General features: G+C 71.4%; 201 protein-coding genes, 7 tRNA genes, 1 rRNA gene, 2 pseudogenes and 1 riboswitch (1 of these 212 cut by a window edge). Of the genes and pseudogenes, 142 read left to right on the top strand and 69 right to left on the bottom strand.

Annotated elements, in window-relative coordinates:
- Window positions 1–42: 42 nt before the first annotated feature.
- On the bottom strand, window positions 43–582 hold the full coding sequence (locus DEJ47_RS06375; RefSeq protein ID WP_150165763.1) for a GtrA family protein: 540 nt from the start codon (window positions 580–582) through the stop codon (window positions 43–45).
- Between the two features lie 343 nt (window positions 583–925).
- Here DEJ47_RS06375 and rph point away from each other — a divergent pair, with 343 nt between their 5' ends.
- Together rph and DEJ47_RS06365 are read left to right on the top strand one after the other, a co-directional pair.
- A complete protein-coding gene (gene rph / locus DEJ47_RS06370) occupies window positions 926–3571 on the top strand; it encodes a rifamycin-inactivating phosphotransferase (protein ID WP_150165761.1) in 2646 nt (881 codons plus the stop codon).
- A 24-nt stretch (window positions 3572–3595) separates the two neighbouring features.
- The gene (locus tag DEJ47_RS06365) at window positions 3596–4198 is read left to right on the top strand and encodes a hypothetical protein (protein ID WP_150165759.1); all 603 of its coding nucleotides are present in this window, start codon (window positions 3596–3598) and stop codon (window positions 4196–4198) included.
- A 39-nt stretch (window positions 4199–4237) separates the two neighbouring features.
- Here DEJ47_RS06365 and DEJ47_RS06360 read toward each other — a convergent pair whose 3' ends face one another.
- Window positions 4238–4945 carry an NADPH-dependent F420 reductase gene (locus tag DEJ47_RS06360; RefSeq protein ID WP_223828673.1) on the bottom strand — a complete coding sequence of 236 codons (708 nt, stop codon included), beginning with the start codon at window positions 4943–4945 and terminating at the stop codon, window positions 4238–4240.
- Between the two features lie 58 nt (window positions 4946–5003).
- Here DEJ47_RS06360 and DEJ47_RS06355 point away from each other — a divergent pair, with 58 nt between their 5' ends.
- The 6 genes from DEJ47_RS06355 (at window position 5004) to DEJ47_RS06330 (ending at window position 10346) form a co-directional block, all read left to right on the top strand.
- Window positions 5004–5417: a winged helix-turn-helix transcriptional regulator gene (locus DEJ47_RS06355; protein ID WP_150165755.1), complete on the top strand. Its 414-nt coding sequence runs from the start codon at window positions 5004–5006 to the stop codon at window positions 5415–5417.
- Between the two features lie 77 nt (window positions 5418–5494).
- Complete coding sequence (argC, locus tag DEJ47_RS06350) at window positions 5495–6523, top strand: N-acetyl-gamma-glutamyl-phosphate reductase (RefSeq protein ID WP_150165753.1); 1029 nt, start codon at window positions 5495–5497, stop codon at window positions 6521–6523.
- Complete coding sequence (gene argJ / locus DEJ47_RS06345; protein ID WP_150165751.1) at window positions 6520–7671, top strand: bifunctional glutamate N-acetyltransferase/amino-acid acetyltransferase ArgJ; 1152 nt, start codon at window positions 6520–6522, stop codon at window positions 7669–7671. The genes argC and argJ overlap by 4 nt, the downstream gene beginning before the upstream one ends.
- Window positions 7668–8591 carry an acetylglutamate kinase gene (argB, locus tag DEJ47_RS06340; protein WP_150165749.1) on the top strand — a complete coding sequence of 308 codons (924 nt, stop codon included), beginning with the start codon at window positions 7668–7670 and terminating at the stop codon, window positions 8589–8591. Before argJ ends, argB begins: the two co-directional genes overlap by 4 nt.
- On the top strand, window positions 8588–9793 hold the full coding sequence (locus DEJ47_RS06335; RefSeq protein ID WP_150165747.1) for an acetylornithine transaminase: 1206 nt from the start codon (window positions 8588–8590) through the stop codon (window positions 9791–9793). Before argB ends, DEJ47_RS06335 begins: the two co-directional genes overlap by 4 nt.
- Before the next feature lie 7 nt (window positions 9794–9800).
- Window positions 9801–10346 (top strand): arginine repressor, encoded by a 546-nt coding sequence (locus DEJ47_RS06330; RefSeq protein ID WP_150165745.1) that lies wholly within the window; start codon window positions 9801–9803, stop codon window positions 10344–10346.
- Window positions 10347–10636: 290 nt separating this feature from the next.
- Here DEJ47_RS06330 and DEJ47_RS06325 read toward each other — a convergent pair whose 3' ends face one another.
- Entirely contained in the window at window positions 10637–11242 is a 606-nt protein-coding gene (locus DEJ47_RS06325; RefSeq protein WP_150165743.1) for a pyridoxamine 5'-phosphate oxidase family protein, read from the bottom strand.
- Between the two features lie 112 nt (window positions 11243–11354).
- On the opposite strand from DEJ47_RS06325, the gene argH reads away from it, so the two are divergent.
- The 4 genes from argH (at window position 11355) to DEJ47_RS06305 (ending at window position 15988) form a co-directional block, all read left to right on the top strand.
- Complete coding sequence (argH, locus tag DEJ47_RS06320; RefSeq protein WP_150165741.1) at window positions 11355–12785, top strand: argininosuccinate lyase; 1431 nt, start codon at window positions 11355–11357, stop codon at window positions 12783–12785.
- 57 nt (window positions 12786–12842) lie between these two features.
- A complete protein-coding gene (locus tag DEJ47_RS06315; protein WP_150165739.1) occupies window positions 12843–13817 on the top strand; it encodes an aldo/keto reductase in 975 nt (324 codons plus the stop codon).
- An 81-nt stretch (window positions 13818–13898) separates the two neighbouring features.
- A complete protein-coding gene (locus DEJ47_RS06310) occupies window positions 13899–14450 on the top strand; it encodes a TetR/AcrR family transcriptional regulator (RefSeq protein WP_223828253.1) in 552 nt (183 codons plus the stop codon).
- Window positions 14447–15988 carry an MFS transporter gene (locus tag DEJ47_RS06305; protein WP_150165735.1) on the top strand — a complete coding sequence of 514 codons (1542 nt, stop codon included), beginning with the start codon at window positions 14447–14449 and terminating at the stop codon, window positions 15986–15988. The genes DEJ47_RS06310 and DEJ47_RS06305 overlap by 4 nt, the downstream gene beginning before the upstream one ends.
- A 156-nt stretch (window positions 15989–16144) precedes the next feature.
- Here DEJ47_RS06305 and DEJ47_RS06300 read toward each other — a convergent pair whose 3' ends face one another.
- A complete protein-coding gene (locus DEJ47_RS06300; protein ID WP_223828252.1) occupies window positions 16145–16765 on the bottom strand; it encodes a lysophospholipid acyltransferase family protein in 621 nt (206 codons plus the stop codon).
- 435 nt (window positions 16766–17200) lie between these two features.
- Here DEJ47_RS06300 and DEJ47_RS06295 point away from each other — a divergent pair, with 435 nt between their 5' ends.
- The 3 genes from DEJ47_RS06295 to DEJ47_RS06285 all read left to right on the top strand — a co-directional run bounded on the left by DEJ47_RS06295 (window position 17201) and on the right by DEJ47_RS06285 (window position 19543).
- Complete coding sequence (locus DEJ47_RS06295) at window positions 17201–18391, top strand: glycerophosphodiester phosphodiesterase (RefSeq protein WP_150165731.1); 1191 nt, start codon at window positions 17201–17203, stop codon at window positions 18389–18391.
- Window positions 18392–18465: 74 nt separating this feature from the next.
- Window positions 18466–18993, top strand: coding sequence for a sigma-70 family RNA polymerase sigma factor (locus DEJ47_RS06290; protein WP_150165729.1), 528 nt, complete (start codon window positions 18466–18468; stop codon window positions 18991–18993).
- A 37-nt stretch (window positions 18994–19030) separates the two neighbouring features.
- A complete protein-coding gene (locus DEJ47_RS06285) occupies window positions 19031–19543 on the top strand; it encodes a GNAT family N-acetyltransferase (protein ID WP_150165727.1) in 513 nt (170 codons plus the stop codon).
- On the opposite strand, the gene DEJ47_RS06280 is transcribed toward DEJ47_RS06285, so the two are convergent.
- Complete coding sequence (locus DEJ47_RS06280; protein WP_150175461.1) at window positions 19540–19998, bottom strand: hypothetical protein; 459 nt, start codon at window positions 19996–19998, stop codon at window positions 19540–19542. The genes DEJ47_RS06285 and DEJ47_RS06280 overlap by 4 nt on opposite strands.
- Window positions 19999–20005: 7 nt before the next feature.
- Window positions 20006–20365, bottom strand: coding sequence for a hypothetical protein (locus tag DEJ47_RS06275; protein ID WP_150165725.1), 360 nt, complete (start codon window positions 20363–20365; stop codon window positions 20006–20008).
- 92 nt (window positions 20366–20457) lie between these two features.
- On the opposite strand from DEJ47_RS06275, the gene DEJ47_RS06270 reads away from it, so the two are divergent.
- The 10 genes from DEJ47_RS06270 (at window position 20458) to DEJ47_RS06225 (ending at window position 33850) form a co-directional block, all read left to right on the top strand.
- Complete coding sequence (locus DEJ47_RS06270) at window positions 20458–21114, top strand: HAD family hydrolase (protein ID WP_150165723.1); 657 nt, start codon at window positions 20458–20460, stop codon at window positions 21112–21114.
- A 419-nt stretch (window positions 21115–21533) separates the two neighbouring features.
- Complete coding sequence (locus DEJ47_RS06265; protein ID WP_150165721.1) at window positions 21534–22592, top strand: methionine ABC transporter ATP-binding protein; 1059 nt, start codon at window positions 21534–21536, stop codon at window positions 22590–22592.
- Window positions 22589–23335 carry a methionine ABC transporter permease gene (locus DEJ47_RS06260; RefSeq protein ID WP_150165719.1) on the top strand — a complete coding sequence of 249 codons (747 nt, stop codon included), beginning with the start codon at window positions 22589–22591 and terminating at the stop codon, window positions 23333–23335. Before DEJ47_RS06265 ends, DEJ47_RS06260 begins: the two co-directional genes overlap by 4 nt.
- A 69-nt stretch (window positions 23336–23404) precedes the next feature.
- Entirely contained in the window at window positions 23405–24241 is an 837-nt protein-coding gene (locus DEJ47_RS06255; RefSeq protein WP_150165717.1) for a MetQ/NlpA family ABC transporter substrate-binding protein, read from the top strand.
- Between the two features lie 2 nt (window positions 24242–24243).
- Window positions 24244–25059 (top strand): MetQ/NlpA family ABC transporter substrate-binding protein, encoded by an 816-nt coding sequence (locus DEJ47_RS06250; RefSeq protein WP_150165715.1) that lies wholly within the window; start codon window positions 24244–24246, stop codon window positions 25057–25059.
- 141 nt (window positions 25060–25200) lie between these two features.
- Entirely contained in the window at window positions 25201–25884 is a 684-nt protein-coding gene (locus DEJ47_RS06245) for a GNAT family N-acetyltransferase (RefSeq protein ID WP_150175460.1), read from the top strand.
- A 105-nt stretch (window positions 25885–25989) separates the two neighbouring features.
- A complete protein-coding gene (cbiE, locus tag DEJ47_RS06240) occupies window positions 25990–27204 on the top strand; it encodes a precorrin-6y C5,15-methyltransferase (decarboxylating) subunit CbiE (protein ID WP_150165713.1) in 1215 nt (404 codons plus the stop codon).
- Between the two features lie 356 nt (window positions 27205–27560).
- Complete coding sequence (gene cobT, locus DEJ47_RS06235) at window positions 27561–31556, top strand: nicotinate-nucleotide--dimethylbenzimidazole phosphoribosyltransferase (RefSeq protein ID WP_150165711.1); 3996 nt, start codon at window positions 27561–27563, stop codon at window positions 31554–31556.
- Between the two features lie 154 nt (window positions 31557–31710).
- Window positions 31711–32943 carry a uroporphyrinogen-III C-methyltransferase gene (gene cobA / locus DEJ47_RS06230; RefSeq protein WP_150165709.1) on the top strand — a complete coding sequence of 411 codons (1233 nt, stop codon included), beginning with the start codon at window positions 31711–31713 and terminating at the stop codon, window positions 32941–32943.
- Between the two features lie 88 nt (window positions 32944–33031).
- Complete coding sequence (locus DEJ47_RS06225) at window positions 33032–33850, top strand: TrmH family RNA methyltransferase (protein WP_150165707.1); 819 nt, start codon at window positions 33032–33034, stop codon at window positions 33848–33850.
- On the opposite strand, the gene DEJ47_RS06220 is transcribed toward DEJ47_RS06225, so the two are convergent.
- On the bottom strand, window positions 33851–35215 hold the full coding sequence (locus DEJ47_RS06220; protein WP_190415735.1) for a serine/threonine-protein kinase: 1365 nt from the start codon (window positions 35213–35215) through the stop codon (window positions 33851–33853).
- A 196-nt stretch (window positions 35216–35411) separates the two neighbouring features.
- On the opposite strand from DEJ47_RS06220, the gene DEJ47_RS06215 reads away from it, so the two are divergent.
- From DEJ47_RS06215 to DEJ47_RS06200, 4 genes are all read left to right on the top strand, one after another.
- A complete protein-coding gene (locus DEJ47_RS06215) occupies window positions 35412–35690 on the top strand; it encodes a hypothetical protein (RefSeq protein WP_150165703.1) in 279 nt (92 codons plus the stop codon).
- Between the two features lie 199 nt (window positions 35691–35889).
- A complete protein-coding gene (locus tag DEJ47_RS06210) occupies window positions 35890–36093 on the top strand; it encodes a hypothetical protein (protein ID WP_055569527.1) in 204 nt (67 codons plus the stop codon).
- Between the two features lie 752 nt (window positions 36094–36845).
- A complete protein-coding gene (locus DEJ47_RS06205) occupies window positions 36846–37793 on the top strand; it encodes an aminoglycoside phosphotransferase family protein (RefSeq protein ID WP_150165701.1) in 948 nt (315 codons plus the stop codon).
- 69 nt (window positions 37794–37862) lie between these two features.
- On the top strand, window positions 37863–38165 hold the full coding sequence (locus DEJ47_RS06200; RefSeq protein ID WP_150165699.1) for a zf-TFIIB domain-containing protein: 303 nt from the start codon (window positions 37863–37865) through the stop codon (window positions 38163–38165).
- Between the two features lie 57 nt (window positions 38166–38222).
- On the opposite strand, the gene DEJ47_RS06195 is transcribed toward DEJ47_RS06200, so the two are convergent.
- The 5 genes from DEJ47_RS06195 to DEJ47_RS06175 form a co-directional block, all read right to left on the bottom strand.
- A tRNA-Val gene (locus DEJ47_RS06195) sits at window positions 38223–38297 on the bottom strand.
- A gap of 43 nt (window positions 38298–38340) precedes the next feature.
- Window positions 38341–38412, bottom strand: a tRNA-Val gene (locus DEJ47_RS06190).
- 79 nt (window positions 38413–38491) lie between these two features.
- A tRNA-Val gene (locus DEJ47_RS06185) sits at window positions 38492–38563 on the bottom strand.
- A 1-nt stretch (window position 38564) separates the two neighbouring features.
- Window positions 38565–38638 (bottom strand) — tRNA-Cys (locus DEJ47_RS06180).
- 39 nt (window positions 38639–38677) lie between these two features.
- Window positions 38678–38750, bottom strand: a tRNA-Gly gene (locus tag DEJ47_RS06175).
- Between the two features lie 187 nt (window positions 38751–38937).
- Here DEJ47_RS06175 and DEJ47_RS06170 point away from each other — a divergent pair.
- The 3 genes from DEJ47_RS06170 (at window position 38938) to DEJ47_RS06160 (ending at window position 41667) form a co-directional block, all read left to right on the top strand.
- The gene (locus tag DEJ47_RS06170; protein ID WP_150165697.1) at window positions 38938–39963 is read left to right on the top strand and encodes a chorismate-binding protein; all 1026 of its coding nucleotides are present in this window, start codon (window positions 38938–38940) and stop codon (window positions 39961–39963) included.
- On the top strand, window positions 39960–40781 hold the full coding sequence (locus DEJ47_RS06165; RefSeq protein WP_150165695.1) for an aminotransferase class IV: 822 nt from the start codon (window positions 39960–39962) through the stop codon (window positions 40779–40781). Before DEJ47_RS06170 ends, DEJ47_RS06165 begins: the two co-directional genes overlap by 4 nt.
- Window positions 40782–40842: 61 nt before the next feature.
- The gene (locus tag DEJ47_RS06160; protein WP_150165693.1) at window positions 40843–41667 is read left to right on the top strand and encodes a GNAT family N-acetyltransferase; all 825 of its coding nucleotides are present in this window, start codon (window positions 40843–40845) and stop codon (window positions 41665–41667) included.
- Between the two features lie 4 nt (window positions 41668–41671).
- Here the strand turns inward: DEJ47_RS06160 and DEJ47_RS06155 are convergent, their stop codons facing one another.
- The gene (locus DEJ47_RS06155) at window positions 41672–42202 is read right to left on the bottom strand and encodes a DsbA family protein (protein WP_150165691.1); all 531 of its coding nucleotides are present in this window, start codon (window positions 42200–42202) and stop codon (window positions 41672–41674) included.
- A 202-nt stretch (window positions 42203–42404) separates the two neighbouring features.
- On the opposite strand from DEJ47_RS06155, the gene DEJ47_RS06150 reads away from it, so the two are divergent.
- Both DEJ47_RS06150 and DEJ47_RS06145 read left to right on the top strand, forming a co-directional pair.
- Entirely contained in the window at window positions 42405–42848 is a 444-nt protein-coding gene (locus tag DEJ47_RS06150) for a hypothetical protein (protein ID WP_150165689.1), read from the top strand.
- A 179-nt stretch (window positions 42849–43027) separates the two neighbouring features.
- Entirely contained in the window at window positions 43028–43276 is a 249-nt protein-coding gene (locus DEJ47_RS06145; RefSeq protein WP_150165687.1) for a hypothetical protein, read from the top strand.
- Window positions 43277–43286: 10 nt separating this feature from the next.
- Here the strand turns inward: DEJ47_RS06145 and DEJ47_RS06140 are convergent, their stop codons facing one another.
- Window positions 43287–43856: a CGNR zinc finger domain-containing protein gene (locus tag DEJ47_RS06140; RefSeq protein ID WP_150165684.1), complete on the bottom strand. Its 570-nt coding sequence runs from the start codon at window positions 43854–43856 to the stop codon at window positions 43287–43289.
- 215 nt (window positions 43857–44071) lie between these two features.
- Entirely contained in the window at window positions 44072–44485 is a 414-nt protein-coding gene (locus tag DEJ47_RS06135; RefSeq protein ID WP_003959770.1) for an SsgA family sporulation/cell division regulator, read from the bottom strand.
- A 191-nt stretch (window positions 44486–44676) separates the two neighbouring features.
- On the opposite strand from DEJ47_RS06135, the gene DEJ47_RS06130 reads away from it, so the two are divergent.
- On the top strand, window positions 44677–45111 hold the full coding sequence (locus DEJ47_RS06130; protein ID WP_150165682.1) for a TIGR02611 family protein: 435 nt from the start codon (window positions 44677–44679) through the stop codon (window positions 45109–45111).
- Between the two features lie 62 nt (window positions 45112–45173).
- Window positions 45174–45245: transfer RNA gene (locus tag DEJ47_RS06125), tRNA-Val, on the top strand.
- 102 nt (window positions 45246–45347) lie between these two features.
- Here DEJ47_RS06125 and DEJ47_RS06120 read toward each other — a convergent pair.
- Complete coding sequence (locus DEJ47_RS06120; RefSeq protein WP_223828250.1) at window positions 45348–47738, bottom strand: SCO7613 C-terminal domain-containing membrane protein; 2391 nt, start codon at window positions 47736–47738, stop codon at window positions 45348–45350.
- A gap of 103 nt (window positions 47739–47841) precedes the next feature.
- On the opposite strand from DEJ47_RS06120, the gene DEJ47_RS06115 reads away from it, so the two are divergent.
- Entirely contained in the window at window positions 47842–48288 is a 447-nt protein-coding gene (locus DEJ47_RS06115; protein ID WP_150165678.1) for an SRPBCC family protein, read from the top strand.
- A gap of 39 nt (window positions 48289–48327) precedes the next feature.
- Window positions 48328–48399, top strand: a tRNA-Val gene (locus tag DEJ47_RS06110).
- Between the two features lie 78 nt (window positions 48400–48477).
- Here the strand turns inward: DEJ47_RS06110 and DEJ47_RS06105 are convergent.
- Window positions 48478–49203, bottom strand: a complete 726-nt coding sequence (locus DEJ47_RS06105) for a 3'-5' exonuclease (RefSeq protein ID WP_150165676.1) — start codon at window positions 49201–49203, stop codon at window positions 48478–48480.
- A 166-nt stretch (window positions 49204–49369) separates the two neighbouring features.
- Here DEJ47_RS06105 and DEJ47_RS06100 point away from each other — a divergent pair, with 166 nt between their 5' ends.
- The 6 genes from DEJ47_RS06100 (at window position 49370) to DEJ47_RS06075 (ending at window position 59011) form a co-directional block, all read left to right on the top strand.
- Window positions 49370–49936, top strand: a complete 567-nt coding sequence (locus DEJ47_RS06100) for a DUF4365 domain-containing protein (RefSeq protein ID WP_150165675.1) — start codon at window positions 49370–49372, stop codon at window positions 49934–49936.
- The gene (locus DEJ47_RS06095) at window positions 49933–51192 is read left to right on the top strand and encodes a hypothetical protein (RefSeq protein ID WP_398339281.1); all 1260 of its coding nucleotides are present in this window, start codon (window positions 49933–49935) and stop codon (window positions 51190–51192) included. The genes DEJ47_RS06100 and DEJ47_RS06095 overlap by 4 nt, the downstream gene beginning before the upstream one ends.
- Before the next feature lie 118 nt (window positions 51193–51310).
- Window positions 51311–53290, top strand: a complete 1980-nt coding sequence (gene thrS, locus DEJ47_RS06090) for a threonine--tRNA ligase (protein ID WP_150165673.1) — start codon at window positions 51311–51313, stop codon at window positions 53288–53290.
- A 57-nt stretch (window positions 53291–53347) separates the two neighbouring features.
- Window positions 53348–53920: an HIT family protein gene (locus tag DEJ47_RS06085; RefSeq protein WP_150165671.1), complete on the top strand. Its 573-nt coding sequence runs from the start codon at window positions 53348–53350 to the stop codon at window positions 53918–53920.
- A 114-nt stretch (window positions 53921–54034) separates the two neighbouring features.
- Window positions 54035–55459 carry a helix-turn-helix domain-containing protein gene (locus tag DEJ47_RS06080; protein ID WP_150165669.1) on the top strand — a complete coding sequence of 475 codons (1425 nt, stop codon included), beginning with the start codon at window positions 54035–54037 and terminating at the stop codon, window positions 55457–55459.
- A gap of 360 nt (window positions 55460–55819) precedes the next feature.
- Window positions 55820–59011: a M20/M25/M40 family metallo-hydrolase gene (locus DEJ47_RS06075; protein WP_150165667.1), complete on the top strand. Its 3192-nt coding sequence runs from the start codon at window positions 55820–55822 to the stop codon at window positions 59009–59011.
- A 45-nt stretch (window positions 59012–59056) separates the two neighbouring features.
- On the opposite strand, the gene DEJ47_RS06070 is transcribed toward DEJ47_RS06075, so the two are convergent.
- Together DEJ47_RS06070 and DEJ47_RS06065 are read right to left on the bottom strand one after the other, a co-directional pair.
- Complete coding sequence (locus tag DEJ47_RS06070) at window positions 59057–60724, bottom strand: hypothetical protein (RefSeq protein WP_150165665.1); 1668 nt, start codon at window positions 60722–60724, stop codon at window positions 59057–59059.
- Window positions 60725–60906: 182 nt separating this feature from the next.
- Window positions 60907–63114 (bottom strand): elongation factor G-like protein EF-G2, encoded by a 2208-nt coding sequence (locus tag DEJ47_RS06065; protein WP_150165664.1) that lies wholly within the window; start codon window positions 63112–63114, stop codon window positions 60907–60909.
- A gap of 202 nt (window positions 63115–63316) precedes the next feature.
- Here DEJ47_RS06065 and pgsA point away from each other — a divergent pair.
- The 15 genes and pseudogenes from pgsA (at window position 63317) to DEJ47_RS05990 (ending at window position 79649) form a co-directional block, all read left to right on the top strand.
- Window positions 63317–64044 (top strand): annotated as a pseudogene (pgsA, locus tag DEJ47_RS06060) (phosphatidylinositol phosphate synthase).
- Entirely contained in the window at window positions 64041–64958 is a 918-nt protein-coding gene (locus tag DEJ47_RS06055; protein ID WP_150165661.1) for a phosphatidylinositol mannoside acyltransferase, read from the top strand. Before pgsA ends, DEJ47_RS06055 begins: the two are co-directional and overlap by 4 nt.
- Window positions 64955–66118: a glycosyltransferase family 4 protein gene (locus DEJ47_RS06050; RefSeq protein WP_150165659.1), complete on the top strand. Its 1164-nt coding sequence runs from the start codon at window positions 64955–64957 to the stop codon at window positions 66116–66118. Before DEJ47_RS06055 ends, DEJ47_RS06050 begins: the two co-directional genes overlap by 4 nt.
- Before the next feature lie 167 nt (window positions 66119–66285).
- Entirely contained in the window at window positions 66286–66831 is a 546-nt protein-coding gene (locus DEJ47_RS06045) for a hypothetical protein (RefSeq protein WP_150165657.1), read from the top strand.
- A 167-nt stretch (window positions 66832–66998) separates the two neighbouring features.
- On the top strand, window positions 66999–67913 hold the full coding sequence (gene pdxS, locus DEJ47_RS06040; RefSeq protein ID WP_150165655.1) for a pyridoxal 5'-phosphate synthase lyase subunit PdxS: 915 nt from the start codon (window positions 66999–67001) through the stop codon (window positions 67911–67913).
- Entirely contained in the window at window positions 67913–68545 is a 633-nt protein-coding gene (gene pdxT / locus DEJ47_RS06035) for a pyridoxal 5'-phosphate synthase glutaminase subunit PdxT (protein WP_150165653.1), read from the top strand. Before pdxS ends, pdxT begins: the two co-directional genes overlap by 1 nt.
- Window positions 68546–68628: 83 nt before the next feature.
- The gene (locus tag DEJ47_RS06030; RefSeq protein ID WP_150165651.1) at window positions 68629–69381 is read left to right on the top strand and encodes a YebC/PmpR family DNA-binding transcriptional regulator; all 753 of its coding nucleotides are present in this window, start codon (window positions 68629–68631) and stop codon (window positions 69379–69381) included.
- A gap of 128 nt (window positions 69382–69509) precedes the next feature.
- Window positions 69510–70115 (top strand): crossover junction endodeoxyribonuclease RuvC, encoded by a 606-nt coding sequence (gene ruvC, locus DEJ47_RS06025; RefSeq protein ID WP_150165649.1) that lies wholly within the window; start codon window positions 69510–69512, stop codon window positions 70113–70115.
- Window positions 70112–70723, top strand: a complete 612-nt coding sequence (gene ruvA, locus DEJ47_RS06020; RefSeq protein ID WP_150165647.1) for a Holliday junction branch migration protein RuvA — start codon at window positions 70112–70114, stop codon at window positions 70721–70723. The genes ruvC and ruvA overlap by 4 nt, the downstream gene beginning before the upstream one ends.
- A 56-nt stretch (window positions 70724–70779) precedes the next feature.
- On the top strand, window positions 70780–71877 hold the full coding sequence (ruvB, locus tag DEJ47_RS06015; protein WP_150165645.1) for a Holliday junction branch migration DNA helicase RuvB: 1098 nt from the start codon (window positions 70780–70782) through the stop codon (window positions 71875–71877).
- Window positions 71878–72074: 197 nt separating this feature from the next.
- Entirely contained in the window at window positions 72075–72539 is a 465-nt protein-coding gene (gene yajC / locus DEJ47_RS06010; RefSeq protein WP_150165643.1) for a preprotein translocase subunit YajC, read from the top strand.
- Between the two features lie 162 nt (window positions 72540–72701).
- The gene (secD, locus tag DEJ47_RS06005) at window positions 72702–74471 is read left to right on the top strand and encodes a protein translocase subunit SecD (RefSeq protein WP_150165641.1); all 1770 of its coding nucleotides are present in this window, start codon (window positions 72702–72704) and stop codon (window positions 74469–74471) included.
- A gap of 1 nt (window position 74472) precedes the next feature.
- Window positions 74473–75600 (top strand): protein translocase subunit SecF, encoded by a 1128-nt coding sequence (gene secF / locus DEJ47_RS06000; RefSeq protein WP_150165639.1) that lies wholly within the window; start codon window positions 74473–74475, stop codon window positions 75598–75600.
- Window positions 75597–76145 (top strand): adenine phosphoribosyltransferase, encoded by a 549-nt coding sequence (locus tag DEJ47_RS05995; protein WP_150165637.1) that lies wholly within the window; start codon window positions 75597–75599, stop codon window positions 76143–76145. The genes secF and DEJ47_RS05995 overlap by 4 nt, the downstream gene beginning before the upstream one ends.
- A 963-nt stretch (window positions 76146–77108) precedes the next feature.
- Window positions 77109–79649, top strand: coding sequence for a RelA/SpoT family protein (locus tag DEJ47_RS05990; protein ID WP_150165635.1), 2541 nt, complete (start codon window positions 77109–77111; stop codon window positions 79647–79649).
- 69 nt (window positions 79650–79718) lie between these two features.
- Here the strand turns inward: DEJ47_RS05990 and DEJ47_RS05985 are convergent, their stop codons facing one another.
- Both DEJ47_RS05985 and DEJ47_RS05980 read right to left on the bottom strand, forming a co-directional pair.
- Window positions 79719–80951, bottom strand: a complete 1233-nt coding sequence (locus tag DEJ47_RS05985; protein WP_150165633.1) for a DUF349 domain-containing protein — start codon at window positions 80949–80951, stop codon at window positions 79719–79721.
- A 133-nt stretch (window positions 80952–81084) separates the two neighbouring features.
- Entirely contained in the window at window positions 81085–81906 is an 822-nt protein-coding gene (locus tag DEJ47_RS05980; RefSeq protein WP_150165631.1) for a peptidylprolyl isomerase, read from the bottom strand.
- Window positions 81907–82073: 167 nt separating this feature from the next.
- On the opposite strand from DEJ47_RS05980, the gene DEJ47_RS05975 reads away from it, so the two are divergent.
- The 5 genes from DEJ47_RS05975 to rpsD all read left to right on the top strand — a co-directional run bounded on the left by DEJ47_RS05975 (window position 82074) and on the right by rpsD (window position 87205).
- Window positions 82074–82787, top strand: a complete 714-nt coding sequence (locus DEJ47_RS05975) for an MBL fold metallo-hydrolase (protein ID WP_150165629.1) — start codon at window positions 82074–82076, stop codon at window positions 82785–82787.
- A 13-nt stretch (window positions 82788–82800) separates the two neighbouring features.
- Window positions 82801–84063: a histidine--tRNA ligase gene (gene hisS, locus DEJ47_RS05970; RefSeq protein ID WP_150165627.1), complete on the top strand. Its 1263-nt coding sequence runs from the start codon at window positions 82801–82803 to the stop codon at window positions 84061–84063.
- 117 nt (window positions 84064–84180) lie between these two features.
- On the top strand, window positions 84181–84822 hold the full coding sequence (locus DEJ47_RS05965; protein WP_150165625.1) for a vitamin K epoxide reductase family protein: 642 nt from the start codon (window positions 84181–84183) through the stop codon (window positions 84820–84822).
- 47 nt (window positions 84823–84869) lie between these two features.
- Entirely contained in the window at window positions 84870–86231 is a 1362-nt protein-coding gene (locus DEJ47_RS05960) for a replication-associated recombination protein A (protein WP_150165623.1), read from the top strand.
- Window positions 86232–86590: 359 nt separating this feature from the next.
- Window positions 86591–87205 (top strand): 30S ribosomal protein S4, encoded by a 615-nt coding sequence (gene rpsD / locus DEJ47_RS05955; RefSeq protein ID WP_055563995.1) that lies wholly within the window; start codon window positions 86591–86593, stop codon window positions 87203–87205.
- A 25-nt stretch (window positions 87206–87230) separates the two neighbouring features.
- Here the strand turns inward: rpsD and DEJ47_RS05950 are convergent.
- Window positions 87231–89325: pseudogene (locus DEJ47_RS05950) on the bottom strand (ATP-binding protein); the annotation flags it as partial.
- Window positions 89326–89497: 172 nt separating this feature from the next.
- Between DEJ47_RS05950 and DEJ47_RS05945 the strand changes: the two are divergent.
- From DEJ47_RS05945 to nusB, 14 genes are all read left to right on the top strand, one after another.
- A complete protein-coding gene (locus DEJ47_RS05945; protein WP_150165621.1) occupies window positions 89498–89956 on the top strand; it encodes a DUF948 domain-containing protein in 459 nt (152 codons plus the stop codon).
- Between the two features lie 7 nt (window positions 89957–89963).
- Complete coding sequence (locus DEJ47_RS05940) at window positions 89964–90296, top strand: DUF6167 family protein (protein ID WP_150165619.1); 333 nt, start codon at window positions 89964–89966, stop codon at window positions 90294–90296.
- On the top strand, window positions 90296–92965 hold the full coding sequence (gene alaS, locus DEJ47_RS05935) for an alanine--tRNA ligase (RefSeq protein ID WP_150165617.1): 2670 nt from the start codon (window positions 90296–90298) through the stop codon (window positions 92963–92965). Before DEJ47_RS05940 ends, alaS begins: the two co-directional genes overlap by 1 nt.
- A complete protein-coding gene (gene ruvX / locus DEJ47_RS05930) occupies window positions 92965–93450 on the top strand; it encodes a Holliday junction resolvase RuvX (RefSeq protein ID WP_150165615.1) in 486 nt (161 codons plus the stop codon). The genes alaS and ruvX overlap by 1 nt, the downstream gene beginning before the upstream one ends.
- Window positions 93451–93574: 124 nt before the next feature.
- Window positions 93575–95305, top strand: a complete 1731-nt coding sequence (gene mltG, locus DEJ47_RS05925; protein WP_150165613.1) for an endolytic transglycosylase MltG — start codon at window positions 93575–93577, stop codon at window positions 95303–95305.
- The gene (locus DEJ47_RS05920; RefSeq protein ID WP_223828247.1) at window positions 95302–96132 is read left to right on the top strand and encodes a shikimate dehydrogenase; all 831 of its coding nucleotides are present in this window, start codon (window positions 95302–95304) and stop codon (window positions 96130–96132) included. The genes mltG and DEJ47_RS05920 overlap by 4 nt, the downstream gene beginning before the upstream one ends.
- A gap of 187 nt (window positions 96133–96319) precedes the next feature.
- A complete protein-coding gene (aroC, locus tag DEJ47_RS05915; RefSeq protein ID WP_150165611.1) occupies window positions 96320–97504 on the top strand; it encodes a chorismate synthase in 1185 nt (394 codons plus the stop codon).
- A complete protein-coding gene (locus tag DEJ47_RS05910; RefSeq protein ID WP_150165609.1) occupies window positions 97501–98016 on the top strand; it encodes a shikimate kinase in 516 nt (171 codons plus the stop codon). Before aroC ends, DEJ47_RS05910 begins: the two co-directional genes overlap by 4 nt.
- Window positions 98013–99110, top strand: a complete 1098-nt coding sequence (gene aroB, locus DEJ47_RS05905) for a 3-dehydroquinate synthase (RefSeq protein WP_150165607.1) — start codon at window positions 98013–98015, stop codon at window positions 99108–99110. The genes DEJ47_RS05910 and aroB overlap by 4 nt, the downstream gene beginning before the upstream one ends.
- A gap of 161 nt (window positions 99111–99271) precedes the next feature.
- Window positions 99272–100222: a Pro-rich N-terminal domain-containing protein gene (locus tag DEJ47_RS05900; RefSeq protein WP_150165605.1), complete on the top strand. Its 951-nt coding sequence runs from the start codon at window positions 99272–99274 to the stop codon at window positions 100220–100222.
- 112 nt (window positions 100223–100334) lie between these two features.
- Window positions 100335–100808 carry an excalibur calcium-binding domain-containing protein gene (locus DEJ47_RS05895; RefSeq protein WP_150165603.1) on the top strand — a complete coding sequence of 158 codons (474 nt, stop codon included), beginning with the start codon at window positions 100335–100337 and terminating at the stop codon, window positions 100806–100808.
- A gap of 76 nt (window positions 100809–100884) precedes the next feature.
- Entirely contained in the window at window positions 100885–101997 is a 1113-nt protein-coding gene (locus tag DEJ47_RS05890; protein ID WP_150165601.1) for a M24 family metallopeptidase, read from the top strand.
- A gap of 58 nt (window positions 101998–102055) precedes the next feature.
- A complete protein-coding gene (efp, locus tag DEJ47_RS05885) occupies window positions 102056–102622 on the top strand; it encodes an elongation factor P (protein ID WP_150165599.1) in 567 nt (188 codons plus the stop codon).
- 2 nt (window positions 102623–102624) lie between these two features.
- A complete protein-coding gene (gene nusB, locus DEJ47_RS05880; RefSeq protein ID WP_150165597.1) occupies window positions 102625–103059 on the top strand; it encodes a transcription antitermination factor NusB in 435 nt (144 codons plus the stop codon).
- Between the two features lie 200 nt (window positions 103060–103259).
- Here nusB and bldD read toward each other — a convergent pair whose 3' ends face one another.
- Complete coding sequence (gene bldD / locus DEJ47_RS05875) at window positions 103260–103760, bottom strand: transcriptional regulator BldD (RefSeq protein WP_030787240.1); 501 nt, start codon at window positions 103758–103760, stop codon at window positions 103260–103262.
- A gap of 224 nt (window positions 103761–103984) precedes the next feature.
- On the opposite strand from bldD, the gene pyrR reads away from it, so the two are divergent.
- The 14 genes from pyrR (at window position 103985) to DEJ47_RS05805 (ending at window position 120650) form a co-directional block, all read left to right on the top strand.
- Window positions 103985–104557 carry a bifunctional pyr operon transcriptional regulator/uracil phosphoribosyltransferase PyrR gene (gene pyrR / locus DEJ47_RS05870; RefSeq protein WP_150165595.1) on the top strand — a complete coding sequence of 191 codons (573 nt, stop codon included), beginning with the start codon at window positions 103985–103987 and terminating at the stop codon, window positions 104555–104557.
- A gap of 83 nt (window positions 104558–104640) precedes the next feature.
- The gene (locus DEJ47_RS05865; RefSeq protein ID WP_150165593.1) at window positions 104641–105621 is read left to right on the top strand and encodes an aspartate carbamoyltransferase catalytic subunit; all 981 of its coding nucleotides are present in this window, start codon (window positions 104641–104643) and stop codon (window positions 105619–105621) included.
- A gap of 2 nt (window positions 105622–105623) precedes the next feature.
- Window positions 105624–106910, top strand: coding sequence for a dihydroorotase (locus DEJ47_RS05860; RefSeq protein ID WP_150165591.1), 1287 nt, complete (start codon window positions 105624–105626; stop codon window positions 106908–106910).
- On the top strand, window positions 106907–107500 hold the full coding sequence (locus DEJ47_RS05855) for a hypothetical protein (protein ID WP_150165589.1): 594 nt from the start codon (window positions 106907–106909) through the stop codon (window positions 107498–107500). The genes DEJ47_RS05860 and DEJ47_RS05855 overlap by 4 nt, the downstream gene beginning before the upstream one ends.
- Window positions 107497–108639, top strand: coding sequence for a glutamine-hydrolyzing carbamoyl-phosphate synthase small subunit (gene carA, locus DEJ47_RS05850; RefSeq protein WP_150165587.1), 1143 nt, complete (start codon window positions 107497–107499; stop codon window positions 108637–108639). The genes DEJ47_RS05855 and carA overlap by 4 nt, the downstream gene beginning before the upstream one ends.
- Window positions 108632–111940 (top strand): carbamoyl-phosphate synthase large subunit, encoded by a 3309-nt coding sequence (gene carB, locus DEJ47_RS05845; protein WP_150165585.1) that lies wholly within the window; start codon window positions 108632–108634, stop codon window positions 111938–111940. The genes carA and carB overlap by 8 nt, the downstream gene beginning before the upstream one ends.
- 72 nt (window positions 111941–112012) lie before the next feature.
- On the top strand, window positions 112013–113128 hold the full coding sequence (locus DEJ47_RS05840; RefSeq protein ID WP_150165583.1) for a quinone-dependent dihydroorotate dehydrogenase: 1116 nt from the start codon (window positions 112013–112015) through the stop codon (window positions 113126–113128).
- Window positions 113125–113970 (top strand): orotidine-5'-phosphate decarboxylase, encoded by an 846-nt coding sequence (gene pyrF / locus DEJ47_RS05835; protein ID WP_161237998.1) that lies wholly within the window; start codon window positions 113125–113127, stop codon window positions 113968–113970. The genes DEJ47_RS05840 and pyrF overlap by 4 nt, the downstream gene beginning before the upstream one ends.
- 255 nt (window positions 113971–114225) lie before the next feature.
- The gene (locus DEJ47_RS05830) at window positions 114226–114552 is read left to right on the top strand and encodes an integration host factor (RefSeq protein ID WP_055564204.1); all 327 of its coding nucleotides are present in this window, start codon (window positions 114226–114228) and stop codon (window positions 114550–114552) included.
- A gap of 38 nt (window positions 114553–114590) precedes the next feature.
- Complete coding sequence (gene gmk / locus DEJ47_RS05825; RefSeq protein ID WP_150165581.1) at window positions 114591–115184, top strand: guanylate kinase; 594 nt, start codon at window positions 114591–114593, stop codon at window positions 115182–115184.
- Between the two features lie 26 nt (window positions 115185–115210).
- Window positions 115211–115483, top strand: coding sequence for a DNA-directed RNA polymerase subunit omega (gene rpoZ, locus DEJ47_RS05820; RefSeq protein WP_005319902.1), 273 nt, complete (start codon window positions 115211–115213; stop codon window positions 115481–115483).
- Between the two features lie 57 nt (window positions 115484–115540).
- Window positions 115541–116785 carry a bifunctional phosphopantothenoylcysteine decarboxylase/phosphopantothenate--cysteine ligase CoaBC gene (gene coaBC, locus DEJ47_RS05815; RefSeq protein WP_150165579.1) on the top strand — a complete coding sequence of 415 codons (1245 nt, stop codon included), beginning with the start codon at window positions 115541–115543 and terminating at the stop codon, window positions 116783–116785.
- A gap of 357 nt (window positions 116786–117142) precedes the next feature.
- Window positions 117143–118351: a methionine adenosyltransferase gene (gene metK / locus DEJ47_RS05810; RefSeq protein WP_150165577.1), complete on the top strand. Its 1209-nt coding sequence runs from the start codon at window positions 117143–117145 to the stop codon at window positions 118349–118351.
- Window positions 118352–118463: 112 nt separating this feature from the next.
- Complete coding sequence (locus DEJ47_RS05805) at window positions 118464–120650, top strand: primosomal protein N' (protein WP_150165575.1); 2187 nt, start codon at window positions 118464–118466, stop codon at window positions 120648–120650.
- An 88-nt stretch (window positions 120651–120738) separates the two neighbouring features.
- On the opposite strand, the gene DEJ47_RS05800 is transcribed toward DEJ47_RS05805, so the two are convergent.
- Complete coding sequence (locus tag DEJ47_RS05800) at window positions 120739–121293, bottom strand: hypothetical protein (protein WP_150165573.1); 555 nt, start codon at window positions 121291–121293, stop codon at window positions 120739–120741.
- A gap of 304 nt (window positions 121294–121597) precedes the next feature.
- On the opposite strand from DEJ47_RS05800, the gene fmt reads away from it, so the two are divergent.
- The 3 genes from fmt to DEJ47_RS05785 all read left to right on the top strand — a co-directional run bounded on the left by fmt (window position 121598) and on the right by DEJ47_RS05785 (window position 125460).
- Window positions 121598–122542, top strand: coding sequence for a methionyl-tRNA formyltransferase (gene fmt, locus DEJ47_RS05795; RefSeq protein ID WP_150165571.1), 945 nt, complete (start codon window positions 121598–121600; stop codon window positions 122540–122542).
- A 34-nt stretch (window positions 122543–122576) separates the two neighbouring features.
- Complete coding sequence (locus DEJ47_RS05790) at window positions 122577–124019, top strand: RsmB/NOP family class I SAM-dependent RNA methyltransferase (protein ID WP_150165569.1); 1443 nt, start codon at window positions 122577–122579, stop codon at window positions 124017–124019.
- A 109-nt stretch (window positions 124020–124128) separates the two neighbouring features.
- On the top strand, window positions 124129–125460 hold the full coding sequence (locus tag DEJ47_RS05785; RefSeq protein ID WP_150165567.1) for an MFS transporter: 1332 nt from the start codon (window positions 124129–124131) through the stop codon (window positions 125458–125460).
- On the opposite strand, the gene DEJ47_RS05780 is transcribed toward DEJ47_RS05785, so the two are convergent.
- Window positions 125457–127568: an MMPL family transporter gene (locus DEJ47_RS05780; RefSeq protein WP_150165565.1), complete on the bottom strand. Its 2112-nt coding sequence runs from the start codon at window positions 127566–127568 to the stop codon at window positions 125457–125459. The genes DEJ47_RS05785 and DEJ47_RS05780 overlap by 4 nt on opposite strands.
- A gap of 134 nt (window positions 127569–127702) precedes the next feature.
- Here DEJ47_RS05780 and rpe point away from each other — a divergent pair, with 134 nt between their 5' ends.
- From rpe to DEJ47_RS05745, 7 genes are all read left to right on the top strand, one after another.
- Complete coding sequence (rpe, locus tag DEJ47_RS05775) at window positions 127703–128389, top strand: ribulose-phosphate 3-epimerase (protein ID WP_150165563.1); 687 nt, start codon at window positions 127703–127705, stop codon at window positions 128387–128389.
- Window positions 128390–128467: 78 nt separating this feature from the next.
- Complete coding sequence (locus tag DEJ47_RS05770) at window positions 128468–129520, top strand: sugar-binding transcriptional regulator (RefSeq protein WP_150165561.1); 1053 nt, start codon at window positions 128468–128470, stop codon at window positions 129518–129520.
- A 97-nt stretch (window positions 129521–129617) separates the two neighbouring features.
- Window positions 129618–130013 (top strand): ribonuclease domain-containing protein, encoded by a 396-nt coding sequence (locus DEJ47_RS05765; RefSeq protein ID WP_150175457.1) that lies wholly within the window; start codon window positions 129618–129620, stop codon window positions 130011–130013.
- On the top strand, window positions 130010–130414 hold the full coding sequence (locus tag DEJ47_RS05760; protein WP_150165559.1) for a barstar family protein: 405 nt from the start codon (window positions 130010–130012) through the stop codon (window positions 130412–130414). The genes DEJ47_RS05765 and DEJ47_RS05760 overlap by 4 nt, the downstream gene beginning before the upstream one ends.
- Before the next feature lie 174 nt (window positions 130415–130588).
- Window positions 130589–132031: a GuaB1 family IMP dehydrogenase-related protein gene (locus tag DEJ47_RS05755; RefSeq protein ID WP_150165558.1), complete on the top strand. Its 1443-nt coding sequence runs from the start codon at window positions 130589–130591 to the stop codon at window positions 132029–132031.
- A 302-nt stretch (window positions 132032–132333) separates the two neighbouring features.
- Entirely contained in the window at window positions 132334–133803 is a 1470-nt protein-coding gene (locus DEJ47_RS05750) for an amino acid permease (protein WP_150165556.1), read from the top strand.
- 10 nt (window positions 133804–133813) lie between these two features.
- Window positions 133814–134269, top strand: coding sequence for an Lrp/AsnC family transcriptional regulator (locus DEJ47_RS05745; RefSeq protein WP_055564807.1), 456 nt, complete (start codon window positions 133814–133816; stop codon window positions 134267–134269).
- Here DEJ47_RS05745 and DEJ47_RS05740 read toward each other — a convergent pair.
- A complete protein-coding gene (locus DEJ47_RS05740) occupies window positions 134266–134727 on the bottom strand; it encodes a hypothetical protein (protein ID WP_150165555.1) in 462 nt (153 codons plus the stop codon). The two genes, DEJ47_RS05745 and DEJ47_RS05740, sit on opposite strands and share 4 nt — an antisense overlap.
- Before the next feature lie 236 nt (window positions 134728–134963).
- Here DEJ47_RS05740 and DEJ47_RS05735 point away from each other — a divergent pair, with 236 nt between their 5' ends.
- Both DEJ47_RS05735 and DEJ47_RS05730 read left to right on the top strand, forming a co-directional pair.
- Window positions 134964–135767 (top strand): carbon-nitrogen hydrolase family protein, encoded by an 804-nt coding sequence (locus DEJ47_RS05735; RefSeq protein WP_190415293.1) that lies wholly within the window; start codon window positions 134964–134966, stop codon window positions 135765–135767.
- 55 nt (window positions 135768–135822) lie between these two features.
- Window positions 135823–137517 (top strand): flavin monoamine oxidase family protein, encoded by a 1695-nt coding sequence (locus DEJ47_RS05730; protein ID WP_150165553.1) that lies wholly within the window; start codon window positions 135823–135825, stop codon window positions 137515–137517.
- 18 nt (window positions 137518–137535) lie between these two features.
- On the opposite strand, the gene DEJ47_RS05725 is transcribed toward DEJ47_RS05730, so the two are convergent.
- The 5 genes from DEJ47_RS05725 to DEJ47_RS05705 all read right to left on the bottom strand — a co-directional run bounded on the left by DEJ47_RS05725 (window position 137536) and on the right by DEJ47_RS05705 (window position 143526).
- A complete protein-coding gene (locus tag DEJ47_RS05725) occupies window positions 137536–138468 on the bottom strand; it encodes an LLM class F420-dependent oxidoreductase (protein WP_150165551.1) in 933 nt (310 codons plus the stop codon).
- A gap of 76 nt (window positions 138469–138544) precedes the next feature.
- Complete coding sequence (locus tag DEJ47_RS05720; RefSeq protein ID WP_150165549.1) at window positions 138545–139258, bottom strand: DUF5995 family protein; 714 nt, start codon at window positions 139256–139258, stop codon at window positions 138545–138547.
- 131 nt (window positions 139259–139389) lie between these two features.
- Window positions 139390–140580 (bottom strand): Cmx/CmrA family chloramphenicol efflux MFS transporter, encoded by a 1191-nt coding sequence (locus DEJ47_RS05715; RefSeq protein ID WP_150165547.1) that lies wholly within the window; start codon window positions 140578–140580, stop codon window positions 139390–139392.
- Between the two features lie 203 nt (window positions 140581–140783).
- Entirely contained in the window at window positions 140784–142172 is a 1389-nt protein-coding gene (locus DEJ47_RS05710; protein WP_150165545.1) for a uracil-xanthine permease family protein, read from the bottom strand.
- 142 nt (window positions 142173–142314) lie between these two features.
- A complete protein-coding gene (locus DEJ47_RS05705; protein ID WP_150165543.1) occupies window positions 142315–143526 on the bottom strand; it encodes an MFS transporter in 1212 nt (403 codons plus the stop codon).
- Window positions 143527–143622: 96 nt separating this feature from the next.
- On the opposite strand from DEJ47_RS05705, the gene DEJ47_RS05700 reads away from it, so the two are divergent.
- Window positions 143623–144798, top strand: coding sequence for an ROK family transcriptional regulator (locus DEJ47_RS05700; RefSeq protein WP_150165541.1), 1176 nt, complete (start codon window positions 143623–143625; stop codon window positions 144796–144798).
- A gap of 191 nt (window positions 144799–144989) precedes the next feature.
- Here the strand turns inward: DEJ47_RS05700 and DEJ47_RS05695 are convergent, their stop codons facing one another.
- Both DEJ47_RS05695 and DEJ47_RS05690 read right to left on the bottom strand, forming a co-directional pair.
- Window positions 144990–145886: an RNA polymerase sigma-70 factor gene (locus DEJ47_RS05695; RefSeq protein ID WP_150165540.1), complete on the bottom strand. Its 897-nt coding sequence runs from the start codon at window positions 145884–145886 to the stop codon at window positions 144990–144992.
- Between the two features lie 38 nt (window positions 145887–145924).
- Complete coding sequence (locus DEJ47_RS05690) at window positions 145925–148261, bottom strand: chitinase C-terminal domain-containing protein (protein ID WP_150165538.1); 2337 nt, start codon at window positions 148259–148261, stop codon at window positions 145925–145927.
- A 267-nt stretch (window positions 148262–148528) separates the two neighbouring features.
- A riboswitch (FMN riboswitch) is annotated at window positions 148529–148659 on the top strand.
- Between the two features lie 211 nt (window positions 148660–148870).
- On the opposite strand from DEJ47_RS05690, the gene ribD reads away from it, so the two are divergent.
- From ribD to DEJ47_RS05640, 10 genes are all read left to right on the top strand, one after another.
- A complete protein-coding gene (gene ribD / locus DEJ47_RS05685) occupies window positions 148871–149926 on the top strand; it encodes a bifunctional diaminohydroxyphosphoribosylaminopyrimidine deaminase/5-amino-6-(5-phosphoribosylamino)uracil reductase RibD (protein ID WP_150175455.1) in 1056 nt (351 codons plus the stop codon).
- 1 nt (window position 149927) lies between these two features.
- Window positions 149928–150542, top strand: coding sequence for a riboflavin synthase (locus DEJ47_RS05680; protein WP_150165536.1), 615 nt, complete (start codon window positions 149928–149930; stop codon window positions 150540–150542).
- Window positions 150543–150598: 56 nt separating this feature from the next.
- The gene (locus DEJ47_RS05675; RefSeq protein ID WP_150175454.1) at window positions 150599–151186 is read left to right on the top strand and encodes a nicotinamide riboside transporter PnuC; all 588 of its coding nucleotides are present in this window, start codon (window positions 150599–150601) and stop codon (window positions 151184–151186) included.
- On the top strand, window positions 151183–152481 hold the full coding sequence (locus DEJ47_RS05670; protein ID WP_150165533.1) for a bifunctional 3,4-dihydroxy-2-butanone-4-phosphate synthase/GTP cyclohydrolase II: 1299 nt from the start codon (window positions 151183–151185) through the stop codon (window positions 152479–152481). Before DEJ47_RS05675 ends, DEJ47_RS05670 begins: the two co-directional genes overlap by 4 nt.
- A 26-nt stretch (window positions 152482–152507) precedes the next feature.
- The gene (gene ribH, locus DEJ47_RS05665) at window positions 152508–152993 is read left to right on the top strand and encodes a 6,7-dimethyl-8-ribityllumazine synthase (protein ID WP_150165531.1); all 486 of its coding nucleotides are present in this window, start codon (window positions 152508–152510) and stop codon (window positions 152991–152993) included.
- Window positions 152994–153028: 35 nt separating this feature from the next.
- The gene (locus DEJ47_RS05660; protein WP_055564821.1) at window positions 153029–153301 is read left to right on the top strand and encodes a phosphoribosyl-ATP diphosphatase; all 273 of its coding nucleotides are present in this window, start codon (window positions 153029–153031) and stop codon (window positions 153299–153301) included.
- A 49-nt stretch (window positions 153302–153350) separates the two neighbouring features.
- Window positions 153351–154199, top strand: coding sequence for an ATP phosphoribosyltransferase (hisG, locus tag DEJ47_RS05655; protein ID WP_150165529.1), 849 nt, complete (start codon window positions 153351–153353; stop codon window positions 154197–154199).
- Between the two features lie 31 nt (window positions 154200–154230).
- Window positions 154231–154695, top strand: a complete 465-nt coding sequence (locus DEJ47_RS05650) for a PH domain-containing protein (RefSeq protein WP_150165527.1) — start codon at window positions 154231–154233, stop codon at window positions 154693–154695.
- Window positions 154696–154869: 174 nt separating this feature from the next.
- A complete protein-coding gene (locus DEJ47_RS05645; protein WP_150165525.1) occupies window positions 154870–156213 on the top strand; it encodes a hemolysin family protein in 1344 nt (447 codons plus the stop codon).
- Complete coding sequence (locus tag DEJ47_RS05640) at window positions 156210–157295, top strand: hemolysin family protein (RefSeq protein ID WP_150165523.1); 1086 nt, start codon at window positions 156210–156212, stop codon at window positions 157293–157295. Before DEJ47_RS05645 ends, DEJ47_RS05640 begins: the two co-directional genes overlap by 4 nt.
- Window positions 157296–157320: 25 nt before the next feature.
- Here DEJ47_RS05640 and DEJ47_RS05635 read toward each other — a convergent pair whose 3' ends face one another.
- Both DEJ47_RS05635 and DEJ47_RS05630 read right to left on the bottom strand, forming a co-directional pair.
- Window positions 157321–159276 carry an AAA family ATPase gene (locus DEJ47_RS05635; RefSeq protein WP_150165521.1) on the bottom strand — a complete coding sequence of 652 codons (1956 nt, stop codon included), beginning with the start codon at window positions 159274–159276 and terminating at the stop codon, window positions 157321–157323.
- A gap of 483 nt (window positions 159277–159759) precedes the next feature.
- Complete coding sequence (locus DEJ47_RS05630; RefSeq protein ID WP_150165519.1) at window positions 159760–160368, bottom strand: uridine kinase; 609 nt, start codon at window positions 160366–160368, stop codon at window positions 159760–159762.
- A gap of 279 nt (window positions 160369–160647) precedes the next feature.
- Between DEJ47_RS05630 and DEJ47_RS05625 the strand changes: the two genes are divergently transcribed.
- Complete coding sequence (locus DEJ47_RS05625; protein ID WP_223828245.1) at window positions 160648–162003, top strand: peptidase C39 family protein; 1356 nt, start codon at window positions 160648–160650, stop codon at window positions 162001–162003.
- Between the two features lie 25 nt (window positions 162004–162028).
- Here DEJ47_RS05625 and DEJ47_RS05620 read toward each other — a convergent pair whose 3' ends face one another.
- The 3 genes from DEJ47_RS05620 to DEJ47_RS05610 form a co-directional block, all read right to left on the bottom strand.
- Window positions 162029–162547: a hypothetical protein gene (locus DEJ47_RS05620; protein ID WP_150165515.1), complete on the bottom strand. Its 519-nt coding sequence runs from the start codon at window positions 162545–162547 to the stop codon at window positions 162029–162031.
- Between the two features lie 298 nt (window positions 162548–162845).
- Window positions 162846–163031, bottom strand: coding sequence for a CsbD family protein (locus tag DEJ47_RS05615; protein ID WP_150165513.1), 186 nt, complete (start codon window positions 163029–163031; stop codon window positions 162846–162848).
- Window positions 163032–163106: 75 nt separating this feature from the next.
- Window positions 163107–164588, bottom strand: coding sequence for a M1 family metallopeptidase (locus tag DEJ47_RS05610; RefSeq protein WP_190415291.1), 1482 nt, complete (start codon window positions 164586–164588; stop codon window positions 163107–163109).
- 216 nt (window positions 164589–164804) lie between these two features.
- On the opposite strand from DEJ47_RS05610, the gene DEJ47_RS05605 reads away from it, so the two are divergent.
- A complete protein-coding gene (locus DEJ47_RS05605; RefSeq protein WP_107097967.1) occupies window positions 164805–164951 on the top strand; it encodes an SCO1431 family membrane protein in 147 nt (48 codons plus the stop codon).
- Here the strand turns inward: DEJ47_RS05605 and DEJ47_RS05600 are convergent.
- The 3 genes from DEJ47_RS05600 to DEJ47_RS05590 are packed head-to-tail and all read right to left on the bottom strand — an operon-like array spanning window position 164929 to window position 167377.
- Window positions 164929–165843, bottom strand: a complete 915-nt coding sequence (locus DEJ47_RS05600) for a hypothetical protein (RefSeq protein ID WP_150165511.1) — start codon at window positions 165841–165843, stop codon at window positions 164929–164931. The two genes, DEJ47_RS05605 and DEJ47_RS05600, sit on opposite strands and share 23 nt — an antisense overlap.
- Complete coding sequence (locus DEJ47_RS05595) at window positions 165840–166832, bottom strand: DUF6114 domain-containing protein (protein ID WP_223828244.1); 993 nt, start codon at window positions 166830–166832, stop codon at window positions 165840–165842. Before DEJ47_RS05595 ends, DEJ47_RS05600 begins: the two co-directional genes overlap by 4 nt.
- Complete coding sequence (locus DEJ47_RS05590) at window positions 166823–167377, bottom strand: DUF6230 family protein (protein WP_150175451.1); 555 nt, start codon at window positions 167375–167377, stop codon at window positions 166823–166825. The genes DEJ47_RS05595 and DEJ47_RS05590 overlap by 10 nt, the downstream gene beginning before the upstream one ends.
- A gap of 201 nt (window positions 167378–167578) precedes the next feature.
- Here DEJ47_RS05590 and DEJ47_RS05585 point away from each other — a divergent pair, with 201 nt between their 5' ends.
- Window positions 167579–168202: a TetR/AcrR family transcriptional regulator gene (locus DEJ47_RS05585; RefSeq protein WP_150165509.1), complete on the top strand. Its 624-nt coding sequence runs from the start codon at window positions 167579–167581 to the stop codon at window positions 168200–168202.
- 63 nt (window positions 168203–168265) lie between these two features.
- Here the strand turns inward: DEJ47_RS05585 and DEJ47_RS05580 are convergent, their stop codons facing one another.
- Window positions 168266–169510, bottom strand: a complete 1245-nt coding sequence (locus DEJ47_RS05580) for a glycoside hydrolase family 18 protein (protein WP_150165507.1) — start codon at window positions 169508–169510, stop codon at window positions 168266–168268.
- Window positions 169511–169916: 406 nt separating this feature from the next.
- Here DEJ47_RS05580 and DEJ47_RS05575 point away from each other — a divergent pair, with 406 nt between their 5' ends.
- Complete coding sequence (locus DEJ47_RS05575) at window positions 169917–171089, top strand: acyl-CoA dehydrogenase family protein (RefSeq protein WP_150165505.1); 1173 nt, start codon at window positions 169917–169919, stop codon at window positions 171087–171089.
- Here DEJ47_RS05575 and DEJ47_RS36330 read toward each other — a convergent pair.
- Window positions 171052–171549, bottom strand: coding sequence for a hypothetical protein (locus DEJ47_RS36330; RefSeq protein ID WP_190415899.1), 498 nt, complete (start codon window positions 171547–171549; stop codon window positions 171052–171054). The two genes, DEJ47_RS05575 and DEJ47_RS36330, sit on opposite strands and share 38 nt — an antisense overlap.
- Before the next feature lie 346 nt (window positions 171550–171895).
- On the opposite strand from DEJ47_RS36330, the gene DEJ47_RS05565 reads away from it, so the two are divergent.
- Window positions 171896–173023 (top strand): hypothetical protein, encoded by a 1128-nt coding sequence (locus tag DEJ47_RS05565; protein WP_150165503.1) that lies wholly within the window; start codon window positions 171896–171898, stop codon window positions 173021–173023.
- Between the two features lie 41 nt (window positions 173024–173064).
- Window positions 173065–174165: a phosphotransferase family protein gene (locus tag DEJ47_RS05560; protein WP_150165501.1), complete on the top strand. Its 1101-nt coding sequence runs from the start codon at window positions 173065–173067 to the stop codon at window positions 174163–174165.
- Between the two features lies 1 nt (window position 174166).
- Here the strand turns inward: DEJ47_RS05560 and DEJ47_RS05555 are convergent, their stop codons facing one another.
- Window positions 174167–174595 carry a hypothetical protein gene (locus DEJ47_RS05555; RefSeq protein WP_150165499.1) on the bottom strand — a complete coding sequence of 143 codons (429 nt, stop codon included), beginning with the start codon at window positions 174593–174595 and terminating at the stop codon, window positions 174167–174169.
- Window positions 174596–174800: 205 nt separating this feature from the next.
- Here DEJ47_RS05555 and DEJ47_RS05550 point away from each other — a divergent pair, with 205 nt between their 5' ends.
- The 4 genes from DEJ47_RS05550 to fxsA all read left to right on the top strand — a co-directional run bounded on the left by DEJ47_RS05550 (window position 174801) and on the right by fxsA (window position 178888).
- Entirely contained in the window at window positions 174801–175241 is a 441-nt protein-coding gene (locus DEJ47_RS05550; RefSeq protein ID WP_030789227.1) for an Lrp/AsnC family transcriptional regulator, read from the top strand.
- A gap of 42 nt (window positions 175242–175283) precedes the next feature.
- Window positions 175284–176927, top strand: coding sequence for an amidohydrolase (locus DEJ47_RS05545; RefSeq protein WP_150165497.1), 1644 nt, complete (start codon window positions 175284–175286; stop codon window positions 176925–176927).
- 480 nt (window positions 176928–177407) lie between these two features.
- Complete coding sequence (locus DEJ47_RS05540; RefSeq protein WP_150165496.1) at window positions 177408–178208, top strand: polyprenol monophosphomannose synthase; 801 nt, start codon at window positions 177408–177410, stop codon at window positions 178206–178208.
- A 104-nt stretch (window positions 178209–178312) separates the two neighbouring features.
- Window positions 178313–178888 (top strand): FxsA family membrane protein, encoded by a 576-nt coding sequence (gene fxsA / locus DEJ47_RS05535; protein WP_150165494.1) that lies wholly within the window; start codon window positions 178313–178315, stop codon window positions 178886–178888.
- A 106-nt stretch (window positions 178889–178994) separates the two neighbouring features.
- On the opposite strand, the gene DEJ47_RS05530 is transcribed toward fxsA, so the two are convergent.
- The 4 genes from DEJ47_RS05530 to DEJ47_RS05515 all read right to left on the bottom strand — a co-directional run bounded on the left by DEJ47_RS05530 (window position 178995) and on the right by DEJ47_RS05515 (window position 182532).
- Complete coding sequence (locus tag DEJ47_RS05530) at window positions 178995–179369, bottom strand: RNA polymerase-binding protein RbpA (RefSeq protein ID WP_030360404.1); 375 nt, start codon at window positions 179367–179369, stop codon at window positions 178995–178997.
- 256 nt (window positions 179370–179625) lie between these two features.
- The gene (locus DEJ47_RS05525) at window positions 179626–180987 is read right to left on the bottom strand and encodes an MFS transporter (protein ID WP_150165492.1); all 1362 of its coding nucleotides are present in this window, start codon (window positions 180985–180987) and stop codon (window positions 179626–179628) included.
- Between the two features lie 46 nt (window positions 180988–181033).
- A complete protein-coding gene (locus DEJ47_RS05520) occupies window positions 181034–181801 on the bottom strand; it encodes a glycerophosphodiester phosphodiesterase (protein WP_150165490.1) in 768 nt (255 codons plus the stop codon).
- Window positions 181798–182532, bottom strand: a complete 735-nt coding sequence (locus tag DEJ47_RS05515; RefSeq protein ID WP_223828243.1) for a YczE/YyaS/YitT family protein — start codon at window positions 182530–182532, stop codon at window positions 181798–181800. Before DEJ47_RS05515 ends, DEJ47_RS05520 begins: the two co-directional genes overlap by 4 nt.
- Before the next feature lie 64 nt (window positions 182533–182596).
- Between DEJ47_RS05515 and DEJ47_RS05510 the strand changes: the two genes are divergently transcribed.
- Window positions 182597–184096 (top strand): PLP-dependent aminotransferase family protein, encoded by a 1500-nt coding sequence (locus DEJ47_RS05510; protein WP_150165487.1) that lies wholly within the window; start codon window positions 182597–182599, stop codon window positions 184094–184096.
- A 30-nt stretch (window positions 184097–184126) separates the two neighbouring features.
- Here DEJ47_RS05510 and DEJ47_RS05505 read toward each other — a convergent pair whose 3' ends face one another.
- A complete protein-coding gene (locus DEJ47_RS05505) occupies window positions 184127–185704 on the bottom strand; it encodes an ATP-binding protein (protein ID WP_150165485.1) in 1578 nt (525 codons plus the stop codon).
- Window positions 185705–185740: 36 nt separating this feature from the next.
- Window positions 185741–185935, bottom strand: a complete 195-nt coding sequence (locus DEJ47_RS05500; RefSeq protein ID WP_030789254.1) for a hypothetical protein — start codon at window positions 185933–185935, stop codon at window positions 185741–185743.
- Between the two features lie 284 nt (window positions 185936–186219).
- On the opposite strand from DEJ47_RS05500, the gene DEJ47_RS05495 reads away from it, so the two are divergent.
- Window positions 186220–186612 (top strand): ankyrin repeat domain-containing protein, encoded by a 393-nt coding sequence (locus DEJ47_RS05495; RefSeq protein WP_150165483.1) that lies wholly within the window; start codon window positions 186220–186222, stop codon window positions 186610–186612.
- A 301-nt stretch (window positions 186613–186913) separates the two neighbouring features.
- Window positions 186914–188329 carry a HEAT repeat domain-containing protein gene (locus DEJ47_RS05485; RefSeq protein WP_150165481.1) on the top strand — a complete coding sequence of 472 codons (1416 nt, stop codon included), beginning with the start codon at window positions 186914–186916 and terminating at the stop codon, window positions 188327–188329.
- 7 nt (window positions 188330–188336) lie between these two features.
- Here DEJ47_RS05485 and DEJ47_RS05480 read toward each other — a convergent pair whose 3' ends face one another.
- From DEJ47_RS05480 to DEJ47_RS05460, 5 genes are read right to left on the bottom strand one after another with little or no spacing between them, the layout of a single operon-like run.
- On the bottom strand, window positions 188337–189224 hold the full coding sequence (locus DEJ47_RS05480; RefSeq protein ID WP_150165479.1) for a biotin-dependent carboxyltransferase family protein: 888 nt from the start codon (window positions 189222–189224) through the stop codon (window positions 188337–188339).
- On the bottom strand, window positions 189224–189862 hold the full coding sequence (locus tag DEJ47_RS05475; RefSeq protein WP_150165477.1) for a 5-oxoprolinase subunit B family protein: 639 nt from the start codon (window positions 189860–189862) through the stop codon (window positions 189224–189226). Before DEJ47_RS05475 ends, DEJ47_RS05480 begins: the two co-directional genes overlap by 1 nt.
- The gene (locus DEJ47_RS05470) at window positions 189859–190623 is read right to left on the bottom strand and encodes a LamB/YcsF family protein (protein WP_150165475.1); all 765 of its coding nucleotides are present in this window, start codon (window positions 190621–190623) and stop codon (window positions 189859–189861) included. Before DEJ47_RS05470 ends, DEJ47_RS05475 begins: the two co-directional genes overlap by 4 nt.
- 48 nt (window positions 190624–190671) lie before the next feature.
- The gene (locus DEJ47_RS05465) at window positions 190672–191472 is read right to left on the bottom strand and encodes a putative hydro-lyase (protein ID WP_150165473.1); all 801 of its coding nucleotides are present in this window, start codon (window positions 191470–191472) and stop codon (window positions 190672–190674) included.
- The gene (locus DEJ47_RS05460; RefSeq protein WP_150165471.1) at window positions 191469–192773 is read right to left on the bottom strand and encodes an MFS transporter; all 1305 of its coding nucleotides are present in this window, start codon (window positions 192771–192773) and stop codon (window positions 191469–191471) included. The genes DEJ47_RS05465 and DEJ47_RS05460 overlap by 4 nt, the downstream gene beginning before the upstream one ends.
- A gap of 194 nt (window positions 192774–192967) precedes the next feature.
- On the opposite strand from DEJ47_RS05460, the gene DEJ47_RS05455 reads away from it, so the two are divergent.
- The 4 genes from DEJ47_RS05455 (at window position 192968) to DEJ47_RS05440 (ending at window position 201040) form a co-directional block, all read left to right on the top strand.
- The gene (locus DEJ47_RS05455) at window positions 192968–193681 is read left to right on the top strand and encodes a GntR family transcriptional regulator (protein WP_150165469.1); all 714 of its coding nucleotides are present in this window, start codon (window positions 192968–192970) and stop codon (window positions 193679–193681) included.
- A gap of 105 nt (window positions 193682–193786) precedes the next feature.
- Complete coding sequence (locus DEJ47_RS05450) at window positions 193787–195313, top strand: hypothetical protein (protein ID WP_150165467.1); 1527 nt, start codon at window positions 193787–193789, stop codon at window positions 195311–195313.
- Window positions 195314–195407: 94 nt separating this feature from the next.
- Window positions 195408–196301: a hypothetical protein gene (locus tag DEJ47_RS05445; protein ID WP_150165465.1), complete on the top strand. Its 894-nt coding sequence runs from the start codon at window positions 195408–195410 to the stop codon at window positions 196299–196301.
- Window positions 196302–196375: 74 nt separating this feature from the next.
- On the top strand, window positions 196376–201040 hold the full coding sequence (locus DEJ47_RS05440) for a hypothetical protein (RefSeq protein WP_150165463.1): 4665 nt from the start codon (window positions 196376–196378) through the stop codon (window positions 201038–201040).
- On the opposite strand, the gene DEJ47_RS05435 is transcribed toward DEJ47_RS05440, so the two are convergent.
- From DEJ47_RS05435 to DEJ47_RS05410, 5 genes are all read right to left on the bottom strand, one after another.
- Window positions 201033–202154 (bottom strand): aromatic ring-hydroxylating oxygenase subunit alpha, encoded by a 1122-nt coding sequence (locus DEJ47_RS05435; RefSeq protein WP_165283488.1) that lies wholly within the window; start codon window positions 202152–202154, stop codon window positions 201033–201035. The genes DEJ47_RS05440 and DEJ47_RS05435 overlap by 8 nt on opposite strands.
- 37 nt (window positions 202155–202191) lie before the next feature.
- Window positions 202192–203346, bottom strand: coding sequence for an N-methyl-L-tryptophan oxidase (gene solA / locus DEJ47_RS05430; protein WP_150165459.1), 1155 nt, complete (start codon window positions 203344–203346; stop codon window positions 202192–202194).
- A gap of 16 nt (window positions 203347–203362) precedes the next feature.
- Window positions 203363–205831: an FAD-dependent oxidoreductase gene (locus tag DEJ47_RS05425; protein WP_150175449.1), complete on the bottom strand. Its 2469-nt coding sequence runs from the start codon at window positions 205829–205831 to the stop codon at window positions 203363–203365.
- Between the two features lie 74 nt (window positions 205832–205905).
- Complete coding sequence (locus tag DEJ47_RS05415) at window positions 205906–206991, bottom strand: S-(hydroxymethyl)mycothiol dehydrogenase (RefSeq protein ID WP_150165457.1); 1086 nt, start codon at window positions 206989–206991, stop codon at window positions 205906–205908.
- A gap of 284 nt (window positions 206992–207275) precedes the next feature.
- Window positions 207276–208106, bottom strand: a complete 831-nt coding sequence (locus DEJ47_RS05410; protein ID WP_202457549.1) for an IclR family transcriptional regulator — start codon at window positions 208104–208106, stop codon at window positions 207276–207278.
- A gap of 190 nt (window positions 208107–208296) precedes the next feature.
- On the opposite strand from DEJ47_RS05410, the gene DEJ47_RS05405 reads away from it, so the two are divergent.
- Together DEJ47_RS05405 and DEJ47_RS05400 are read left to right on the top strand one after the other, a co-directional pair.
- The gene (locus DEJ47_RS05405) at window positions 208297–208656 is read left to right on the top strand and encodes a bifunctional 3-phenylpropionate/cinnamic acid dioxygenase ferredoxin subunit (protein ID WP_150165455.1); all 360 of its coding nucleotides are present in this window, start codon (window positions 208297–208299) and stop codon (window positions 208654–208656) included.
- Entirely contained in the window at window positions 208653–209858 is a 1206-nt protein-coding gene (locus DEJ47_RS05400; RefSeq protein ID WP_150165453.1) for an NAD(P)/FAD-dependent oxidoreductase, read from the top strand. Before DEJ47_RS05405 ends, DEJ47_RS05400 begins: the two co-directional genes overlap by 4 nt.
- Window positions 209859–210138: 280 nt before the next feature.
- Here DEJ47_RS05400 and DEJ47_RS05395 read toward each other — a convergent pair whose 3' ends face one another.
- Window positions 210139–210606, bottom strand: a complete 468-nt coding sequence (locus DEJ47_RS05395) for a hypothetical protein (RefSeq protein ID WP_398338989.1) — start codon at window positions 210604–210606, stop codon at window positions 210139–210141.
- Between the two features lie 438 nt (window positions 210607–211044).
- On the opposite strand from DEJ47_RS05395, the gene DEJ47_RS05390 reads away from it, so the two are divergent.
- The 4 genes from DEJ47_RS05390 (at window position 211045) to DEJ47_RS05375 (ending at window position 215644) form a co-directional block, all read left to right on the top strand.
- On the top strand, window positions 211045–214044 hold the full coding sequence (locus tag DEJ47_RS05390; RefSeq protein ID WP_150165451.1) for a nitrate- and nitrite sensing domain-containing protein: 3000 nt from the start codon (window positions 211045–211047) through the stop codon (window positions 214042–214044).
- On the top strand, window positions 214041–214481 hold the full coding sequence (locus DEJ47_RS05385; protein WP_150165449.1) for a roadblock/LC7 domain-containing protein: 441 nt from the start codon (window positions 214041–214043) through the stop codon (window positions 214479–214481). Before DEJ47_RS05390 ends, DEJ47_RS05385 begins: the two co-directional genes overlap by 4 nt.
- Before the next feature lie 9 nt (window positions 214482–214490).
- Complete coding sequence (locus DEJ47_RS05380) at window positions 214491–214934, top strand: DUF742 domain-containing protein (RefSeq protein WP_150165447.1); 444 nt, start codon at window positions 214491–214493, stop codon at window positions 214932–214934.
- 104 nt (window positions 214935–215038) lie between these two features.
- A complete protein-coding gene (locus DEJ47_RS05375) occupies window positions 215039–215644 on the top strand; it encodes a GTP-binding protein (RefSeq protein ID WP_150165446.1) in 606 nt (201 codons plus the stop codon).
- An 81-nt stretch (window positions 215645–215725) separates the two neighbouring features.
- On the opposite strand, the gene glpK is transcribed toward DEJ47_RS05375, so the two are convergent.
- The 5 genes from glpK to DEJ47_RS05350 all read right to left on the bottom strand — a co-directional run bounded on the left by glpK (window position 215726) and on the right by DEJ47_RS05350 (window position 221194).
- Entirely contained in the window at window positions 215726–217246 is a 1521-nt protein-coding gene (gene glpK, locus DEJ47_RS05370) for a glycerol kinase GlpK (RefSeq protein ID WP_150165444.1), read from the bottom strand.
- A gap of 66 nt (window positions 217247–217312) precedes the next feature.
- Window positions 217313–218068, bottom strand: coding sequence for an MIP/aquaporin family protein (locus tag DEJ47_RS05365; RefSeq protein ID WP_150165442.1), 756 nt, complete (start codon window positions 218066–218068; stop codon window positions 217313–217315).
- Between the two features lie 440 nt (window positions 218069–218508).
- On the bottom strand, window positions 218509–219699 hold the full coding sequence (locus tag DEJ47_RS05360; protein WP_150165440.1) for a lipid-transfer protein: 1191 nt from the start codon (window positions 219697–219699) through the stop codon (window positions 218509–218511).
- The gene (locus tag DEJ47_RS05355) at window positions 219696–220121 is read right to left on the bottom strand and encodes a Zn-ribbon domain-containing OB-fold protein (RefSeq protein ID WP_150175447.1); all 426 of its coding nucleotides are present in this window, start codon (window positions 220119–220121) and stop codon (window positions 219696–219698) included. Before DEJ47_RS05355 ends, DEJ47_RS05360 begins: the two co-directional genes overlap by 4 nt.
- 257 nt (window positions 220122–220378) lie before the next feature.
- On the bottom strand, window positions 220379–221194 hold the full coding sequence (locus DEJ47_RS05350; RefSeq protein ID WP_150165438.1) for a M15 family metallopeptidase: 816 nt from the start codon (window positions 221192–221194) through the stop codon (window positions 220379–220381).
- A gap of 72 nt (window positions 221195–221266) precedes the next feature.
- Between DEJ47_RS05350 and DEJ47_RS05345 the strand changes: the two genes are divergently transcribed.
- The gene (locus DEJ47_RS05345) at window positions 221267–221794 is read left to right on the top strand and encodes an NUDIX domain-containing protein (protein WP_150165436.1); all 528 of its coding nucleotides are present in this window, start codon (window positions 221267–221269) and stop codon (window positions 221792–221794) included.
- A 143-nt stretch (window positions 221795–221937) separates the two neighbouring features.
- Here the strand turns inward: DEJ47_RS05345 and DEJ47_RS05340 are convergent, their stop codons facing one another.
- Complete coding sequence (locus DEJ47_RS05340; protein WP_150165434.1) at window positions 221938–224301, bottom strand: glycoside hydrolase family 31 protein; 2364 nt, start codon at window positions 224299–224301, stop codon at window positions 221938–221940.
- 214 nt (window positions 224302–224515) lie between these two features.
- Between DEJ47_RS05340 and DEJ47_RS05335 the strand changes: the two genes are divergently transcribed.
- Window positions 224516–226501 carry an acetoacetate--CoA ligase gene (locus DEJ47_RS05335; RefSeq protein ID WP_150165432.1) on the top strand — a complete coding sequence of 662 codons (1986 nt, stop codon included), beginning with the start codon at window positions 224516–224518 and terminating at the stop codon, window positions 226499–226501.
- Between the two features lie 90 nt (window positions 226502–226591).
- Complete coding sequence (locus tag DEJ47_RS05330) at window positions 226592–227485, top strand: hypothetical protein (protein WP_150165430.1); 894 nt, start codon at window positions 226592–226594, stop codon at window positions 227483–227485.
- Between the two features lie 59 nt (window positions 227486–227544).
- Here DEJ47_RS05330 and ptsP read toward each other — a convergent pair whose 3' ends face one another.
- A complete protein-coding gene (ptsP, locus tag DEJ47_RS05325; protein ID WP_150165428.1) occupies window positions 227545–229215 on the bottom strand; it encodes a phosphoenolpyruvate--protein phosphotransferase in 1671 nt (556 codons plus the stop codon).
- Between the two features lie 78 nt (window positions 229216–229293).
- A complete protein-coding gene (locus DEJ47_RS05320) occupies window positions 229294–229743 on the bottom strand; it encodes a PTS glucose transporter subunit IIA (RefSeq protein WP_150165426.1) in 450 nt (149 codons plus the stop codon).
- Between the two features lie 665 nt (window positions 229744–230408).
- Between DEJ47_RS05320 and DEJ47_RS05310 the strand changes: the two genes are divergently transcribed.
- Window positions 230409–230686 (top strand): 16S ribosomal RNA (locus DEJ47_RS05310) (it continues 1248 nt past the right edge of the window).

Raw genomic sequence — 230686 nt, 5'->3', positions numbered from 1 at the left:
CCTGTGACATGGCCGGGTGTGACCTGCGTCTCGGCCGCGCGGTCAGGCCGCGGGGCAGAGGGTCGCGGTGCCGGCCGGGGCCGCGGTGCGGGTCACGGGCACGGCCACGGGGCGGGAGGCGCCTTCGGGCACGGTCCGCGGGCGACGGCCGCGGGCGAAGACGACGACGCGCAGCACCGCGAACCGGGCGACCCCGGCGAGCGCGGACGCCGACAGGTAGACGACCTGCTCAAGCACCGCACCGGGCGCGGCGACCAACTGCTGCAGAGCCAGCATCGCCCCGCAGGTCACCGCGTACGCCGCCGCCGCGGACCCGGCCGACTGCATGTGCTGGCGCCAGGTCGCCCGGCCGCCCGCGCCGAAGGTGAAGCGGGCGTGCAGCTCGGTGGCGAGCACCGTGGAGACCACGGTGACCAGCGCGTTGGCGAGGGCCCACGGAACCGAGTGGGCGAGGCCCGCCACGGCGAAGCTGGAGGCGACTCCCACGCCGCCGCCGCAGAGCACGAAGCGGGCGAAGGCGCGTAACGCGGCGCCGCGACCCGGGTTCCGGTCCCGTCTCTCGCTGTGCTCTTCCGATGCCATGTCCTGCTCCCCACCCCGTTGCCCCGTTGCGACGACCCATTGTGTCGCCGGTGGTGCCATCATGGCACACGCGTGGTGCCATCGCGAAGAGATTATGGCGCCACACGGGGTGACCTGCCTGGATGGCCCGGTGGGGGGGGCGGGAGGGACGCGAAAGTGGCGCGGAGAATCCGGGGAGCCCGGGACGAGCTCCCGGAGAGCGCGTGAGAAACAGAAAAGGCAAGGAGAGAACTCTCCTTGCCACTCTCAACTTATAGCGCCCCGGGGGACTTGCCGCAAGGCCCCGGGCATGGCGCAGAATCATCGACCGAAGCCACTACCTGCGGAAACGGGGCGCCGAACGATGGGCACGCAGTACGTAATCGACCTCGCGGAAGTCGACGATCGACAGACCGCCACCGTCGGCGGCAAGGGCGCACACCTGGGGGCGCTGGCACGGATCGGTGACGTCCATGTGCCCGCCGGCTTCTGCGTCACGACCGACGCCTACCGGCACATCGTCGCGGAGATGCCCTCCCTCGACGACCGGCTTGACCGCCTGGCGCGGTTGAGCGCTGACGACCAGGAGGGCATCCGGACGGTGAGCGCCGAGATCCGCCGGGCCATCGAAGGCATCGCCGTTCCGGACGACCTCGCGGAAGCGGTGACCCGGGCACTCGCCCGTACCGGCGAGCGGGCCGCCTACGCCGTGCGGTCCAGCGCGACCGCCGAGGACCAGCCGACGGCGTCGTTCGCCGGTCAGCAGGACACGTACCTCAACGTCGTGGGGGCGGCGGAGATCCTCCGGCACATCACGCGCTGCTGGGCCTCGGTCTTCACCGAGCGCGCCGTGGTCTACCGTCGGCGCAACGGCGTCGACCACCGCACGGTCCACATGGCCGTCGTCGTCCAGCGCATGGTCCTGCCGGACGCCGCGGGCATCCTCTTCACGGCCGACCCCGTCACGGGTGACCGGAAGACCGCCACCGTGGACGCGGGCTTCGGCCTCGGCGAGGCCCTGGTCTCCGGGCTCGTGAACCCGGACGTCTTCACGGTGCGGGACGGCGCGGTCGTCGGCAGGACCATCGCCGCCAAGGAGCGCGCCGTGTACGCGCTGCCGGGCGGCGGCACGGAGGACGTGACGGTCGACGCGCGGCGCCAGAAGGAACCGTCGCTGACGGACGACCAGGTCGTGGAGCTCGTACGGATCGGGCGGCGGATCGAAGCGCACTTCGGGCGGCCGCAGGACATCGAGTGGTGCCTGACGGGCGACGGCTTCCACATCGTGCAGAGCCGCCCGATCACCACGCTCTTCCCCGTGCCCGAGAGGAAGGACGGTGCGGGCGATGGCCCGGAGAACCGCGTCTACGTCTCCGTCGGCCACCAGCAGATGATGACCGACGCGATGAAGCCGCTCGGGTACTCCCTGTGGCAGCGGACGGCCATGGTCGACATGTACGAGGCCGGCGGACGCCTCTTCGTCGACGTGACGCCGCGCCTGGCCGCGCCCGACACCCGTGCCGCCCTCCTCGATGTCATCGGGAAGGGCGACCCGCTGACCAGGGACGCGCTGGAGACCGTCATCGACCGCGGCGACTTCGCCGCACTCACGCCTCCGGACGGTGCGGAGGCGCCCGCTGGGCCGCCCCCGGCCGCCGCCACCGCGCCGCCGACCGCACCCGACACGGGCCCCGACCCGGCGATTGTCGGCGAGCTGATCGCCCGCAGCGAGGCGTCCGTCGCCGCGCTGGAGCGCGACATCCGCACGAAGACGGGCCCGGAGCTGTTCGACTTCCTCGACGAGGCCTTCGTCGAGCACAAGAAGGTCCTCAGCGACCCGTTGAGCTTCCGGGCGCTCATGGCGGGCATGGACGCCACCTGGTGGCTCAACGACAAGCTGCGGGAGTGGCTGGGGGAGACGAACGCGGCCGACACCCTCACCCTGTCCGCCCCGGACAACATCACGTCCGAGATGGGCCTCGCGCTGCTCGACGTCGCGGACGCGGTCCGCCCGCACCCGGAGGTCGTGGCGTATCTGCAAGGCGTCGAGGACGAGGACTTCCTGACGAGCGGCGAACTGGCGGCGCTCCCGGGCGGAGCCGAGGCTCGGAACGCCATCGAGGCCTACCTCGACCGGTACGGCGCGCGCTGCGTCGGTGAGATCGACATCACGAGGCCGCGGTGGCGCGAACGCCCCACCGCACTCGTCCCCGTGATCCTCGACAACGTCAGGAACTTCGGCCCCGGCGCCGCCGCGCACCGCTTCGAGCAGGGGCGGCGGAAGGCGGCGGAGAAGGAGCACGACGTGCTGACGCGCCTGCGGGCCCTGCCGGACGGGGACGCGAAGGCCGAGGAGACCAAGCGGATGATCGACCGGGTCAGGTCCTTCATCGGGTACCGGGAGTACCCGAAGTACGGCATCATCCAGCGCTACTTCGTCTACAAGCAGGCCCTGCTGGGCGAGGCCGAACGCCTCGTGGGGGCGGGCGTGCTCGCCGAGAAGGAGGACATCTTCCACCTCACCTTCGACGAACTCCGCGACGTGGTGCGCACGCACCGCCTGGACGACGCCGGACTCGTCCAGCGGCGCAAGGACGACTTCCGGTGGCACGAGGAGCTCACGCCGCCCCGCGTCCTCACCTCGGACGGGGAGGCCCTCACCGGCGCGTACCGCCGCGACGACGTGCCCGAGGGCGCCCTGACCGGCCTCGCGGTCTCCGCCGGGACCATCGAGGGGCGGGCCCGCGTCATCCTCGACATCGCGGACGCCGACCTCGAAGCGGGCGACATCCTCGTCACCACCTTCACGGACCCCAGCTGGTCGCCGCTGTTCGTGGCCGTCGCGGGCCTGGTGACCGAGGTGGGCGGTCTGATGACCCACGGCGCCGTGATCGCCAGGGAGTACGGCCTGCCCGCCGTCGTCGGCGTGGAGAAGGCGACCCGGCTGATCAGGGACGGTCAGCGGATCCGCGTCCACGGGACGTCCGGGTACGTCGAGATCCTGTCGTAGCGGACGGGACTGTCCGCGTGGCGCATGGGCCGCGAGATCCGCTACGCCGCCCGTTCCGCCGGCGGCAACGACAACGGCGACGGCGGCCGTGGTCCGACGACGCTGGTAGACGTCACCACTCCACGTACCGTGCGCCGCGACCTGCCCTGCCCGCGGCCCGGCGCGCACCCGCACCACAACCTCGCGACCGCCGTCGCCGCGGTGGACGCGATGGCCGAACGCGGCCGCATCCGCGCCCCGGAGGACGAATCGCCGCGCGCCCGGCTCGCCGCCACGCGCTGGCCCGGCCGTCTCGAACTCACCCCCCGTGCCCGGGACCCGGCGGGCCCGCCCGTGCTGCTCTTCGCCGCGATGAGCGACAAGGACGTCTCCGGCATGCTCGCACCCCTCCCGGCCGACTGGCCCCTGGTGCTCACCGGCACGGACTCGCGCCAGGCCGCGGACCCCACGACCCTGCACGACCTGCTGTCTCCCGGCCGCCGGGGCCCGTGCGTCACGGCAGAGGACTCGCCCTCGGCCCTGCGCCGAGCGGCCGAACTCGCCGGACCAGGCGGCCTGATCGTCGTCCTCGGCCTACTGCGCCTCATCGGCGAGACCGGCACGGCACTCGCCCCGCGGCCCGAGTGAGGGGCACCCGAGGAGACCGGCGCAGGCGTGTGCCCCTGACTAGTCGTCGACGGCCCCCGGAGCCAGGGCCGGAGCCGGGAACGCATGGCGGGCCTCCGCGCCCGACCACCAGACGCCGACGGCGAAGACGGCGGTGGCCTCCAGCAGAACGGCACGATCCAGCCCGCCGCAGGGCAGGGGCGAGCAGCCCATGGAGGCGATGAGCTCCGCCACCCGGCTCGCGGCGTCCGCCTGGTCCGTGCAGAACGGCACCGCCAGCGGGGCCCCTTCGAAAGCAGGCCGGTCCAGGGTCCAGATGCTCTCGTGGCACACGCCGAACGCCTTCACCACCCGGGCGCCGGGGGCGGCGTCCGCGATGCGCCGGGCGACGGAGGTGGCACCGCCGGTGGCCAGAGCCGGACCGTCCGCGCCCGGCACCATCGGGACGGTGCAGTCGATCACCGTCCGCCCGGTGAGCGGGTGGGACAGCTCCTCGGCCAACCGCGGTGCGGCGTCCGCCGGTACGGCGATCAGTACCGCCTCCCCGTGGGCCGCGGCCTCGACGAGGGTGCCGTGGCCGGAGGCGCCGGTGAGCCGGGCGGTACGGGCGGCCGCCCCGGTGTCCCGGCCGCCCACCCGTACGTTGTGTCCGGCCCGTACCCAGGCCGAACCGAGGGCGCCGGCCATCGCTCCCGTGCCCAGAATGCCGATGCGCATGTGCGTGCTCCTGTCGTCCGTGTCGCGAGATGTGCGAGGTGTGACGGACAGACGCTAGGCGCGCCGACGCACACCGGATGGTGTGCGTCGGACCGGGCAGGATGGTCGCATGATCGAGGCGGCGGTGACGGCGGTGACGGCGGACGAACAGGACCCGGGCGAGGATCTCGGGGGTGGCCAGTACGCCTCGGACTGCCGGGCGAGGGTGGCTTTCGACGTACTGTCGAACCGCTGGGACAGCGTGATCGTCTACATCCTCGGCGAGAGCGGGCCCATGAGGCCGCGTGCGCTGCTCGCCCGCATCGGCGGGATCAGCCCCAAGGTGCTCAACGAAGCCCTGCGCCGCCTCGAATACAACGGCCTGGTCGTACGCCAGGCGTACGCCGAGGCGCCGCCGCGCGTCGACTACTCCCTCACCGAGGCGGGCACCGCACTGCTGGTCCCGATCCGTGCGATGGGGGCATGGGCGGGCCGCTACACCGAAGCGGTCCTGGCCGCCCAGGACCGCTTCACCTCGCCGTGAGCCCGTCGCCCCTCACCCCTTGGATTGCATAAAACTTCGGCGATACGTATAGTCATGCCATCCAAGAGGAGGGTTCCATGAGGGTACGCGCAGCGGTGGCAGGAGCGAGTGGGTACGCGGGCGGCGAATTGCTGCGTCTGCTGCTCGCGCACCCCGAAGTCGAGATCGGTGCCCTCACCGGCAACTCGAACGCGGGGCAGCGCCTGGGCGCGCTGCAGCCGCATCTCCAGCCGCTCGCCGACCGGGTCCTGGAACCGACCACGGCGGAGGTCCTCGCCGGACACGACGTCGTCTTCCTCGCGCTGCCCCACGGGCAGTCCGCCGCCGTCGCCGAGCGGCTCGGCCCGGACGTCCTCGTCGTCGACATGGGCGCCGACTTCCGGCTGAAGGACGCGGGCGACTGGGAGAAGTTCTACGGGAGCCCGCACGCCGGAACCTGGCCCTACGGCCTGCCCGAGCTGCCGGGCGCACGCGCCGCGCTGGCGGGCGCCAAGCGCATCGCCGTGCCCGGCTGCTACCCCACCGCCGTCTCCCTCGCGCTCTTCCCCGCGTACGCCGCGGACCTCGTCGAGCCCGAAGCGGTGATCGTCGCGGCATCCGGCACCTCGGGCGCGGGCAAGGCGGCCAAGCCGCACCTCCTCGGCTCGGAGGTCATGGGCAGCATGTCCCCGTACGGCGTCGGGGGAGGGCACCGGCACACGCCCGAGATCGTCCAGAACCTCTCCGCCGCCGCGGGCGCCCCCGTCGGTGTCTCCTTCACGCCGACCCTCGCCCCGATGCCCCGCGGCATCCTCGCCACCTGCAGCGCGAAGGCCAAGGAAGGCGTCACCGCCGAGTCCGTGCGGGACGCGTACGCGAAGGCGTTCGCCGACGAGCCGTTCGTGCGGCTCCTCCCCGAGGGGCAGTGGCCCGCCACCGCCTCCGTGTACGGCTCGAACGCCGTGCAGATCCAGGTCGCGTACGACGAGACCGCCGGGCGCGTCATCGCCATCGGCGCCATCGACAACCTCACCAAGGGCACCGCGGGCGGCGCCCTGCAGAGCATGAACATCGCCCTCGGCCTCGACGAGGCCACCGGGCTCACTACGATCGGAGTCGCGCCGTGAGTGTGACGGCAGCCAAGGGATTCACGGCGGCGGGCATCGCCGCCGGCATCAAGGAGAACGGCAACCCGGACCTGGCCCTCGTGGTCAACACCGGCCCCCGCCTGGCCGCCGCGGGCGTCTTCACTTCCAACCGCGTCAAAGCCGCCCCCGTCCTGTGGTCGGAGCAGGTCCTCAAGGGCGGCCTCGTCTCCGCCGTCGTCCTCAACTCCGGTGGTGCCAACGCCTGTACGGGACCGCAGGGCTTCCAGGACACGCACGCCACCGCCGAGAAGGTCGCCGAGGTGCTCTCCGTGAACGCGGGCGAGGTCGCCGTCGCGTCGACCGGACTCATCGGCGTGACCCTCCCCATGGACAAGCTCCTGCCGGGCGTCGACAAGGCCGCCGGTGAACTCTCCGCGCACGGCGGCGAGAAGGCCGCCATCGCCATCAAGACCACCGACAGCGTGCACAAGACGTCCGTGGTGACGAAGGACGGGTGGACCGTCGGCGGCATGGCCAAGGGCGCGGGCATGCTCGCCCCCGGCCTCGCCACGATGCTCGTCGTGCTGACCACGGACGCCGACCTGGAGGCCGGTGTCCTGGACCGTGCGTTGCGCGACGCGACCCGGCTCACCTTCGACCGCGTCGACTCCGACGGCTGCATGTCGACCAACGACACCGTGCTGCTGCTCGCCTCCGGAGCGGCCGAAGTCACCCCGGAGTACGCCGAGTTCGCAGACGCCGTCCGTGAGGTCTGCGCCGACCTCGGCCGCCAGCTCATCGGCGACGCCGAGGGCGCCAGCAAGGACATCAAGGTCGACGTCGTCAACGCCGCCAGCGAGGCCGACGCCGTCGAGGTGGGCCGCTCCATCGCCCGCAACAACCTCCTCAAGTGCGCTCTGCACGGCGAGGACCCCAACTGGGGCCGGGTGCTCTCCGCCATCGGCACCACCTCCGCCGCCTTCGACCCGAACCAGCTGAACGTCGCCATCAACGGCGTGTGGGTCTGCAAGAACGGCTCCGTCGGCGAGGACCGCGAGCTCGTCGACATGCGCTACCGCGAGGTCGTCATCACCGCCGACCTGGCGGCAGGCACCGAGTCCGCGACGATCTGGACCAACGACCTCACCGCGGACTACGTCCACGAGAACAGCGCGTACAGCTCATGAGCAATCCGACCGCGAGGAAACACACCGCGCTCCCCAAGGCCCAGACCCTCATCGAGGCGCTGCCCTGGCTGACCCGGCACCGCGGCAAGACCGTCGTCATCAAGTTCGGCGGCAACGCCATGGTCGACGAGGCGCTGAAGGCCGCCTTCGCCCAGGACGTCGTCTTCCTGCACCACGCGGGTCTCAAGCCCGTCGTCGTGCACGGCGGCGGACCGCAGATCAGCAAGGCCCTCGACCGGCACGGCATCGTCAGCGAGTTCAAGGCGGGCCTGCGCGTCACCACCGAGGACGCCATGGACGTCGTACGCATGGTGCTCGCCGGACAGGTGCAGCGCGAGCTCGTCGGACTGCTCAACCAGCACGGTCCGCTCGCCGTCGGCCTCACCGGCGAGGACGCCCACACCATCACCGCCACCAAGCACCAGCCCCGCATCGAGGGCGAACTGGTCGACATCGGCCGGGTCGGCGAGATCACCGAGATCGACACCGGCGCCATCGAGGCGCTGCTCGCCGACGGCCGCATCCCCGTCGTCTCCTCGATCGCCCGCTCCCAGGACGACCACCATGTCTACAACGTCAATGCTGATACGGCGGCTTCGGCACTCGCTGCGGCGCTTGGTGCCGAGACCCTGATGGTCCTCACCGACGTCGAGGGCCTCTACGAGGACTGGCCGAACTCCGACGAGGTCATCAGCCGCCTCACCGCCAAGGAGCTGGAGAAGCTCCTGCCCGAGCTGGCCAGCGGCATGGTCCCCAAGATGGAGGGCTGCCTGCACGCCGTCCGCAACGGCGTCGAGACCGCCCGCGTGATCGACGGACGCGTCCAGCACTCGATCCTGCTGGAGATCTTCACGGACGAAGGCATCGGCACGATGGTCGTGCCCGACGACGAGAGCACCGGCACTGAGGGGGAGTCATGAGCAACCAGGAGCTGACCGCGCGCTGGCGGGACGCACTCATGGACAACTACGGCACGCCGCGGCTGCCGCTGGTGCGCGGCGCGGGCACCAAGCTGTGGGACGCCGACGGCAAGGAGTACCTCGACTTCGTCGGCGGCATCGCGGTCAACGCCCTCGGCCATGCCCACCCGGCGATCGTGGAGGCCGTGAGCGCCCAGATCGGCGCGCTCGGTCACGTCTCCAACCTCTTCGTCGCCGAGCCGCCCGTCGCGCTCGCCGAGAAGCTGCTGCAGCTCTTCGGCCGTGAGGGCCGGGTGTACTTCTGCAACTCCGGCGCCGAGGCCAACGAGGGCGCGTTCAAGCTCGGCAGGCTGACCGGCCGCCGGCACATGGTCGCCACGCAGGGCGGCTTCCACGGCCGCACGATGGGCGCGCTCGCCCTCACCGGACAGCCCGGCAAGCAGGAGCCGTTCGTACCGCTGCCGGGAGAGGTCACGCACGTCCCCTACGGCGACGCGGACGCCCTGCGCGCGGCAGTGACCACCGACACCGCGCTCCTCGTCATCGAACCGATCCAGGGCGAGAACGGCGTCGTCGTGCCGCCCGCCGGCTATCTCGAGGCGGCCCGGGAGATCACCGAGGCCACCGGGACGCTCCTCGTCCTCGACGAGGTGCAGACCGGAATCGGCCGCACCGGCCACTGGTTCGAGTACCTGGCGCACGACGGCGTACAGCCCGATGTCGTCACGCTCGCGAAGGGTCTGGGGGGCGGGCTCCCGCTCGGCGCGACCGTCGCGTTCGGCGCCGCCGCCGAGCTCTTCAAGCCCGGTCACCACGGCACGACGTTCGGCGGGAACCCCGTCGCGTGCGCCGCGGGCCGCGCCGTGATCGACACCATCGAGGCGGAGGGCCTCCTCGACAACACCAAGCGCGCGGGCGAAAAGCTGCGCGACGGAATCGAGTCACCGGGACACCCGCTCGTACGGCATGTAAGGGGCTCGGGCCTCCTGCTGGGTATCGTGCTCACCGAGCCGCTCGCGCCGAAGGTGCAGCAGGCGGCTCAGGACGCCGGCTTCCTGGTGAACGCGCCCGCCCCCGATGTCGTACGGCTGATGCCGCCGCTGAACGTGCGCGACGAAGAGGTGGACGCGTTCCTCGGGGCCCTGTCCGGCATCCTGAACAAGGCTCTTGAAGCCGACGGGGACGAACGATCCGGAGAATGAGACGACGATGAGCCAGGCGCAAGGCAACGAGCACGCCGACCACGCGGGTCCCGCCGTGCCGCAGACCCGCACCGCACGTCACCGCCGGATCGTGGACATCCTCAACCGGCAGCCGGTGCGCTCCCAGAGCCAGCTGGCGAAGCTGCTCGCCGACGACGGCCTGACGGTCACGCAGGCGACGCTCTCCCGCGACCTGGACGAGCTGAACGCGGTGAAGATCCGCAACGCCGAGGGCGACCTCATCTACGCGGTGCCGAGCGAGGGCGGTTTCCGCACCCCGCGCGCACCGCTGGGCGAGTCGGCCAAGGAGGAGAGGATGCGCCGCCTCTCCGCGGAGCTCCTCATCTCCGCGGAGGCCTCGGCCAACCTCGTCGTCCTGCGCACCCCACCGGGCGCCGCCCAGTTCCTGGCCTCCGCGATCGACCAGGCCGAACTCCACGACATCCTCGGCACGATCGCGGGCGACGACACGCTGATGCTGATCAGCAGGGAGCCGGCGGGGGGCCAGGCACTGGCGGACCACTTGCTGCGGCTGGCTTCGAACGACCACTAGGCCCACGGCAGTTCGCGCCCTACGGTGCACCGCATGACTGGACGACGTACGCGTTCCTCACCGCTCCTCGTCGCCTGGGGTGCCGCGCTGCACTCCCTCCGAGACGGAGAAGCCGCGACTGCACCCTCCCGCCGGCAGGTGGCACACGGGCTTTCCCCGGCACTGAGGGGACCGGCTCGGGGCCGTTCGGACCTCCGCGCCCGATGTGCCGTCCACGCCGCCACCAACGCCCCGGAACGTCGTGCCACACGGTGAACACCGCCGCCGGGAGGGTCGCGAGGATGTGGCCGCTATACCGGGGGTCGGGCCTGCGCAGGGGTGGGCGGCAGGGGGAGGGGGAGTCCGGGGAGGCCGTCGATGCTCTGCGCGATGTGGTCCTTCTTGGTGAAGTACGCGCTGAGCGACGCGTCGTCCTCGCGCGCGAAGCGCTTGCCGTGCAGGTCCCGGTCCTCGTCGTACGTCATGAAGGGGACGGCGTATCCGCAGGTGTCGCGGATGAGATCGGCCTGCACGAGGATGATCGCGCGCAGGCCGTGCGGTGTCGGGTCGATGCCGGGGAAGTGGCGGAGGAGGTCCGTGAAGCGCGGGTCGTCGCGGAAGACGGGCTCGCCGCGGCCGTGCACCCGCACGATGTTCGGCGGCCCCTGGAACGCGCACCACATGAGCGTGATGCGGCCGTTCTCCCTCAGGTGGGCGACGGTCTCGGCGTTGCTGCCCGCGAAGTCCAGGTAGGCGACGGTCCGTTCGTCGATCACCGCGAAGGAGCCCTTGAGGCCCTTGGGGGAGAGGTTGATCGTGCCGTCGCCGGAGAGGGGCGCGGTCGCCGTGAAGAACACCGGCTGTTCCTCGATGAAGGTGCGGAGCCTGCCGTCTATGCGGTCGTGTGTCTTTCCCATGCCCGAAGACTATGCTCGCGCCGTCGTCGAGTTGACGAAACATACGGACCTTTGCATAATCATGCACAGCAGTGGATGGTTGCACCAGCGACAGCCTTGAGGAGCACGTGCAGTGAGCAGCAACAACGGCGGTGACGTCCGGCTCTGGGGCGGACGGTTCGCCGACGGACCCGCGGAGGCCCTCGCGAAGCTGTCGGCGTCGGTCCACTTCGACTGGCGCCTCGCCCCGTACGACATCGCCGGATCCCGCGCCCACGCGCGCGTTCTCCACACGGCGGGCCTGCTGACCGAGGACGAGCTGACCGCCATGCTGGGCGGGCTCGACCGCTTGGAGGCCGACGTCGCCGACGGCTCGTTCGTCGGCACCATCGCCGACGAGGACGTCCACACGGCCCTGGAGCGCGGCCTGCTGGAGCGGCTCGGCCCGGACCTCGGCGGCAAGCTGCGGGCAGGACGATCCCGCAACGACCAGGTGGCGACGCTCTTCCGGATGTATCTGCGCGACCACGCCCGGATCATCGGCGGCCTGCTCGCCGACCTCCAGGGCGCCCTCGTGGGCCTGGCCGAGGCACACCCCGACGTCGCCATGCCGGGCCGCACGCACCTGCAGCACGCCCAGCCGGTCCTCTTCGCGCACCACGTCCTCGCGCACGTCCAGTCCCTGTCCCGGGACGCGGAGCGGCTGCGGCAGTGGGACTCCCGGACGGCCGTGTCGCCGTACGGCTCCGGCGCGCTCGCGGGCTCCTCGCTCGGCCTCGACCCGGAGGCGGTCGCCAAGGACCTCGGCTTCGAGCACGGCTCGTCGGCCAACTCCATCGACGGGACGGCCTCCCGGGACTTCGTCGCCGAGTTCGCCTTCATCACCGCGATGATCGGCGTGAACCTCTCCCGGATCGCCGAGGAGGTCATCATCTGGAACACGAAGGAGTTCTCCTTCGTCACCCTCCACGACGCGTTCTCGACCGGCTCGTCGATCATGCCGCAGAAGAAGAACCCGGACATCGCCGAACTGGCGCGGGGCAAGTCCGGCCGCCTCATCGGCAACCTGACGGGCCTGATGGCGACCCTGAAGGCCCTCCCGCTCGCGTACAACCGCGACCTCCAGGAGGACAAGGAGCCGGTCTTCGACTCCTGCGACCAGCTGGAGATCCTGCTGCCCGCCTTCACCGGCATGATGGCGACGCTCACCGTCCACCGCGAGCGCATGGAGGAGCTGGCTCCGGCCGGCTTCTCGCTCGCCACCGACATCGCCGAGTGGCTCGTCAGGCAGGGCGTGCCGTTCCGTGTCGCGCACGAGGTCGCGGGCGAGTGCGTGAAGGTCGCCGAGGCCGAGGGCAAGGAGCTCGACGAGCTCACCGACGACCAGTTCGCGACGATCTCCGAGCACCTCACGCCCGAGGTGCGCACCGTCCTGAACGTGCCGGGTGCGCTCGCCTCCCGCAACGGCCGCGGCGGCACCGCCCCCTCCGCCGTCGCCGACCAGCTCGCCGACGTCAAGGCGGACCTGTCGATCCAGAAGGAGTGGGTGGGCGCCCGCACGTGAGATCAGGGCGTCGCGGGTTACGTTGACGGGGAGATCCCCTACACCGAGGAGCCCGCGATGCCCTTCGCCAGGCTGGCTGCCGCCACGACCCCGACCGCGCACCTGGGGCTCGGTCTCGCCGCCGTCGGCAGGCCCGGTTACATCACGCTCGGCCGCGACACCGACCTGCCGCACGCGCGCACCGTCGAGGCCCTGCGCGAGCGCACCTTCGAACTCCTCGACGCCGCCCACGCGTCAGGGGTCCGCTACATCGACGCGGCCCGCTCGTACGGCCGCTCCGAGGAATTCCTCGGCGACTGGCTCGCGGCGCGGCCGGACGTCCGCGACGTCGTCATCGGCAGCAAGTGGGGCTACACGTACACGGCTGACTGGCGCACCGACGCCGAGGGCCCGCACGAGGTCAAGGACCACAGCCCGGCGGCGTACGACCGGCAGCGCGCCGAGACCGCCGAGCTCCTCGGCGACCGGCTCGACCTCTACCAGGTGCACTCCGTGACGCCCGAGAGCCCGGCGCTCACCGACAAGGAACTCCACGCCCGCCTCGCCGCGCTCGCGGCCGAGGGCGTCACCGTCGGCCTCTCCGTCAGCGGCCCCGAGCAGGCCGCCGCGATCCGCGCCGCCCTCGACGTGACCGTGGACGGCGAACCGCTCTTCCGCACCGTCCAGGCGACGTACAACATCCTGGAGACCTCCGCCGGGCCCGCGCTCGCCGAGGCCCACGACGCGGGCCTCACCGTGCTCGTCAAGGAAGGCCTGGCCAACGGCCGCCTCGCGGACCCGTACGCACCCACCGCGCTGCGCGAGGTCGCCGAGGAGACGGGCCTCGGCTGCGACGCGGTGGCGCTCGCCGTCCTCCTGGCAGAACCGTGGGCGGGCGTCGTCCTCTCCGGAGCGGCCACGTCGGCCCAGCTGGTCTCCAACCTGCACGCGGCAGCCGTCGACCTCGACGCGGGGCAGGTGGAGCGGCTCGTGGGACTGGTGCAGGACCCGGCGGCGTACTGGGAGGGGCGCGCGCGGCTGCCCTGGAACTGACGGGAGGCGACGCCGGGCGGGGGAAGGCCACGGCCAAGAACCCGTGAGACGCGCATGTCTCACCCGGCTTATGCTTGTCTCATGTCAGTCGATCGCGACCAGGTTCTGCGCAGCGCCGCCGCCCTGCTCACCCGCAAAGCCACCTCCACCATGGACGAGGTCGCCCGTGCCGCGGGCATCAGCAGGGCGACCCTCCACCGCCACTTCGCGGGCCGCGACGCGCTCGTGCGCGCCCTCGAAGAGCTCGGCCTCCAGGAGTGCGAGGCCGCGCTCGTCCGCGCCCGGCTCGACGAGGACGGCGCCGGGGACGCGCTGCGGCGCCTGGTGAAGGAGATCGAGCCCGCCGCGGGCCTGCTGGCCTTCCTCTACACCGAGAACCAGCTCTTCGAGGGCGACGCGCAGAACGACGGCTGGTCCCACATCGACGACCGGCTCGCCGCACTCTTCCGGCGCGGCCAGGAGAACGGCGAATTCCGGATCGACCTGACACCCGTCTGGCTCACCGAGGCGTTCTACGGCCTCATCGGCTCCGGCGCGTGGGCCGTCCAGGACGGCCGGGTGGCCGCCAAGGACTTCTCGTACATGATCGCCGAGCTGCTGATCGGCGGCGCACAGCGGAGAGTGGAATCATGACCAGCACCCACAAGGAGGCCGCGGCACCCGAGATCGAGCGCAGCCCCGGCCGCTGGCTCGCCCTCGCCGTGCTCGCGCTGGCCGTGCTCCTGGTCGCCGTCGACGCGACCGTGCTCGGCCTGGCGACGCCGTACATCAGCGAAGACCTCAAGCCCTCCGGCACCCAGCTCCTCTGGATCGGCGACGTCTACTCGTTCGTCATCGCGGGCCTGCTCGTCTCCATGGGCAGCCTCGGCGACCGCATCGGCCGCAAGAAGCTGCTGCTCACCGGCGCGGTCGCGTTCGGCGCGGTGTCGGTCCTGAACTCCTACGCGACCAGTCCCGAGATGATGATCGTGGCCCGCGCGCTGCTCGGTGTCGCGGGCGCGACGCTGATGCCGTCGACGCTGGCGCTGATCCGCAACATCTTCCACGACCCGCGCGAGCGCAGCCTCGCCGTCGGCATCTGGGGCGCCATGGCGTCCGCGGGCGCCGCGGTCGGGCCCGTCGTCGGCGGATTCCTGCTCGAACACTTCTGGTGGGGCTCGGTCTTCCTCATCAACCTGCCCGTGATGGCCGTGCTCGTCCTGGTCGGCATCAAGTTCCTGCCCGAGTCCAAGAACCCGGCGCCGGGCCCCTGGGACCTGGTCAGCGTCGTGCTCTCCCTCATCGGCATGATCGCCGTCGTGTACGCCATCAAGGAGGCGGCCGCGCACGGGCTGCGCTGGGACGTGGCCGCGGCGGCGGTCGTGGGCGTCGCCGCGCTCGTCTGGTTCGTACGCCGCCAACTCACGCTGCCCGCGCCGCTCCTGGACATGCGGCTCTTCCGCAACCGCGGGTTCTCCGGGGCGGTCCTCGCCGACCTGCTGACCGTCCTCGGCCTCTCCGGACTGGTCTTCTTCCTCTCCCAGTTCCTCCAGCTCGTGCAGGGAAGGCGGCCGTTCGAGGCGGGCCTCGCCGAACTCCCCGCGGCGGTGGGCGCGGTGGGGGCGGGCCTGATCGCGGGCATGGTGGCCCGCCGCTTCTCCGTACGTCTGGTCGTCGCGGGCGGCCTGGCGGCGGTCGGCCTCTCCCTCGCCGTGCTCACGGCACTCGACCAGAGCACGGGCTATCCGCTCCTGGGCGCGGTGCTCCTCGTCGTGGGCATCGGCGCGGGCTTCTCCTTCACCGTCACCGCCGACGTCATCCTCTCCAGCGTCCCCAAGGAACAGGCGGGCGCGGCCTCCGCGGTCTCGGAGACGGCGTACGAGCTGGGCGCGGCGCTCGGCATCGCCCTCCTCGGCTCCATCGTCACCGGCGTCTACCGCGACTTCACGGCCCCGCCCGGCACGCCGGCGGACGTGGCGTCGGCGGCGCACGAGTCGCTGGGCGGCGCGGTGGAATCCTCGGCGTCCCTTCCTTCCGCCCAGGCGGATGTCCTCCTCCACTCCGCCCAGTCGGCGTTCGTCGACGGCCTCCGCCTGGCGGCGGGGGTGGGCGCGGCGGTCCTCCTGGCCACGGCGGCGGTGGCGTGGTTCCTCTTGAAGCACCAGAAACTGGAGGACGGCGTAGAGCACTAGGGTCAGGGGGCGCTTTCGGACGCGGGCCCGCTGTGGCCGCTCGCGGACGGCCACCCACGCGCCGGGCCCGACAACGGGAAACGCCCGCCCCGGTGCCGGAGGAAAAGCCTCCGCACCGGTGCGGGCGCACCAGTAATCCGCTCAAGCCCCGCAGGGCTACGCCGCTTTCGCCTTCGTGGCGTACATGTCCACGTACTCCTGCCCCGACAGCAACATGACCTCCGTCATCACGGAGTCCGTCACCGCCCGCAGCACATACCGGTCCCGGTCCATCCCGTCGTACCGCGAGAATTCCATCGCCTCGCCGAAGCGGACCGTCACCTTCCCCGGCCGGGGAAGCCCCTTGCCGCCCGGCTGGAGCTTGTCCGTGCCGATCATCGCGAAGGGGACGACGGGCGCACCCGTCATCAGGGTGAGCCGGGCGATGCCCGTACGCCCCCGGTACAGCCGACCGTCGGGGGAGCGCGTGCCCTCGGGGTAGATGCCGAACACCTTGCCGTCGTCGAGGATCCGACGCCCCGTCATCAGCGCCGCGACACCACCGCGCCCACCGTCACGGTCCACGGGAATCATGCCGACACCCGTGAAGAACCATGCCATGAGGCGGCCCTTGAGGCCCTTGCCGGTGACGTACTCGTCCTTGCCGATGAAGAACACCGGACGGTTGGTCACCAGCGGCAGGATCATCGAGTCGATGAACGTCAGGTGGTTTCCGGCCAGAATGACGGGACCGGTCCCCGGGATGTTCTCGGCGCCTTCTACCCGTGGGCGGAACATCAGGCGCAAGAACGGTCCGAGCACTGCCTTGATGAGCGCTAGACGGGACAACAGGCCCTCCGGTGTCAACGGGTAGACGACGAGTAAGTGCAGGTGAGTACGGTACTCGCGGGCCACCGCCCTTTGCACATCGGGTTCATGGACCCGATACACAGTGTTGACCTGATTCTGTGCCGTGTTGCCCGGGGTTGTCGCCTGTGTGACGACCGTATCCCCACGAGGCGGGCGTGGCCCGAAGTAGTGGTCCTTGTCACGCGCACACTTCGCTCTGCGTGGCGGCCCCCGCACACCGGCCGCCCCCTCCATCGTGCGCCCATTCGCCACGCCACGTCATCCCGCCGTTCCCTCCAGGGTCTCCCACACGTCACTCCCGGCCACCTACGATCGGTCCCGCTTTGTCAGGTGCAAGGCAGCGGGACATCGGGAGGAACGCCAATGGCGACGCAGGATTCTGGTCAGCAGCAGCCGGGGACGAGCCCGGGGCGCCGAGCGCTACTGGGAGCGGCGATCGCCGGTGCGGGCGCCGTCGCGGTCGGACTGCCCGGCGTGGCGAGAGCCGGCGAACGGCACGGCGGTGGACACGGCGGGCACGGCGGACATGGCGGATACACGACCCTGCCCGTACCGACCGTCGTCGCGCACCGCGGCGCCAGCGGCTATCGGCCGGAACACACCCTCGGCTCGTACCAGCTCGCCCTCGACATGGGCGCCCACGTCATCGAGCAGGACGTGGTGCCCACCAAGGACGGTCACCTCGTCTGCCGTCACGAGAACGACATCACCGCGACGACGGACGTCTCGGCGCACCCCGAGTTCGCGTCCCGCAAGACCACCAAGTCCGTGGACGGCACCTCGCTCACCGGCTGGTTCACCGAAGACTTCACGCTCGCCGAGCTGAAGACGCTGCGCGCCAAGGAGCGCATCCCGGGCACCCGGCAGCGCAACACCCTCTACGACGGCCGTTGGGACGTGCCCACCCTCGAAGAGGTCTTCCGGTGGGCCGAGAAGGAGGGCCGCAAGCGCGGCAAGCCCGTCTGGCTGCACATCGAGACCAAGCACCCCACCTACTTCCGCAAGCTGGGCCTCGGCCTGGAGGAGCCCCTCGCCAAGCTCCTGCGCCGCTACGGCCGCCACAAGAAGAACTCGCCGAACTTCCTCCAGTCCTTCGAGCCCAGCAGCATCCAGCGCCTGGCCGAGCTGGTCTCCGCGCCGCGCGTCGTGCTCCTGTCCACCGCGAACTCCCGCCCCTGGGACTTCGTCGAGGCGAACGACCCGCGCACCGTCGCCGACCTGATCACGCCCAAGGGCCTGCGCTGGATGGCCGGCTTCGCACAGGGCATCGGCCCGACCCTCGACCTGATCATCCCGCGCAGGGCCGACGGCAGCCTCGGCACGCCGACCACCCTCGTCAAGGACGCGCACGCGGCGGACCTGATCCTGCACCCGTACACGATGCGCAACGAGAACACCTTCCTGCCCGCGAACTTCCGCAAGGGCACCGACCCCGCCGCCTACGGCGACGCCTTCGGCGCCTTCAAGGCGTACTTCGAGACGGGCATCGACGGGATCTTCTCCGACAACTGCGACACCGCCCTGCTCGCGGCCGCGGACTTCGTCAACCAGTGAGGTCCGTATCCCGGTTGGGGTGAGACACGGCCGCTCCGGAAACCTCGCACCGGAGCGGCCGCGTCCCGCCCTGCATGACGTACGACCCCCTCCCCACGCTCATCCCCGCCCTGCGCCCGCTGCTCGCCGCCGAGGCGTCCGCGGAGGCACTCGGCTCCGGCACGGACCCCGGCGACCTCGAACAGGCCGTCTGGCTCCGCCTCCTGGAGCGTCTGGAGTCCGACGGGCCGCCCGCCGACCCCGCGCTGTGGCTGCGCGGCGCCGTACAGGCCGAGGCGCGCCGCACCCGGTGCACGGACCGTCAGGAGGCGGCGTACGCCACCGAACCCGCCGACGACACCGAGTGCGGCCCCGAGGAGCGCGCCCTGTCCGCCGACCGGAAACGCACCCTGCACGCCGCCGTGCGCAGACTGCCCGGACGCTGCCCCGGCCTCATGGCCGCACTGCTGTCCCCCAAGGACCTCACCTACCGCGAAATCGCAGGAGAGTTGGGAATGTCACAGGGGAGTCTGGGGCCGGAACGTTCCCGTTGCCTGGGATGCCTGCGCAGAATGCTGGCGGCGGAGGTTGCGGCTCCTGCACCGTGGGGAATGGAGCGTTAGACAACCGGTGGAGCAGGTGAGCGGGAGGCATGCACACATGGGCATGAGCGTGACCATCTCGGTGGCGGCGGCGGACGACCAGGACGCCGTCGAGCAGATCCTCAAACTGCAGTACCTCTGCTACCAGAGCGAGGCCGCGATCTACGGCGACTACTCGATCGAACCCCTGACGCAGTCCTTGGAGTCCCTCAGGGGCGAACTGGCCGCGGGCACCGTCCTGGTCGCCCGGCTCGGCACCGAGGTGGTGGCGTCCGTGCGCGGCACGGTCGACGCGGACGGCACGGCGCGGATCGGCAAGCTCATCGTCCACCCCCGGATGCAGCGCCACGGCCTGGGCGGCCGCCTCCTCGACGCGATCGAGCACCGGCTCGGCGAGGGCGGCACCGCCAAGTGCTTCCAGCTCTCCGCCGGCCACCGCAGCGAGCAGAACCTCCAGCTCTACCGCAAGCACGGGTACGCGCCGGTGAGCACCCAGCACGTGAACGAACGGCTCACGGTGCTCACGTTCGCGAAGGAGGCGGCCGCGGGAACGTACGTGGCCAGCGCCTAGCGTGCCGGGGAAGCCTTCCGCGCCCGGTTCAACCAGAAGATCGCCGTCACCGGCAGGACCACCGGGATGAAGAGGTAGCCCATCCCGAAGTCCGACCACACCGTGGCGTCCGGGAACGCGGACGGCTCCACGAGCGTCCACGTGCCCACGCCCAGGACGCCCACCAGCTCGGCGGCGCAGCACACCAGCGCCGCCGTGCGGGCCGTGGAGCCGCCGCGCACCAGTGAGTACGTGATGAAGCCGTAGACGAGGCCCGCGACCGCGGACAGCGAGTACGCGAGCGGGGCCTTGTCGAAGTCCGTGGAGATCTGCACGGCCGAACGGGACACGGCGCCGACCACCATCACGCCGTACAGCCACACCAGCAGGATGCCGGGGCCCGTGATGAGCTTCTGACGGGTTTCGGGGGTCTCGCGGGTCGCGCCGGACTCGGGGGTCCCGTTCTCTCCGGTCACCGTCACCTCAGCCTCCCCAGATGTCGTAGAGCCGCACTTCCAGCACGGCGAGGACCACGCCGCCCGCGGCCACCGTCAGGGAGCCCCAGCGGGTGCGCTCGGCGAGGGACATGAAACCGGCGGCGGGCACACACGCGAACGCACCGATCAGATACGCCACGAAGATCGTCGTGCCCTGCTCCGCGTGCTCGCCGCGCGCGAGCTGGACGATGCCGGCGATCAGCTGGACGGCGGCCAGGAGGGTCACGACGCCCATCCCGATGAAGTGCCAGTCCTTGGTCGGCTGGTCGCGGTAGGCGGCGAAACCGCACCATGCGGCGAGGGCGAGCGCGGCCACGGAGACCGCGATCGTCAGGGCAACAAGCATGTCCGTGACTTTATTACGGGGCCTTCGGCCCGGTGCGCGCGGCCCTCGGCCCGTTGCACGGCCCCCGGAGGCGCCCCGTACGCTCGATGGTCATGAAGATCCATGCTGACGCGCTCCTGTTCGACAACGACGGCACCCTCGTCTCCTCCCTGGAGTCGGTGTACCGCTGCTGGTCACGGTGGGCGCAGGAGTACGGGATCACCGCCGAGGAGTTCGCCGCGGTCGAGCTGCACGGGCGCCCCGCCGCCGAGATCGCCGCCGACCTGCTGCCGCCGGAGAAGATCGCCGAGGCCGTCGCCCGCATCGAGGAGCTGGAGGTCTCCGACGTCGCGGGCGGGGTCGTCCTGCTTCCCGGCACCCGTGAGCTCCTGGAGTCCCTGCCCGCCGACCGCTGGGCCGTCGTGACGTCCGCGACCCGCGCCCTGGGCGAGGCCCGGCTCGCCGAGGTCGGCCTGCGCCCCGGCCTCGTCATCGCCGCCGACGACATCACGCGCGGCAAGCCCGACCCGGAGCCCTTCCTCCTCGCCGCCGACAAACTCGGCGTCGACCCCGCCCGCTGCGTCGTCTTCGAGGACGCCCCGGCTGGTCTGCAGGCGGGCCGGGCCGCGGGCATGAAGACCGTGGCGTTGACCACAACCCACCAGGCGTCCGAGCTCTCCGCCGGCCTCGCCGACGTCGTCGTCAAGGACCTCTCCGCCGTGTCCGCGCAGGCCACGGAGGGCGGCGTGGAGATCGTCATCGCCGATTGACCGGTCCGCCCCCGGCGTTCGGCGCCGTCCCACCGCTGTCCGTATACCGGACAGCGGTGGTGGACAGCGACCACACGCGTGTTTTACTTGGGCCCATGACCACGACGAGCAGCCGCACCCCTGCGACCGAGGCGATCACGACGCCCGGTGCTCGTTGTATGTGTCGAATGTGCGCCTTCTGAGGGCCCCCGCACCACTGAAGAGCCTCGCGCCCCGAAGCGAAGCCGCTGTGCCGCGCTCCTGACCGACGCAACCGTCGCACTCAACGGAGTCGACAAGTCGACGTAGGAAGCGAGCCCGCCCCGCGCACACGTCCTCCGGTTCCACCGCACCACCACCGCGAGAACCGTGCCGCGTTCCGAACGAATGCCCCGTGCCCGGCCACCCCGCGCCGCGCACTCGACAGTGACGGAAATCCTGTGATCACCACTTCCGGCCTCACCAAGGTCTACCGCTCACGCGGTCGTGAAGTAACCGCCCTCGACGGAGTCGACCTGCACGTCCGCGAGGGCGAGGTGTACGGCGTCATCGGCCAGTCCGGCGCCGGCAAGTCCTCCCTGATCCGCTGCGTCAACCTCCTGGAGCGCCCCACCTCCGGCACCGTGACCGTCGCAGGCCAGGACCTCACCGCGCTCGCGGGCCGCGGCCCGCGCGCCGGCAAGGAACTGCGCAAGGCCCGCAGCCGCATCGGCATGGTCTTCCAGCACTTCAACCTGCTGTCCTCGCGCACCGTGCAGGACAACGTCGAGCTGCCCCTGGAGATCCTCGGCCTGTCCGGCCAGGAGCGCTCCCGCAAGGCCCTCGAACTCCTCGACCTGGTCGGTCTCGCCGACAAGGCCAAGTCCTACCCGGCTCAGCTCTCCGGCGGCCAGAAGCAGCGCGTCGGCATCGCCCGCGCCCTCGCCGGTGACCCGAAGGTGCTCCTCTCCGACGAGGCGACCAGCGCCCTCGACCCCGAGACCACCCGCTCCATCCTCCAGCTCCTGCGCGACCTCAACCAGCAGCTCGGCCTGACCGTCCTGCTCATCACGCACGAGATGGACGTCGTCAAGAGCGTCTGCGACTCCGCCGCCCTCATGGAGCGCGGGCAGATCATCGAGTCCGGCACCGTCAGCGAACTCCTCGCCACCCCCGGCTCCGAGCTCGCCGCCGCGCTCTTCCCCGTCAGCGGCGACGCCACCGGCGCCGACCGCACCGTCGTCGACGTGACCTTCCACGGGGAGGCCGCGACCCAGCCGGTCATCTCCCAGCTGTCACGCACGTACAACATCGACATCTCGATCCTCGGCGCCGCGATGGACACCGTCGCGGGCAAGCAGGTCGGCCGCATGCGCATCGAGCTGCCGGGCCGCTTCGAGGAGAACGTCGTCCCCATCGGCTTCCTGCGCGAGCAGGGCCTCCAGGTCGACATCGCGGGCGAAGACGCCGCAACCACGCCGAAGGACGCGACGCTGCTCGTGAAGGAAGGTGCCAAGTGACCTGGTCGGAGATGCAGCCCCTGCTGGAGCAGGCCTGTTGGGACACCCTCTACATGGTGGGCTGGTCGACGCTGATAGCCGTCGTCGCCGGACTGCCGCTCGGCGTCCTGCTCGTCCTCACCGAGCGCGGCGGACTGCTTCAGAACGCCTTCCTCAACAAGGTCATCGGGCAGATCGTGAACATCGCCCGCTCGATGCCCTTCATCATCCTGATGGTCGCCCTCATGGGCTTCACGCGCTGGATCACCGGAACCACGATCGGCCGTGAGGCCGCCCTCGTGCCGCTCGCCGTCGGCGCCATCCCGTTCTTCGCGCGCCTGGTCGAGACCTCCATTCGTGAGGTCGACGGCGGGCTCGTCGAGGCCGTGCAGTCGATGGGCGGCTCCACCTGGACCGTCGTGCGCAAGGTCCTCGTACCCGAGTCGCTGCCCTCGCTGATCTCGGGCGCCACCACCACGATCGTCGCGCTCATCGGCTACTCCGCCATGGCGGGCACGGTCGGCGGCGGCGGCCTCGGCGACCTCGCCCTGCGCTACGGCTACCAGCGCTTCGAGACCGAGCTGATGTGGATCACCGTGGCGATCCTCGCCGTGGTCATCTCGGTCATCCAGTTCGTCGGCGACTACGCGGCCCGCCGCCTGCACAAGCGCGGCGGCGGCTCGGCCCCGCTGCTCCTGTTCCGGCCGCTGCGCGGCGTACTGCCCGGCACCGCCGCCGCCGAATCGGTCACCAAGACCGGCTGACGCGGCGCCCACCAGGACTTCCCCGCGCACCCCGCGGGGCTGCACCACCCATGGAGAAAGGCACTTTTCGTGCGTAACACCGCCAAGATCACCACCGCTGTCCTCGCCGCCGGAGCCCTCACCCTCGGGCTCTCCGCCTGCGGCTCCGACAAGGGCTCCGGCGACAAGGACGGCCCGCTCGTCGTCGCCGCGACGCCGACGCCGCAGGGCGAGATCCTGGACTACGTCCAGAAGAACCTCGCCAAGAAGGCCGGCCTCGACCTCGAGGTGAAGGAATTCACCGACTACATCACGCCGAATACGGCCGTGGAGCAGGGCGAGGTCTTCGCCAACTACTTCCAGCACAAGCCGTACCTGGACGACTTCAACAAGAAGCGCGGCACCGACATCGTGCCCGTCCCGGGAGCCACGGTTCACCTGGAGCCGCTCGGCGTGTACTCGAAGAAGGTCAAGAAACTCGGTGAGCTGGAGAAGGGCGCCACGATCGCCATCCCCAACGACACCACCAACGAGGCCCGCGCGCTCAAGCTGCTCGCGGACAACGGCATCATCGAGCTCAAGAAGGGCGTCGGTTACGAGGCCACCCCCAAGGACATCGCCAAGAACCCCAAGAACATCCAGTTCAAGGAGCTCGAAGCCCCCACGGTGCCCCGCACCCTGAGCGATGTCGACGCCGCGGTGATCAACGGCAACTACGCGCTGGAGGCCAAGCCCGCCCTCAGCCCCGCCAAGGACGCCATCGTCGCCGAGCCCGCCAAGGGCAACCCCTACGGCAACTTCCTCGCCGTGAAGAAGGGCGACGAGAACGACCCGCGCGTGAAGAAGCTCGCCAAGCTCCTCACCTCGCCCGAGGTCAAGAAGTTCATCGACGAGAAGTACGACGGCGCCGTCGTCGCGGCGTTCTGACCGTGCGTACGTCCGCCATCGCCGCCGCGGCGGGGACCCTGGCCCTCGCGCTCGGCCTCACCGCGTGCGGCGCGGACGACCGGAGCGACGGCGCGCTCGTGGTCGGCGCCACGCCGACCCCGGCCGGTGAGGTCCTCGCGTACATCCAGCAGAACCTGGCGAAGAAGGAGGGGCTCGACCTCAGGATCACGGAGTTCACGGACTACGTCACGCCGAACACCGCGCTCCAAGAGGGCTCCCTCGACGCCAACCTGTACCAGCACGCCCCGTACCTCGAAGACTTCAACCAGTCCAAGAAGACGGACCTCGTGCCGGTCACCGAGGTGTACCTGCCTCCCATGGGCGTGTACGCGAAGAAGACCGAGGACATCGCGAAGCTCCCCACCGGAGCCACCGTCGGCGTCCCGAACGACACGACCAACGAGGGGCGGGCGCTCCAGCTGCTCGCCTCCAAGGGCCTCATCGGACTCAAGAAGGGCGTCGGCGGCACCGCCACGCCCGAGGACATCACGTCCAACCCGAAGAAGCTCACCGTCAAGGCACTCGAACCCGCGCAGCTCCCGCGCTCGCTCGACGACCTCGACGCGGCGGTCATCAACAACAACTACGCGCTCGACGCGGGCCTCAGCCCCAAGAAGGACGCCATCCTCCTGGAGTCCTCGAAGGGCAATCCCTACAACAACGTCCTCGCCGTCAAGAAGGGCGACAAGGACGACCCGCGGGTGCGCAAGCTCGCGAAACTGCTCCGCTCGCCCGAGGTGAAGAAGTTCATCGAGGACACGTACAAGGGATCCGTCCTGCCCGTCGAGGCGGGCTGAACGGCCTCCCGCGCGCGTGACACCGACGGGGTCCTCTCCCGCACCGGGAGAGGACCCCGTGGTGCGTCTGTGCCCGTGCATGCTGCATGCTGGGCACTTCAGAAGACCGAAAGGTGAAGGTCCTTCAGGTCTATGAAGGGTATGGAGCGGCGCATGACTACAGCCTCCTCGGGCACAGCGGGCACATCGGGGTTCCCCGACATCTCCATCAGCACGGAGCGGCTGGTGCTGCGCCCTCTCGAAGAGGCGGACGTCCCCGCGTACGCGGAGATGATGAACGACGAACTCGTCACGGCCTGGACCTCCGTGCCCCAGCCCTACACCGAGGCCGTCGCACGCGACTGGATCGCACGCCGCGCCCCCGCCGAACGCGCCGAGGGCCGCGGCATCGTCCTCGCCGTCACCGAGTTCCTCACCCAGCGACTTGTCGGCATCATCCAACTCCGGGGCACCGACTGGCGGGTGCGCTCCACCGAACTGAGTTACGTCGTCGCCCCCTGGGCGCGCGGTGAGGGGTACGCGTCCGAGGCCGCGCTCGCCACCGCCCAATGGCTGTTCCACGACCAGAAGTTCGAACGCATCGAGCTGCGCACCGCCGCCGACAACACCGCCGCCCAGCAGGTCGCCCAGAAGATCGGCTGCATCAGCGAGGGCGTCCTGCGCGGCGCCTGGATAGCGCGCACGCGCAACGGCGGCGACCCGTTCGGCGGCTGGCTCGAGCTGCGCACCGACCTCATCGTGTGGAGCCTGCTCCCCGAAGACCTCGAAGGCGTCTCCGAGAGCCTCGCCGACAGCGGGTTCTCCGCCTACTCCGACTGGAACTGAGTCCGGTCCGAGCGGGTACGCTCGCCGTGGTCCGGTGCCCTGCCCCACCCCCGCAGCCGCCGCCCCCGCACTGACGACCCGCGAGAACCCAGGAGACAGACGACGATGGCCGACCGGGTCACGGTGATCGGCTGGGACGGTACGCCGCTGACCGCCGCGGCACGCTCCGCGCTCAGTGCCGCGACGCTCGTGGCGGGCGCCGCCCACCACCTGGCACTCGACGAGGTCCCCGCCCGCGCCGAAAGGATCCGCCTCGGCAGCGTCGGCCTCGCCGCCCGCCGCATCGCCGCCCACCGCGGCACCGCCGTCGTCCTCGCCGACGGCGACCCCGGCTTCTTCGGTGTCGTACGCACCCTGCGCGCCCCGGAATTCGGCCTGGAGGTCGAAGTGGTGCCCGCCGTCTCCTCCGTCGCCCAGGCCTTCGCCCGCGCGGGCATGCCCTGGGACGACGCCGAGGTGGTCGTCGCCCACCGCCGCACCCTGCGCCGCGCCGTGAACGTCTGCCGCGCCCACCCCAAGGTCGCCGTCCTCACCTCGCCCGGCGCGGGCCCCGCCGAGCTCGGCCTGCTGCTCCAGGGCGTCCACCGCACCTTCGTGATCTGCGAGGAGCTCGGCACCGAACGCGAGCAGGTCTCCGTCGTCACCTCCGAGCGGGCCGCCGACCACAGCTGGCGCGACCCCAACGTCGTCATCGTCATCGGCGGCGCCGCCGCGGCCGCCGACACCGGCTGGATCATGGGCCGCGAACCGGGCGCGGGACCGCGCGGCTGGGCGCTGCCCGCCGCGGAGTACGGCGGCGACATCTGGCTCGGCGAGGGCGAGAGCGACCGGCTGCGGGCCGCGCAACTCGCCCGTCTGGGCCCGCGCGTGGGCGACCTCGTCTGGGACATCGGCTGCGGCAGCGGCGCCTTCACCGCGGAGGCGGCGCGGTTCGGCGCCGCGGTCATCGCCGTCGACAGCGACCCCGACGCCCTCGGCCGCACGACGGCCGCCGTCCGCCGCTTCGGCGTCCAGGCGCAGACCGTGCACGGCGTCGCCCCGCACGTCCTCGAAGACCTGCCCGAACCGGATGTCGTACGTGTCGGGGGCGGGGGAGCCGCGGTGGTCTCCGCGGTCGCCGACCGCCGTCCCGAGCGCATCGTGACCCATGCCGCGACACGCGACGCGGCCGAACTCATCGGCAGGGATCTCAGCGAGCACGGATACGCCGTCGAGTGCGCCCTCCTGCAATCCGTGGAGCTCGACACCCGGGCGTGGCGCGAGGAGAAGCGGACCGTGGCGTTCCTGCTCTCCGGGCGGTTGCCCGACCGTTCCCCGTGACCCTGCCGGCGCGCGGTGCGGGGTAGGCTGGCCGATTGTTGTACTGCACCCGGGTGCCATGGAGTTCGTTGGCCGATGTCCGGAAAGCTCGCCCGGTTTCGGGGGGTGTGTGGTACGGCATGACCGGAGGACGCGCAACGTGGCGCAGTCCACAGCGGGCCGTGGCCGATCAAGCTGCCACGGCGGCGGACGGACAGGGACAATGCCTGTTGTCCGGTGCGCGGTTCGTGCCGCGGGGCGCACACGCTCGTTGAGGATGACGGGCGGTTGGTGCGCCGCTCCGGGCGATGGGACCTCCCCGGCCGAAGGCTGAGGGGCGGTCGAAGAAGCACTAACCGATGGGCGAGGGGTTACGCATGACCGACACCGGCCAGGTCCCGGGTGAGGGGCTGCCGGAGGGCGCAGGCAATGATGTGCCGTCCGGGCCCGTGCAGGGCATGGGGGCGCAGCAGCCGGGCGTTTCCGCTCCGGGTGCGTATCCCTTTGCCGACCCTGCGGACCCCGCCGCCGCTTCCGCCGACGAGGACGACCTGCTGTTGATGCCGGGCGCCCAGGGGGCGTGGGGCGAGGGTCTCGCCGCGCAGGGCGGGTACGGCGGCCAGCAGGCCCACGCCGCCCATCAGCCGGGCCCGCACGAGACGTCCGGCAGGGACAGCGGTTCGGTCGACCTGAACGGCGTCCGGCTGCCCGGTTCCCCGCCCGCGCCCTCCCACCCGGGGCCCGCGCGGCGTCCGCTGCACCACGGCCCGTCGGGTCCCGCCGTGCCGGACGGCTCGGGAAGCCCGGTGCGTTCGCTCGCCGACCGCGGGCCCGCGCCGGCCCACCACGCGGGGCCGGCGACCGGACCCGAGTACCTCGACATCCCGCGGGACGACGCGGGTCTGCCGCTGCCGGGACCGCAGCTCGGCGAGATCCCGCCGCAGGGCGGGGCGCCGTGGGGGACCCCGCAGGAGCAGACCGGGCCCGAGGCTTACGCCGTACCAGCAGAAACGGTCGTCCCATCCGTCACGGAGACCCCGGTCACCCCAGGTGCCCCGGAAGCCGCGGGCGACCCACACGTCACACCGGCACCACGGATCGCCGAAGCGCCGCAGACCGCGGAAGCGCCGCAGACCGCGGAAGAACCGCAGGCGCAGGACGCCGTTCCCTTCGCGCTTCCCATGGAGGAGCACGCGACCGAGGCACCCGTGACTGAGGCACCCGCGACCGACGCTCCCGCGACGGAGATCCCCGCGGCGGAGACTCCCGCGACGCCCGTGGCCGCCCCCGGCTTTCCGCACGCCGCGGACGCCGGTGCCGGTCAGGCCGGCCCGGTGGCCCAGCAGGGTGCCGAGCTCGGCCAGGTCCCGTCGGAGGAGCAGGAGTTCCCTGCGGCGGAGCAGCCCGCGTTCGCACACGCCGTGCCCGCGGGCGTCGGACAGCCCGCGTTCGCCGTCGCCTCCGCACAGCCGTGGGACGGCGCGCAGATGCCGCACGCCGCCGCAGCCGCGCAGCCCGGCTTCGCCCCCGAGGCGAGGCACGCCGCACCAGGCCCGCACCACCCCGAGGGGCAGCCCGCCCAGGGCCCCGCGCCGATGGACACCTCGCTGCCCGGCGGGTTCGACGGCACCCAAGGCCCCGTGCCCCTCGGTCAGTTCGTACCGGTGGACGGCACGGTTCCGACCACGCCCCACCTGGCCCCGACGCCGCCGCACCCCATGGCCGTGCCCCAGGAGGACCCGGCGGGGCAGCCTGCCCCCGAGGGCGCCGAGGGCACGGAGGCCGCGCCCGCGCAGGCCGAGGCAGCCGAAGCCCAGGTCGCGGAGGCCCCGGTCGCGGAGGCCCCGGTCGCGGAGGCTCCGGTCACCGAGGCCCCCGCAGTCGAGCCCGCCACCCCGGACACGACGCCGGAGGCCGCGCAGCAGCCCCCCGTCGCCGTCACCGTCCCCGCCCCGCGCGACGGCGCCCAGCCCACGCCGCTGCCGGACGCCGCGCAGGACGAGGCGACGGGCGCGGCGGCTGCCGACGCCGCACCCGCGGCGGCTCCCGACGCTGCCCCCGAGGTCGCGCCCGACGTAGTCTCCGAGGTCACAGGGACCCCCCAGGCCCCGCCCGTCTCCGGTGTGCCCCGTATTGTCTCCTCTGCGGCGGCTCCGACCGAGTTCCCGGCCGCCCCCGAGACGGCCGACCCGGCCGACGAGTTGGACGAGGCCGACGAAGTCATCTCGTTCGAACCGATCGAAGCGAACGAAGTGACCGAAGTGGCCGAAGCACCCGAGATGGCCGAAGCGCCTGAAGCAGCCGTACCGGCCGCAGCCGCACCCGCGCCTGCGCCCGCCCCCCTGCCGGAGACGGCCGAGGAAGTCGCCGCCGACCCGGCCGTCGCGACCCCCGCGCAGCCCGAGGGCCACGAGCTCCTCGCTCCCGTCGCCGCGGCGGAAGCCCCGGAGGCGGGCGAGGGCCCGGACGCCGACGCCCCGGAGATCCTGATGGTCGCGCCCGCCGCGTCCGTCGACGCCCCGGAGCCCGAGGCATTCGCCGGAGCCGAAGCCGAGAGCGCCGCCGTCGCCGAGACCGAGACTGCGGCTGCCGCCGCGGCCGAGGCCGTCCCCGAACTCGCCGAGCCCGTCGCGTCCCCCGGCACCGCCGCTCCCGGCTATGCCGACGCGGAGCGCGAGGCCGTCCTGCGCGTCATGCGCGAGCGCCGCGACATCCGCAACGGCTTCCGCGCGGACCCCATCCCGCACGAGGTGCTGCTCCGCGTCCTGGAGGCCGCGCACACCGCACCGTCGGTCGGCCACTCCCAGCCCTGGGACTTCGTCGTCATCAAGTCCGCCGAGACCCGGCGCTCGATGCACGAACTGGCCGCGCGCCAGCGCGACGCGTACGCGAAGTCCCTCCCCAAGGGCCGCGCCAAGCAGTTCAAGGAACTGAAGATCGAGGCGATCCTCGACACCCCGGTGAACATCGTCGTCACCGCCGACCCGACCCGCGGGGGCCGCCACACCCTCGGCCGGCACACCCAGCCGCAGATGGCGCCCTATTCCTCGGCGCTCGCCGTCGAGAACCTCTGGCTCGCCGCCCGCGCCGAAGGCCTCGGCGTCGGCTGGGTCAGCTTCTTCGACGAGCGCGAGATGGTCCGCGCCCTCGGCCTGCCCGAGCACCTCGAAGTCGTCGCCTACCTCTGCGTGGGCTACGTCGACGAGTTCCCGGACGAGCCCGAACTGATGCAGGCAGGCTGGTCCAAGCGCCGCCCGCTCTCCTGGGTCGTCCACGAGGAGACGTACGGCCGCCGCGCCCTGCCCGGCGAGGACCCGCACGACCTGCTCGCCGAGACCGTGGCCAACATCCGTCCGCTCGACGCCAAGGCGCTCGGCGAGGCGTGGGAACGGCAGAAGCGGATGACGAAGCCGCCGGGCGCCCTCGGCATGCTGGAGATCATCTCCGCCCAGCTCTCGGGACTCTCCCGGATGTGCCCGCCGCCCATCCCGGAGCCCGCGGCCGTCGCCATCTTCGCGGGCGACCACGGCGTGCACGCCCAGGGCGTCACCGCCTGGCCCCAGGAGGTGACCGCGCAGATGGTCGCCAACTTCCTCGGCGGCGGCGCGGTCTGCAACGCCTTCGCCAACCAGGTGGGCGCCGAGGTCTGCGTGATCGACGTCGGCGTGGCGAGCGAACTGCCCGCCACCCCCGGCCTGCTGCCCCGCAAGGTCCGCGCGGGCACGGCCGACATGACGACGGGGCCCGCCCTGACGCGCGAAGAGGTCAAGGCGGCCATCGAGGTCGGCATCGAGACGGCCCGCGACCTCGTGGCGGCGGGCAACAAGGCGCTCCTCACCGGCGAGATGGGCATCGCGAACACCACGGCGTCCGCGGCCCTGATCTCCGTCTACACCGACACCGACCCCGCCGAGGTCACCGGTCGCGGCACGGGCATCAACGACGAGATGCACACCCGCAAGGTCGAGGTCGTCCGCCGTGCCCTGGACCTGCACCAGCCCGACCCCGCGGACCCGATCGGCGTCCTCGCGGCCATCGGTGGCCTGGAGCACGCGGCCATGGTGGGCCTCCTCCTCGGCGGCGCGTCCCTGCGTACGCCGGTGATCCTGGACGGCGTCAGCGCCGGCGCCGCCGCCCTGGTGGCCCGCGCGATCGCCCCCGAGGTCCTCGCGGCCTGCATCGCGGGACACCGCAGCGCCGAGCCCGGCCATGTCGCGGCCCTCAACAAGCTGGGCCTGCGTCCCCTGGTCGACCTGGACCTCCGCCTCGGCGAGGGCACGGGCGCGCTCCTGGCCCTGCCGGTCGTCCAGAGCGCGGCCCGCGCGATGCACGAGGTGGCCACGTTCGACTCGGCGGGCGTCACCGAGAAGTAGTGCCCGAGCCGGGGGACTGTTCCGGCAATTCGGGATCGGGCGGGGCTCGGGGGAGAACCCCGGCCCCGCCCCAGCCATACTGAACCCGCACGTCAAAGGGCCGCTCCAGCGTCGCAGCGGCAGCCGTAACGCCCGTACGAGGAGCCACCCCGCCATGGCCGAAAACCCCGCCTACCCCGTAGGCCTCCGCCTCACCGGCCGACGTGTCGTCGTCCTCGGCGGCGGCCAGGTCGCCCAGCGCCGCCTCCCGGCCCTGATCAAGGCGGGCGCGGACATCACTCTCGTATCCCCGTCGGCCACGGCCTCCGTGGAAGCGATGGCCGACGCGGGCGAGCTCACTTGGACCAGGCGCAGGTACGAGGCGGGCGACCTCCAGGACGCCTGGTACGCGCTGATCGCCACCAGCGACGCGGAGGCGAACACCCGGGCCTCCGCCGAGGCCGAGGCCCACCGCGTCTGGTGCGTCCGCTCCGACGACGCCGAGGAGGCCACCGCCTGGACCCCGGCCACGGGCCGCTCCGAGGGCGTCACGGTCGCCGTCCTCTCCTCCGACATCAACGACCGGGACCCCCGCCGCACCGCCGCCATCCGCGACGCGGTCGTCGAGGGCCTGCGCGACGGCAGCCTCGTCGCCCCGCACCTGCGCACCCGTACCCCCGGCGTCGCCCTCGTCGGCGGCGGCCCCGGCGACCCCGACCTGATCACGGTCCGCGGTCGGCGCCTCCTCGCCGCCGCCGACGTCGTCATCGCCGACCGCCTCGGCCCCCGCGACCTCCTGGACGAGCTGCCGCCGCACGTCGAGATCATCGACGCCGCGAAGATCCCGTACGGCCGTTTCATGGCCCAGGAGGTGATCAACAACGCCCTGATCGAGCACGCCAAGCAGGGCAAGGCCGTCGTCCGCCTCAAGGGCGGCGACCCCTACGTCTACGGCCGCGGCATGGAAGAGCTCCAGGCGCTCGCCGAAGCGGGCATCACCTGCACCGTCGTACCCGGCATCTCCAGCTCGATCTCGGTCCCCTCGGCGGCCGGCATCCCCGTCACCCACCGCGGCGTCGCCCACGAGTTCACGGTGGTCAGCGGCCACGTGGCCCCGGACGACGAGCGCTCCCTGGTCGACTGGGAGTCCCTCGCCAAGCTGCGCGGCACCCTCGTGATCCTCATGGGCGTCGACAAGATCGGCAAGATCGCGGCAACCCTGATCGCCCACGGCAAGTCCGCGGACACCCCGCTGGCCATGATCCAGGAGGGCACGACGGCCGCCCAGCGCCGCGTCGACGCGACACTCGGCACAGTCACCGAGGCGGTCCGTGCCCACGAGGTGAAGCCCCCCGCCGTCATCGTCATCGGCGACGTGGTGAAGGTCGGCCCCGAGCCGCTCACCTGACACACCCCGTACCCCCGCAAGTAACCAGCGGTAACGGAACCCGTCCGGAGCCGTTGGCACCACACCCAGGACAAGGCAGTATCACCCTGTGGCTGATCTCATCACCGTCGACGACCCCGACGACCCGCGCCTGCGCGACTACACAGGCCTGACCGACGTGGAGCTGCGCCGCAAGCGCGAACCGGCCGAGGGCCTGTTCATCGCGGAGGGCGAGAAGGTCATCAGACGGGCCAAGGACGCGGGCTACGAGATGCGCTCGATGCTGCTCTCCGCCAAGTGGGTCGACGTCATGCGCGACGTCATCGACGAACTCCCGGCCCCGGTGTACGCGGTCAGCCCGGACCTCGCCGAGCGGGTCACCGGCTACCACGTGCACCGCGGGGCCCTGGCCTCCATGCAGCGCAAGCCGCTGCCCACCGCCGACGAGCTCCTGTCGACGACGCGCCGCGTGGTCGTCATGGAGGCGGTCAACGACCACACCAACATCGGCGCCATCTTCCGCTCCGCCGCCGCCCTCGGCATGGACGCGGTGCTGCTCTCCCCGGACTGCGCGGACCCGCTGTACCGCCGCTCGGTGAAGGTCTCGATGGGCGCTGTCTTCTCGGTCCCGTACGCCCGGCTCGAATGCTGGCCCAAGGGCCTCGACGGTGTGCGCGAGGCGGGCTTCGACCTGCTCGCCCTCACCCCGGACGAGAAGGCGAAGTCCCTGGACGAGGTGGCGCCGCACCGCATGGACCGCGTGGCGCTGATGCTCGGCGCCGAGGGCGACGGCCTCTCCACCCAGGCGCTGGTCGCGGCCGACGAATGGGTCCGCATCCCGATGGCCCACGGCGTGGACTCGCTCAACGTGGGCGCGGCCGCGGCGGTCGCGTTCTACGCGGTGGCGACGGGCCGCCCGCAGCTCTGATCAGCTGCGGGGGTCGTGCTGTACCGGACCGATCGGCCCGCTCTGCTGTGACCACTGCGGGTGTACGCCCGTGTCGCCGAGGCTCCGGGCGGGCCCCTGGCACCCCTGCGCCGCCGCGATGCCGAGTGCCACAAGCAGCGTCACGACCACGAAGACGAAGATCCGCTGACGCAGCAGCCGCGGATTGGCGGGCCCTCTGCGACCCGTCCCCGTGGTGCGCGGCCCCGGGCGCCGGGCGCCGCCGCGCGTGGTGTTGCGGGGCCCCGACGGCCGGGAGCCCGGACCGGGCCGCGAGGCGCCGGTCCGCGACGATCCGGTACGAGAGGTGCCTGTCCGGGAGGAACCGGTCCGGGGAGAGCCGGTCCGCGAGGGACCGGTCCGCGGCGCCGCGGTGCGGGACGCGCCGGACCGTGGCGGGGGAGTGGAGCCCGGGGCGGCACGCCGCTGCGTGCGCTCGTCCAGGTAGCTCTCGGCGAGCCGGCCCGTGGGCCGGTCGTGGTCCTGGCGGGGCGCCGGCGGCCGGACGTCGCCGATGCCCTGCGCCTCCCGGGCGGCGATCTCCTTCAGCCGCAGCGACAGCTGCAGCGTGCTCGGCCGTTCCTCCGGGTCCTTGGCCAGGCAGGCCCTGATGAGCGGCGCGAGCGCGTCGGGCACACCGTGCAGCTGCGCCTCCTCGTGCACCACCCGGTAGAGCATGACCTCGGAACTGCCGTGTCCGAAGGGCGAGTCCGCCATGCCCGCGTAGGCGAGGGTGGCGCCGAGCGCGAAGACGTCGGTGGCGGGGGTGACGGCGGCGCCGCGCACCTGCTCGGGAGCGAGGAAGCCGGGGGAGCCCACGGCGGTCCCGACGTGGGTCAGCGTCGAGGCACCGGTGGCCCACGCGATCCCGAAGTCGATGATGCGCGGCCCCTTGGGGGACAGCAGGATGTTGGACGGCTTGAGGTCACGGTGTACGACACCGGCCTCGTGGACGGCCACGAGCCCCTCGGCGAGCGCGGAACCCACCACGGCGACGTCGGCCGCGGAGAGCGGACCCTCGGCGGCGACCTTGTCGTGCAGGGAGGGGCCGGGGACGTACTGCGTGGCGAACCAGGGCCGGTCGGCGTCGAGGTCGGCGGCGACGAGCCGCGCCGTGCAGCCGCCCCTGATCCGGCGGGCGGCGGACACCTCGCGGGCGAACCGCGACCGGAACTCCTGATCCTCCGCCAGGTCGGGCCGGATCACCTTGAGGGCGACGCGCTGCCCCCGCCGGTCCGACCCCAAATAGACGACCCCCATGCCGCCGGCGCCCAGGCGCCTGTGCAGCCTGAACGAGCCGACGACACGCGGGTCCTCGCGCCGGAGCCGCATCATCGCCATGTCCATCCCCGCTACCCGGTCCGTCTGACGAGCCACAGCTTACGTTTCCGCGGCCGGGCACGTGCAGAGGCCGCGCCCTCGCGGGGCGATCGATTGTCAGTGCCGGGTGGGAAACTTGAAAAGTGGTCAGGGGCGGGGGGAGCCGCGGCCGTTGCCGCCGCTGGCTCCCCCAACCATCCATCACTGAAGGGGGATTGATCCCGTGAAGGGTGACCGTGTGGAGATAGTCGTGGATGCCGGTGACACGACCCGGACGTACGAAGTGGTGGCGAGCAGGGCGGGGCGCCGGGTGGAGACGGCGGTGCGCAGGGGAGTGGTGGAAGTGAGCGAAGTCACCCGTAGCGGCTCGGTGGTCCGCACGGCGCGGTTCATGGCCACGCGGGTCCTGGCCCTGGTCGAGCAACCGGTCCCCAGGGAGGACTCCTCCGAGGTCAAGGCCGTCCCCTCAGGGTCTTCCCCGAGTCCTAGGACCACGTCCTAGGCCCCCGTCTCCACCCACGGGAGTACGTGCGCGCCGATCGGTCATCCTCCGGGAGGCCAGGCATTCGGTACGAGGGCATGACGCCCGGTGGGTCCCGCGGACCTAGATTTGAGGTCAAGCGGCGGGTGGAGCACTCGTCCCCCGAGGTCAGACACTCGCCGCTTGCCAAAACCACATCGAAGGGGTCAGGAGAGGAATCATGGCGGACACGGCACCGCGGACCATGATCCGCACGCAAGGGCGCAGGTTCTCCGCGTTCGGCGTCCGCCCGTCCGGTACGCGCCATCCCCTGGTGGCGACGGCCATGGTCCTCCCTCTGGCAGCCCTGCTCGTGGTCGTCTTCGGCGGCTGGGAAGCAGTGGTCACACAAGCGTCGTCCGTGGGCGTGATGCTGGGGCGCTGAGCGGCGCCCCAGGCCCGGAAGAGCGGTCCGGGCGGGGACATCCGGCCATGAAACCCCGTGGGGACGGGGGTGCGGCGGACGGCAGAATGCCCGCGCAGCTGGGGAGCTGCGCGGGCATTGCCATGCCTGGCGGGGCGCCCGACGGGCACGTACGGCATCCAGCACGTGGGGGCCCGCCATGGCGGGGCGTTCTCCTGGTGGGCCCGCGGCGCGGGAGGCCCTGGGGGTCGGTTGCGTCCGCGCGCTGTCCTGACCGCCGGAAGCGGGCGCTGGGGGCACCTCGCGTGGGCGCGAGGGGCGTTCGCGCCCCACGGGGGACTCCGCCCAGGCCCCGGCCCCCGGGGGCGCCGACCGGTGTACCGACCAACGGGGCGCCTCTGGTGCACCCCCGCCCCGGGGCGGAGATGCGGGCCGACCCTTGCGCTGGGACTGCCTGAGGCCTGCCCCACCTGGTACACCCGGCACGGGACGCGTCTCGTCCGGCGGGGCGGAACGCCCAGGGCCCCGCCCTCCCGGTAACACGCGGGCTCGACCGGGCGCGCGCCCAGCCCCGTTGGGTACGCCGACGCGGGGCTGTGGCCTCCGGGGCCCCAGCCGGGGCATGCGCCTGCACCGTGGCCGTTCCTCAACGGCCTCAACGGTCTCAACGGCCACCAAGTCCCCGGGTGCCGGGCCCGAGGGCGAGGTCGACCCGGGCCTCGCCCGGGTGCGTACGCTTCGGGCGTGTTGTTCTCGACCGTCTACGGAGCCCCGTGACCGCCGCCGTTCTCGCCGTTCTCGCCGATTCCGCCCGTGCCGTTGCCCACCGGCGGGCCGATGAGGTCTGTGCCTGTGGGGACGGGGACGCCGTGCTCGCGGACAGGTCGGACGCGAGCGTCGTCCGGCACGGGGACGTCGTCGCCAAGGCGCATGCCCCGGACACCGACCCCGCGGAGCTCGCCGTGCGGCTCGACACGGCCGCCCGGATGCCCGGGGTGCTTCTCGCGCCCTCCGCGCCCGGCGCGACCCGCCTGCACGGGCGACTCGTCACCTTCTGGCCCCACGGCACCCCGGTCGACCGCGACGACCCGGACGCCGCCCCCTGGGAAGCCGCCGGTGCTCTCCTCGCACGGCTCCACGCCGCCCCGGTCCCGGGCCCGGTCCCGCCCATGCGCGGGCCCGCCAAGGCGGCCCGTGCCGTCGCGCGGCTGCGCGCCGCCGGGCCGCATCCCGCCGCGTCACCCGTCCTGCGGGCCTGGGCGGGGCTGCCGTCCTGGGCCCGTGACGAGGCCCCCGCGCCGGGACCCCGCGCCCTCTGCCACGGCGACCTGCATCTGGGCCAGCTGGTGCGCGGCCCCGACGGGCGCTGGCTGCTCATCGACGTGGACGACCTCGGCGTGGGCGACCCCGCGTGGGACCTCGCCCGTCCCGCCGCCTGGTTCGCGTGCGGGCTGCTCTCCCCGCAGGAGTGGACCCGCTTCCTGGACGCCTACCGGGACGCCGGCGGACCGGCCGTTCCCGCCGACGGCGCCGATCCCTGGCCCACCCTGGACGTCCCCGCCCGCGCCCTGACCGTGCAGACCGCGGCGCTCGTGATCGTCAAGGCCGTCGCGGCCGACCGCCCCCTCGACGAAGTCGAACAAGCCCTGGTGGATGCCTGTGCGCGCATGAGTGGAGTCGAGGTCGGCCCGCCGGAGTTGGCGCCGGACACCACGAAGTAGGGTGCAACGCACCGAAGCCGGGCAGTCTCCCGGCGAAGCAGTCACCACCGGCGAGGAGTTGAGCCGTCCATGCAGTGCCCCAAGTGTCACGCACCGATGCACACGTACAACCGAAATGGCGTCCAGATCGAGCAGTGCAACGGCTGCCGCGGGATATTCCTGGACTACGGCGAGCTGGAGTCCCTGACCCGCCTGGAGGCCCAGTGGGGCCAGCAGGCTCCACCGCCCCCCGCCCCGCCGGCCGCCCCCCAGGGCTACCCCGCGGCCCCGGCCCCCGCCTGGGGCGCCCCGCACGGCGGCCACCACGGCCACGGGGACCACTACGGCCACAAGCGCCACAAGAGTTTCGGGCACATGCTCTTCTCCTCGTAAACCACAGAGGAACACGACGAAGCCCCGGCCGTGGGAACGGCCGGGGCTTCGTGTGGATGGTGCGCGATACTGGGATTGAACCAGTGACCTCTTCCGTGTCAGGGAAGCGCTCTCCCGCTGAGCTAATCGCGCAGGTGACTGCGATGATGATGTCCTGCGTGTGCTGCGTACTGCGTGCGCGATACTGGGATTGAACCAGTGACCTCTTCCGTGTCAGGGAAGCGCTCTCCCGCTGAGCTAATCGCGCGGGGATCCTTGCGGACCGGATCTTCGGTTGTGCTGTGCTGCCAGTCGGACTGCTGTGCTGCCAGTCGTACTGGGCTGCGTGCGCGATACTGGGATTGAACCAGTGACCTCTTCCGTGTCAGGGAAGCGCTCTCCCGCTGAGCTAATCGCGCTTGGAGGTGGAGACGGGATTTGAACCCGTGTAGACGGCTTTGCAGGCCGTTGCCTCGCCTCTCGGCCACTCCACCAGGAGTATGAGGGTTCGGGAAGATCCCCCACTTCCTGCGAGCGGACGACCAGGTTCGAACTGGCGACCTCAACCTTGGCAAGGTTGCGCTCTACCAACTGAGCTACGTCCGCTTGTCTTTCCCGTTCCGCTTGCGCGTCCCGGCGACGTGTTGAACTCTAGCGGATTCCTGGGCCAGTACAAAAACGCGTTTGCGCAGCGTGCTGCGCTGTCCCTGGTCCGAGGCGCCGCCGACGCGCCGGTCATAGACTCGCAGCCGTGCACAACCCCCCTCTGACTACGTCTCCCGCGCTTCCTCCCATGGCGCGCTTCGGCCGTCTCGTGGCGACCGGTCTGCGCGACGTGACCAGCGATCCCGCGGCCCTGGACTCCACCGGCTTCTGGGCGGTGTCCGCGGATTTCGAGGGCGGCATGATCTGCGCCCGGTTCGACGACGTACGCGAGGAGGACATGCCCGCCCCCGTCCCCGGCAGGTGGCACGGCCCGGCCGCCGGGGACTGGACGTCGTCCCTCGACCGGGCCGCGTACACAGAAGGAGTGCGGCGGGTACGCGCGTACATAGCCGCCGGCGAGGTCTACCAGGCCAACCTCTGCCGCGTCCTGTCCGCGCCCGTCCCCGCCGACGCCGACGTGGACGCCCTGACCTCCCTCCTCGCACGCGGGAACCCGGCCCCGTACGCGGGAACGATCCGGCTGCCCGAGCACGGCGTGGAGCTCGCCACCGCCTCGCCCGAGCTCTTCCTGCGCCGCGAGGGGCGTCATGTGGAGTCGGGCCCCATCAAGGGCACGGGCCGCACCGAGGCGGACCTCCTGGAGAAGGACTACGCGGAGAACGTCATGATCGTGGACCTCGTCCGCAACGACCTCGGACGCGTCTGCGCCACCGGCTCCGTCACCGTTCCCGACCTCTGCGTGGTCGAGAAGCACCCCGGACTCGTCCACCTCGTCTCCACCGTCGCCGGTGAGCTGCCGCCCGGGGCGGGCTGGCCGGAGCTGTTCGACGCCGCGTTCCCGCCGGGCTCCGTCACCGGCGCCCCCAAGTCCAGCGCCCTGCGGATCATCGACGAGCTGGAGACGGCACCCCGCGGCCCGTACTGCGGCGGCATCGGCTGGGTCGACGCCGACCGGGGGACGGGCGAGCTCGCCGTAGGGATCCGTACCTTCTGGATCGACAGGGGCGAGGGTGTCCTGCGCTTCGGGACCGGCGCGGGCATCACCTGGGGTTCGGACCCCGAGGGGGAGTGGCGGGAGACCGAGCTGAAGGCCGCGCGGCTGCTGGCGGTAGCGTCGGGCACGTACGAAGCGAGCGGAGGAACCACAACGTGAAGATCTGGCTCAATGGCGGGCTGCAGGACCTCGACGACGCCCGCGTCTCCGTGCTCGACCACGGGCTGACGGTGGGCGACGGCATTTTCGAGACGGTGAAGTCGGTCGAGGGGCGTCCCTTCGCCCTGACCCGCCACCTGGCGCGGCTCGCCCAGTCGGCGCGCGGCCTCGGGCTGCCCGAGCCGGACCGCGACGAAGTGCGCCGCGCCTGCGCCGCCGTCCTCGAAGCCAACCCGCTCCCGCTCGGCCGGCTCCGGATCACCTACACCGGCGGTCTGTCACCGCTCGGCTCCGACCGCGGCGACCAGGGCACCACGCTCGTCGTCGCCCTCGGCGAGGCCAAGCAGCGCCCCGACACCACCGCCGTGATCACCGTGCCGTGGACCCGCAACGAACGCGGCGCCCTGACCGGCCTGAAGACCACCTCGTACGCGGAGAACGTCGTGGCCCTGGCCCGCGCGCACGAACACGGCGCCTCGGAAGCCCTCTTCGCCAACACCGTCGGGCAGCTCTGCGAGGGCACGGGCTCCAACGTCTTCGTCGTGCTGGACGGCGAGATCCACACCCCGCCCGTCGCCTCCGGGTGCCTCGCGGGCATCACGCGCGCGCTGGCAGTCGAGTGGACGGGCGCGCGTGAGACCGACCTGCCGCTGGACGTCCTGGACCGCGCCGACGAGGTCTTCCTGACGTCGACTCTGCGCGATGTCCAGGGCGTGCACCGCGTCGACGAGCGGGAACTCCCCGCGGCGCCGGGCCCGGTGACCGCCAAGGCGATGCGGATCTTCACCGAGCGCGCCGCCGACGACCTCGACCCGTGAGGCGCCAAGCCCGGGGAAACCCCGGTGACGCCGCGGGCCCTGTGCGGGTAGAACCAGAGGGATGACCACGACCCTGCGGCCGACCGGGCCGCTTCAGCAGGGCGCCGACGGCGCCAAGGCGCGTACGTACGACGTCTGCGTCAACAGCCGTCCCGTCGGGTCCATAGGCCTCGCCACGCACGAGGTCTTCGGGCCCCGCGTCTGCCGCCTCCACGACCTGCGGATCGCGGAGCCGGACCGCGGGCGCGGTCGCGGCACGGTCGCGGCGCTGGCCGCCGAGGAAGTGGCGCGCGGCTGGGGGTGCACGCGCATCGAGACGACCGTCCCCGCCGACGCGGCCGCCGCGCTGCGGCTCCTCACGGCGCTCGGCTACGTCGAGCGGAGCCGTCGGCTGACGAAGCCGCTGACGGACCCGGCGCCCGCGCTGCCCATCGGCACCGAGGGGCGTCCGATGACGGAGGCGGAGGCCGGACCGTGGCTGGTGCGCGCGAAGGAGCTCTACGCGAGCACCTGGACGGACCGCGGCCTCTCCGAGGACGAGGCGCGCGCCAAGGCCGAGAACGACCACGCCCGCGCCCTGCCGCGCGGTCTCGCGACACCGGACACGTGGCTGAGCGTCCTCATCCACGACGGCGTCCAGGTGGGCACGTTGTGGCTGTCGGTGCTCGACGGCGACGCGTTCGTCTACGACGTCGCGGTCCACGCCGAGTACCGCGGGCACGGGCACGGCCGGTCCCTGATGCACCTCGCCGAGGCGCAGGGCCGTGCGGCGGGCCGCGACCGCATCGGACTCAACGTCCTCGCCGACAACGCCCCGGCCCTGAACCTGTACGCATCGCTCGGCTACGAACCGGCGTCGTACTACTTCTGCAAGCCGCTGCTCTAGAAGTTCAGGAGGAGGCGTCCGCCGCGAGGAGGCGGTCGGTGATCTCCTCGACGCGTTCGCGCAGGCCCTCCTGGCTCTTGCCGCCGTCCAGGCGCTCGCCGCCGACGACGTACGTCGGGGTGCCGGTGACACCGATGGCCTTGCCCTCGGCCTGGTCGGCGTCGACGATCAGGATGTGCCGCCCGTCGATCAGGGCGGTGTCGAACTCCTCCGCGTCCAGACCGAGTTCGCGGGCCGTGTCCACGAGATGGGCCTCACCCTTGCGGTCGAGGTCCTCGACCCCGGCGAGCGCGGCCTCCACGTACGGCCACCCCTTGCCCTGCTCGAAGGCCTCCTCGGCTGCCTGGGCGGCGGCGAAGGAGTGCTTGTGCTTCTCGAGGGGGAAGTGCCGCAGGCGCAGCTCGACGCGGTCGCCGTAGCGGGCGCGCAGGGCGCGCACGTCGTCGAGGGCGGTACGGCAGTCGGGGCACTGCAGCTCGCACCAGACGTCGATGACGACGGGACGGGCGGGGCGGTCGGCAGGGGAGTCGCTCATGGTCACAGTCTCCCAGCCCGCGGATCCGACCGGTATCCGACCGGTATCCGACCGGCACCTGCGGAGGAGGGCCGACCCCGAGATGACCCGGAAATGTCCCCGAGGTCCGCTCCGGACATGGCTCAGCGGCGCCCACCCGGTGCAGGATGGAAGGGACGACAGCGTCTTTTCCCGACGTACGCCTGCATGCCTGGAGGACCGGATGATTGCCGAGACCGTCTGTTCCGCCGTGTCCGCGGCCGGGCTCGGCATCGCCGCGGTCATGGCCTACCGCAAGCGTTTCCTCTCCGCGGCCCGCCTCGCCGGATATGCGCTGGTGCCGATAGGCCTGGTGCTGACGGGCGTCGTGGGCTGGGCGGCCGACACGGCGTTCAGCCTCAAGGCGTGGGTCGGCTTCGGCCTGCTCGGCGCGGCCTGGCTCGTGTTCCTCGGCACGCGCGCCGTGGAGCGCCGCACCGGCGGGACCCGCAAGGAGCGGAAGGCCGCGAAGGCCGCCCAGCGCGAGGCCGTCGCCCCCGCGGCCTCGGCGCCCTCGCTCGGCGGCGGCCGGCAGGGCACGGCCCGGCCCGCGGCCAAGCCGCAGTCGGCCGCGCCCGCGGAGGACTTCAGTGACATCGAGGCCATCCTGAAGAAGCACGGAATCTGAGGTTCCCTCGTTCGGGTACGGACGGGGCGGGCCGGTCCCACGGATGAAGGGCCTCTGAGCGAGGGGTGGTACGCGCTCGGCGCTGGACTTTTCCCTGTTCACGGGTTCCGACGAACTGCCGCCCCGGCCGGGCGTGTTGGTCGGCAACCGGCCCGCGGCTGCGTCATCATCACGGCGAGATGCTTGACACCACCACAGAGGGCGATGCCGCCCCGCCGGACGACGGCGGAGACTCGGCACCGGCCCATGAGCGACGACCTGCGGCCGCGGAGCGGCACGCCACCGACGGCGAAGCGGAGCTGCCCCACGGTGACGAGGAGCGGCAGGGGTGCCTCTTCGCGCTCTCCCAGCCACCCTTGATGATCTTCCTGGCGGTGATCAGCACCCTGATCCTGGTGGCCACGCTCCACGACCTGCTGCTGCTCTAGGGCGTAGGCCCTAGGGGACGCTCTGGCCCGAGGCCTCCTTGCGGCGGGCGCGGTACGCGGCCACGTGCAGGCGGTTGCCGCAGGTGCGGCTGTCGCAGTAGCGGCGGGAACGGTTGCGCGACAGGTCGACGAAGGCGTGCCGGCAGTCCGGTGCCTCGCAGCGCCGCAGCCGCTCCTGCTCGCCCGCGACGACGAAGAACGCGAGGGCCATGCCGCAGTCGGCCGCCAGGTGGTCCGCGACGGACGCGCCGGGCGCGAAGTAGTGGATGTGCCAGTCGTAACCGTCGTGGTCGGTGAGCCGGGGCGTGGTGCCGGCCCGCGCGATCAGGTCGTTGAGGATCGCGGACGCGGCCTGCGGTTCCGGGTGCGCGAAGACCTCGCCGAAGCGGGCGCGGATGCGGTGCACGTCGGCGAGGTCGCCCTCCGAGAGCGCCCCGACGTCGCTCACGTCGTGGCTTCGTACGAAATCACCGAGCGCCGCCACGCTCGCGAGCCCGTCCGCGCCGTTCGTCTCCGGTGCGGTGTTCACCAGATCGACCACGGCGTCGAGAGAACACCGGGTGTCGTGGGTGATCAGCACGATTTGCTCCCTGGCCTGGGGGTCGGGCCGGTGCCCGCCGATGCTGGCCGATGCTAGCGGCTTCGCCACGGAACGCACCGGCGCCGTCGCCGCGGGAGGCCCGCGGCGACGGCGCCGGTGTCTGCATCTGTTCGCCTTGTGTCGTTGTGTCGTGACTGCTTGCGCCGTCGCCCCGAGTCGGACGGCGTGGCGGATCTCGACGCGCCGAGCGGCGCTCAGCTCTCGGCAAGGATGTGGGAGAGCTCCGTGTCGAGGTCGAAATGGCGGTGTTCCGTGCCGGGTGGCACGGCTGCGTCCGTTCGCTTGAGGAAGGATTCCAGGGCCCGCGCCGGGGCCTCGAGCAGAGCCTCGCCCTCCGGGGAACTCAGGGCGATGCAGACAACGCCCTGACCGTGGCTCCGGGACGGCCAGACTCGGACGTCGCCGGTACCGGTGGGCCGGTGCAGGCCCTCGGCGAGGAGGTCGCGGGCGAACACCCACTCGACGGTTTCCTCGGCTCCGGTGTGGAAGGTGGCGTGCACGGCATAGGGATCGGCCGTGTCATACCGCAGTCCTGCGGGAACAGGCAGTGAGGACTCGCTCGACACAACGAGGCGCAGGTGCAGCTCGCAGCTGACCGTGGTGTTCATAAGCGCCAGGGCCTTTCGCTCAGTGTGCGCTCGGGGATTCGCACGTCGGCGAAATCGACATGCCACCTACGGTGCCGTTGTAAACCCCTCTGAGGGATTTGCGTGTCTTTAGACGCCCCGTATGGCGGATTGTCCCATCCATCCATGCGCCCATTCCGGTGATGGGTTTCCGTCCGGTAGGGTTTGGCTGCATGAATACGGGGAGTAACGATTCGGCGGGGGTCACGGATCCGACCGCCGGAGCCAGGTCCGACCAGCCGCTCGGCTCGCGGGCTCCGCAGTACATCCAGTCCCGCCGGGTGCTGCACCTGAGCTGGCAGGTGGGCGTCTTCATCGTCGGTCTCGCGGTCGTCGTCGCGGGCATCATCATGCTGCCGCTGCCGGGCCCCGGCTGGCTCGTGATCTTCGGCGGCATGGCGATCTGGGCGACCGAGTTCGTCTGGGCGCAGCTGGTGCTCCGCTGGACGAAACGCAAGGTCACCGAGGCGGCACAGCGTGCACTCGACCCGAAGGTGCGTCGCCGCAACATCATCCTGACCACGATCGGCCTCGTGATCGTCGCGGTGCTCGTCGCGGTCTACGTGTGGAAGTTCGGCATCACCATGCCGTGGAAGATCAAGGAGTGACCGCCGGGTCCGGGGCGGTCGGGAGCACCCGCTGACATGCGGTAATGTTCTTCCTGCGCCCGGGGCGATTAGCTCAGTGGGAGAGCGCTTCGTTCACACCGAAGAGGTCACTGGTTCGAACCCAGTATCGCCCACCCCGGATTACGGCCCGGAGGCTATTGAGCCTCCGGGCCGTTCTCGTATTCCCGCGCCCTTTAAGGGAATTGACGGGTCCACATGTTCGCGGCGGCCGGTAATCAGTGCATTCGGTTCAGGACATTCCGGAACCGGCGCGCGTCGCGCAGGCGTTGTTCGTACGTGGCACCGACCGCGAGCAGCAGCAGACCCGCGAGCGCGGGCGGCAGCCAGCGCGGCAGCGCGTCCACGACCTGCACGATGTACGGAGCCAGTTCGTGCAGCGCGTCCAGGGCGAGAACCGCGCCGCCGAGGACCAGCGGGGCCCGCAGCCGGTAGTGGGCGCCCGCCAGTGTCAGGGCCAGGGCCGCCGTGCCGAGCAGCAGCGGACGCTGCCAGTGCGCGTCGCCCCAGGCGGCCGCGAGGCTCGGGAGCAGCGTCACCGCGAGGCCGGGGCCGTACGCCGTCCAGGAGGAGACCGCCGGGTCGCGGCGCCGCCGCAGCCACCCGATGAGGAGTGCGGGGACGGTCACCGGCAGGGTGTATGCCTCCGGGGCCGACACCTCCCACGACACGAGGCGCACCCAGCTCGCCAGGACGAACAGCACCCCGGCCGCGTACCCGACGGCGTGCCGGTCGGCCCGCAGCGCGGTGCCGGACGCGATGACCCCGCAGAGCGCCAGGACGAGCGACAGGACGGGGGCGTCTCCCGCGGCGAGGACGACCGCCACGGCTCCGGAGACGGCCGCCATGATCTCCACGGGCGGTGTCAGCGGATGCGTGCCGAGACGGGCCGTGGCCGCCGCGGCGAGCGCGGGGACCGTCAGCGAGAGCAGCCCGATGTGCTCCGGGCGCAGGCCCCACGCGGCACCCGACGCGCAGACCAACGCGAGCGCCGCCGCCGACGCGGCGCAGGCGGCGAGCGCCGCGGTGCCGGGAGCGGGCGCCCCGGTCCGCACCGGCCGCACACAGGCCGCGAGGTGCAGTGCCGTCAGCACGCCGAGGGTGGTCAGGGTGGCCGTCTCGGTGGCCAGCGACAGGAACGCGACGCTCGCCGACGAGCCCAGCGCGAGGACCGACGCGGTCACCGCGGGAACGGCCGACGCGGCACGCGCGGCCACGGCGAGGAGGGCGGCGGTCGCCATCAGCTGAGCCACCACCCCGGCGCCGTACGGCAGGCGGAGCGCGGCGGGCAGCGCAACGAACGCGGACCACAGGAGCACCGGCGCGCCGTACCGTGCGGCCCGCCGCGCCGACTCGCCCAACGGCCCGGCCGTCACGGCGAGGACGGCGGCGACGGCGCCGAGCACCAGCGGGGCCAGGAGCGGGTAAGCGAGCGGCAGTTCGAGCAGCAGCGCGTCCCGGGCATCACCCGGTGCACCCGACCAGACGCGGGTCCCCCAGCCGAACGGGCCCAGCAGGGCGATCGCCGCGACCGGCAGCGCCCACAGCACCGCGAGCCCCTGCACCGCGGCCGACGCCGCGAGGACCCCGCGCCGCAGCGCCCACGGCAGCGAGGTGCGGACCACGGCCAACAGCGCCACGCCGCACGCCAGATACGCCGGCACCGTCCACGCGGCAGGAAGTGCGGTCCGCAGCATCCCGCCCGACGCGCCCACCACGAGCAGTCCGCACGCACCGGCCGCACCGCTCGTCACCTCGGCACCCTTCGCCCGCCATGCGGCCACCAGCGCGACCCCGGCGGCGAACAGCAGCAGCACGCCCGCGCGGGCCGCCCCACCGGGAGCCGACGCCTGCACGGAGAGCCAGCCGGCGCTCGCCGCACCCCACAGACCCAGCACACACGCGCCGGCCGTGGCGGCGGCCCGCACCGAACGGATGCCCGCCCAGAGCGCGAGCGCCGTGTCGAAGGCCGCCGTCACGAGCAGCGCGGCCGTCATCACATACGTATCGGCGTGCGCGGCGCCCGCCCACAGGATCAGGGGAAGCTGCGCCGCCACGATCGCGAACGGCAGCGGCAGGCGCAGTCCCCGGAGCAGCAGCCCGTACCCGGACCAGACCGCGGCAAGGACCGCCGAGGTGGCGGCCGCGTACCCGAAGGCGCTCACGTCCGGGAGCGCGAGGTAGCGCAGCGCGTACGCGTCGAGGACCGTCAGCGCCAGACCGAGGCCCGCCACCGCCTCCGCCGTCGAGCGCAGCGAGCGGCGCAGCAGGAACGCGGGCGTGCCGAGCGCCGCGAGCGTCACCGCGCCCAGGACCGCGCTCCGGCCGCCGATCCCCAAGTGGCCCCAGCTCACCACCGTGAACGCGATCGCCGCGATGGTCAGGAGCGCACCGCCCAGCGCGAGCAGGACGTTCTGGACGCTCGGCGGCGCGGCGTCGGGGGCGGGCGGCCCGGTCGGGCGAGGGGGCGGCCCGGCCGGGCCCGCCGCGCGCAGGACGCCGAGCAGCCAGGCCCGGCGCTGCAGCAACTGCGTTCTGCGCGACTCCAGTTGGCGCAGCTCCCAGTCGAGGATGCGGAGCTCCTCGGCAGGAGGCGGAATGTTCGTCATGCCAGGGAGTGTGGTCCGCGGCACACCGCGCGGCATGGGCGCGGATACTCAGAACGTACTCAGATCGGGTACGGGTCCCGGTGCGTCCGGCAGACTGCCCGCCATGGACTGGTGCCACTACCGCTTCCGCGGCGTCTGGGAACTCCCCGCGGCGCCCGCCGATGTCTTCGCCGCCCTGGAACGGATCGAGGACTATCCGCAGTGGTGGCCGCAGGTGCGCGAGGTGACACCGGTCGGCGGCCGCAGCGGTGCCCTCCGGTTCCGGTCCTTCCTCCCGTACGACCTGCGGGTCACCGCACACGAGCGGCGCAACGACCCCACCGCCGGGATTTTGGAGATCGGCATGACCGGCGACCTGGACGGCTGGATGCGCTGCACGGTCACCGCCGTACCGGACGGGGCCCGCGCCCGCTTCGACCAGGAGGTCGAGGTGCGCAAACCCCTGATGCGACGCCTCGCGGTCCCCGGACGTCCGCTGTTCCGGCTCAATCACGCCCTGATGATGCGCGCCGGACGGCGCGGCCTCGCGGCCCGTCTGCGAGCGGTTTGAAGGAACGGCGCCCGGACCTGTATTGTTCAGTGCGTTCCCGGGCGATTAGCTCAGTGGGAGAGCGCTTCGTTCACACCGAAGAGGTCACTGGTTCGAACCCAGTATCGCCCACCCGGAGAATGCCGGTCCGTCAGCAGACGGACCGGTTTTTTCATGCCCGCGCAGGGCGGCGGTGCTCGATGCCCGCCCTCAGGCCGCCGCCGGAAGATCGGGACGCAGCGGCCACGCCGGGTCCACCGCCTCCGGAGTGCCGCTCTTGGCGAACCACGCCTGGAGGCCGCGCGCCTGAGCCGCATGCCAGACCGCCTGCAACGTGTGCAGCTCGGCCGGTGAGAGACGCTCCAGACGCCCCGCGAAACGCCGCCCCACCGCACGCACCACGTCCATCGCCGCCTGCGCGTCCGCCGCCGCGTCATGCGCCTCCGACAGCTCCACCCCGTAGTGCGCGCACAGATCCGTGAGCGTCCTGCGGCCCTTGCGGTACCGGTCCAACTGCTTGTCCAGGACCCGCGGATCGATCACACACAGCGACGAGCCCTCCGTGTAGCGGCTCAGCGACGAGGCGCGGTGCCTGCGCAACTCCCGGTCCAGAATGGTCAGATCGAACGGCGCGTTCATCACCACGATGGGCCGCCCCGCCGCTCCCTGCTCGGCCAGATCGCGCGCTATCTCCTCCATCACCGGCGCCGGCCAGCGGCCGTTGCGCTGCAGGTGATCCTCCGTCAGTCCATGCACCGCGGTGGCGGACTCGGGCACGGGTACGCCCGGATTCACCAGCCAGCGGGTGATGCGCGGCCGGGTTCCCGCGCCCTGCTGGACGACGACGGCGGCCGACACGATCCGGTCGGTCTCGACGTCGACGCCCGTGGTCTCCGTGTCGAATGCGGCCAAGGGGCCCTCGTACCAGCACGTCATGGTGGTGCAACTCCTCGTTCGATCCCGGCAGATGACGTTCGGTCCCCTGCCCACGCTGGTGATACCCGGGCCGTTTGCGCTGTACGCGGCCCGGAGACAACAGAGGTGAGGGGCTTTTGAATTCGTCGCCCCGGAGCAACTACCAGGCTCGGAAGGTCAGTTGACCATGGCGCTCGCGCAGCCCGACCAGGGTGGGCTGCTGCCCGAGCGGATCGCACCGCCGCGCGGCACACTCGCCACCACCGCCTGCATGGAGACGCTTCAGGTGGGCTACCTGCACGCCGTCGCGGCAGCCGCGGGCTGCTCGCTCTCCCAGCCCTTTCCGGACAACGGCATCGACTGGCACGTCAGCCACAGCGCCCCCGGGCACACGGTCGACGACGAGGTCACCATCAAGGTCCAGCTCAAGTGCACGTACCAGATACCGCCGAAGCCCGCCGGACCCGCCTTCTCCTTCACGCTCGACAACGCACACCTGGAGAAGCTCGCCCGCACCCCGGTCTCGGTCCACAAGATCCTGGTCGTGATGCTCGTGCCCCGCTCCCAGGACGACTGGCTGCGCGCCGGGCACGACCGGCTCGACCTGCGGCACTGCTGCTACTGGACCAATCTCGCCGGGCACCCCGTGACCGGCCGGCGCAGGACCACCGTGCGCGTCCCGACCTCGCGGATCTTCGACGACCGCGCCCTCTGCGAGATCATGACGCGCGTCGGAACGGGAGGGAAACCCTGATGCACCGCCCCTTCGAGCACGACGAGTTCGACCACGACGAGTGCGACCCCGACCGGTCGGGGTCGTCCGTCCGGCCCCACCCCGCCCCGGCCCCGGGCGGCTGGACCGAGCCCCCCGAACCCTCCCGCGTCGACCCCTCCGTCCTCGGCGCGCTCCTCGCCCGGCACGGCTGGCAGCGCCGCGGCGGCGCCCCCGGCCGCTACGCACGCTGGACACCCCCGGGCCCCGGCGGCGCCGGCACGAGTCTGCTCGTCCCCGAGAGCCGCGCCTTCCCCGACTGCGAGGACCTCCTCGTGGAAGCGCTCGACGCGCTGTCCCGCAGCACCGCGCCCGCCGCCCGCGAGGTGCTCGTCGGACTCGCCGTGCCCAGCGACGAGATCCACTGGTCGCGCGACGTACGGACCGGACCCGCCGACACCGCGACCTGGCCCGAGGAGGAACAGCTGCGCTCCGCCGCCCGGCAGATGCTCCTCGCCGGCGCACTCGCCGCCCGCGGCCGCGCCGGGTACTACGGCGCACGGCACCGCGGGCCCGCCGCCGCGTCCCTGGAGAACGTGCTCGTCGGCCCCGCCACCGGCGGGCAGCGGCTCACCGCCTTCGTGCCCGTCGTGACCGGGCGGCCCCTCGCGGTCCGCCTCCACCAGGCGCTCTGCGCGGCCCGCGAGGCCATCGACTACCAGCGCGCCACCGGCGGCATGGACGCCTTCGACGGCGCAGTCGAAGCGGGCGTCAGCCACGAGCTGACCGAGGCCATCGTCGCCATGGTGCGCGGCACCGAGGGAGCGCGCGTCGCCGTGGAATGGGCGCCGGGCGCCGGGGTGCCCGAGGGCTGCGCCGCCCGCGCCGAACCCGTCGAGTTCTCGCCCGGCGACCTGCCCGCGCTGCGCGAGGCGGGCGCCCGCTACCTCCGCGACGAACCTTCGGTGCCGGTGCGGGTCACCGGGGCCGTCGTGCGGATGCGGAGAGCGGCGCCCCACGAGGACGGCACCGTGCGGATCCGGGTGATCGCGGGCGCCGACGTCCCGCACCTGCGGATGACGCTGGACGAGGAGGCGTACCGCATCGCGGGCCACGCCCACCTGGTCGGGCTGCCGATCCGCGTGCAGGGACGCCTGGAGAGCAGGGGCGGGTTCCGCAGGCTGACCGGGGCGAGCGGGGTGGTGCCCGTCCAGGTGGACGAGGCGGAGCGCGACCGGCTCATGAAGTCGCTCCAGGAGAACATCGACTTCTTCGAGGAGGCGTGCAGCACGGACTGAAGGGGTGGACGGGGGCACGGAGAGATCCGTTTCGCGGGCGGGCCCCGCGGCTCGGTACGATTCCCCTTGCGTACGCGTGACAGAGAGCGGCGCACCCCCCTTCAGGTAGGAGAGACCGGTGTCAGACGTCCGTGTGATCATCCAACGCGATTCCGAGCGGGAAGAGCGCGTGGTGACGACGGGCACTACGGCCGCCGAGCTCTTCCCCGGTGAGCGCACCGTCGTCGCCGTCCGCGTGGCCGGAGAGCTGAAGGACCTCGCGTACGTGCCGGCCGACGGCGAGGAGGTCGAGCCCGTCGAGATCTCCTCCGAGGACGGCCTGAACATCCTGCGCCACTCGACCGCGCACGTCATGGCGCAGGCCGTGCAGGAGCTCTTCCCCGACGCCAAGCTCGGCATCGGCCCGCCCATCCGGGACGGCTTCTACTACGACTTCGACGTCAAGGAGCCCTTCACCCCCGAGGACCTCAAGCGCATCGAGAAGAAGATGCAGGAGATCCAGAAGCGCGGGCAGAAGTTCTCGCGGCGCGTCACCACCGACGACGACGCGCGTGTCGAGCTCGCCGACGAGCCGTACAAGCTGGAGCTCATCGGCCTCAAGGGCAACGCCGCGCAGGCCGCCGACGGCGCCGACGCCGAGGTGGGCGCGGGCGAGCTGACCATCTACGACAACCTCGACGCGAAGACCGGCGAGCTGTGCTGGAAGGACCTCTGCCGAGGCCCGCACCTGCCCAGCACCCGCGTCATCCCCGCGTTCAAGCTGATGCGCTCCGCCGCCGCCTACTGGCGCGGCAGCGAGAAGAACCCGCAGCTCCAGCGCATCTACGGCACCGCCTGGCCGTCGAAGGACGAGCTGAAGGCGCACCTGGAGTTCCTCGCCGAGGCGGAGAAGCGCGACCACCGCAAGCTCGGCTCCGAGCTCGACCTCTTCTCCTTCCCCGAGGAGCTCGGCCCGGGCCTCGCGGTCTTCCACCCCAAGGGCGGCGTGATCCGCAAGGTCATGGAGGACTACTCGCGGCGCCGCCACGAGGTCTCCGGGTACGAGTTCGTGAACACCCCGCACATCTCGAAGGAGAAGCTCTTCGAGATCTCGGGCCACCTGCCGCACTACGCGGAGGGCATGTTCCCGCCCATCGAGTTCGACGAGCAGAACTACCGCCTCAAGGCGATGAACTGCCCGATGCACAACCTGATCTTCAAGTCGCGCGGGCGCTCCTACCGCGAGCTGCCGCTGCGCCTCTTCGAGTTCGGCACCGTGTACCGGTACGAGAAGTCGGGCGTCGTGCACGGCCTGACCCGCTCGCGCGGCTTCACGCAGGACGACTCGCACATCTACTGCACCAAGGAGCAGATGCCGCAGGAGCTCGACACGCTCCTGACCTTCGTGCTCGACCTGCTCCGTGACTACGGCCTGACCGAGTTCGAGCTGGAGCTGTCCACCCGCGACGACTCCGACAAGTTCATCGGCACGGACGAGGACTGGGCGGAGGCCACCGAGGCGCTGCGGCTCGCCGCCGAGAAGCAGAACCTGCCGCTGGTGCCGGACCCGGGCGGCGCCGCGTACTACGGCCCGAAGATCTCCGTGCAGGCCAAGGACGCCATCGGCCGGTCGTGGCAGATGTCGACCATCCAGGTCGACTTCAACCAGCCCAAGCGGTTCAACCTGGAGTACACGGCCGCGGACGGCTCGCGCCAGCAGCCCGTCATGATCCACCGGGCCCTGTTCGGCTCCATCGAGCGGTTCTTCGGCGTGCTCCTGGAGCACTACGCGGGCGCGTTCCCGGCCTGGCTGGCGCCCGTCCAGGCGGTCGGCATCCCGATCGGCGACGCGCACGTCACCTACCTCCAGGAGTTCGCCGAGAAGGCGCGCGCCCAGGGGCTGCGGGTCGAGGTCGACGCGTCGTCCGACCGCATGCAGAAGAAGATCCGCAACCAGCAGAAGGCCAAGGTGCCCTTCATGGTCATCGCGGGCGACGAGGACATGAACAACGGTTCCGTGTCCTTCCGCTACCGCGACGGCTCGCAGGAGAACGGCATCCCCGTCGACGAGGCCATCGCGAAGATCGTGAAGGCGGTCGAGGACCGCGTCCAGGTCTGACCCGGTGACACCGCGTTGAGCTCGGGCCCCGGGGACCTCTCCCCGGGGCCAAGTCATATGCTTCACCTCATGACGAGTGAGCCGGAGCAGCAGATCGGAGTCGGGTCGCAGGACGCGTTCCAGCGCCTGTGGACGCCCCACCGGATGGCGTACATCCAGGGCGAGAACAAGCCCACGGGCCCGGGGGCCGACGACGGCTGTCCCTTCTGCTCGATCCCGGCCAAGTCCGACGAGGACGGGCTGGTCATCGCGCGCGGCGAGCAGGTGTACGCGGTCCTCAACCTGTACCCGTACAACGGCGGCCACCTGATGGTCGTGCCCTACCGGCACGTCGCCGACTACACGGACCTGACGGCGCCCGAGACCCTCGAGCTCGGCGAACTCACCAAGCAGGCGATGCAGGCGCTGCGCACCGCGTCCGGCGCGCACGGCTTCAACATCGGCATGAACCAGGGAGCCGTGGCGGGCGCCGGTATCGCGGCCCACCTGCACCAGCACATCGTTCCGCGCTGGGGCGGCGACACGAACTTCATGCCGGTCGTCGGGCACACGAAGGTGCTGCCGCAGCTGCTCGCCGACACGCGCAAGATGCTGGCGGACGCCTGGCCGACGCCGCAGAGCGGCAACTGACGCAGTTCCATACCGTCAACCCCCCTGTGTCAAGAGGGGGGTTGGAGGTGGCTGCCCCACCTGCCACCCTGCCCTCACGGAGCACCTCGCGGAGCACCTGGTGAGGGAGGGGTCATGTCCGTCGGCATGTCACGGGCGGCCGACCCGGTCGATCCGGGGTGGGCGGAGTTCGGGCGGCTGCTGCGGTTCCACCGCAGGCGGGCCGGGCTCACCCAGCTGCAGCTCGGCAGGAGGGTGGGCTACCACCACAGTTTCATCAGCAGGCTGGAGGGCGGGCTGCGGGAGCCGCCCTTCGACCTGGTGAACCGGCTCGACGCCGTCCTGGTCACCGGTGGCCGGCTCGCCGCTCTCGTCGCTTTGCCGCCCCCTTCGTCGCGGTATGCGCCCGGTCCGCTTCCGGTGGCGCCCACGCTCTTCTCTCCGATCCCCGGGACCGACACATCCGGCGAAACGGCCTATCCGGCCGCGCTGCCCTGGCCCGTACGGCTGCCCGCCGAGGGGCTGGCCTGTCCGTTGCACGGCAGGGTGGGGTGCGCGACGCCCGACCGGGAGGCGGTGACGGATCTCCTGGCCGGGCTGACGGGACCGTACGACCGCGTCGGCGTCACGGTGGGCGCGGAGGCCGAGCTGCTGCACGGTCTGACGGCCGTGCTGGCCTGTCTGATCCGTGAGGCGTCCGGCCGTGCCACCGACGCGGGCGCGAGCACCGTGGAGCGGCTGCTGCGCGGGGTGGTGCGGTGGGCCGACGCGGTCAACGCCGGGGGACGGCTGCCGTACGGGCAGTTGCGGCTCGCCGCGCAGTACGCGCAGGTCGCCGGGCGGCTGCGGATGGAGCGTGGGCAGGGCGGCGTCGCCATGGCCTGGTTCGGGCACGGCCTGCGGTGGGCGGACGCCGCGCAGGACGCCGAGGCGCGGGCCACTCTCCTCTGCGACATGTCGACTCTCGTGCGGCTCGACGGGGACCCCGCATCGACGCTCGTGTACGCGCAGGCCATCGGGGCGGTGGATGTCAGGCGGCGCTGGATGACGACGCTGGCCGATCTGTATCAGGCGCGTGCGTATGCGCTGGGGCATGACGTGGCATCCTGCCGACGGCATCTGGCGATGGCGCGGCGCAGATTCGCCCGGCTCGACGACCGGGACCGGCTCGAAGCGCCCTGGCTCTCGGGCGCGGAGGGGGTGCTGCGGGTGGAGTCGGCGGCGGGTGGGGCGCTGCGGGATCTGTCCGTGGTGACGGGGGGCCGGGCCGTGGCCCGGCGGGCGGTCGAGGCCACGGCCCGGTCGTACGCGCTTCTGGCGCCGGCGATGCGCTCAACGCGGTTGCTGCTCACGTTGCGTCTCGCGGACAGCTGGGCGTGCGCGGGGGACCCCGTCGCGGCGGTGACCCTGGCGGGGCCCGTCCTGGAGGAGGTGGTGGGCGCGCGGGATCTGACGGTCGCCGTCGAGCTGCGCGGGCTGCACCGGCGGCTCGCGGGGCGGTGGGGCGATCTGGCGGAGGTGCGGGAGTACCGGGAGCGGGTGCGGGCGGTGTCGGAGTGAGGCGGAGCGGTTCGCCGGCCCTGCGTCGCCGCGCGCGACGGGCTCGGGCGTGTGCAGCCGGGATGGGGGCCGCCTCTGTTCCCGCCGGACGTCGCGGGGCGAACGCGTGCGTGGGTGGGGAGCATCCACCGGGGGCGGCGGGGTCGGCGCCCTGCCGACGCGCTTGCCAGTTCTTGACAGGGCGTGGCGGAGGGCTGGAATCCATTGACCGCGGACCGGGCCGGTGTGAGGGTTCCGCCAGCCACGAGGGTGTCATGTCACCGCCAGGTCGGAAGCGGAGCAGCGGGCACGGCCGCACCGCCTGACGCACGGGCTCCCCCTGGCTCGAACGAGCCGCAACACCTCTCACAAGGAGCCGTGATGCTCAGACGATCCGCAGCGGCCGGGATAACCCTGGCCCTGGCACTCGCGGGGGTGACGGTACCGGCGTCCCTCGCATCGGCGGCGCAGACCGCACCCGCCGCGGACAGACCGGACCCCCTCGCGAAAGCCGTCGCCGCCGCCGACAAGGCGGTGCGCAGCGGCCTCGACTCACTGGCCAGAGGACCCGAGGAGCAGTACGACCGGCAGCAGGTCACGCCCTGGCTCAAGGGCCTCTACTCGGTCGCGTACGAACGCACCTACCGCGGGCTGCCGGTCGTGGGCGGCGACGCGGTGGTCCTCGCCGACGGCAAGGGGAAGGTCCGCTCCGTCCGGGCCGCGACCGACGCGACGATCTCGGTCACCACCGAGGCGGAGGTGACGGCCGCGCAGGCGGTCAGGACGAGCCGTACGAAGCTCGCCGAGGTCAAGAAGGTCGATGCGAAGCGCCTGGTGGTCCGGGTCAAGAAGGACGTGCCCGCGCTCGCCTGGGAGACCGAGCTGACCGGCCGTACGAAAGCGGGCGACCCCAGCAGGCTGCACGTCTTCGTCGACGCGCGCACCGGCAAGGTCATCGACACCTACGACGACGTGCACGCCGGCACGGGACACAGCAAGTGGAACGGCCCCGGCCCGCTGACCATCGACACCTCGCGCTCGGGCAGCAACTACGTGCTGCGTGACACGACCCGCCCGGGTCTCCAGTGCTCGAACTACCAGGGTGGCGTCTTCACCAAGGCGACCGACGACTGGGGCACCGGCAACCCCACGAGCCGCGAGACCGGCTGCGTCGACGTGATGTTCGCCGCGCAGAAGCAGTGGAACATGCTCAAGGAGTGGGTCGGCCGCAACGGACACAACGGCAACGGCGGCAGCTGGCCGGTGAGCGTGGGCCTCAACCAGCTCAACGCCTACTGGGACGGCTCCTCCGTCACCATCGGCCACAACAGTGCCAACGAGTGGATCGCCGGAGTCGACGTCGTCGCCCACGAGTTCGGCCACGGCCTGGACTCCAACACGCCCGGCGGCGCCAACCACGAGAGCGGCCTGGGCGAGGCGACCGGCGACATCATGGGCGCCCTGACCGAGGCGTACATCAACCAGCCCGCCCCCTACGACACCCCCGACTACACCGTCGGGGAAATGATCAACCTCCAGGGGCGCGGCCCGATCCGCAACATGTACGACCCGAGCCGGGTCAACAACGACCCCAACTGCTACTCCGCCTCGATCCCCAACACGGAGGAGCACAAGGCGGCCGGGCCCATGAACCACTGGTTCTACCTGCTCGCCGAGGGCTCCAACCCGGGCGGCGGCAAGCCCTCCAGCCCCACCTGCAACAACCAGCAGGTCACCGGCGTGGGCATCCAGAACGCCGGCAAGATCTTCTACGGCGCCATGCTGCTCAAGACCAGCGGCATGACGTACAAGCGCTACCGCACCGCCACACTCACCGCGGCGAAGAACCTCGACGCGAGCTGCGACCTGTTCAACGCCACCAAGGCGGCCTGGGACGCCATCAGCATCCCGGCGCAGACCGGTGACCCGACCTGCACCGGGCAGCAGAACGACTTCTCCCTCGGGCTCAGCCCCGCCTCGGGGAAGGTCGAGCCGGGAGCCTCGACGACCGGCACGGTCAACACCACGACCGTCACCGGCGGCGCCCAGCAGATCACGCTGACCGCCTCGGGCGCCCCGGCGGGCGTGGACGTCACGTTCGACCCGAAGACCGTCACGTCCGGCTCCGACGCCACCATGAAGATCACCACCGCCGCGTCCACCACGGCCGGCACCTATCCGATCACCGTCACCGGGACCGCGGGCACCAAGACGCACACCGCCCGGTACACGCTGACCGTGGGCGGCGGCGGCAACCCCACGCCACCGCCGGACATCGACGTGGAGAAGGTGCGGGCACACCTCGCGCAGTTCAACACCATCGCCACGCAGAACGGCGGCAACCGCCGCGCCACCGGTGCCGGTTACCGCGCCTCCCTCGCCTACGTGAAGGGCAAGCTGGAGGCCGCCGGATACAAGGTCACCGAACAGAGCTGCGCCTCCGGCTGCTCCGCGGGCGCGGGCAACAACCTGATCGCCGAGTGGCCGCAGGGCGACGCGGACAACGTCCACATGTTCGGCGCACACCTCGACGGCGTCGCGGCCGGGCCCGGCATCAACGACAACGGCTCCGGATCCGCCGTGATCCTGGAGGCGGCACTGTCCCTGGCGCAGAACAACCCCGCCATGAAGAACCGCGTCCGCTTCGCCTGGTGGACCGACGAGGAGCAGGGCCTCAACGGCTCGGACTACTACGCCTCGTCGCTGCCGACGGCGGAGCGCTCCAAGATCAAGGCGTACTACAACTTCGACATGGTGGGCTCGACGAACGCCGGGTACTTCATCAACAACCTGAACTCCACGGCGTCCGTCCCGCTGCGGGACTACTGGACCTCCCTCAACCTCGCACCCCAGGAGAACGTCGAGGGGCGGGGACGCTCGGACGACGCCTCCTTCCAGCGCGTCGGCATCCCGACGTCCGGCTACGCCACCGGCGCCTCCGCCACGAAGTCCGCGGCCGAGGCCGCGAAGTGGGGCGGCACCGCGGGCCGCTCGTACGACCCGTGCTACCACTCCTCCTGTGACACCACCGCGAACGTGAGCGCCACCGCGCTCGACCGCAGCTCGGACGGTGTCGCGTACGCGCTCTGGAAGACCTCGGTCGGCGACGAACCCGCCCCGACGGACGACTTCTCCCTCGCCGCCGACCCGGCCTCGGGCACCGTCCAGCCGGGCTCCTCCGCGAAGGTCATGCTCGCCACCGCCACGACCAGTGGGTCGGCGCAGAAGGTGGCGCTCTCGACCTCGGGTGCCCCGGCCGGAGTGACCGTCTCCATCAGCCCGGAGACGGTGCTCTCGGGCGAGTCGGCGACGGCCACCGTCGAGGTCGCGGCGGGCACGACCGCGGGCACCTACACGCTGACCTTCACGGGTGAGGGGCAGGCCACCCACACCACGACCTACACCCTGACCGTGTCCGGCGGTGGCGGCGAGACCACCTGGCGGCTGGGCGCCACCTACGCGGCCGGGGACGTGGTCACCTACAACGGCGTCCGCTACCGCTGCATCCAGGGCCACACCGCCTATCCGGGCTGGGAGCCGCCGAACGTCCCCGCCCTCTGGCAGGCCATCTGATTCCGATCGCTCCACGGCGGGCCGCCCGACCGGCGGCCCGCCCCCTCACGCGTCGTACAGATCCGCCTTCCTCGGCGTCGGGTCCTGGATGGCCCCGCTGAGGAAGCCGGACCGCGCGCCGAACTTCTCCGTGTTCACGCCGTTCTCCGCAAGGACCTTGATCGCGGCGGAGTGCACCACGCGCAGCACCGGTGTGGCGGCGCGCAGCGCGTCGTCCGCCATGAAACGGTGCCGCCACGGCTTGTCGGCCCAGGCGTGCCGCAGGCCGAACGGCTCGGGCAGGACCAGCTTGCCGCCGAGGTGGTCCAGGATGGGCGGATACCAGGTGAAGGGGGCGCGGACCGCGAGGCGCACCACCTCGTCCGCGTCGATCAGCGGCAGGTTGCGGGTCGTGGTCTCCCAGAACCTGATCGGCTTGGCGACCGTCTTCGTCTTCGGCGAGGGCTTCGTGGTGAACAGCGGGTGCACGGGGCCCAGGGCGTGGCCGGTGACCTCGATGCGCAGCGTCTCGTGCAGCACGGTCACCGTGATCAGCATCGTGATGACCAGCTGGCCGTCCCAGAGCGTGAACTGCACGCCCAGGTAATGCCGGTTGCCGCTGCCGAACTGCTGCTCGTTGCAGATCCGCTGTATCTCGTGGCCGCGGATCTGGAAGGCCTCGACGTCCGTGCCGGTCGGGCGTGTCACCGCCTTCGCGTTCTCCCCGATGGGCGAGACGATCCAGTGGTTTATGTCGGGGGTGGGGAAGCCACCGGTGTGCAGCGGGCCGCGCTCCAGCATGCGCAGCTGGTCGTGCACCGCCTTTATGACGTCCCAGGCGCGGAAGGGGTGGATCTCCTTGGCGGGGTCGGCCGGGACCAGCTCCTCCGCCAGCTGCCAGCTGCCCCACCGCGTGCCCATGCCCAATATGCCCTTGGGCCCGGCGTAGAACACGGAGTTGCTCTGCTGCTCCGCGGAGAGCCTGGCCAGGCCCTGACGGAGCCGCTCGGCCGCCGTCTCGCCCGGACTGCCGGGCACCGCCTCGGGGATCTTGGCGCCGATGCCGCCGCCCGCGAGCAGGCCCGACCAGCGGTCCCGCAGGTCCCGTGCGGTGCGCTCGGCGATCTGCTTCGCCCAGAACCAGCCCACCACGGGCAGCACGATCGCCGCGCGCAGGTACCAGGCCCAGAACCCGCCGAAGGGCAGCTTGAGCAGGGCGACGGCGGCCAGCACGCCCACGGCGACCAGCACGGCCGTCGCGAGCGCGCCCGCGCGCTTGTCCTCGCTCTTGGCGACCTGCCGCCGGATGGTGAAGACGAGGAGCCAGAAGATGAACCCCGGCAGGAAGAGCACACCGCACAGGACTGTCACCGCGGTCAGCCAGCTGTCGCGCTCCTTGCGGATGCGGTTCGCCGCGAGGCAGTGCTCGACGACCGCCTGCGGCTCCGTACCGAAGGACTGGATGAGCGGACTGCGGCCGCCGCCCAGCATCCGCACCTGCACGGTCCGCGCGAACGCCTCACCCAGATTCGGCTTGAAGAGCGACCAGATGCCGGGCTTCACCTCGGACTTGTGCCACTCGTTGTTGGCCGCGAGGATGCCGTCGACATCGCCGTCGCGGTACGCGGCCGAGGCCAGGGCGTGGGTCGCCGCCGTCTGTCCCGCGGCGCCCGACAGCGGAACCTGGGCCCCGGGCCTGAAGTCGAATACGTCGTCCGCCACTGCCGCCCCCATCGCCGCGGTGCCTTCGCTGCTGCGGCTCTTCCCGACTTTCCTGCCCGGCACACCTGTTGCTGCCCGGCGCATCTGTTGATCAGGTCATCAGCGTATCCGGGCGCACCGACATCCGTCAGGGGGCAACGGCATGCCGCCCGCCCTCGGGGGAGGGGCGGACGGCATACGGCTGTGGCCGGCAACTACGAGGCGTCGTGCGCCCGTTCGCGGATCTTCTCGGAGAGCTGCGGCGGCATCGGCTCGTGGCGCGCGTACGTACGGTTGAAGCGCGCGGTGCCCTGCGACAGGGACCGCAGGTCCACCGCGTACCGGCCGATCTCGATCTCGGGGACCTCGGCCCGCACCAGGGTGCGTCCGCCGGCCGCCTGCTCGGTGCCGACCACCCGGCCACGCCGCCCCGACAGGTCGCTCATCACCGCCCCGACATAGTCGTCGCCGACCAGGACCTGCACCTCGGCGACCGGTTCGAGCAGATGGATCCGCGCGCCGGCCGCGGCTTCCCGCAGCGCCAGCGCGCCCGCCGTCTGGAACGCGGCGTCGGAGGAGTCCACCGAGTGCGCCTTGCCGTCGAGGAGCGTGACGCGCACGTCGATGAGCGCGTACCCGGCGGCGACGCCCTTCGCCGCCTGCGCGCGCACGCCCTTCTCGACGGACGGGATGAACTGCCGCGGGACCGCGCCGCCCACGACCTTGTCGACGAACTCGATGCCGCTGCCACCGGGCAGCGGTTCGACCTCGATCTCGCAGATCGCGTACTGCCCGTGCCCGCCGGACTGCTTCACGTGGCGGCCCCGTCCTGCGGACTTGCCCGCGAACGTCTCCCGAAGGGAGACCTTGTACGGCACCACGTCGACCTGCACGCCGTACCGGCTGCGCAGCCGCTCCAGGGCGACGTCCGCGTGCGCCTCGCCCAGACACCACAGGACCACCTGGTGCGTGTCCTGATTCTGTTCGAGCCGCATCGTGGGGTCCTCGGCGACCAGCCGCGCCAGGCCCTGCGACAGCTTGTCCTCGTCGGCCTTGCTGTGCGCCTGGATGGCGAGCGGAAGGAGCGGGTCCGGCATGTCCCAGGGCTCCATCAGGAGCGGATCGTCCTTGGCGGAGAGGGTGTCGCCGGTCTCGGCACGGTTCAGCTTGGCCACGCACGCCAGGTCGCCCGCCACGCAGTGGGTGAGGGTGCGCTGGTGCTTGCCGAAGGGGGAGGAGAGCGCGCCGACGCGCTCGTCGACGTCGTGGTCCTCGTGGCCGCGGTCCGCGAGGCCGTGCCCGGAGACGTGCACCGTCTCGTCGGGGCGCAGCGTGCCGGAGAAGACACGGACGAGGGAGACCCGGCCCACGTACGGGTCGGAGGCGGTCTTCACGACCTCGGCGGCCAGCGGGCCCTCGGGGTCGCAGGTCAGCGGGGGGCGCGCCTTGCCGCCGGGGGTGGTGACGGCCGGCGCGGGGTGTTCGAGCGGGGTCGGGAAGCCGCCCGTGATGAGTTCCAGGAGCTCGACCGTGCCGATGCCCTGACGGGCGCCCTCCGCGGCCGGCGCCGCGGCGAGCACCGGATGGAAGATGCCCCGCGCGACCGCACGCTCCAGGTCGTCCACCAATGTCTTGAAGTCGATGTCCTCGCCGCCGAGGTAACGGTCCATGAGGGACTCGTCCTCGCTCTCGGCGATGATCCCTTCGATCAGCGTGTTCCGCGCCTCCTCGATCAGCGGGAGTTGGTCGGCGCCCGGCTCGGATTCCTTGCGCTCCCCGGAGGCGTAGTCGAATATCCGCTGCGAGAGCAGCCCGATCAGGCCGGTCACCGGGGCGTGCCCGTCCGGCCCCTGCTCGCCGTGGAGCGGCAGGTACAGCGGCACCACGGCGTCGGGGTCGTCGCCGCCGAACGCCCGCGCGCAGCTGCGGGTCATCGCGGCGAAGTCCGCGCGGGCCGACTCCAGGTGCGTGATCACGATGGCCCGCGGCATGCCGACGGCCGCGCACTCCTCCCACACCATGCGTGTCGCACCCGCGATGCCCTCGACACCCTCGGCCGCCGAGACGACGAAAAGGGCCGCGTCCGCTGCGCGCAGACCGGCCCTCAGCTCCCCGACGAAATCGGCGTAACCCGGGGTGTCCAACAGGTTGATCTTGATCCCGTCCCATTCGACGGGAACCAGTGACAGCTGCACCGAACGCTGCTGCCGGTGCTCCATCTCGTCGTAGTCGGAGACAGTGCCGCCGTCCTCCACGCGGCCCGCGCGGTTCACCGCCCCCGCCGTCAGCGCGAGAGCCTCCACCAGAGTCGTCTTGCCGGATCCGCTGTGGCCGACCAGCACCACATTCCGTACGGACGCGGGGTGGTCGGCCGACGCTGCCCTGCCGGCGGCTCCGGGGTGTGCGTTCGCCTTGTCGCCCATGCCTTGGCCTCCCGGTTACGTGCACGGTGAGGAGGCTCAGCCCCCTCGGGGATGCTGGCTGCTCGTGGACGCGCGGGGCCGAGTGCGGGGCGGCACCGGCGGCGCCCGTCATGCTTTCGAGCTTTCCACTCGGGTCACGGTGCGTCCATACGTCGTACGCGATCGTGAGGGGGCGAGCCGGTCCGTCAACAGCGTGACTACGATGGGCCCGCCGGTGGCCAACGGGGCCGCGCGGCGCACCGAACCCTCGGGAAGGCCATGCTGAACAAGTACGCGCGTGCATTCTTCACGCGTGTCCTCACGCCGTTCGCCGCGTTTCTCATCCGCCGCGGGGTCAGCCCCGACGCGGTCACCTTCATCGGCACGGCCGGTGTGGTGGCGGGAGCGCTGGTCTTCTTCCCCCGGGGCGAGCTCTTCTGGGGCGTGATCGTCATCACGTCGTTCGTCTTCTCGGACCTCGTCGACGGCAACATGGCCCGCCAGCTCGGCCGCTCCAGCCGCTGGGGCGCGTTCCTGGACTCGACGCTCGACCGGGTGGCCGACAGCGCCATCTTCGGCGGCCTCGCCCTCTGGTACGCCGGATCGGGCGACGACAACATCCTCTGCGCCGTCTCCATCTTCTGCCTCGCCAGCGGCCAGGTGGTCTCGTACACGAAGGCGCGCGGCGAGGCCATCGGCCTGCCCGTCGCCGTCAACGGCCTGGTGGAGCGCGCCGAGCGCCTGGTGATCACGCTGGTCGCCGCGGGCCTCGCGGGTCTGCACAAGTTCGGTGTCCCGGGCATCCAGATCCTGCTGCCCATCGCCCTGTGGGTCGTCGCGGTCGGCAGCATGGTCACCCTCGTCCAGCGCGTGGTGACCGTGCGCCGGGAGTCCGCGGAGGCGGACGCCGCCACGGCGTCCGGGGCACAGGAGAGTGAGGCCGCGCAGTGAAGGACCGACTCACCGACGGGCTGTACGGGCTCGGCTGGAGCACCGTCAAGAAGCTCCCCGAGCCCGTCGCCGAGCGGCTCGGCAGGACCATCGCCGACACGGTCTGGAAGCGCCGCGGCAAAGGCGTGCTCCGCCTGGAGTCCAACCTCGCGCGCGTGGTGCCCGACGCGAGCCCGCAGCGGCTCACCGAGCTCTCCAGGGCGGGCATGCGCTCCTACCTGCGGTACTGGATGGAGTCCTTCCGGCTGCCGTCCTGGAGCAGGGAGCGCATCGCTGACGGCTTCGACGTGAAGGACGTCCACCACCTCACCGACGGGCTCGCCGCGGGCAAGGGCGTCATCCTCGCCCTGCCGCACCTGGGCAACTGGGACCTCGCGGGCGCCTGGGTCACCACCAAGCTGGGGACCCCTTTCACGACGGTCGCCGAGCGCCTCAAGCCCGAGACGCTGTACGACCGCTTCGTCGCCTACCGCGAGAGCCTCGGCATGGAGGTCCTGCCCCACACCGGCGGCTCCGCCTTCGGGACCCTGGCGCGTCGGCTGCGGGCCGGTGGCCTCGTCTGCCTCGTCGCCGACCGCGATCTGTCCGCCTCCGGGGTCGAGGTCAAGTTCTTCGGAGACACCGCACGGATGCCGGCGGGCCCCGCGATGCTCGCCCAGCAGACCGGAGCCCTGTTGCTGCCCGTCACCCTCTGGTATGACGATTCGCCCGTCATGAAGGGCCGCGTCCACCCGCCCGTCGACGTCCCCGAGACAGGCACGCGGGCCGAGAGGACGTCTGTCATGACACAGGCGCTGGCCGACGCCTTCGCCACCGGTATCGCCGAACACCCGGAGGACTGGCACATGCTGCAGCGTCTGTGGCTCGCCGACCTGGAACCCCGCGCCGCCACCCCGGCGGGGGAGGCGTCGTGAGAATCGGCATCGTCTGCCCCTACTCGTGGGACGTGCCCGGCGGCGTCCAGTTCCACATCCGCGATCTGGCGGAGCACCTCATCCGCCTCGGGCACGAGGTCTCCGTCCTCGCCCCGGCCGACGACGAGACACCGCTCCCGTCGTACGTCGTCTCGGCGGGACGTGCCGTTCCCGTGCCGTACAACGGCTCGGTGGCCCGCCTCAACTTCGGTTTCCTGTCGGCCGCGCGGGTGCGCCGCTGGCTGCACGAGGGCACGTTCGACGTCATCCACATCCACGAGCCCGCGTCGCCCTCCCTCGGCCTGCTCACCTGCTGGGCCGCGCAGGGCCCCATCGTCGCGACGTTCCACACGTCCAACCCGCGCTCGCGGGCGATGATCGCCGCGTACCCGATCCTGCAGCCCGCGCTGGAGAAGATCAGCGCGCGCATCGCGGTGAGCGAGTACGCGCGCCGCACCCTCGTCGAACACCTCGGCGGCGACGCGGTCGTCATCCCCAACGGCGTCGACGTCGACTTCTTCGCCGACGCCGAACCGCGCCCCGAATGGCAGGGCGAGACGATCGGCTTCATCGGACGCATCGACGAGCCCCGAAAGGGCCTGCCGGTCCTCATGCGGGCCCTCCCGCAGATCTTCGCCGAGCGCCCGAACGCCCGCCTGCTGGTCGCGGGCCGTGGCGACGAGGAGGAGGCGGTCGCGTCCCTCCCCGCCGAACTGCGCTCCCGGGTGGAGTTCCTCGGCATGATCAGCGACGAGGACAAGGCACGGCTCCTCCGCAGCGTCGACCTGTACGTGGCGCCCAACACCGGCGGCGAGAGCTTCGGCATCATCCTGGTCGAGGCGATGTCCGCGGGCGCGCCCGTGCTCGCCAGCGATCTGGACGCGTTCGCGCAGGTCCTGGACCAGGGGGCGGCGGGTGACCTCTTCAGCAACGAGGACGCGGAGTCCCTCGCGAAGTCCGCGGTACGCCTGCTCGCCGACCCGGAACGCCGAGAGGGCCTGCGCGAACGCGGCAGCGCCCACGTCCGCCGCTTCGACTGGTCGACGGTCGGCGCCGACATCCTCGCGGTCTACGAAACGGTGACGGACGGCGCGACGTCGGTCGCCGAGGACGAACGCTCGGGGCTGCGGGCGCGGTTCGGGTTGGCTTCGAAGGGGTGAGGGGGCGGAGGGCCTTTCAGCCCGTCCGACCTATGAGGACCGGGGCGCAGATTTTCAGCCCGCCCGGCGTGTGAGGACCGGGGGCGCGGGGGCGGAGCCCCCGAAGACGGGGCGTGGGGCGCCGCGGCTCGGTCATGGGCGCCCATGCCCGAAGGTAGCCTCGGGCTGTGACCTCCACCCTGATCTGGATCGCGGCGGCCCTCTTCGCGATCGGCCTGTACCTGAGCTGGACCGCCGGCCGACTCGACCGGCTGCACGCGCGTATCGACGCCGCACGCGCCGCCCTGGACGCCCAACTGCTGCGCCGCGCCTCGGTCGCCCAGGAGTTGGCCACCTCCGGAGTCCTCGACCCGGCCGCGTCGATCGTGCTCTACGAAGCGGCCCACGCGGCCCGGCAGGCGGAGGAGGAACAGCGCGAGGTCGCCGAGAGCGAGCTCAGTCAGGCGCTGCGCGCCATCTTCGGAGAGGTCCAGCAGGTCGAGGCCGTACGGGAGGCCCCCGGCGGCGACGAGGCGGCCACCGAGCTGGCCGCGGCCGTACGTCGCGTGCCGATGGCCCGCCGCTTCCACAACGACGCCGTTCGCGCCGCTCGCGCACTCCGCCGCCACCGCAAGGTCCGCTGGTTCCGGCTCGCGGGCCACGCGCCGTTCCCGATGGCGTTCGAGATGGACGACGAACCGCCGACCGCCCTGGCGGACCGCGCGACCGCGTGACGCCGAGGCCCGCCAGAACAGGGCTGCGTGGCGGCACGTAAACGCTCTGACCAGGCACATCCCCAAAAAACGAGCCACCGGTCACCCATTGGCCCTTGCTGTGGCCTGGTCGCCGGGAGTTTCCTCGGAGCTGCAGAAATCCTCTTTCAGCGAGTGAGGTCAACTCCGTGTCCAGCACCCTCTCCAGCAACAACGCGTCCCCCGAGACCGGCACCGCCCGCGTCAAGCGCGGCATGGCCGAGCAGCTCAAGGGCGGCGTGATCATGGACGTCGTCAACGCCGAGCAGGCGAAGATAGCCGAGGACGCCGGCGCGGTCGCCGTCATGGCGCTGGAGCGGGTGCCCGCCGACATCCGCAAGGACGGCGGCGTGGCCCGGATGTCCGACCCGAACATGATCGAAGAGATCATCGAGGCCGTCTCCATCCCGGTCATGGCCAAGTCCCGCATCGGGCACTTCGTGGAGGCCCAGGTCCTGCAGTCCCTGGGCGTCGACTACATCGACGAGTCCGAGGTCCTCACCCCGGCCGACGAGGTCAACCACAGCGACAAGTTCGCCTTCACGACCCCGTTCGTGTGTGGCGCCACCAACCTGGGCGAGGCCCTGCGCCGCATCGCCGAGGGCGCCGCGATGATCCGCTCCAAGGGCGAGGCCGGCACCGGCAACGTCGTCGAGGCCGTCCGCCACCTGCGCCAGATCAAGAACGAGATCGCCAAGCTGCGCGGCTTCGACAACAACGAGCTCTACGCCGCGGCCAAGGAGCTCCGCGCCCCGTACGAGCTCGTGAAGGAGACCGCCGAGCTCGGCAAGCTCCCGGTGGTCCTCTTCTCCGCCGGTGGCGTGGCCACCCCCGCCGACGCCGCCCTGATGCGCCAGCTCGGCGCCGAGGGTGTCTTCGTCGGCTCGGGCATCTTCAAGTCCGGCGACCCGGCCCGCCGCGCAGCCGCCATCGTGAAGGCCACGACGTTCTTCGACGACCCGAAGATCATCGCCGACGCCTCCCGCAACCTCGGCGAGGCCATGGTCGGCATCAACTGCGACACCCTTCCCGAGACCGAGCGCTACGCGAACCGGGGCTGGTAATGACCACTCCCGTAGGTGACACCTCCAGGGTGGACACCCCTGTAGTGGGCGTCCTCGCCCTTCAGGGGGACGTACGGGAGCACCTGATCGCCCTGGCCGCGGCGGACGCCGTGGCCAGGCCGGTCCGGCGCCCCGAGGAGCTCGCCGAGGTCGACGGCCTGGTCATCCCCGGCGGCGAGTCCACCACCATCTCCAAGCTGGCCACTCTCTTCGGCCTCATGGAGCCCCTCCGCGCGCGCGTGCGCGACGGGATGCCGGTCTACGGCAGCTGCGCGGGCATGATCATGCTCGCCGACAAGATCCTCGACCCGCGCTCGGGCCAGGAGACGGTGGGCGGCATCGACATGATCGTGCGGCGCAACGCGTTCGGGCGGCAGAACGAGTCGTTCGAGGCGGCCGTCGACGTCCGGGGCGTCGAAGGGGCCCCCGTGGAGGGCGTCTTCATCCGCGCCCCCTGGGTGGAGTCCGTCGGCGCCGAGGTCGACGTGCTCGCCGAACACGAGGGCCATGTCGTCGCCGTACGTCAAGGGAACGCCCTCGCCACGTCGTTCCACCCCGAGCTGACGGGCGACCACCGGATCCACGCACTGTTCGTGGAGATGGCGCGCGGTAACCCGGAGGCGGGATCCTAGTAGGATCTCCGGGGATCCCCCCGGAGCCTCGAGGTCTGGGAGAGTTCGTACTGGTTGTTGGGTAACGCGAAGGAGACAGGCAGATGTCCGGCCACTCTAAATGGGCTACGACGAAGCACAAGAAGGCCGTGATCGACGCCAAGCGCGGCAAGCTCTTCGCGAAGATGATCAAGAACATCGAGGTCGCGGCCCGCACCGGCGGCGCCGACCCGGCCGGTAACCCGACCCTCTTCGACGCCATCCAGAAGGCCAAGAAGAGCTCGGTCCCGAACAAGAACATCGACTCCGCCGTCAAGCGCGGTGCCGGCCTCGAAGCCGGTGGCGCCGACTACGAGACGATCATGTACGAGGGCTACGGCCCGAACGGCGTCGCGGTGCTCATCGAGTGCCTCACCGACAACCGCAACCGCGCCGCCTCCGACGTGCGCGTCGCCATGACGCGCAACGGCGGCTCGATGGCCGACCCGGGCTCCGTCTCGTACCTCTTCAACCGCAAGGGCGTCGTCATCGTCCCCAAGGGCGAGCTGTCCGAGGACGACGTCCTGGGCGCGGTCCTGGACGCGGGCGCCGAAGAGGTCAACGACCTCGGCGAGTCCTTCGAGGTCCTCTCCGAGGCCACCGACATGGTCGCGGTCCGCACCGCGCTCCAGGACGCCGGCATCGAGTACGACTCGGCCGACGCCAACTTCGTCCCGACCATGCAGGTCGAACTGGACGAGGACGGTGCCCGGAAGATCTTCAAGCTGATCGACGCCCTGGAGGACAGCGACGACGTGCAGAACGTCTTCGCCAACTTCGATGTCTCCGACGAGGTCATGGCGAAGGTCGACGCGTAAGCGACAGCTCGCGCAGATTCCCGCGCCCCCTTGGGGTGTGCGATGGGCCGACGGGACACGCCCCGTCGGCCCATCGCGTTGTCAGAGGGACCCGATAGCCTGCACGGACAGGCGATTGGAGGGGCCGCGTGCGCGTGTTGGGGGTCGACCCGGGGCTGACCCGGTGCGGTGTGGGAGTCGTCGAAGGCGTCGCGGGACGCCCGCTGACGATGCGCGGCGTCGGAGTCGTGCGGACCCCGGCCGACGCAGAGCTGGGGCACCGGCTCGTCGCCATCGAGCGCGGCATCGAGCAGTGGCTGGACGAGCACCGGCCGGAATTCGTCGCCGTGGAGCGTGTCTTCAGTCAGCACAACGTCCGCACGGTCATGGGCACCGCCCAGGCCAGCGCCGTCGCCATGCTGTGTGCGTCGCGTCGCGGCATCCCCGTCGCCCTGCACACCCCCAGCGAGGTCAAGGCCGCCGTCACCGGCAGCGGCCGCGCCGACAAGGCGCAGGTCGGCGCGATGGTCACCCGCCTCCTGCGGCTCGACGCACCGCCGAAACCCGCGGACGCCGCCGACGCCCTCGCCCTCGCCATCTGCCACATCTGGCGCGCCCCCGCGCAGAACCGCCTGCAACAGGCCGCCGCCCAGAACCGCCTCCAGCAGGCGGTGGCCGCACACGCGGCCAGGACACGAACGGCACAGACGGCACAGACAGCAACGCCAGCAGCACAGAAAGGCCGAACCGCATGATCGCCTTCGTCAGCGGCCCCGTAGCCGCGCTCGCACCCGACACCGCGGTGGTCGAGGTGGGCGGCATCGGCATGGCCGTCCAGTGCACGCCGAACACCCTCTCCACGCTCCGGGTCGGCCAGCAGGCCAAGCTCGCCACCTCCCTGGTCGTGCGCGAGGACTCCCTCACTCTGTACGGCTTCGCGGACGACGACGAGCGCCAGACCTTCGAGCTGCTGCAGACCGCCAGCGGTGTCGGCCCGCGCCTCGCCCAGGCCATGCTCGCCGTGCACAGCCCCGACGCCCTGCGCCGCGCGGTCTCCACCGGCGACGAGAAGGCGCTCACGGCCGTCCCCGGCATCGGCAAGAAGGGCGCCCAGAAGCTCCTCCTGGAGTACAAGGACCGCCTCGGCGAGCCCCTCGGCACCGGCGGCCCCGCGATCGGCAAGGCCGTCACCACCGGCTGGCGCGACCAGCTGCACGCGGCACTCATCGGCCTCGGGTACGCCACGCGCGAGGCGGACGAAGCCGTCGACGCCGTCACCCCGCAGGCCGAGGCCACCGAGGGCACGCCGCAGGTCGGCCAGCTCCTCAAGGCCGCACTCCAGACCCTGAACCGCACCCGCTAGCCCTACCCGTAAGCACCCGACGGCCCCCCCTTGAACCGCATCGCGAGGCACACCGCATGAACTGGGACGACACGACCGACGAAGCTGCCGGAGCGGCCGAGCGGCTCGTCGGGCCCGCCGCGGAGCGGCTGGTGGACTCCGGCGCCGACGGCGAGGACCAGGCGGTCGAGGCCGCCCTGCGCCCCAAGGACCTGGGCGAGTTCATCGGCCAGGAGAAGGTCCGCGAGCAGCTCGACCTCGTCCTGCGGGCGGCCCGCGCGCGCGGCGCCACCGCCGACCACGTCCTGCTCTCCGGAGCCCCCGGTCTCGGCAAGACGACCCTCTCGATGATCATCGCCGCCGAGATGGGCGCCCCCATCCGCATCACCAGCGGCCCCGCCATCCAGCATGCCGGCGACCTCGCCGCGATCCTCTCCTCCCTCCAGGAGGGAGAGGTCCTCTTCCTCGACGAGATCCACCGGATGTCGCGGCCCGCCGAAGAAATGCTCTACATGGCGATGGAGGACTTCCGCGTCGACGTCATCGTCGGCAAGGGCCCCGGCGCCACCGCCATCCCCCTCGAACTGCCCCCGTTCACGCTCGTCGGCGCCACCACTCGCGCGGGCCTGCTCCCGCCACCGCTCCGCGACCGCTTCGGGTTCACCGCGCACATGGAGTTCTACGAACCCGCCGAGCTGGAGCGCGTCGTCCACCGCTCCGCCCAGCTGCTCGACGTGGAGATCGACCCGAGAGGTGCCGCCGAGATCGCGGGACGCTCGCGCGGTACGCCCCGTATCGCCAACCGGCTGCTGCGCCGCGTCAGGGACTACGCGCAGGTGAAGGCCGACGGCCACATCACCCAGGACATCGCGGGAGCGGCCCTCGCCGTCTACGAGGTGGACGGGCGTGGTCTCGACCGTCTCGACCGCGCCGTCCTGGAGGCCCTGCTCAAGCTGTTCGGCGGCGGCCCGGTCGGACTGTCGACGCTCGCGGTCGCCGTGGGGGAGGAGCGCGAGACGGTCGAGGAGGTGGCGGAGCCCTTCCTGGTACGCGAGGGACTGCTGGCCCGCACTCCCCGCGGCCGCGTCGCGACGCCCGCCGCGTGGGCGCACCTCGGCCTCGTCCCCCCGCGCCAGGCGGGCGGAAAGGGACAACAGGACTTGTTCGGGACGTGATAAAGGCGAGACAGCGCCCCGGCCGGAGAACAACGGCGCGGAGAGTCGACCCGTCAGGAACTGCGGTGCCATGCTGAGCGTTGTTCGTTAGGTGCGGACTCGCTTAGACTCCGCCGATGCCGCCCTTGTCGGGCGGCGTGCCCACCCCCATCCCCATGGCCGCTTACCTGCGCGGCCTGCGAAGGAAACTCCGTCCCGTGAATATCGTGACCCTCCTCCCGTTCATCGTGCTCATCGGGGCCATGTTCCTGATGACCCGGTCTGCCAAGAAGAAGCAGCAGGCCGCCGCGCAGATGCGTAACGAGATGCAGCCCGGCACCGGCATCCGCACGATCGGTGGCATGTACGCCACCGTCAAGGAGGTTCACGACGAAGCCGTCCTCCTTGAGGTGGCCCCCGGTGTCCACGCGGTGTACGCGAAGAACTCGATCGGCGCCGTCCTCGACGACGACGAGTACAACCGCATCGTGCACGGCACCGAGGACGACCTGAACGAGGACGCCCCCGTCGTCCCGGACGACGCCTCCTCCCTCACCGAGAAGACCGACGAGCCCGCCGACGTCTCCGACGACTCGCCCATCGACCTCGGCAAGAAGGACGCGGCCGCCGGGGCCGACGACGCGGAGCCGAAGAAGACCGACGGCGAGTCCGACGCGAAGTAGTCACGACCGAGGTCCGTGGGGCGCGCCGCTCGCGCGCCACGGGTCCCGGACCACGTGCATTTCGCGCCGAATCTCGACACCACTTCATGGCCGCCCGCCCGGGCTCCCGCACTGCAGGGGGGCAGACCGGAGTCCGGGCGGTTGGACAGGGAGAACGAGAAGGTGGCAGCACCGAAGAAGGGCCGAAGGCAGAGCGCCCCGGGCAAGCCGGGACGCTCGCTGGTCTTCATCCTGATTGCCCTCGTGGCGCTGACCGGGGGAATGTTCCTTTCCGGGCACACGACGCCGCGCCTGGGCATCGACCTCGCCGGTGGTACGAGCATCACGCTCGAGGCGAAGAACGAGCCGGGCCAGAAGAACGCGATCAACCCGGACAACATGAACACCGCGGTTGACATCATCAACAACCGTGTCAACGGTCTGGGTGTCTCCGAGGCCGAGGTTCAGACCCAGGGCGACAAGAACATCATCGTCAACATCCCCAAGGGTTCGAACGAGAAGCAGGCGCGCGAGCAGGTCGGTACGACCGCTCAGCTCTACTTCCGCCCGGTGATCACGCAGGCCCCCGGTCAGCCCACGCCGGAGCCGTCCACCAGCCCCTCGTCCGGTACGGACAAGGAGAAGGACAAGGACAAGGCGACCGACAAGGCGACGGACAAGGCGACGGACAAGGGGGGCTCCCCGAGCGCCACCCCGACCTCCCAGGGCCGCGCCGTCAGCGAGGCCCTGAAGGACGACCCGACGCCGTCCGCCTCGGACAAGGCCAAGGACAAGGGCGGCAAGAAGGACGAGACGCCCAAGCCCGACCCGGCCACCGCGAAGCTCCAGGAGCAGTTCACCAAGCTGGACTGCACCGACAAGAAGGCCCGCGCCGCCGCCGGCCGCGGCATCAAGCCCTCCGAGCCCACCATCGCGTGCGGCAAGAGCCCCGACGGCAAGACCTGGGACAAGTTCATCCTGGCCCCGGCCGAGTTGAACGGCAAGGACGTCGACGACGCCAAGGCGGCCATTAAGCAGGAGACCGGTGCCTGGGTCGTCAACATGGAGTTCACCAAGGGCGGCTCGAAGAAGTTCTCCGACGTGACGAGCAAGCTCATGAAGCAGCAGTCACCGCAGAACCAGTTCGCGATCGTCCTCGACGGTGAGGTCGCTTCGGCGCCTAGTGTCAGTGTGGTCCTGAGCACCAACGCGGAGATCTCCGGCAACTTCAACCAGGAGTCCGCCAAGGACCTGGCGAACATCCTGTCGTACGGCGCCCTGCCGCTGACCTTCCACGAGCAGAGCGTCACCACGGTCAGCCCGGCCCTCGGCGGCGAGCAGCTCAAGGCGGGCCTCATCGCGGGCGCCATCGGCCTCGCGCTGGTCGTCATCTACCTGGTCGTCTACTACCGCGGTCTCTCGCTCATCGCCATCGCGAGCCTCCTGGTCTCCGCGGCGCTGACGTACACGATCATGACGCTGCTCGGCCCGACCATTAAGTTCGCGCTCAACCTGCCCGCGGTGTGTGGTGCGATCGTTGCCATCGGCATCACCGCGGACTCGTTCATCGTGTTCTTCGAACGCGTACGGGACGAGGTCCGAGAGGGACGCACGCTGCGCCCCGCCGTCGAGCGGGCCTGGCCGCGCGCCCGGCGCACCATCCTGGTCTCCGACTTCGTGTCGTTCCTCGCCGCCGCCGTGCTCTTCGTCGTCACGGTCGGCAAGGTGCAGGGCTTCGCGTTCACGCTCGGCCTGACCACGCTGCTCGACGTCGTCGTGGTGTTCTTCTTCACCAAGCCGCTGATGACCCTGATGGCGCGCAAGAAGTTCTTCGCGAGCGGCCACGAGTGGTCCGGTCTCGACCCGAAGCGGCTCGGCGCCAAGCCGCCGCTGCGCCGGTCGCGCCGCACCACCCCTCCCACCGCCGGCCCTGTCGACCCGAAGGAGGCGTGAGATGTCGAAGCTCGGCAATCTCGGCGCCAGGCTCTACCGCGGTGAGGTCGGCTACGACTTCGTCGGCAAGCGCAAGATCTGGTACGGCATCTCGATACTGATCACCATCACGGCCATCGTCGGCCTGGCGGTGCGCGGCCTGAACATGGGCATCGAGTTCGAGGGCGGCGCCGTCTTCAACACCCCGAAGACGAGCGTCTCGGTCTCCCAGGCCGAGGAGTCCGCGGAGAAGGCGTCCGGTCACGACGCGATCGTCCAGAAGCTCGGTGACGACAAGCTCCGCATCCAGATCGCGGGCGTCGACATCAAGAAGTCCGACCAGATCAAGAAGTCGCTGGCCGAGGATCTGGACGTCAAGGCCGGCGACATCGACGCCGACCTCGTCGGACCCAGCTGGGGCGACCAGATCGCCAACAAGGCCTGGCAGGGCCTGGCGATCTTCATGGTCCTCGTCGTGATCTACCTCGCCATCGCCTTCGAATGGCGCATGGCCCTGGCGGCACTGATCGCACTGATCCACGACATCACCATCACCGTGGGTGTGTACGCGCTGGTCGGCTTCGAGGTCACCCCGGGCACGGTGATCGGTCTGCTGACCATCCTCGGTTACTCGCTCTACGACACGGTGGTGGTCTTCGACAGCTTGAAGGAGCAGTCGAAGGACATCACCAAGCAGACGAAGTACACCTACAGCGAACTCGCCAACCGCAGCATCAACGGCACCCTGGTGCGCTCCATCAACACCACGGTCGTCGCGCTGCTCCCGGTGGCGGGCCTGCTGTTCATCGGTGGCGGCGCCCTCGGCGCGGGCATGCTCAACGACATCTCGCTGTCGCTGTTCGTGGGCCTCGCGGCCGGTGCGTACTCCTCGATCTTCATCGCCACGCCGCTCGTCGCCGACTTCAAGGAGCGCGAGCCGCAGATGAAGGCCCTCAAGAAGCGGGTGCTCGCCAAGCGCGCGGCGGCCGCCGCCAAGGGCGAGTCCGCCGAGGCGCCGGAGTCCTACGCCGACGAGGAGCCGGAGGACGACGCCGTGCCCGGTGACGCCGCCCCCGCCGTCGTCGGCCCCCGCAGCCAGCCCGCGTCGCGCAACCGCGGCCGTGGCCGGCCCTCGGGGAAGCGCCGATGACCGAGCTCGCAGGCGTCACGGAGCTGCTGCTCAGCCGCATCCGCGACGTCCCGGACTACCCGAAGCCGGGCGTGATGTTCAAGGACATCACGCCGCTGCTCGCCGATCCGGCCGCGTTCACGGCGCTCACGGAGACGCTGGCGGACCTCAGCGTGCGGCACGGGGCCACGAAGATCGTCGGCCTGGAGGCCCGCGGCTTCATCCTCGGCGCCCCCGTCGCGCTGCGCGCGGGACTCGGCTTCATCCCCGTACGCAAGGCGGGCAAGCTCCCCGGGGCGACGCTCCGGCAGAGCTACGACCTGGAGTACGGCAGCGCCGAGATCGAGGTGCACGCCGAGGACCTGGCGGCGGGCGACCGCGTCATGGTCATCGACGACGTCCTCGCCACCGGCGGCACCGCCGAGGCGGCGATGCGGCTCATCCGGAGAGCAGACGCTGAGATCGCAGGCTTCGCGGTACTCATGGAGCTGCTGTCTCTCGGCGGTCGCCAGCGGCTTCAGACCACCCTGGAGGGGGCGGTATTGGAGGCATTGATCACCGTCTAGAAATATTTTGAGATGGCCTAAAGGGTGCTCCGAGACCTCCTCGGAGCACCCTACTTTTTGTTTCACTTTCTACCGCTCTCGGCGTGTCGCCAGTCGCATTGTAATTTCGTAAAAAATCCAGCACTCAACAATCGTGGTTGCTAGCTCAAATGTTGCTCAAGTTGCTTGAGGTGACGATGTGTTCACTGCAAAATTGATCTCGACCTCCTCGCAAGAGGAATGAACGGCGAATTCAAAACGGAGGGAACTACGTGTCGGTCTCACGTAAGATCGCCACAGGAGTGGTAGCCATGGCATCTGTTGCCGCGATGTCGGCGGCGGCCGCTCCAGTGAACGCAGCTCCGTCGCACTCAAAGGCGACGGCATCGGCGAAAGCCGTCAAGCCGAGCTCGGCTGAGCGTGCGGGGGCATGCTCTAATTCTTGGAAGAGCGCGGTCGGTGTCCCGGGGCGGTGGACGAAGATTGAAGATCACACATGCTCCCTTTGGGGTGCTCCGGGCTTCAAGACCGGCTACCAGTGGGCTTCTCAGCGCGGCAGGGTTTGCGTAAAGGTGAAGGGCTATAAGAACGGCCGGGAGAAGTGGTACGACGCCGGTTGCGGGGCGAACGGGCGTAAGAAGAATGTTCCGTGGGGGAATGTGGCTGCCAATAAGGCGATAAAGGTGAAGGGTTTCGCCCTCTTCAAGTGGCGCTGACGATAGTCACCCAGCGCCCGGTGTATTGGTGCGGTCCTTGTCTCTAGATGGCACCAGTAGGTACATCCGGTGTAGAGGCCGGGCTCGGAGTGCTCCGAGCCCGGCCTTGCGTGTTCTTGGCGGAAGCCGTTGGTCTGCCAGGTGGCCTCCCGCGCTCCCCTTGCTTGCAGCTTCCTCACCGGCCCAATGCGAGCCGACGGCCCAGGATCGATACCATGGACTCTTCGGGGCCTGACCGGGGGACCCCGATCGCGCACAGGGAGCGCTCTTGCCAGACGAGTCCCAGCCACTCACCGCCGCCAAGGCCGCCCAGCAGGGCAAGGAGGCCTCGGCCGGATCCGTGGCGCCCGCGAAGAAGCCCGCGGGCGCACAGGACGGCACGTCCGCGCAGCGTGCCCAGGGAGAGGTGTCCCGGGGCGACAAGCCGGCCGAGCAGCCCCGCCCGAAGCCGCCCGCGGACCACCACCCGACGGCTCCGGCGATCCGGCCCGCCACCGGCCAGCCCGCGCGTTCCGGTTCCTCCAACCGCGTGCGGGCCCGGCTCGCCCGCCTCGGCGTGCAGCGGTCGAACCCGTACAACCCCGTCCTGGAGCCCCTGCTGCGCATAGTGCGCAGCAACGACCCCAAGATCGAGACGTCGACGCTCCGCCAGATCGAGCGGGCGTACCAGGTCGCCGAGCGCTGGCACCGCGGTCAGAAGCGCAAGAGCGGCGATCCGTACATCACGCACCCGCTTGCCGTGACGACCATCCTCGCCGAGCTCGGCATGGACCCCGCCACCCTGATGGCCGGGCTCCTGCACGACACCGTCGAGGACACCGAGTACGGCCTGGACACCCTCAAGCGCGACTTCGGCGACCAGGTCGCCCTGCTCGTCGACGGCGTCACCAAGCTGGACAAGGTCAAGTTCGGCGAGGCCGCGCAGGCCGAGACCGTGCGCAAGATGGTCGTCGCCATGGCCAAGGACCCCCGCGTCCTGGTCATCAAGCTCGCCGACCGCCTGCACAACATGCGCACGATGCGGTATCTCAAGCGCGAGAAGCAGGAGAAGAAGGCCCGCGAGACCCTGGAGATCTACGCTCCGCTAGCGCACCGCCTGGGCATGAACACCATCAAGTGGGAGCTGGAGGACCTCGCCTTCGCGATCCTCTACCCCAAGATGTACGACGAGATCGTGCGGCTCGTCGCCGAGCGCGCCCCCAAGCGCGACGAGTACCTGGCCATAGTGACCGACGAGGTCCAGGCCGACCTGCGCGCCGCCCGCATCAAGGCGACCGTCACCGGACGCCCGAAGCACTACTACAGCGTCTACCAGAAGATGATCGTCCGCGGCCGTGACTTCGCGGAGATCTACGACCTGGTGGGGATTCGTGTCCTCGTCGACACGGTCCGCGACTGTTACGCCGCCCTCGGCACCGTCCACGCGCGATGGAACCCGGTCCCCGGCCGGTTCAAGGACTACATCGCGATGCCGAAGTTCAACATGTACCAGTCGCTGCACACGACGGTCATCGGCCCCAACGGCAAGCCCGTCGAGCTGCAGATCCGCACGTTCGACATGCACCGCCGCGCCGAGTACGGCATCGCCGCGCACTGGAAGTACAAGCAGGAAGCCGTCGCCGGCGCCTCCAAGGTGCGCACCGACGTGCCGAAGAAGGCGGGCGGCAAGGACGACCACCTCAACGACATGGCGTGGCTGCGCCAGCTCCTGGACTGGCAGAAGGAGACCGAGGACCCCAGCGAGTTCCTGGAGTCGCTGCGCTTCGACCTGTCGCGCAACGAGGTCTTCGTCTTCACCCCGAAGGGCGACGTCATAGCGCTTCCGGCGGGCGCCACCCCCGTCGACTTCTCGTACGCGGTGCACACCGAGGTCGGCCACCGCACCATAGGGGCGCGGGTCAACGGCCGCCTCGTACCGCTCGAATCGACCCTGGACAACGGCGACCTGGTGGAGGTCTTCACCTCCAAGGCCGCGGGCGCGGGCCCGTCCCGCGACTGGCTCGGCTTCGTCAAGTCGCCCCGGGCGCGCAACAAAATCCGCGCGTGGTTCTCCAAGGAGCGCCGCGACGAGGCCATCGAGCAGGGCAAGGACGCCATCGCGCGCGCCATGCGCAAGCAGAACCTGCCGATCCAGCGGATCCTCACCGGCGACTCGCTGGTCACCCTCGCCCACGAGATGCGCTACCCCGACATCTCGTCGCTGTACGCCGCGATCGGCGAGGGCCACGTCACCGCGCAGTCCGTCGTGCAGAAGCTCGTCCAGGCGCTCGGCGGCGAGGAGGCCGCCAACGAGGACATCGCCGAGAGCGCGCCGCCCTCGCGCGGCCGCAGCAAGCGCCGCTCCAACGCCGACCCGGGTGTCGTCGTCAAGGGCGTCGAGGACGTGTGGGTCAAGCTGGCCCGCTGCTGCACACCCGTGCCGGGCGACCCCATCATCGGCTTCGTCACGCGCGGCAGCGGCGTATCGGTTCACCGCAGCGACTGCGTGAACGTCGACTCGCTCTCGCGTGAACCCGAGCGCATCCTGGAAGTCGAGTGGGCGCCCACCCAGTCCTCGGTCTTCCTGGTCGCCATCCAGGTCGAGGCCCTGGACCGCTCGCGCCTCCTGTCGGACGTCACGCGTATCCTCTCGGACCAGCACGTGAACATCCTGTCGGCGGCCGTGCAGACCTCCCGCGACCGCGTCGCCACCTCCCGCTTCACCTTCGAGATGGGCGACCCCAAGCACCTCGGGCACGTGCTCAAGGCGGTCAGGGGCGTCGAGGGCGTGTACGACGTCTACCGGGTGACGTCGGCGCGCAGGCCGTAAACGCGGTACTACGTAGAGGGGCTCCCGCACGCGATGTGCGGGAGCCCCTCTACGTAGTGTGCCGAAAACTCAGCCGCCGAACTCGTGCAGACCCTTGAGGGCCTGGTCGAGCAGCGCCTGGCGGCCCTCGAGCTCCCTCTGGAGCTTGTCGGCCTTGGCGTTGTTGCCCGCGGCGCGCGCCTTCTCGATCTGCCCCGCCAGCTTGTCCACCGCCGCCTGCAACTGCCCCGTCAGGCCCTCGGCCCGAGCCCGCGCCTCCGGGTTCGTCCGGCGCCACTCGGCCTCTTCGGACTCCTGCAGCGCCCGCTCCACGGCGTGCATCCGGGCCTCGACCTTCGGCCGTGCGTCCCGCGGGACGTGGCCGATGGCCTCCCACCGCTCGTTGATGGCACGGAAGGCGGCACGGGCCGCCTTCAGGTCCGTCACCGGGACGAGCTTCTCCGCCTCGGCGGCCAGCTCCTCCTTCAGCTTCAGGTTCTCGCCCTGCTCCGCGTCGCGCTCCGCGAAGACCGCGCTGCGCGCCGCGAAGAACACGTCCTGGGCGCCGCGGAAGCGGTTCCACAGGTCGTCCTCGTGCTCGCGCTGGGCACGGCCCGCGGCCTTCCAGTCGGCCATCAGCTCGCGGTAGCGCGCGGCCGTCGGACCCCAGTCCGTCGAGTTCGACAGCGCCTCGGCCTCGCCGACCAGCTTCTCCTTGGCCTTACGGGCCTCCTCGCGCTGCGCGTCCAGCGACGCGAAGTGCGCCTTGCGGCGCTTGGAGAACGCCGAGCGGGCGTGCGAGAAGCGGTGCCACAGCTCGTCGTCCGACTTGCGGTCGAGACGCGGCAGACCCTTCCAGGTGTCCACCAGGGCCCGCAGCCGCTCGCCGGCCGCCCGCCACTGCTCGCTCTGGGCCAGCTCCTCGGCCTCGACGACCAGCGCCTCCTTGGCGTGCCGCGCCTCGTCGGACTGCTTGGCCTTCTGGACCTTGCGCTCCTCGCGGCGCGCCTCGACGCTCTCCACGAGCTTGTCGAGCCGCTTGCCCAGGGCGTCAAGATCGCCGACCGCGTGTGCCTCGTCGACCTGCTGGCGCAGGTGATCGATGGCGGTCATCGCGTCCTTGGCCGACAGGTCGGTGGTTTTCACCCGGCGCTCGAGAAGTCCGATCTCGACGACCAGACCGTCGTACTTGCGCTCGAAGTAGGCCAGGGCCTCGTCCGGAGATCCTGCCTGCCACGAACCGACCACTCGCTCGCCGCCGTCGGCCGTACGCACGTACACGGTCCCCGTCTCGTCGACGCGGCCCCACGGGTCGCTGCTCACAGCGCCTCCTCCACATGATGCCTGCGCAGGGCCTCGGGCCCCCGGCATCGTCCACAGTTTCGTCACCGCCAACATAGGCGACCGGCGGGGCGGCTGTCCGCATCCCGCACGACCGAAGTTTGCCTGGCGGCGCTCAGGATTTGGTGACGGTGGCCTTGTCGATGACGACGGTCGCGTTCGGGGCACCGTCACCCTGCCCGCTGCTCTCGCCCGCGGCGGCGATCTTCTTCAGGACCTTCATCCCCGAATCGGAAATGGTCCCGAACGGTGTGTAGTCGGGCGGCAGCTGACTGTCCTGGTAGACGAGGAAGAACTGGCTGCCGCCGCTGTTCCTGCCCTTCTTCGTCCGGGCGTTGTACTGGTTCGCCATCGCGACGGTGCCCGCCGGATACACCTTGCCCTTGAGCCGCTCGTCCTTGAGGTTCTCGTCCGGGATCTTGTAACCGGGCGTGCCCGTGCCGTCGCCCTTCGGGTCGCCGCACTGCAAAACGTAAATGCCGCCCGTCGTGAGCCGGTGGCACCTGGTGTGGTCGAGGTAGCCCTTCTTCACCAGGAAGTCGAAGGAGTTGACCGTGCGCGGGGCCTTCGCCGCGTCCAGGTCCAGGGCGATGTCGCCGCACGTCGTCTGCAAGTCCATCGTGTAGTCGGCGGACTTGTCGATGGCGAGCTTCGGCTCCTTGTCGAAGCTCAGCGGCTTCACCTTGCCGGGGGCCGCCTTCGCGCACGGATCCTTCGGGGTGCTGCTGGGACTCGCGCTCGCGTCGTCCTTGGTGTCGTCCCCGTCGAAGGCTCCCGCCGCGTACGACACCGCGCCGCCCGCCACGACCACCGCGAGGGCGCCCGCGATCACCGCGTTGCGCGCCCGCGCCCTGCGCCGCGCGGCCTCCCGCCGCTGCTGCTGGCGCACCAACTTCTCCCGGGCGAGCTGCTTGCGCCGCTGTTCCTGGCTGACCACCGGCTCTTCTCCCCTTCTCCCGCGCATGTCTCGGCATGCGCCGCGTAGTGCCCCGTACCGTATATGGGTTACCTGTGAAATCGGCAGCGCCGGTAGGCTCTGATCTGCCGCGTTCTCCCGCCGGGGGCCGCGGTCACCCGCCGCCGGACGACGAACGAAGGACGATCGTGCTCATTGCCGGGTTCCCCGCCGGGGCCTGGGGCACCAACTGCTACCTGGTCGCCCCCGCCGCAGGCGAGGAGTGCGTGATCATCGACCCGGGCCACCAGGCCGCCCAGGGAGTCGAGGACGCACTCGAGAAGCATCGGCTCAAGCCCGTCGCGGTCATCCTCACCCACGGCCACATCGACCACGTCGCCTCGGTCGTCCCGGTCTGCGGGGCGCACGACGTACCCGCGTGGATCCACCCCTCCGACCGGTACATGATGAGCGACCCCGAGAAGGCGCTCGGCCGCTCCATCGGGATGCCGCTCATGGGCGAGCTGACGGTGGGGGAGCCCGACGACCTGCGGGAGCTGTCCGACGGCGCCGACCTGAAGCTGGCGGGCCTCGACTTCTCCGTCGCGCACGCCCCGGGCCATACGAAGGGGTCGGTGACGTTCCGGATGCCCGAGACCGAGGAGATCCCCTCGGTCTTCTTCTCGGGCGACCTGCTCTTCGCCGGCTCCATCGGACGCACCGACCTGCCCGGCGGCAGCCACACCGAGATCCTCGAATCGCTGGGCCGCGTGTGCCTGCCGCTCGACGACTCGACCGTGGTGCTGTCCGGCCACGGCCCCCAGACATCCATCGGCCAGGAGCGCGCCACCAACCCGTACATGCGGCAGGTGGCCGCCGGCCTGGGCGCGGACCCGACGTCCGCCCCGCGACGAGGAATGTGACGAGAGAAATTCCGTGAGCACCTTCAAGGCCCCCAAGGGCACGTACGACCTGCTGCCGCCGGACTCCGCGAAGTTCCTCGCGGTCCGCGAGGCCATCGCCGCGCCGCTGCGCAACTCCGGCTACGGCTACATCGAGACGCCCGGCTTTGAGAACGTCGAGCTGTTCGCGCGCGGTGTCGGTGAGTCCACCGACATCGTCACCAAGGAGATGTACGCCTTCACCACCAAGGGCGGCGACGAGCTCGCGCTGCGCCCCGAAGGCACCGCCTCCGTGCTGCGCGCGGCCCTGGAGGGCAACCTCCACAAGGCGGGCAACCTCCCCGTCAAGCTCTGGTACTCGGGCTCCTACTACCGGTACGAGCGCCCGCAGAAGGGCCGCTACAGGCACTTCTCCCAGGTCGGCGCCGAGGCCATCGGCGCCGAGGACCCGGCGCTCGACGCCGAGCTGATCATCCTGGCCGACCAGGCGTACCGCGCCCTCGGCCTGCGGAACTTCCGCATCCTGCTGAACTCGCTCGGCGACAAGGAGTGCCGCCCCGTCTACCGCGCCGCACTGCAGGAGTTCCTGCGCGGCCTGGACCTGGACGAGGAGACACGTCGACGTATCGACATCAACCCGCTGCGGGTCCTCGACGACAAGCGGGCCGACGTCCAGCAGCAGCTGGTGGGCGCGCCCTCGCTGCGCGACTACCTGTGCGACGCGTGCAAGGCGTACCACGAGCAGGTCCGCGAGCTGATCACCGCGGCGGGCGTCGCCTTCGAGGACGACGAGAAGCTCGTCCGCGGCCTGGACTACTACACCCGCACGACCTTCGAGTTCGTCCACGACGGCCTCGGCTCGCAGTCCGCGGTCGGCGGCGGCGGACGGTACGACGGCCTCTCCGAGATGATCGGCGGCCCCTCGCTGCCGTCGGTCGGCTGGGCGCTCGGCGTGGACCGCACGGTGCTCGCCCTGGAGGCGGAGGGCGTCGAGCTCGAACTGCCCGCGTCCACCAGTGTGTTCGCGGTGCCGCTCGGCGACGAGGCGCGTCGCGTCCTGTTCGCCAAGGTGACCGAGTTGCGCAAGGCGGGAGTCGCGGCGGACTTCTCGTACGGCGGGAAGGGCCTCAAGGGCGCGATGAAGAACGCCAACCGCAGCGGTGCGCGCTTCACCGTCGTCGCCGGTGAGCGCGATCTCGCCGAAGGCGTCGTCCAGCTCAAGGACATGGAGTCCGGCGAGCAGAGCGCCGTCGCGGTCGACGAGGTCGTCGCGGTGCTCACGGCGAAGCTGGCGTAAGGCCTCTGCGCGCGGGGTCCGGAAACGGACCCCGCGCCGCCGTTCCGGGGACGGACACACAGGTACGTACGGCACAATGTCCCTGCCCGCGGCCACTTCAAGCGACGGAACGGCGTGATGAGCAAAACGATGTCAGCGAAGGACGGCGCCCTGGACGAGCAGGAGCGTACGGTCGCTCCCCGGTCCGTCGGCGGCAGCCGCGCACTCGCCCTGCTCCTGGTGATCACCGGCGCGGGCGGTCTGCTCGCCGCCTGGGTCATCACCCTCGACAAGTTCGAGCTCCTGAAGGACCCGAACTTCCAGCCGGGCTGCAGCATCAACCCCGTCGTCGCCTGCGGCAGCATCATGAAGAGCGAGCAGGCGGAGGCCTTCGGCTTCCCCAACCCGATGCTCGGGCTGGTCGCCTACGGCATCGTGATCTGCGTCGGCATGAGCCTCCTCGCGGGGGCCCGCTTCCCCCGCTGGTACTGGCTCACGTTCAACGCGGGCATGCTCTTCGGTGTCGGCTTCTGCACCTGGCTGATGATCCAGTCGCTCTACCACATCAACGCGCTCTGCCTCTGGTGCACGCTCGCCTGGATCGTGACGCTCGTGATGTTCTGGTACGTCACCTCGTCCAACATCCGCGCCGGATTCCTGCCCGCGCCCGCCTGGGCCAGGAGCTTCCTCGCGGACTTCACCTGGGCCCTGCCGGTGATGCACACCGGCGTCATCGCGATGCTGATCCTCACCCGCTGGGGCGCCGACCTCTGGGCCTGACCGGCTGCCCGGAGGGATTGTCAGTGCGGTGACATAGGGTTCTTGACGTGGAGCCCGATCTGTTCACCGCCGCAGCCGAAGACCGCCAGGAGAAGGACCCGTCCAGCAGCCCCCTGGCCGTCCGGATGCGCCCCCGCACCCTCGACGAGGTCGTCGGCCAGCAGCACCTGCTGAAGCCGGGCTCGCCGCTGCGCCGCCTCGTCGGCGAGGGCGGCGGAGGGCCCGCCGGGCCCTCCTCGGTGTTCCTGTGGGGCCCGCCCGGCATCGGCAAGACCACCCTCGCGTACGTGGTCTCCAAGGCCACGAACAAGCGCTTCGTCGAGCTCTCCGCGATCACCGCGGGCGTCAAGGAAGTGCGCGCAGTCATCGACGGCGCCCGCCGGGCCATGGGCGGCCACGGCAAGGAGACCGTCCTCTTCCTCGACGAGATCCACCGCTTCAGCAAGGCGCAGCAGGACTCCCTGCTGCCCGCCGTGGAGAACCGCTGGGTCACGCTGATCGCCGCGACCACCGAGAACCCGTACTTCTCGATCATCTCCCCGCTCCTGTCCCGCTCCCTGCTCCTCACCCTCGAACCGCTCACCGACGACGACCTGCGCGGCCTGCTGCGCCGGGCACTCGTCGACGAGCGGGGCCTGGCCGGCGCGGTCGAGCTGCCCGAGGAGGCCGAGGAGCACCTGCTGCGGATCGCGGGCGGTGACGCCCGGCGTGCGCTCACCGCACTGGAGGCGGGCGCGGGCTCGGCGCTCGCCAAGGGCGAGGAGTCGATCACCCTCCAGACCCTGGAGGAGTCCGTCGACCGGGCCGCCGTGAAGTACGACCGCGACGGGGACCAGCACTACGACGTGGCGAGCGCCCTCATCAAGTCCATCCGCGGCTCGGACGTGGACGCCGCCCTGCACTATCTGGCCCGCATGATCGAGGCGGGCGAGGACCCCCGCTTCATCGCCCGGCGCCTGATGATCTCCGCCAGCGAGGACATCGGTCTCGCCGACCCGACGGCCCTGCCCACCGCGGTCGCCGCCGCCCAGGCCGTTGCGATGATCGGCTTCCCCGAGGCCGCGCTCACCCTCAGCCACGCCACGATCGCGCTGGCCCTCGCCCCGAAGTCGAACGCCGCGACGATCGCGATCCAGCAGGCCCAGGCCGACGTCCGCGGCGGCCTCGCGGGCCCCGTCCCGCCCCACCTGCGCGACGGCCACTACAAGGGCGCGGCCAAGCTGGGCCACGCCCAGGGGTACGTATACCCGCACGACGTCCCCGGCGGCATCGCCACCCAGCAGTACGCACCGGACACCATCGAGGGCAAGCGCTACTACCAGCCGACGAGGTACGGCGCGGAGGCACGGTACGCCGACGTGGTCGAGCGGGTCCGCGCCCGCCTGCGGGGCGAGCAGCCCGAAGGCTGAAGCACCCCGCCGTACCCGGTACACTTGCCCGAAGTGCTGCGTCCCGTGTCCGGTCTCGTACCGGCACCACCAGAACGGGACATCCAGCCGGAACCCCACCGCCGCGAGGCGAAGGGGATCCAGGAGCGTCGCGCACCGTCGAAGGTGTCGCGGGCAGCCCACCACCACCCGGAGCCCACAGCCCCGGGAATCGGTCGGTGGGCCACTCGCGTGCTGCACATTGTGCCCAGACCAGGGAGCGGCTGCCTCACGGCCCCACGGCTTTCGAGCCCACGGCCCGCGAGGTTTCCCAGGCTGCGGATTGCGACCTCCCCTAACCCTGGTGAAGCCGATTTCACAGAGAACAGAGAGGTTGGTTCATGCCGAACCAGTCCCGCCCCAAGGTCAAGAAGTCGCGTGCCCTCGGCATCGCGCTGACCCCGAAGGCCGTCAAGTACTTCGAGGCCCGTCCCTACCCGCCGGGCGAGCACGGCCGTGGGCGCAAGCAGAACTCGGACTACAAGGTCCGTCTGCTCGAGAAGCAGCGGCTGCGCGCGCAGTACGACCTCTCGGAGCGTCAGCTCGTCCGTGCCTACGAGCGTGCGTCCAAGACGCAGCTCAAGACCGGTGAGGCCCTGGTCATCGAGCTGGAGCGTCGTCTCGACGCCCTGGTTCTGCGTTCGGGCATCGCCCGCACGATCTACCAGGCCCGCCAGATGGTCGTGCACGGCCACATCGAGGTCAACGGCGGCAAGGTCGACAAGCCGTCGTACCGCGTCCGTCCCGACGACGTCGTGATGGTCCGCGAGCGCAGCCGCGAGAAGCCGCTGTTCCAGGTCGCGCGCGAGGGTGGTTTCGCCCCCGACGGTGAGACCCCGCGCTACCTCCAGGTGAACCTGAAGGCCCTGGCCTTCCGCCTGGACCGCGACCCGAACCGCAAGGAGATCCCCGTGATCTGCGACGAGCAGCTCGTCGTCGAGTACTACGCCCGCTGACCCGGACGTAGCTCACCCTGCTGCAGCCCGTCGCCTCCCCGCCCTCCCTGGCGGGGCAGGCGGCGGGTTCGCTCGTTCTCGGGGCCGCTGCCCAGCGCCCGGGTGACCGCCGCGTCCAGCCCGAGGCCCGCACCCGCCCGCACACACTCCTCGTACCGCACGTCGCCGAGCGCCTCGCGCGCCTGCCGCTCGCACATCAGATGCGGCCTGCCGAAGTGCACCGAGCCGAACAGCGGCAGCCCCACCGACGGCCAGATGCTCGCTGCGGCGCCCTGCAACACCGCCCCCTCCGCCGGATCACCCTCCGCCACCGTGAACAGTGCGAGCAGCTCGATGGAGAGAACCGTGCCCAACAGGTCGTGGAAGCGGTGGTCCAGGCGGAGCGACTCGGCGAGCAGCTCCCGCGCCGTCCCCGCCTCGCCGCGGGTCCACGCCGCGAAACCCAGCACATACAGGGCGTACGCGAGGGTCCAGCGCTCCCCGTGGTCGTCGCAGACCCGGCGCACCTCCTCGCAGAGCTCCACGGCGACCGCGAGCTCGCCCCGGAAGGCCAGCGCCATGGCGAGCTCGGTCTGTCCCATGAGGACGTTGCTGTTGAGTTCGCCGATCTCCCGGTACCGCTCGAGCGCCGAGCGCAGCAGCGCCTCCGCGCGCGGCAGATCGTCCGTGACCAGGGCCAGACAGCCGATGCGATGCTCCGCGTACGCCGCAGCGAGCGCGCTGCCCGTCCGCTCCGCACCGTCCCGGCACTCGTGCAGTGCGGCGAGCGCGGCGACCGTGTCGCCCTGCAGCACCGCCACATAGCCGAGCACCCAGAGCGCCTTGAGCCGGGAGTCCTCGTGCCCGCCGTCGAGCTCCAGGGCCCGGTCGAGCCAGTGCCTGCCCTCCGCGAGACGGCCGCAGCCCACCCAGCAGAACCAGAGCGTGCCCGCGAGGTACTGCCCCAGGTGGGCCTCGTCGCCCTCGGTCAGACAGAACTCCAGAGCTGCGCGCAGATTGGGCAGCTCCACGTCGACGAGGGCGGCGACCTCCGGCTGACGCGGCGAGAACCAGTCCAGCTCGCACCAGGTGGCGAGCCCCATGTACCAGTCTCGGTGCCTGCGCCGCAGCCGGCCGCTCTCGCCCGCCGCCTCCAGCCAGTCGGCGCCGTAGGCCCTGACCGTGTCGAGCATGCGGTAGCGCACGCCCGACGGACCGTCCTCACGGTTCACGACGGACTGGGCGAGCAGCTCGTCCAGGACATCGAGCACGTCGTCGGAGGGCAGTCCGTCCCCGGCACAGATGTACTCGGCGGCCTCCAGGTCGAACTGCCCGGCGAACACCGACAGGCGCGACCACAGCAGCCGCTCCCGCGGCGCGCACAGCTCATGGCTCCAGCCGATGGCCGTTCGCAGCGTCTGGTGCCGCGGCAGCACGTCACGTCGTACGCCGGTCAGCAGCCGGAACCGGTCGTCGAGCCGGGCGACCAGCTGCGCGGGCGACAGCGCCCGCAGCCGTCCCGCGGCCAGCTCCACCGCGAGCGGGATCCCGTCGAGACGGCGGCACAGCTCCATGACGTCCGCGCGATTGTCGTCGTCGAGGGCGAAGCCGGGCAGACCCGCCACCGCCCGGTCCGTGAAGAGGGCCGCCGCGTCCGGACCCGGCATCGGCGCGAGCGGAAAGAGCCGCTCTCCTTCGATCTCCAGTGGCCTGCGCCCCACCGCGAGCACCCGCAGGCCGGGGGAGTGCGACAGCAGATCCCGCACCAGCGAGGCGCAGGCGTCCACGAGGAGTTCGAAACCGTCGACGATCAGGAGCAGTTCCCGCTCCATGAGGTGCCCGAGCAGCACCTGGCGCGGCGGACGCTTCGTGTGGTCCGTCAGACCCAGGGCGTCGACCACCGCGTGCTCGAGCAGTTCGGCGTCCCGCAGCGGCGCCAGATCCACCAGCCAGGCGCCGTCGCGCAGTCTGCTCCGCGTCGCCGCCCGCACCGCGAGCCGTGACTTCCCGACCCCGCCGACCCCTGTGATCGTGACCAGCCGACCCGCCTCCAAGGCCGTGGCGAGTTCGGCGAGTTCGGTGTCCCGCCCGACGAAGGCGTTCAGTTCCAGGGGAAGATTGCCGGACTGAGAAGGTCCCATGGGGTACGGAGCGTACTCATCCGCATGCGGTCCGTACAATCACTCCGGCAACTCCTGGCAGCGCGCGGAGGAATGCGGTACGGAGCGGCGCCCCCGGCGCGATAGGCTCGGGGGACGAGTTTTCGATGTTCAGGGACGAAGTTCAGGGACGAGATCCAGGGAGCGGTGCCAAGTGTCCGGTGGAGAGGTTGCCGGGATCCTGGTGGCTGTCTTCTGGGCGATCCTGGTCTCCTTCCTCGCGGTGGCACTGGCGAGGCTGGCCCAGACGCTCAGGGCGACCACCAAGCTCGTCGCGGACGTGACCGAGCAGGCGGTCCCGCTCCTGGCCGACGCCTCCACCGCGGTGCGCACCGCGCAGACGCAGATCGACCGGGTCGACGCCATCGCCTCCGACGTCCAGGAGGTCACGTCGAACGCGTCGGCGCTCTCCACGACGGTCGCCTCGACGTTCGGCGGCCCGCTCGTCAAGGTCGCCGCGTTCGGCTACGGCGTGCGCAGAGCCATCGGCCGCAAGACCGCCCCCGAAACAAAGGACATGCCCGCCAAGCCGTCCCGCCGTACGGTGATCGTGGGTCGCACCGTCCCGTCCGCGCGACGGACCAAGCGGGCCAACCGGACCAAGAGGGACTGACGCAGCGATGTTCCGCCGTACGTTCTGGTTCACCGCGGGCGCAGCCGCCGGCGTATGGGCCACCACCAAGGTCAACCGCAAGCTCAAGCAGCTGACCCCCGAGAGCCTCGCCGCGCAGGCCGCGAACAAGGCGATCGAGACGGGCCACCGCCTGAAGGACTTCGCGCTCGACATCCGCGACGGCATGGTCGAGCGCGAGGCCGAACTCGGCGAGGCGCTGGGCCTGCGGAACGATCCCGACGCCGAACTGGCCCCGCCGCGCCGCTTCGCGGTCATCGAGAGCCACAGCAGCTACAAGAACGACATGAAGACGCAGTACAACCGGAATGAGGACCACTGATGGAGTCGGCTGAAATCCGCCGCCGCTGGCTGAGCTTCTTCGAGGAGCGCGGGCACACCGTCGTCCCTTCGGCGTCGCTCATCGCGGACGACCCGACTCTGCTGCTCGTCCCGGCCGGCATGGTGCCGTTCAAGCCCTACTTCCTGGGTGAGGTCAAGCCGCCCGCGCCGCGCGTCACCAGCGTGCAGAAGTGCGTGCGCACGCCCGACATCGAAGAGGTCGGCAAGACCACGCGGCACGGCACGTTCTTCCAGATGTGCGGCAACTTCTCCTTCGGCGACTACTTCAAGGAAGGCGCCATCACGCTTTCCTGGGAGCTGCTGACCAGCCCGGTCGACAAGGGCGGCTTCGGCCTCGACCCCGAGCGCCTGTGGATCACGGTCTACCTCGACGACGACGAGGCCGAGCAGATCTGGCGCGAGAAGGTCGGCGTTCCGGCCGAGCGCATCCAGCGCCTGGGCAAGAAGGACAACTTCTGGTCCATGGGCGTCCCCGGACCCTGCGGCCCGTGCTCCGAGATCAACTACGACCGCGGCCCCGAGTTCGGCGAGGAGGGCGGCCCCGCCGTCAACGACGAGCGCTACGTGGAGATCTGGAACCTGGTCTTCATGCAGTACGAGCGCGGCGCGGGAGACGGCAAGGAGGACTTCCCGATCCTCGGCGAGCTGCCGTCGAAGAACATCGACACCGGCCTCGGCCTCGAACGCCTCGCGATGATCCTGCAGGGCGTGCAGAACATGTACGAGACGGACACCCTCCGCGTCGTCATGGACAAGGCCACCGAGCTGACCGGCGTGCGCTACGGCGCGGAGCACGGCTCCGACGTCTCGCTGCGCGTCGTCGCCGACCACATCCGTACGTCCACGATGCTCATCGGCGACGGCGTCACCCCCGGCAACGAGGGCCGGGGTTACGTGCTGCGCCGCATCATGCGCCGCGCCATCCGCAACATGCGCCTGCTCGGCGCCACGGGCCCGGTCGTCAAGGACCTCGTCGACGTCGTCATCGACACGATGGGGCAGCAGTACCCCGAGCTCGTCACCGACCGCAAGCGCATCGAGACCGTCGCCCTCGCCGAAGAGGCCGCCTTCCTCAAGGCCCTCAAGGGCGGCACGAACATCCTCGACACCGCCGTCACCGAGACCAAGGCCGCCGGCGGCAAGGTCCTCTCCGGCGACAAGGCGTTCCTGCTGCACGACACGTGGGGCTTCCCCATCGACCTCACCCTGGAGATGGCCGCCGAGCAGGGCCTCTCCGTGGACGAGGACGGCTTCCGCCGCCTGATGAAGGAGCAGCGGGACCGCGCCAAGGCCGACGCCAAGGCCAAGAAGACCGGCCACGCCGACCTGCACGCCTACCGCGAGATCGCCGACGCCTCCGGCGCCACCGACTTCACGGGCTACTCCCTCACGGAGAACGAGGCCCAGATCGTCGGCCTGCTGGTCAACGGCGTCTCCTCGCCCGCCGCCACCGAGGGCGACGAGGTCGAGATCGTCCTCGACCGCACCCCGTTCTACGCCGAGGGCGGCGGCCAGATCGGTGACACCGGTCGCATCCGCATGGACAGCGGCGCTGTCGTCGAGATCCGCGACGTGCAGAAGCCGGTGCCCGGCGTCCACGTCCACAAGGGTGTCGTCCAGGTCGGCGAGATCACCGTCGGCGCCCCCGTCTGGGCCTCGATCGACTCGCACCGCCGCCGCGCCATCGCCCGCGCCCACTCCGCCACGCACCTCACGCACCAGGCGCTGCGCGACGCGCTCGGCCCGACGGCCGCCCAGGCCGGTTCCGAGAACCAGCCCGGCCGCTTCCGCTTCGACTTCGGTTCGCCGTCCGCGGTGCCGACGGCCGTGATGACGGACGTCGAGCAGAAGATCAACTCGGTGCTCTCCAGGGAACTGGACGTGCAGGCCGAGGTCATGTCGATCGACGACGCCAAGAAGCAGGGCGCCATCGCCGAGTTCGGCGAGAAGTACGGCGAGCGCGTGCGCGTCGTCACCATCGGCGACTTCTCCAAGGAGCTCTGCGGCGGCACCCACGTGCACAACACCGCCCAGCTCGGTCTGGTGAAGCTGCTCGGCGAGTCCTCCATCGGCTCCGGTGTGCGCCGCATCGAGGCGCTGGTCGGTGTGGACGCGTACAACTTCCTCGCCAAGGAGCACACGGTCGTCGCCCAGCTCCAGGAGCTGGTCAAGGGCCGTCCCGAGGAGCTTCCCGAGAAGATCTCCGGCATGCTCGCCAAGCTGAAGGACGCCGAGAAGGAGATCGAGAAGTTCCGCGCGGAGAAGGTCCTCCAGGCCGCCGCCGGTCTGGTCGAGTCCGCCAAGGACGTACGGGGCGTCGCCCTCGTCACCGGCCAGGTACCGGACGGCACGGGCGCCGACGACCTGCGCAGGCTGGTCCTCGACGTGCGCGGCCGCATCCAGGGCGACCGTCCGGCCGTCGTGGCGCTGTTCACCACCGCCAACGGCCGCCCGCTGACGGTCATCGCGACCAACGAGGCGGCCCGTGAGCGCGGCCTCAAGGCCGGCGACCTGGTCCGCACGGCCGCCAAGACCCTCGGCGGCGGTGGCGGCGGCAAGCCGGACGTCGCCCAGGGCGGCGGCCAGAACCCGGCCGCCATCGGAGACGCGATCTCCGCCGTCGAGCGCCTCGTCACCGAGACGGCCTGATGACCGAGCCTGCACAGGGCATGCGCCGGGGCCGCCGGCTCGCCATCGACGTCGGTGACGCCCGGATCGGGGTCGCCTCGTGCGACCCCGACGGAATCCTCGCCACGCCGGTGGAGACGGTGCCGGGACGCGACGTCCCGGCGGCGCAGCGCCGGTTGAAGCAGCTCGCCGAGGAGTACGAGCCGATCGAGATCGTCGTCGGCCTCCCTCGCTCCCTCAACGGGGGCGAGGGCCCGGCGGCCGCCAAGATCCGTTTGTTCACACAGGAGCTCGCCCGCATGGTCGCCCCCATTTCGGTGAGGCTCGTGGACGAGAGGATGACCACAGTGACGGCCAGTCAGGGTCTGCGCGCCTCCGGCGTGAAGTCCAAAAAGGGCAGGTCTGTCATCGATCAGGCCGCGGCCGTGATCATCCTTCAGCAGGCCCTGGAGTCCGAACGGGCGTCAGGTAAAGCTCCCGGCGAGGGCGTCGAAGTGGTCATCTGATCGCGATACGGTAACGTTCCGCGCGATGCGGCGGTGTTCGAACAGCTGCCGCACAGCATCAAGAGGCGGAACGGTTGCCCGGCCATCCCGACGGCGGCCCCGCCTCGCGGCATGTAGGGGATCGATGACTGAGTATGGCCGGGGCCCAGGCTCCGAACCGTGGCATCCGGAGGACCCGTTGTACGGGGACAGCGGATGGGGAGGACAGCAGCCCGCGGGCGGCACGTCCCCCTACGGCGGCCAGGGGCAGTACCACCCGCAGCAGCCGCACCAGCATCAGCAGCAGTCCCACCAGTCCCAGCAGCAGTACGGCGGGGAGTGGAGCACCGGGCAGCAGCAGGCCTATGGCCGGCAGCAGTACGAGGGTCAGCAGCAGTACGACGGACAGCAGAAGTATGACGGCGGGGCCGCGTACGGCTACAACGGGAACCCTGATCAGGGGTACGGCGGCGGTTCCGACCAAGGCCACTCCAACGGCGGCTGGGACACCGACGGGCAGGGGCAGGTCCCGTACGGCGGCGACCCCATGGACCCTTACGGCGGCCAGCAGCCCGGGTACGGCTCGGAGAGCCACGACTACTACTCGACGCCCGACGCCTACTCCCCGCCGGAGCCGCCCGGCCGCCGCAAGGCCGCGCGCCCCGAGGCCGATCCCGAGTCGGAGGCCGACTGGGACCCGGGGCCGGACCAGGGGGAGCACGCGTTCTTCGCCGACGGAGAGGACTCCGACGACGACCCCGGCAGCCGGGGCGACCGGCGCGGGCGTGGCGGGAAGAAGCCCAAGAAGCGGCGAAGCGGATGCGCCTGTCTGGTCGTCACTCTCGTCTTCGCGGGTGGTCTCGGCGGCGTCGGCTACTTCGGCTACCAGTTCTACCAGGACCGTTTCGGCACGGCGCCGGACTACGCGGGCGAGGGCTCGGGGACGGCCGTCGTCGAGATCCCCAAGGACTCCGGCGGCTACGTGATCGGCCAGAAGCTCAAGGCGGCGGGCGTCGTGAAGAGCGTCGACGCGTTCGTGTCCGCGCAGAAGCAGAACCCGGACGGGCAGACCATCCAGTCGGGTGTCTACACGCTCAAGAAGGAGATGTCCGCCAAGAGCGCTGTCGCGCTGATGCTCAGCCCGAAGAGCCGCAGCAACCTCATCATTCCCGAGGGCAAGCGGAACGCCTGGGTCTACGCACAGATCGACAGTCGTCTCCATGTCCCCAAGGGCACCACGGAGAGCGTCGCCAAGAAGGACTGGCGCAGCCTCGGACTTCCCGACTGGGCGAACACCAACAAGGACATCAAGGACCCGCTGGAAGGATTCCTCTATCCCTCCAGTTATCCGGTCGCCAAGGGGCAGAAGCCCGCAGACGTCCTGAAGAACATGGTTTCTCATGCGACGGAGAAGTACGACGAGCTCGGCCTGAAGGCGAAGGCCGCGGAGTTGAACCTGAAGGATCCGCTCCAGGTTCTCACCGTGGCGAGCCTGGTCCAGGCCGAGGGCAAGTACAAGCATGACTTCGAGAAGGTCGCCACGGTCGTCTACAACCGCCTCAAGCCCAACAACACCGAGACGTACGGCCTGTTGGACTTCGACTCGACGGTCAACTACCTGCGCGGCAAGTCCGAGTTGGCGACGGGTTCGGTCGACGAACTCCGCAAGCTCAATGACCCGTACAACACATACAAGATCAAGGGCCTCCCGCCCGGACCGATCGGAAACCCGGGCGAGGTGGCGCTGAATTCGGCGCTGCATCCCGCCAAGGGCAATTGGTATTACTTCGTCTCCGTCAGCGAGGACAAGACGCTCTTCGCCGAGACGAACGAGGAGCAGAACCAGAACCGCAAGAAATACCTGGAGGGGCAGTGAGCGCGGAGAAGCGACGGGCCGCGGTTCTCGGTTCTCCGATCGCCCATTCCCTCTCCCCGGTGCTGCACCGCGCCGCTTACGAGGAACTGGGTCTGACCGGCTGGACGTACGACCGTTTCGAGATCGACGAGGCGGCGCTGCCGGAATTCATCGGGAAAGCCGGGCCCGAATGGGCCGGGCTCTCGCTGACCATGCCGCTGAAGCGCGCGATCATTCCGCTGCTCGACCAGGTCAGCGAGACCGCGGCGTCCGTCGAAGCCGTGAACACGGTGGTGTTCGGCGAGGACGGACGGCGCGTCGGTGACAACACCGACATCCCCGGCATGGTCGCCGCGCTCCGCGAGCGGGGCATCGAGCAGGTCGAGTCCGCCGCGATCCTGGGCGCGGGCGCCACCGCCTCGTCCGCGCTGGCCGCGCTTGCGCGGATCTGCGCGGGTGAGGTCGTCGCGTACGTGCGCAGTGATGCCCGTGCCGCCGAGATGCGCGAGTGGGGCGACCGCCTCGACGTGCAGGTCAGGACCGAGTCCTGGGAGGACGCGTCGGAGGCGCTGCACGCGCCGTTGGTGATCGCCACGACGCCTGCGGGCACCACGGACGCGCTGTCGGCCACCGTGCCCGAGAGGCCCGCCACTCTCTTCGACGTGCTGTACAACCCGTGGCCCACCGAGCTCGCCGCCCGCTGGTCGGCGTACGGAGGGGCCGTCGTCAGCGGCCTCGACCTCCTTGTGCACCAGGCCGTGCTCCAGGTCGAGCAGATGACGGGACAGGCCCCCGCGCCCCTCGCCGCCATGCGCAAGGCGGGGGAGCACGCGCTGGCCGAACGGTAAAACCCGGGCCGCACGGTAAATCCCTGGTCGCGCCGTGGTCGAGGCGTGACCGAGGGACGTCCGTCAGATGGACCGGACGCCGGATCGCCCCTCAGGTCGTGGGAGGATCGGGGGTGGCGGGCCAGGGCCGCGCACCCGGCCGCGCCGTCGAAGACAGCAGTTCGAGGCGCGAGCATGAGGAGCACCGTTGAGCAGGTTGCGTTGGCTGACCGCGGGGGAGTCGCACGGACCCGCGCTTGTCGCGACGTTGGAGGGTCTTCCCGCCGGCGTTCCGGTGACGACGGAGATGGTGGCGGATCATCTGGCGCGGCGGCGTCTTGGGTATGGCCGGGGTGCGCGGATGAAGTTCGAGCGTGATGAGGTCACGTTCCTGGGTGGTGTCCGGCACGGTTTGAGCATGGGTTCGCCGATCGCGGTGATGGTGGGCAATACGGAGTGGCCCAAGTGGGAGCAGGTGATGGCGGCCGATCCGGTGGATCCGGAGGTGCTGGCCGATCTCGCCCGTAATGCCCCGCTGACCCGGCCGCGTCCGGGGCACGCGGATCTGGCGGGCATGCAGAAGTACGGCTTCGACGAGGCGCGGCCGGTGCTTGAGCGGGCGTCGGCGCGGGAGACCGCGGCGCGGGTGGCGCTGGGTGCGGTGGCGCGGTCGTTTTTGAAGGAGACGGCCGGGATCGAGATTGTCTCGCATGTGACGGAGCTGGCGTCGGCCAAGGCGCCGTACGGCGTGTACCCGACCCCCGCGGACGTGGAGAAGCTGGACGCGGATCCGGTGCGGTGCCTGGATGCGGATGCGTCGAAGGCGATGGTTGCGGAGATCGATCAGGCTCACAAGGACGGCGACACCCTGGGCGGTGTCGTGGAGGTCCTCGCGTACGGGGTGCCGGTCGGGCTCGGCTCGCATGTGCACTGGGACCGGCGTCTGGACGCGCGCCTGGCGGCGGCGCTCATGGGCATCCAGGCGATCAAGGGCGTCGAGGTCGGTGACGGCTTCGACCTCGCCCGCGTGCCGGGTTCGAAGGCGCACGACGAGATCGTCACCACGGAGGACGGCATCAAGCGCACCTCGGGCCGCTCCGGCGGCACCGAGGGCGGGCTGACCACGGGTGAGCTGTTGCGGGTACGGGCGGCGATGAAGCCGATCGCGACGGTGCCGCGGGCGTTGGCGACGATCGATGTGGCGACGGGTGAGGCAGCCAAGGCGCACCATCAGCGCTCGGATGTGTGTGCCGTGCCGGCGGCCGGGATCGTCGCGGAGGCGATGGTCGCGCTGGTTCTTGCCGACGCGGTGGCGGAGAAGTTCGGGGGCGACAGTGTTCCCGAGACGCGCCGCAACGTGCGGTCCTACCTCGACAACCTGCAGATCCGGTGACCGGTCCCAAGGTGGTCCTGGTCGGACCGATGGGCGTCGGCAAGACGACCGTGGGTGAGCTCCTGTCCGAGCGTCTCGGTGTCTCGTTCCGGGACACCGACGCCGACATCGTGGCCGCGCAGGGCCGGGAGATCTCCGACATCTTCGTCGACGAGGGCGAGGCGTACTTCCGCGCCCTGGAGAAGGCCGCGGTCGCCGCGGCCCTCACCGAACACGACGGCATCCTCGCCCTCGGCGGCGGCGCCGTCCTCGACGAGTCGACCCGAGCGCTCCTCGCCGAGCACCCCGTCGTCTGCCTCTCGATGGACGTCGAGGAAGCCGTCCAGCGCACCGGGCTCAACCAGGCGCGCCCCCTGCTCGCGGTCAACCCGCGCAAGCAGTGGCGTGAGCTGATGGAGTCGCGCAGGCCGCTGTACGCCGAAGTCGCCCGCGCGGTCGTCCCCACCGACGGCCGCACCCCTGATGAGGTCGCCCAGGCGGTCCTCGACGCACTGGAGTTGAAGGAAGCATGACGACGGAGCAGACCCCCACCCGTATCCACGTCGGTGGCACCGCCGGCACGGATCCGTACGAGGTCCTGGTCGGTCGGCAGCTCCTCGGCGAGCTGCCCGGCCTCATCGGCGACCAGGCCAAGCGGGTCGCCGTGATCCACCCCGAGGCGCTCGCCGAGACCGGCGACGCGCTCCGCCAGGACCTCGCCGACCAGGGCTACGAAGCGGTCGCCATCCAGGTGCCGAACGCCGAGGAGGCCAAGACGGCGGAGGTCGCCGCGTACTGCTGGAAGGCCCTCGGCCAGTCCGGCTTCACGCGCAGCGACGTCATCGTCGGCGTCGGCGGCGGTGCCTCCACGGACCTCGCCGGGTTCGTGGCCGCGACCTGGCTGCGCGGGGTGCGGTGGATCGCCGTGCCGACCACCGTGCTCGGCATGGTCGACGCGGCGGTCGGCGGCAAGACCGGCATCAACACGGCCGAGGGCAAGAACCTGGTGGGCGCCTTCCACCCGCCGGCGGGTGTTCTGTGCGACCTCGCGGCCCTCGACTCCCTGCCGGTGAACGACTACGTCTCCGGGCTCGCGGAGATCATCAAGGCCGGTTTCATCGCCGACCCGGCGATCCTTGAGCTCATCGAGGCGGACCCGGAGGCGGCACGCACGCCCGCGGGACCGCACACCGCCGAGCTCATCGAGCGCTCCATCAGGGTCAAGGCCGAGGTCGTCTCGGGCGACCTGAAGGAGGCGGGCCTGCGCGAGATCCTCAACTACGGGCACACCCTCGCGCACGCCATCGAGAAGAACGAGCGCTACAAGTGGCGGCACGGCGCCGCGGTCTCCGTCGGCATGCACTTCGCGGCCGAACTCGGCCGCCTGGCGGGCCGACTGGACGACGCGACGGCCGACCGCCACCGTACGGTGCTCGAATCGGTGGGCCTGCCGCTGACCTACCGTTACGACCAGTGGCCCAAGCTCCTCGAGACGATGAAGGTGGACAAGAAGTCCCGCGGTGACCTGCTGCGCTTCATCGTCCTCGACGGCCTCGGCAAGCCGACCGTCCTGGAGGGCCCCGACCCGGCGGTGCTCCTGGCGGCGTACGGAGAAGTGGGCCAGTAGAGGCCCTCGCTCCCGTCACCGTGGCTCTCTGATTCGGCCACGGGCACGTCTCGGCCTCCCCGGCCGTTCACACAACAGCGGCCGGGGACGGTACCGTTCGGTAACGGGCGGCCAGGTCGCTGCCCTACCAGCGACAGTCGCACGAGACGGAGTGGCACCGGATGCAGCACGCAGTGGGATCTCCGCTGCCGCCGCCCCACCAGCCGGGGCACGGACCGGCCACCGGCTGGTCGCAGGCCGCACACCACCCGACCGCTCCGCCCCCCGGAGCGGCACCGCACGCGCCCCCCGCGCCGGGGTTCGCGGGCGGCCAAGCGCCCTCCCCCCCGGGGCCCGCGAGCCATCAGGCTCCGCACGCACCGCACGCCGCGCAGGCACAGGGCCAACCCCCGATGCCGCACGCCCCGGCGCCCCCGCACGGACCGGCCCCGGTGCCCCCCACGCCCGACTGCCCGCCGCCCACCGCCGGCACGACGAGCCACATCCAACTGCCGCCCGGCGGCCCCGTGGCCATGCCGAGCCCCCCGCAGGGAGCGGCCCCCACGGACACCGGCGCCACGACGCTCGCGGTCCTGCTCATCGGCCCCGCCGGCGCGGGCAAGACGAGCGTCGCCAAATACTGGGCCGAGCACCGCCGCGTGCCCACGGCCCACATCAGCCTCGACGACGTACGTGAATGGGTGCGCTCGGGGTTCGCCGACCCCCAGTCGGGCTGGAACGACCACTCCGAGGCGCAGTACCGCCTGGCCCGCCGCACCTGCGGCTTCGCCGCGCGGAACTTCCTGGCCAACGGCATCTCGTGCATCCTCGACGACGCGGTCTTCCCGGACCGCCCGGTCGTCGGCCTGGGCGGCTGGAAGCGGCACGTGGGCCCAGGCCTGCTCCCCGTGGTCCTCCTCCCGGGCCTGGAGATCGTCCTGGAACGCAATGCGGAACGCAGCGGCAACCGCCGCCTCACGGACGAGGAAGTCGCCCGCATCCACGGCCGCATGGCGGGCTGGTACGGCTCGGGCCTCCCCATCATCGACAACTCCCAACTGGACGTCCCCGCCACGGCCCGAGTCCTGGACGAGGTCCTGACCCGAGCCATCGCGAGCCCACCGCAGTGGTAGCGGGGGCAGTGCCCACAGGTCACGATTACGACACCGTGCCTCCCCGTCTCCTTCACGCCGACTGAGCGCGGTACTACGGTCCTGCCCCTGGAATACGCTCGAGGGGCATGACATGAGCAATCCGTACGGCACTCCGCCAGACGTCCGCCGCCCCGCCCCGAAGTGGGCCCGGAAGCGGTACGTCATCCCCGCGATCGTCCTCGCCCTCGGTCTGGGCGCTGCCGCGGGCGCCGGCGGCGACGGCACCACCGGCGCGGACAAGGCCGAGGCGAAAGCCACCGTGACCGCGACCGCTACGGCCACCGCCTCGCCCACCGCCTCCGGGACCGCTCGGTCCGAGCCGCGGGCGACGGTCACCGTGCGGGCCACCAAGACGGTCGAGGCGACCAAGACCGTCAGGGCGACCAAGACCGTGCGGTCGACGGTCACGGCGCCGGATGACGGCGGTGGGTCCGGTGGGGGCTCTGTGTACTACGCGAACTGTGCGGAGGCGCGCGCCGCTGGTGCCGCTCCCGTGCGTCGCGGGGAACCCGGATACGGCAGGCATCTCGACCGTGACGGTGATGGGGTCGGCTGCGACAGCTGAGGGCGCGGCATAGGGGTGACGCCCGGTCGGACGCGTCCGGCGGGCCCCCGCGCGGGTGGGATCTTAGGCTCGCCCCATGTCAGAGGTGTACGCGGTCCGCAGGGAGCGGGTTCGGGAACGGTGTGCTGCCGGGGGTGGTGGGGCGGCGCTCGTGTCCCGGCCCGCCAATGTGCGCTATCTCGCGGGCGCGGCGCCCGACGGTGCCGTGCTTCTCGTCGGTCGGGGTGAGGACGAGGACGTTCTGGTGTGCGGGCGTCCGCTCGGCGGGGAACCGGGAGAGGGGCGGGCCGACGGTGGGCTCCGGGTACAGGTGCTGACCGAGCCGAGTGCCGATCCCGCCGTCGCCGGTGCCGACTTCGCCACCGCTCAGGGCGTCGACGCGCTCGCCGTGGAGGAGCACCACCTGACCGTTGCGCGGCACCGGGCGGTCGGTTCCGTCGCGCCGCGGCTGCGGCTCATGGACCTCGGGACCGCCGTCGAGCAGTTGCGGCTCGTCAAGGACGAGGAAGAGCTGTCCTGCCTGCGGGTCGCCGCTGAAATCGCCGACCAGGCGCTGGGAGAGCTGCTCGAGTCGATCCTCGTGGGGCGGACGGAGCGGCATCTCGCGCTGGAGCTGGAGCGGCGGCTCGTCGACCACGGCGCGGACGGGCCCGCCTTCGCGACCTCCGTCGGGACCGGGCCGAACTCCGGCAGAGGCGGTCACCGGCCGACGGACCGGCGTGTGGAGGAGGGGGATTTCCTCTCCGTCTGCCTGGGCGCCAGCTATCGCGGCTATCGCTGCGAGATCGGGCGTACGTTCGTCATCGGCACGTCACCCGCCGACTGGCAGATCGAGTTGTACGACGTCGTCTTCGCCGCGCAGCGGGCCGGCCGCGAGGCCCTCGCACCCGGCGCCGCCTGCCGCGACGTCGACCGCGCCGCACGCCACGTACTGCACTCCGCGGGCCATGCGGAAGGGCTCGCTCCCAGCACCGGACACGGTGTGGGGCTCGAAATCGACGAGGACCCTCAATTGGCGCCCGCGGCCATGGGTAAACTGGACGTCTGCGTGCCGGTCACCGTCGAACCGGGGGTTCACCTCCCTGGCCGGGGTGGTGTCCGGATCGATGACACGCTCGTCGTGCGCCCCGAGGCGGACGGCGGACCCGAGCTACTCACCATCACGACCAAGGAACTGCTCGCGCTCTGAAGGCGCGTGCGCGCCCGGGGTCGTCCACCAGTCAGTCAGTGCAGGAGATTCCGCAACCGTGGCTTCCACGAACGACCTCAAGAACGGCCTGGTGCTCAAGCTCGAAGGCGGCCAGCTCTGGTCCGTCGTCGAGTTCCAGCACGTCAAGCCCGGCAAGGGCCCGGCCTTCGTGCGCACCAAGCTCAAGAACGTGCTCTCCGGCAAGGTCGTCGACAAGACGTTCAACGCCGGCGTCAAGGTCGACACGGCCACGATCGACAAGCGCGACATGCAGTTCTCCTACATGGACGGCGACTACTTCGTCTTCATGGACATGGAGACGTACGACCAGCTGCACGTCGACCGCAAGGCCGTCGGCGACGCCGCCAACTTCCTGATCGAGGGCTTCACCGCCTCCGTCGCCCAGCACGAGGGCGAGGTGCTCTACGTCGAGCTCCCCGCCGCCGTCGAGCTGGTCATCCAGGAGACCGAGCCGGGTGTCCAGGGCGACCGCTCCACCGGTGGCACCAAGCCCGCCACGCTGGAGACCGGCCACCAGATCCAGGTGCCGCTCTTCATCACCACCGGCGAGAAGATCAAGGTCGACACCCGTACCAGCGACTACCTCGGCCGGGTGAACAGCTAACCGTGGCTGCTCGTAACACGGCCCGCAAGCGCGCCTTCCAGATCCTCTTCGAGGCAGACCAGCGCGGTACGGACGTCCTGACGGTCCTCGCGGACTGGGTGCGCCACTCGCGGTCCGACACCCGGCAGCCGCCGGTGAGCGAGTACACGATGGAGCTCGTCGAGGGATACGCGGAGCACGAGCGCCGCATCGACGAACTCATCGCGCAGTACGCCGTCGGATGGACCCTGGACCGCATGCCGGTCGTCGACCGGAACATCCTGCGGCTCGGGGCCTACGAACTCGTCTGGGTCGACGCCACACCCGACGCGGTGGTGCTCGACGAGGCGGTGCAGCTCGCCAAGGAGTTCTCCACGGACGAGTCGCCGTCCTTTGTGAACGGTCTGCTCGGACGCTTCAAGGATCTGAAGCCGTCCCTGCGCCGGGACGAGGCATAGAGACGAGGCGTAAAGCCTCGGCATGTCATCCGGAGGGCCCGCAGCAATACGCTGCGGGCCCTCCGACTTTTCCCGCACGGCTTCTGGCCGGTGTGGCGTCAATGAGGCGCGGGAAAGACACAGAAAACCGCCGGGGTGCGGTGGCCTTTGGGCCACCGCACCCCGGCGGTACGTTTCTGCTGAAGTCTCCCGAAGCGGGCTCAGACCTCTTCGTGGGCGACGGCGCGACGCGCGTCCGCATCGAGGACGCCCCAGCTGATCAGCTGCTCGGTCAGGACCGAGGGCGACTGGTCGTAGATCACGGCCAGGGTGCGCAGGTCGTCCTGGCGGATCGACAGCACCTTGCCGTTGTAGTCACCGCGCTGCGACTGGATCGTGGCGGCATACCGCTGCAGCGGACCCGCCTTCTCCTGCGGGACGTGCGCAAGACGCTCCAGGTCGAGCACGAGCTTCGGCGGCGGCTCGGCGGCGCCACCGGGCGCCGTACCGGGCAGGAGCTCCTGGACCGGGACGCCGTAGAAGTCCGCCAGCTCGGCGAGGCGCTGCACGGTCACGGCACGGTCGCCGCGCTCGTACGACCCCACGACGACCGCCTTCCAGCGTCCCTGGGACTTCTCCTCGACTCCGTGGAGGGAAAGGCCCTGCTGGGTACGGATCGCGCGGAGCTTGGCCCCGAGCTGCTTGGCGTATTCGCTGGACATATAGCTCCCCGGACGCTGCGACAATCAGGCGGCTCCGCCGCGTGGCTGGTAACTCACTGTGAGGTTACGCAGCGTTACTTGCCTGCGTCAAGCCGAAAGGTCCTTACCGCCCCTTCGGTGGAGGCCGATGACGTGCCCGGTCGTAAGTGCTGGTAGTCTGGCTGGCGCAATTTCGACGTCCTTTAATGTCCGTCCCGTGAGGCGGAGAAGGAGGTCCGTTTCATATGGACACGCAGGACACCAAAGACTCCGCTGTCGCGCGCCCCGTACTCGAGGGCCCCGACATCGCGCGGGTTCTGACCCGCATCGCCCACGAAATCGTCGAGCGCGCCAAGGGCGCCGACGACGTGGTCCTCCTCGGCATCCCCACCCGTGGCGTCTTCCTCGCCCGCAGGCTCGCCGAGAAGCTCGAAGAGATCACCGGCCGCGCGATCCCGGTCGGTTCCCTCGACATCACCATGTACCGCGACGACCTGCGCATGCACCCCCCGCGCGCGCTGGCCCGCACCGACATCCCCGGTGACGGCATCGACGGCCGCCTGGTCGTCCTCGTCGACGACGTGCTCTTCTCCGGCCGCACCATCCGCGCCGCCCTCGACGCGCTGAACGACATCGGCCGCCCCCGCGCCGTGCAGCTCGCCGTTCTCGTCGACCGCGGCCACCGCGAACTGCCCATCCGTGCCGACTACGTGGGCAAGAACCTCCCCACGTCGCTGCGGGAGACGGTCAAGGTGCAGCTCGCCGAGGAGGACGGCCGCGACGCCGTGCTGCTCGGCGCCAAGCCCGCCTCCGCGTAACCGGTTTCCCACCTCACGGGCCCAGGGGCACACCCCTGTGCGCCCGCGCGCCCGCAGACCTCCACACACCGGAGTACACGCAGATGATGCGACACCTCATCTCGGCCGCCGACCTCTCCCGCGACGACGCCGTCCTCATCCTCGACACGGCCGAGGAGATGGCGCGCGTCGCCGACCGGCCGATCAAGAAACTGCCCGCCCTGCGCGGCCGCACCGTGGTCAACCTCTTCTTCGAGGACTCGACCCGGACCCGGATCTCCTTCGAGGCCGCAGAGAAGCGCCTCTCCGCCGACGTCATCAACTTCGCCGCCAAGGGCTCCAGCGTCTCCAAGGGCGAGTCCCTGAAGGACACCGCGCAGACCCTGGAGGCGATGGGCGTCGACGCCGTCGTCATCCGCCACGGCGCCTCCGGGGCGCCCTACCGCCTGGCGACCTCCGGCTGGATCGACGCCGCCGTCATCAACGCGGGTGACGGCACCCACCAGCACCCCACCCAGGCCCTGCTCGACGCCTTCACCATGCGGCGCCGCCTCGTCGGCCCCGACGCGGGCCTCGGCCAGGACCTGGCCGGCAAGCACATCACCCTGGTCGGCGACATCCTGCACAGCCGCGTCGCCCGCTCCAACGTCGACCTGCTGTACACCCTCGGCGCCGAGGTCACCCTCGTCGCCCCGCCCACCCTCGTGCCGGTCGGCGTCGAGCAGTGGCCCTGCGAGGTCAGCTACGACCTGGACCGGGTGCTGCCCAAGTCCGACGCCGTGATGATGCTGCGGGTGCAGCGCGAGCGCATGAACGCCGCGTTCTTCCCCACCGAGCGCGAGTACTCCCGCCGCTACGGCCTGGACGGCGAGCGCATGGCGAAGATGCCCGAGCACGCCATCGTCATGCACCCCGGCCCGATGGTCCGCGGCATGGAGATCACCGCCGAGGTCGCCGACTCCGACCGCTGCACGGTCGTCGAGCAGGTCGCCAACGGCGTCTCCATCCGCATGGCCGTCCTCTACCTGCTTCTGGGCGGCAACGAGCCCGCCGTCACCCACACCCGTTCCGAGGAGAGCAAGTAAGCATGAGCAAGATCCTGATTCGTGGTGCGAAGGTGCTCGGCGGCGAGACGCAGGACGTCCTGATCGACGGCGAGACCATCGAGGCCGTGGGCGCGGGACTCTCCGCCGACGGCGCCGAGACCGTCGAGGCCGACGGCAAGGTGCTCCTGCCGGGCCTCGTCGACCTCCACACCCACCTGCGCGAGCCGGGCCGCGAGGACTCCGAGACCGTCCTCACCGGCACCCGCGCCGCCGCCTCCGGTGGCTACACCGCCGTGTTCGCCATGGCCAACACCTTCCCCGTCGCCGACACCGCCGGCGTCGTCGAGCAGGTCTACCGCCTCGGCAAGGAGTCCGGCTACTGCGACGTGCAGCCCATCGGCGCCGTCACCGTCGGCCTCGAGGGCAAGAAGCTCGCCGAGCTCGGCGCCATGCACGAGTCCGCCGCCGGGGTCACCGTCTTCTCCGACGACGGCAAGTGCGTCGACGACGCCGTGATCATGCGCCGCGCCCTGGAGTACGTGAAGGCCTTCGGCGGCGTCGTCGCCCAGCACGCGCAGGAGCCGCGGCTCACCGAGGGCGCCCAGATGAACGAGGGCGTCGTCTCCGCCGAGCTGGGCCTCGGCGGCTGGCCCGCCGTCGCCGAGGAGTCGATCATCGCGCGGGACGTGCTGCTCGCCGAGCACGTCGGCTCGCGGGTGCACATCTGCCACCTGTCGACCGCCGGATCCGTCGAGATCGTGCGCTGGGCCAAGTCCCGCGGCATCGACGTCACCGCCGAGGTCACCCCCCACCACCTCCTCCTCACGGATGAGCTGGTGCGCTCCTACAACCCCGTCTACAAGGTCAACCCGCCGCTGCGCACCGAGCGCGACGTGATGGCGCTCCGCGAGGCCCTCGCCGACGGCACGATCGACATCGTCGCCACCGACCACGCCCCGCACCCGCACGAGGACAAGGACTGCGAGTGGGCCGCTGCCGCCATGGGCATGGTCGGCCTGGAGACCGCCCTGTCCGTGGTGCAGCAGACGATGGTCGAGACCGGCCTGCTCACCTGGGAGGCCGTCGCCGACCGGATGTCCTTCAAGCCCGCGGCCATCGGCGGAGCCGCCGGTCACGGGCGCCCCGTCTCGGCAGGTGAGCCCGCGAACCTCGTCCTGGTCGACGCCGATTACCGTGGGGCAGTGGACCCCGCGGGCTTCGCCTCGCGCAGCCGCAACACGCCCTACGAAGGCCGTGAGCTGCCGGGCCGCGTCACGCACACGTGGCTCCGGGGCCGGGCCACGCTCGTCGACGGGAAGCTCACGTGACATCACTTCTGGAACTGGCCGCCGACAAGGAATCGGCGGAGGTGACCGACTGGGCCGCGCGCCTCGGCTGGGTCGTCGGACTCCTGCTCTTCATCGCGCTCGTCTACTGGCTGATGCGCGAGGGCTGGAAGTGGCGCGGCACGCTCCAGGGCGACCTGCCCGAGCTGCCCACCGCGCCGAGCGACCCGGGTCCGGCCAGACTTGAGCTGAGCGGCCGGTACCACGGCTCGACCACGGCCGGGCAGTGGCTCGACCGCATCGTGGCGCACGGCCTGGGCACCCGCAGCCGCGTCGAGCTGACGCTCACCGACGCGGGCCTGGACGTCGTACGCCCCGGCGCGACCGACTTCTTCATCCCGGTCGCACAGCTGCGCGAGGCCCGTCTCGACAAGGGCATCGCGGGCAAGGTCCTCACGGAGGGCGGTCTCCTGGTCGTCACGTGGGAACACGGCGGGAAGCTGCTCGACTCGGGCTTCCGCTCGGACCAGGCGGCCGAACAGACCGAGTGGGTCGAGGCGCTCAACGACATGGTCGGTTCGCCCCACGACACGAACGACAAGAACAGCACTACGGAAGGCACCGCACGATGACGACCTCCACCAGGGGAGCCAGCAAGGTTCCCGCCGTACTCGTCCTGGAGGACGGCCGCATCTTCCGTGGTCGCGCCTACGGGGCCGTGGGGGAGACCTTCGGCGAAGCGGTGTTCTCCACCGGCATGACCGGATACCAGGAGACCCTGACCGACCCCTCGTACGACCGCCAGATCGTGGTCGCCACCGCGCCGCAGATCGGCAACACGGGCTGGAACGACGAGGACGACGAGTCGGCCCGCATCTGGGTCTCCGGCTACGTGGTCCGCGACCCCGCCCGCATCCCCTCGAACTGGCGCGCAAAGCGTTCGCTCGATGACGAGCTGGCCGCCCAGAACGTCGTCGGCATCAGCGGCATCGACACCCGTGCCCTCACCCGCCACCTGCGCGAGAGCGGCTCCATGCGCTCCGGCATCTTCTCCGGCGAGACGCTGCCGGCCGACGCCGAGCTCGTCGAGCGCGTCAAGGCCCAGCCCCAGATGAAGGGCGCCAGCCTCTACGAGGAGGTCGCCACCAAGGAGGCCTACGTCGTCCCCGCGGTCGGCGAGAAGCGGTTCACCGTCGCCGCCATCGACCTCGGCATCAAGGGCATGACCCCGCACCGCATGGCCGAGCGCGGCATCGAGGTCCACGTGCTGCCCGCCACGGCCACCGAGGAGGAGGTGTACGCCGTCGCCCCCGACGGAGTCTTCTTCTCCAACGGCCCCGGCGACCCGGCCACCGCCGAAGGTCCCGTCGCGCTCATGACCGCCGTGCTGAAGCGGAAGACGCCCCTGTTCGGCATCTGCTTCGGCAACCAGATCCTCGGCCGCGCCCTCGGCTTCGGCACGTACAAGCTGAAGTACGGCCACCGCGGCATCAACCAGCCGGTGCAGGACCGCACGACCGGCAAGGTCGAGGTCACCGCGCACAACCACGGCTTCGCCGTCGACGCGCCCCTCGACAAGGCCAGCGAGACCCCCTTCGGCCGCGCCGAGGTCTCCCACGTCTGCCTCAACGACAACGTGGTGGAAGGCCTCCAGCTGCTCGACCAGCCGGCCTTCTCCGTCCAGTACCACCCCGAAGCGGCTGCCGGCCCGCACGACGCCGCCTACCTCTTCGACCGCTTCGTAACCCTGATGGAGGGCCAGCGTGCCTAAGCGCTCCGATATCCAGTCCGTCCTGGTCATCGGCTCCGGCCCGATCGTCATCGGCCAGGCCGCCGAGTTCGACTACTCCGGCACCCAGGCGTGCCGCGTCCTCAAGTCCGAGGGCCTGCGCGTCATCCTCGTCAACTCCAACCCGGCGACGATCATGACCGACCCGGAGATCGCCGACGCCACGTACGTCGAGCCGATCACCCCCGAGTTCGTCGAGAAGATCATCGCCAAGGAGCGCCCCGACGCGCTGCTGCCCACCCTGGGCGGCCAGACGGCCCTCAACACGGCCATCTCCATGCACGAGCAGGGCGTCCTGGAGAAGTACGGCGTCGAACTCATCGGCGCCAACGTCGAGGCCATCAACAAGGGCGAGGACCGCGACCTCTTCAAGGGCGTCGTCGAAGAGGTCAAGAAGAAGATCGGGCACGGCGAGTCCGCCCGCTCGTACATCTGCCACTCCATGGACGACGTCCTCAAGGGCGTCGACGAGCTCGGCGGCTACCCCGTGGTCGTCCGCCCCTCCTTCACCATGGGAGGCGCCGGCTCCGGCTTCGCGCACAACGAGGAAGAGCTGCGCCGCATCGCGGGCCAGGGCCTCACCCTCTCGCCGACCACCGAGGTGCTCCTGGAGGAGTCCATCCTCGGCTGGAAGGAGTACGAGCTGGAGCTGATGCGCGACAAGAACGACAACGTCGTGGTCGTCTGCTCCATCGAGAACTTCGACCCGATGGGCATCCACACCGGCGACTCGATCACCGTCGCGCCCGCGATGACGCTGACCGACCGCGAGTACCAGATCCTGCGGGACGTCGGCATCGCGATCATCCGCGAGGTCGGCGTCGACACCGGCGGCTGCAACATCCAGTTCGCGGTCAACCCCGAGGACGGCCGGGTCATCGTCATCGAGATGAACCCGCGCGTGTCCCGGTCCTCCGCGCTCGCCTCCAAGGCCACCGGCTTCCCGATCGCGAAGATCGCCGCCAAGCTGGCCGTCGGCTACACGCTGGACGAGATCCCGAACGACATCACCGAGAAGACGCCGGCCTCCTTCGAGCCGACCCTCGACTACGTGGTCGTCAAGGCCCCCCGGTTCGCCTTCGAGAAGTTCCCGAGCGCCGACTCCACCCTCACCACCACCATGAAGTCGGTCGGCGAGGCCATGGCCATCGGCCGCAACTTCACCGAGGCCCTCCAGAAGGCGTTGCGCTCCCTGGAGAAGAAGGGCTCGCAGTTCACCTTCGTCGGCGAGCCCGGTGACAAGGCCGAGCTGCTGCGCGAGGCGGTGCGCCCCACCGACGGCCGCATCAACTCCGTCATGCAGGCCATCCGCGCGGGCGCCACGCCCCAGGAGGTCTTCGACGCGACGAAGATCGACCCCTGGTTCGTCGACCAGCTCTTCCTGATCAAGGAGATCGCGGACGAGCTCGCCGCCACCGAGCGCCTCGACGCCGACGTCCTGGCCGAGGCCAAGCGGCACGGCTTCTCCGACGCCCAGATCGCCGAGATCCGCGGCCTGCGCGAGGACGTGGTGCGCGAGGTGCGCCAGGCCCTCGGCGTCCGCCCGGTCTACAAGACGGTCGACACCTGCGCCGCCGAGTTCGCCGCCAAGACCCCGTACTTCTACTCCTCGTACGACGAGGAGAGCGAGGTCGCGCCCCGCGAGAAGCCCGCGGTCATCATCCTCGGCTCGGGCCCGAACCGCATCGGCCAGGGCATCGAGTTCGACTACTCCTGCGTCCACGCCTCCTTCGCGCTCAGCGACGCGGGCTACGAGACCGTGATGGTCAACTGCAACCCCGAGACCGTCTCGACGGACTACGACACCTCCGACCGTCTGTACTTCGAGCCGCTCACGCTCGAGGACGTCCTGGAGATCGTCCACGCCGAGACGCAGGCGGGCCCCGTCGCGGGCGTCATCGTCCAGCTAGGCGGCCAGACCCCGCTCGGCCTCTCGCAGGCCCTCAAGGACAACGGCGTGCCCGTCGTCGGCACCTCGCCCGAGGCCATCCACGCCGCCGAGGACCGTGGTGCCTTCGGCCGCGTGCTCGCCGAGGCCGGCCTCCCCGCGCCCAAGCACGGCACCGCCACGACGTTCGCGGAAGCCAAGGCGATCGCCGACGAGATCGGCTACCCGGTCCTGGTGCGCCCGTCCTACGTGCTCGGCGGCCGCGGCATGGAGATCGTGTACGACGAGACCCGGCTCTCGGCGTACATCGAGGAGTCGACGGAGATCAGCCCCTCGCGGCCGGTCCTCGTCGACCGCTTCCTCGACGACGCCATCGAGATCGACGTGGACGCGCTCTACGACGGCGAGGAGCTCTACCTCGGCGGCGTCATGGAGCACATCGAGGAGGCCGGCATCCACTCCGGCGACTCGGCGTGCGCGCTGCCGCCGATCACGCTCGGCGGCTTCGACATCAAGCGCCTGCGCGCCTCCACGGAGGGCATCGCCAAGGGCGTCGGCGTGCGCGGACTGATCAACATCCAGTTCGCCATGGCGGGCGACATCCTCTACGTCCTTGAGGCCAACCCGCGCGCCTCGCGCACCGTCCCCTTCACCTCGAAGGCGACCGCGGTGCCGCTGGCCAAGGCCGCCGCGCGCATCTCTCTCGGCGCGACCGTCGCCGAGCTGCGCGCCGAAGGCATGCTCCCGGCCGTCGGCGACGGCGGCACGCTCCCCATGGACGCGCCGATCTCCGTCAAGGAGGCCGTCATGCCGTGGTCGCGCTTCCGCGACATCCACGGCGCGGGCGTCGACACCGTCCTCGGCCCGGAGATGCGCTCCACGGGCGAGGTCATGGGCATCGACTCGGTGTTCGGCACCGCGTACGCCAAGTCGCAGGCGGGCGCCTACGGACCGCTGCCGACCAAGGGCCGCGCCTTCATCTCCGTCGCCAACCGCGACAAGCGCTCGATGATCTTCCCGGCACGTGAACTGGTCGCGCACGGCTTCGAGCTGTTCGCCACCTCCGGCACGGCCGAGGTCCTCAAGCGCAACGGCATCAACGCCACGGTCGTGCGCAAGCAGTCCGAGGGCGAGGGCCCCAACGGTGAGAAGACCATCGTCCAGCTCATCCACGACGGCGGCGTCGACCTCATCGTCAACACCCCGTACGGCACCGGCGGCCGTCTCGACGGCTACGAGATCCGCACGGCAGCCGTCTCGCGTTCCGTGCCGTGCCTGACGACCGTCCAGGCCCTTGCCGCGGCCGTCCAGGGCATCGACGCGCTGAACCACGGCGGCGTGGGCGTCCGATCGCTCCAGGAACACGCGGAACACCTGACCGCGACCCGCGACTAGCAGCCCACAAGGGGGACACCAAAACGGTGTCCCCCTTCTGGTGAGCACACCTGAGGACCCCTGAGGACCCCTATGTACAAGCTGTTCTTCCATCTCGTCTTCAAGCGCATGGACCCGGAGCAGGCCCATCACATGGCCTTCCGCTGGATCCGCCTCGCGGCCCGCATCCCCGTGCTGCGCACCTTCGTCGCGGCCGTCCTCGCGCCCCGGTACAAGGAGCTGCGCACCGAGGCCCTCGGGCTGCGGATGCACGGCCCCTTCGGGCTCGCCGCGGGCTTCGACAAGAACGCCGTCGCGATCGACGGAATGTCGATGCTCGGCTTCGACCACATCGAGATCGGCACGGTCACCGGCGAGCCGCAGCCCGGCAACCCCAAGAAGCGGCTCTTCCGCCTCGTCCCGGACCGCGCGCTGATCAACCGCATGGGCTTCAACAACGAGGGCTCCGCGGCCGTCGCGGAGCGCCTGGCCACCCGTACGCCCGTCTTCAAGACCGTCGTCGGCGTGAACATCGGCAAGACCAAGGTCGTCCCCGAGGAGGAGGCGGCCGCCGACTACGTGAAGTCCACCGAGCGGCTCGCTCGCCACGCCGACTACCTCGTCGTCAACGTCTCGTCGCCCAACACCCCGGGCCTGCGCAACCTCCAGGCCACCGAGTCGCTGCGGCCCCTCCTGACCGCCGTGCGCGAGGCCGCCGACCGCAGCGTCGAGGGCCGCCGCGTCCCGCTGCTCGTCAAGATCGCGCCGGACCTGGCCGACGAGGACATCGACGAGGTCGCCGACCTCGCCGTCGAACTCGGCCTGGACGGCATCATCGCCACGAACACCACCATCGCCCGCGAAAGCCTCGGCCTCGCCTCCGCACCCGCCCTCTACGGAGAGGCCGGAGGGTTGTCGGGCGCGCCCCTCAAGGAGCGCTCCCTGGAGGTCCTCAGGCGCCTCTACGCGCGCGTGGGGGACCGGATCACGCTCGTGGGTGTCGGCGGCATCGAGAACGCCGAGGACGCCTGGCAGCGCATCCTCGCGGGCGCCACCCTCGTCCAGGGCTACAGCGCCTTCATCTACGAAGGGCCCTTCTGGGGCCGAGCCGTCCACAAGGGCCTCGCCGCGCGCCTGCGCACGAGCCCGTACGCCACCCTCGCCGACGCGGTCGGCGCCGATGTCCGGAAGCCCGAGGTCACCGCATGAGCCCCCTGGAGCCCTTCGGTACGCGCCTGCGCCACGCCATGGACGAGCGCGGCCCCCTGTGCGTCGGCATCGACCCGCACTCCTCGCTCCTGACCGCGTGGGGCCTGAACGACGACATCGCGGGCCTTGAGCGGTTCACACGCACCGTCGTGGAGGCGCTCGCCGGGACCGTCGCGGTGTTCAAGCCGCAGAGCGCGTTCTTCGAGCGCTTCGGGTCGCGCGGCATCGCCGTCCTGGAGAAGGCCGTCGAGGAGTTGCGGGCGGCCGGCGCCCTGATCGTGATGGATGCCAAGCGCGGCGACATCGGCTCCACCATGGCCGCGTACGCCGAGACCTTCCTGCACAAGGACTCGCCGCTGTTCAGCGACGCGCTCACCGTCTCGCCCTACCTCGGCTACGGCTCCCTGAAGCCGGCCGTCGACCTGGCGCGCGAGAACGGCGCCGGGCTCTTCGTGCTCGCCCTCACCTCCAACCCCGAGGGCGCCGAGGTGCAGCACGCGGTGCGTGAGGACGGCCGCACGGTCGGCGCCACGGTCCTCGGGCACCTCGCCGCCGAGAACGCGGGGGCGGAGCCCCTCGGATCCTTCGGAGCGGTCGTCGGTGCCACGCTCGGGGACCTGTCCTCGTACGACCTGGCGATCAACGGCCCGCTGCTCGCCCCCGGCATCGGCGCCCAGGGCGCGACCCCGGCCGACCTTCCCTCGGTGTTCGGCGCGGCGGTGCGCAACGTCGTCCCGAACGTCAGCCGGGGAGTGCTGCGGCACGGACCCGACGTCACGGGCCTGCGGGACTCCGCGACGCGCTTCGCGGACGAGATCAGGGCGGCCGTCGACCCGCGCTGAGCGGGCGAACAGGGCCTGTCCTTATGTTTCCTTGACGGCTCCCCGGCCAAAACCGGGGAGATATGCCCGATATGTACGGCTCGGCGCAGGCTGACCAGGACTTTTCGTCTGTTCTCGCTGACTCTGGCGGCCATGCCCGCTAGTCTCCGACGAGAGCGAACGGGCAAGCGCGTTGCACGTTGCTCACCAGGTGTGGGGCGACTAGGTTCCTCACCGGTCCGTATCCGACAGTTCGACATCCGAGGTGACGTAGGCGTGGCTCTTCCGCCCCTTACCCCTGAACAGCGCGCAGCCGCGCTCGAAAAGGCCGCCGCGGCTCGCCGGGAGCGGGCCGAGGTCAAGAATCGACTCAAGCACTCCGGTGCCTCGCTTCATGAGGTCATCAAGCAGGGCCAGGAGAACGATGTCATCGGCAAGATGAAGGTCTCCGCCCTCCTGGAGTCCCTGCCGGGCGTGGGCAAGGTCCGTGCCAAGCAGATCATGGAGCGTCTTGGCATCTCCGAGAGCCGCCGTGTGCGCGGTCTCGGCTCCAACCAGATCGCGTCGCTCGAGCGAGAGTTCGGTGGGGGTGCCGCCGGCTGATGTTCTCAGGCACTCCTGAGAACCTGGATAATCGCTGCATGGCTGCAACATCCCGGGGGACGACCCCCGTGCCCCCGGACGTACGTCCGCGGCTGACCGTGCTCTCCGGCCCCTCCGGGGTCGGCAAGAGCACGGTCGTCGCTCATATGCGCAAAGAACACCCCGAGGTCTGGCTCTCGGTCTCGGCCACCACTCGCAAGCCGCGGCCCGGTGAGAAGCACGGTGTCCAGTACTTCTTCGTCTCCGACGACGAGATGGACAAGCTCATCGCCAACGGCGAGCTCCTGGAGTGGGCCGAATTCGCGGGCAACCGCTACGGAACCCCCCGTCGCGCGGTCCTCGACCGCCTGGAGGCGGGCGAGCCCGTCCTCCTGGAGATCGACCTCCAGGGCGCCCGCCTGGTGCGCGAGTCGATGCCGGAGGCGCAGCTCGTCTTCCTCGCCCCGCCGAGCTGGGACGAGCTGGTCCGTCGGCTCACCGGCCGCGGGACGGAGGCGCCCGAGGTCATCGAGCGCAGGCTCGCCGCCGCCAAGGTGGAGCTCGCCGCCGAAGCCGAGTTCGATACGACGCTTGTCAACACCTCCGTCGAGGACGTGGCCCGTGAGCTGCTAGCCTTGATGAAAGTTCTTTGATCTTTACACCCATCGGAAGGCAGAGAGTGTCCTCTTCCATCACCGCGCCCGAGGGCATCATCAACCCGCCGATTGATGAGCTGCTCGAAGCCACCGACTCGAAGTACAGCCTCGTGATCTACGCCGCCAAGCGCGCGCGCCAGATCAACGCGTACTACTCGCAGCTCGGTGAAGGCCTCCTGGAGTACGTCGGCCCCCTCGTGGACACGCACGTCCACGAGAAGCCGCTCTCGATCGCGCTCCGCGAGATCAACGCGGGCCTGCTGACGTCCGAGGCCATCGAGGGCCCGGCGCAGTAAGCAGCACGTACCTTCACCACAGGCCCGGCAGTACGACTGCCGGGCCTGTGGTGTGTCATGGAGCAGTACGCATCCGAGTGCGGGGAGACAGTGGCAGTGGCCGAGAAGCCGAAGGTAGTCCTGGGGGTCAGCGGCGGCATCGCCGCCTACAAGGCGTGCGAGCTGCTGCGGCGGCTCACCGAGTCCGGCCATGACGTACGCGTCGTGCCGACCGCGTCCGCGCTGCACTTCGTCGGCGCCGCGACGTGGTCCGCGCTCTCCGGCAACCCCGTCTCCACCGAGGTCTGGTCCGACGTCCACGAGGTGCCGCACGTCCGCATCGGCCAGCACGCCGACCTCGTGATCGTCGCCCCCGCCACCGCCGACATGCTCGCCAAGGCGGCCCACGGACTCGCCGACGACCTGCTCACCAACACGCTCCTGACCGCTCGCTGTCCGGTGGTCTTCGCCCCCGCCATGCACACCGAGATGTGGGAGCACCCCGCGACCCAGGAGAACGTGGCCACACTCCGTCGCCGCGGCGCCCTCGTCGTCGAGCCCGCCGTCGGCCGCCTCACCGGTGTCGACACCGGCAAGGGCCGCTTCCCGGACCCCGTGGAACTCTTCGAGGTCGTACGCCGCGTCCTCGCCCGCGGAGACCTGGCCCAGGACCTCGCCGGCCGCCACGTCGTCGTCAGCGCGGGCGGCACCCGGGAACCCCTCGACCCGGTCCGCTTCCTCGGCAACCGCTCCTCGGGCAAGCAGGGCTACGCGCTCGCCCGCAGCGCCGCCGCCCGGGGCGCCCGCGTCACGCTCGTCGCCGCCAACGCGGCGCTGCCCGACCCGGCAGGCGTCGACGTCGTACCGGTCGGCACCGCCGTGCAGCTGCGCGAGGCCGTCATCAAGGCCGCGGCCGACGCCGACGCCGTGGTCATGGCCGCCGCCGTCGCCGACTTCCGCCCCGAGACGTACGCCACAGGAAAGATCAAGAAGAAGGACGGCCAGGAGCCCGCGCCGATCGCGCTGGTCCGCAATCCCGACGTTCTCGCCGAGATCGCCGGGGAGCGCCCCCGCCCCGGCCAGGTGATCGTCGGCTTCGCCGCCGAGACCGACGACGTGCTGGCCAACGGCCGCGCCAAACTCGCCCGCAAGGGCTGCGACCTGCTGGTCGTCAACGAGGTCGGCGAGCGCAAGACGTTCGGCTCCGAGGAGAACGAGGCCGTCGTGCTCGGCGCGGACGGCAGCGAGACGCCGGTGCCGCACGGCCCCAAGGAGGCCCTCGCGGACACGGTCTGGGACCTGGTCGCACAGCGCCTCGCCTGACGGCGGCGCGGCACTGTCCCGGGGCGCTGTCCGTGCTCCCCGTCGCACCCGTCTCACCATCCGGAACTCGGTCATATTCGAGCACCTGTCTTGACGAGGTGTCCGCGGGCAGGGCTCAATGTCATCTTCGCCTCATCGGGCGCCTCAAACCCGGCAAAATCGGGCGCGAGGTTTCCCGGCGAGGGCCGATCGTCGTACCGCGCAACGCAGTGTCGCAGGTCACAGGGCTCCCAAGTGGCGAGACATGTGGTCCGGCGGCCGAGTGTGACCGATAAACTGGTCTCGGACGACGCCGGGCGCAGCTCCCGGCCGTCCACCCATGATCAGCCAGCAGCCGCTGCAACCACAGGGAGCGATGTGTCCCGGCGCCTCTTCACCTCGGAGTCTGTGACCGAGGGTCACCCCGACAAGATCGCTGACCAGATCAGCGACACCATTCTCGACGCGCTTCTGCGGGAGGACCCGACCTCCCGGGTCGCCGTGGAGACGCTGATCACCACGGGCCTCGTCCACGTGGCCGGCGAGGTCACGACGAAGGCGTACGCGCCGATCGCGCAGCTCGTGCGCGACAAGATCCTCGAGATCGGTTACGACTCCTCGAAGAAGGGCTTCGACGGCGCCTCCTGTGGTGTCTCGGTGTCCATCGGCTCGCAGTCCCCCGACATCGCGCAGGGCGTCGACACGGCGTACGAGCAGCGCGTCGAGGGCGACGAGGACGAGCTCGACAAGCAGGGCGCGGGCGACCAGGGCCTGATGTTCGGCTACGCCTGCGACGAGACCCCGGAGCTCATGCCGCTCCCGATCCACCTCGCGCACCGCCTCTCGCGCCGCCTCTCCGAGGTCCGCAAGAACGGGACCATCCCCTACCTGCGCCCCGACGGCAAGACCCAGGTCACCATCGAGTACGACGGCGACAAGGCCGTCCGTCTCGACACGGTCGTGGTCTCGTCCCAGCACGCCTCGGACATCGACCTGGACTCGCTCCTGGCCCCCGACATCCGCGAGTTCGTGGTCGAGCCCGAGCTGAAGGCTCTCCTCGAGGACGGCATCAAGCTGGAGACCGAGGGCTACCGCCTGCTGGTCAACCCCACCGGCCGCTTCGAGATCGGCGGCCCGATGGGCGACGCCGGCCTGACCGGCCGCAAGATCATCATCGACACCTACGGCGGCATGGCCCGGCACGGCGGCGGCGCCTTCTCGGGCAAGGACCCGTCCAAGGTCGACCGCTCGGCCGCCTATGCGATGCGCTGGGTCGCCAAGAACGTCGTCGCCGCGGGCCTGGCCTCCCGCTGCGAGGTCCAGGTCGCGTACGCGATCGGCAAGGCCGAGCCCGTGGGTCTCTTCGTCGAGACGTTCGGCACGGCCACGATCGACACGGACAAGATCGAGACGGCCATCGGCGAGGTCTTCGACCTCCGTCCGGCCGCGATCATCCGCGACCTCGACCTGCTCCGCCCGATCTACTCCCAGACCGCCGCGTACGGCCACTTCGGCCGGGCGATCCCCGACTTCACGTGGGAGCGCACGGACCGCGTGGAGGCGCTGCGGAAGGCGGCGGGGCTGTAGTTCCCGCCCTCACCAGGTCACGGTCGAGGCCCGGTACCCCTGCGGGGGTGCCGGGCCTCGGCGTTGTCGCGGCCGTGCGGCCGTGTCAGTGCGGTCTGGTAGGAATGCAGCTGTGAGCAGGGAGAACGAGGGGTTCGAGGGTGGGGGGGCCGAGGAGCCGGAGCAGCTTGCGCTGATCCGGGAGTCGGTGCGCAGGGCCAAGGTGCCGCGCGCCAAGCCCCGGACCTGGCGGGGAGCCGCGCTGGCCAAGGAGCTGCCGGTCGCGCGGGTGCTGGTGGACAAGGGCGTGCTGCATCTCGACCGCTATTTCGACTACGCCGTGCCGGAGGAACTGGACGCCGAAGCACAGCCCGGGGTGCGGGTCCGGGTGCGGTTCGGGGCCGGGTCGCGGAACGTGCGGGAGGGGCGCCGCGAGGGAGGCGGGCTGATCGACGGGTTCATCGTCGAGCGGTGCGCGGAGACCGACTACAACGGACCGTTGGCGGCGCTGGCGCAGGTCGTCTCGCCTGAGCCGGTGCTCGACTCCGGGCTCCTGGAGCTGGCGCGGGCCGTGGCGGACCGCTACGCGGGCAGCCTCGCCGACGTCCTGCAGCTCGCGGTACCGCCCCGGCACGCGCGCGCCGAGGCCAAGGCGGCCCCCGAGCCGCCCGCCCCGCCGGCCGCGCCCGAACCGGGGAGCTGGGGGAGGTACGGGCACGGCGTCGAATTCCTGCGCTCCCTTGCCTCGGGGGGCGCGCCCCGCGCCGTGTGGACGGCGCTGCCCGGACCCGAGTGGGCCGAGGAGATCGCCCGAGCCGTGCAGGCCACCCTCGCGTCGGGGCGGGGTGCCCTCGTCGTCGTGCCGACCGGGCGGCCCGCCGCGCGCGTGGACGCCGCGCTGAACCGGCTGCTCGGTCCGGGACAGCATGCGCTGCTCACCGCCGACGCCGGGCAGGAACGGCGCTACCAGGAGTGGCTGGCCGTGCGGCGCGGGACCGTGCGGGCCGTCGTCGGCACCCGGGCCGCCATGTTCGCGCCCGTGCGGAACCTGGGGCTCGTCGTCGTCTGGGACGACGGGGACTCCAACCACAGCGACGACAGGGCACCGTTCCCGCATGTGAGGGAAGTGCTCGAGCTGCGGGCCACGCGGGACAAGTGCGGTTTTCTGCTCGGGAGTTGGAGCTGCACGGTCGAGGCGGCGCAGCTCGTCGAGAGCGGGTGGGCCGCGCCGCTCGTCGCCGACCGCGAGCAGGTGCGGGGCGCCGCGCCGCTCGTGCGGACCGTGGGCGACCTGGACCTCGCGCGCGACGAGGCGGCGCGGGCCGCGCGGCTGCCGACGCTGGCGTGGCAGGTCGCACGGGAGGGGCTGAAGCACGGACCCGTGCTGGTGCAGGTGCCCCGGCGTGGTTACGTGCCGCGGCTCGCCTGTGAGCGGTGTCGTGAGCCGGCCCGGTGCAGGCATTGTGCGGGGCCGCTGGAGGCGCAGGGGAGCGGGGCCGCGCTGCGATGCGGCTGGTGCGGGGTGGAGGAGGCTTCCTGGCACTGCGAGTCCTGCGGCGGGTTCCGGCTGCGCGCGCAGGTCGTCGGGGCGCGCAGGACCGCGGAGGAGCTGGGCCGGGCGTTTCCCGCGGTGCCGGTGCGGACGTCGGGCCGTGAGCAGGTGCTCGACACGGTTCCGGGGGCACCGGCGCTGGTGGTGAGCACACCGGGCGCGGAGCCCGTCGCCGAGGGCGGTTACGCGGCTGCCCTGCTGCTCGACGGCTGGGCCATGCTGGGCCGCCCCGACCTGCGGGCCGGCGAGGACGCGCTGCGGCGCTGGGTCGGCGCCGCGTCACTGGTCCGGCCGCAGGGCGCGGGCGGCACGGTGGTCGTCGTGGCCGAGCCGACCCTGCGGCCCGTGCAGGCGCTGGTGCGGTGGGACCCGGTGGGCCACGCGGTACGTGAGCTCGCGGAACGCGCCGAGCTGGGCTTCCCGCCGGTGTCGCGCATGGCGTCGGTGTCCGGCCCGCCGGAGGCGCTGGCGGAGTTCCTGGGCGGTGCCGAACTGCCGGGGGACGCGGTGGTGTTGGGGCCGGTTCCGGTGCGGGGCGGTGCGCCCGGCCCAACCGGTTCCGCAGCGGCGCGGCGCGGCGCCGGTGTGCCGCCCGGTCCCGAGCCGTGGGAACGCGTGCTCATCCGGGTGCCGCCGGGCAGCGGGGCCGCACTCGCCGCTTCGCTGAAGACGGCACAGGCCGCGCGGATGGCGCGGGGCGCGAAGGGCGCGCGGGAGGCGGGGGGAGAGCCTGTGCGCGTGCGGGTGGACCCATTGGACATCGGGTGAGCCGAGGGTGCGTGGACGTTACCCGCGCAGGAAGCTGCCCCCTCGTCCTTGGCGGAGGCGCGAGAGGGCAGCGGTCGGTGGGGTGGGGTCAGCCGTTGCGCGGGCCGGGGAAAGCCGTCGGCCGGGGCTCCTCGCGGAGCGTGGGGCTGCCCGCCGTGGGCTGCGTCGGCATCGTGCGGGCCGCGGGCACGGACGGCAGCGGTACGCCGACCGGGAGGGGGCGCGTCGCCGTCGACGTGACCGTGGGCGCCGGGGTCTCCGCCGCGCGCTCCGCCTCGGCCGCCGCCTGCGTGGTGGCCCGTCGCGCGCCGTAACGACGGTGGACCGCCTGCTTGGTGACGCCGAGGGCCGAGCCCACCGCGTCCCACGAGAACCCCAGCGAGCGGTCGAAGTCGACCGCCGCCGTGACCAGCGTCTCGACGCTGTCCCGGAGTTCCTGGGCGAGACGGACGGTCGGGGCGGGGGCCCGCCCGTACACGACGAAGCCCGCGGACGGGCTGGAGCGGCGCGGGCGGTAGACGTTGCCGAGCTGCGCGGTGAGGGTGCGCAGCGCGTCCACCTGCCGCCGGACCCGCTCGATGTCCCGTACCAGGAGGTGCAGGCTGGCCCGTGCCTGGGCGTCGTGGGTTGCGTGGTCGGCCATGAACAAGCCTCTCGAACCGGCGTTGAAAAGGATCGGGCCGCGTCGGCGGCCCGTTGTGGTCAACTCTTTCTTGACCAACGCGCTAGTTCGTGTGGGGTCACGGTGCAGGGGCGTATATGCATATGCACAGGGCGCGCGGCGCTTCGTACGCCCCCGGCAGCGCACAGCGTCCGCGGCGTCGGCAAGACCGGCTCGGGCGGGGTCCGTGCGCGGCCCATAGACTGGTGTGCTGCCGTCGCCCACCCGTCGACCACGGCGATTCGCCCACCGACCACCACTGACCAGAGATCCGAGGTACCCCTCAGTGAAGCTTGTCTTCGCCGGCACTCCCGAGGTCGCCGTCCCCGCACTGGACGCCCTGATCGCCTCCGACCGGCACGAGGTGGCCGCCGTGGTGACCCGCCCGGACGCGCCCGCCGGGCGGGGCCGCAGGCTGGTCGCGAGCCCGGTCGCGGAGCGCGCCGAGGAGGCCGGCATCGAGGTGCTGAAGCCCGCGAAGCCGCGCGATGAGGAGTTCCTGGCGCGGCTGCGCGAGATCGGCCCCGACTGCTGCCCCGTCGTCGCGTACGGCGCGCTGCTGCCGAAGACCGCCCTGGACATCCCGGCCCGCGGCTGGGTCAACCTGCACTTCTCGCTGCTGCCCGCCTGGCGCGGTGCCGCGCCGGTGCAGCACGCGGTGATGGCGGGCGACGAGATCACCGGGGCCTCGACGTTCCTGATCGAGCAGGGCCTCGACTCCGGGCCCGTGTACGGGACGGTCACCGAAGCGGTGCGGCCCACCGACACCAGCGGGGACCTGCTCACGCGTCTCGCGTTCGCGGGCTCCGGGCTGCTCGTCGCGACCATGGACGGCATCGAGGACGGCACCCTGCAGGCGGTGCCGCAGCCCGCCGACGGCGTCACCCTCGCCCCGAAGATCACCGTCGAGGACGCCCAGGTGGACTGGGCGGCGCCCGCGATGCGCGTGGACCGCGTCGTGCGCGGCTGCACCCCCGCGCCCGGCGCCTGGACCGTCTTCCGCGGCGAGCGGCTGAAGATCATCCAGGCCGCGCTCGTCCAGGACCGCACCGACCTCGCGCCCGGCGAGATCTCCGCCGCCAAGAACAACGTGTACGTCGGTTCCGGTTCGCACGCCGTCGAGTTGCTCTGGGTCCAGCCGCAGGGCAAGAAGCCGATGCGCGGCGCGGACTGGGCGCGCGGGGTCCGGATCGCCCCGGGTGAGCGCATGGGGCCCGGCGACGTAGGCTGAGTGGGTTCGGACCCATTCCAGCAGCGGAGCACCTTTGAACGACCAGCCGAACCGGCGACCCCGTAAACCGTCGGGGAAGTCCGGCAAGCCCTACCGCCGCCCGCAGAAGGACCCCGTCCGCTTCCTCGCCTTCGAGGCGCTGCGGGCGGTCGACGAGCGCGACGCGTACGCCAACCTCGTCCTGCCGCCCCTCCTGCGCAAGGCGCGCGAGAAGGGCGACTTCGACGCGCGGGACGCGGCGCTCGCCACCGAGCTGGTCTACGGAACGCTCCGCCGCCAGGGGACGTACGACGCGATCGTCGCGGCCTGCATCGACCGGCCGCTGCGCGAGGTCGACCCGCCCGTCCTCGACGTGCTCAACCTCGGGGTGCACCAGCTGCTCGGCACGCGCATCCCGACCCACGCCGCCGTCTCCGCCTCGGTGGAGCTGGCCCGCGTGGTGCTCGGCGACGGACGCGCCAAGTTCGTCAACGCCGTGCTGCGCAAGGTCTCCCAGGACGACCTCGACGGCTGGGTGCAGAAGGTCGCGCCGCCCTACGACGAGGACGCCGAGGACCACCTCGCCGTCGTCCACTCGCACCCCCGCTGGGTCGTCTCGGCGCTGTGGGACTCCCTCGGCGGCGGCCGCGCCGGCATCGAGGACCTGCTGGAGGCGGACAACGAGCGGCCCGAGGTGACACTCGTGGCGCGCCCCGGCCGCACCACCGCCGACGAACTGCTCGACTCCGTCGGCGAGGACTCCGCGCTGCCCGGACGCTGGTCGCCCCACGCCGTGCGGCTCAGCGAGGGCGGCGAGCCCGGCTCCCTGGAGGCCGTGCGCGAAGGGCGCGCGGGCGTGCAGGACGAGGGCAGCCAGCTGGTCGCGCTCGCACTCGCGAACGCCCCGCTCGAAGGACCCGACGAGAAGTGGCTCGACGGCTGTGCGGGACCCGGCGGCAAGGCGGCCCTGCTCGCCGGCCTCGCCTCCCAGCGCGGCGCCGCGCTCCTCGCCGCGGAGAAGCAGCCGCACCGGGCCGGCCTCGTCGCCCAGGCACTGGCCGGGAACCCCGGCCCCTACCAGGTCGTCGCGGCCGACGGCACCCGCCCGCCGTGGCGGCCCGGCACGTTCGACCGCGTCCTGATGGACGTGCCCTGCACGGGACTCGGCGCCCTGCGCCGCCGCCCCGAGGCCCGCTGGCGCCGCCGCCCGCAGGACCTGGACGGCTTCGCCCCGCTCCAGCGCGGCCTGCTGCGCACGGCGATGGAGTCGGTGCGGGTCGGCGGCATCGTCGGATACGCCACGTGCTCCCCGCACCTCGCCGAGACACGGGCCGTCGTGGACGACGTCCTCAAGCACGGCGGCGGCGCCGAACTCGTCGACGCGCGGCCCCTGCTGCCGGGCGTCCCGGCGCTGGGCGACGGACCCGACGTACAGCTGTGGCCGCATCTGCACGGCACGGACGCGATGTATCTGGCGCTGATCCGGCGCACCGCCTGACGGCTTCGGAGACCGAGCCGTACGACTCGCTCCCTCGGATGGCTGACCGTCCGGGGGAGGCTGGCGCGCCCGGCGTGCGCGGGCCCGGCGCCGACCTAGAGTCACCGGGATGAAGCCGGTCAGCGCGGCGCCGCCGGATCCGACGGAGCCCCGGACCGATGTGCGGAACAGGTGGCGGGCCCGGCTGCGCGAGGCTGTCGTGCCGCTCGCCCGGCGCGGCTTCCGGCTGCACTGGTGCGGCTATCTGTTGTCGTGGGCGGGCTCGGCCGTCGCGCCGCTGGCTCTCGCGTTCGCCGCGCTCGCCACCGGCGGCGGACCGCAGGCCCTGGGGATCGTGCTCGCGGCCGGTGTCCTGCCGCAGATCGTTCTGCTGCCGGTCGGCGGCGTGATCGCCGACCGGTACCGCCGCGTGCGCGTGATGGTGTGGTCCAACGTCGTCTGCGCGCTCGCCGAGACGGCGGCCGCGTGTCTGATCTGGTCCGGCGTCGTCCACACGTGGCAGCTCGCGGTCACGTCGGGGGTCTGCGGTGCCGCGGGCGCCTTCTTCGCTCCGGCGGCGGACGGCGCCGTCGTCCAGGTGGTGCCGGCCGAGCAGCGGCGTACGGCCAACGCACTCCTGAAGTTCGGGCAGAACGTGGGGAAGATGGCCAGCCCGGCGCTCGGCGGTGTGCTCATCGCCGCGGCGGGCCCCGCCCTGGCGCTCGTCTGGGACGCGGTCACGTTCGCGGTGTCGGCCGTGCTGTTCGCGCGGATCAACGTGGACAGGGCGGCCGTACGTCCGGACGTCGCGTCGCCACGGCAAGGGCGGCCGGGCACGGGTCTGCGGGGCGAGATGGGCCGCGGCTGGCAGGAGGTGTGGCAGCGGCGCTGGCTGGCGGTGATGGTGTGTCAGGCCGCCGTGACCGGCTCCGCGTGGCTGGCGGGATATCAGATGCTGGGGCCCCTGTACGCGCAGCGGGTCCTCGGCGGGGCCGCGCTGTGGGGCGTGGTCGTGTCCGCGTTCACCGGCGGCCTGATCGCGGGGGCCGCACTGGCCCTGGCGTGGCGGCCGTCCGCCGCGGGCGCCGTCGTGTGCGGCGGGACCGTGCTGCTGGCCCTGCCCCTCGCGGCGATGGCCGTCCGCGCCCCGCTGCCCGCGCTCGTGGCCGCGTTCGTCGTGGCGGGCGCGGGCCTGGAACTCGCCATGGTCGTATGGCTCTCCCTGTTGCAGGAACGCATCCCGGGCGACCGTCTCAGCAGGGTCCTGTCGTACTCGACGCTCGGCCAGATGCTGCCCGTCCCCGTCGCGTACCTCCTCACCGGACCCGTCGCGGCCGGGTTCGGGCTGCACACCACCCTCGCGTGGGCCGCGGCCGTGGTCACGGCCGCGGCGCTGCTCCCGCTGGTCCTGCCCCAGGTGCGCCGCCTCACCATCCCCGTGCGGGCGGCGAAAAGGGCCTAGTCACCACGGCGTGCCAGTGGATGCGGCCACCACACCTTCGGGCCGACGTCCAGGAACAGTGCCGTCACCAGGACCGAACGTACGACGAAGGTGTCCAGCAGGACGCCGAGCGCCACCGCGAAGCCGATCTCGGCGAACGCCACCATCGGGAGCGTGCCGAGTGCGGCGAACGTGCCCGCGAGGACAAGGCCCGCCGACGTGATCACCGCGCCGGTCGCGGCGAGACCGGTCAGGACGCCCGCGCGCGTTCCCTGGCGGCCCGCCTCCTCACGGATGCGGGTGGACAGGAAGATGTTGTAGTCGATGCCGAGCGCCACCAGGAACACGAAGACGAAGAGCGGGAAGTCCGTGGGCTCGCCCGCGTAGTCGAAGAGGTGGCGGAAGGCCAGCGCGCTGAGGCCGAGGGCCGTCGCGAAGGACAGGACCACCGTCGCGATGAGGAGCAGCGGGGCCACCACCGCGCGCAGCAGCACGGCGAGGATCAGCAGGACCACGGCCAGCACCAGGGGGATGATCAGTTTGTTGTCGTGGGCCGTGGCGCGGTCCATGTCGAGAAGGGCCGCCGTGCCGCCGCCCACCCGCGCGTCCGCGCCGGGCACGGCGTGGACGGCGTCGCGCACCCGCTCCACCGTCCGTTTCGCGGCCGCGCTGTCCGACGGGTCGGTCAGCGTCGCCTCGAACAGCACCTTGCCGTCGTGCTCGGCCTTCGTCCCCGGCGGCCGAGCGACACTCGCGGGCACCACGCCACGGGTGTCCCGTACGGCGCGGGCCACGGCGTCGTCCTGTGCCTGGCCGGCCACGATCACCAGCGGATCGCCGGAGCCCGCGGGGAAGTGCCGGGCGAGCACCTCCTGGCCGGTGATCGAGTCCGGCTTGTCGGTGAACGCGTCCGCGTTGCTGAGGCCCTCGGCCCGCAACTGCAGGAGTCCGAGCGAGAGCAGGGCGAGGGCCGCCGCCGTGACGCCCCAGATCAGCCGCGGGCGGCGGTCGATGCGGCGGCCCGTGCGCGCCCACAGGCCGCGTTCGGTCGGCTCGGGGGAGCCGACGTGCGGGATCAGCGGCCAGAAGAACCACCGGCCGAAGATGACGAGGAGGGCGGGGAAGAGCGACAGCATCGCCAGGAGCCCCACGGTGACGCCGATCGCGGCGACCGGGCCGAGGCCGCTCGTCGAGTTCATCTCGGCGGCCAGCAGCACGAGCATGCTCAGGACGACCGTCGCGCCCGACGCGAGGACCGCGGGGCCCGCCCGGTGCAGGGCGAGGGCCATCGCCTCGTGACGGTCCTCGTGGCGGCGCAGTTCTTCGCGATAGCGAGCGACCAGGAGGAGCGCGTAGTCGGTCCCCGCGCCGAAGACGAGGACCGTCAGAATGCCCGCGCTCTGCCCGTTGACCGTCAGGTCCGCGTGCTCCGCGAGGAGGTAGATGAAGGCCTGGGCGGTGAACAACGCGGTGATCACGGAGAGCAGCGGGGCGAGCAGCAGGGTCGGGCTGCGGTAGGTGAACAGGAGGATGACGATCACGATGCCGGCCGCCGCGAGCAGCAGCGTCGAGTCGATGCCCTCGAAGGCCTCGGCCGAGTCCGCGCCCGTGCCGCCGGGTCCGGTGATGTGCACGGCCAAGCCGTCGCCGCCGTCCCCGACCCGCTCCCGGATGCTGTCGACGGCGGGGCCGATGCGCTCCCAGCTCTCGGCGTCCATGGTGATCGGGACGTACACCTGGGCCGCCTCCGGGCCCGCCTTCTCGTCGTACAGAGGACCGCGGGTCTCGGCGCCGCGGATGCCGTGGACGCGCAACTCCTTGGCCTGGCGGACGTCCTGCGCGATCTGTACGCGGTCCGCCGCGGTGAGGCCGCCTTCGCGGGCGTACACGATGATCGCGGGGACCACCTCGGGCCTGAACTCGGCCGAGATGTCCAGGACTTGGGTCGATTCGGCGGAGCCGGGCAGCCATGACTCCGCGTCGTTCTCCTGGGCGTCGGTGAGCTTCTGGGCCAGGGGCGCCGCGACGATGATCACCACCAGCCAGAACAGCACCACCAGCCACTTGGTGCGCCGCCCGCACACCAGCCACGCGACGCCGCGCCGCTCCCGCCGCCATTCCTCCGCCATGGCTTCCCCCCGCTCGCCGTGCGCGGTGCCGCTGGACCGTCCAGCATGGCACTCGGCACGCGGTCGCGGGAGCCGCTGTGCCCATGCGGTGGACTGCGGTCAGCAACGCGCGCCGGGCATGGCAGGCTTGGGGCATGGCCGTGCAGATCAACCCCAGCATCCTGTCCGCGGACTTCGCCCGTCTTGCCGAGGAGGCAAAGGCCGTCGAGGGCGCCGACTGGCTCCACGTCGACGTGATGGACAACCACTTCGTCCCGAATCTCACCCTCGGGGTGCCGGTCGTAGAGTCCCTGGCCCGTGCGACGGACACGCCTCTGGACTGCCACCTGATGATCGAGGACCCCGATCGCTGGGCCCCGCAGTACGTCGAGGCGGGCGCCGGATCCGTCACCTTCCACGCGGAGGCCGCCGCCGCGCCGGTCCGGCTCGCGCGCGAGATCCGTGCCAAGGGCGCCCGCGCCTCGATGGCGCTGAAGCCCGCGACCCCCATCGAGCCGTTCGAGGACCTGCTCCCCGAGCTCGACATGCTGCTCATCATGACGGTGGAGCCCGGCTTCGGCGGCCAGGCGTTCCTCGACATCATGCTGCCCAAGATCCGCCGCACCCGTGAGCTGATCGCCAAGCACGGCCTGGAGATGTGGCTGCAGGTCGACGGCGGGGTCTCGGCAGAGACCATCGAGCGCTGCGCCGAGGCCGGGGCCGATGTCTTCGTCGCCGGCTCCGCCGTCTACGGCGCCAAGGATCCCGCGGACGCGGTACGTTCATTGCGCACCCAAGCCGAGGCAAAGACCGCGTCAAGCAGCTGGGCGTGCGACCACTGAGCCACGGGAACGTGAACGCAGTCCGCCAGGGCTGATCGACCAGGCCGGATCTGCAAGGATGAACGGCGAATCCAGTTTGTGAACAGCAGTGAGGAGAGCGCCGTGTCGGCCATGTCGGCGGGTCGGTCAGCCATGCGGATGGGACCCGCGGAGCTGGTGCAGGCGGCGGCCATGGCCCGCCGCTTCTACCTCGAGGGCAAGTCCAAGATCCAGATCGCCGAGGAGTTCGGCGTCAGCCGCTTCAAGGTGGCCCGGGTCCTGGAGACCGCCCTGGAGCGTGATCTCGTGCGCATCGAGATCCGCGTGCCCGCCGAGCTGGACGCGGAGCGCTCGGACGCGCTGCGCGCCCGCTACGGCCTGCGGCACGCCGTCGTCGTGGAGTCCCCGGCGCCGACCGACGAGATCGAGGACTCGCCCGACCCCGAGAACCTCGGCGAGGTCGCGGCGGACCTCCTCGGCGAGCTGGTCAACGAGGGCGACGTCCTCGGCCTGGCCTGGGGCCGCTCCACGATCCACATGGCGGCCGCGCTCGACCAGCTGCCGCCGTGCACGGTCGTGCAGCTGACGGGGGTGTACGACGCCGGGACCGCGGAGCGCGGCTCCGTCGAGGCCGTCCGTCGCGCCGCCCAGGTGTCCGGCGGCGAGGCGCACCCCATCTACGCGCCGATGCTGCTGCCCGACCCCGCGACCGCGGCGGCGCTGCGCAACCAGACCGGCATCGCCCGCGCCTTCGAGTACTTCGACAAGGTCACGGTCGCCTGCGTGTCCATCGGCTCCTGGGAGCCGGGGATCTCCACCGTCCACGACATGCTCAGCGACGAGGAGCGGGCGCATTACGCGTCGCTGGGAGTGGCCGCGGAGATGTCTGCCCATCTGTTCGACGCCGAGGGGCGTCGGGTCGGGCGGGACCTCGGGGAGCGGTGCATCACCGTCGAAGCGGACCGGCTCCGACGGATTCCTGAAGTTGTCGCCATTGCCGGCGGGCAGCGGAAGGCTGCCGCGATCGACGCGGTGCTGCGGTCCGGGCTTGTCACCAGCCTTGTGACGGACACGGCTGCGGCTGATCAGCTTCTTGTTGCCGGCGCTGCGCCTCGGCCTGCGCTCAATCGGGCGGATCCGGACGGTAGCTGAGCGTCTGCGGGTCGTGGGGGGTTTTCGCGCCCACGCGGCGGAGCCGCACATGTCGCTGCCCGCGCCCCTGAAGGGGCGCCGTGGCAAGGTCGGACGCATGGTGCACCGGTTTGTTCCCCGCGTCGTGGGGGCTCTGCTCGTCTGTCTTGCGGTTTTCGTCGCCGGATGCTCGTCCGGGGGCGGTGACCGGGACGTCCCCGACTGGGCCCGCGGCATGGCCACTGTGCGGGACGACCGGCTGCCCGCCGAGGCGCGGGAGACATTGCGCCTCATCGACCACGGCGGCCCCTTCCCGTACCCGAAGGACGGCACCGTCTTCGGCAACTACGAGCGTGAGCTGCCGGAGCGGAAGCGTGGCTATTACCACGAGTACACCGTCCGTACGCCCGGCGAGCGGGACCGCGGGGCCCGGCGGATCGTCACCGGCAGCCACGACGAGGTCTACTACACCGACGATCACTACGCGTCCTTCAAGGCGGTGCTGAGGCAATGACCCACGACGTAGGCGGGGAACCGTTCGCGCCCGTGCTGGAGGCCGCGCGCGGCGCGGGCTGGGCCACCACGGCGCTCTCCCTCGCGGGAGTGACGGACAAGGCCGCCTTCATGGAGCGCTGCGCCCGCGGGCTCGGCCTGCCCGACTGGTTCGGGCGCAACTGGGACGCGCTGGCCGACTGCCTCACCGATCTGTCGTGGCAGCCCCCCGCGCGCGGGAGGCTGCTCGTCGTATCCGGATGGCAGGAGTACGCCGATGCGGCGCCGGGGGAGTGGCGGATCGCCCAGGAAGTGTTCTCGGGGGCCGTCGAGCACTGGCGGGGGGCGACGGAGGGCGGGCTCGAGATCGTGCTCGCGCTCGGTCCCGCCGACGGCGCCGACACGGAGCGTGGCGGCAGCTGAACCATCTGTTCCGTTTCAGGGTGGCTCTTGGACGATCGGACCAGGGCCCCACCGGGCCGCCTGGGTGATCGTCCCAGGCGGCACAACCCCGGCGGCATGGGACAATGAAGTACGTGCTTTTCCCCCGGCCTAAATGTCCGGGGGCCACCTCTGATCGACTGGGATGAGCAGCACGTGCGCTTCCTCAATGACATCCAGCCTGCGTACGACCTGACGTACGACGACGTCTTCATGGTCCCGAGGCGCTCCGCCGTCGGATCCCGCCAAGGCGTGGACCTCTCGTCGCCCGACGGCACCGGCACCACGATCCCGCTGGTCGTCGCCAACATGACCGCGATCGCCGGCCGCCGCATGGCCGAGACCGTCGCCCGCCGCGGCGGCCTCGTCGTCATCCCCCAGGACATCCCGATCGAGGTCGTCACCGAGGTCGTCTCCTGGGTCAAGACGCGCCACCACGTCCTGGACACCCCCATCGTCCTGGCCCCCACGCAGACCGTCGCGGACGCGCTCGCCCTGCTCCCCAAGCGCGCGCACGACGCCGGCGTCGTCGTCGACGCCGACCAGAAGCCCCTCGGAGTCGTCACGGACGCCGACCTCACGGGCGTCGACCGCTTCACGCAGCTCTCCGAGGTCATGTCCAGGGACCTGCTGCTCCTGGACGCCGACATCGACCCGCGCGACGCCTTCAACAAGCTCGACGCCGCCAACCGGCGCTACGCCCCCGCCGTGGACAAGGACGGCCGTCTCGCCGGCATCCTCACCCGTACGGGCGCCCTGCGGGCCACGCTCTACACCCCCGCCGTCGACGCCAACGGCGGCCTGCGCATCGCCGCGGCCGTCGGCATCAACGGCGACGTCGCGGGCAAGGCCAAGCAGCTCCTCGACGCGGGCGTCGACACGCTCGTCGTCGACACCGCGCACGGCCACCAGGAGTCGATGATCGCCGCGGTCAAGGCCGTGCGCGCGCTCGACCCGAAGGTCCCGATCGTGGCGGGCAACATCGTCGCCGCCGAGGGCGTCCGCGACCTCATCGAGGCCGGCGCCGACATCATCAAGGTGGGTGTCGGCCCCGGCGCCATGTGCACCACCCGCATGATGACCGGCGTGGGCCGCCCGCAGTTCTCCGCGGTGCTCGAATGCGCCGCCGAGGCCAAGAAGTTCGGCAAGCACGTCTGGGCGGACGGCGGTGTCCGCCACCCGCGCGACGTCGCCATGGCGCTCGCAGCCGGCGCGTCGAACGTCATGGTCGGCTCGTGGTTCGCGGGCACCTACGAGTCCCCGGGCGACCTCCAGCACGACGCCCAGGGCCGCGCCTACAAGGAGTCCTTCGGCATGGCCTCCGCGCGTGCCGTGCGCAACCGCACCTCCGAGGAGTCCGCGTACGACCGCGCCCGCAAGGCGCTCTTCGAGGAGGGCATCTCGACCTCCCGCATGTTCCTCGACCCGGCGCGGCCCGGCGTCGAGGACCTGATCGACTCGATCATCGCGGGCGTCCGCTCGTCCTGCACGTACGCGGGCGCCGCCTCCCTGGAGGAGTTCGCCGAGAAGGCCACGGTCGGCATCCAGAGCGCCGCCGGCTACGCGGAGGGCAAGCCCCTGCACGCCAGCTGGAGCTAACCCTTCTGACCTGCACGAAGGCCCCCGCGGTGCGTCCGCGGGGGCCTTCGTCGTTCCTCTGTCCAGGGCCGGAACGCAACGGACGAAACGGACCGCGCAACGAAGAGACGCATATGACGGAAGTGCGCAATGATCATTCGGCGGTACGCAAGGTTGCTGCATTACGGTCGGGAAGCCATGGACTCTAGAGTCAGGCGCTGAACGTGGTGTGGCGGGGACTGCCTGCTCGGTGGTTCCCGTCGCCAAGCGCGGGTGCCGCGGGTCCTCGCCGCCCTGACCGGCAGCGATGAAGGAGCCAGCGCGTGCTCGACCAAGGCGCACCCCCGCAGAACCGCCCAAGCCCCTCGGGCGCCCCTGGCCTCGCCGGCCGACTCATGCGCCGCAAGCCGGTGGAACGCCTGGTCGAGGAGGGTGGCCAGGGTGACGGAGGCACGCTGCGCCGCTCCCTCGGCATGTGGCAGCTGACCATGATCAGCATTGGTGCCACGCTCGGCACCGGCATCTTCGTCGTCCTCGGCGAGAGCGTCCCCAAGGCCGGCCCGGCCGTCACCATCTCCTTCGTGATCGCCGGACTCACCGCGCTCTTCTCCGCGCTGTCCTACGCGGAGCTGGCCGGGTCCATCCCGGTGGCCGGTTCCTCGTACTCGTACGCGTACGCAACGATGGGTGAACTCGTCGCCTGGGTCTGCGGCTGGTGCCTGGTCCTGGAGTACGGCGTCTCGGTCGCCGCGGTCGCGGTCGGCTGGGGCGAGTACCTCAACGAGCTCCTCGACGGGACCATCGGCGTCACCATCCCCGACGCGCTCTCCGCGGCGCCCGGCGAGGCCGACGGCGCGATCATGAACCTGCCCGGCCTGCTCGTCGTGCTGCTCGCCATGGTGTTCCTGCTCGGCGGCGCCAAGGAGTCGGCGACCGCCAACACGATCATGGTCGTCGTGAAGATCGCCGCCCTCGTGCTCTTCTGCACCATCGGCTTCATGGGCTTCAAGTCCGGCAACTACGCGGACTTCATGCCGCTCGGCACGGCCGGCGTCAGCGCCGCCGCCGCGAGCCTCTTCTTCTCCTACATCGGTTTCGACGCCGCCTCCACCGCCGGTGAGGAGGCGAAGAACCCGCAGCGCGACCTGCCCCGCGCCATCATGCTGTCGCTGGTCATCGTCACCGCCCTCTACGTCCTGGTCGCCGCCGTCGCCGTCGGCGCCTGGAACTGGAAGGACTTCGAGGGCTCCGAGGCCACGCTCGCCGCGATCATGAACGACGTCAGCGGCCAGAGCTTCTGGGGCACGCTGCTCGCCGCGGGCGCGGTCATCTCCATCGCCTCCGTCGTCCTCACCGTCCTCTACGGCCAGACCCGCGTCCTGTTCGCCATGTCCCGCGACGGCCTGGTCCCCAAGACATTCGGCAAGGTCAGCAAGAAGACCGGCACGCCCCGTGTGAACACCGTCATCGTCTCGCTGTTCTGCGGAGCCCTCGCCTCCGTCATCCCGCTCGGCAAGCTCGTCGACGCCACCAGCATCGGCACCCTGTTCGCCTTCGGTCTGGTCAACATCGCCGTCATCGTCCTGCGCAGGACCCGCCCCGACATGCCGCGCACCTTCCGGGTGCCGCTCGGCTGGCTCTTCCCCGTGCTCGGCTTCGGCTTCTGCGCGTACAACATGTTCAGCCTCGACTCCGCCACCTGGAAGGTCTTCGGTGTCTGGATGGTCGTCGGCCTCGTGTTCTACTTCCTGTACGGCATGAGCCGCTCCCGATTGGCCACAGCAGAGAAGTGATCCACCCCCCGTGCGACTGAACGATCTCGACGAACGCATCGTGCACGCCCTCGCCGAGGACGCCCGCCGCTCCTACGCCGACATCGGCCAGCTGGTCGGACTCTCCGCGCCCGCCGTGAAGCGGCGCGTGGACCGGCTGCGGGCCACCGGAGCCATCACCGGCTTCACGGTCCGCGTGGACCCGGCGGCCCTCGGCTGGGAGACCGAGGGGTTCATCGAGATCTACTGTCGCCGCAACACCTCACCGGAGGCGATCCAGCGGGGCCTGGAGCGCTACCCGGAAATCGCGTCCGCGTCCACCGTCACCGGTGACGCGGACGCGATCGTCCAGGTCTTCGCCGCGGACATGCGGCACTTCGAGCGGGTCCTGGAGCGCATCGCGGGGGAGCCGTTCGTGGAGCGGACGAAGTCCGTGCTCGTGCTCTCGCCCCTGATGCGCCGCTTCTCCTCGGGCTCGCCCGCCTAGGAGCCCCGCGGCTCCGGGTACGGGACCTGCCACGGGACGACGTGGAAGTCGCCCGCGCCCTTCCTGACCTTCTCGTACGGGGCCGAGCTCGCGCACTTGGCGAGGGTGCCGGGCCGGCCCTGCGTGGCTCCGTAGGCCGCCCAGCTGTAGCCGACGCGGTCCTGCCGCCCCCGGTCGTCGACCGTGAAGCCGACCCGCTTGCCCTCGGTGTCCGGCAGGTTCGTCTCGGTGATCACTCCGGTCGCCGTGGCCACCTTGCCGCCCGTCATCAGGCAGTCGATACGGCCCTTCGCCCAGCCTCCCTCGCCGCCCGGCTCGTCGAGGTGGACGAAGTGGAAGGTGCCGGTCGCCTTCGAGGGGTCCTTGATGTCCTCGGCCGCCAGATGAGCGTCGAACGTGAACGTCACGTCCTCGGGCGTCACGTTCTCGCGGAAGGGGCATCCGGCACGTCCGGCCACGGGCCGCACTCCTCCTCCGCCGCACGGCGGGGAGCCCCGTCCGCGCCCTGCGCCCCCAGGAGGACACCCCTTACACCCGGGGCCCATGCGAGGACGCAACGAATCGCCGCGCCCACCCCGTCACGCGCAACGGATCACGCAGCTGCCCGCAACGGTCGCGCCTTGTCCGGGCACAGCCGCCGACCGTACCGTCTTACCGACCCCGCCTTCCCCTTCGTACGCCCCGAGGTTCCGCCATGCCTGCGCTGCGCACCGCCCTGCTCCAGAGCTCCGGGCGGCCCGGATCCGTCGACGCCAACCTCGCGGCGCTCGACGAGGCCGCCGGACGCGCCGCCGCGGCGGACGCCGGGCTGCTCATCGCGCCCGAGCTGTACCTCACGGGATACGCGATCGGGGACGAGATCGCCCGGCTCGCCGAGCCCGTCGACGGGGAGTCCGCGAAGGCCGTCGCGGAGATCGCGGCCCGCCACCGGGTCGGCGTCGCCTACGGCTACCCGGAGCGCGAGGGCGACCTCGTCTTCAACTCCGTCCAGCTGATCGGCCCGGACGGGGCCCGCCTCGCGAACTACCGCAAGACCCACCTCTTCGGCGGCTTCGAGCGCGACTCCTTCACCCCGGGCGAGCAGGCCGTCGTCCAGGCCGAGCTCGGCGGCGTCCGGGTCGGCCTGATGATCTGCTACGACGTGGAGTTCCCGGAGAACGTCCGCGCGCACGCCCTCGCGGGCACCGACCTGCTGGTCGTGCCGACCGCGCAGATGCACCCGTTCCAGTTCGTCGCCGAGTCCCTCGTGCCGGTGCGCGCCTTCGAGAACCAGCTGTACGTCGCCTACGTCAACCGGGTCGGCCCCGAGGGCGAGTTCGAGTTCGTCGGGCTCTCCACGCTGGTCGGACCCGACGGCGTGTCGCGTGCCCGCGCGGGCCGCGGCGAGGAACTCGTCCTCGGCGACGTCGACCCGGAGTTCCTGAGCGCCTCCCGCGAGAACAACCCGTACCTGCGCGACCGCCGCCCCGGCCTGTACGCGTCCCTCGTCCGAGCCTGAGCCTCCCCCCCCCGCAGCCTTCTGCTCCAGTTCCCCCGCAAGGAGTCCGTACCCCATGACGTCCACTGTGCCCACGGCCATCCAGCACACCGACGCCCAGCCGCCGATCACCATGTTCGGTCCGGACTTCCCGTACGCCTACGACGACTTCCTCGCCCACCCCGCGGGCCTGGGCCAGATACCCGCGACCGAGCACGGCACCGAGGTCGCCGTCATCGGCGGCGGTCTCTCCGGCATCATCGCCGCGTACGAGCTGATGAAGATGGGCCTCAAGCCCGTCGTCTACGAGGCCGACCAGATCGGCGGACGGCTGCGCACCGTCGGCTTCGAGGGCTGCGACGGCGACCTGACCGCCGAGATGGGCGCGATGCGCTTCCCGCCGTCGTCGACGGCGCTGCAGCACTACATCGACCTGGTGGGCCTCAAGACCAGCCCGTTCCCCAACCCGCTCGCCGAGTCGACCCCCTCCACCGTCGTGGACCTCAAGGGCGAGTCGCACTACGCCGAAACCGTCGAGGACCTGCCGCAGGTCTACCGCGACGTCGCGAAGGCGTGGGCCGACTGCCTCGAAGAGGGCGCGGACTTCTCCGACATGAACCGCGCCCTGCGCGAGCGCGACGTGCCGAAGATCCGCGAGATCTGGTCGAAGCTCGTCGAGAAGCTCGACAACCAGACGTTCTACGGCTTCCTCTGCGACTCCGAGGCGTTCAAGTCCTTCCGGCACCGCGAGATCTTCGGCCAGGTCGGCTTCGGCACCGGCGGCTGGGACACCGACTTCCCGAACTCCATCCTGGAGATCCTGCGCGTCGTCTACACCGAGGCCGACGACCACCACCGCGGCATCGTCGGCGGCAGCCAGCAGCTGCCGCTGCGCCTGTGGGACCGCCAGCCGCAGAAGATCGTGCACTGGGAGCCGGGCACGTCCCTGTCCTCGCTGCACGAGGGCGGGGCGCCGAAGCCCGCCGTGACCCGCCTCAACCGCACCGCCGGGAACCGCGTGACGGTCACCGACGCGTCCGGCGACATCCGCACCTACCAGGCCGCGATCTTCACCGCCCAGTCGTGGATGCTGCTCTCGAAGATCGAGTGCGACGACTCGCTCTTCCCCATCGACCACTGGACGGCGATGGAGCGGACTCACTACATGGAGTCGTCGAAGCTGTTCGTCCCGGTGGACCGGCCGTTCTGGCTGGACAAGGACGAGGAGACCGGCCGTGACGTGATGTCGATGACGCTCACCGACCGCATGACGCGCGGTACCTACCTGCTCGACGACGGGCCGGACAAGCCCGCCGTCATCTGCCTCTCCTACACCTGGTGCGACGACAGCCTGAAATGGCTCCCGCTGTCGGCGAACGAGCGCATGGAGGTCATGCTCAAGTCGCTCGGCGAGGTCTACCCGAAGGTCGACATCCGCAAGCACATCATCGGCAACCCGGTGACCGTGTCCTGGGAGAACGAGCCCTACTTCATGGGCGCGTTCAAGGCGAACCTGCCGGGTCACTACCGCTACCAGCGGCGCCTGTTCACCCACTTCATGCAGGACTCGTTGCCCGAGGACAAGCGGGGGATCTTCCTCGCGGGCGACGACATCTCCTGGACGGCGGGATGGGCCGAGGGGGCGGTGCAGACCGCTCTGAACGCGGTGTGGGGCGTCATGCACCACTTCGGCGGTGCCACGGACGCGACCAACCCCGGGCCGGGGGATGTGTACGACTCGATTGCTCCGGTCGAGCTGCCCGAGGACTGACGGTCCTGGAGCCGCCGGTCAGACCCCGGCGGCCCTCGCCGCCCCGTACACCTCCGCCGCCACGTCCCTCAGTTCCCCGGCGTCCCTCGTGCTGCCCGCGAGTTCGATGAGGATCTCGTCCACCGCGCCCGTGGCGGCATGTGCTCCGAGGTCCTCGACGATCTGGGCGACGTTGCCCTGGAAGGGGGCACGGCGGTCGCCCTCGTACGCCTTGGGCGTGTACCGCGTGTTGGCCCGCAGGACGGTCCGGACCGGGCGGGTGCGTCCCCGCTCGGCGGCCATGTCCTTCAGGGCCTGGGCCTGCTCGGCGAGGGCTTCGGGGCCGGTGGCCACCGGCATCCAGCCGTCCGCGCGGTCGACGAGCCTGCGCAGGGCGCGGGGGCTGTTGGCGGGCAGCAGGATGGGGATCGGCCGGGCGGGCTTGGGACGCACGACGGACGGTGCGATGGTGGTCAGCTCACCCTCGTACGCCACCGGGTCGGGGCCCCACACCGCGCGGCAGACGTCCAGCAGCTCGTCCAGGGTCCTGCCGCGCCGCTCATAGGGCGCGACGGAGGCGGCCGCGTACTCGTCGCGCGACCAGCCCGTGCCGAAGCCCGCGACGACCCGGCCGCCGCTCGCCGCGTCCAGCGACGCCAGGGAACGGGCGAGTTGGAAGGGGACGTGGAGCGGGGCGACCAGCACGCTGGTGCCGAGGCGGGCCCGTTCCGTGGCCGCAGCGGCGAGCGTCAGAGTGATCAGCGGGTCGGCGACCGAGCGGTACGCGTCGGGCCAGGGGCGGCCCGGGATTCCGTACAGGCCCTGCGTGGCGGGCTCGGGGTAGAGGATGCGCTCGTAGACCCACAGGCTCTCGTAGCCCATGTCCTCGGCGGCCCGCGCCACCGCGGGGACGTCGCGTCCGATGGCGTACTGACTGCCCTGCGGAAGGCTCAGTCCCAGTGGGGTCGCCATGCCGGTGCTCCTTTGCGTCGGGTACGTCCGCGTCGGGTACGTCGAGAACGGTCGTTTCAACGTACAACGATCGTCGTCAGTCCGGCAGGGGCGTCAGCAGGATTCGGCCCACCAGACCCACCGCCCCGTCGAGCCGCTCCCCGAACTCCTCCGCCACGCACGGGAGTTCGCGCAGCGCCCACAGGGCCCGCCCCGACGCCCAGGCGCCGTCCCTGGCCCGCTCCAGGCTCCAGGAACCGGCGAGGTGCGTCAGCGGGTCACCGACCTGGAGGAAGTCGGGGCCGGGCATCAGTTCCTCGCGGATGCGTTCCTCCAGGGAGACGAGCGAGTCGCCCACACGGTCGAACTCGTCCTCCAGATCGGCCGGTTCGCACCCCAGCACGCGGCAGCTGTCCACGACGGCACGCGCGAGGTCGTGCCCGATGTGCGCGTTGATGCCCGCGAGTGCGAACTGCAGCGGATGGACGCCGGGATGGCGCCGGTACTGGAACAGCGGGCGCCAACAGGCGGGCGGCCGGCGCCCCTCGGCCGCCGCGTCGACAGCCGTGAGGTACCGCTCGGCGAAGCGGACGGCCAGGGTCGTCGCCGCGTGTACGTCGGGGAAGGCGCCGCCGCCGAGGCGCCGGGCGACCTCCTCGGTCACCGTGAGGTAGACGCGGTTGAAGACGGCGACCCCATCACGCGGCGGCCAGTCCGCGCCGAGCGCCCGCATCCGCGCCAGCACGCCGTCGACGTCGTCGGCCCCGCGGGCCGGAGCCCTGAACTCTGCGAAACGCTCCACCTGCGCCATGGGGGCAGGTTCCCAGCCCCGGCCCGCCCCGGACGCCAGCGCACCGGGCGCTTCCCCGAAACGAGGGAACGGGCGGCGTGCGCGACGGGCGGGGAGTGGACGCGACCCGGCACGCCCACCCCCGCGTGCGGCTACGAGCGGGCGCGGGCCTCGGTGACCTCCGTCGGCGAGCGGCGCCTTCCGGCGAGCCCGAGCGCCGTACCTCCGACGGCCAGCGCCACCGCCACCAGCGCCGCGCTGAGCCAGAGCGGCGAGCGGTATCCCAGCCCCGCGGAGATCGCGAGGCCGCCGAGCCACGGGCCGAGGGCGCCGCCCACGTTGAACGCGGCCGTCGCGAACCCGCCCGCCAGGTGGGGGGCCTCCTCCGCCGCCGCGTACAGGGCCCGCGCGATCAGCGTGGAACCGACGCCGAACGACAGGGCCCCCTGGACGAGGACCAGGACGACCACCGCCACCGGACGCGACGCCGTCACCGCGAACAGGGCCCACCCGGTGAGCAGCGCGAGCGAGCCGAACACCAGGACCGGCATGGGCCGTACGTCGGCGAGGCGCCCGGCCGCGGTGACGCCCACGAACGAGCCGACGCCGAACAGGGCGAGCATCGCGGGCACCCAGCCCGAGCCGAGACCGGAGACGCGCGTGACGACGGGGGAGAGGTAGGTGAACGTGCAGAACGTCGAGCCGTTGACCAGCGCGCCGAGCAGCAGCGTCACGAGGAGCCGCGGGCCGCGCAGCGCCCGCAGCTCCCCGAGCGCGCGCGGGGAACCGAGGTCGGGCGCCCCGGCCGGCACGGCTCGCGCGATGGCGAGCACGGCGGGCAGCGAGAGCAGGGCCACCGCCCAGAACGCGGAGCGCCAGCCCCAGGCCTCGCCGAGCAGCGCGCCCGCGGGCACGCCCGCGACACAGGCGACGGTGACGCCGCCGAGCAGCGCGGACGTGGCGCGCCCCTTGGCGTCGGGCTCGACCATGTCCGTGGCGGTGACCAGCGCGACGGCGAGGAACCCGGCGTTGGCGAGGGCGCCGACGACGCGGGTCACGAGCAGCACGGCGAAGCTCGTGGTGAGCGCGCCGACGACGTGGACGAGCAGGAAGGCGACGAGGAAGACCAGGAGCGCGCTCCGGCGGGCGAAGCGGCGGCTCAGAAGGGCCATCAGCGGTGCGCCGACGATCATTCCCACGGCGAACGCCGAGGTCAGATGGCCCGCGGCCGGAACGGTGACGGACAGGTCGCGCGAGATGTCGGGGATCAGCCCCGACAGCATGAACTCCGAGGTTCCTTGCGCGAAAACGGCGAGCCCGAGGAGATACAGGGCAAAGGGCACAGCAGGACTCCGCAACCACGATGTGGATCAAAAGGGATCAGGGCACGGGGGCGGTGATCCGGTGGCGGCGGCGGCCCCGGGGGCCGGCGTGTCAGCGCTGTGGCGCGAGAAGCCACCGGACGACCGGTGGCGTGAGTCTGTCGGACTCGGGAGTGGACATGGTGCGCACCCTAATCAGGCGTGACGCACCACGTCCAACGGTTTCAGCCGCGCTCGCGGTTCTCCTCGTCGTACGTCGACGTGCCCGAATCCAGGAGCGGTTCCTGGGACTTGAGGTGGGCGGGGGCGAAGGCGCGCAGCACGTGGTAGCCCGTGATGACGACGATCGTGCCGAGCGCGATGCCGCTCAGCTGGAAGGTGTCGGTGAACTTCAGGGAGACGCCGCCGACGCCGATGATGATGCCCGCGGCGGCCGGCACCAGGTTCAGCGGATTGCGCAGGTCGACCTTGGCGTTGATCCAGATCTGCGCGCCGAGCAGGCCGATCATGCCGTACAGGATGACGGTGATGCCGCCGAGCACGCCGCCGGGGATCGCGGCCACGACCGCGCCGAACTTGGGGCAGAGCCCGAAGAGCAGGGCGAAGCAGGCCGCCGCCCAGTACGCGGCCGTGGAGTAGACGCGGGTCGCGGCCATCACGCCGATGTTCTCGGAGTACGTGGTGTTGGGCGGGCCGCCGACCGCGGTGGAGAGCATGGAGGCGGCGCCGTCGGCGGAGATCGCCGTGCCGAGCTTGTCGTCGAGGTTGTCCCCGGTCATCTCGCCGACGGCCTTCACGTGGCCCGCGTTCTCGGCGATCAGCGCGATGACGACGGGCAGCGCCACGAGGATCGCCGACCATTCGAAGCTCGGCGCGTGGAAGGAGGGCAGGCCGATCCAGTCGGCGTCGCCCACGGCGGACAGGTCCAGACGCCAGTGGTCGACGACCTTGCCCGAGGCGTCCGCCGAGTGGATCTTGCCGAAGACCTGGTCGAAGACCCAGGAGATGCCGTACCCGAAGATCAGGCCGAGGAAGATCGCGATGCGCGACCAGAAGCCGCGCAGGCACACCACGGCGAGGCCGGTGAAGAGCATCACCAGGAGCGCCGTCCACTGGTCCTGCGGCCAGTACGTCGACGCCGTGACCGGCGCCAGGTTGAAGCCGATCAGCATGACGACCGCGCCGGTCACGATCGGCGGCATCGCGGCATGGATGATCCGCGCCCCGAACTTCTGCACGGCGAGGCCCACCAGGAACAGCGCGGCGCCGACGACGAAGACCGCGCCGGTCACCGTCGCGCTGGAGCCGCCCTGCGCCCGGATGACCGCGGCGACACCCACGAAGGAGAGCGAACAGCCCAGGTAGCTGGGGACCCGGCCGCGCGTGGCGAGCAGGAAGATGACGGTGGCGACGCCCGACATCATGATCGCGAGGTTCGGGTCGAGGCCCATGAGCACGGGGGCCACGAACGACGCGCCGAACATCGCGACCACGTGCTGGGCGCCGAGCCCGAAGGTGCGCGGCCAGGAGAGCCGCTCGTCGGGACGGACGACGGCTCCGGGCGCGGGGGTGCGCCCGTCGCCGTGCAGCTTCCAGCGCACGCCGAGATCCATGGTGAGTCAGTCGCTTTCTGTGCGCCGAGCCGGGGCCGGCCGGGTGGCCGGAAATGATCGACGCCATGTTAGTTCGACGTAAGTGCGGGTTCTGACGCGCGAGGGCTGTTCTCGCGGGGATCGGGACGTACGTCTCGGCGGCTCAGGACCTCGGTCCATGGGCTGCCGTGTCCGCCGGCGCCGCCTGAGCGGCCTTGCGGCCGCCCGTGCGCAGGACGCCAGCGAAGACCGTGAGGCCGCAGGCGAGCAGCGTCACCAGGCCGAAGGAGGTCACGAGGCTCGTGGCCTCGGCGAGCGCGCCGATCGCGGAGGGGGCGATGAGGCTCGATGTGTACGTGATGGTGGCGACACCCGCGATGGCCTGGCTGGGGTTGGGGCCGCTGTGCCCGGCCGCGGCGAAGGCGAGCGGCACCACGACCGCGATGCCGAGGCCCAGCAGGGCGAACCCGCCCATGGCCATCACGGGATGCGTGGCGAGGACGACGAGCAGCCCGCCGACCGCCGCGAGGACACCGCCGGCCCGCACCGTGCGCACCGCCCCGAACCGGTCGACCACCGCGTCGCCCGCGAGCCGCGCGACGGCCATGGTGAGCGTGAAGCCGGTGGTGGAGGCGGCGGCGACACCGGCCGACGTGTCCAGGACGTCGCGCAGGTAGACGGCCGACCAGTCGAGGCTCGCGCCCTCCGCGAAGACCGCGCAGAAGCCGACGGCGCCGATGAGCAGCGCCGACCTCGGCGGCAGCGAGAACCGGGGAGGCGCTTCCTCCTCCGGCTCGGGTTGCAGGTCGAGGACGCCCTGGCAGGCGACGAGGCCGAGCGCGGTCAGTGCGGCGGAGGCCAGCAGGTGGTGGAGGCGGGCGTCCGAGCCGAGGTGGGCGGCGACCGTGCCCGCCGCGGAGCCGATCAGGGCGCCGACGCTCCACATGCCGTGCAGGCCCGACATGATCGACTTCCGCATGCGGGCCTCGGTCTCGACGCCGATCGCGTTCATCGTCACGTCGGACATGCCGGAGGTCGCGCCGTACACGAAGAGCGCCAGGCAGAGCGTGAGCAGGTTCGGCGCGAGCGCCGGCAGGATCAGCGCGAGCGTCCACATGACGAGCAGGCCGCGCAGGGCGTTGCGGGCCCCGAAGCGGTGGCTGATGCGGCTCGCGAGCGGCATCGCGACGGACGCGCCGATCGCGGGGAAGGCCAGGGCGAGGCCGAGCATGCCCGCGCTGACGCCTGCGTGGTCCTGGATCCAGGGCACCCGCGTGGCAAAAGACCCGGCGACCGCGCCGTGCACGCAGAAGACGGCCGCGACGGCGAGCCGCGCCCGCTTCAACCGCTGTTTGTCGTAGCCCACTTCACTCATCCCGCTCCGCCCTCCCGAGTGCTGTCCCGATCCGGCGACGTAAACTATCAGGAACCCTGCCTGATAAATAGAAGGTTCCTGTGGGAGGATCCGGCCATGCCTGTGTCGCCCGCCTCACCGAGTACCGCCCGAGCCATCAACGACCGGCTCGCGCTGGGGCTCCTGCAGAGCGAAGGGCCGCTCACCGCGAACCAGTTGAAGCAGCTCACCGGCCTGTCACGGCCCTCCGTCGCCGATCTCGTCGAGCGGCTCCAGGGCTCCGGGCTCATCACGGTCGTCGGCGAGGCGGGTGCCCAACGGCGCGGCCCGAACGCCCGCCTGTACGGCATAGTCGCCGACCGCGCCCACCTCGCCGCGCTCGACGTGCGCACCGAGAGTGTCTCCGTCGTCGTCACCGACCTGCTCGGCGCGGTCCTCGCCGAGGCCTCCGCGCCCATCGGCGGCGGCGCCGGCACGGGACCCGCCGTCGAGCAGGCCGTCGCCCTCGTCGAGCGCACCGCCGCGGAGGGCGGCGTGCAGCGCCTGCACACCGTCGGCATCGGCGCCCCGGGACTCATCGACCCCGCCACCGGCGACCTGCACGACACGTCCTCGCTGCCCGCCTGGCACCGCCGCCTCGCGGGCGCCCTCCACGAGCGGCTCGGCGCCCGCGTCCTCGTGGAGAACGAGACCAACCTCGCGGCCCGCGCCGAACGCAGGGACGGCGCCGCGCACGACCGGGACACGTTCGTGCTGCTCTGGCTCGGCGACGGCGTCGGCGCCGCCGTCGTGCTCGACGGCGTGCTGCGCAGGGGAGCGTCGGGCGGCACCGGCGAGATCGGCTTCCTGCCGGTGCCGGGCACGAGCACGCTCCCGTCGGCCACCAGCTGCGAAGGCGGCTTCCACTCGCTGGCCTGCGCGAGTGCCCTGCGCGAACTCGGCGCGGAGCACGGCATCCCGGAGCCCGGCATGTCCGGTGCCGACGTGGTGCGGCGCGCGGTCGAGACCGGCGAGGACGCCTTCCTGGACGCCGTCGCCGACCGGGTGGCCGTCGGGGCGGCGGCGATGGCCGCGATCCTCGACCCGGGCTGCGTGGTCCTCGGCGGCGAGGTGGGCCGCGCGGGCGGCGCGGAACTGGCGGCACGCGTCACGGACCGCGTCACCGCCATGTCACCCCTGCGCACCGAGGTGCGGGCCGGCACGCTGGGCGGGGCCGCGGTGCTGCGCGGGGCGCTGCTCGCGGCGCGGGACGCGGCACAGGACGAGCTGTTCGGACCGCGCGCGGGTCACTGAGGGCGCGGGCCGCGACCGGGCTCCGAGCCCCGCGGCGCCGCCTCACGGGCCTGCCCGCCCCGCCCCGGGCAGCGGCATGACCGGCGGCACGCTCGTCACCCCGCGCGCAGTGGCCGCGCGGGGCGCACCCATGACGTCCACGCGTGCCCTCGCGCAGCCGCTCCGTCACGCGGCGGCCGTGGGCTTCGTCGTCATGCGGCCGCCAACTGGCGTTCCACGAAGGCGAGCTTGTCCGGGTTGACGACCGACCGGACCCCGGTCACCACCCCGTCGCTCCCCTCGAACGAGGCGACGGCCGTCAGGTGTCCCGCCGTCCGCATGACCATCGCGGGCGCGCCGTTGACCTCGGCGTACGTGACCTCCGCGGACCCGAACTTCGCCATGACGCCCGCCAGGAACCGCAGGACGTTCTCGCGCCCGAGGATCGGCGTGGTGGCCGCCGCGACCTTGCCCCCGCCGTCGCCCCACCACGTGACGTCCCTGGCCAGTATCTTCTCCAGGCCGACGACGTCGCCCTCGCGGGCCGCGGCGACGAACGACTCGACGAACCGCTGCCGCAGCTCGTGCCCCGGCGCGAACCGGGGCCGCGCGTCGGCGAGCGCCCTGGCCGCCCTGCGGTACAGCTGGCGGCAGCCCGCCTCACTCGCGTCGAGGACGCCCGCGATCTCCCGGTGGCTGTAGGAGAAGGCCTCCCGCAGCACGTAGACCGCGCGCTCCCTGGGCGTCAGCCGCTCCAGGAGGACGAGCAGGGCCATGGAGACCGCCTCCCGCTGCTCCGCGGACTCCAGCGGTCCCAGAGTGCCGCCCGAGGTGATGACCGGCTCCGGCAGCCAGGTGCCGACGTACTGCTCACGACGGGCGCGGGCCGAGGTCAGCCGGTTCAGGCAGAGGTTCGTGACGGTCTTGGCGAGCCAGGCGGCGGGCTGCTCGATGTCCTCGCGCCGCGTGCCGTTCCACCGCAGATACGCGTCCTGCACGGCGTCCTCCGCCTCCTGCGCGGAGCCGAGTATCCGGTAGGCCAGGCCGAACATCCGGGGGCGGTGGGTCTCGAACTCCTCGGCCAGTGCCGCTGCAGTGCTCACGCCCATAGGGTGCCAAATCCCGCGGGCGTGAGCACTCCGGACAGTCAGCAGGCGCCGAGATCCTGCCAAACCCCCCATTCGCCGCCGGCGCCGGGCTCATCGCCCTTCGTCCACCACTTGGCCTTCCACGTGTGGGACTTGTGGGACACGGTCGATCCGCTGCCGTACTCGGTGCCCGATGCCCACGCGGGCGCGGTGCACTTGCCGGGCGTCGGCGGGTCGGTCGGGTCCGGCGGGTCGGTCGGGCCCGTTCCGCCGCCCGGCTCGACGACGGTGGTGCCGCGTGCCAGGTCACCGGCGAGCGCGTACGTCGTGCCGCTGATGTTCACCGTCCAGTTCCACGGCGTGGACACCGGCAGGTAGTAGTTGAAGGAGAGGTCCACGGAGGCGCCGGGCGCGAGGGACTGCCAGGCCGGGAGCTTCAGCGACACCCGGTGGAAGTCTCCCTTCAGACCGCCGACGTTGCTTCCCGTGTGGTCGCTGCTGATCACCTTCGTACCGAAACCGGACTGGTCGGAGGCGTTGCCGGGGGCCGCGGTGGAGTAGTCGAACTGGAACTCGGTGCCGCCGGGCAGCGCCGTCTTCGTGTTGTTGGTGATCTTCACCTTGGGCGTGATGGGGTAGTTGGAGTCGCCCAGCTTGAAGTCGCCGAACTCCACACCGATGTGGACGGCCTTGGTGGGCAGCTCCTTGTTGGAGACCTTCGCGCCGTACGGCGTCGCGTTCTTGAACTTGTCGTGCATCAGCGAGGTGAGCGTGTCGCCCATCTCGTACTGGCCCTTGGCGGCGTTCCAGTCGTAGTCGCCGGCCATCTCCCAGACCATCGTGCCGCCGATGCCCCGGTCGACCACGTAGTCGGCCTTCTTCGCCACCGACTCCTCGTCCTCCGTGGACAGGAACACCTTCTTGTCCGCGTTCCACAGCCACGGCGCGACCAGCGTGGAGCTGTACTTGCGGGCATAGGTGCCGGTCAGCTTGGTGTCGGCGGGGAAGCCGTACTTGGTGACGTAGTCCCCGACGATCCCCTTCTCCAGGTTCTTGGCGTGCCACATCGGGTTGGAGCCCGCCGGGGACTCCTTGCCGTTGTCGTCCTTGTCGTGCCAGAGGTTGTCGATGCCGACCGCGCCGTCACCGCACTTGGTGAGGCCGGAGCCCGCCGGGCAGCTGGTCGCCGCCGCCTTGCCCCACAGGCCGTCGGTGCCGCCCTGCACGTTCTTGAAGCCGCGGGTGTAGTACGGCAGGCCGATGTTGATGCGGCCCGCGGGCATCGAGCCGCGGAAGTAGTGGTACGCCCAGTCGGTGTTCAGGTAGCCGATGCCGCCGTACTGGGAGCTGCCGTAGACGTTGGCGGCCGCCAGCTCGGCGTCCTTGCCGTCGTCGAAGAGCGAGGCGTTGGGGCCGACGTACTCGTTCCAGGCGCCGTGCAGGTCGTACGACATGATGTTGACGTAGTCCAGGTACTTCTGGACCTGGAAGGTCTCCATGCCGCGCAGCAGATAGCCGGAGGAGGGGGCCGCCACGGTCAGCATGTAGTGCTTGCCGTCGGCCGCGCCCGCCTTGTCGAGCTTCTCGCGCAGGGACTTCATGAGCGCCGCGTAGCCCTTGACGAGGCCGCCGCGACGGGCGTTGGAGATCGAGTAGTCGAGCGGGTTGCCCGCGTCCTTCATCGTGGTCGGGTACTCGTAGTCGATGTCGACGCCGTTGAAGCCGTACTTCTTGATGAAGGCGACCGCCGAGTCGGCGAACGTGTCGATGCCCGCCTGGTTCACGGAGCCGTCCGCGTTGGTGGCCATCGAGTAGAAGCCGCCCGAGTTCACGCGCTTGCCGTCGTCACCGAAATAGCCGCCGGTCTCGGCCCATCCGCCGACCGAGATCAGCGTCTTGACGTCCGGGTGCTGCTTCTTGAACTTGGTGAGCTGGTTGAAGTGGCCCTTGTAGGGCAGCGCCGGGTCCATCTCGGCGCCCGCGACGCCCGGCCACGTCATGCCCGTGGCGGCGTTCTTCTCGCTGTCGGAGCCGACGGAGAGCTTGTTGTCCTTGTCGACGTGCGCGAAGGCGTAGTTGATGTGGGTGATCTTGTCCCACGGGATGTCCTTGGCGAGATAGGCGGGCTCGCCGTTCTTTCCGGTGCGCCAGCCCGTGAAATAGCCGATGGTGCGGCGCTTGTGGTCGGCGCCCATCTTCTCGCGGCCGTCGCTGTCGTAGACGGAGCAGTAGGGGACGTTCACCCCGGGCGTCCGGTAAAGGCCGTCGGGGCGACAGGACGTGTCGTCGGCGGCGGCAGCCGGGGCGGCGCCACCGGAAACCATGCTGATCAGCAGGCCTGCGACGGCTGCGCCGGACGCGAGCAGCGTGGGTCTCGCGCGGTTGGGGGACGGCAAGGGAGCCTCCTGGACGGGTGCGGAACACGAGCGGCGGAACAACACAACTGGCAGAGATGTGGATCGTTCTGGGGCCCCGGGCGTGCACGCCGTCGGCTCCGGCTCCTCGGAGGTGACGGTGAGATTAAGAGGACTAGACCAGTGCGTCAATAGGTCTGGACCAAGTTGGTTGAATGTGATGTTGAATGGTCACTCTGTGAGCCAGCCCACACACGTTCACTCGTATGGGCCACATCCGGTCATGGCACACTGGCCTCGTACCAGAAGCAGCGCACTCCGGGGTCGGTGTAATTCCGAACCGGCGGTTACAGTCCGCGACCCGGTCACCTCCAGTGACCGGTTGACCAGGTGAAATTCCTGGACCGACGGTGAAAGTCCGGATGGGAGGCAGTGCGCGGCGGGCGGGCATCCGTGCACGCCGCCGTATTGGCTCGTTCCTGGCCTCGGCCCGGAACGGTCTCCGGATTTCCGGGGACAGGTGTCATCCGGCGCAGGCGTTGCCGCAGGTGTCTTCGTCCGTACGTTCTGTCGTCATCGACAGCGCCCCGGAGTCCGTGCCCGAAGAGGCAGGAGGACCCGGTGGCCACCGCCGTAGCCGAAACAGCCGCCATGCGGCGCGCCATCACGCTGGCCGCCCGCGGCCTCGGCTCCACCAGCCCCAACCCCGTCGTCGGCTGCGTCGTCCTCGACACCGCGGGCGAGACCGTGGGCGAGGGCTGGCACCAGCGCGCCGGCGGCCCCCACGCCGAGGTCCACGCCCTGCGCGCGGCCGGCGAGCGGGCCCGCGGCGGCACCGCACTCGTCACCCTCGAACCCTGCAACCACACCGGCCGCACAGGACCGTGCGCACAGGCCCTCGTCGACGCGGGCGTCACCCGTGTCGTCTACGCGGTCGGAGACCCGAATCCCGCGGCGACCGGCGGCGCACAGACCCTGTGCGCGGCCGGAATCGCGGTCGAACAGGGCCTGCTGGAGGCCGAGGCCGCCGAGGTGAACGCCGCCTGGCTGACCTCCGTCCGGCTCGGCCGTCCGCACGTCACCTGGAAGTACGCCGCCACGCTCGACGGCCGCATCGCCGCCGCCGACGGCACCAGCCGCTGGATCACCTCCGCCGAGTCCCGCGCCGACGTGCACCGGCTGCGCGCCGAGTGCGACGCCGTCGTCGTCGGCTCCGGCACCCAGCGCGCCGACGACCCCCACCTCGCCGTGCGCGGCATCGAAGGGGCCGTGCAGCCGCTGCGGGTCGTCGTCGACACGAACGGCACCGCCGTCACGCCGGACGCCCGCGTCCTCGACGACGCGGCCCCGACGCTGATCGCCGTCGCCGAGGACAGCACCCCCGCCCATGAGGGCGAGACCGTGCGCCTCCCGCGCGCGACAGGCGGGTTGGACATCCGAACCCTCCTGGACGTGCTCCACGCGCGCGGAGTGCGGTCCGTCCTCCTCGAAGGCGGCCCGACCCTCGCCGGAGCCTTCGTCGCCGCCGACTGCGTCGACCGCGTCGTCGGCTACCTCGCCCCCGTCCTCCTCGGCGCGGGTCCCGCCGCCCTGGACGGCGGCGGAATCACCACCATCACCGATGCGTTGCGGCTCGACGTGAGCGAGACCGTCCGCATCGGCCCCGACCTGCGCATCACCGCGACCCTCGTAGCGAAGGAGCACTGAAGTGTTCACCGGAATCGTCGAAGAGCTGGGCGAGATCACCGCCGTCGAGAACCTCCCCGACGCCTCCCGCTTCCGCCTGCGCGGCCCCGTCGTCACCGAGGGCGCCCAGCACGGCGACTCCATCGCGGTCAACGGCGTCTGTCTGACGGTCGTGGAGCACGAGGGCGACGAGTTCACCGCCGACGTCATGGCCGAGACCCTGAACCGCTCCAGCCTCGGCGCGCTCACGGTCGGCTCCCGCGTCAACCTGGAGCGCCCCACCGCGGTCGGCGCCCGCCTCGGCGGACACATCGTGCAGGGGCACGTCGACGGGACCGGCGAGATCGTCGAGCGCAAGCCGTCCGAGAACTGGGAGATCGTCAAGGTCTCGCTCCCGGCCGGTCTCTCCCGCTACGTCGTCGAGAAGGGCTCCATCACCGTCGACGGCGTCAGCCTCACCGTGGTCGACGCGGGCCCCGACTTCTTCACCATCAGCCTCATCCCCACGACCCTCGCGCTGACCACGCTCGGCATCAAGCAGCCCGGCGACCCGGTCAACCTCGAGGTCGACGTCATCGCCAAGTACGTCGAGCGCCTGCTCGGCGACCGCGCACACCAGCAGGGGGCCGCACAGTGAACTGGCTCAACTCCGAAGCCTTCACGGCCTTCGACCAGCACATCCTCTGGTCCGACATGATCGGCAACACCGTCGGCCTGATCGCCCTCGCGCTCGGCTGGCGGCGCTCGATATGGACCTGGCCCGCCCAGTTCCTGTCCGGCGTCATCCTCGTCGCCGCGTACGCCTCCGCGCAGCTCTCCGGAGGCGTCGGCAAGCAGCTCCTCGTCATCGGCGTCGCGCTGTGGGGCTGGCGGCAGTGGACGCGCGGCAGGCAGCAGGCGCAGGACGGCTCCATCGCCATCCGGTTCGCCACCTGGAAGGAGCGGGGCGTCCTGGTCGCGGGCACCGCGGTCGGCACCCTCGCCGTCGGCGCCCTGTTCAGCGCCGTCCCCGACCTGTCCTGGAACCCCTGGCCCGACGCGTACATCTTCGTCGGCACGCTCGCCGCGATGGTCGCCCAGGCCCGCGGGCTCGTCGAGTTCTGGTTCGCCTGGCTGCTCGTCGACGTGGTCGGCGTGCCGCTCGCCTTCAGCAGCGGCCTCGCCTTCTCCGGACTCGTGTACGTCGTCTACCTCGCCCTCGTCCTCTGGGGCCTGCGCGACTGGTGGCTGCGCTCCCGCACCGCCGCCTCGCAGCCCGTCATGGAAGGAGCCCCGGCATGACTGTGGCACCCGTCTGGCACGGCACCGCCAGCGAACAAGACACCCTCGACCTCTCCCTCGACCCCGTCGAGCAGGCCATCCGCGACATCGCCGCGGGCCGCCCCGTCGTGGTCGTCGACGACGAGGACCGCGAGAACGAGGGCGACCTCGTCGTCGCCGCCGAGAAGGCGACCCCCGAGATCGTCGCGTTCATGATGAGCGAGTGCCGGGGCCTGATCTGCGCGCCCATGGAGGCCGAGGAGCTCGACCGGCTCCGGCTCCCGCAGATGGTCGAGCACAACACCGAGTCGATGAGCACGGCGTTCACCGTCTCCGTGGACGCGTCCGCCGCGCACGGCGTGAGCACCGGCATCTCCGCCGACGACCGCGCCACCACGCTCCAGCTCCTCGCGGGCGGCGCGGCGACCGCCGACGACTTCGTGCGCCCGGGGCACATCTTCCCGCTGCGCGCCAAGTCCGGCGGTGTCCTCACGCGTGACGGCCACACGGAGGCCGCCGTCGACCTCGCCCGGCTCGCCGGACTGCGTCCCGCCGGGGCCATCGTGGAGATCGCCGGCGAGGACGGCAAGATGCTCCGCCTGCCCGAGCTGATCCCCTTCGCCCGCAAGCACGGCCTGACGATCATCTCCATCGAGGACCTCATCGCCTACCGCCGCTCCGCGGAACCCACCGTCCGCCGCGAAGCCGAGGTCAGCCTGCCCACCGCCTTCGGCGAGTTCACGGCGCACGGCTACCGCTCCACCGTCGACGGCGTCGAACACGTCGCCCTCGTCCACGGCGACCTCGGCGACGGCGAGGACGTCCTGGTGCGCCTGCACTCCGAGTGCCTCACCGGCGACGTCTTCCACTCGCTGCGCTGCGACTGCGGCCCGCAGCTGGAGGCGGCCATGCGGCGCATCATCGACGAGGGCCGCGGCGTCGTCGTCTACCTGCGCGGCCACGAGGGCCGCGGCATCGGCCTGCTCTCCAAGCTGCGCGCGTACGCCCTCCAGGAGCAGGGCAGCGACACCCTCGACGCCAACCTGGAGCTCGGCCTGCCCGCCGACGCCCGGGACTACGGCGCGGGCGCGCAGATCCTGCGCGACCTGGGGGTACGCGGTGTCCGCCTGATGACCAACAACCCCGACAAGACCGACGCGGTCCTGCGGCACGGCCTGAAGGTCACCGGGCGCGAGCCGATGCCCGTCGAGGCCGGCGAACACAATCTTCGGTACCTGCGCACCAAGCGGGACCGGATGGGGCACGACCTGCCCTGGCTGGACGCCACCGACGTGTCCGCCTGCGGCAACCAGTAATTCGAGAACACCTTGAGGAGAAGCACGTGAGCGGCAAGGGTGCACCCGAACTGAGTGTGAAGAACTGCGGCGACCTGCGGGTCGCGGTCATCGCGGCGCAGTGGCACGACAAGGTCATGGACGGCCTCGTCGACGGCGCCCTGCGCGCCCTGAACGAGCTCGGCATCAGCGAGCCGACCGTGCTGCGCGTCCCCGGCAGCTTCGAGCTGCCCGTCGTCGCCAAGGTCCTCGCGGGGCGCGGATACGACGCGATCGTCGCGCTCGGCGTCGTCATCCGCGGCGGCACCCCGCACTTCGACTACGTGTGCCAGGGCGTCACCCAGGGCCTCGTCCAGGTGTCCGTCGACACCGGTGTACCGATCGGCTTCGGCGTGCTGACCTGCGACACGGAGGAGCAGGCACTGGACCGCGCGGGCATCGAGGGGTCCAGTGAGGACAAGGGCCACGAAGCGGTCACCGCCGCCGTCGCCACCGCGACCACGCTGCGTACCGTCTCCGAACCCTGGCGCTGAGGGGGACCGCCCGGCCGCGTAGAGTGGCGACCATCATGTCCAAGAAGACTTTCGAGGAGCTCTTCACCGAGCTCCAGCACAAGGCCGCCAACGGCGACCCCGCGACCTCCCGCACCGCCGAGCTGGTCGACAAGGGCGTCCATGCCATCGGCAAGAAGGTCGTCGAGGAGGCCGCCGAGGTGTGGATGGCCGCCGAGCACGAGGGCAAGGAAGCAGCCGCCGAGGAGATCTCGCAGCTCCTGTACCACGTACAGGTGATGATGGTCGCCCGCGGCATCTCCCTCGACGACGTCTACGCCCACCTCTGAGCCGCACGCTCACCCCACCCCGTATCCACCAGACAAGGAAGCTGACCTCATGCTGCGCATCGCCGTCCCCAACAAGGGTTCACTGTCCGGACCTGCGTCGGCGATGCTCCATGAGGCCGGCTACCAGCAGCGCAAGGAGTCGAAGGAGCTCGTCCTCGTCGACCCCGACAACGAGGTCGAGTTCTTCTACCTGCGGCCCAAGGACATCGCGATCTACGTCGCGACGGGCAGGCTCGACATCGGCATCACCGGTGAGGACCTGCTGATCGACTCCGGCGCCGACGCCGAGGCGATCCTGCCGCTCGGCTTCGCCCGCTCCACCTTCCGCTTCGCCGCGAAGCCCGGCACCGCCGACGACATCAAGGACCTCGCGGGCAAGACCGTCGCGACGTCCTACGAGGGCATCGTCGCCAAGCACCTCGCCGAGCAGGGCGTCCAAGCCTCCGTCGTGCACCTGGACGGCGCCGTCGAGACCGCCATCGAGCTGGGCGTCGCCCAGGTCATCGCGGACGTCGTCGAGACCGGCACCTCCCTGCGCAACGCCGGCCTGGAGGTCTTCGGCGACCCGATCATGAAGTCCGAGGCCGTCGTCATCCGGCGCACCGGCGCCGAGACCGACAACCCGAAGGTGCAGCAGTTCCTGCGCCGCCTCCAAGGCGTCCTCGTCGCCCGGTCGTACGTGATGATGGACTACGACTGCCGCGCCGAGCACCTGGAGCAGGCCGTCGCCCTCACCCCGGGCCTGGAGTCGCCCACGATCTCCCCGCTGCACAACGAGGGCTGGGTCGCCGTCCGCTCGATGGTCCCCGCCAAGGAGGCCCAGCGGATCATGGACGACCTGTACGCCATCGGCGCGCGGGCCATCCTCACCACGGCCATCCACGCCTGCCGCCTCTGACCGGCCCCGACCCGGCAGGAGCACCCGCCGCATGTCCGAAAGCCCCGCCGCCCCCGCCCTCCCCGTCACCTTCCGGCCGACGCGGACCCGGGCCGTCCTGCTCACCGCGGGCGTCGCGATCTTCGTGGTCATCACGGCGATCGCGTTCCTGCTGCCCACGCTCAGCCCGGGGGAGCGGACCAGCTTCGTCTTCACCGGCGCGCTGCTCTGCGGCGTGCTCGTGCTGCTCAGCAGGCCCAAGGTCGTCGCCGACGAGTCCGGCGTCACCGTCGTCAACATCGCGACGAGCCGCCGCCTCGCCTGGCCCGAGATCGTTCAGGTCAACCTGCGGCCCGGCGACCCCTGGGTGTTCCTGAACCTCAGCGACGGCACCAGCCTGCCCGCCCTGGGCATCCAGCCGGGCATCGCCAAGCAGCAGGCCATCGGCGACGCCCGCGCCCTCCGCGCCCTGGTCGACGCCCGCACCACTGGACGTTCCGAGCCCGGACTTGATTAATCTGGTGGCGGGGCGCACACGGAGTGCCGCCCCGCCCCTGACGGGCCCGCCCGGCTCCCAGGGGCTCCTGCTACCCGAGGAGTGACTCCCTCCGGCGATGGACGGATCGTCCTGCAGTACCTGCGCCGCCCCCTCCCGACATACCGGGACCGGCTCGACCGGAGAGGCGGCGGCATGACAGTGTCCCTGCTGCTTCTCGGGGCGGCATTCCTGCTGATTCTCGCCAACGGCTTCTTCGTGGCGGCCGAGTTCGGCCTCGTCACCGTCGAGCGGCCGGACGCGGAGAAGGCCGCGGCGGACGGCGACCGAAGGGCCCGTTCGGTCGTCGACGCCCTCAAGGAGCTGTCCTTCCAGCTCTCCGGCACCCAGCTCGGCATCACCATCACCTCGCTCGTCGTCGGCATGCTCGCCGAACCGGCACTCGCGCACCTGCTCGCGGGCCCGTTCACGGCCGTCGGCGTCCCCGAGGGCGCCGTCGGCGGTGTCTCCGTCGTGGTCGGCATGCTGCTCGCGTCCGCCGTGCAGATGGTCATCGGTGAGCTCGTGCCCAAGAACTGGGCCGTGTCGCGGCCGCTGCAGGTCGCGCGGTTCGTCGCGGGCCCGCAGCACGTTTTCGCGCGGCTCTTCCGGCCCGTGATCGCCCTGCTGAACGCCGTGGCCAACCGTCTGGTGCGCACGCTCGGCGTCGAGCCCGCCGAAGAGCTGGCCTCCGCCCGCACCCCCGGCGAACTGGTCTCCCTGGCCAGGCACTCGGCTCAGGCCGGTGCCCTGGAGCAGGACACCGCTGATCTGTTCGTGCGCACCCTCTCCCTCGCGGAGCTGACCGCACAGCACGTCATGACGCCGCGCGTGAAGGTCAGCGCGCTGCAGTCGTCGGCGACCGCCGAGGACGTCGTGAACCTGACCCGCGCCACCGGTCTGTCCCGCTTCCCGGTCTACACCGAGCGGATCGACGAGATCGTGGGCATGGTCCACCTCAAGGACGCCCTCGCGGTGCCCGCCCACGCACGCCTCAGGACGCCCGTGGGCCGCATCGCCAAGTCCCCGCTGCTCGTCCCCGAGACACTGCCCGTGCAGCCCCTCCTGGAGCGGCTGCGCAGCGAGCAGCCCATCGCCGTCGTCGTGGACGAGTACGGCGGCACGGCGGGCGTCGTCACCCTGGAGGACATCGTCGAGGAGCTCGTCGGCGAGGTCCGCGACGAGCACGACCACTTCGACCTGCCCGAGCTCTGTCCGGCGTCGGCCGAGGACGGCCACGCGGCGTGGGACGCCGACGGCAGCTGCCGCGTCGACACGCTTCAGCGCATCGGCCTCGACGTGCCCGAGGGGCCTTACGAAACGGTGGCCGGACTCGTCGCCGACCTGCTCGGCCGCATCCCGGCCCCCGGCGACCGCGCCGAACTCCCGGGCTGGCGGCTCTCGGTGCGCCAGGTCGGGCACTACCGCGCCGAGCGGGTGCGGATCGTGCGCACCCAGGACGCCTTCGCCGTCAGGGAAGCCGCGGAGGCCCTCCGATGAGCCTGCTGCAACTCGTCTTCGCCCTCCTCCTCGTGCTCGCCAACGGCTTCTTCGTGGGGGCCGAGTTCGCGCTCGTGTCCGTGCGCCGCAGCCAGATCGAGCCCCTGGACACCAAGCGGTCCCGCCAGGTCCTGTACGGCCTGGAGCATCTGCCGCAGATGATGGCGGCGGCCCAGTTCGGCATCACGGTGTGCTCGCTGACGCTGGGCGCGGTCGCCGAGCCGACCGTGGCGCACCTCCTTGAGCCGGTCTTCGCGGCGGTCCACCTGCCCGAGGGCATGATCCACCCCCTCGGTTACGTGATCGCGCTCGCCGTCGTCGTCTTCCTCCACCTCGTCATCGGCGAGATGGTCCCGAAGAACCTCGCGATGGCGGCGCCCGAGAAGACCGCCCTCTGGTTCAGCCCGGGTCTGGTCGCCTTCGCGCGGCTGTGCCGGCCGGTGACCGTAGCCCTCGGAGCGTGCGCGCGGGTCGTGCTCCGGCTCTTCGGCGTGGAGCCCAAGGAGGAGGTCGAGGCGGTGTTCACCAGCGTGCAGCTGGGCCGCCTCGTCGAGGACTCCGGCCAGGCGGGACTGCTCGACCCCATCGAGAAGGAGCGTCTGGAGGACGCCCTGGAGCTCGGTTCGCGCCCGGTCACCGACGTGCTGCTCGACCCGGTGTCGCTGATCACCGTCGGGCCCTCGGTCACCCCCTCCGGGGTCATCGAGCTCACCGGCCGGACCGGCTACTCCCGCTTCCCCGTCCGCGCGGAGAACGGCGCGTTCATGGGCTACCTCCACGTCAAGGACGTACTGGACCTGGAGGAGACCGAGCGTGCCGTGCCACAGCAGGTGTGGCGCCCGATGACCACACTGGGCGCCGAGCTCCCGCTGGACGACGCCCTGACCGTGATGCGCCGCGCCGCGACGCACCTGGCGCAGGTCGCCGACGCGTCGGGGAAGGTGCTCGGCCTGGTCGCCCTGGAGGACGTCCTCGAACTCCTGGTGGGCGAGGTCCGCGACCCGACGCACCGGGTCACGGTGCCGAGGACCCCACCGGAGGACGCCAGGGACTCCGCGCTGGCCGTCGTCCGCGCGAGCTGACCCGCGCCAGGACCCCCGGGGGCCGTCAGATCCCCGGGGTGTCCTGCGGCCCGCGGCCCGAGAGCACTTCGCCGTACGCCTGCATCAGGTCGGGCAGCCGCAGGGTCGACAGGTCCTCGCGGCCCGGTTCGCCGGGGTAGCCGGAGAGCCGCAGGTCGCGGTAGGCGCAGCTCTTCTCGTACAGCGTGCGCAGGAACCGGCCGTTGCCGAGCTCGTCGATCCAGGCCTGGTCGACGACGTGCCCGGCGATGGAGCGCAGCTCTTCGAGCGCCTCCTCGTCCCACACATCGCCGTTGTCCGCCGCCAGGACCTCGCCGATGGCGGTGAGTTCGAGGGGGCGGTACGAGGGGAAGTCGACGCGGGTCGTGAAGCGGGAGGAGAGCCCGGGGTTGGCGGCGAGGAGGCGGTCCATGCCCTCGGGGTACCCGGCGAGGATCACGACGAGGTGGTCGCGGTTGTCCTCGGCGCGCTTGAGGAGGACCTGCAGGGCCTCGTCGCCGTACGCGTCGCCCTTGCCGTAGCCGGAGTTGGAGAGCGAGTACGCCTCGTCGACGAAGAGGACCCCGCCGATCGCCGAGTCGATCAGCTCGTTGGCCTTCACGGCGGTCTGGCCCAGGTACTCGCCGACGAGGTCGGCGCGCTGCGCCTCCACGAGGTGGTCGCCGCCGAGCAGGCCGAGCGCGTAGAAGACCCGGCCGAGGATGCGGGCCACGGTGGTCTTGCCGGTGCCCGAGGGGCCGGAGAAGACGAAGTGTCGTTTCGGCGGCTGCACGGGCAGTCCTTGCGCAGCCCGCAGACGGGCCATGTTGAGCTGCGCGGAGAGCGCCTTGACCTGCCGTTTCACCGGCTCCATGCCGACCATGCCCTCCAGTTCGGAGAGCGCGGCCTCCAGGAGCGCGGGGTCGGTGGGGCCCGGGGGCAGCTGCGGCGGGCCCGCCTTGATCGGGATGATCGCCTTCTCGCGGACGGCGTCGGGGTCGGGGGGCACCGAGGAACCGGACGGCCCCGGGGCGCCCGTGGAACCGCTGTTGCCCGGGGGCCCACCGGGACCGTTGGGGGCCGAGGGACCGCCGTTCGACGGGAGTTCGGGCCCGGTGACCTTCACGTCGCGTCCCTCGGGGCCGAACAGCACGTCGATGCCGTCGGGCCCCTCGAGCACGTCCTGTCCCGCCCCGGTGAGGCTGATCGCGGCGGCCAGGTCGGCCGCCTCGTCGTACCCGTCGCCCTCGGAGATCGCCGCGAGCCGCGCGGAGGTGTCCATGAAGGAGGCGTCGACCCGGTGCACCGCGCGGTACAGGGGCAGGGCCGCGGCCGTGCGGCCCGTGCCCTCGTGCGCGCGGGCCAGCCAGTAGCGCAGCTCCTTGCGCTGCGGCTGTTCGCTGCGGCAGCGCATGAGGGCGGCGGACAGCAGCGGTTCCGCCTGGCCGTACGTCTCCAGGCGGACGCGCGCCATGCCGCCGAAGAGACCTGCCTCGATGCCCAGCATCGGGTCGTCGATCAGCGGGTCGGTGTGCCGCACCAGCTGTTCCCAGTCCTTGACCAGGTAGGAGCGGCAGGCGTGCAGGAAGCGCACCTGCGGGTCCGCGTCGACCGGCGGCAGCCCCGCCAACGCCCGGTCGAGCTCCGGGACATGACGGCCGTCGAGCCAGTGCGAGGCGTGCGCGAGCAGCAGGTCGCGCGTGCTCTCCAGGACGGGCTGCACCCACCAGCCCAGCCAGTACCAGGAGTTGAGGGCGCGGCCGTGCCGGGTGCGCTGTTCCCCGAACCGCTCCCGGTGCTGGAACATCCGCAGCAGCGCCGTCGTCGTGTCGATGCGCAGCGCGTGCAGCCCGAGCCAGCCGTCGGCCATCCCGGGATCCATCCGCACCGCCGTCCGGAATTCGTCCTCCGCCTGCGGATAGGCGCCCATCGTGTAGGCGTCGACGCCCCTCAGCCAGGCGAGGTCGGCCGGGGCGGGTGAGCCCACCGCGTCGAAGTCCATCAGGTCCCCCACAAACCGTGCCCCCGTTTGCGTACCGCCGGACCGGTGCCCGCCGGCGACTGCGCTGAACCATCGTGCTGCGGACGGGAGTTGTTGCGATGCGCAGAGCACTCGTCCGAAAAGGCGTACCGAGATGCATCGTACCTGCGGGGGAGCGGTCGGCCGTAGGGTGCCGCACCGGACGATCGGCCGGAAAACGTCGCCGCGGCTGCTGCCCGTCGGTCACCGACGGTGAGCGGATGGGGGCACGCAGCGGCCGGAATCAGGGCTCGGAGGGCAGAACGAAGCCCCCGATCACGGGGGAACAACCGGGGGCTTCGCGTCTGCGGGCGGTATCGCAAGACCGCACATTCAGAACGTAAGTCCTGTAAGGGCCCTGGGTCAAGCAGAGTTGAGGCACTCGCCGAAACTCGTCGGGTCAAGTGGAAGCGTTTTTCCGGGGGTTCAGCGGACTGCCGATGATCGCTCACTCAGTGTGACGATTCAGTTCTCTGTAAGTGTCACATTGGGCCCCGGAAGTACCTCGTACCCCTCGGGACTCTGGCGCACCAGAAGGTGCGCGAAGGGCCTCGTGGGGTCCCCGGTGAAGTGCTGGAGTTCCTCCGGTTCCCATCCGTCCCAGAAATCACGCTGGACCGCTCCGTCCCGGCGACGCCCCCGCTGCCACGCCTCCTCGTGCGGCACGTCCATCCACAGCACGGCGGCGAGACGCGGGCGCAGCGCGAGGCGGCCGGCGCCGACGCCCTCGACGATCACCACGGGCGCGGGCGGCAGTGGCCGGTCGGCGGGGCCGAAACGGCGCGCGTTCCAGTCGTACGTCGCGTAGTGCGCGGTCTCGCCCCGGGAGAGCGGTTCGAGAACCTGCTCCCGCAGCCGCCGCGTCCAGTCGAAGAGCCGGTCGTGGCTCGCGATGTCGTCGAGGCGCAGGACGGGCGCGCCGCCGAGGGCCTCGGCCAGGCGGCCCGCGAAGGTCGACTTGCCGGAGCCCGCGTGTCCGTCCACGGCGACGAGCCGGACGGGGCCGCAGGAGGGCGGCAGGCGGCGCAGGATGTCGGCGAGACGGGGGAGCGGCGTGTGCGGGTGTGCGGTCATCACGGCAAGGGTACGGCGCACGGAACGAGGTGTTCCGCGCGCCGTCGCAGGTCATGCCATTGGTTGAGGCCAATATTGATGCGTACGGCGGTGCCCGAAGTGCTGGCAGAAGTCGGCGGGGACCGGCCATAGTTGCCCCACTTCCGTGCGCCTGACCCGACGGCACCCGACCCGAACGTACCTGACCCGGCTTTCCGGATCCCGCCGGAAACCATGTCGACTGGGGGTCCCTCCATGGACCGAGCTGACCGATCTGACCGAACCGACCGAGCTGATGACATGTCCCGCAGAACCGTGCTCGCCACCGCCGCCGCGGCCGCCGCCGCCCTCGCGGCCACCGCCGCCGCACCAGCCCTGGCCGCCACCGGGCCCGCCGCCCGCAGGCCCAAGGCGGACCGTCTCGTGGACAACCGCTTCTGGACCTCGCACAAGGACTGGAGCTCAGGCACCCACCAGGGCACCGCCGTCGTCGGCGGCCCGCGTCCCGGCCTGCGGATCGCCAAGCCCGCCGGTCGCACCGACTACGCGGACCCGCACACCGGCAGGACGGCCACCTGGGAGTACGCCCGCTGGACCACGCCCGCGCACCGCCCCGCCGTCCCCGCCACGGAGCTGATCGCGTCCTGGAACGCGCGCACCCCGGCCGGGACCTGGCTCCAGGCCGAGCTGCGCGGCACGTACTCGGACGGGACGAATTCCCCCTGGTACGTCATGGGCCGCTGGGCCTCGGGCGACGACAAGGACGCCGACATCCGGCGGACCTCGGTCGACGACCAGACGGACGGCAAGTCCACGGTCTGGACGGACACGCTCTCCCTGGACGACACGACCACGGGCCTGCGCGTCGTCTCGTACCGGCTGCGCCTGACCCTCTACCGCAAGCCGGGCGCCACGCAGACCCCCACGGTCTGGCGGATCGGCGCGATGGCCTCCGCGGTCCCCGACCGGTTCACCGTCCCGGCGTCGCAGCCTGGTCTGGCCGCGGAGCTGGCCGTGCCGCGGTACTCGCAGGAGATCCACGCGGGCCAGTACCCGGAGTACGACAACGGGGGCGAGGCCTGGTGCAGCCCCACGTCCTCGCAGATGATCATCGAGTACTGGGGGCGCGGGCCGACGGCGGACGACCTGGCCTGGGTCGACCCGTCCTACGCGGACCCGCAGGTGTGCCACGCGGCCCGGTACACGTTCGACTACCAGTACAACGGCTGCGGCAACTGGCCCTTCAACGCCGCGTACGCCTCGACGTACAAGGACCTGCAGGGCGTGGTGACCCGGCTCGCCTCGCTCACGGAGCTGGAGTCCCTGATCGCGGCGGGCCTGCCGGCCATAACGTCCCAGTCGTTCCTCAAGGAGGAGCTGACCGGTGCGGGCTACGGCACGGCGGGCCACCTCATGACCGTCATCGGGTTCACCGCGGACGGCGATGTGATCGCCAACGACCCGGCGTCGCCGAGCAACGCCGCGGTGCGCCGCGTCTACAAGCGGCGCGAGTGGGAGAACATCTGGCTGAGGACGAAGCGCTACAACGCCTCGGGGAAGGTCGTGTCGGGTACGGGAGGCGTCTGCTATCTGTACTTCCCGACGACGCTTTCCGAGCGTCAGCGCGCCGCGCTGGCGGCGGTCGGCATCCGCTGACGTCCCGGGCGTGCCGGGGCGTTCGTCAGCGGGCGTTCGTGCTCAGCGGTGGCGGCTGGTGCGGGCGGACCTCGCCCGGCCGGTACTGCATCATCACGAACATCGCGTCGATCTCGGGAAGGGGGTTGGCGGCGGACGCGATCACCCAGCCGGGGCCCTTGGTCGGGTGGTTGACCTGCCGCACGGCGCCGTCGGGGTGCAGGGCGTGGGAGCTCGCGGTCGCCAGATAGATGGGCCCCGCGAGGGGATCGCGCCGCACGTCGCTCGCCAGGTCGATGAGCGTCGGGTCGGTCGGATGGTTCGTGACGGCCCGCCGCAGGGCCGGGCAGGCGCCCCGTGCCCAGTCCTCGGTCCAGTTCATCAGGACGTCGTGGCGGGCCCGGTCGTCGAGGAGCATCCACCGCATGATGTTGGACGGCGGCTCGCCGTCCGGGATGAGTGCTCTGAACTCGTCGTTGCACGCCACGACGTTCCAGTGCTTGTCGGCGATGTAGGCCATCGAGCCGGTGACTCCTTCGACGACCGTCCGCCAGACCGCACCCATCGGCGTCCAACCTTCTAAGTCCTGCCCGTCCGGCTGCACTTGCCCGTCCCCTTCGTGTCGCCCGCAGGTCGGCATCAACGCGATCACAGTTCGTGGCGCAAGCCTAGCCAGCGTCCGCGGCGCGGTGGCGGGTGGCCCGGCAGGCTCTCCACCGTGTCTGTAGGGGGCGTGGAGTTGCCCTGGATCTCTCCTGCGCTCATGGGGACTTCTGCGCTCACTGGGACTTCTGCGCTCACGGGAAGGGGTGGCACACGTGTGTGCCCGCCCTCGCAGGGGAGGGGTGGCACACGACGTGGGGTCAGCGGTCCTCGCGGAACGAGTCGCGCATGCCCTCGGCCTTGTCGCGCATGTCGTCCGCGGCGTCCTTGGCCTTGCCCTTGGCCTGATCGGTCTTGCCCTCGGCCGACATACGGTCGTTGCCCGAGGCCTTGCCCATCATCTCTTTGGCCTTGCCCTTTGCCTTGTCCATGGCGTTCTCGCCCATGACGGCTCCTTCGGTAGGAATGCCTCCACGCTATGAGCGGTGGACGAAGGGCGCATCTCGGGCGATTCGTCGGGGTCAGGTAACCGGGTCCACGACCCAGTCGGGATGTCCGGGCATCGGCGGCGTCTTGCTCCCGTACAGCCAGGGGTGCAGGAAGCCCTCCAGATCGCGGCCCGCGATCTTCGACGCCAGGTCGACGAACTGCCGCGTGCTCGCCGTGCGTCCCTTGAACCCGTTCACCCAGGCGCGTTCGATCCTCTGGAACGTCGCGTCGCCGATTTCCTCGCGCAGCGCGTACAGGACCAGGGCCGAACCGTCGTACCGCATGCGCTTGAAGAGGTTCGGCTCCGTCGGCTCCGCGGGCGCGCCGAAGTCCCTGCGCCACTGGTCGTGGGCCTGATAGGCGGTCTTCATGGCGGCCTCGAAGCTGTCCCCGCCGTGCTGCTCCGAGTACTCCCTCTCGTAGAAGCGGGCGTGCCCCTCGCTCAGCCACAGGTCGGACCAGCTCTTGAGCGCCACGCTGTCGCCGAACCACTGGTGGGTCAGTTCGTGCACCATGTCGCGCTCGGCGTCGACCTTCGTGCCGAGCAGGTCGGCCTTCGGGACGAGCGACAGCGTCTGCGTCTCCAGGGCCACGCCGAGGTCGGTGTCGCCCACCAGAAGGCCGTAGCGGTTGAAGGGGTACGGGCCGAGCCTGTCCTGGAGCCACTTCAGGTGGTCCGGGGTGAGTTCGCGGTAGGCCGCCGTCGGCTCGACCAGCGCGTCGGGGACGACGTCGCGCAGCGGGATGCCGCCGGGGCCCTCGCTCTCGACCAGCTGGAACTTGCCGACGGCCAGCTGCACCAGCTGCGTGGAGAGCGGCTGTTCGGAGTCGTACGTCCAGCGGACCCGCCCGTCGGGGCGCTCGGCGCGCGAGACCAGCTTGCCGTTGGCGACGGCTGTGCGGTCGGCCGGTGTCGTGATGCGGAAGGTGATCGGTGCCCGTTGGCCGGGGTGGTCGTTGGCGGGGAAGATCAGGCGCGCGCCGTTCGGCTGCGGATAGACCACCGTGCCGTCGGGCGTGGGTATCCAGCCGTAGTCCTCTATCGCGTCGTCGCGGTGCCGGGTCTGGGACGGGTCGGCGGTGTAGGTGACCTTGACGGTGAAGGAACTGCCCCTGCCGATCGGTGCCTTGGGGGTCACCGTCAGCTCGTCGCCCTCGCGCGACGTGCCGGCGGCGGAGCCGTCGACGGTGACCTTGTGCAGGGTGTTGCCGCCGAAGTCCAGGTTGAAGCGCGAGAGCGCCTGCGTGGACCGGGCCTTGATCGTCGTCGTCGCCTCGAAGGGTGTCTTCGGCGCCTGCCAGTCGAAGTCCAGGTAATACCGCTCCACCCGGTATCCGCCGTTCCCGTCCAGCGGGAACATCGGGTCGCCGAGGCCGGGCGCACCCGGAGACGGCTTCTCCTCGGGGGCCGGGGCGGCCTGCGAGACCGGGGCGGTGAGGGCGGCCGTGGCGGTGATCGCGGCGGCGAGGGCGAGCCGCGCCCCGCGGCGGGGCGTCGTCCGGTTCGTGCTCATCGGAAACCTCTCGGTCGTACGGTGCACGGGCGGACGGACGGGGGGACACCCCGCCGTCGGTACTTAGACGCGCGGCGCGACGCCGTAGTTGTGGGGTGACCAAGGTCTCGCCCGCAAGGGCGCTTCCTGCTGGCAAGGTAGAGGGGTCCCGTGGGGTGGAGCTGTCACCGGGACCTCGTGGGGGATCCCTGCCAGCCGAACGTCAGTGAGAAAGACATGACCGCGACCTCTGCCACCGCCGTCCGCGCGAAGGCCCGCACCGGCGGCCCCAAAGACGACGGACCGAACCTGCTGGAGCACTTCGCGGGCTGGACCCTCGTCGTCGTCCTCGCGATGCTCGTCACGCAGACCGGTCTGTTGTGACGCCGCTCTCCTGACCGCGGCCGGCCTCGTCGAGGTCGGCCCGCCAGTGCCGTCCCGGCACCCCCACCAGGCCGTACAGCCACCGCACCGGCGAGCGCCCGTGCAGCAGCACGAGGCCCGCCACGACCGCGAACAGCGGCAGCCCGAGCCACCCGCCGACCAGGCGCACCAGGACGCTCGCGCAGAACGCGCCCGCGAACGGCAGGCCGTACACCCCCGCCGCCGCGACGGCGACGGCGAGCAGCCGCGGCACCTTGCGGTCCTCGTCCGCGCCGGGCAGCGACCAGCCCTCCATGAGCCAGCCGATCTCCGTCATCAGCATGACGCCGATCACGGCGGCCCCGAAGAGCAGCAGCGCGAGGAACGTCCCGGACGTCGCGAAGTCCAGGACGTGGTTGACGACGCTGTCCCGCCGCCAGTCGGCGAAGTCCCCGGCGCCGGACGAGAAGAACCGCTCGTACCCCCTGCCGTCCCACCCGTGGATCAGTGTCCCGAACAGCAGGAAATACCCTGCGACGCAGTTCAGATACGCCCAGTAGCCGACCCCGGCGAGCACAAGGCCCTGCGCCACGAGGAACCCGAGGACCGCGGCGACCGGGATGCCGCCGGCGTAGAAGAGGACGAACCCCGCCCACACGTCGTCGTGGCCGTCCGCCACGTGCATGGTCGACCAGGACGGGTTCTGCCAGAGCAGGAAGAGCCCGGTCGGCACCATGAGGACGGAGGCGAAGAGCGCGGTGAGCGCCAGGTAGGGGTTGGCGGCGCGGCTGCGGGTGCGCGGGCCCTCGCCCGCGTTGATCCGTTCCCACACCTGCAGTTGCCGCCCGGCGGAGAGGGCGAACGTCGCGCCGATCGCGTACGCCCAGAACAGCGCCGCCTGGATCTGGATCATGCCGTGGCCTTCAGCGTCAGCCCGCCCGCCACGATCGAGTCCGAGGTGACCAGGGCCTGCTCGGCGCTCACGTCCGTCATGAAGACGAAGGGCGGCACCACGGGTGGCACCGGCAGCTTGTCGGGCGTGAAGGTCAGACAGAGGATGCCCTCCAGGCACCCCCTGAACTTGGTCAGGTAGAGGGTGACCTCACCGCTCAGGTCCAACGTGTCGGCTCCGAGAGCCAGTTCGTCGCTGCCGTCGCGTGTCCTGAGCCGGTAGTCGGTGAGCGAGGCGGCCTTCATCCGCAGCACCATGACCTTCAGCGGCCCGTCCGCGGTCGGGATCTCCCGGACCCCGGCCAGGAGGAAGCCCCGCGGCGCGAAGAGCGTCGTGGTGACGGTCGGCGGCACGCGCGCCGCCACGATCGCGTCCGCCGCGGCCCCCGGGACCGCCTCCGCCCGGCCGCTCCCGTGCGCGACGAGCCCGGCGGCCATCGCCACGGGCAGCAGCACGGCCAGCGTCCGGGTGCCCTGCCCGTCACGCACCCTCGGGCGCCCGGGGTCCTCCTCGCCGTCCTGCGGCACCGGCGTCCAGGCGAACCCCATGGCGCTGCCCGCGATGCCGAGCAGCATGCCGACGAGGAACCCGCCGAGGTTCGTCGCCGCGAAGGAGAGCACCGAGAGGATCATGGCGTTGACGCTCACGTAGTGGTGCGTGTGCGGCAGCAGCCAGAGGAAGAGGCCCGCCACGACCAGTGCGATCCCGATGCCGAGGGCCGCGATGCCGCCGAGCCCCAGGCTGACGAGCACGGTCAGCGGGGAGAGCGGTATCAGGAGCAGCTCGGCGCCGCCGAGGATCAGCAGCAGGCCCGCCCAGAACGGGCGGGTCCGGCGCCACCTGCGGACGACGCGGCGCTGGTCGGGCCACGGCAGCCGCCGGTCGAGCCGGCCGCCGCCGTCCGTGCGGAACGGTCTGACGCCGCTTCTGCCGCCGCCGGTCAGAAGCACTTCTTGCCGCCCAGGCTGACGTCGACCCGCATGCCCTTGAGCCGGAAGTTGCCGCCGGTCGCCGACCAGGCGTGCGACTTCACCCCGGAGACCGTGATGTCCCCGGCCTGCAGTCCGAACTTGCCCCTCTCGCCCTTGATGCCCGGCACCTCGTCGAGCGTCGAGGCGTCCCGGCCGATCTGCGCGGTGCCGAAGCGGGCGTCGCCCACCAGGTCCTCGCCGTCGATGATGAGGTTGCTCGCGGTGACGTTGCCCGCGTCGCCGCCCGCGGTCAGCTTGAAGACGACGGTGCCCACCGGCGTCTTGACCTCGGCGGCCTGGCAGATGTCGGAGAGGGTCGCGTCACCGATCCCGAGGAGCGCCACCGGGTGCCCCTTGCCGTCGATGTCCCGGTCCGTCTGCACGTAGGAGGAGAGGCCCTGGCTGGTCAGTTTCCCGGAGGACACCTGGAAGCTGGTCCCGGAGACCGCGAAGGACGCGGCGAGCGCGCCCTCGGCCATCACGGAGGCCATCACACCGACGGCCAGGACGGCCGGCAGGGCCATGGCGGCCGTCTTCTTCCAAGAGGTTCTGCCCTCGCGTAACGCGGTGCGTGCTGCGCTCACTGTCTTCCTCCCGTACGTCGTTCCGCGTCGCCAAGCGTGCGTAAGGGGAGTGCGTGAAGAGCCGTCGCGAACCGGCCGCGAGAAGGCGGCGCTCTGCCATACTGCGGACGATTCCGAGGCAGTTGGAGACTAGGGCCGAAATTGAATAATAGTCAACAGCGCGGCAGCGACCGCTCGGCGGCGCGCCGTGCCGAACTCATCGCCATCGGCCGGAAGTTGTTCGCCGACACGTCCTACGACGCGCTGTCGATGGACGACATCGCCAGGCACGCGGGCGTCGCCAAGGGGCTGATCTACTACTACTTCAAGTCCAAGCGCGGCTACTACCTGGCGATCATCGAGGACTCCGTCGCCGACCTCGTGGCCCGCGCGGGCCGCCACGACGACCTGCCGCCCGTGGAGCGGGTGCGGCGCACCGTCGACGGCTACCTCCGTTACGCGGAAAACCACCAGGCGGCGTACCGCACCATCATCAGCGGTGGCGTCGGGTTCGACGCCGAGGTGCACGCGATACGGGACGGCGTGCGCGAGGCGCTGATCGGGGCCATCGCCGAGGGAGCGTACGGCCGCAAGGACATCCCGCAGCTGGCGCGCACGGCGCTCATCGGCTGGCTGTGCGGTGTGGAGGGCATCACGCTCGACTGGATCGACCGCCCCGGCCTCGCGCGGGAGACGGTCGGCTCGCTCCTGGTGCGGACACTCGGGGACACGCTGCGGGTGATCGAGTACTTCGAGCCGTCGTACCCGGCGCCCGCGCGGCCCTGAGCGGGCGCACGCGAAGGGGCGGGAGCCGCATCGGCCCCCGCCCCGTCCGGCGCATACGTGACGTCAGTTGATGGCCTTGATCAGCTCACCGTTGGACGTGTCGCCGCTGAGCTCCCAGAAGAAGGTTCCGCCGAGGCCCTGCTGGTTCTTGTAGTTCATCTTGGTCGCGATGGTCGCCGGGGTGTCGTAGCTCCACCAGTTGTTGCCGCAGTGCGCGTACGCGGTCCCGCCGACCGTGCCGTTGGCCGGGCACTTGGTCTTCAGCACCTTGTAGTCGTCGATGCCCTGCTCGTACTTGCCCGCCGCCGGGCCCGTCGCGGTGCCGCCGGGCGCCTTCTGCGTGACGCCCGTCCAGCCGCGGCCGTAGAAGCCGATGCCGAGCAGCAGCTTGTTCGAGGGGATGCCGAGGCCCTTGAGCTTCTTGATGGTGGCGTCGGAGTTGTAGCCGTCCTTCGGTATGCCGGTGTAGGACGTGAGCGGCGAGTGCGGGGCGGTCGGCCCCTTCGCGTCCCAGGCGCCGAAATAGTCGTACGTCATCGGGTTGTACCAGTCGACGTACTGGGCGGCGCCCGCGTAGTCGGCGGCGTCCAGCTTGCCGCCCGCCGAGGCGTCCGCCGGGATCGCCGCGGTCACCAGGTTGCCGCTGCCGAACTTCGAACGCACCGCGGACATCAGCTTCTTGTACGCGTCACGGCCGCTGGTGTCACAGGTCAGACCGCAGGCGTTCGGGTACTCCCAGTCGATGTCGATGCCGTCGAAGACATCGGCCCACTTGGAGTTCTCGACCAGGTCGTAGCAGGACTGGGCGAAGGCCGCGGGGTTCTTCGCCGCCTCGGTGAACCCGCCCGACCAGGTCCAGCCGCCGAAGGACCACAGCACCTTGAGGTTCGGGTGCTTCTTCTTCAGCTTGCGGAGCTGGTTGAAGTTGCCGCGCAGCGGCTGGTCCCAGGTGTCCGCCACACCGTCGACGGACTGGTCGGCCGTGTAGGCCTTGTCCGTGGCCGCGTAGGCGTCGCCCATCGCGCACTTGCCGCCCTGGACGTTGCCGAAGGAGTAGTTGATGTGCGTCAGCTTGTTGGCCGAACCCGACGTCTCGATGTTCTTGACGTGGTAGTTCCGGTCGTAGACGCCCCATTCGGTGAAGTAGCCGACGACCTTGGAGCCGGCGGCGGCCTTCGTGGTCGTGCCCTTGTCCTGTCCGGCGGAGGCGGTGCCCGCGCCGGCCAGCAGACCGGCGCCGAGTACGGCGCAACAGGTGGTGGCGACGAGCGCCCGGAAGGAGGCGCGGGAGGTGGTCGGTCTGAGCATCGTGACTCCTCGTGGGGGGAAACCGGGAGGGGGAAGTGCTGCTGTGGACCTGCGGGTGTGACTTGGCATGAACGCGTTAAGACGTTCGGGGGAACAGTAGGAGGACTAGACCAGTGCGGTCAATGGTTCGTACCAATCCGCTGTGCCCTGCCGCCCCCTCGTGGCTCTCCGCGGTCACCCCCGTGGTCGCGCTCGTCGCCGATCACCAGCGATCTTCAGTTATCTTTCGAGTAAGCGGTCGTTAACTAGTGACGGGTCGCCGCTGATCGGGCATACTCAACGCGCCGGAGCCGCTGGTCAGCTGCTTTCGTGACCCGGAAGACCACCACGGCTCGGCACGTTTCCCGGCGGCGCCGCCCCTACCCAGCGCGGGCGTCCGCCGCAGCCCCACAGGGAGGAGAGCGTCATGCCCGACCACATCACGCAGTCGGTGGAGCGTCAGCTGCCCACGGATGAGGCCAGGGATCTGCTCTCGCTGGTCCGGGACATCGCCCAGCGCGAGATCGTCCCGCAGGCCGCCGAGCAGGAGGACGCCGGGCGCTTCCCGCGCGAGCTTTTCGCGCTGCTCTCCGAGTCGGGGCTGCTCGGACTGCCCTACGACTCCGCGTTCGGCGGCGGCGACCAGCCGTACGAGGTCTACCTCCAGGTCCTGGAGGAGCTCGCCGCCGCGCGTCTGACCGTCGGTCTCGGCGTCAGCGTCCACTCCCTGTCCTGCCACGCCCTGGCCGGGTACGGCACCAAGGAGCAGCAGAACGACCACCTGCCCGCCATGCTCGGAGGCGGTCTCCTCGGCGCGTACTGCCTCTCCGAGCCCGCGGCCGGATCGGACGCGGCGTCCCTGCGCACGAAGGCCGTCCGGGACGGTGACGACTGGGTCATCAGCGGCACCAAGGCCTGGATCACGCACGGCGGCGTCGCCGACTTCTACACCGTGCTCGCCCGCACGGGACCGGACGGCGCCCGCGGCATCACGGCGTTCCTGGTGCCCGGCGACGCGGAGGGGCTGAGCGCCGCGGCGCCCGAGAAGAAGATGGGCATGAAGGGTTCGCCGACCGCTCAGATCAACTTCGACGGCGTACGCATCCCCGACTCCCGCCGCATCGGTGACGAGGGCCAGGGCTTCGCCATCGCGCTCTCCGCGCTGGACTCCGGGCGGCTCGGCATAGCGGCCTGCGCGATCGGGGTGGCCCAGGCGGCGCTCGACGAGGCCGTCCGGTACGCGACCGAGCGCCGGCAGTTCGGCAGGCCCATCGCGGACTTCCAGGGCCTGCGGTTCATGCTCGCGGACATGGCGACACAGATCGAGGCGGGCCGGGCGCTCTACCTCTCGGCGGCCCGGCTCCGGGACGCGGGGCGGCCCTTCGCCAAGCAGGCGGCCATGGCCAAGCTGCTGTGCACGGATGCCGCGATGAAGGTGACGACGGACGCCGTGCAGGTCCTCGGGGGGTACGGCTACACGGCGGACTTCCCGGTGGAGCGCCTCATGCGCGAGGCCAAGGTGCTGCAGATCGTCGAGGGCACGAATCAGATCCAGCGCATGGTCATCGCACGTCACCTCGCGGGTCCCGACTCCCGCTGAACTGGCCGTGGCGCACCGGCGGTGCCGCGAGGCTGACCCACTCCGCGTCGTGGTGCCCCGGCAGCGTGCGGCCCCGGTCCGCCCAGTGGCGGATCAGGGCGCGGTAGATCGGCGGGTCCTGGAGGTGGGGCTGCCGGTAGGGCGCGGGGGGCTGCTGATATGGCTGCTGGTACGTCTGCTGCGGGTAGGCCTGGTGCGGCTGTTGCTGCTGATGGTGCGCGTGCTGCTGGTGCGGCGCGTGCTGGTGTGAGTGCTGCTGCTGCGTGTGGTGCGGGAGCTGCGTGTGCTGCGTGTGGTGCGGGAGCTGCTGTACGAACTGGAACGGAGCCCGGTGCTGCGGGGGTTCCTGAGCTCCTTGGGGTCGCTGGGCAACCGATTCTGCGGAGGCGGGCACCGTCACGAGGGTGCGCCGCCGGTGTCCGGTGGGGAAGTGCGCCGGTCCCATGTCCGTGGGGGTCATGCAAGGCCAACGCCCGCTCCCGTGCGGAAGTCACCGCCTCGGGGAATCGAGCGTCTGTTCCTGGGCTGCCCGTGCCTGTTTCCGCCCCGCCCGCGGGGGTGCCTCGGTGCCGTACCGGGGCCCGCATGTGTCCGGCCCCGCATCTGTCCGGTTCAGCGTCCCCCCGCCCGCACCGGTCCGGTTTAGTACGCGTCCGCCCCCCGACCCGCACCTGTCCGCTTCAGTACGCGCCCGGCCCCGCACGGATCTGGCTCCGCCCCGCGAACTGACGTACCGTCAACTCCGCGCCGGAGGGGCCGCCCGCCTCCCGCCACTCTGAACTGCCGTGCGACCAGGGAGGTTTGCCGTGGCAGACGACCGTCCGGTCCCGCTCGACGAGTACCCCGTGCACCAGGTCCCCCTCTCGATGAAGTACGTCGCGACGGGCGACCGCAACGCCTACGACCGGTGCATCTTCCACCTCTTCGACCACCGGGGCCGCGCCCTGCTCATCCTCGGACTCGGCGTCTATCCGAACCTCGGCGTCATCGACGCGTACGCCACCCTGCGCATCGCGGACACGCTCCACGCCGTACGCGCGAGCGACGCACTGGGCGAGGACCGCATGAACCTCCGCGTCGGTCCGCTCCGCATCACCGTCGACGAGCCCCTGCACCGCATCCGCCTGACGTGCGCGGCCGACCCGGACGACCCCGCGTCCCTCTCGTACGACCTGACCTGGACCGCCGACTTCCCCGCCCTGTGGGAGCCGCACCACGTCCAGCGCCGCGGCGACCGCCTCACCCTCGAAGGGCGCCGCTTCGTGCAGGCCGGACGGCCCGCCGGAGTGATCCGCGCGGGCGGCGAGGAGATCGCCGTGGCGGCGGGGGAGTGGACCGCGACCCGCGACCGCAGCTGGGGCGTTCGGCCCGTCCCCGGGGAGGAGCGCGGGCGCCTGGAGGAGGAGTTCGCCACCGAGGGCTTCCACTGGATCTGGTGCCCGGTCCACTTCGGCGACCGCTTCCTCATGGTCATCGCCCAGGAGGACGCCGACGGCCACCGCACCCTCAACGACGCCACCCTCGTCCGCCCCGGCCGCCCCGACCGTCAACTCGGCTGGCCCCGTACCGACATCACCTACCGCTCCGGCACCCGCCACCCCGAGCGCGCCGTCATCCACCTCATCGACCCGGACGGCCACAAGCCCCTGGAAGTCGGCGTGGAGGTGCTCGCCTCGCTGCCCTTGGCCGTGGGCGCCGGATATCCGCCCGCCGACGACTGGCAGCACGGCACCTGGCGCGGCCGCGACTGGACCGACCGCCGCAGCTACGACCTGTCGGACCCCACCGCCCACCCCCTCGCCGCGTACGGAGTCATCGACCACGCCGCACGCTTCACCCTCGAAGGCCGCATCGGTCACGGCATCTTCGAGCACGGCAGCTTCGGCCGCCACGACCCGAGCGGCTTCACCGGATTCGACTCCGTGGCGCCCTGAGGACACGGCCAGGTCCCGCACCCGGAGGAAGGAGCACGGACATGGCAACGGCACCCCGTCCCCGTACCACCACGCGCGACCCGGAAGACCTCGCCCGCCGCCTCAGTGCCTGGCTCGACACGCGACTGCCCGGCGCCAAAGCGGCCGGAGTGACCGTCCCGGAGTCCAACGGCATGTCCAGCGAGACCCTGCTCTTCACCGTCGAGCACCCCGAACCCCCGCTCAGACACTGTGCGTTGCGTCTCGCGGCGGACCCGGCGGCGTACACAATCTTCCCCGTCTACGACATGCCGCGGCAGTACCGCACGATGCGGCTCGTCGCCGAACACACCGACGTGCCGGTCCCGCGGGTGCTGTGGCTGGAAGAGGACCCGGGCCCGCTCGGGGCGCCGTTCTTCGTCATGGAGCGGGTCGAGGGACGCGTCCCGCCGGACGTCATGCCCTATACGTACGAGGGCAATTGGCTGCACGCGGCGACCGACGCCGAACGCGCGCACCTCGAAGAGGCCTCGGTCCGCGTCCTCGCCCACCTGCACGACCAAGTGCCCCCGGAAGCGGCTTCGTTTCTCGCGCCGCCGGGCGACGGCAGCCCGCTGCGGCGCCACGTGGCGGCCCAACGCGCCTACTACGCATGGGTGGTGGACGGGCTTCCCCGCTCACCCCTCATCGAGGGCGCCTTCGACCGCCTCGACGAACTGTGGCCCCGGGACGAGGGTGACGCCGTGCTCAACTGGGGCGACGCGCGCATCGGGAACATCGTCTACGACGGTTTCGAGCCGGCCGCCGTCCTCGACTGGGAGATGGCGGCGTTCGCCCCGCGCGAGGTCGACCTCGGCTGGACCGTCTACCTCCACCGTTTCTTCCAGGACCTCACGGTGAGCTTCGGCCAGCGGGGGCTGCCGGACTTCCAGCGCCGCGACCGCGTCGAGGCGGCGTACGCCCGGCTCACCGGGCACACACCGCGCGACATGGACTTCTACACGCTCTACGCGGCCCTGCGGCACGCGATCGTCATGCTGCGCGTCGCCTACCGGCAGGTCCACTTCGGCGAGGCCCCGCCGCCGGCCGATGCCGGGGCCGCGGACACGCTGATCCTGCACCACGACAGCCTGGTCGCCATGGTGCAGGGCACCTACTGGTGAGTCAGGCGGCGGGCCGGTGCTGCTGCGGCACCCGCATGGGGCGCGAGCCGGGGCCGCCCACGTGCGAGAACGGCTGGGTCCGCCAGTCGAGTCCCTGAGGGAGCGTCAGGAGCAGGGCGGTGTCCTGCTCCTGGACCTCCATCGACTCGTCGCTGGGCTCGGCGTCGGTGGCCGCCCGGCCGGTGCCCGCGCAGACCGTGAGGCCGAACGGGTTCCAGGGCGTGGGGCACAGCGCGTGCTCGGGCAGCACGTCCTCGTCCGCGAGGAGCGCGATGGGCTGCCCGCAGTCGGGGCAGTTCACCCGGTACATCTCAAAAGTGTCGTAGGAGTCGAGAAAGGCGTCAGCCGGTTCGACGCCCTCCGGCTCGGGCTCGGCGACCGGCTGCTGCTTGGCGCGGGCAGACCGGCCGGGGCGCTTCAAATTCTGCATGGGAATCTCCCCCTCGGGTGGGCCGACAAGGCGCTGCGGCCTCGACCACAGCAAGCACTTCCCGTCCCGTCGTGGACGTAATCGTTGCATCCCGACGGACACGGCCACAGAGGTGTGTCGTTCGTCACATGCCAATTGAAGTTGCCCTCGAGCGGGGAGACGAGTCGGCTATCCGAACGGATCAAGAGCCCTGTAGGTTCGGCGCATGGAGGAGCTGGACCGACAGATCGTGCAGCTGCTCGTCAAGGACGGGCGGATGAGCTACACCGACCTGGGCAAGGCCACGGGCCTGTCCACCTCGGCCGTGCACCAGCGCGTGCGCAGGCTGGAGCAGCGGGGTGTCATCCGCGGCTATGCCGCGGTCGTCGACCCCGAGGCCGTCGGGCTGCCGCTCACGGCTTTCATCTCGGTGAAACCGTTCGACCCCAGCGCCCCCGACGACATCGCCGAACGGCTCGCGGGCGTCCCGGAGATCGAGGCGTGCCACAGCGTCGCCGGCGACGAGAACTACATCCTGAAGGTCCGCGTCGCCACCCCGCTGGAGCTGGAGCACCTGCTCAGCCGGCTGCGGGCGCTCGCCGGCGTCTCCACGCGCACGACCGTCGTCCTCTCCACCCCGTACGAGGCGCGTCCGCCCCAGGTGTGACCCCCGCGCCGGCCGCCCGCGGGCAGGGGCGAGACTGGTCCCATGAGCCAGAGCACCGCCCCCGGGAACGACCCCCAGGATCCATCGAACCACCGCACCGTGCTGCTGCGCGGCGGCGACGTCCACAGCCCCGCCGACCCGTTCGCCACCGCAATGGTCGTCGAGCGCGGACATGTCGCCTGGGTCGGCTCCGAAGGGGCGGCCGACGCGTTCGCCGACGGCGTCGACGACGTGGTCGACCTCGAAGGAGCCCTGGTCACCCCGGCGTTCACGGACGCCCACGTGCACACCACGGCCACCGGCCTCGCCCTGACGGGACTGGACCTCACCGGGGCCCGCTCGCTGGCCGACGCACTCGTTCTCGTACGCGAACACGCCGCCGCGCGTCCGCACGACACCGTCCTGCTCGGCCACGGCTGGGACGCGGCCCGCTGGCCCGGCGGCCGACCGCCCACGCGCGCGGAACTCGACGAGGCGGCCGGTGGCAGGCCTCTCTACCTCTCTCGCATCGACGTCCACTCGGCCGTCGTCACGACCGCGCTGCTCGACCTGGTGCCCGGCGTCACCGACCGCGCCGGATACCGCCCGGACGCCCCGCTGACCGCCGACGCCCATCACGGGGTGCGCGCCGCGGCGCTCGGCGCCATCACCCCGCAGCAGCGCACGGAGGCCCAGCGCGCCGCCCTCCGTCGTGCCGCCTCGCTCGGCATCGGCTCCGTGCACGAGTGCGCGGGCCCCGAGATCTCCGACGAGGACGACTTCACCGGGCTGCTGCGGCTCGCCGCCGACGAGCCGGGCCCCCGCGTCGTCGGCTACTGGGCCGAGCAGGACGTGCGCCGCGCGAAGGAGCTCGGCGCGATCGGTGCCGCCGGTGACCTCTTCGTCGACGGCGCCCTCGGCTCGCACACCGCCTGCCTGCATGAGCCGTACGCCGACGCCGCCCACACCGGCACCGCGTACCTGGACGCCGCGGCCGTCGCCGCCCACGTCGTGGCGTGCACGGAGGAAGGCCTCCAGGCGGGCTTCCACGCCATCGGGGACGCCGCGGTGGCCGCAGTGGTCGACGGCATGCGCCGGGCCGCCGAGAAGGTCGGTGCGGCCCGCGTACGCGCCGCACGGCACCGCGTCGAGCACGCCGAGATGCTCACTCCGGAGACGATCGCCGCGTTCGCCGAGTTCGGCCTCACCGCGTCCGTCCAGCCCGTCTTCGACGCGCTGTGGGGCGGCGAGGACGGCATGTACGCGGAGCGCCTCGGTGCCGAACGCGCCCGCACCCTCAATCCGTACGCGGCCCTGCTGCGCGCCGGCGTGCCGCTGGCCTTCGGCTCCGACAGCCCCGTCACACCGCTCGACCCCTGGGGCACCGTCCGCGCCGCCGCGTTCCACCGCACGCCGGAGCACCGGGTCTCCGTACGGGCGGCGTTCACCGCCCACACCCGCGGCGGCTGGCGCGCGATCGGCCGCGACGACGCGGGCATCCTGGTGCCGGGCGCGCCCGCGGACTACGCCGTGTGGCGCACCTCGGATCTGGTGGTGCAGGCCCCGGACGACCGCGTGGCCCGCTGGTCGACCGACCCGCGCTCCGGCACGCCCGGCCTGCCGGACCTCTCGCCGGGCGCCGAACTCCCCGTCTGCCTGCGCACGGTGGTCGGCGGACGGCCCGTGTTCGTGGGGCCGGACGAGTGATGTCCCGGCGGTGCGCGCCGCCGATCGTGGCCGGTCATGGCTCCGTACGACCTGGGAATCCTGGGCACTGACCTGGCGGTCCGTTAAGTCGCCGCAGCTCAGCCGGGTATTGACAGAGAGCCGCCGTGGGCGGGTAGGTTCGGCCGGGTCCACCACAGGACGTCCGACCGGCGAACCTCCACGCAGTCGTCGAACGCCGCTGGGTCACGGGTGGTGTGCCGCACCGGCGCACCACCACTGGGAGCCAGGTCCAGCGCCCGCGACGCGGAGGCGAGGGAACGTATCAGCCGAATCGGCAGGTGTGACCCGGGTGGGGCCCGGACGCTCAGTAGACAACGGCTTTCGGTCGATCCGCAGCCAGCGGGTCCCGGGCCGGCCCGAAGGGCGCCGGGCCCCGATCCGCAGTACGTCCCGTGCCGTCGCGGCCTCGCAGGCAGCGGCCATTATGGTGGTCCTCTGCGTACGAACGAAGGGGCATCAGTGAACGACGGCGGCGGGGTCTCCGAGGCAGGGGACCAGGGGAGGCGGTTCGGCCCGCTCGGCACGGCCTTGGTGATCATTCCGACCTACAACGAGGCGGAGAACATCCAGTCCATCGTCGGCCGGGTGCGCGCCTCCGTGCCGGACGCGCACATCCTGGTCGCCGACGACAACAGCCCCGACGGCACAGGCAAGATCGCCGACGAGCTCGCCGCCGAGGACGAGCAGGTCCACGTGCTGCACCGCAAGGGCAAGGAAGGGCTCGGCGCGGCCTATCTGGCGGGCTTCCGCTGGGGCCTCGACCACGACTACGGCGTGCTCGTCGAGATGGACGCGGACGGCTCCCACCAGCCGGAGGAACTGCCCCGGCTGCTCACCGCCCTCAAGGGCGCCGACCTCGTGCTCGGCTCGCGCTGGGTGCCGGGCGGACGGGTCGTCAACTGGCCCAAGCACCGCGAGTTCATCTCCCGCGGCGGCAGCACGTACTCGCGCCTCCTGCTCGACGTGCCGATCCGCGACGTGACGGGCGGCTACCGCGCCTTCCGCCGCGAGACCCTCGAAGGCCTCGGACTCGGCGAGGTCGAGTCGCAGGGGTACTGCTTCCAGGTCGACCTGGCACGCCGCGCCGTCAAGGCGGGCTACCACGTCGTCGAGGTGCCCATCACCTTCGTCGAGCGGGAGCTCGGCGACAGCAAGATGAGCCAGAACATCGTCGTCGAGGCGCTCTGGCGCGTCACGGCCTGGGGTGTGGGCGAGCGGGTCGGCAAGGTCGGCAAGGCGATCGGGCGCAAGCAGGACTGAGGTGAAGAGGGGCTTGATCATCCCGTCGGTTTGATCATCCCCTTGTCCCTGGGCCTGATCATCCCCTTATGCCGGACTGAGGCGGGCCCAGGCACACTGGGAGCATGACGACTGGCGCACCGCCTCCCATCCGACCCGCCCGGCCCCGGCGCTCCGGGCCCCTGAGGTTCCTGCCGCTCGCCATCGCCGCGTGGCTGGTCCTGGAGATCTGGCTGCTCACGCTCGTGGCGGGAGCCACGAGCGGGTTCGTGGTCTTCCTGCTCCTGGTGGGCGGCCTCGTGCTCGGCTCCGCGGTGATCAAGCGGGCCGGGCGCCGGGCGTTCCGCAAGCTCAGCGAGGCGGTGCAACAGCAGCAGAGCGGTGTGACGCCCGCCCGGGAGACCGGGGGAGGCGGCGCCCTGACGATGCTGGGCGGCCTGCTGATCATCCTGCCGGGCCTCATCTCGGACGCCCTGGGGCTGATCCTGCTCATTCCGCCGGTCCAGAAGGCCCTCGGGAAGTACGCGGAGCGGACCTTCGAGCGCAAGGTGCGCGAGGCGACGCCCGGCGGCTTCGGGGACGCCTACCAGCAGGCGCGGATGCACCGGCCCGACGGCAAGGTCGTGCAGGGCGAGGTCATCAGGGACGACGAGCCGCCGATGCGGAGCCCGCGTCCGGACGACCCGCAGCTGCCCCATTGAGCGATGACACGCAAAAGGGCCGGGGCCACTGCTGAGCAGTGGCCCCGGCCCTTTTGTGCTGCGTGTTCCTGGTACTGCGTTGTGCGGTGTGCCGCAGCGTTCGCCGTCAGGCGGACTTGCGGCTGTCACGCGGGTGCACCGCGATGTTCATGGCACCGGACCGGAGAACCGCGAGACGCTCCTCGAGGACCTCTTCGAGCTCCTCTCGGGTGCGGCGCTCCATGAGCATGTCCCAGTGCGTACGCGCCGGCTTGCCCTTCTTCTCCTCAGGTCCGTCGCCGTCCACCAGGAGTGCCTGGGCCCCGCAGACCTTGCACTCCCACTCCGGCGGGATCTCCGCCTCGACCGAGAACGGCATCTCGAAACGATGTCCGTTCTGGCATGCGTACTCCACGGCCTGGCGAGGTGCCAGGTCGATGCCGCGGTCGGTCTCGTAGCTTGTCACCACGAGGCGCGTGCCGCGAAGAGCTCGCTCACTCATGAATCGTGCCTCCCGGGCTTGTCGCCCACAGGACAGGTGTCGCTGTCGTCGTCATCCGGTCAACGTCCGGTCGGCGGTAAAGATTCCCGTTCAGGGTTATGCGTCGCCGTCGTATGCCGCCCCTTGTTGTACCCACCAGTGCCCGGTTTGTCACATCTGGCAGCAGATGTCACCCAGCGCTCCTGAATCTTCAGCTCGCAGTAACGGTCCGCCTGGCAGGCCAAAGGCGTACACTACCGGCCTTTGGCTTCAGTTGCTAAATCCTGTCGGGTACGGGATTGCCCGCGTCGCGCACCGCGCGCCGTACGGGTACCCGTACGAGCAGGGCGAAACCGAGCAAAAAGAACGCCACGAGCGACACGATGGCATCCCGGTAACTTCCCGTGAGCTGATACGTGAGGCCGAAGATCAACGGTCCCAGCCACGCCATCCCGCGGTCGCTGATCTCGTACGCGGAGAAGTACTCGGCCTCCTTGCCGCGCGGCACCAGGTGCGAGAAGAGGGAACGGGACAGGGCCTGGGTGCCGCCGAGTACCAGCCCGATCCCCGCGGCCAGGACGAAGAACCACGCGGGTGCGCCGGCGGGCAGGAAGTACCCGGCGCCGATCGTCGCCGTCCAGGCCACGAGCGACCCGAGGATGGTCCGCTTGGCGCCGTACGTCCGGGCGAGTCGTCCCATGGCGAGGGCCCCCGCGACCGCGAGCACCTGGACCAGCAGGACCGCGACGATCAGCGTGGACTGACCGAGACCGAGCTCCTCGGAGCCGTAGACGGACGCCTGGGAGATCACCGTCTGGACCCCGTCGTTGTAGACCAGGTAGGCGAGGAGGAACGCGAGCGTGTGGGGGTGGCGCCGCATGTCCCGCACGGTCGACCGCAGCTGCCGCCACCCGCCCCGGGGCGCCGCTCCGGCCTCGTGCGCGGGCGTCCGCCGGTCCCGCAGCCGCTTCAGGGGTACGAGGGTGAAGGCGCCCCACCACAGACCGGCCGACGCCAGACAGATGCGGACCGCCGTCGACTCGGAGACGCCGAAGCCGTCGTGGGCGAGGAACAGGACGAGGTTCGCCACCAGGACCAGGGCGCCCGACGCGTACCCGAAGGCCCAGCCGCGCGACGAGACCGCGTCCCGCTCCTCCGGAGGCGCGATCTGCGGCAGGTAGGAGTTGTAGAGCACCATCGACACGGCCAGCGAGGCATTGGCGACGATCAGCAGGAGACCGCCGAGGAGATAGCGCTCCCCCTCCAGGAAGAACATGCCCGCCGTGGCGGCCGCACCCACGTACGCGGCGACGGCGAGGAGGGGTTTCTTGCGGCCCGTGCGGTCGGCGGCCGCAGCCGCCAGCGGCATGACGAAGACCGACACGATCACCGACACGGAGACCGTGTACGCGAAGAACGAACCCGCGCGGACCGGGATGCCCAGCGGATGCACGTATCCCTCGGGGTCCGCGGCCGCCTTGGCGATCTCCGTGAGGTAGGGCCCCAGGAACACGGTCAGGACGCTCGTCGAATAGACCGAGCACGCCCAGTCGTAGACGTACCAGCCCCGCTGCTCGCGCCGCCGTTCGGCGGCCTCGGAACCGTCGGCCGCTGTTCTCTTCACGGTGTCGGTGCTCACCCGTGACCTCGCTGTTCCCCGTGGTGCGACGTCCGCGGCGGAAGCCTCAGACCCAGGTCCCCCGGTCCTTCAGCACCCCGCGCAGCGTCTCGATGTGATCGGAAACTATGCCATCCACCCCGAGGTCGAGCAGGGCGCTCATCCGGTCCGCGTCATTGACCGTCCACACGTGGACCTGCATGCCGCGCGCGTGGGCGGCGCGCACGAAGCGGTGGTCCACCACCCGGATCCTGCCGTGCGTCTCGGGCACCTGCGCGCAGACCGCGGAACGGCGCAGGGCGGCGGGCACTCCGTAGGACAGCATGCGCAGCGCCGCCACGCCCCGGGTGCCCAGGGAGGTGGCCAGCCGCGGGCCGCCGACGCGCTGGGCCCTGGCCACGCGGGCCTCGGAGAACGAGCCGACACAGATCCGGTCCCAGGTGTTGGTGCGGCGGATCAGGTCGAGCAGCGGCAGCAGTGCGGGCTCCGCCTTCACGTCCACGTTCCAGCGCACGTCGGGGAAGGCTTCGAGGCACTCCTCGAAGAGGGGCACCGGTTCGGTGCCCGCCACGCGCGCGTGGCGCACCTCGCTCCACGGCAGGTCGACGATGCGTCCCGCAGCGTCGGTCACCCGGTCCAGGGTCGTGTCGTGGAAGGCGACGAGACGGCCGTCGGCGGTCGCGTGGACATCGGTCTCGATGTAGCGGTAGCCGAGGTCGACGGCGCGCCGGAAGGCCGCGGCGGTGTTCTCCAGGCCGTCCGCCGCGCCGCCGCGGTGGGCGAGGGCGAGCGGCCCCGGATGATCGAGGTAGGGGTGGCGTACGCGCGTGGTCACGGCTGCAGTATCGCCTGCTCCGGCGGACCGCCCGCGGCCACGACGCCGCCCGTGGCGGTCGCGGGGAGGGCGAAGCGGCGCAGGAAGAACTGGGCGAGCGGGCCGATGGCGAGCGCGTAGAGGACGGTGCCGACCCCGACGGTGCCGCCGAGCGCGAAACCGGTGACGACCACCGCCACCTCGATGAGCGTCCGCATCGACCGGATGGAGCGCCCGGTCCGCTCGTGCAGGCCCGTCATCAGGCCGTCCCGGGGGCCGGGGCCGAACGCGGCCGCGATGTAGAGGCCGGTCGCCGCGCCGTTCAGGACGATCCCGGCCACCATCAGCGGGACGCGCACGGCCCAGCCCTCGGCGTCCGGGAGCAGGGCCAGCGCGGCGTCCATCGCGAGACCGACGACGAAGACGTTGGAGACCGTACCGAGGCCGGGACGTTGCCTCAGCGGGATCCACAGGAGCAGGACCGCGGCACCCACGACGATGGACACGGCGCCGATCGACAGGCCGGTGAGCTCTGCGAGCCCCTGGTGCAACACGTTCCACGGCTCCAGGCCGAGGCCGGACACCACGAGGAGCGCGGAGCTCACGCCGTACAGGGTGAGGCCCGCGTAGAGCTGCGTGAGTCGCCGCAGCAGCTGTCGCCGCGTCGCCCCGGTTGATGCCCCAGGTGTCGTGCCGGGTGTCGTGCCGGACAAGGAGTGCCCCCTGTTGGTGGTGGTAGTGGCCTGACGCATGACACTCTGTGGCTTGTACGGAGAAGCCAACCATGGCCAATTCAGGGAAGGTGGACTGGGAATCATGGCTCAGTGGACTTCGGCAATGGGGTCGACGCAGCTCGCCCGTCTCCTCGCCTCCCAACAGGACCGGCCCGTGGGCACCGGTTCGCGCCGCCCGCCCGCCTACCGGGCCCTGGCCGACGGCATCCGTCTCCTCGTGCTCGAAGGGCGCGTACCGGTCGCCGCGCGCCTGCCCGCCGAGCGTGAACTCGCGGTCGCCCTCGCCGTGAGCCGCACCACCGTGGCAGCCGCCTACGAAGCGCTGCGCACCGAAGGGTTCCTGGAATCCCGCAGGGGAGCGGGCAGCTGGACCGCCGTACCCGCCGGAAACCCCCTCCCCGCGCGCGGGCTCGAGCCGCTGCCGCCCGAGGCGCTAGGTTCCATGATCGATCTCGGCTGTGCCGCGCTGCCGGCGCCCGAACCCTGGCTCACCCGCGCGGTCCAGGGTGCCCTCGAAGCCCTCCCGCCGTACGCCCACACGCACGGCGACTACCCCGCGGGCCTGCCCGCCCTGCGCGAGATGCTCGCCGAGCGCTACACCGCGCGCGGGATCCCCACCATGCCCGAACAGATCATGGTGACCACCGGCGCGATGGGCGCCATCGACGCCATCTGCCACCTCTTCGCGGGCCGCGGCGAACGCATCGCCGTGGAGTCCCCGTCGTACGCCAACATCCTCCAGCTGATGCGCGAGGCGGGCGCCCGCCTCGTCCCCGTCGCCATGGCCGAAGGACTTCAGGGCTGGGACATGGACCGCTGGCGCCAGGTCCTGCGCGATGCGGCGCCCCGGCTCGCGTACGTCGTCGCGGACTTCCACAACCCCACGGGCGCGCTCGCGGACGAGGACCAGCGCAGGCAGCTCGTCGAGGCGGCCCGGTCCGCGGGCACCGTCCTCGTCGTCGACGAGACGATGAGCGAGCTCGGCCTCGACGAGGACCTCGCCATGCCGCGCCCGGTCTGCGGCTTCGACCCCGCGGGCTCCACCGTCATCACCGTCGGCTCGGCCAGCAAGGCCTTCTGGGCCGGCATGCGCATCGGCTGGGTGCGGGCCGCGCCCGACGTGATCCGCAGCCTCGTCGCCGCGCGCGCGTACGCCGACCTCGGCACCCCGGTCCTCGAACAGCTCGCCGTGAACTGGCTCCTGAACACCGGCGGCTGGCAGGCCGCCGTGGACGTGCGCAGGGAGCAGGCCAGGGGCAACCGCGACGCACTGGTCGCCGCCGTCCGCCGCGAGCTCCCCGACTGGGAGTTCGCGGTGCCGCGCGGCGGTCTCACCCTGTGGGTGCGCACCGGGGGCGTGTCCGGGTCGCGGCTCGCCGAGGTGGGCGAGCGGGTGGGCGTACGGGTGCCTTCAGGGCCGCGCTTCGGGGTGGACGGGGCCTTCGAGGGATACGTGCGGCTGCCGTTCACCGTGGGAGGCGCGGTCGCCGAGGAGGCGGCGGTGCGGTTGGCGGCGGCGGCCCGGCTGGTCGAGACGGGCGTCGGCGCGGGCGCGCAGGTCACGCACCCGTTCGTCGCCTGACGCGCGTCTTCCGCAGGAGGGCGGTAGGGCCTAACTCTCGGCGGGGACCGGTTCCGCCTCCGTGGCCTCGGGGGTGGCGGCCTCCGTCTCGTCCGGCGGGGTGCTCCGTTCCGGCAGCAGTTCCATGACGGCCCTGCGGTGGGCCTCGCTGGTCGCGTCGTCGTACGGATCGGGTGTCGCGGGCACCTGGAGGCGGTGCACCGTGCCCGCGCCGAGCCGGGCATAGCCGCGCCCGGGTGGGACGTCCATCGTCGGCGTCGTGTGGGGAGGCGTTCCGAGGACGTCCTCCAACTGGTCGACGGTGGCGTAACCCAGCACCACGCGCGCGCGGGTGTGCTGGTGCACGGCCTCGCTCAGCGAGTCCAGAGCGTCCAGCTGGTCGGCGACCACGACCGTCACATTGGCCGCCCTGCCGTGCCGCAGCGGGACCTGCAGCAGCGACTGGGGGTCCGTGCGCCCGTCGGCCGCGGCGAGGTCGCCGAGCGAGCTCGGGCGGTCGAGGAGGAGCCACAGGGGGCGCTTGGTGTCCTCCGGCGGCGGGTGGCCCGCCTGCCGCGCGCGGTTCGCCGCGATGAGCCTGCGCTCGGTCTCGTGCGCCGCCCATTCGAGGCTGGCGAGCGCCCCGGTGAGCCCGCACTCGATGGCGAGGACCCCGTCACGGCCGGTCAGGCAGGCGTAGTCACCGGTGCCGCTGCCCTCGACGATGAGCACGTCGCCGTACTGCAGCGCCTGGAGGGCGATGGAGCGCAGCAGCGTCGTCGTGCCGCTGCCCGGCTGACCGGCGATCAGCAGGTGCGGCTCGGTGGAGCGGATGCCGGTGCGCCACACGACGGGGGGTACGTCGCGCTGTTCCGCACCGTCGGACAGCGGCAGGGTGCGCTGGACGCCGGTCTCGTCGGTGAAGCCGAGGACGGTCTCCCCCGGAGCGGTGACGAAGCGCTGGGCCGCGATGTCGGTGGGCAGCGGGGCGAGCACCGTGACGGTGAGCCGGTTGCCCTCCTCGTCCCACAGGAAGTGGTACTCACGGCCACGCCCCGCCTTGGCGTGCAGCAGCTGTTCGATCCGTGCGCGGGACTCGGCCTCGCCGTCCGTGAAGTACGCGGGATAGCGCACCACGAGCCGGGAGATGCGCCCGGTGTCGTCGAAGTCGTGCTCGACGAACGCCTTGTCCCATTCACCGCCGTGCGCGAAGAGCGGGGCGGGGTCCTCGGGGACCGAGAAGTACGGGACGAGCGCTTCGTAGAGGGACTGCAGCCGCTGCACCTGTGCCTCGTCCGGTCCCGTCGGCTCCGGAGCTGTGCGCTCGCGGCCCGTCCAGGCCGCCGCCCCCATCAGGGAGACGAGGGCGAGCAGCGGCCCGTACGGCACGAGCGCCACGACCAGGACCACGGAGGCCGCGAGGAACAGCAGCGGTCCCCGCTTGTCCTTGGGGGTGTCGGCCCATCTGCGCCGCCCGGCGGCGGCCAGCCGGCGCAGTCCACGGGTGATCGTGATCAGCGGATGGAGGACGTCCGTGGCGCTGTCGGCCGCCGACCGTGCCAGCTCCCTGCTCCGGGCGATGGATGCGGTGCCGTTGCTCAGAATGCGGGGGAGTGGGCGCCTGGCCACGTCTGTCTCCTGGAGGTGCGTACGAAAGCGGGACGGTCAGAACTTGATCCCGCCGAGGAGGCTCGCCAGGCTCGCGCTGCCGGCCTTGATGCTCGGGGCGATCGCCGTGCCCGCCATGAAGAAGCCGAAGAGGGCGCAGACCACCGCGTGCGACGCCTTGAGTCCGTCCTTGCGGAAGAAGAGGAAGACGATGATTCCGAGCAGTACGACGCCCGAGATGGAAAGGACCATGACGGTTCTCCTGGTTTGGTGGGGACAGTCACCATGAGTTCTTCCAGGTTCACAGCATGTATCCATACGATAAAAGGTGCAAATGGGTCAATTTCTCAGGATTTCCCTCTAATGGCGGAGCCCGATCCGGCCGTGGCGGCGGTTCCGAGCGGTCCGCGCGCCTCCGCGTGATCTTTGCCTCGGTCGGCCCGGGTCATGTGCCCGGCGGGGCAGTACCCTGTCGATTCACTCGTACGGCTGCACAGGCAGACGCACCCGAAAAGCCGGAAAGGCGGAACGCCCCCATGAGCGAAGCCCCCGACCCCGAGGTCGTGGAGCTGGCGACCAAGATCTTCGATCTGGCACGTCAGGGCGACGCAGCGGCCCTCGCCGCCTACGTGGACGCGGGCGTCCCCGCGAACCTCACGAACGACAGCGGCGACTCGCTGGTGATGCTGGCGGCCTACCACGGGCACGCCGACGCGGTCCGCGCCCTCGTGGAGCGCGGCGCGGACGTCAACCGGGCCAACGACCGGGGCCAGACCCCGCTCGCCGGAGCCGTCTTCAAGGGCGAGGACACGGTGATCCGGGCCCTCCTGGACGGTGGCGCGGATCCCGCCGCCGGAACTCCTTCGGCGGTCGACACGGCCCGGATGTTCGGGAAGGCGGAGCTGCTGCAGCTGTTCGGGGCCGCCTGAACCGGGTACCTGACCAGCAACGACGGGGGCGCTGGAAATGTGGTCGCGGCGGACCTGACCGCCGGGTCATCATGACGACGTGATTCACGGACGCGACGGTGGGGCAGATGGTGCCGCACCGCGTGGACCGTGAGCGGCCCGCCCCCGGACCTCCCGTCCGGGAACCCCTGGGCCACCGACGAGAGGCAGAGGAAGATGGTCTTCGACAAGCAAAAGACGGCGGGCGGCCCGACGTGTTGGCGCACGGCCAGGTAATGCGTGATTCCCGGTTGCGTCGACGCTTGATGTGAGGCTGTTTCCCATGTTCGATCCGGTCATAGCGCCCAGCGGTACGCTGCTCGGCCTGCTGCAGCGGGGCCGCGGCGACGGCACCCTGCACGCGCTCACCGCCCCGCGCTCCGAGGCGCTCACCGCCCTCGCCCACTGCGTGCTGAACGATCCCCGCCACGACTGGCAGGTGGAGAACCGTTCGCTGTACTACGCCCGGCTCTACCTCGACCTGCACGGCGGGCTCGGAGAGATCGAGCGGCACCTCTTCGATGCCGAGGACGTCCTGGACACGGACGACTCGCGCACCGGACTCGCCCTCGCCGTCCTCGGGCACCTCGCCTCGTACGGCAGGCAGGAGGCCCTCGAGCTCCTGCGGAGGTACGCGGCGTTCGGCTCCAACTGGGCCTGGGCCCTCGACGAGCTGGCACTGCGTGACACCGACGCGGGCCTGCGGGCCCTCGCGGCCCCCGTGCTCGCCAGGTTCGCCCCCGACGCCGAGGGCGAGGCCGACCTGGCCGCCGCCGTCCGCGACGCCTACGAACCCAGGCCCTGGCGCCTCTGGGAGGAGGATCCCCGCGCCGACATCGGTGCCCGTGTGCGAGCCGCGCGGGAACAGGGCTCCTTCGACCGGTGGCAGCGCCAGATGCGGCCCTCGGGGCCGCGCCCCGGCTGGAGCGTCCAGGCCGTCTTCGACTGGGCGCAGGAGGGCCTGGAGCGGGGCACCGTCCTGTACGTGCCCGCGGCCCGCTGCCTGACCGCGGTCGCCGGGCCCGAGGACCGCGCCGAGATCCTCGAAGCCGCCCGCAACGGCTCCGACGGGGCGCGCGGCACCGCCCTGCGCTACCTCGCGGACACCCACGACCCCGCCGTCCTCGACCTCATCGAGTACGCCGCGGAAGGCCCGTCACACGTCGTGGCGGACGCCGCCACCGACGCGTTCGAACGAATGCGCAGCGTCGCCGCCGTCGAGCGCGCCCGACGCTGGGCCTGCCGACCCGACGGCCTGGGCGCGGCCGCCGGACGCGTGCTCGCCTGCCGGGGCGGCGCGCAGGACAGCAAGCCGGTCCTCGCCGCGCTCCGCGAGGCCGTCCGCGGCGAAGGCCCGGACGCACCGACCCTGTGGACCCTCGTCGACGGCGCGGGACGCCTCGGCATCGCCTGCGCCGCCCCCGTGCTGCGGCACGTCTACCGAGAGACCGCCTCCTCCCACCTCCGCGGCCGCGCCGCACGCGCGCTCGCCGCCACCGACCCCTCCTTCGCCTCCGGCTTCGCCGTCGAGTGCCTCTGGGACTGCGAGGAGTCCACCCGCGAAGTCGCCGCACGGCACGCCGAGACCGGTGACGCCCGCGTCGTCAACCGCCTCAGGAGGCTCGCCGCGGACCCCGCCGAGGAGGACGACGTACAGACGGCGGTGCGCAGCAGGATCGGCCCGGACGCAGCCGTGTGACGGCGCTCTAGGCAACCCGCCGGGGCAGCCGCCGCCCTGCGGCGACGAAACGGACGGGCGTGCCCGGCCGGGCCTGGGCCGCCGCGGCCAGGTCGCTCTCGCGGACCACGGCGACCACCGGGTAGCCCCCGGTGGTCGGGTGGTCGGCCAGGAAGACGACGGGTCTGCCGTCCGGCGGGACCTGCACGGCGCCCAGCACCATGCCCTCACTGGGCAACTCGCCCTCGCAGGCCCGTTCCAGGGCCGGGCCCTCGGTGCGCAGCCCGATGCGGTTGCTCGCCGAGGACACCGTGTACGCGCGCGTGGTGAACGTGTCCAGCGCCGCCGCCGTGAACCAGTCCGCGCGCGGCCCGAGCGTCACCCGGAGCACCAGCTCCCGCGGCGGCGCGGGCTGCGGAACGAGGTCCACGCGTGCGTGGACGGCGCCCGGCCGTCCCAGGGGGAGGACGGCGCCCGGCGCGAGCGGGGGCGGGCCGAGTCCGGAGAGCAGGTCAGTGGAGCGGCTGCCGAGCACCGGGTCGACGGTCACGCCGCCGTCGAACGCGACATAGCAACGTACTCCGGAGACAGCGGTTCCGACGTCGAGAAGTGCTCCCGCGGGCACCCGCACCGGCGCTCCCCAGGGCGCGGGCCTGCCGTCCACGGTCACGGGACAGGGCGCGCCGCCGACAGCGGCCGTCACGGTCCTGCGTGGACGTACTGCACAGCCGTCGAGGGTGGTCTCCAGGACGGCCGCCTCGGGCGGATTGCCCACCAGGCGGTTGGCCAGGCGGGCCGCCGGCGGGTCGAGGGCTCCGGAGCGGGGCACCCCGAGATGGGCGTGCCCGGGGCGCCCGAGGTCCTGCACGGTGGTCAGGGCTCCGGGGCGCACGACGGCGAGTGCGTGGTCGGTCATCACGTCCCCGCTGCCGGGTCCGTCGGGGACGTACGGGGCACGAAGCGGACGCGGACGCCGGGGGAGAGCAGTGCGGCGGGCACGCGCGCGTGGTCCCACAGCACGAGGTCCGTGGAGCCGATGAGCTGCCAGCCGCCGGGCGACGCACGCGGGTAGACGCCCGTGTACGGGCCCGCCAGGGCGACGCTGCCCCGGGGGACGCTGGTGCGGGGCGTGGCCCGGCGCGGTACTTCGTAACGCTCGGGCAGCCCGGTGAGATAGCCGAAGCCGGGGGCGAACCCGCAGAACGCGACGCGGAATTCGGCGGCGGAGTGGATCCGCGCCACTTCGGCGACGGGCACGCCCCAGTGCGCCGCCACGTCCGCGAGATCCGGTCCGTCGTACCGCACCGGTACCTCCAGGACCGTTCCCGCACGCGGGGGCAGCGGTGGGATGTCCCAGCCGGGCAGCTCCGCGCCGATGTGGCCGGGCTCGTCGAGACCGTCGAGGAGCACCGTACGGGCCGCGGGAACGATCTCGCGGACCCGTAGGGCGCCCGACGCGCGGCGGCGCAGCAGCTCGGCGTGGAGGGCCTGGGCCTCGGCGCCGTCGGAGAGTTCGACGAGCAGGGCCCGCTCGCCGACCGGCAGGGCCCTCATGCGAACGCCGCCACGTGCACGCCCGCCGACTCCAGCTCGGCCCGCACCCGGCGGGCCAGATCCACCGCCCCCGGAGTGTCGCCGTGCAGGCACAGCGACCGCGCGCGGACCTCGATCTCGCGGCCCCCGAGCGAGGTGACGACACCGGACCGGGCCATTGCGACGGACCGTGCGACGACGGCGTCCGCCTCCGTGACGACCGCTCCTTCCCGGGTACGGGGAACCAGCGTGCCCTCGTCGGTGTAGGCGCGGTCCGCGAAGGCCTCGGTGACGACGGGCAGACCGGCCTTGTCCGCCGTCTTCAGAAGGGACGATCCCGGGAGTCCGAGGACGGGCAGCGCGGCATCGGCGAGCAGTACGCCCTCGACGACCGCGCGGGCCTGTTCCTCGTCGTGGACGACGCGGTTGTAGAGCGCGCCGTGCGGCTTCACGTACGCCACGCGCGTGCCCGCCGCGCGGGCGAACACCTCCAGGGCGCCGATCTGGTACGCCACTTCGGCCGCCAGCTCCGCGGGCGGCACGTCCATGGCGCGCCGCCCGAAGCCCGCCAGGTCCCGGTAGGACACCTGCGCGCCGATCCGTACCCCGCGCTCGGCGGCGCGGTCGCACACCCGGCGCATGGTGGCCGGGTCCCCGGCGTGGAAACCGCAGGCCACGTTGGCGCTCGTGACGACGGACAGCAGCTCCTCGTCGTCCGTGAGATGCCAGCGGCCGAAGCCCTCGCCGAGGTCGGCGTTGAGATCGATCAGGGGCGCGCTCATCGACGTATGCCTCCAGTGCTTGACGTAAGCCTCCAGTGTTCTCGGCGGTCACACCACGCGGTACTGCTCGTCCCGGGCGTCGGTGACGAACATCCGGCCCGGCGCGTGCGTGATCGCGAAAGGCGGCCGCGATGCCATTACTGCCGCCTGCGGGGTCACTCCACACGCCCAGAACACCGGAATGTCGTCGGGTTCGAGGGCCACCGCGTCGCCGAAGTCGGGCCGGCCCAGGTGTTCGATGCCGAGCCCGCCGGGGTCGCCGCAGTGCACCGGGCTGCCGTGCACCGCGGGCATCAGCGAGCTCTCCCTGATGGCGTCGGCGAGCCGGCCCGGCGGCACGGGGCGCATCGACACCACCATCGGACCGTGCAGGCGCCCAGCGGGACGGCAGGGGCGGTCGGTGACGTACATCGGGACGTTGCGGCCCTGCTCGATGTGGCGCAACGGGACGCCTGCGTCGGCGAGCGCCCACTCGAAGGTGAAACTGCACCCGATGAGGAACGTCACCAGGTCGTCACGCCAGTGGTCGACCACGTCCGTGGGCTCGGCGGTCAGTTCACCGTGCTCCCACACGCGGTAGAGCGGCAGGTCGGTGCGGAGATCGGCGCCGGGGGCGAGCGGGGTGCCCCAGGAACCCGCGTCCGTGACGTCGAGGACCGGGCACGGTTTGGGGTTGCGCTGACAGAACAGGAGCATCTCGTACGCCCAGTCGGCGGGCACGGAGATGAGGTTGGCCTGGGTGAAGCCCTCGGCCCGGCCCGCGGTGGGACTCGTGTCGCCCGCGCGGAAGGCGGCGCGCGCCTTCTTGGCGCTGCGGATCGACGGCGTGGTGCGCGTCTCGCGGCTCACAGGAGCTCCCTTCCGCGCGTCTCCGGCAGACCGAGCAGCGCCAGGACGGCGAGTCCATAACCGACGGCTCCGAAGACCAGCGCTCCGCCGACGCCCCAGCTGTCGGCGAGGAATCCGACCATGGTGGGAAAGACCGCGCCGACCGCGCGCCCGGTGTTGTACGTGAAGCCCTGTCCCGTGCCGCGGACGGCGGCCGGGTACAGCTCGCTGAGGAACGAGCCGAAGCCGCTGAAAATCGCCGACATGCAGAAGCCCAACGGGAAACCGAGCACAAGGAGAAGGCCGTTGGCGCCGTCCGGGATGTTCGTGTACGCCAGGATGCTGGCCGCGGAGAGGAACGCGAAGAGGGTGATGTTCCGCTTCCTGCCGAGCTTGTCGGTGAGGTAGCCGCCGGTCAGGTAGCCGATGAAGGCGCCGGAGATCAGGAAGGTCAGATGGCCGCCGGTGCCGACGACGGTGAGGCCGCGGTCACTCTTGAGGTACGTCGGCACCCAGGTGGCCAGCGTGTAATAGCCGCCCTTCACACCGGTCGACAGGAGCACCGCGAAGAACGTGGTGCGCAGCAGTCCCGGCTTGAAGATGGCCGTGAAGGAGCCTTTGTCGGCGCTCTTGCGCCGCTCCTCGGCGGCTTCCGGGGCGTCGTGCACGTTGCGCCGTACGTAGATCACGAGCAGCGCGGGCAGCGCGCCGGTCCAGAACATCACGCGCCAGGCGATGTCGTCGTCCAGGAACTGGAACACCACGGTGTAGACGATGACCGCGAGTCCCCAGCCCACGGCCCAGGAGCTCTGGATCGCGCCCAGGGTGCGGCCGCGGTTCTTGGCGGTGGCGTACTCGGCGACGAGGATCGCGCCGACCGCCCACTCGCCGCCGAACCCGAGCCCCTGGAGGGCACGGAAGACGAGCAGCGTCTCGTAGTTGGGCGCGAAACCGCAGGCGACAGTGAAGACCGCGTACGTGACGACGGTGATCATCAGGGCCTTGACGCGGCCGATCCGGTCGGCGACCACGCCCGCGACGGCGCCGCCCACGGCGGAGACGACGAGGGTGACGGTGGTGAACAGGCCGGTCTGGCCGCTGTCGAGGCCGAAGTACGCGGCGAGCGCCACCATGCTCAGCGGCAGCGTGAAGTAGTCGTAGGAGTCGAGGGCATAGCCCCCGAAGGCGCCGGCGAAGGCGCGGCGCCCGCGCGGACCGAGGGCGCGCAGCCAGCCGAAGGCGCCGCTGTCGTCGGTGAGTTCGCCCCGGTCGGGGCGCGGTCCGGCCGGGGCGGCCGTCTCGGGTGGTGGGGTCGTGCTCATGGGCACCTCACAGGTGAGGGACGGAGGGTGCTGGAGCGGGCGTGGTGCGGTCGTGCGGTGGGGGACGGGGAGGGGCACCGATCGGGGACGGGGAGGGATGGTGCGGTGAGCCGTGCCCGACAACGTAGAGGATCGTTGAACGATCCCTCAATACCCCTGTTGTCTCGTTCTTGCATCTGCGATTGAATCCGGGCATGGCGGAGGGGACGGGTGACGTGAACGGACTGGCCGACGACCGCGCACTCCTGGGGCGCACGAGTACGGCGGAGCGGGTCTCGGACATCCTGCGGAGCCGCATCGCGGCGGGATTCTTCCCGCCCGGCACACGGCTCTCCGAGGACAGCATCGGTGGCGCGCTCGGCGTCTCCCGCAACACGCTGCGGGAGGCGTTCCGGCTGCTCACGCACGAGCGGCTCCTGGAGCATCAGCTCAACCGCGGCGTCTTCGTACGGATGCTGACCGATGAGGATGTGGAGGACATCTACCGCACCCGTGCCCTCGTCGAATGCGCGGTCGTACGCGGACTCGGCGCACCGCCGTACGCCGTGGACGGACTGGCCGACGCCGTCTCCGACGGGCGGCGGGCCGCGCGGGCGGGCGACTGGAAAGGTGTGTCCACCGCCAACATCGACTTCCACCGGGAACTCGTCGCCCTCGCCGGAAGCGAGCGCACGGACGAGCTGATGCGCAGCGTCTTCGCCGAACTGCGCCTCGCCTTCCACGTGGTGGACGACCCCCGGCGGCTCCACGAGCCCTACATCGCCCGCAACGGACAGATCCTGGAGGCGCTCCAGAAGGGCCGGCGCGACGACGCGGAGGCGCTGCTCGTCGAGTACCTCGACGACTCGCGTCGACGGGTTGTCGACGCGTACGGGACGCGCGGGGCGGCGGGCGAGCGGGGCGCCTGAACCGGACGAGCAGTACGTCCGGACCGGGCCCGGCACCGCGGGCTGAGCGCTGCCAGATCTGCGCCGTTTCGACCGTTGTCAGACCGAGGATCTAGTCTGTGCACCGTGACTTCGCCTGCCGTTACGGACACCGCTCCGCCCCAGCTCAGCGCGGGGCCGAGGCCCGCTCTGGGCCCGGCCGCCGACGAGGGCCTGGCGCGCCGTCTGCGCGCCCTCGCCTGCACGGCTCCGCTGCACGACCTCGACGTGCGCAAGGCCAACCTCGCGGGTGAGTACTCGGTGTACGCGATGGCGGAGGTGGCCCTGTCCGCCATCGACCTCGTCACCCTGAACATGGACTTCGACACCGGCGCCGACCACGAGCAGATCGTCGTCCGGCTCCTCCCGCGCGTCGCCGCCCAGGCGCCCGCGCGCCCGGCCGCCGAGCACGAGCGCGTGGCCCGCTGGGTCCTGGAGAACCTGATCAACGTCGGCAGCGTCGACCGCGGCTTCCGCGCCGTGTACGGCACGTTCGCCCCGGACGGGACGTATGTCCGCAGGGACTACGACTTCAAGCTCCTCGAAGAGGTCCCCGGCCACGGCGGCAGTGTCTACCTGCGGACGACCGACGAAGCGGTCAACGTCCTGGTGGGCGCCCTCGACACCGACGTCACCAGCGCGCAGATCGCCGCCGAGGTGAAGCTGGAGGTGCTGATCAGCCGCGGCAGGCTCGCCGACGCCCAGCTGGCGGCGGAGCAGGCGCGCTACCGCACCGTCCAGTACTCGGAAACCCTGCGCAAGGCCCTCGACGCGACCCGGCGCAACGTCCGCGCGGTGGACTGGCTCAAGGCCGTCCCCGACATGATCGCCGAAGCGCTCGACCACGTCGCGGACCGGTACCGCCACGAGAACGCCATCCTGACCAACATCCGCAAGGCCCGCGACGAGTCCGAGGACCCGGAGCAGAAGCGCCGCGCCGCCGAACTGGTCGACATCGTCAAGGACTGCATCCGCCGCCACACCCAGCTGCAGTCCCGCCTCCTGGAGGCCGGCCCGCTCTTCCGCGCCGAGCAGGACCGGCAGGCCTTCGCCACCCCCACCGCACGCACGGGCCTCGACCTGTACGGCCAGCTGGTGGCCCCCCTCCTGCCGCTCCCCGCCGAGCAGGCGATCCGCGTGACGGATGCCTACTTCGCGCGCGGCACCGGGCTGCGCACGCCGGTCTCCGTCCGCGTCGGCGACCTCGTCGACATACTGCTCACGCCGCCCGTGGAGCGCGAGCACCTCGGCGCGGAGATGCCCGAGCCCGACCTGATCGCCACCCCGGACGACAGCCGCTTCAGCGAGGAGCAGCTCGCGAGCGCCATGGAGCTGCTCGACCTGCCCGCCGACGCGCCGCGCAGGCTCTCCGGCCTCCTTGCCGACGCCCGGCGCCGCGACCCCGAACTGCCCTACCTGGTCGCCCTGCTGGCCGTGCACGCGGCCAGCCCGCCCGTCGGCACCGCCTACCGCCAGGGGGAGGAGCAGCTGCTCTTCGCCGTGGACGACGGCACCGAACTCGACGACGAGGAGTTCGGCGGCGCGGACCTCATCGTCGGCACGGCGCTCCTGGACGCCGTCGGCATGGCGGCCGACCGTAAGGAGGCGGCATGATCATGACCGGCCCACACCCGTATGGATTCGGCGTGGCCATGACCGACCCCCGTCTCCACCTCGCCCTCGCCCCAGCCCCCAAGGAGCACACGCCGTGACCGACCACCCCGCAGAGCACGCCGCGTGGGGAGAGCCGGACCCCACGGCAGCGCCCGCCGCCCCCGCGCCCGTCACCCCGGCCGACGCCGCCGACGCCGCACGGCTCGTCGCCTTCGGACTGCAGCCCAAGCTCCAGCCCGCCCGCGACCAGGAGTACGCGGAACTGCTCCGCCGCTACCGCGAGGACCCGCCCTTCGCCCGGCTCGCCGACGCCGTCGCCACCGGCCTCGGGCTCGTCGTCCTGGAGGTGTCCCCGCGCGCGGGCATGGCCGTGACCGCCGCGGAGGACTCCGTCTTCGCCGTCCGCATGGGCGACTACGCCCGCCGCGCGGCCACCGACTCCACCGACCGCTTCCTGCACGGCCTCGCCCACCTCGCCATCGCCGCCATGGCGTTCCCGCGCCCCGAGGACCTCGCCGACGACGGCTACATCGGCCGCGTCACCGTCAACGGAGTGGACGCCTTCGTACGCCAGGCCTGCCACCGCCTGGAGGAGCGCGCCGAGGAACACGGCGAGAACACCGACCCCGCGACCGACGCGCCCGGCCTCGAAGCCGCCTGGCGGATCTGGGCCCGCCGCAGCTCGACCGGCGCCACCAAGGACGCCCGCCGCCTCGCGGGATCCACCACGGGCATCGTCGGCAAGGCAGCCGCCTTCCTCACCGACTCCGGGTTCCTGCAGCGCACCGGCGACGACTCCGGAGGGACGTACCGCACCACGGCCCGCTACCAGCTTCAGGTCCGCGACATGGCGGGCACCGCGGCCATGGCGGAGCTCCTCGAACTCGGCGTCGTCCCGGTCACGGACGGCTCGGCGACGCTGCTGCCCCCCGAAGAGACCGACGACCTGGAGCTGGCCGCCGACGCGGGGCTGCCGTTCCACTCCTGACACCACCCCTCCCGGGCTCCGGCCCCCATCTTGCTTGCCGCCCCCCCCAAGACTTACGACGAGAGTCCGCCGCCATGTACGAGCTGTCCCGGATCCGCCTCTACTCCATCGGGCCGGCCGGTGCGCGCTACGCCGACACCGTGCTCGACCTGCGCGGCGTCGGCGCGGAGGTGCCCGACCCCGCGCCCACCCAGGCGGAGTTCTTCGAGGACGAGCCGGTCGGCCCGCCGCGCCGCCCCGCGCCCGCAGGCGTGCTCTTCCTGGAGAACGGCGGCGGCAAGTCCGTCCTGCTCAAGCTGATCTTCTCGGTGATGCTGCCCGGCCACCGCAACACGCTCGGCGGCGCCAGCTCCGGCGTGCTGCGCAAGTTCCTCCTCGCGGACGACTGCGGACACGTCGCCCTGGAATGGCAGCACACCCTGACGGGCGAGTGCGTGGTCGTCGGCAAGGTCAGCGAGTGGCGCGGCCGGCAGGTCTCCAACGACCCGCGGAAGTTCGCCGAGGCCTGGTACTCCTTCCGGCCCGGCCCCGGCCTGAGCCTGGACTCGCTGCCCGTCGCCGAGTCCACCGCCGTCCGTCCCTCGGCGGAGGGCGCGTCCGGCGCCCAGGGGCGGCGGCGCACCATGAAGGGCTTCCGCGACGCCATGACCGAGGCGGTCAAGGCGTACCCGCACCTCGAAGTGCACTGGGAAGAGATCCACGACCGCTGGAACGAACACCTCGGCGACCTCGGGCTCGACCCCGAACTCTTCCGCTACCAGCGGGAGATGAACGCCGACGAGGGCGAGGCCGCGGGCCTCTTCGCCGTCAAGAAGGACTCCGACTTCACCGACCTGCTGCTGCGCGCCGTCACCGACACGCGCGACACGGACGGCCTCGCCGACCTCGTCCACGGCTTCGGCAACAAGCTCGGGCGCCGTGCCGAGCTGATCGCCGAACGCGACTTCACCGCGGGCTCCGTGGACCTCCTGAACCGCATCGTCGACGCCGCCGACACCCGGGCACGCGCGCGTGACGTGCACGCGGGCGCCGAGCGCCGCACCCGGACCCTGGCGCGCAGGCTCTCCGCGCGCGCCGTCGAGGAGCGTGGCCGCGCAGCCGACCTGGCCGAGCAGGTCACCGCCGCCGCCCACACCGTGACCGAGGCCGAGCGGGCCCGCGGCAAGAGCGCCCTGATCTCCGCCGAACTGGCCTACCGGCACGCCTCGCTGGCGCTCACCGTCGCCGAGAAGGCCGCCGCCGCCCAGCGCCGCGAACTCGCCGACGCCCGCACCCTGCACGCCGCCTGGCAGGCCGCGGAAGCCGTCCTGAGGCACCGCGCCGCCGCCGACCGCTCCGCGCGCGTGGCCGTCGCCATCCGCGAGGCCGAGCGCGACGCGGCACCCGCGCTCGCGGCCCGCGCGAAGGCCGCCGCCGACCTCGTCCGCGCCCTGCACACCGCCGCCGAAGGCGCGGAGAACCTCGCCAACGAAGAGGAGGAGCGTTCCGCCGCGCTCCAGGAGACCGGCGAGACCGCCCACCGGGACGCCACGGCCGCCGCCACCGAGGCGCAGCGCGCCCGCAGCGAGGCGGGCCACCTCAAGCAGCGCCTCGCCGAGGTCGAGCAGGAGACCGCCGAAGCCGTCCGCGCGGGCTGGCTCGACGACACCGCCCCCGACGCCGACCCGGCCCGCGCCGCACTCGCCGCGAGCGACGCCGAGAAGACCACCGTCGCCGCGTGGGACGCCGCCCGCGAGGCCGCGGGACGCGCCGCCGACCACGCCAAGGAGACGGCCGCGGCCGAGGCCCGCGCCGAGCTGACCGCCGCCCGCGCCTCCGACGCCGCGACCGCCGCCGAAGCCGCCCACGACGCGGAGCGCCGCGCCGCCGAGTCCATCGCGGGCAACCAGCGGCTCGCCGAGCTCCTGAGTCTGCCGGGTGGGGGCGGCGGGGTGCCGCTGCCCCGCCAGGGAGGCGACCACACCGAAAGTGCCCACTCCGAAGAGGCCCTGTCCGCACGCGCCCTCTCCGTGGAGGAGCTCGACCGCTCCGCGGACGACCTGCGTGAGCTGCTCGACGAAAGCGTCGCCTCCGCCGAACGCCAGCTCTTCGACCTGCGCACCGCGGCCGCCGACGACTCCCGCATCCTCGGCGCCCTCGGCGACGGCGGCCTCCTCCCGCCGGGCCCCGACGTCCTGGCCACCGTCGAGTTCCTCGGCGAGCACGGCATCCCCGCCCTGCCCGGCTGGCGCTACCTCGCCCAGGCCGTCGACCCCGCCGACCACGCGCGCGTGCTCGCCGCCCGCCCCGAACTCGTCGACGGCGTCGTCATCACCGACCCCGACACGCACGCCCGCGCCCGCGACGCCCTCGCCGACGCCGCCCTCCTGCCGCGCTCCGCCGTCGCCGTCGGCACCGCGGCCGCCCTCCTCGCGCCCACGCCGGGCGAGCAGTCCACGGACAGCGGCGTCTTCCTCGTACCGCCGAACCCGGCCATGCACGACGAGCACGCCGCCGACGAGGAGCGGCAGGCGCTGCGCGCACGCGCCGCGCGACGGGACGAGGAGATCCGCGCGCTCGCCGTCCGCCTCGCCAAGGACCGCGAACTCGCCGCCCGCCTCGCCTCCTGGCGCACCGGCTGCCCGAGGGGCCGCCTCGCCGAACTCGCCACCGCCGCGGAGGAGGCGCGCGCATTCGCCACGGAGGCCGAGGCCGAGCTCGCCGAGGCCCGCACCGCACGAGCCGAGGCCGACGAGGCCGCGAGCGAGGCGGCACGCGTGCGTGACGAACGCCAGGAGGCCGCCCAGCGCGCCAGGCGCGTCGCCGACGCCCTCGCGGGCCTCGCCTTCCGGCTCCGCGAACGGGCCGGCTGGCAGGCCAAGCTCCGCGAACTGGCCGACGACGCCGTGGAGTCGGAGGCCCGCGCCCAGACCTGTCTCGACCGGGCCCGCGCCGCCGACGAGGACCGCCGCGCCGCCCAGCGCGCCGCCGACGACGCGCGCCGCACCGCCCGCGCGCTGCGCGCCGAGCGCGCCGAGATCGCCGGCGCCCCCGAGGACGTACCGGAGGACAGCGAAGCCCCCAAGTCCTCGCTGCCCGCCCTGCGCGAGGCCTACCGCGCGGCTTCCCAGCTCTACGAGAAGGTGGGCGTCGGCGCCGACCTCCGCGCCGAACAGGCCCGCGCCGAGAGCGACGAGAGCGCCGCGCTCGCCGAGCTCGACCGGCTCAGCAACAAGGTCCGCACCCGCGCCGCCCTGCTCCTCGAAGGCCCCGACGGCTCCGACGGCCCCTCCCGGCAGGCCGCCGCAGCCCGCGCGGAAGCCCAGGTCCAGCTGATCGAGGCCCGCGCCTCCACGGCGAGCGAACAGCTCGGCCGCCTGCGCGGCGAGGCCGAACGGCACGCACCCGAGGACGGCGACGCCCACACCGAGCTTCCCGAAGAGCTCGTCCCCGCCGACGCCGAACAGGCCCAGGCGCTCCTGCGCACCGCCACCGGCGAACTGGCCGCGCACACCGAGGCGCTGAGCCGCGCCAAGGAAGCGCACGCCGCCCTGCTGCACACCCACCGCGTCACCGAGGACGCCGCCGGCGGCTTCGACGAGACCGCGGCCCTGCTCCGCGACCTCCTGCGCGAACACCACGAGGACGACACCGAAGAGACCCCCGAGGCCTACCCGGGCACCCTGGAGGAGGCCCGGCAGGCCGCCGCGGAGACCCGCCGGTCCCTGCGCGGCTGCGCCGCCGACCTGTCGACGGCCGAGTCCGCCGTCCGGGAGGCCGGCGACATCCTCGTACGGCACGCGAACGCGACGCGGTACGAGCAGGTGCGCACCCCCGCCCGCCAGCAGATCCGCGAACTGCCCGCGTCCGCACTGCCCGAGCACGCCAAGAAGTGGGCCGACGCGTTCGCACCCAGGCTCCGCGTCCTCACCGACGAGCTCGAACAGCTGGAGCGCAACCGCGACAGCATCGTCGACCGGCTGCGCGGCCTCGTCGAGTCCGCGCTCGCCACCCTCAGGTCCGCGCAGCGCCTCTCCCGCCTGCCCGAGGGCCTGGGCGAGTGGTCGGGGCAGGAGTTCCTGCGGGTCCGCTTCGAAGAACCCGATCAGGCCACGCTCGTGGAGCGGCTCGGCGAGGTCATCGACGAGGCGACCCGCGCCGCGGTGAAGAAGAACTCGGACATGCGGCGCGACGGCATGTCCCTGCTGCTGCGCGGTGTGCAGGCGGCCCTCGAACCACGCGGTGTCGCGGTCGAGATCCTCAAGCCGGACGCCGTGCTGCGTGCCGAGCGCGTTCCCGTCGGGCAGATGGGCGACGTGTTCTCCGGCGGACAGCTGCTCACCGCGGCCATCGCCCTGTACTGCACGATGGCCGCGCTGCGCAGCAACGACCGGGGCCGCGACAAGCACCGGCACGCCGGCACGCTCTTCCTGGACAACCCCATCGGCCGCGCCAACGCGACGTACCTCCTGGAGCTCCAGCGGGCCGTATCCGACGCGCTCGGCGTGCAGCTGCTCTACACGACCGGCCTGTTCGACACGACCGCGCTCGCCGAGTTCCCGCTGGTCATCCGGTTGCGGAACGACGCGGACCTTCGCGCGGGCCTGAAGTACATCAGCGTCGAGGAGCACCTGCGGCCGGGCCTGCCGCAGCAGGACCCGGAGGGCGAGACGGTGCACGGGGAGATCACCGCGACACGCATGTACAAGCGGCCCGCAGGCCAGGAACAGCCCGTCCCGGTCCAGGCGTCCACTACGTAGCGAGCTGTTTCGTCAGCCAGTCGTGGAAGAGCCCGATGTGGTGTTCCGTCGGCACCAGTACCCCGCCCTCGCGGTAGGCGCGTGACGCCATCGCGGGCTGGGTGCGTTCGCAGGCCGCGAAGTCCTGCGTGTTGACGCGGTGGAAGAGCTCCACGGAGTGCGTGAGGTCCGCACCGGAGGCGACGACGTCGGGTGCGTACAGCCAGTCGCACTCGACGACCGTGCGGTCCTCGGCCAGCGGGAACATGCGGTGCAGGATCACGTGGTCGGGGACGAGGTTGATGAACACGGTCGGCTTCACGGTGATCGCGTAGTAGCGGCGGTCCTGGTCCTGCGACACCTCGGGGAGCCGGTCGAAGCCCGCGCTGCCGTCGACGGTGAACCCGCCGACCTCCTCTCCGAAGGCGGCGCCGTGCCCCACGTAGTACTGCGCCGCGAACCCGTCCGCGAACTCCGGCAGGACGTCGGTCAGTTCGGGGTGGATCGTCGCGCAGTGGTAGCACTCCATGAAGTTCTCGACGATCAGCTTCCAGTTGGCGCGCACATCGTAGGAGATGCGTTTGCCGAGCGCGAGACGCTCGGTGCCGTAGCGGTCGATGGCCGCCGCGTCGCCGAGCCGTTCGACCGCCGCGCCCATGACGGTCTCTTCGAAGGAGGGTGGTTCGTCGGCCAGGCACACCCACGCGTAGCCGAGCCACTCCCGCAGGGCCACCTTGATCAGCCCATAGGCGGCACGGTCCACGTCCGGCATCCTCGCCAGGTTGGGCGCGGCGACGAGCCGTCCCTCCAGGTCGTACGTCCAGGCGTGGTACGGGCATTGGAGGGCGCGCCGCACCTGCCCCGACTCCTCGGTGCACAGACGGGCGCCGCGGTGGCGGCAGACGTTCAGGAAGGCGCGCAGCTCGCCGGTGCGGGAGCGCGTGACCAGGACGCTCTCGCGCCCCACCTGCACGGTGCGGAAGGCGCCGGGACGGTCGAGGTCGGCGGAGCGCACGGCGCAGAACCAGAGCGCTTCGAAGACGCGGTCCTGCTCCTGCCGGAAGATCTCCGGGTCGGTGTAGCAGCGGCCGGGGAGGGTCGCGGTGAGGCTCGGCGGCAACGGGGTCGTCGTCACGGTTCTCGTACTCCTCAACGGGGCTTCTCGGCGGTTCTCAGGCAGGTGTGGTGGCGAGGCGGCGCGGGTCGAAGAGCTCGATGGGGTGCGCGGTGGCGCCGTCGAGGGCCAGGTCGGCGAGGATCTCGCCGACCACCGGCACGAACTTGAATCCGTGTCCGGAGAAGCCGGCGGCGACGGTCACCGACCCCGGGTGCCGGGGATGGCGGGCGATCACGAAGTGCTCGTCGGGAGTGTTCGAGTACATGCAGGTGGCGGCCTTGACGAAGCCGCCGGGGAGGTTCGGGATGAGCCGCCCCACCTGTTCGGCCATGGCGACGATCTCTTCGTCGTGGACCGACCGTTCGATGGTCTCCGGGGTGCAGGGCGTGCCCTTGCGGAAGAAGGCCACTTTCGCCCCCAGCGCGGGTCCGTCGATGGCGGGGAAGCCGTAGACCTGGACGCTCTCCGCGTCCTCCCAGATGTAGATCGGATGGTTCTCGGGGAGGAAGGGGCCGACCCCGCCGGAGGGCTGGAACCAGTACATGACCTGCCGTTCGATGGTGAACGGCACACCCAGGTCGGTCAGCAGCTCCGGCGCCCACGCACCCGGGCAGATCACCAGCTGTCCCGCCGTGTAGGTGTCCTCCGCGGTGTGGACGCGCACCCCGTCCCGGCAGGGCTCCCACCGGGTCATGGGCTCCTCGAAGTGCAGGTCGGCGCTGTTGCGTGTGGCCAGCTGGAGGTGTGCGGCGACCGTGTTCTCGGGGCGTACGAGGCCCGCCCGTGCCTCGTACAGGGCCACCTCGTCGTCGCGCGGGGTGAGCGTCGGGAAGCGGCGACGGATCTCCTTGGCGTCGAGCATCTCGTGGGGCAGGTCCCACCGTTCGGCGGAGAGCCGTGATCCGGAGACCGTGCGGCTTTCGGGGCGGCCGAGCATCACGCCGCCGCACAGGGTGGCGATGTCGCGGCCCGTGTCGCGTTCGAGGCGGTCGTACAGCTCGTAGGAGCGCAGCAGCAGCGGTACGTACGCGGGGTCCTCGAAGTAGGACTGGCGGGTGATGCGCGAACCGCCGTGGCTGGAGCCGCGGGCGTGCACCGGGCCGAACTTCTCCAGGCCGAGGACGCGGGACCCGCGCGCGGAGAGATGGTGCGCGGCGGCGCTGCCCATGCCGCCGAGGCCGATCACGATCACGTCGTAGGTAGGGGACACCGGTGCCTCCTGGCGGCTAGCGGCGGATGCGGGTCATCTCCGGGTCGAACAGGGGCTCCCCGGCGACCGTCGCGGGAACCTTCTCGCCGAAGTACTCGATGTGGACGCCGGTGCTCGTCTCCAGGGGCGGCAACCAGGCGTAGGCGACGCAGCGGCCCAGGGTGTACCCGTACGAGGCGCTGGTGACGTACCCGCAGGGGACGCCGTCGACGTACACGGGTTCCTTGCCGAGGACGACCGCGGCGGGGTCGGCGAGGAGCAGGGCGGTGAGCTTCCGCGCAGGCCGCCCGCGCTCCCCCTGCGTCGACTGGGACAGCTTTTCGAGCGCCGAGCGCCCCACGAAGTCGCCCTTGTTCATGCGGACCGCGAAGCCGAGGCCCGCCTCGTAGGGGTTGTGTTCGATGGTCATGTCGTGGCCCCACGCGCGGTACCCCTTCTCCAGGCGCAGGCTGTTGAAGGCGGACCGGCCGGCCGCGATCACGCCGTGCGCCCGCCCCGCCTCCCACAGCGTGTCCCAGAGCCGAAGTCCCAGATCGGCGGTGGTGTACAGCTCCCAGCCCAGTTCACCGACGTACGACAGACGCATCGCGGTCACCGGGACGTGCCCGATGTACGTCTCCTTGGCCCTGAAGTAGCCGAACGCCTCGTGCGAGAAGTCGTCCCGGGTGAGCGGCTGCACGAGCGCGCGGGCCAACGGCCCCCACACTCCGATGCAGCAGGTCCCGGAGGTGATGTCCCTGATGTGGACGTCGTCGGGTGCGTGGCGGAGCAGCCAGTCGAGGTCGGCTGGGGAGTTGGCACCCACCTGGAATCGGTCGGGGGCGAGCCGGGCGACGGTCAGGTCGGAGCGGATGCCGCCCGCCTCGTCGAGGAGGAGGGTGTACGTGACCGCGCCGGGTTTCCTGGCGAGGTTGTTGGAGGTCATGCGCTGGAGAAAAGTGAGGGCGCCGGGTCCGGTGACCTCCAGGCGGCGCAGCGGTGTCATGTCGTAGAGGGCGACGCGTTCGCGGGTGGCGCGTGCCTCGACGGCGGCTATCGGAGACCAGTGACGGGCCGCCCAGGCGTCACGTACGTGCCCCTGAAAGCCTTCCGCCAGCGGGGCGTTGGCCTCGTACCAGTGCGGGCGCTCCCAGCCGCCGCCCTCCAGGAAGACCGCGCCCAGCTCCTGCTGGCGGACGTGGAAGGGGCTGACCCGTAGGGGCCGCGGCCGGTCCATCGGCTGGAGCGGGTGGATGACGTCGTACACCTCGACGAACTGCTGCGCGCCGCGCTCCGCCACGTACGCGGGGGAGCGCTGAGCGTCCTCGAAGCGCGTCAGCTCGCACTCGTGCAGGTCGAGCGAGGGCCGCCCGTCGACCATCCACTCGGCGACCGCCCTGGCGACGCCCGCCGAGTGCGTCACCCACACGGCCTCGGCCAGCCAGAAGCCCCGCAGTGTGCGGGACTCGCCGAGCACGGGCATGCCGTCGGGCGTGAAGGAGAAGACGCCGTTGAAGCCCTCGGCGATCTCTGCCCCCTTCAGCGCGGGCAGGAGCTGGCGGCACTCCTCCCAGCTGGGTGCGAAGTCCTCCTGGGTGAAGGGGTACGAGGACGGCATGTCCTCGGCGTCGTCGTAGGCGGGGACGGTGAACGGGTCGACGGGCAGCGGGCGGTGGGCGTACGAACCGATGCCGATGCGGTCGGTGTGTTCCCGGAAGTACAGGTCGCGGTCCTGGTGGCGGAGGATCGGCCGGGAGGCCTCGACACGCGGGTCGTTGAGCCCCGCGAGCTCGGGCAGCGGCGCGGTCTTCACGTACTGGTGGGCGAGCGGCAGCAGGGGAATGTCGATCCCCGCCATCCGGCCGATCACCGGGCCCCAGAACCCGGCGGCCGAGACGACGTGGTCGGCGGCGAAGGTGCCGCGGTCGGTGACGACGACGGTGACGCGACCACCGTCCTTTTCGATGCCTGTCACGGTGTGCCGTTCAAGAAAACGTGCTCCACGCGCGCGTGCCCGTTCCATCTGCGCGCGACAGGCGGGCACGGCGCGGGCGAGGCCGTCCTCGGGCGTGTACAGCCCTCCGTGGACGAGCGTCTCGTCGACGAGGGGCCAGAGTTCCTTGCAGCGCGCCGGGCCGACGAGCTCGGCGCGCACGCCCCAGGACGCGGCGAGACCGGCCTTGCGGTGCAGATCGGCCCAGCGCTCGGGCGTGGTGGCAAGCTCCAGACCGCCGACGGCGTTGAAGCACGGAAGGCCGTCCACCTCCAGGGCGTTGAACTTCTCCACGGTGTAGGTGGCGAAAGCGGTGAGGGTCTTCGAAGGGCTGGTGCGGAAGACGAGGCCGGGCGCGTGCGAGGTGGAGCCGCCGGGGGCGGGCAGCGGCCCCTGGTCGAGGACAGTGACGTCGGTCCAGCCGCGCGCGGTCAGCTCGTCGGCGAGCGAACAGCCGACGATGCCGGCTCCGATGACGATCACGCGGGGTCCGGCGGCCTGCTCGGGGTACAGGGCCGGGTCCGGACTCGGGGTCGGGTCCGGGCCCGGGTTCAGGGACGGGTCCGGCTTCAGGGTCGGGCCGGGGCTCACAGGACCACCACCGACCGCAGTACCTCGCCCCGCTGCATCCGTGCGAACGCCTCCTCCACCTGATCGAGCGTGACGGTCTCGGAGACGAAGCCGCCGAGGTCGAGACGGCGCGTGAGGTACTGGTCGACGAGGATCGGGAAGTCCCTGGTGGGCAGGCAGTCCCCGTACCAGGACGACTTGAGGGCGCCGCCGCGCGAGAAGAGGTCGATCAGCGGCAGGTCGATCGACATCTCCGGGTCGGGCACACCGACCTGGACGAGCACGCCCGCGTGATCACGCATGTAGAAGGCCTGTTCGCACGTCGACGGAGTGCCGACGGCGTCGATGGCGACGTCGACGCCGTGGCCGCCGGTCAGCTCACGGACCGCCGCGACGGGGTCCGTGCCGCGCGAGTTGACGGTGTGCGTCGCGCCGAACCGGGTCGCCCCGTCCAGCTTGGCGTCGTCGATGTCGACGGCGATGACGCGGCGGGCCCCGGCCAGGGCCGCGCCGGCGACCGCGGCGTTGCCGACGCCGCCGCAGCCGATGACGGCGACCGTGTCGCCGCGGCCCACCCCGCCGGTGTTCACCGCTGCCCCGTATCCCGCCATCACGCCGCAGCCGATCAGGGCGACGGCCTCGGGGCGGGCCGCCGGGTCGACCTTCACGGCCTGCCCGGCGGCGACCAGCGTCTTCTCGGCGAAGGCGCCGATTCCGAGGGCGGGGCTGAGCGGCGTGCCGTCCGGGAGCGTCATCGGCTGTGCGGCGTTGCGCGAGTCGAAGCAGTACCAGGGGCGGCCGCGCAGACAGGAGCGGCAGGCGCCACAGGGCGCGCGCCAGGCGATCACCACGCAGTCGCCGGGGGCCAGTCCGTCGACGTCGGCGCCGACCGTCTCGACGGTGCCGGCCGCCTCGTGGCCGAGCAGGAACGGGAAGTCGTCGTTGATCGCGCCTTCCCGGTAGTGCAGATCCGTGTGGCAGACCCCGCAGGCCTGTACGGAGACGAGAACCTCTCCGGGGCCGGGATCTGGCACGACGATCGTCTGCACCTCGACGGGCGCGCCCTTCTTCGGGGCGACGACGGCACGGACCTCGTGGGGCACGGCCAGACTCCTCTGCTGTTGCGCACGGCGTGGCGGCGTTGTTGCGTCCTGCACGTTCGGTTGCGCTATGGGAGACATACTGAGAACGCCATCAAGAGGCCGTCAAGGGGGTGGAGCCAAGCCGTTCGCCGCACCTGGGAGTGCGTGGGGGCGCGCACACACGTGTGAGGGCGGAGCCGGGAACTCCCGGTTCCACCCTCATGAGTCCGTACGCTGCGACGCCGCGCCCGCGAACCGCCGCGCCCCCCGCCCGTGCCACAAGCCGGGTAGGGGCGCGGGAAGTGTCAGAAGCCGTACCCCATCCGACGGGACAGCTCGACGGCGGCGGCGACGGTGCGCTTGCCGAGTTCGGTGAGCCGGTCCTCGGTCAGCCGGTAGACGGGACCGGAGGCGCTGAGCGCGCCGATCACCTTGCCGTCGTGCGCGCGCACCGGCGCGGCGACGGCGGCGAGGCCCACCTCCAACTCCTCGACGGCCACGGCGAACCCCTGCTCGACCACGGCCTCCAGCTCCCCGCGCAGCGCCGCCGTGCCGGTCACCGTGTGCTCGGTCAGACGCGGCAGGGTGCGGGCCATCAGGCCTTCGCGCAGGGTGGTCGGCAGATGGGCGAGGAGCACCTTTCCGCTGGAAGTGGCGTGCAGCGGGGTGCGTCGGCCCAGCCAGTTCTGCGCCGTCACCGAGGCGGGACCGCGGGCCTGCATGATGTTGACCGCCGCGTCGTCGTCCAGGACCGCGATGTTGACCGTCTCGCCCAGCTCGTCCGCGAGTTCGCGGCAGACCGGGCCGCCCTCCTGGGAGATGTCCATGCGCACTGCCGCCGCCCCCGCGAGGCGGAGTATGCCCGCGCCCAGGAAGTACTTCCCGCGGTCCTTGGCCTGGCCGACGAGGCCGCGGTTCTCCAGCACTCCGAGCAACCGGAACGCCGTCGACTTGTGGACACCCAGCTCATCGGCGATCTCGGTGACCCCGGCCTCGCCGTGCCGCGCGAGGATCTCGAGAACGCTCACCGCGCGGTCCACGGACTGGACGGATCCGGCCGCCCCCTTCGGCTGTTTCTCCCGCGGCTCACCGCGGGGTGCCCTGTCCTGATCAGCCTGTTTCCGATCGCCCGTCATATCTGAACTCTCACCACCTGGCGGCCTGTTGAAGCCGCGTCTTCGGGAAGCCCTTGACGCGATGGGCGCCCCACCCGGATTCTGTTGCGCATAGCGCTCCCTCGTGCGCCATGCGAAACATCATGTTACCGAAGGGTCTTGGCCCTCCAGAGGCCAGGAGCCGGGCCGAATCACACCCAGAGGGGGGCCCATGATCCCCGTATGCCGCCTTGAAGACCTCCCCGCAGGCGACTCCGTCCGTCTCGACACCACACCGCCCGTCGCGGTGTTCAACGCCGACGGCGAGCTCTACGCCATCGACGACACATGCAGCCACCAGGATGCTTCCCTGTCGGAAGGATGGCTGGAGGGCTGTCTGATCGAGTGCCCCCTGCACGCCGCGTCCTTCGATCTTCGCACCGGCAGGCCGACGTGCCTGCCCGCGCGCCGCCCCGTGCGGACCCACCAGGTGTACGTGGAGGACGGCGTCATTCATGTGCTCGTCGCCTCCGCCACGGGAGCCACGGGTGACGGTGACGCGTCCGCCGCCGGGAAGGGATCCGCGGCATGAGGGCCGTCATCGTCGTGGGCGCCTCACTGGCCGGTCTGTACGCGGCCAGGGAACTGCGCGCCCAGGGGTTCGACGGTCGCCTGGTCGTCATCGGCGCCGAACCGCACCCGCCGTACGACCGGCCGCCCTTGTCCAAGAGCTTCCTCACCGGCACGGCGGACGAGGACCGACTCGCCCTCGCCGACGAGGAGGAAACAGCCGAACTCGCCGCCGAGTGGCTGCTCGGCACGCGGGTCAGAGCCCTCGACGCGCGCGGCCGTACGGTCGTTCTCGACGACGGCCGCACCGTGACGGGCGACGGCGTCGTCATCGCCACCGGCGCGGCGGCCCGACGCCTCCCCGGGCCGCCACTCGCGGGCGTCCACACCGTGCGCACGCTGGACGACGCCCGCGCGCTGCGCGCGGATCTGACGCGCGGGCCGCAGCGCGTCGTGGTGATCGGCGGCGGCTTCATCGGCGCGGAGACCGCGTCCTCGTGTGCGGTCCTCGGGCATGACGTCACCGTGGTCGAGGCGGCGCCGCTGCCTCTCGCGGCCCAACTCGGCCCCCAAATGGCCTCGGTGTGTGCGGGACTGCATGCGCGCGGCGGCGTCGCCCTGCTGACCGGCGTCGGCGTGGCGGGACTTCGGGGCGCCGCCGGCCGCTCCGTCACCGCCGTCGAACTGGCCGACGGACGTCTGCTGCCCGCCGACGTGGTCGTGGTCGGCATCGGGGCGATCCCCAACACGCAGTGGCTCGCGGGTTCTCCTCTCGCGGTGGACGACGGCATTCTGTGCGACGACGGCTGCGTGACGACGCTGCCCCAGGTCGTCGCGGTGGGCGATGTCGCCAGGGTGGGCGGAGCCCGCGCCGAGCACTGGACGAGTGCCACGGAGCAACCGCGCGCGGCGGTACGCAACTTGCTCGCCGGGCACACGGTCGAGTCGGCGCACTCCCTGCCCTACTTCTGGTCGGACCAGTACGGCTCCCGCATCCAGTTCGCCGGCCACAGGACCAGCGGTGACATCGCGCGCATCGTCGAGGGCTCGTCGGCCGATCCGGGCGGCGACCCGACGGCGGGCGCACGGGGAGGAGGGCTCCTCGCCGTCTACGAACGCGCGGGACGGACCACGGCGGCCCTCGCGATCGACTGCGCCCGTCCTTTCATGAAGGCGCGCAGGGGCCTGGCCGCCGACCGGGCGGCGGAACTCGCAGGAGTCTGAGACCGACCGCGGCCAGCCGGTAAGCCAGTTGGACGCGCCGCTCGGACGTCGGGCTGTACCTGTGCCGCTCGGTTGCCGCCGGGAGTGGCGCTGCTCGGTCGCTGGCGTGGATCCGCGCAGGCGGTCGTCGGTGCGGACCGGCGCAGTGCGGTCATCGGCATGGTCCGGCGCTGCTCGGTTGCCGCCTGGGCTGGCACCGTCCGATTGTCGGCCCGAACCCGTGCCGCTCTGCCGACGTCCTGATTCGGTTGCGCAGAGGGTCGGCTCGTGCCGTCGTCGCTCAGGAGTGCGACAGCTGGCCCGACCCGCTGCGCCCGTGTATGCGGTCCTTCCCCCGTGCCACGGCGCGTGCCTCGCGCCGGGCCCGGCGCCGCTCGCGCCGCAGCCGCCGCGCCGTACTGCTCGGCATCGACACCACTCCGTTGCGCTGGTTCCACACCTGGCGCGTCACCCACACGTCCAGCACACCCCACGTGGCCGCGACGGTGCTGGCCACGCTGCTCAGCACCATGGGGAAGGAGAGCCACGACCCCGCGAGGGCGGCGAGGAAAGCGACCATCGCCTGCACGAGCGTGAGCGCCACTATGATCACCGCTCGCACCGCGGCCGTCCGCACCGGATCGGGCAGCCGTCGTCTGCGCGCGGGCTCCTCCACCCACAACGGCGGCCGCTGCTCCGCCGCTTCGCACTGCTCCCGTTCCTGGTGCCGCTCTTCCCAGGACTCCCTGTGGCGCTCTGCCGTACCCATCATTGCGTCTCTCCCCCCGATGCTCGCGGCCGTTCACGGGTCACCCTCCGGACTGCCCGTTTCGCCGCGCTTCATGTCGCCCACCCCGTCACGTGCCCGGGGGTGTGCCGGTGACCTGAACACGGCCCGCGGCTCTCTTCCTCAAAGACGAACGAGAGATCCGAAAGATTCCCGTTCCGCTTCCGTGCAGCGAAGAATTCCGGCCAACTGGCGTGCGTACAGCGGCGGATGAGGCACCGGAAGAGGTGCCACATGCTGGGACGCAATCTCCCGTAATGGAGGGACAACTGCGGACGTCCTTTTCGCGTCACGGCCGAAAAGCGTTCGGATGCGCCTTCGAGTTGCCCGTGAGTCAGTAGTAGGCTCGCGCCGTTTGTTGACGCACATGTGTGCCCCTGGCCCGTGCAACGGCCGCAGGGGGCCGATCTGGGGGAGGCCATGCGCTTTCGCGGGAAGTCCATCCGCAGGAAGATCGTGGCGCTGCTGCTCGTGCCGCTGCTCTCCCTCACGGCGATCTGGGCCTTCGCCACCGTGATCACGGGCCGCCAGGCACTGAGCCTCGTCGACTCCGTCAACGTCGTCGACAAGCTCGCCTACCCGATCGAGGACACGGCGCGCGTGATCCAGCAGGAACGCCGCCAGACCCTCGTCTACCTCGCCGACCCCCGGGCCTCGGACGCCATGTCCGCCCTGCGCCGCAGCCGCACGGCGACCGACGGGATGATCGACAAGATCCGCGCCAACGCCCAGGACCCGGACGTCCGTGACGGCGTCAGCGGGGAATCGCGCAAGCGGCTCAACGAACTCGTCGAGGCCTTCGACAGCATCGACCCGCTGCGCCGCGGCGTCGAAGAGGGCACGATCACCCGGGCCGGCGCCCTGAAGATGTACACCAAGCTGATCGACCCCTACTTCGACCTGCTGAGCACGCTCAACGGCTTCTCCGGCCTCGACGACATGAAGTACGACCAGCAGGGCCGTGCGCTCGTCGGCGCCACCCGCGCGCGTGAGCTGCTGTCCCGTGAGGACGCGCTGATCGGCTCGGCGCTCGTCGCGGGCCGGATCACCAAGGCCGAGATCCGCCAGGCCACCGAGTTGCGGGCCCAGCGCGGACTCCTCTTCGAAGTGAACTTCGCCCAGCTCCCCGAGGACGACCGCGCCCGCTACGAGCGCTACTGGAACGGCACCGAGACCACCCAGCTGCGCAAGGCCGAACAGGCCATCATCGAAGGCGGGGCAGGCACCCCGCGCGTGGTCACCGCGTCCCACTGGGACCAGGCCGCGGGCCGCGTCCTCAAACAGCTCTCCGAGAGCAACATGGAGGCGACCGACCGGTTCCAGGACCGCGTCGAACCCGCGGCCGTCGGCGTGATCGTCCGCGTCATCGCGGCCGGCGTGCTCGGCCTGCTCGCCCTCCTCGTCTCCCTCTTCCTGTCCGTGCGCATCGGCCGCAGCCTCATCAGGGACCTGCGCCGCCTGCGCCTCGAGGCCCACGAAGCGTCCGGCGTCCGGCTGCCCGGCGTGCTGCGCCGCCTGGCCGCCGGCGAGCAGGTCGACGTGGAGACCGAGGCGCCCCGCCTGACGTACGGCAAGGACGAGATCGGCCAGGTCGGCCAGGCCCTCAACACCCTCCAGCGCGCCGCCGTCGAAGCCACCGTCAAACAGGCCGACCTGCGCCGCGGTGTCTCCGAGGTCTTCGTCAACCTCGCCCGCCGCAGCCAGGTCCTGCTGCACAAGCAGCTCACGCTCCTGGACACCATGGAGCGCAGGACCGAGGACACCGACGAGCTCGCCGACCTGTTCCGGCTCGACCACCTGACGACCCGCATGCGGCGGCACGCCGAGGGCCTCGTCATCCTGTCCGGCGCCGCCCCGTCGCGTCAGTGGCGCAAGCCCGTCCAGCTCATGGACGTCGTCCGCGCGGCCGTCGCCGAGGTCGAGGACTACGAACGCATCGAAGTGCGCCGCCTGCCCCGCATCGCGGTCACCGGACCCGCGGTCGCCGACCTCACACACCTCATGGCGGAACTCCTGGAGAACGCCACGGTGTTCTCGCCCCCGCACACCGCCGTCCAGGTGCTCGGGGAGCACGTCGCCAACGGCTTCACCCTGGAGATCCACGACCGGGGCCTCGGCATGACCCCAGACGCCCTCCTGGACGCCAACCTGCGCCTCGCGGAGACCCCCGAGTTCGAGCTCTCCGACACCGACCGGCTCGGCCTGTTCGTCGTCAGCAGGCTCGCGCAGCGCCAGCGTGTCCGCGTCTCCCTCCAGCCCTCGCCGTACGGCGGCACGACCGCCGTCGTGTTCATCCCCGAGTCCCTGCTCACCGACGACGTGCCGGACACCGACGGCGCCGGCTTCCGGATCGACCGGGCACAGACCAAGGACGCCGTGTCCGGTGCCGACCAGGGCGTCGACCGTGCCGCGGCCCTCGCCCAGGTGCCCGTACAGCTGCCGGGCCTGCCCGCGTCCGTCCTCGACGGCCCCGTCGAGCTCGAAGCGCCCGTCGGCATGGCGGACCTCGACGGCTTCCCCGGCTCCCTCGACGACGAGGACAGCGAGCGCGGCGGTCTCTTCCGGCCCCGCCGCCGGGTGGCGGGCACGCCCGGGGAACAGCACCAGCAGGCCCGCGACGACCGCGAGGCGGGCCGCGCCGAGCCGACCCGCAGGGACACCGCGCCCACCGACGACGACGCGACCGAGGACGCCCACTCCGGAGGCCCCGTCCCGCTGCCGCGGCGCAGGACCCCGAAACTGGTCCGCTCCAACGGCCGCCCGGTGACGCACGCCAGGCCCCAGGACAGCCGCTTCCCCGACGACAGGCCGCAGGAAAGCCGCTTCTCCGGAGGAAAGGCCCAGGAAAGCCGCCCCTCCGAAGACACCCGATTCCCCGCGGACAGTCGCTTCCGGACGGACGACCGCCCGCAGACGGACAGCCGTTTTCCGACCGACGGCCGGTTGCCCACGGAGCGCCGCTTCCAGGAGGACAGGTCCTCGGAGAGCAGACCGCTGGACCCGGCCGCCGAGGACGGGATCCCGTCGCCGCAGGGCCCGCGGCAGCAGTCCTCCTGGCCCGACCTTTCGCCGCCGCACCGCGACGTCACGGCCGTCGAGGACGTGCCGACCGACCTCCCGGCACGCGGCCGCCGCGCCGCGACCGACAGCCGTGCCGGGGGCCGGACCACCACGACCACGGTGGGCGGACTGCCCCGCCGCGTACGACAGGCCAACCTGGCCCCGCAGTTGAAGGACGGACCCGACCACCGCCCCGCGCGCGCCGAGACCCGGCCCGAGGAGCGGGACGCCGAAGAGGTACGCAGCCGCATGGCATCGCTCCAGCGGGGCTGGCAGCGCGGCCGCGACGAGAACGCCGCGGGCGACGACGCCACGAACGGCACAGCACCAGGAACGACACCCGAGGGGGACGGTCGATGACCGCACCGAATGCCGACGCACGCACCACCACGACCGGGGGACGGGGTGAGCTGAACTGGCTCCTCGACGACCTGGTGCAGCGCGTCGCCAGCATCCGCAAGGCACTCGTGCTCTCCGGAGACGGCCTGCCGACCGGCGTGTCGAAGAACCTGACCAGGGAGGACAGCGAGCACCTCGCCGCCGTCGCCTCCGGGTTCCACAGCCTCGCCAAGGGCGTGGGCCGGCACTTCGAGGCGGGCCGGGTCCGTCAGACCGTGGTCGAGCTCGACGACGCCTTCCTCTTCGTCACGGCCGCCGGCGACGGCAGCTGCCTAGCCGTCCTCGCTGACGCGGATTCCGACGTGGGTCTGGTCGCGTACGAAATGACGCTGCTGGTCAAGCGGGTCGGCGTGCATCTGGGTACGGCGCCGCGCACGGATCTGCCCGCCGGGGGGTAGTGGGAGGTCATGAGCGAAGACGGTCGAGGGACGCAGAGAACCACAAGAACGCGGAATTTACCGCGGGCGCAGGAGTCGCCCCGCTGGTTCGACGACGACGCAGGCCCCGTGGTGCGGCCATACGCCATGACGCGCGGCCGCACCACGAGCAACGGACAGCACCGGCTCGACCTGATCGCGGTCGTCGTCACCGAGGCCCACGCGTACGACGTCCCGGAGACCGACCGGACGCTGTCTCCGGAGCACGTGGACATCGTCGGGCTGTGCCGTGACACGCCTCAGTCGGTCGCCGAGCTGGCCGCCGAACTCGACCTGCCCATCGGCGTGGTCCGTGTCCTCATAGGGGACCTCGTCGACGACGAACTGGTGCACGTGACCCGTCCCGTGCCCCCCGCCGAGCTGCCGGACGAGAGCATTCTGCGCGATGTGATCAGCGGCCTCCGGGCGCTCTGAGCGGCGTGGCGGTGCCCCCGGAGATGTACTCGTGATCGAACCCCCTGGCGGCGGCGGATACGGACCGGCCCCGCGCGACACCACCGATGCAGGAGAAGTGAGCGATGATCTTCAAGCGCACTGAGCGCGACAAGGCCCCCGTCGAGCCGGTCACGCTGAAGATCCTCGTGGCCGGCGGCTTCGGCGTCGGCAAGACGACGCTGGTCGGCGCGGTCAGCGAGATCAAGCCGCTGCGCACCGAGGAGACCCTCAGCGAGGCGGGCAGGCCCGTCGACGACACCAGCGGCGTCGCGGGCAAGCACACCACCACCGTGGCCATGGACTTCGGCCGCATCACCCTCCGGGAGGACTTGGTCCTCTACCTCTTCGGCACGCCGGGACAGGACCGCTTCTGGTTCCTCTGGGACGAGCTGGCGACCGGCGCGCTGGGCGCCGTCGTCCTCGCCGACACACGGCGCCTCGAGGACTGCTTCGCCGCCGTGGACTATTTCGAACGACGCTCCATTCCCTTCGTCGTCGGCGTCAACTGCTTCGACGGGGCCAATCGTTACCCGGCCGACGTCGTGCGCCAGGCCCTCGATCTCGACGCCGATGTGCCCGTGGTGATGTGCGACGCGCGGGACCGCGAGACCGTCAAGGAGGTCCTCATCGACGTCGTGGAACACGCGATGGCGGCCGCCGCTGCGGCTCGGGAACCCGTCACTACGTAGTACGCCGTTGCTTTCCGGTCGCCGCTGAGGCCCGTACCCCCGCCGACCGGGGTACGGGCCGCAGTTCCGATCGGCCGGCCGTCAGCCCTCGTCCTCCTCCAGCCAGCCGAAGCTCCGCTCCACCGCCTTGTGCCAGTTGTGGAACTCGCGGTCCCGTGATGCGGCGTCCATGCGCGGGCTCCACTCGACGTCCTGCTGCCAGTGCGCCTTCAGCTCGTCCAGGTCGTTCCACACGCCCGTCGCGAGACCGGCCGCGTACGCCGCGCCCAGACACGTCGTCTCGGAGACCTTGGGGCGGATCACCGGCACACCCAGCACGTCCGCCTGGTGCTGCATCAGGAGGTTGTTCTTGGTCATGCCACCGTCCACCTTGAGAGTGGTGATCCGCACTCCGGAGTCCTGGTACATGGCGTCCACGACCTCGCGCGTCTGCCAGCTCGTCGCCTCCAGGACGGCACGCGCGAGATGCGCCTTGGTGACGTACCGGGTGAGGCCGGTGACGACGCCGCGCGCGTCGGAGCGCCAGTAGGGCGCGTACAGGCCGGAGAACGCGGGCACGATGTACGCTCCGCCGTTGTCGTCGACGCTCGCCGCGAGGGCCTCGATCTCGTCCGCGTTGCGGATGATGCCGAGCTGGTCCCGGAACCACTGCACCAGGGCGCCGGTGATCGCGATCGACCCCTCCAGGCAGTACACCGGCGCCTCGGAGCCGATCTTGTAGCCCATGGTCGTGAGCAGACCGCTCTTGGAGGGGACCGGCCGGTTGCCGGTGTTGAGCAGGAGGAAACTGCCCGTGCCGTACGTGTTCTTGGCCGTCCCCGTGTCGTAGCAGGCCTGCCCGAAGACGGCCGCCTGCTGGTCGCCCAGGGCGGAGGCGACGGGCACTCCGGAGAGCTGGCCCACCGCCGTCCCGTACACCTCGGCCGACGACCTGATCTCCGGCAGGACCGCTTCGGGGACGTTCATCGCCGACAGGATCGACTGGTCCCACTGGAGCGTCTCCAGGTTCATCAGCATGGTGCGGCCCGCGTTGGTGACATCGGTGACGTGCTTGCCACCGTCGGTGCCGCCCGTGAGGTTCCAGATCAGCCAGGAGTCGATGGTGCCGAAGGCTATCTCGCCTCGCTCGGCGCGGGCCCTGAGCCCTGGCACGTTGTCGAGCAGCCAGGCTGCCTTGGGTCCGGAGAAGTAGCTCGCCAGGGGCAGGCCCGTCTGTTCGCGGAAGCGGTCCTGGCCGTCCGCGCCGCCCAGTTCGTTGCAGAGCGCCGAGGTGCGGGTGTCCTGCCAGACGATCGCGTTGTGCACGGGCTTGCCGGTCGCGCGGTCCCACAGCACGGTGGTCTCGCGCTGGTTGGTGATGCCCAGTGCGCTCAGCTGGTCGGCGCGCAGCCCGGCCTTGGCGATCGCCCCCGCGACCACCGCCTGCACCTTGGACCAGATCTCGGTGGCGTCGTGCTCCACCCAGCCCGGCTTGGGGAAGATCTGGCGGTGCTCGCGCTGGTCCACGGCGACGATCGCGCCGTCCTGGTCGAAGATGATGCAACGGCTCGAGGTGGTGCCCTGATCGATGGCGGCGACGAATTTCTCGGAGCTGTCCGGCATGAGCTACCCCTTGATGACCTTGATGAGAAGACTCAGAAGGTGCGCAGACTCAGAAGGTGCGCAGACTCAGAAGGCTGCGTTGTAGATGAGGCCCGCGAGAGCCCCGCCGATCAGGGGCCCGGCCACCGGAACCCAGGCGTAGCTCCAGTCGGACGTGCCCTTGTTGGGGATCGGCAGGAACGTGTGCACGATGCGCGGACCGAGGTCGCGCGCGGGGTTGATCGCGTACCCCGTGGGACCACCGAGGGAGAGACCGATACCGACGACGAGGAAGGCCACGATCAGCGTCTGCGTGCCGGATTCGCCGAGGCCCTTGGTGAGCCCGAAGGCCAGGATGGGCAGCACCAGGGCGATCGTCGCGATGACCTCGGTGATGATGTTGGCGACCGGGTTCCGGATCTCGGGGATGGTGGAGAAGATCCCGAGCGTCGGCGTCGGCACGTGCACGCCCTCCGAGTCGCCCTTCGCGCCGCGCGTGACGTTGGCATTGAACTGCGCCAGGTAGACGAGGTAGGCGAGGACGGCGCCCAGCATCGCGCCGACCATCTGCCCGAGGACATAGATCCAGGTCTTGTCCCACTCGCCGGTGTCGATCGCGATGCCGAGTGTGACGGCGGGGTTGAGGTGTCCACCGGAGAGCGGTCCCGCGGTGTACGCGCCGGCGAGCACGCCGAAGCCCCATCCGAAGGCGATGACGACCCACCCGGAGGCCTTCGCCTTCGAATGGCCGAGTGTGACGGCGGCGCACACACCGGCGCCGAGAAGAATCAGAATCGCGGTGCCGATGACCTCACCGACGAAGATGTCCCCGTTCGAGTACATGGGCGGCTCCTAGGCCCTCGCCCGGGGCAGTGCGCCCCGGTCCTCCGTGCAGGGTGCGTTCCCACGACTACCGCCTGGATACGCCCGGCTGACGCAGCCGGAGGCAGAGGTCTCCCGAACCCCGCCCGGCGCCCATGGCGAGCGTGCCGTCACAGTCGGATCGCCGATGGGGGATGACCTGTCGAAGAGGCTGAACAGGCCCTTCGTGCCGACCCCGCACGCGCGCAGAGGCTCTGTGCGCGGGGAGCCGAGGTGCGGCGACGCCGACTGACACCCGGAAGTGTTCACCGATGGTGATGGAGCGTCAAGGTCGCGGACGGCAACGGTTAACCGGCGCGTGAGCTTCCTCCACGGCGCCCGTGACGGGCTGTCGGGCGCCCGCGAGTCGCCCGGGTCGCCCGACACCCACACGGAGCCGCTCCACTGTCCTGCGGAGGGCCTCAGCGCACCGCCACGACCGACGAACCGTGCCCGAAAAGCCCCTGGTTCGCGGTGACTCCCACACGCGCCCCTTCGATCTGACGCGCCCCTGCCGTCCCTCGCAACTGCCACGTCACTTCGCAGACTTGAGCGATGGCCTGCGCGGGCACCGCTTCCCCGAAGGAGGCGAGACCCCCACTGGTGTTCACGGGCACGCGTCCGCCGGACGCCGTCACCCCGTCGCGCAGCAGCTTGGCCCCCTCGCCCTCGCCGCACAGGCCCAGGTCCTCGTACCACTGGAGTTCCAGCGCGGTCGAGAGGTCGTAGACCTCCGCCAGCGAGATGTCCTCGGGGCCGATGCCTGCTTCTTCGTACGCCGCGCGCGCGATGGACGCCCGGAACGTCCCGTCGGCGGGGGCCACGACAGCCGCCGAGTCCGTCGCGATGTCCGGCAGGTCGAGCACGGTCGTCGGATACGTCGGGGTGACGGTGGACACCGCGCGGATGCGCACCGGATCCGCCGCTCCGTGGCGACGGGCGAAGTCCATGCTGGACAGCACCAGGGCCGCGGCGCCGTCCGAGGTGGCACAGATGTCGAGCAGCCGCAGCGGATCGGCCACAACGGCTGAGGCGGCGACCTCCTCCACGGCGACCGGCTTGCGGTAGCGCGCGTTCGGGTTGAGTGCGCCCGCCGCGGCGTTCTTCACCTTGACCTGGGCGAAGTCGTCCAGGGTGTCGCCGTGCACGGCCATCCGGCGGCGCGCGTACAGGCCGAAGTAGGCCGGATTGGTCGCTCCGAGGACGCGGAACCGCAGCCAGTCGGGGTCGTCGGGCCGGTCCCCGCCCGCTGGACGGAAGAACCCCTTCGGTGCCGCGTCGGCGCCCACCACCAGGACCACATCGGCCATGCCGGCGAGGATCTGCGTCCGTGCCGTGCCGATCGCCTGGGCGCCGGACGCGCAGGCCGCGTACACACTCGCCACGCGCGCGCCCTGCCAGCCGAGCGCCTTGGCGAACGTGGCCCCCGCGACGTACCCCGGATAGCCGCCGCGCACCGTGTCCGCCCCGACGATCGAGCCCACATCCCGCCACGCGATCCCGGCGTCCGCGAGCGCCGCGCGTGCCGCCGCCACGCCGTACTCGACGAAACCGCGCCCCCACTTGCCCCAGGGGTGCATGCCCGCGCCGAGCACCGCCACCTCCGTGGTCATGCGCCCACCTCCACGGGCCGCCAGTGCCAGGTCGTCCATGTCGTCCCGTTGTCCTCGTTCAGGACCCCTGGGACGACCTCCACCTCCATGCCGACCTCCAGATCGGTCACGGCGACCCCGGGTACGGCCTGCCCGAGCACCACCATCCGCTCCGCTTCCAGCTCCACCGCGATCAACGTGTAGGGCTCCCAGGGAAGTTCCGGGTCGGAGACGTAGGGAGCGGGGGGACGGTAGCGGCCGTCGGTGTACGACCAGACGCGCCCGCGCCGTGACAGCGGCACCTCGGCCAGCTCGCCGCCCGCACAGCCGGGATTGCGGCAGAAGCCGTCCTCGCGCGGGAAGAAGACACAGGCGCACGCGGCGCAGCGCGTGCCCAGCAGACGGAAGTCGTCACCCTCCCCGGCGAACCAGTTGTCCACCACTGGTGTGCGCGTTCGCGGCAAGACTCCTCCAGGGCAGCAGAACTGACGGGACGTCAGAAGTGTGCCACGGGCAACCGTCTTTCGTCAGGGGGTGCCGGAAACGTCATCAGGTGGCGGGCTTTCGCCGAAGGAGTGGAATCCGGCGGCCGGCGGTGAACCGGATGGCCTTCTTTCGCGTCCGAGTATCGGTAGGGGGTGTCCGGGGCCGACGGGGGTGGTCCCGGACACCCCCTACGCCACCTGTGGTGCCGGTGACCTCACTTCCCCCGCAGCGACTTTCGGGAGACGGGGAAGTCGAAGTAGGTGTCGGGGAACGTTTCGGGCTTGTACGTGTAGTGCCACCACTCCTCGGGCAGGTTGACGAACCCCTCCCTGCCCAGTGCGTCACGCAGGAGGTCGCGGTTGGCGCGCTGCTTCCCCTTGATCCGGGGGTCGTCCGTGTGCGAGAGGGTGTCGAAGCAGTCGAACCCCGTCCCCATGTCCGCGGAGCTGTCGGGGAAGCGCTCGGCACGCGGCCCGAAGCAGGGCTTGAGCGGCTCTCCCGGGATGTACGGCCGGGTCGGCAGGGCGGGCAGCCGCACCACCGTCAGGTCCACCGTCGAGCCCCGGCTGTGCCCGGACTTCTCCGCGATGTACCCGTCCGCGAAGAGCCGCGACTTGTCGACACGGGGATAGAACTCCGCCTTCATGCGCTCATCGGCGAGATCCTCGGCCCAGCGCACGAAGTGGTCGACGGCCCGCTGCGGCCGGTAGCAGTCGTACACCTTCAGCGAGTAGCCCCTGCGCAGGAGCTTGCGCTGTGCCTTGTGCAGGGCTTTCGCCGCGGGCTCAGTGAGGATGCACATCGGCTTCCTGTAGCCGTCAACGGGCTCGCCGACGAAGTTGTGCGGCGTGAAGTAACGCATCTCCTGAATGATCGTCGGGTCGACGTCGCGCAGCGCGACGAACTCCTTCGGAGCCTGCGGGTCGGCACGCGCGTGCGTGGGGGACGCGGGGGAGGGGACGGCGGCCACGGAGAGCAGAGCGGCGGCGCAGAGGGCAAGATTCCGCAGGGCGGGGACAAGTCCTGTCATGTCCCAGCGTCTATCAGGATCACCGCCACCCGCGAAAGACCGGCGCGACAGGGATCGGATACAGTCCGCGGCGTGTCAGCATCCCCACACTCCACCAACTCCGTTCCGGGCTCCCACTGTTCGAGCTGCGGGACGTCCTACGAAGACCAGCCCGTGGGCTGGCCCCGCACCTGCGCCGACTGCGGCGCGGTGGCCTACCGCAACCCCCTGCCCGTCGCGGTCGCGCTCCAGCCCGTGTACGACACCCAGGGCACCGGCCTGGTCGTCATCACCCGCACCATCGCTCCCGCGCGGGGAGGCATCGCACTGCCCGGCGGGTACGTCGACCACCGGGAGGACTGGCGCGACGCGGTCGTCCGAGAGCTCAAGGAAGAGACCGGCATCGGAGTGGAGAGCCGCGACGTGCGCCTGGCCGACGCCGCGAGCGCGGACGGTTACCTCCTGATCTTCGGCCTCCTCCCCGCACGGCCCGCCGCGGACCTGCCGCCGTCCGCTCCGACGGACGAGACCGAAGGCTGGCATCTGCTGCGCCGCCCCCAGGAACTCGCCTTCCCACTGCACACACTGGCGGCACGCGCGTGGTTCGAGGGCCGCTACTGACCCGCAACCGCCACCGGCCCCCCAGCGGACCGCATCGCACTCGGCGGCCGCAGTCGGACCCCGCCTCAGGGGCCGCCCTCGGCCGACGACACAACGGGTGCCCGGCCCTCAGCCGCGGCCACCCGTTGCGTCGCGACTGACCCTCACCCGTCCACACCCCGCACCCGCACCGAACGCCCCGGTGCGGGCCCGTCCTCGCCCCCCTCCCGCTCGACGACGACCCGTCCCTCGCTCCACCGCGTCGTGAACCGTTCGAGCTCAGCCTCCGCCCATCCGTCACCGGCGTCGGCCACCACGACCCCACCCCCGGAACGCCCCTGGGCGGGCGCCCACGCCTCCAACTCGATGCCGCCGTCACACCCGCGCACCGGCAACACCGTGCCCGCACGCGCGAACACCGGGATGCGCGACAACGGAGCGTCCACCACGACCTTCGCCGGCCCCTCGTACGCCCGGCCGGTCGCCGTGTCGTACCAGCGCCCCCGCGGCAACCGCACCGACCGCCGCACCGCACCGCTCTCCAGCACCGGCGCCACCAGCAAGGAATCACCGAGCAGGAACGCGTCCTCACAGTCCCGCAGGGACCTGTCCTCCGGGTTCCCCCACCACAAAGGCCGCACATAGGGAGAGCCGGTACGCCGCGCGAGATGGGCGAGCGTCACGAAGTACGGCAACAGCCGCCTGCGCTCGACGAGCACCCCACGCGCGAGCCCCAGCACCTCGTCGCCGAACTCCCACGGCTCACGCCGCCCCGCCCCGATCGCCGCATGCGTACGGAACAACGGCAGATACGCCCCCAGTTGGAACCACCGCAGATACAGCTCCGGCGACGGACTCCCGTCGAAACCGCCCACGTCGGGCCCTGAGTACGGCACACCGCACAATCCGAGCCCCAGCACCAGCGACAGCGACGCCCGAAGTCCCGGCCAGCCAGTGGAGACATCCCCGGACCACGTCCCTCCATAGCGCTGCATCCCCGCCCACCCGGAACGCGAGAACAAGAAGGGCCGCTCCTCCGGGTGCAGAGCACGCACCGCCTCGTACCCGGCACGGGCCATCGCGAGGCCGTACACGTTGTGCGCCTCACGATGGTCACCGCCACGCCCCTCCAAGGAGTGCCGCGCCGACCGCGGCAGTGTCGCCTCACCGAACGCGGCGAACGACACCGGCTCGTTCATGTCGTGCCAGAAACCCGAGAAACCCTGATCCAGACGCTCCTTGTAGAGCGTGCCCCACCACTCACGCGCGCGAGGATCGGTGAAGTCGGGAAACACCGCCTCCCCGGGCCACACGACACCGCGCACCGGACGCCCCGTCGCATCCCGCACGAAGACATCGGCGGCCATCCCACTGTCGTACGCCTCGACTCCCCGCTCGTACTTCACCGCAGGGTCGACGATCGACACGAGCCGGATCCCGCCCTCGCGCAACTCGTCCGCCAACTGCGGCAGCTTCGGGAACCGCTCCCTGTCGACGGTGAACACCTGGTGCGCTTCGTAGTGATCGATGTCCAGGTGCACCGCATCCAACGGCAGCCCGCGCTCCTGGTACCCGGCGACGATCCGCCGCACCTCCTGCTCGCTGCCGAAGCCCCACCGCGCGTGATGATGCCCGAGCGCCCACGAGGGCGGCAGCGCCGGCGGACCGGTCAGCGATGCCCAGGAGTGCAGCACGCGCGCGGGAGTGCCGACCATCGCCCAGTACCGCAGCGGACCGCCGCTCATCCGCACCTCGCACGAACCGGCCCTGTCATGACCGGAACCGGCACCCTCCGCACCCTCGTGGACCGAGACGGCGCCCTCCCACGTGTTGTCGTGAAAGACCAGATGCGTGCCGGAGTCGGCCACCACCATCTGCACCGGCATGGTGATGTACAGCGGATCGTCACCGGGCCCGAACGATCCACCGGGATCCGTGTTCCACAGCAGGTAGGTCCCGTTCCGCAGCCGAGGCCCCGAGGACCGGCCGCCGAGACCGAAGAACCGCGCCTCCGCGGGCACCTCCGACCGCTGCACCCAGCGCCCCGCGCCACCATCGGCCCGCTCCCACCAGCGGGGCGGCAGATCCCGCCGCAGCGTCACACCGCCGGGCGTGCGCAGTTCCACCGCCCCGTACCGCGAGACGACCACCGTCACACGCTCCGAGACCACCCGCCAGCCGCCCTCCGTGTCGGGCTCCAGGACGGCCCGAGGATCCGCCTCCGGACTCCGCCCCGCCAACGCGTACGACGGCTCCGGCTCCGCCCCGTCCCACCCCAGGAAGACCGCCCCGCCCGCCGTCACCCGCACCCGGAGTTCGGCACGGGCGAACCGCACCACACCACCGCCCGGCTCCCGCTCCATCCCCGTCACAGGCCCCGGCACCCGCGCGCGCTCCGTGCCCGGGGGCACGACCGCCGCCGCGTCCGCCCGCCATCTGCGCCACGAGGAGCGCACCGTGCGCAACCCCTGCGCCGTGCCGACCATGCCGACCACCTTCACCGAACGCACCAGGTCACGACCGTTCATGCTGCTCACCCTGCCACCGACGAAGCCGTATGTGTGCCCCGTTCATTGGCCGTTCACCTGGGGTGACACCACACAGCCACGGAACCGACTGTGTGGGGCACACCCTGGTGCGGAAGTCGATCACATGGCATCGTCCTAGCAGCCGTGTTCACGCGCACACCCAGCACGTGCGCACTCCACACGCATACGACGCGTACAGTCCGGGAGCCGCCCCATGACGTCCTCAGCGAACCCTGCGCCGCTCTGGCAGCCGAGCCCCGAGAGGATCGCCGCAGCGCAGGTCACACGGTTCCAGGCCTGGGCCGCCGAGCACTACGGAGCCCCGGCCGACGGGGGCTACGGAGCGCTGCACCGCTGGTCGGTCACCGAACTCGCGACGTTCTGGAAGGCCGTAACCGACTGGTTCGACGTCCGCTTCACCACCCCCTACGCGCGCGTACTGGGCGACCGCACCATGCCCGGAGCCGAGTGGTTCCCCGGAGCGACGCTCAACTACGCCGAACACGCGCTGCGCGCCGCCGACGACTCCACGCGCGCGAACACTCCCGCTCTCCTCCACGTGGACGAGAGCCACGACCCGCAATCCGTCACCTGGGACGAGCTGCGCCGCCAAGTCGGCTCCCTGACGGCGGAACTGCGCACCCTCGGCGTACGCCCCGGAGACCGCGTCAGCGGCTACCTGCCGAACATCCCGCAGGCCGTCGTCGCCCTCCTGGCCACCGCAGCCGTCGGCGCCGTCTGGACCTCCTGCGCCCCCGACTTCGGCGCCCGCAGTGTCCTCGACCGCTTCCAGCAGGTCGAGCCGGTCGTCCTGTTCACCGTCGACGGCTACCGCTACGGAGGCAAGGAGCACGACCGCCGCGACACCGTCGCCGAACTCCGCGCCGAACTGCCCAGCCTCCGCGCGGTCGTGCACATTCCGCTGCTCGGCACCGAGGCCCCCGAGGGCGCCCTGGAATGGTCGGCTCTCACCTCGGGAGACACCGCCCCCACCTACGAAGCCGTACCGTTCGACCACCCCCTGTGGGTGCTCTACTCGTCCGGCACCACCGGCCTGCCCAAAGCGATCGTCCAGTCCCAGGGCGGCATCCTCGTCGAACACCTCAAGCAGCTGGGCCTGCACTGCGACCTCGGCCCCGAGGACCGCTTCTTCTGGTACACCTCGACCGGCTGGATGATGTGGAACTTCCTCGTCTCCGGCCTCCTCACGGGCACCACGATCGTCCTGTACGACGGCAGCCCCGGGCACCCCGACACCGCGGCCCAGTGGCGCATCGCCGAACGCACCGGAGCCACGCTCTTCGGCACATCGGCCGCGTACGTCATGGCATGCCGCAAGGCCGACGTCCACCCCGCCCGCGACTTCGACCTCTCCCGCGTCACCTGCGTCGCCACGACCGGCTCCCCGCTGCCCCCGGACGGGTTCCGCTGGCTGCACGACGAATTCGCCGACACCCCGGGCGGACTGTGGACCGCCTCCGTCAGCGGCGGCACCGACGTCTGCTCCTGCTTCGCCGGAGCCGTCCCGACGCTGCCCGTGCACATCGGAGAACTCCAGGCCCCCTGCCTCGGTACGGACCTGCAGTCCTGGGACCCCCATGGCAAGCCCCTCACCGACGAGGTCGGTGAGCTCGTCGTCACCAACCCCATGCCGTCCATGCCCATCCAGTTCTGGAACGACCCCGACGGCACCCGCTACCACGAGAGCTACTTCGACACCTATCCCGGCGTCTGGCGGCACGGCGACTGGATCACCCTCACCTCACGAGGCTCGGTCGTCATCCACGGCCGCTCAGACTCCACGCTCAACCGCCAGGGCGTCCGCATGGGATCCGCCGACATCTACGAAGCCGTCGAACGCCTCCCGGAGATCCGCGAATCCCTGGTCATCGGCGTCGAACAACCCGACGGCGGCTACTGGATGCCGCTCTTCGTCCACCTCGCCGAAGGCGCCGCCCTCGACGACACCCTCCGCGACCGGATCAAGCGGACGATTCGCGAGCAGCTCTCCCCGCGCCACGTCCCCGACGAGGTGATCGAGGTCCCCGGCATCCCGCACACCCTCACCGGCAAGCGCATCGAGGTCCCGGTCAAGCGACTTCTGCAGGGGACACCTATGGACAAGGCGGTCAATCCGGGCTCCGTCGACCGCCTCGAACTCCTTGACTTCTACGCGGACCTGGCCCGCGAACGCGCCTGACAAACCGGCTTCCTCCCAGCTCATCGGCGATTGTCAGTGCCTCTCGTTACTGTGAGTGAGCATTGATCGACCGAGTGCAGGGGGAAAGTCATGACGCACACCCGAAACGACACGATGCGACGAGCACTGCGCCGCGAAGTCGCCGGAACCATCGGCCTGCTGGCCGATGAGGAGGACTTCGCGGCCATGCGCCGCTACCGCACCTTCACCTTCGACGACCACGAGACCTACCTCCAGCAGGTCGAAGGCCTCCTCAGGACTCTCGCCTCGCAGGGCCGGCACACGACCATCGCGCTCTTCGACCCCGAGGAGTACCAGTCGTACTGCGCGGAGACCGGCCTGAACCCGGACACCTCCGAGAGCCGCAGCCGCTTCACCGCGGCGCTGGCATCGGGCGGCCCCACCGTCCCGTACGACGGACAGCCCCTTGCCGACCTCCTCCCCGACCTCGTCGACGAAGCGATCCGCCGAGCCACCTGGGAGTACGCGACCGTCGTCCTCGCCCGCGCAGGCGCCTGCGCGACCTGCGGCGAGGACATCGGACAAGCCGCCTTCAACCGGGCCTCCGCACTCATCACCCAAGCCCTCGACACCACCAAACCCGGCACCCGCCACCTCGTGTGCAGCGTGCCCTCCGACCCCGAAACCCTCCTCGCCGCGCTCCACGTCGAGGTGGACACCGAAGGCCGAGCCCTGCTCGACCACACCGAGGCCCTCGAATTCGCGACGGTCCTCGCCGTCGGCATCGCCACCCACCGCGCCGCAGGCATGGTGCTGCGCTCGAGCGCCGAAGGCACCCGCGACCGAGTCCAGGGCTGGCGCATGAACGGCGGCCGACTCCAGCCCCTCACCGAGGCCGAGGTCTTCGACGCCTACTGCACCGATGCCATCACCGGGGAGCTCGTAGCCCCCGAGTCCGACGTCGACTACTGCGCCGCACCGAACCTCGAACCCGACGAACCCGAAGGGGGCCACACGCACTGAACACACGAGGGCCGCCCCACCGAACGGCGGGGCGGCCCTCGAAACCCAGCGTCTGTCGGCTACTCGCCGGACAGCACCGCCTGCGCGGCCTTGCGGGCCTCTTCCGCACTGTCAGCGGCACGCGCCGCCGACGCGGCACGCTCGCACTGAGCCAGCGTGTACTTGCCGAGCGTCGCACGCACGTAAGGAATGGACGCCGCACCCATCGACAGAGAGGTGACACCCAGACCGGTCAGCACACACGCGAGCAGCGGGTCCGAAGCCGCCTCGCCACATACGCCACAGCTCTTGCCCTCGGCGCTCGCCGCCTCCGCGGACAGGGCGACCAGGTCGAGCAGCGCGGGCTGCCACGGGTCCTGCAGCCGGGACACCGCGCCCACCTGCCGGTCGGCGGCGAAGGCGTACTGAGCGAGGTCGTTGGTGCCCAGCGAGAGGAACTCGACCTCCTGGAGGATCGACCGTGCCCGCAGCGCGGCCGAAGGGATCTCGACCATCGCGCCGAACTTCGCCTGCAGCCCCGCCTCACGGCAGGCGTCCGCGAACGCCTTGGCGTCGGTACGGTCCGCGACCATCGGCGCCATGACCTCCAGGTAGACGGGCAGACCCTCGGCGGCCTTGGCCAGCGCGGTCAGCTGCGTCCGCAGCACCTCGGGGTGGTCGAGGAGCGATCGCAGCCCGCGCACGCCGAGTGCCGGGTTCGGCTCGTCGGCCGGCGTCAGGAAGTCCAGCGGCTTGTCAGCACCGGCGTCCAGCACACGCACGACGACGCGGCCCTCGGGGAAGGCCTCCAGCACCTTGCGGTACGCCTCGACCTGCTTCTCCTCCGACGGCGCCTTGGTGCTGTCGTCGAGGAACAGGAACTCGGTACGGAACAGGCCGACACCCTCGGCCCCCGCCTCCACGGCCGCCGGCACGTCGGCGGGACCGCCGACGTTGGCGAGCAGCGGAACCTTGTGCCCGTCGGACGTCGCGCCAGGACCGGTCGACGCGGCCAGCGCGGCCTTGCGCTCGGCGGCGGCAGCCTCGAGCTGCTCCCGCTTCTCGGCGCTCGGGTCCACGAAGATCTCACCGGTGCTGCCGTCCACGGCCACGACCGTGCCCTCGACGAGCTCACCGGCGCCCGGCAGCGCGACGACCGCCGGTACACCGAGCGCACGCGCGAGGATCGCGCTGTGGCTGGTCGGCCCGCCCTCTTCGGTGACGAAGCCGAGCACGAGAGCAGGGTCGAGCAGTGCGGTGTCCGCGGGTGCGAGGTCACGCGCGATCAGCACGTACGGCTGGTCGCTGTCCGGAACACCCGGCATCGGGACGCCCAGCAGGCGGGCGACGATGCGGTTGCGCACGTCATCGAGGTCCGCCACCCGACCGGCCATGTACTCACCGGCGCCGGCCAGCAGTTCGCGGTAGTGGGAGAACGCGTCGTAGACAGCGCGCTCTGCCGTGCTGCCCACGGTGATGCGCCGATCGACGTCGGACATGAGCTCCGGGTCCTGAGCGATCATGGCCTGCGCCTCGAGCACCGCCTGGGCCTCGCCACCGGCAAGATTGCCGCGCGCGTTCAGGTCGGCCGCCACAGCTTCCACGGCCTGGCGAGCACGCCCCTGTTCGCGCTCGGCCTCCTCCGCGGGAATCTGCTTCGCCGGCGGCTCGAGAACCGCCGTGCCCATGTGCCGGACCTCGCCGATCGCCACTCCGTGGCTGACACCGACGCCTCGCAGCGTTGTCTCCATTTCACCCGTCTCCGGTAGTGCGACGGGCCCAGCCGTCGCGGTGGTTGTCCTGCGTGCCGTCAGACGACGGCGTTGACGTCACTTCCAGCTGAAGAGAGCGTCGCCGGCCTTCACTTCGCCGTCCTCGACGAGGTCGGAGAGGGACTCGGCGGTGGCCTCGAGGGCCACGATGGGGCACACCGGGGACTTGCCGGCGGCCTCGACGGCCGACGGGTTCCAGCGCACCACGGCCTGGCCGCGCTGCACGGTGTCGCCCTTGTTGACGAGGAGCTCGAAGCCCTCGCCGTTGAGCTGGACGGTGTCGATGCCGAGGTGCGTCAACACGCCGTGACCCTGGTCGTCGACCACCACGAAGGCGTGGGGGTGAAGAGAGACGACGATGCCGTCCACGGGAGAGACGGCCTCGGAGGGCTCACGTACGGGATCGATGGCCGTGCCGGGCCCGACCATGGCGCCTGAGAACACGGGATCCGGTACAGCAGAGAGCCCAATGGCACGTCCTGCGAGCGGGGACGAAACACTGGTCATGGCAAGCCTCCCAGGGGGTGGAGATTCATAGCCGCCGTCACTACCTGTCCTGGACGACGCACTGTTCAGAAGCGTAAGTCATAAGAAGTCCCGGTTCCGCACGAGTGGTCCCGGTTGGCGGGAGTAGAGGCAGTGCACAAGCGATTTGCGCCCGCCCGGAGGCCGATGTACAGTCGTACTCCTGCCTGGGGCTGTGGGACGCAAGCAAGCGTCCGGTCCCGGCGGCATCCTTCAGATCAGATCCTATCCCTGGGTCCGGTTCCGCATGTCTGCGGTGACCGTGGTCAGAGAGTCGAATGAGACCTGATAAAGTCGGAACCGCCGGAAAGGGAAACGCGAAAGCCGAAAGGCCGGAGCGGGAACCGGAAAGGCACCGAGGAAATCGGACACGAAAGAGTCTGGTAGAGTCGGAAACGCAAGAACAAAAGAAACACCGAAGGGAAGCGCCCGGAGGAAAGCCCGAGAGGGTGAGTACAAAGGAAGCGTCCGTTCCTTGAGAACTCAACAGCGTGCCAAAAGTCAACGCCAGATATGTTGATAACCCCGGCTCACTTCGGTGAGTTGGAGGTTCCTTTGAAAAACACAGCGAGGACGCTGTGAACGGACGGGATTATTCCTCCCGACCGTTCCGCTCTCGTGCTGTGTCACCGGATTACCGGTACACATTCACGGAGAGTTTGATCCTGGCTCAGGACGAACGCTGGCGGCGTGCTTAACACATGCAAGTCGAACGATGAACCACTTCGGTGGGGATTAGTGGCGAACGGGTGAGTAACACGTGGGCAATCTGCCCTTCACTCTGGGACAAGCCCTGGAAACGGGGTCTAATACCGGATAACACCTTCCCTCTCCTGAGGGAGGGTTAAAAGCTCCGGCGGTGAAGGATGAGCCCGCGGCCTATCAGCTTGTTGGTGAGGTAATGGCTCACCAAGGCGACGACGGG

This window comes from Streptomyces venezuelae, assembly GCF_008642355.1.
GTDB lineage: Bacteria > Actinomycetota > Actinomycetes > Streptomycetales > Streptomycetaceae > Streptomyces > Streptomyces venezuelae_B.
Note: the sequence above shows the minus strand (reverse complement) of the source record. Positions and strands in the feature narration are given on the sequence as shown.

Bases quoted from the DNA above. Each gene is read 5' to 3' on its own strand.
- DEJ47_RS06375 (WP_150165763.1), bottom strand. From the start codon at position 582: ATGGCATCGGAAGAGCACAGCGAGAGACGGGACCGGAACCCGGGTCGC.
- rph (WP_150165761.1), top strand. From the start codon at position 926: ATGGGCACGCAGTACGTAATCGACCTCGCGGAAGTCGACGATCGACAG.
- DEJ47_RS06365 (WP_150165759.1), top strand. From the start codon at position 3,596: ATGGGCCGCGAGATCCGCTACGCCGCCCGTTCCGCCGGCGGCAACGAC.
- DEJ47_RS06355 (WP_150165755.1), top strand. From the start codon at position 5,004: ATGATCGAGGCGGCGGTGACGGCGGTGACGGCGGACGAACAGGACCCG.
- argC (WP_150165753.1), top strand. From the start codon at position 5,495: ATGAGGGTACGCGCAGCGGTGGCAGGAGCGAGTGGGTACGCGGGCGGC.
- argB (WP_150165749.1), top strand. From the start codon at position 7,668: ATGAGCAATCCGACCGCGAGGAAACACACCGCGCTCCCCAAGGCCCAG.
- DEJ47_RS06335 (WP_150165747.1), top strand. From the start codon at position 8,588: ATGAGCAACCAGGAGCTGACCGCGCGCTGGCGGGACGCACTCATGGAC.
- DEJ47_RS06330 (WP_150165745.1), top strand. From the start codon at position 9,801: ATGAGCCAGGCGCAAGGCAACGAGCACGCCGACCACGCGGGTCCCGCC.
- DEJ47_RS06325 (WP_150165743.1), bottom strand. From the start codon at position 11,242: ATGGGAAAGACACACGACCGCATAGACGGCAGGCTCCGCACCTTCATC.
- DEJ47_RS06315 (WP_150165739.1), top strand. From the start codon at position 12,843: ATGCCCTTCGCCAGGCTGGCTGCCGCCACGACCCCGACCGCGCACCTG.
- DEJ47_RS06310 (WP_223828253.1), top strand. From the start codon at position 13,899: ATGTCAGTCGATCGCGACCAGGTTCTGCGCAGCGCCGCCGCCCTGCTC.
- DEJ47_RS06305 (WP_150165735.1), top strand. From the start codon at position 14,447: ATGACCAGCACCCACAAGGAGGCCGCGGCACCCGAGATCGAGCGCAGC.
- DEJ47_RS06300 (WP_223828252.1), bottom strand. From the start codon at position 16,765: ATGTTCCGCCCACGGGTAGAAGGCGCCGAGAACATCCCGGGGACCGGT.
- DEJ47_RS06295 (WP_150165731.1), top strand. From the start codon at position 17,201: ATGGCGACGCAGGATTCTGGTCAGCAGCAGCCGGGGACGAGCCCGGGG.
- DEJ47_RS06290 (WP_150165729.1), top strand. From the start codon at position 18,466: ATGACGTACGACCCCCTCCCCACGCTCATCCCCGCCCTGCGCCCGCTG.
- DEJ47_RS06285 (WP_150165727.1), top strand. From the start codon at position 19,031: ATGGGCATGAGCGTGACCATCTCGGTGGCGGCGGCGGACGACCAGGAC.
- DEJ47_RS06275 (WP_150165725.1), bottom strand. From the start codon at position 20,365: ATGCTTGTTGCCCTGACGATCGCGGTCTCCGTGGCCGCGCTCGCCCTC.
- DEJ47_RS06270 (WP_150165723.1), top strand. From the start codon at position 20,458: ATGAAGATCCATGCTGACGCGCTCCTGTTCGACAACGACGGCACCCTC.
- DEJ47_RS06245 (WP_150175460.1), top strand. From the start codon at position 25,201: ATGGAGCGGCGCATGACTACAGCCTCCTCGGGCACAGCGGGCACATCG.
- cbiE (WP_150165713.1), top strand. From the start codon at position 25,990: ATGGCCGACCGGGTCACGGTGATCGGCTGGGACGGTACGCCGCTGACC.
- cobT (WP_150165711.1), top strand. From the start codon at position 27,561: ATGACCGACACCGGCCAGGTCCCGGGTGAGGGGCTGCCGGAGGGCGCA.
- cobA (WP_150165709.1), top strand. From the start codon at position 31,711: ATGGCCGAAAACCCCGCCTACCCCGTAGGCCTCCGCCTCACCGGCCGA.
- DEJ47_RS06220 (WP_190415735.1), bottom strand. From the start codon at position 35,215: ATGGACATGGCGATGATGCGGCTCCGGCGCGAGGACCCGCGTGTCGTC.
- DEJ47_RS06210 (WP_055569527.1), top strand. From the start codon at position 35,890: ATGGCGGACACGGCACCGCGGACCATGATCCGCACGCAAGGGCGCAGG.
- DEJ47_RS06200 (WP_150165699.1), top strand. From the start codon at position 37,863: ATGCAGTGCCCCAAGTGTCACGCACCGATGCACACGTACAACCGAAAT.
- DEJ47_RS06170 (WP_150165697.1), top strand. From the start codon at position 38,938: ATGGCGCGCTTCGGCCGTCTCGTGGCGACCGGTCTGCGCGACGTGACC.
- DEJ47_RS06160 (WP_150165693.1), top strand. From the start codon at position 40,843: ATGACCACGACCCTGCGGCCGACCGGGCCGCTTCAGCAGGGCGCCGAC.
- DEJ47_RS06155 (WP_150165691.1), bottom strand. From the start codon at position 42,202: ATGAGCGACTCCCCTGCCGACCGCCCCGCCCGTCCCGTCGTCATCGAC.
- DEJ47_RS06150 (WP_150165689.1), top strand. From the start codon at position 42,405: ATGATTGCCGAGACCGTCTGTTCCGCCGTGTCCGCGGCCGGGCTCGGC.
- DEJ47_RS06145 (WP_150165687.1), top strand. From the start codon at position 43,028: ATGCTTGACACCACCACAGAGGGCGATGCCGCCCCGCCGGACGACGGC.
- DEJ47_RS06135 (WP_003959770.1), bottom strand. From the start codon at position 44,485: ATGAACACCACGGTCAGCTGCGAGCTGCACCTGCGCCTCGTTGTGTCG.
- DEJ47_RS06130 (WP_150165682.1), top strand. From the start codon at position 44,677: ATGAATACGGGGAGTAACGATTCGGCGGGGGTCACGGATCCGACCGCC.
- DEJ47_RS06120 (WP_223828250.1), bottom strand. From the start codon at position 47,738: ATGACGAACATTCCGCCTCCTGCCGAGGAGCTCCGCATCCTCGACTGG.
- DEJ47_RS06115 (WP_150165678.1), top strand. From the start codon at position 47,842: ATGGACTGGTGCCACTACCGCTTCCGCGGCGTCTGGGAACTCCCCGCG.
- DEJ47_RS06105 (WP_150165676.1), bottom strand. From the start codon at position 49,203: ATGACGTGCTGGTACGAGGGCCCCTTGGCCGCATTCGACACGGAGACC.
- DEJ47_RS06100 (WP_150165675.1), top strand. From the start codon at position 49,370: ATGGCGCTCGCGCAGCCCGACCAGGGTGGGCTGCTGCCCGAGCGGATC.
- DEJ47_RS06085 (WP_150165671.1), top strand. From the start codon at position 53,348: ATGCTTCACCTCATGACGAGTGAGCCGGAGCAGCAGATCGGAGTCGGG.
- DEJ47_RS06080 (WP_150165669.1), top strand. From the start codon at position 54,035: ATGTCCGTCGGCATGTCACGGGCGGCCGACCCGGTCGATCCGGGGTGG.
- DEJ47_RS06075 (WP_150165667.1), top strand. From the start codon at position 55,820: ATGCTCAGACGATCCGCAGCGGCCGGGATAACCCTGGCCCTGGCACTC.
- DEJ47_RS06070 (WP_150165665.1), bottom strand. From the start codon at position 60,724: ATGGGGGCGGCAGTGGCGGACGACGTATTCGACTTCAGGCCCGGGGCC.
- DEJ47_RS06065 (WP_150165664.1), bottom strand. From the start codon at position 63,114: ATGGGCGACAAGGCGAACGCACACCCCGGAGCCGCCGGCAGGGCAGCG.
- pdxT (WP_150165653.1), top strand. From the start codon at position 67,913: ATGACCACTCCCGTAGGTGACACCTCCAGGGTGGACACCCCTGTAGTG.
- DEJ47_RS06030 (WP_150165651.1), top strand. From the start codon at position 68,629: ATGTCCGGCCACTCTAAATGGGCTACGACGAAGCACAAGAAGGCCGTG.
- ruvA (WP_150165647.1), top strand. From the start codon at position 70,112: ATGATCGCCTTCGTCAGCGGCCCCGTAGCCGCGCTCGCACCCGACACC.
- ruvB (WP_150165645.1), top strand. From the start codon at position 70,780: ATGAACTGGGACGACACGACCGACGAAGCTGCCGGAGCGGCCGAGCGG.
- secF (WP_150165639.1), top strand. From the start codon at position 74,473: ATGTCGAAGCTCGGCAATCTCGGCGCCAGGCTCTACCGCGGTGAGGTC.
- DEJ47_RS05995 (WP_150165637.1), top strand. From the start codon at position 75,597: ATGACCGAGCTCGCAGGCGTCACGGAGCTGCTGCTCAGCCGCATCCGC.
- DEJ47_RS05965 (WP_150165625.1), top strand. From the start codon at position 84,181: ATGAGCAAAACGATGTCAGCGAAGGACGGCGCCCTGGACGAGCAGGAG.
- rpsD (WP_055563995.1), top strand. From the start codon at position 86,591: ATGCCGAACCAGTCCCGCCCCAAGGTCAAGAAGTCGCGTGCCCTCGGC.
- DEJ47_RS05940 (WP_150165619.1), top strand. From the start codon at position 89,964: ATGTTCCGCCGTACGTTCTGGTTCACCGCGGGCGCAGCCGCCGGCGTA.
- alaS (WP_150165617.1), top strand. From the start codon at position 90,296: ATGGAGTCGGCTGAAATCCGCCGCCGCTGGCTGAGCTTCTTCGAGGAG.
- ruvX (WP_150165615.1), top strand. From the start codon at position 92,965: ATGACCGAGCCTGCACAGGGCATGCGCCGGGGCCGCCGGCTCGCCATC.
- mltG (WP_150165613.1), top strand. From the start codon at position 93,575: ATGACTGAGTATGGCCGGGGCCCAGGCTCCGAACCGTGGCATCCGGAG.
- aroB (WP_150165607.1), top strand. From the start codon at position 98,013: ATGACGACGGAGCAGACCCCCACCCGTATCCACGTCGGTGGCACCGCC.
- DEJ47_RS05900 (WP_150165605.1), top strand. From the start codon at position 99,272: ATGCAGCACGCAGTGGGATCTCCGCTGCCGCCGCCCCACCAGCCGGGG.
- DEJ47_RS05895 (WP_150165603.1), top strand. From the start codon at position 100,335: ATGAGCAATCCGTACGGCACTCCGCCAGACGTCCGCCGCCCCGCCCCG.
- DEJ47_RS05890 (WP_150165601.1), top strand. From the start codon at position 100,885: ATGTCAGAGGTGTACGCGGTCCGCAGGGAGCGGGTTCGGGAACGGTGT.
- bldD (WP_030787240.1), bottom strand. From the start codon at position 103,760: ATGTCCAGCGAATACGCCAAGCAGCTCGGGGCCAAGCTCCGCGCGATC.
- pyrR (WP_150165595.1), top strand. From the start codon at position 103,985: ATGGACACGCAGGACACCAAAGACTCCGCTGTCGCGCGCCCCGTACTC.
- DEJ47_RS05865 (WP_150165593.1), top strand. From the start codon at position 104,641: ATGATGCGACACCTCATCTCGGCCGCCGACCTCTCCCGCGACGACGCC.
- DEJ47_RS05860 (WP_150165591.1), top strand. From the start codon at position 105,624: ATGAGCAAGATCCTGATTCGTGGTGCGAAGGTGCTCGGCGGCGAGACG.
- carA (WP_150165587.1), top strand. From the start codon at position 107,497: ATGACGACCTCCACCAGGGGAGCCAGCAAGGTTCCCGCCGTACTCGTC.
- DEJ47_RS05840 (WP_150165583.1), top strand. From the start codon at position 112,013: ATGTACAAGCTGTTCTTCCATCTCGTCTTCAAGCGCATGGACCCGGAG.
- pyrF (WP_161237998.1), top strand. From the start codon at position 113,125: ATGAGCCCCCTGGAGCCCTTCGGTACGCGCCTGCGCCACGCCATGGAC.
- gmk (WP_150165581.1), top strand. From the start codon at position 114,591: ATGGCTGCAACATCCCGGGGGACGACCCCCGTGCCCCCGGACGTACGT.
- coaBC (WP_150165579.1), top strand. From the start codon at position 115,541: ATGGAGCAGTACGCATCCGAGTGCGGGGAGACAGTGGCAGTGGCCGAG.
- DEJ47_RS05800 (WP_150165573.1), bottom strand. From the start codon at position 121,293: ATGGCCGACCACGCAACCCACGACGCCCAGGCACGGGCCAGCCTGCAC.
- DEJ47_RS05785 (WP_150165567.1), top strand. From the start codon at position 124,129: ATGAAGCCGGTCAGCGCGGCGCCGCCGGATCCGACGGAGCCCCGGACC.
- DEJ47_RS05780 (WP_150165565.1), bottom strand. From the start codon at position 127,568: ATGGCGGAGGAATGGCGGCGGGAGCGGCGCGGCGTCGCGTGGCTGGTG.
- rpe (WP_150165563.1), top strand. From the start codon at position 127,703: ATGGCCGTGCAGATCAACCCCAGCATCCTGTCCGCGGACTTCGCCCGT.
- DEJ47_RS05765 (WP_150175457.1), top strand. From the start codon at position 129,618: ATGGTGCACCGGTTTGTTCCCCGCGTCGTGGGGGCTCTGCTCGTCTGT.
- DEJ47_RS05760 (WP_150165559.1), top strand. From the start codon at position 130,010: ATGACCCACGACGTAGGCGGGGAACCGTTCGCGCCCGTGCTGGAGGCC.
- DEJ47_RS05735 (WP_190415293.1), top strand. From the start codon at position 134,964: ATGCCTGCGCTGCGCACCGCCCTGCTCCAGAGCTCCGGGCGGCCCGGA.
- DEJ47_RS05730 (WP_150165553.1), top strand. From the start codon at position 135,823: ATGACGTCCACTGTGCCCACGGCCATCCAGCACACCGACGCCCAGCCG.
- DEJ47_RS05725 (WP_150165551.1), bottom strand. From the start codon at position 138,468: ATGGCGACCCCACTGGGACTGAGCCTTCCGCAGGGCAGTCAGTACGCC.
- DEJ47_RS05720 (WP_150165549.1), bottom strand. From the start codon at position 139,258: ATGGCGCAGGTGGAGCGTTTCGCAGAGTTCAGGGCTCCGGCCCGCGGG.
- DEJ47_RS05710 (WP_150165545.1), bottom strand. From the start codon at position 142,172: ATGGATCTCGGCGTGCGCTGGAAGCTGCACGGCGACGGGCGCACCCCC.
- DEJ47_RS05705 (WP_150165543.1), bottom strand. From the start codon at position 143,526: ATGAGTGAAGTGGGCTACGACAAACAGCGGTTGAAGCGGGCGCGGCTC.
- DEJ47_RS05700 (WP_150165541.1), top strand. From the start codon at position 143,623: ATGCCTGTGTCGCCCGCCTCACCGAGTACCGCCCGAGCCATCAACGAC.
- DEJ47_RS05695 (WP_150165540.1), bottom strand. From the start codon at position 145,886: ATGGGCGTGAGCACTGCAGCGGCACTGGCCGAGGAGTTCGAGACCCAC.
- ribD (WP_150175455.1), top strand. From the start codon at position 148,871: ATGCGGCGCGCCATCACGCTGGCCGCCCGCGGCCTCGGCTCCACCAGC.
- DEJ47_RS05675 (WP_150175454.1), top strand. From the start codon at position 150,599: ATGATCGGCAACACCGTCGGCCTGATCGCCCTCGCGCTCGGCTGGCGG.
- DEJ47_RS05670 (WP_150165533.1), top strand. From the start codon at position 151,183: ATGACTGTGGCACCCGTCTGGCACGGCACCGCCAGCGAACAAGACACC.
- DEJ47_RS05660 (WP_055564821.1), top strand. From the start codon at position 153,029: ATGTCCAAGAAGACTTTCGAGGAGCTCTTCACCGAGCTCCAGCACAAG.
- hisG (WP_150165529.1), top strand. From the start codon at position 153,351: ATGCTGCGCATCGCCGTCCCCAACAAGGGTTCACTGTCCGGACCTGCG.
- DEJ47_RS05650 (WP_150165527.1), top strand. From the start codon at position 154,231: ATGTCCGAAAGCCCCGCCGCCCCCGCCCTCCCCGTCACCTTCCGGCCG.
- DEJ47_RS05645 (WP_150165525.1), top strand. From the start codon at position 154,870: ATGACAGTGTCCCTGCTGCTTCTCGGGGCGGCATTCCTGCTGATTCTC.
- DEJ47_RS05640 (WP_150165523.1), top strand. From the start codon at position 156,210: ATGAGCCTGCTGCAACTCGTCTTCGCCCTCCTCCTCGTGCTCGCCAAC.
- DEJ47_RS05635 (WP_150165521.1), bottom strand. From the start codon at position 159,276: ATGGACTTCGACGCGGTGGGCTCACCCGCCCCGGCCGACCTCGCCTGG.
- DEJ47_RS05630 (WP_150165519.1), bottom strand. From the start codon at position 160,368: ATGACCGCACACCCGCACACGCCGCTCCCCCGTCTCGCCGACATCCTG.
- DEJ47_RS05625 (WP_223828245.1), top strand. From the start codon at position 160,648: ATGTCCCGCAGAACCGTGCTCGCCACCGCCGCCGCGGCCGCCGCCGCC.
- DEJ47_RS05620 (WP_150165515.1), bottom strand. From the start codon at position 162,547: ATGGGTGCGGTCTGGCGGACGGTCGTCGAAGGAGTCACCGGCTCGATG.
- DEJ47_RS05615 (WP_150165513.1), bottom strand. From the start codon at position 163,031: ATGGGCGAGAACGCCATGGACAAGGCAAAGGGCAAGGCCAAAGAGATG.
- DEJ47_RS05610 (WP_190415291.1), bottom strand. From the start codon at position 164,588: ATGAGCACGAACCGGACGACGCCCCGCCGCGGGGCGCGGCTCGCCCTC.
- DEJ47_RS05605 (WP_107097967.1), top strand. From the start codon at position 164,805: ATGACCGCGACCTCTGCCACCGCCGTCCGCGCGAAGGCCCGCACCGGC.
- DEJ47_RS05600 (WP_150165511.1), bottom strand. From the start codon at position 165,843: ATGATCCAGATCCAGGCGGCGCTGTTCTGGGCGTACGCGATCGGCGCG.
- DEJ47_RS05590 (WP_150175451.1), bottom strand. From the start codon at position 167,377: ATGGCCCTGCCGGCCGTCCTGGCCGTCGGTGTGATGGCCTCCGTGATG.
- DEJ47_RS05580 (WP_150165507.1), bottom strand. From the start codon at position 169,510: ATGCTCAGACCGACCACCTCCCGCGCCTCCTTCCGGGCGCTCGTCGCC.
- DEJ47_RS05575 (WP_150165505.1), top strand. From the start codon at position 169,917: ATGCCCGACCACATCACGCAGTCGGTGGAGCGTCAGCTGCCCACGGAT.
- DEJ47_RS36330 (WP_190415899.1), bottom strand. From the start codon at position 171,549: ATGACCCCCACGGACATGGGACCGGCGCACTTCCCCACCGGACACCGG.
- DEJ47_RS05560 (WP_150165501.1), top strand. From the start codon at position 173,065: ATGGCAACGGCACCCCGTCCCCGTACCACCACGCGCGACCCGGAAGAC.
- DEJ47_RS05555 (WP_150165499.1), bottom strand. From the start codon at position 174,595: ATGCAGAATTTGAAGCGCCCCGGCCGGTCTGCCCGCGCCAAGCAGCAG.
- DEJ47_RS05550 (WP_030789227.1), top strand. From the start codon at position 174,801: ATGGAGGAGCTGGACCGACAGATCGTGCAGCTGCTCGTCAAGGACGGG.
- DEJ47_RS05545 (WP_150165497.1), top strand. From the start codon at position 175,284: ATGAGCCAGAGCACCGCCCCCGGGAACGACCCCCAGGATCCATCGAAC.
- fxsA (WP_150165494.1), top strand. From the start codon at position 178,313: ATGACGACTGGCGCACCGCCTCCCATCCGACCCGCCCGGCCCCGGCGC.
- DEJ47_RS05530 (WP_030360404.1), bottom strand. From the start codon at position 179,369: ATGAGTGAGCGAGCTCTTCGCGGCACGCGCCTCGTGGTGACAAGCTAC.
- DEJ47_RS05515 (WP_223828243.1), bottom strand. From the start codon at position 182,532: ATGCGTCAGGCCACTACCACCACCAACAGGGGGCACTCCTTGTCCGGC.
- DEJ47_RS05510 (WP_150165487.1), top strand. From the start codon at position 182,597: ATGGCTCAGTGGACTTCGGCAATGGGGTCGACGCAGCTCGCCCGTCTC.
- DEJ47_RS05500 (WP_030789254.1), bottom strand. From the start codon at position 185,935: ATGGTCCTTTCCATCTCGGGCGTCGTACTGCTCGGAATCATCGTCTTC.
- DEJ47_RS05495 (WP_150165483.1), top strand. From the start codon at position 186,220: ATGAGCGAAGCCCCCGACCCCGAGGTCGTGGAGCTGGCGACCAAGATC.
- DEJ47_RS05485 (WP_150165481.1), top strand. From the start codon at position 186,914: ATGTTCGATCCGGTCATAGCGCCCAGCGGTACGCTGCTCGGCCTGCTG.
- DEJ47_RS05480 (WP_150165479.1), bottom strand. From the start codon at position 189,224: ATGACCGACCACGCACTCGCCGTCGTGCGCCCCGGAGCCCTGACCACC.
- DEJ47_RS05475 (WP_150165477.1), bottom strand. From the start codon at position 189,862: ATGAGGGCCCTGCCGGTCGGCGAGCGGGCCCTGCTCGTCGAACTCTCC.
- DEJ47_RS05470 (WP_150165475.1), bottom strand. From the start codon at position 190,623: ATGAGCGCGCCCCTGATCGATCTCAACGCCGACCTCGGCGAGGGCTTC.
- DEJ47_RS05460 (WP_150165471.1), bottom strand. From the start codon at position 192,773: ATGAGCACGACCCCACCACCCGAGACGGCCGCCCCGGCCGGACCGCGC.
- DEJ47_RS05455 (WP_150165469.1), top strand. From the start codon at position 192,968: ATGGCGGAGGGGACGGGTGACGTGAACGGACTGGCCGACGACCGCGCA.
- DEJ47_RS05440 (WP_150165463.1), top strand. From the start codon at position 196,376: ATGTACGAGCTGTCCCGGATCCGCCTCTACTCCATCGGGCCGGCCGGT.
- DEJ47_RS05410 (WP_202457549.1), bottom strand. From the start codon at position 208,106: ATGACGGGCGATCGGAAACAGGCTGATCAGGACAGGGCACCCCGCGGT.
- DEJ47_RS05405 (WP_150165455.1), top strand. From the start codon at position 208,297: ATGATCCCCGTATGCCGCCTTGAAGACCTCCCCGCAGGCGACTCCGTC.
- DEJ47_RS05400 (WP_150165453.1), top strand. From the start codon at position 208,653: ATGAGGGCCGTCATCGTCGTGGGCGCCTCACTGGCCGGTCTGTACGCG.
- DEJ47_RS05395 (WP_398338989.1), bottom strand. From the start codon at position 210,606: ATGGGTACGGCAGAGCGCCACAGGGAGTCCTGGGAAGAGCGGCACCAG.
- DEJ47_RS05390 (WP_150165451.1), top strand. From the start codon at position 211,045: ATGCGCTTTCGCGGGAAGTCCATCCGCAGGAAGATCGTGGCGCTGCTG.
- DEJ47_RS05385 (WP_150165449.1), top strand. From the start codon at position 214,041: ATGACCGCACCGAATGCCGACGCACGCACCACCACGACCGGGGGACGG.
- DEJ47_RS05380 (WP_150165447.1), top strand. From the start codon at position 214,491: ATGAGCGAAGACGGTCGAGGGACGCAGAGAACCACAAGAACGCGGAAT.
- DEJ47_RS05375 (WP_150165446.1), top strand. From the start codon at position 215,039: ATGATCTTCAAGCGCACTGAGCGCGACAAGGCCCCCGTCGAGCCGGTC.
- glpK (WP_150165444.1), bottom strand. From the start codon at position 217,246: ATGCCGGACAGCTCCGAGAAATTCGTCGCCGCCATCGATCAGGGCACC.
- DEJ47_RS05365 (WP_150165442.1), bottom strand. From the start codon at position 218,068: ATGTACTCGAACGGGGACATCTTCGTCGGTGAGGTCATCGGCACCGCG.
- DEJ47_RS05360 (WP_150165440.1), bottom strand. From the start codon at position 219,699: ATGACCACGGAGGTGGCGGTGCTCGGCGCGGGCATGCACCCCTGGGGC.
- DEJ47_RS05350 (WP_150165438.1), bottom strand. From the start codon at position 221,194: ATGACAGGACTTGTCCCCGCCCTGCGGAATCTTGCCCTCTGCGCCGCC.
- DEJ47_RS05340 (WP_150165434.1), bottom strand. From the start codon at position 224,301: ATGAACGGTCGTGACCTGGTGCGTTCGGTGAAGGTGGTCGGCATGGTC.
- DEJ47_RS05335 (WP_150165432.1), top strand. From the start codon at position 224,516: ATGACGTCCTCAGCGAACCCTGCGCCGCTCTGGCAGCCGAGCCCCGAG.
- DEJ47_RS05330 (WP_150165430.1), top strand. From the start codon at position 226,592: ATGACGCACACCCGAAACGACACGATGCGACGAGCACTGCGCCGCGAA.
- ptsP (WP_150165428.1), bottom strand. From the start codon at position 229,215: ATGGAGACAACGCTGCGAGGCGTCGGTGTCAGCCACGGAGTGGCGATC.
- DEJ47_RS05320 (WP_150165426.1), bottom strand. From the start codon at position 229,743: ATGACCAGTGTTTCGTCCCCGCTCGCAGGACGTGCCATTGGGCTCTCT.